This window comes from Chryseobacterium sp. Y16C (genome assembly GCF_022488405.1).
Lineage (GTDB): Bacteria > Bacteroidota > Bacteroidia > Flavobacteriales > Weeksellaceae > Chryseobacterium > Chryseobacterium geocarposphaerae.
In genome coordinates this window covers 3978249-4208934 of the sequence record NZ_CP092711.1, presented here as the reverse complement: position 1 = coordinate 4208934, position 230686 = coordinate 3978249, and the positions used below count along the sequence as shown (strand labels likewise).

Here is a 230686-nt window from a genome sequence, read left to right as displayed (position 1 = left end):
TTAAAATAAAAATTCTTGAAAAACAAAAACTTATTATTAATAAACTTTTTAAATTTCGCAACTATTAACAAACGACAATCAAATGTAGATTTTTCATCTGTTTTATTTTTGACTAATGATACTGTGAAGCTGTCTGTCTACTACATCAACAAACTAAAATGAATGGTGAAACTTTGATAAGATCTGCCATTTCATTTTTTTATCGATATTTTTATTCCAACTCATCTTTTTCTTCTAAAACTGCAAAACACAAAGTTCTGATTGGTATTAAAAGGTGTTCTGTGGTCTACGGTAAAGCATTCTATTTTATTGAAATGTTCCTTAAAGCGACTTTCCAATGAACTTTCAGAATACTGTTTGATTTCAATACCACTACATTTTATCGGACCTTGTTCTGAAAAGCTCCCGATTACCAAAATTCCTGTTGGTTTAATGTTCTGTTTAACCGTATCGATGTAGCTTTCAATTTCATTATCCTCTGTCAAAAAATGAAAAGCAGCCCTGTCGTGCCAAAAATCATATTGTTCTGTGGGTTTAAATGTACTGGCATCTTCAACTATCCATTTTACACGGTTTGACTTTTCGCCAAGTCGTTGCTTAGCTTTACTAAGTGCTGTCTCTGATATGTCTAAAACTGTAATGTCCTGATAACCCAAGTCAAGCAAGTGATCAACAAAAAAACTATCTCCTCCGCCAATATCAATTATTTTGGCCGTTTTTGATACATTGAATTCTTTAATAAATGCTAATGACGTTTCGGGTGTAGGCTGATACCAGCTTACTTCTTCCAAAGCTTTGGTATTGTATATTTTTTCCCAATGATTTTTTCTATCAGATAATGACATATCTCTTTAATTTTTTGTACTATTCAAATTTAACTCATTTTTTTTTTACTATCTCTCACGTTTAACCACAAACTTACCTTTACCAATAGTATCAAGACGGGAACTTCTACCAACGGTCCAATAACTCCCACAAATGCTTGTGGGGAATAGATACCGAAAATAGATATTGCTACTGCTATAGCCAATTCAAAATTGTTTCCTGTGGCTGTAAATGCGATGGATGCGTTTTTGTCGTAAGGAATTTTTAAGGCTTTATTGATAAAGAAACTAACGAAGAACATTAGTATAAAATAGATAATTAGTGGTATGGCTACTTTTATTACATCCATTGGTAACTCTAATATTTTATCGCCTTTCAAGCTGAACATTAATACTATGGTAAACAGTAAAGCATATAATGTAATGGGCGATATTTTGGGTACAAATTCCCTGTTATACCATTCTATCCCTTTTGATTTTACCAATGCATAACGGCTTATAAAACCCGCTAAGAATGGAATGCCTAAATATATCAATACGCTTATTGTAACATCTTTCATTGATACACTTACATTGAAATTTGCCAATCCTAATTTACTCGGTAACACATTAATAAATAACCAAACTAAGAAGCTATAAGAAAGCATCTGGAAGATACTATTTAATGCCACTAACATAGCTGTATATTCTCTGTTTGCTTTAGCTAAATCACTCCATACGATTACCATTGCGATACATCTTGCCAAACCTATCAGTATCAAGCCTGTCATATAATCGGGTTCATTTCGTAGAAACAAAACGGCTAATCCGAACATCAGCAAAGTACCGATAATCCAATTCAGAAACAACGATATGCCGATTACTTTTTTATCCTTAAATGCTTGGGGCAATAATGAGTAATCTACTTTTGCCAATGGTGGGTACATCATCAGTATCAGACCTATTGCCAAAGGAATGTTTGTGGTGCCGGCTGAAAGAGCATCCGTAATTTTTGAAATACCCGGAAAGAAATGTCCCAATCCTATACCAACTGCCATTGCAAGGAATATCCATAAGGTAAGGTAACGGTCAAGAAATTTTAGTTTTGGTTGCATAGCGTTGCTAATTTGTAAGTTCTTTATATTGGTTTGCTGTCAATAAGTTTTCTAATTCTGTAAGGTCTTTGATTTCAATTTTTATCAACCAACCATCTTTATATGGGTTGTCATTGATAAGTGTAGGTGCTTTCAATAGTAGGTCGATTGTTTCAATGATTTTACCCGATACGGGCATAAATAAATCCCTGACCGTTTTAACCGCTTCAACAGAGCCGAATACTTCATCCTGCTGAAAATTATATCCAACATTCGGTAAGTCTGCATTTACAATTTCGCCCAATTCACTTTGTGCAAATTCTGTGATGCCTATTGTACCAATATTCTCTTGTACTTTAATTCAAGTATGTTCTTTTGAATACTTTATATCGTTTGGAAGTTCCTTTTTATCATTTTTAGGATTAATAACCTCTTCTTAAATTTTCTGCGTATTCGTTTGGTAGTGGGCTTTCTTCAACTGCTTTTGCTGATTTTTCAATATCATAATCAAAGCGTATAAATTCTACACTGATACTATCTTTATCTAGTACTGAACTATCTTCATTGATTGTAAGCATCACGTAGCCACCTCTTACATCATTATCTTTAGGTTTACCTACCGAACCAATATTGATGGCGTGTCTGAAATGATTTTTTCCGTCAATACCAGAATTTAAAATACGGTGGTATGGCTTGTGTGTATGCCCGAAACACAAAATGTCCGCGTCCGCCTGTTCCATAATTCTGAGCATACTTTTTTCTTCTCTATCCTCAAATAAATATTCATTTATTTTTCTTGGACTTCCGTGTACTAATAATAAATTGAGCTTATCTTCATTCAATTGAAATTCTACTTTGATATGTGCAGGAAGTGTACGCAAATAGGCTCTTTCTTCATCTTTCATAATAGAGTTGGTAAATGAAATAGAGATTTTCCCATTATCTTTTTCCCCGTCTGTTTTGTACGCACATCCACAATCGTTGCTCATACGCCCGATGCCAAAATCATAATTTCCTGCAATGGTTGGTATTTTCCTTTTACGGATTTCGTTTACAACTTCATTTGCCCAAATATTATAACCTACCAAATCGCCTAAGCAATAAATACTGTCGGGGTTTCTTTTTTCTACATCTTCAAAGAATGCTTCTAAGGCAGGTAGATTGGCGTGAATGTCGCTGAATAATGCAATTTTCATTTTTATTGATTTTTATGTTTTGAATTTTGTTTTACTTATTAAGATATTAACAACAACCACCTCCTGGCGTACAAGCGTTTGAATTGTTTACAGATAATTCAGTCAAATTTTTCTTTTGTTTCTCTGAAGGAATGCCACAAGCATCCTGAGCCAAACACGCAGTCGTTTTATTTTTTAGTACAAATGTTTTCCCGTTAAACTCCAAATCGTACTTGCCAATTGTTCCGCTTTGATATTCTACTTCTATCTCAGCATCTTCCATTCCCAATTTTTCTTCAGATAACTTGATGATGTTTAATAGTTTGGTCGGCTTTAATCTATGCTCGTAATCATCTGCATTCCATAATTGAAAGTTGACCACTTTTTCATTTCTGATTGTTCCACCACAATCGATGAAATTCTTTGTAATTACACCCACTTCTGTAACGTGAAAGTGTTCTGGTACAAATATTCCGTTCTCTAATTGAAATTCAACATTATCTAATGTTGGTAAGATTTCTTTGATGTCTGATAGTTTCATAAATCTTCTATTTTATTATGATATTTTTCTATACTTTGGAATTCTATTTTTGATATACAAATTTAATCGATACATAATATTGCAATATAACGATATTAAGGAATGTAAAAAAATGCCTTTAACAGCATTGATTTACTTTTACTTCCTGTTCAAAGAATTGATTGAAATACTCTTGTATCTCTTTCCATTTCTTTTCTTCTATACAATAACAAACTGATTTTCCATCTATTGTACCCTGTATAATACCCATATATTTCAACTCTTTTAAATGCTGCGAGATTGTCGCTTGCGCCAAACCTAATTTATCCACCAAATCATTGCAAATGCAGGATTTTTGATTGATAATATATTGAAGTATAGCTACCCTTGCAGGATGTCCAAAAACTTTAAACAAAGAAGCTAATTTATTTTGTTCATCTGAAAACATATCTGATTTTGTAAGCCCCATACTTAATTATTTAATATCGCAATATTACGATATTAAATTTGAAATACAAAAAGATTTAATAGCTTTTTACAAATTATATTTAAAAAAGGTATCAGGATATAACTTCTATTTTTTATAAAATTATATTTTGAACTTGTTACCATCTTTGAGACAAAATCATACACATTATTAATAATTTTCTAAAATTTTTTCTTTACAACTTTTAAAGACAATCTTCTCGCATAAATCCAGTGATAAATGAATGTGAAGCTCTCATTCCTTTTGTTTCTAATTATTAGACACTAAGAAGGATGCTATATCTCTCACAACTTTACTTATAAATACAGGATATCTCTGGAAAAAAATGTTTTTCTTTCTGATCATTAAGCTGGATTTCTTTTTCAATAAAAAATACTCCGCTAACCTCACACAACTCCCTACAGGAAAAATATTAGGATGTTTTTTGCTAAATTCAAATCTTACGATCTCTCTTGGAAATCGAAAGATATATAAATAAAAAATATATGAAGATTATTAACAAAAGATGACTAGCAGCTTTTTTAGGATGTCGAACTTAAGTTTTGTCTTCTTCAAGACATTTTTGAAATCTTAACAGACAAATTTCAATATCTTTTTAAAAAAACTGTATCATTACTTTACAAGGCATATCAACTTCGAATATAGATCCTCTATACAACTATCTTTGTCTGATAATTTAATTATCTCAGAAATCTTTTTACATTCTTTTGTCAAGATATTTTTGTTTAAGTAACATCATGTCCTCACTAACTTTGCTATCTAATATCTTCGCATAATGCTGCGTAGTTTTAATACTTTTATGACCTAGCATTTTACTTACACTTTCAATAGAGACCCCGTTAGATAAAGTAACGGTTGTTGCAAAAGTGTGGCGTGCAATATGGTAAGTTAATTCCTTATTGATACCACACAGATCTGCAATTTCTTTCAAATAGGCATTCATCTTTTGATTACTAAGAATAGGCAGAAGTTTTCCACTATTAAGGCAAGCCGGATGATTTTTGTATTTTTTAATAATTTTCTCTGTTTGAGAAAGTATGGGAATATTAGAAGTAGTTTTAGTTTTCTGACGTTTGGTATAAATCCATTGAGAGCCATCAAGACCTAAATTGATATTTTGATATGTTAGTTTTTGGGTATCAATGTACGCCAGTCCGGTGAAACAGCTGAACAGAAAAATATCTCTAACCAAAGACAATCTCTCATTTGTAAAATCTTTGGTAAAAAGCACTTCAATTTCCTGTTCATTAAGAAACATTCTCGTCACTTCATTAAACTTAGAATGATAGTTCATAAAAGGGTCTCGCTCTATCCATCCATTCGCAAGACAAATACGAACAATCTTACCAAAATTCTTAATATACTTAACAGCAGAATTATTGTTGCAGGATCTCTCGGTTCTTAAAAAAAATTCAAAATCATTTAGAAAAGCATAATCAATCTTTTTAATTTCAATGTCGGTAATACTATATTTCCATTTCAAGAAATCTTTTGTATGTTTGAGACATGTTTTATAACGTGTCAATGTTCCTTGTGCAAATTCTTTTTCAATCAGTTTCTCCATTCGATCATTATGATCCTGAAAAATAGGAATGAGCATTCTGGTCAATTTACCTTTACCAACTAACTTATTTTTAAGAGTCTCACAAGTTACTGTTTCCTTATCTCTGATTAATTCGTGATAGGCATCATAAACTTTCTGCTCAAAAGTTTTCAAATAAAAATTAAGTGATCTAAATTCTTCAGAAGAGCCACTAACCTTCTGCATTGCAGAATTCCATTTTGAAGCCTTTACTGTACGTTTTGTGCTTATCTCGGATATCTTGCCATCAATTGTAATTCGTAAGTAAATAGGAGACTCTCCTAAAGAATTGATTTTAGCTTTTTTTACATAGAAAAGTAAATTGAATGTCTTGTTCATTTCGTAAAGGGTTTGAGATTTAAAATTAATCTTAGCAAAAACTTATCACAAGATATTCAGTTCCTGAACTAGCTACTGAACAGGGTTTGTTGAATTTTCAGTGACCTTTTTAAACCTATTTTAACAGGTCACTGAATAGGTCACTTTCAAATTGTGCTTTTTTAACTTTCTTTGAATAGACATAAAACGAAAAAAGCTTTAAAACATATGTTTTAAAGCTTTTTGCACTACTTTGATATTGTAGTTGCGATCCGGACGGGACTCGAACCCGCGACCTCCGCCGTGACAGGGCGGCATTCTAACCAGCTGAACTACCGGATCATTTTTCCTAAAGAACTTCGTTTCTTTTTTGTGATTGCAAAACTACAACTTTTTTCCTTACCAGCAAATTATTTTTAAAAAAAAGCCTCCCAAAAATGGAAGGCATTCATTATCAAACTTATTTTTTTACAAGTGTGCGCTTAATTTTTCAGCGATCACCTCTTTTGGTGCTACCCCAACCAATTTATCTACCACTTCACCGTTTTTGAAAATTAAAACAGTTGGGATATTTCTGATACCATATTGCATAGAAATTTCCTGGTTGTTGTCTACATCTACTTTTCCTACGATTGCTTTTCCATCAAAGTCAGTTGCTACTTCTTCAATGATTGGTCCCAATGTTCTGCACGGTCCGCACCATACAGCCCAAAAGTCTACTAATACCGGTTTGTCTGATTTCAAAACCGTTTCCTGAAATGAGCTATCTGTAATTTCTAAAGCCATTTTTGTTTCTTTTATTTTAATTAATATTATTTTTTCTTTTTCCGTTTAAATTGGATATTCAAAATTACGCTTTTTGAGCAATAGACCTATCTATGCTCAACATTTGTATTTTCTATAACGAAATCTTTAGAGATTTCTTTCAAAGCTGTTACCAGAGCGTCAATATCTTCTTTAGTGGTTAAATGGCTGAAAGAGATACGAAGCGGTGTGCAATGATCCATTTCGTCTTCTGATAATACCATCATCATTACCATTGAAGGTTTTGATGCTCCTGATGAACACGCACTTCCCTGAGAAATAGCAATTCCTTTCATATCCAGCTGAAGCCCAATTAAAGGGTTTTTATAAGGCAATAATGCACTTAAAACTGTATAAAGACTGTTTTCCTTCTCTGCACTTCTCCCGTTGAATTTAATCCCTGGAATTTCCGCTGTAAGTCTTTCTTCTGCATAGCTCTTTATTTCCTGCATATGGTTGGTATACGCTTCCATATTGTTTAAAGAAAGCTCTAAGGCTTTTCCTAAGCCAACGATTCCCGCAACATTTTCAGTTCCGGCTCTCAAACTTCTTTCCTGAGGCCCTCCTGTAATAATTCCTTTTAAACCACTTGATTTTCTGATAAAAGCAAAACCTACTCCTTTCGGACCATGGAATTTATGAGCACTACAAGATGCAAAATCAACCTGAATATCAGAGAAATCCAAATTCATATGAGCCATCGTCTGTACCGTATCTGAATGGAAAAGAGCGCTGTGAGCTTTACACAATTCTGCTACTTTTTTTATATCCAGTATGTTTCCGATCTCATTATTGGCATGCATTAAGGTAACCAATGTTTTTTTATCTGAAGCTTTTAAAAGCTCTTCCAATTTAGTAAGATCAATATCTCCTTTTTCGTTCGGACGGATATAGTTTACCTCCACCCCTTTTCTATTCTTCATATCCAGAACACTTTCAGACACACATTTGTGTTCCAACGGTGAACTGATGATTCTTTCTACTCCAAGATGCTCAACACTTGATTTAATAATCATGTTGTTAGATTCTGTTCCGCAAGAAGTAAAAATAATTTCAGCGGGAGTCACATGAAGATAATCAGCAACCTGCCTTCTTACATTTTCGATAAGAATTTTTGCTTCCTGTCCAAAACTGTGCGTAGAGGAAGGGTTTCCAAAATTCATTTTCATGGTAGCTACCATAGCATCGATCACTTCTTCAGAAAGAGGCGTAGTTGCAGCGTTATCAAGATATATTTTGTTCATTTCTATTTTGAAGATTTTATTTCTATAGCATTAAATTGATAATTGGAAGGCACTGTAAAAATCACGTAAGGATTAGAGATGACCTGTATTTCCATTCCTCCATGTTCTACATAAGGAACTTCTATATGTAAAACATTTTCTTTTACTGAGATCTTTTTAATTTCAGTAATTCTGTGATCTCCTGATCTGAACGTTCCCAGGTTATACAAAACCACCTTCTTATCTTTTGGAAACTTCGGAGCCTGCTCAGCAGATTCACTGCCATCGCCTATCACAACAACGGAATTTCCTTTAAGAGCCTTCTGAAATTCCTGTTCATTTTTAATGATGCTAAATTCTACTTTTCCTGTTCCACCTTGAGATTCGGAAGCTAGAATTTGAGGTTGTGTCTGCATGTCTGTAGTATTTTGGGAAGGTGTACTGGTACAGCCAATCACGATAGCCCAACATAGGATAAGCAGCTTTTTCATTTTTACACTTTTATGTGCCAAAATTAGTGAAAAAATTGGTAATGTCCTTCATTTGCCCATTTTAGCATCGGCTTATCGCCTGAGGTGTCACCAAAGGCTATTATTTTATCGTATTTTTTATGGTCGATTTCTTCTTTTATTCTTTCAAGCTTCTCTTGACCATTGCAATTTTTGCCAATAAAATTTCCAGTAAAAATTCCATTTTTAAACTCTGCACGGGTAGAAATCAGCTGCATTTGGAATGCATCGGCAAAAGGTTTTGCCCAAATATCCAATGAAGCTGTAACCAATAAACTTTGTGTATTATTTCTATCGATATTATTAATAAAATCCAAAGCATTTTCTCTTACAATTTTAGGGTAATGATGTTCAAAGAACTGCTTGGATTTTTTTTCAATTTTTTCCTGAGATTGCCCCTTTAAAATTGAGCCTATAAAACTTTTCTTCACCTTTTCAGTTTGGACAAGCCTTAGTTTTAACAGAATAAAAAGTGGCACATGTTTTAAAAATTGCATGTGGTATTTGGCAGGATTGTAAAACTTAAGATACATAAACATGGTATCTTTATAAGTAAGTGTTCCGTCAAAGTCAAAACAATACAATTTTTTCATATTCAGCTACAGCTTTAATTTTTTAAATATAAATTCAGGAATATTTCTAATGATCATCATAATAACGCCCCAAACCGGCAAAACGTATGCAATATTTTTTTGTTTTTTGAATGCTTTATAAATGCAGTCAGCTGCTTGTTTAGGACTAGCTGTCAATTTCGGGTTCAAAGGCAATCCTTCTGTCATCTTAGTGGCCATAAAACCTGGTTTTATTGTAATGACATGCACCCTCTTATCAAAAAGATAATTTCTCAAACCACTCAGATAAGCTGTAAATGCCGCTTTTGCACTTCCATAAATAAAATTACTCTGTCTTCCCCGGTCTCCTGCGACGGAAGAAAGTCCTATGATTGTTCCGGATCGTCTGTTTTCAAATTTGTGAGCAAAATAATTAATCACTGGAATCAACTTTGAATAGTTAATCTCTATAATTCTTTGTGTATTTTTATTGTCATACAACCCTTCTTCTGTTCCTTCGCCCAAGTATCCTATGGCACAAAATAATAAAGTTGAATTGATATTTTCAAATACATTATAATCGATTTCTTTCGTCAGATCTAATTCGATGATTTCAGACTGCTGTAGAAATTTCACATCAATATGTCTGGCAAATCGTTCCGTTGTCTCTTTATTTGAGGTGAAAAGATAAACTTTTTCAAATTTTTCACCCTCCTGCAATGCTTTTTCTACAAATGCCTGTGCAACTTCAGAAGTAGATCCTAATATTATCATTATTTATTTTAATTCTATTTAACGCAAAGTTCGCAATATTCTATTATTATATTTTTAATAAGTAGCGCAAAGACGTTTCACTCATCAAAGAATCTTATAACCCGTTTACAATTCTTCTTACTCCGTTTTTAAAAAGTGGTAAATTAAAATTAAGCAACATCCCTAGTTTATAATTTCCTAATCTTAAATAATTAAGTAATTGAGCTTCAAAAAACAAACTTTCTTTTTCGGTTGAAGCTTTTAATTCTACTATTACTTTTCCCTCAACTAGTAAATCTACTCGAAAAGCATCATTAACAAACAAGTTTTCATATTGTATTGGCAAACTTTTCTGTCTTTCAAAGTTTAATCCTGTGTTTTTAAGTTCATAAGCCAAACATTCTTCATATACTCTTTCATAAAGTCCAGTTCCTAGTTTTCTATGAATCTTCAAACCCGCTTCAAAAATAATTTTAGAAATTTCGTTTTCTGTCATTTTATGTTTTTTCTTTGATGAGTGAAACGTCTTAGCGAAACAGAAATATTTCTTTATTAATAAAACCTTTGCATTCCTTGCGTTTAACCATTAACAATTCTCTTATGCTGCAAAGACACAAATTTTGAATTCTGAATATTTCTGAGATAATTGGTCAGAGATGATTTGCTCATACTGTCTTTAGTAAGATAAATTCTGCCACCAAATTCCTGAACGATATCGTCCAGCTTTCCGATTAACATTTTAAGTTTTGAATTCACCCGGAAATCCAGTGCCAAAGTATAGCCTTCCATCGGAAAAGAGTTGTAAGCTTCCGGATTATTTTTCCCAAAAAGCTTCAAAACCGCCAGAAACGAACCGTTTCCACTTCTGGCAATGGTTTCAAGAATTTTTTTCATTCCTTCTTTTCCTTTTTCCTTAGGAATAACCATTTGATACTGAATGAATCCTGACTTACCGTAGATTTTATTCCAATCATTGACTACATCTAACGGATAAAAAAATGTTTCATAATCAACAATGTTTTTAACTTCTTTTTTTGTCTGTTTTTTAAAGTATAACAGATTAAAAATCTTAACCGTAAATTTATTTAGAACAAAACCGGGAAAATAAAAAGGAACAGTAGGTTCAAACTTTTTCTTTAACCGTAAAGGTTTTTCTTTTAAGTTTTGCGGAAGCTCATGCGGAAAAGCATGTTCACCTCGCATTAAAATGCTTTTTCCGATATTTTTCCCTGTCTGCAGACAGTCAATCCAGGCTACATTGTAAGTCCAGTTTTCACTTTCTTCAAATAATCTGAAGATCTCATCCAGATTGTCTGCTTTAATACTTTCCTGGCGGATATAAGCAGATTCTATATTTTTAAGTTTAAATTTAGCTGAAAGAATAATTCCTGTAAGTCCCATTCCTCCAATGGTTGCCCAAAATTTTTCTGAGTTTTCTTCTCTGGAACAGGTAATGATCTCCCCATTTTCAATCATTAATTTAAACTCTGTCACATATTCCGAAAAGCAACCTTCTGCATGATGATTCTTTCCATGAACATCGGATGCGATTGCTCCACCAACAGAAACGAATTTGGTTCCGGGAGTTACATATAAAAAATATCCCTGTGGAACTGAAATTTCCAATACTTCTGAAAGTAAAACTCCTGATTCGCATTCGATAATTCCATTCAGACGGTCAAAACTGATGAATTTATTTAATTTTTTTGTTGAAAAAATACTTTCTCCCAGTGATGCATCTCCATAGCATCTCCCGTTTCCTCTTGCTATTACTTCATTATGAGTCACGATAAAATCTTTGATTTTATCAAAACTATCGTCCGATTTCATCTCTTTTTCCACTACCGGAAAGTTTCCCCAGTTTGTAACCTTTTGTACGAAATTCGGCTTCATTTTTTAAAGTAAATTAGAATTAAAAATGCAGCAACCCACAATATTAAAGTTACCTGTATATATCTGTCTCTGTAAACAATTTTTGTAGGCGATTCTGTTCTGTTGTATACTAAAGTCTGCTGTAAATACCTTAGAAAAGCAAATACCACAAATATAACGGTATAAAACACTCCGGAATGCAATTTCATCTGAATCTGAGGCGATAATGTAAACATAAGATAGCATACAATAGCCAAAGCAATAGAAATGGATAATGCAATATCTGCAAACTGCACATTATACCCGTCCAAAGCTCTCCTCGTTTTTCCGGAAACCTGAGCATTGATAAGCTCTCCTCTTCGTTTCCCGATTGCCAATACCAAAGCCAATACAAAAGTCAATAAAATGGCCCATTGTGAAATCTCTATTCCCGTAATATATCCTCCTGCTAAAACCCTTAATACAAAACCAATAGCAATGATAAAAATATCTACAATGGGAACATGTTTCAGCTTAAGGGTATATGCCAAATTCATTGCAAGATAAGCCAGGATGATCAAGGCAAACTTCCATAGGATCTGATTAAAATACATTTGTGCAACAAATACCAGTAAAATATCTGTAATAAATATACCTACCAAAATTCCCAGTGCTTTACCCTTGGAAATTGCACCGCTTGCTAATGGACGTCTTCTTTTTTCCGGGTGTTTTTTATCGGCTTCAATATCATTATAATCGTTTAAAATATACACCGAACTGGCTGCCAAGGAGAAAATGATAAATGCAAAAATACTTTTAGTAAGTAAATCCAGATTCTGGATATTACCCGAAAAGAAAAGGGGAACAAATACAAACAGGTTTTTCACCCACTGCTCTACTCTAAGTAGCTTTAAATATTTCTTCATTTATGCTGTTTCAGTTACAAAAATAAAAATTTTAGAATTGATTGGTATAAAAATACAAAAAAACCGCTGAAGCGGTTTCTTTGTTACAACATTTATGTTTTAATTTTAAACTACTGCCCTTGTTGAGCGTCGTTGATCATTTTCTCATTTGCAGTAATTGCAAATTCCACTCTACGGTTTTTAGCTCTACCCTCTTCGGTATCGTTAGATGCAACCGGCATACTTTCACCTTCGCCTAAGGCAAATAGTCTGCTGGAAGCGATGCCTTTACTAGATAAATATGCTTTTACAGCATTAGCTCTTCTTTCAGAAAGTCTCATATTATAGTCATCAGCACCTTTACTGTCTGTATGACCATAGATATTAATATTGGTATCAGGATTGTTGATCAATACCTGAGCAAGTTTATCCAAATTAGTAATGGATGCCGGTTTTAGGTTAGAAGAATCAAAATCAAAGTTTACAATACTTTCGTTCAATGTAATTTTGATACCATCTCCTACTCTTTCTACTTCAGCTCCAGGTAAAGTTTCTTTAATTTCTCTGGCCTGCTTGTCCATTTTACTACCGATTACATTACCGGCAACACCACCAATCACACCTCCTAAAACAGCTCCTAATGCCGCGTTTTTACCTTTTCCGACATTATTTCCTAAAATACCTCCAATAATTGCTCCGGATGCAGCCCCTACTGCAGTACCTCTTTGCTGGTGATTAGAATTTTGTACAGCCTCACAGCTTGTTAGTAACAAAGCTGATGATAAAAAAAGAGCTCCGATATATGTTTTTGTAAATTTCATTTTTTTAATATTTAAGTTAAATTATTTCATTCCTGTTCTCTGGAAGTTGTACACAACCTTTACGTTTTCTCCGTCAAAAGGAATGTTTTGCTCTAGTGAGAATTGGTCTGTAGCCTGGTTAATCAATGTTAAAGTATATCCTGCTGTATTTTGCTTTGCTTTTGTTCCCTCAGCTATTTTCTTAAACTCAAAAGTGTTGCCGTTTTTTACATCAATCTTAATAGGCTGCGTAATTGCCGGGCAAGATCCACCACCATTTAAAGTATAAGCACCTGTCCAATTGTTTGGAATTAATCTCCAATGGCTTCCTACGAAGCATTGTGCGTCGGCTCCTTCATCAAAAGGTTTAATCTTGAACTGTTTATCATAATCGATGCTTACGATTTGCCAGTCACCTTTCATTTTAAGGAACTCTGATCTTTGGTTTTGTGATGTTTTTGCGTTGTTAACTGAGGAACAAGACACTGCAAAAAGTGATGTTCCCAACATCCCTGCAAGTAGTAACTTTTTCATTTTGTTGTTTATTATTTTGTTATAATAAAGTTACAAAAAACCGTGCCAAAATAACAAATAAAAACAAAAAAAGTCCGAAAATTTCGGACTTTATATCTATATACTGTTAAAAGCGAAGATAAGCTATTTTTTAACGGTCTTTTTTACAGATTTCGTAGCCTTTTTCACATCACCAGATTTACCGTTGTAAAAATGAGTATAAGCATATTCTGCCGCTTTTTTCACATCAATAACACCGCCTGCCTGAGAAAAATCTGCAAACCCTTCTGTTGTGTTAGGATTACTGGATTTAACTAGAGATTCAATAATCTGAGCCGGAGTAAGAGTTGGCATATATGCCAGTAAAACAGCTGCTGCACCTGCTACAACAGGAGAAGCCATTGAAGTTCCCTGTAAGTATTTGTACTCGTTGTGAGGTACTGTAGAATAAATCTCGTCACCCGGGGCAAAAACATTTACCATTTTTTTGTTGTAGTTAGAGAAACCAGCTCTTAAAGCATCATTCTTATTGGTACTTGCTCCTACTACAATTACATTATTTACAAACGGTTTTTCATCTGTAACATTTTTAAAATTGGTAGGATATGCTAGATGTTCAGCAACGTCTTCATTTTCGTTACCTGCAGCTTTTACTAAAAGCACTCCTTTATCCTGAGCATATTTAAAAGCATCCCAAACTACAGTTTTACCCGGAGAAACCGGTTTACCAAAACTCATATTTAAAACTTTAGCTCCGTTATCAACCGCATATCTGATAGCATTTGCCACATCTTTATCTCTTTCATCCCCGTTCGGAACTGTTCTTACCGACATAATTTTTGCTACTTTAGAAGCTACCCCGTACTGGATTTCCTTTCCTTGTGGAAGTCCTGCAATAATACCTGCAACGTGAGTTCCGTGCATTGCATCCGGACCTTCATAATGATTATTTCCGTAGTTTTTCTCAGAATAATCATCATAATTGTCTCCTACTATTTCTTTTCTGGGATCGTAAGATAGATCGTATTGTTTTGCCTGAGGACCAAAATAATCAAGAGCTTCTTTCATCTGATCTTTCATTATTTTCTCAAATTCAGCTGGAGTTTTTCCTTGGAATTCAGGACTTGCAGCTACCTGCTTCAATACCTGAAGAATCATAGCCTCTTTCTGATCAGTTGTTTTAATGGCGGCAACATTTTCCGGAGTAACGTTTTTCCCTCCCAACAATTTTACCATTGAAGGAATGGCTTCGTTAATCATTGTATACGTCTGGTAACCTTGCTTTGCTTCAAGACTTTTTTTAGAGAAAAGATCTTTAGCCTTCATATACATTTCAAAATCTTCAGGCATTTTAGCTTGATTCGCTTTGTTTTTTGCAGAATCATCACCTTCAAAGATTGGCTTGTATTTCGCAACCACTCTCGTCACTTCCATATTGTCGATATCAATATCGCCGTTTTTCCCACCAATAAAGTTCCATCCGTGAACATCATCAATATATCCGTTTCCGTCATCATCTTTTCCGTTATTTGGAACTTCATTCGGGTTAGACCAGATGTTTTTTACCAACCCCGGATGGTCCACCTGTACTCCACTGTCTAAAACCCCTACAACAACTGTTTTAGGTTTTAATCCTTTAGATTCTAAATATTTGTAAGCATTCTCTGTGTTTACTCCATATACTTTGGCAGAAGAAAAATCTTTATGATACCAAGTCATTAAATCTTTATCTTCTTTTGGATCAACATTACCTTTAGCCTCCTGAGCGTAAGTAAAACTAAAACCTGCTAAAAAAACAGCAGCTAATAATATCTTTTTCATTTTAGTATGATTGTTTAATATTTCTTATATAAGTCAAAGATTCAGGTCCTTTGTTACAAATAAGGTCTAAAATTGACAAATCCTGTATAAAACCCAGTTTATCCGAAAACGTCTGATAATATTCATCCATTTCAAATGCTGAAGGTTGTTTTGCTGAAAATTTTTCTCTTAAATTGATCTCTTCAGGATTTTTGATATACTCTGTATTCAAAGAATATGCCTTTTCTGTTTTTAGGATCTGTTGTACAATCTCCAAAGCTTTTAAATTAAAGTCTAAAAGGTTCTTTTCTTTCAGATCAAATATTTTCTTTAGCTTATCTTCATAAAATTCGAAATAAGGAGAACTCTGATAAGCTGTTTTAATAGATTTCCAATGAAGGGCTCTCCAATCTTCCCTGTAAGAGATTTCAATATCTTTCAATTCCCTCTTTCCGTTATGATTGATCGGGATAATTAAAGACAATTTTCCGTTTGCCCCGAAAATATTCGCTCTGTTTCTATAGGTCTGCTTGGGAAAATTCTCAAACTGTTCAAATACGATTTCATTTTCAGGATTTAAAAATACTGAGAACCAGGAAATAGGTGGTAAATAAAATACCGGTAATAATACATTCGTCATATTCATAATGCAAAAATGGAGTATTTTTTCAAATACTCCATTTTTTTCTGTTTTATTTCGTTATAAATTTTCTTCTTTTTTATCCTTTCTGAATAGTTTTACAAAGTATTCCCAACCGAAGAACAGGATAAGAATCATTGCTGCAATCCACCAATATGAAGTTTTATTGGCCTCTCCCGTGTTGGTTGCTTTGAACATTCTGTCCCAACGGATTTTTTTAGGAGCCTGATACGTTGAACTTGCATCAGAAAAGACTCCCTGAACACTCATCCATGTAAACATTGGTTTTCCTACAATATTTTCTTCAGGAACGAAACCAAAGAATCTGGCATCTAATGAAGCATCCCTGTTGTCTCCGATCATCATATAATAATCCTGTTTGATGGTATATGAAGTTGCAGGTTGACCGTTGATGAAAATCTGATTATCTCTTTCTACTAAGCTATTGTGTTCATATTCAGAAATAATCCATCTGTATGTTGGAAGTGTTTCTTTATTAATTGCCACTACATCTCCTTTTTTAGGAATTTTTAAAGGACCGTACCAATCCTGATTCCAAGGTTTATTGATCGGGAAGATGGATTGAGTGGTATCAATACTTTTAGTATAAGCAGATCTGTCCGCATTTAATTTATATGAAACCGTAGCAGAATCTTTAGGGAAAATACTTTCCTCCATACTTACCACATTTGGTAAAGTTTTTATTTCCGCAGCCGTCTTATCTGTTAATCCCTGAAATGCATATATAAATCCTTTTTCAGTCTGTATTTCTCTTACCGGTAAAAATCCGTAAGTATTATATAAAGAAGGAATATCTAATTGAGATCCTGCATTTACAGTGTAAGCATGCTGAACTTCCTGATCTCCTAAAACCGTTTCAGGTTTTCCGTTTACAAAAAGTCTACCTCCTCTCATTTCAAAAGTATCTCCGGCAACAGCTACACATCTTTTTACATAAGGATCTTTTCTATCAATTGCCGTGTGTACAGAATCCTGAGGATAGTTGAATACTACCACATCATTTCTCTGAGGTTTATTAAATTGTAAAATTCTCTCATAAGGAAGCTTTACTGCATCCACATAAGATTTTGGGTCATCTTTAGGATTTCCTTTTTCTCCGGTGTCCATAATGGTTCCCTGTAAGAAAGGAATCGCAACCGGACGCATCGGAAGCCTGTATCCATAGCTCCATTTGTTTACGAAAAGGAAGTCACCTACTAAAAGTGTTCTTTCCATAGATCCTGTAGGAATTCCGAATGGCTGGGTAACAAAAACATGGATAATAGTAGCAAAAACTACCGCAAAAGTAATAGACCCTACAAAAGTGTCTTTTTTCTTTGTGCTTTTTTCTTCGTCTGTTAAGAATAGGTCATTTGTACTTTCATCTTCTACTTCCGCATCTTTAGAATAGTTGACACTTGCCATATAAATGAACGGAAGAATAACGGTAAGAAGCTGATGCTGGAAAAGGGTTTTTCCAAATTTCTTCATTAAATAAATGTGAAAAACAGACATCATAATAGGCCCTACAATGGGCAAATAGGATAAAACCGCCCACCATTTCGGATGTTTTGTTTCTTTTAAAATAATGAAATAATTATAGAAAGGGATAAAAGCAAATAGCGGACTATATCCCATTTTCTTAAACAGTTTCCATGTGGAAATCCCCATCAATACAGATAAGATGAGAACATAAACTGTGTACGTTAAAAAGTAATTCATAAAATTCTTGTGCCTAATCTATAATATAAGTAATCTGTAATGAGCAACGGGTTATTTTATCATTGATCATGTACTACTAATTAGTTTACAATGTAAGGATTTTGTTACAAAATTAAAGACCTAAAACGTCTTTCATTTCAAAATTTCCTTTTTTATCTTTAATCCATTCCGCAGCGACTACAGCTCCCAATGCAAAACCATTTCTGTTGAAAGCAGTATGCTTGATCTCAATTTCATCCACTTCGCTTCTGTAAAAAACGCTGTGAGTTCCGGGAACCTCATCTTCACGAATGGCAAAAATACCTAACTGATTATCCTTCGTTTCATCCAATTTCCAGGCATCAAACTTTTTATTGTGTTTGAAAATACCTTCAGCAATCGAAATTGCAGTTCCGCTTGGTGCATCTTTTTTATGAATATGATGAATCTCTTCCAACTGGCAAGAATACTCATCTACATTCTTCATCAAATCAGCCAACTTTTCGTTTAAAGCAAAAAATAAATTTACTCCCAAACTGAAATTGGAACCGTATAAAAATGCGGTATTATTTTCAAGAGAGATTTTTTCGATTTCAGATCTTTTTTCCAGCCATCCTGTTGTACCGCAGATTACCGGAATGTTATTTTCAAGGCATGCTTTTACATTTTCAAAAGCCACTTCGGGAAGTGAAAATTCAATAACAACATCGGGATGATTAAGATTTTCAGCAGTTGGAGTTTCTTTTAGGCGGGCAACAACTTCATGACCTCTTTTCTGAGCAATTTCATCGATGATTTTACCCATTTTACCATATCCAACTAATGCTATTCTCATATGCTTTTATTATTTTAATTATACAGAAATTAGAAATCATGTATAATGTATTAAAATCTATAACTTAAACTCAGCCCCGTTTTAGGAGGGGTAATTCCATATTGATCCTGAATGACTGCCGGTGCAAAAGACAGATCCGGATCGTGACGGCTTTCATAAAGGTGAGAGTCTACCACTGCATCAACAATATTCAGAATATAAATCAGTCCTGTAATGGCAATAGCGTAATCTCTTTGCCTTTTTGCCCTGTCCTGTGAATTTGCTAAAGCAGTTTTATCCAGGAAAGGCCTGTCCTCAAAAAATTCATTGGGTCTGCCATTTAATTTATCCAGATAATATTGTCGGTATCTTTTATACTGATTATCGTTCCAGATCGCGATTCCGACCCCGGTTCCTACAGCTCCCCATACAATAGGAATTTTCCAGTATTTTTTATTATAAAACTGGCCTAATCCGGGTAGGACAGCAGAATATAACCCCGCCCTGGTAGGATTTAACTTCATTGTTTTTCTGGTAGGTCCGTTTGCTTTCTCCAAATCTTCCACAATTTTGGATTCAGATTTAAGAGGTTTTTTAGGCTGTGCTACGGGTTTTTCTTCACTCACAACAGAATCCACCTTAATGGTATCATTAGGTATTACTTGTGAGTAAGCCACTGCAAACAGACACAGAAAAAATGTGAAAAATATTTTCTTCATTTATTTTATATGGGATAAAATATATTCCAGTTCGTCTTCATTTTTGAAATCCAGAACCAGCTTACCTTTTTTACCATTTCCGGAGGTCTTAATCTCCACTTTTACATCTAATATATCAGATATTGTTTTTTGAACTCTTTTATAGTTATTAGAAAGTTCTGCTTTTGCTTTTTTGGCAGCAGGTGATTTCGGATTTTTCAGCGCTGTAGCCGCCTGTTCAGCCTGACGAACGTTCAACTTTTCTTTGATAATTAAATCAAATAAGATCTGCTGATGTTCTTCACTTTCCAAACTGATAATAGCCCTACCGTGTCCAGCTGAAATCTCTCCGCTTCTGATTGCGTTCTGAATATCCGGACTTAATCTTAACAATCTTATTGAGTTAGTAATGGTACTTCTGTCTTTTCCCACTCTTTGGCTAAGATTTTCCTGCGTTAAACCAATTTCTTCTAAAAGCCTGTGATAAGTAAGCGCAATTTCAATGGCGTCCAGATCTTCTCTCTGAATATTTTCAACAAGAGCCATTTCCAGAAGCTCCTGATCATTCACCAGACGAATATAGGCAGGAATACTGGTAAGACCGGCAATTTTACTTGCTCTGAAACGTCTTTCCCCTGAGATAATTTCGAATCTTTCTCCGTCTTTTCTTAAAGTAACAGGCTGAATAACCCCTAAATTTTTAATAGACTGAGCAAGTTCATTTAAGGCTTTTTCATCAAAATAAGTTCTTGGCTGGGTCGGGTTCGGATAAATATCTTCTAGGGATACTTCTACAATATTCCCCACAAATTTATCTGCTCCCGCATCGGTAGCAGAATTAATTGTCGCTTTGGATTCAGCACTCAAAATAGCACCTAAACCACGTCCCATCGCTCTTTTTTTATCCTTCATATTTGCTTTTAGCTTTTTGGCTATTTGCTTTTAATTCTTTACTAATTTTTCGTTCTTCAGTAAAACTTCTTCCGCCAGCTGAATGTACTGAACCGCTCCTTTACTTTCTGCATCATAGTTCAAGATACTCTCGCCAAAACTCGGAGCTTCACTCAATCTTACGTTTCTGCTGATAATGGTTTCAAATACCATTTCAGGGAAGTGAGAGTTTACTTCTTCCACCACCTGGTTAGACAGTCTCAATCTGCTGTCGTACATCGTTAAAAGAAGTCCTTCGATATCTAAATCTTTATTATGGATTTTCTGAACATTTTTAATGGTGTTCAATAATTTCCCCAACCCTTCCAATGCAAAGTACTCACACTGAATCGGAATAATTACAGAATCCGCTGCTGTAAGCGCATTCACGGTGATAAGACCTAAACTCGGAGCGCAATCGATAATGATATAATCGTAGTCATTTCTAACGCTTTCTAATGCTTTTTTCAGCATATATTCACGGTTGTCTTTGTCTACCAGCTCAATTTCAGCTGCTACCAGGTCGATATGAGAGGGTACAATATCAAGATTCGGAGTTGCCGTCTGCTTGATACAGCTTCTTGTATCCACACTATGCTCCAATAAGTTGTAAGTAGAATACTGAACATCATCAACCCCCAATCCTGAGGTAGCATTCGCCTGAGGATCAGCGTCAATAATTAATATTTTCTTTTCCAATACCCCTAATGCTGCTGCTAAATTCACTGCGGTTGTAGTCTTTCCAACACCTCCTTTTTGATTAGCGATACCTATGATTTTTGCCATTCTTAGAACTTTAAGATTCAAAAATACACTTTTTTCTTTGCTCTAGGCGAGTCACAAAATCAAAAATAGAGTTAAAATATTGTTAATAAGACTTTTAGCAATAAAAAAAATTATCCACAAAAAAAATTCTTTGTGGATAAGTGTTATGATTTGTTTTCAGTTGATTAATTATCAAACTTCATGGATATCGGAAATCTAAAATAGCTTCTTACAAATTCTCCTTGTTTATTTTTTGCTGGCGTCCATTTGCCTTTAATATATTTTATTGTTCTTATTGCCTCATTGTTAAAATCAGTATCTGAACCATTAGCTTTAATTCCTGAGATCGTACCATCTTTTTCTACAATAAATGTGATTGTTGTTCTCATGACATCATCAGAAGCAAATCCAGAACCATCAAAATTACTCATTACTTTATTTCTAAATGCATCAACGCCTCCTACAAAACTAGCTTCTTGAGCTAAATCTTTAGAATCTACAATTTTATTTGGATCTTCCTTAGGCTCAACTTTCGGAACAACATGTTCTTTAGAAGTACCATTGACATTTGTCGGAGGTGCAATTGGTATATACGTTGGCGTTGTAATTTCTTTTCCTTCTGATGTTTGGGTACTTGCCACTGCATTCAAATTATCTTTCGGACTATCTTTTTTCTCATTAGTTACTATTGCTTTAGGCTCTGGTACAGTCTTATCAATTGTTTTTACTTTTTCAGGAGCTACTTGCGGCTTTACCTGAACAGGCGGATCTTTTTCTGGGGTTTCAACTATTTTAATAATTCTTGGATCATTATAACCATGATCCTGTATAACAACATCTGATTTAAATGCATTAATCACAAATGGCGTAATAGAAACAGCCGCTAATAAACTCACACCTACAAAAAGTGCTTTTGTTAATATTCTGTCTGATTCATTTCTTAAAACATAGGCGCCGTACTCCTTATTACGGTGCTCAAATAAAACTTCATTAAAACGAAATTCTTGATTTTGGTGTAGGTGTTTCATCACTAAAAATTTAAACTGTTAAAAAAATAAATTATCAGTTTTCCAAATACTGACAATTAAACACCAAACGTCTATCAAAATATTTGCCAAAAATTTATCAATATTTTACAAAAACAAAACAAACGATAAAATATTTAAAATTTAACTATATCATAAATATATTCAGCAGTTCATATAAAAACAAAAAATCCCGCTTAAAGCGGGACTTCAAAATATCTGAAATTATTTTAGAATAATTCTTTTCTGATAATGTTCTGGCTTCTTTCAGGACCAACAGAAACTAGATAAACGTTGATTCCTAAATACTTCTCAATAAACTCGATGTATTCCTGAGCCGTTTGTGGAAGTTCGTCGTAGCTTCTTGCTTTTGTGATGTCTTCTTTCCAACCTGGAAGATCTTGGTAGATTGGCTCGTAGTTGTACAATTTCTCTGTTGAAGAAGTGAAATAATCGATGATTTTTCCGTCTTCAGTTCTATAATGCGTAACTACTTTCAGGTTTTCAATTCCTGTAAGAACGTCTAATTTTGTAATGACTAAATTATTGATCCCATTGATCATACAAGCGTGCTTCAAAGAAACAAGGTCCAACCAACCTGTTCTTCTTGGTCTACCTGTAGTCGCTCCGAATTCGCCACCGATTTGCCTGATGCTTTCTCCTAATTCGTTGTCTAATTCTGATGGGAAAGGTCCGTTTCCAACTCTTGTGCAGTATGCTTTTGCAACACCGATCAGGTTTTGAAGTGACGTTGGCGGAACTCCCGCTCCTGAACAAACCCCTCCTGTAGATGGAGAAGATGAAGTAACATATGGATACGTTCCGAAGTCGATATCAAGCATCAAAGCCTGCGCTCCTTCGAATAAAACGTTTTTACCATCTCTGATGGCTTCATTTAATTCCAGCTCCGTATCAACGATTCTGTCCTGAAGCTGTCTTCCGATTTCTAAATATTCGTTGTAAATTTCTTCAACGTCTAATGTCGGTTTTCCGTAGTATTTTTCAAAAAGAGAATTCTTAATTTTTAAGTTTTTCTCGATTTTGTCTCTTAAAATTTCAGGATTCAGAAGGTCGATCATTCTGATGCCTACTCTTGCAATTTTATCTTCATAGCAAGGTCCGATCCCTTTTTTCGTCGTTCCGATCTGCGTTCCTCCGTGCTCTTCTTCACGGTAAGTATCCAAAAGAATGTGGTAAGGCATGATGACATGCGCTCTTCTGCTGATGAAAATGTGGTCAGTCTTTAAGCCTTTGCTCTCGATCTGATTCACCTCCTTAATGAAAGATTTAGGATTTACCACTACTCCGTTGGCAATGATACACTTCCCTTTGCACTGAAGAACTCCCGATGGAAGAAGGTGCAAAACGAATTTCTCTTCACCTACATAAACCGTGTGACCAGCGTTGTCCCCACCTTGGAAACGTACAACGTAATCCGATTTTGCCGATAAAACATCCGTGATTTTTCCTTTACCTTCATCTCCATACTGAAGACCTACAACTACGTAAGTTGACATATTTTACTTTTATTTTAGATTCATGCAAAATTACTTTTAAAAAATTGGGTGGGCAAATTTGTAGTGGATTTTATTTTTGAGTGGATGAAAATCATGGGGTTGGAAAATATTTAATTATGTTTTTAAAAGTTTATTATGTAGTTTTAGCTAATTAAAAACTTAAAAACTATGTCAACAGAAAATTATTTAACTCAAGAACAGATTCAAGAAGGAATGAAAAAAGGTTTGGAAAAATATGAAAACCTTAATTTTTTAGCAAAATTTGGAATGTTTATGGGGGTTATTCAAATTTTGGAATTTGGTCTAAAAAAGCTTCTTCAAGAAAAATTCGATTACGATTTAGATGAAATGGAAAAATGGACTTTGGGAAAAACAATAAAAGAACTTAAAGAAAAAGGATTACGTTCTGATTTCATAATTCTTCTCGAAAATATTGTGGAGCATAGAAATTACATCGCACATGAAATGCTTTCAAATATGGCTTTAATGAATAGCATTGTTCAAGATTTAAATCCATATCCTAAAGATGAAAGAAGACTTGATAAAGCAATTCTTGAATTAGAAAATATTATATTTTTATTTGATTGGACTAATAGTAATAATGGATGGGATTAAAAATTTCAACCGCATAACCTTTTAAACAATCTTTACAAAAATTACATCAAATAAAATGCAAGAAAACTCAAAAGATGAATATCTAAAAATAGCAAAAGAATACGTACTAAATAATGCTGGAGATCATGTTGAAGTTAGTTATACAGAAGATTATGATGATATCTTCGTTTTTGGTTACCAAGCAAAAGATAAAAAGGTTAGACTTGTAGGTCAAGGTCCAATACTTCTTGTAAAAAAAGATGGAAGAATATTTGAATACGGAAGTGGCACAGGCGAAGAAGAAGCTCTTGTTAAAGTAATCAATAAACTAAATAAGGAAAGGTTAATTAGAATTTTCCACAAAAATTATAATATTCAAAACAATAATTATGATTTAATAATAAATGATATATACAAAGATGAATATTTTGACTATGAAGAACTTGATGAATTAATTACTGTTTTATTAAGAAACAAAATCTATTATCTTAAATGTAACGAAAACAATGAAGTGAAACGTCATTATTACAATGAAGAAAAACTTAAAGAAATTTTGCAACAAACACCTGCGAATTTAGGTCACAATTTTGATGAGTATTTAGAAGATGTTCTTATTGATCTCATTAATACTAATATTTATTTCAGATGGACACTTTCAGAGATTAAATAATAATCATTCCGCAGAAACCTTTCAACGACTTAGATTCCTGCGGAATGACAAACAGTATTAATATTTTATTATTCTTATTTCAACAAAACCTCACTCACAACCCCAATCTCCTCCAAAAACACACCATCATGCGAAATCACCACTAAAGTTCCCTGATAACCCTTAATAGAATTCGTCAGAATTTCCACATTTTGAAGATCTAAATTATTCGTCGGTTCATCGAGAATAATCATATCAGGCGCTTTATTGCTGATGGAAAGTCCGCACAGAAGAAGTCGCAGCCGTTCTCCGCCACTTAGAACATCACATTTTTTGTCCCAGGTTTCCTTTCCGAATAAAAATCTTGACAATAAGGTTTTCACTTCAGATTCCTGCAACGCATTATCGTTGAACTGTTGGGCAAAATCATAAACCGTTGTCTGTTTATCAATCAAAGAATACTCCTGATCAATATAAATCGTCTGAAAATCCGATCTCGAAATCGTTCCGACAGAAGGCTGCAAATCTCCTAATAAAAGCTTGATCAAAGTAGTTTTTCCTGAACCGTTAGAGCCTTTGATCGAAATTCTGTCCCCGCTTCGGATTTCAAGATTGAGATTTTCTTTCCAAAGATTTTCTTCATTATATTTAAAATTAATTTCCTCTGCCGAAATCAAAATTTTCCCCGAATGCAGATTCGAATCATTAAAATTCACTTTCATCTGATCCGCATTTCTCACCGACGAACGCAAATCCCGCAAATCCCCGGAAATATCATTGATTTTCTCGGCATGAACAGACTTCAATTTCGAAGAATTTTTCTCGGCATTATTCCGTAACGTATTCATCATAATTCTCGCCACACCCGATTTTTCTTGTTTTCCTTTCCCGCGTGCGTCAAGCTTTTGCTTTCGTTCCAGTGTTTCGCGCTCCTTTTCTTTTGCCTTTTTCAGCGCGCGTTCTTTGGAATGAATATCATTTTGCAGCGCTTCATTTTCAATTTCTTTTTGTTCGCCATAAAGATCATAATTTCCGCCATACGTTGAAATCCCTTGGTTGCTTAATTCGAAAATCGTATCAACCAAATTCAGTAAAGCACGGTCATGACTGACAATCACAACGGTTGAATTCGTTTTTTCAATAAAATCATACAGCAGATTTCGTCCTTCCAAGTCGAGATGATTCGTCGGTTCGTCCAGTAAAATAATTTCAGGCTGATTAATTTGAATTCCGGCAAGGAAAACCTTCGTTTTTTGTCCGCCACTCAGGCTTTCCAATTTTTGATTTAAATCTAAATTTTCGAGTTTCCAATGTTGTAAAGCTTGCTGACAACGTTCTTCGATGTCCCAGTCGTCATTTAGTGTCTCAAAATAAATTTCATCCATTTCCCCACTCGTAATTTTTTGGAGAGCTTCTAGTTTTTCATTGATTTTCAAACATTCGGCAACCGTCAAATCATTGAAATTCCCGAACATCTGCGGAACATAGAACAAATCACCTTGGATATTGATGTCGCCTTCCAAAGGTTCAATTTCTTTCGCCATGATTTTCAGCAAGGTAGATTTCCCCATGCCGTTGCTTCCGACCAAAGCCGATTTTGAATGTGATGGTATCGTTAAATTGATAGAATTAAATAGCAGATTCCCCGCAGGAAACCCAAAGGATATATGGTGTAAAAAAAACATAATTTCTTTCTGTAATTAAAGTTAAAACTGCAATAACTTCGGTCGTTATTGTCTATAAAATCTGAAAGAAATTGTATCCTACATCCTGATATTTTGGGTTTTGTGAATGGCAAAGATAGTAATTTTTAAATATTTCAAAACATCAAAACATTCATAAAATTTCCAGCCCATTCTCTAATCTCATTTATTTTTTAAGAAGCTTTTCCCGCTTTCCACTATATCTTTTGCTTCGCAAAAGGATGTCGTTGCAATCGGGGCTAGGATATTTGTCATTCAGTAGGAATCTCAACCTAGTGTTAGAAATATGGAAAAATTGGGACTTAGATTCCTACGGAATGACAAACAAATGGAAGACTGTAATGTGAAAACATTGAAAATAAACCACCCCGTCAAAAATTTCAAAGAAATTTTCGCCACCCCTCCAAAGGAGGGGAATTTTTGTCCTAAGTAAGTCATTGATAACAAGTAACAAAGTCATCTTATAAAATAATTTTAAGTCTTATTTTAAAATAGATTCTTCACTCCACTACGTTTTGTTCTGAATGACAAAAACGCAAAATTTAAAAACTCATTAACACAAAAAACTCTAAAACCCTCAAACACAATCCTTCTCAAAGTCATAAAAAACTTTCGTTAAAAATCCTTAACTTTGCAGCCTACTAAAAATTTTTATGGAGAGTATTAAAGTTCACGACAAAACTTTCGTTCCTTATTTGGAGGACGCCGAAATTCAGGAGATTGTAAAAGCTACGGCTTTAAAAATTCATGAAGATTATAAGGATGAAGTTCCTGTTTTCATTGGGGTTTTGAACGGAGTCATTATGTTCTTTTCAGACCTTTTGAAGCACTATCCGGGAGAATGTGAGATTGCTTTCATCCAGATGAGTTCTTACGTAGGAACAGAATCTACAGGAATTGTTTACCAGAAAATGGAACTAACAAAGGACGTAAAGGACCGTCACATCATCTTAGTAGAAGATATCGTGGATACCGGAAATACGGTTGAAAGTCTTTTCAAATATTTTAATGAAACGCAACGTCCGAAATCTGTAAAAATTGCTTCATTCCTATTGAAACCCGAAGTGTATAAAAAAGATTTCAAGCTGGATTATATCGGAAAGGAAATTCCAAACAAATTTGTTTTAGGCTACGGATTGGATTACGATGAATTAGGAAGAAATTTACCGAATCTGTACCAATTAGAAGACGGACAAATCAACCATTAAAACGCTGTTGGCTATTAGCTGATAGCTTTTAGCTTAAAAAGTAAAATAAAGAAATAAATTTAATAATAACTTAAAAACGCTAAAGGCTAAAAAGCATATCAGCTAAAGGTAAAAAGCCAAAAGCCAGTTGCTAATTGCCAGAAGCAAAACAACATTATGATAAACATTGTTCTGTTCGGTCCTCCAGGAAGTGGAAAAGGAACTCAAGCACAAAACTTAATCGAGAAATTCAATTTGAAGCAAATCTCAACAGGTGATCTTTTCAGATTCAACATGAAAAATGATACGGAGCTTGGGAAACTGGCAAAGTCTTATATCGATAAAGGAGAATTGGTTCCGGATCAGGTAACAACAGATATGCTGATTGACGAGATCAGAAAACCTACCGATGCAGCAGGATTTATTTTCGACGGATATCCAAGAACGGCTGTTCAGACAGAAGCTTTGGAAAAAATCGTAAAAGAGGAATTAAATGATGAGATCGACATCTGTCTTTCTTTGGTAGTGGAAGATTCAATTTTGGTTGAAAGACTATTGAAAAGAGGAGAAATCAGCGGAAGATCTGATGACAGCAATGTTGATATCATCAAAAACAGAATAAAAGAATACTACGCAAAAACAGCAGAAGTAGCCGAGTTGTACAAGCAACAGGGCAAATATGTAGAGATCAACGGTGTTGGCGACATCAACGAAATCTCTGAAAAACTTTTTGCTGAAGTAGAAAAAGTAAAATAATCGAGATTCGGGGACGGGATTCGAGTTTTTCCTTATCCCGTAACTCGCAACTCGCAACAAATAATATATGTCTAATTTTGTAGATTACGTAAAGATTCATTGTAAAAGCGGTCACGGAGGTGCAGGTTCTGCGCATCTTCGCCGTGAAAAGTATATTCCTAAAGGTGGTCCTGATGGTGGAGACGGAGGCCGAGGCGGTCACGTTATTATGAAAGGAAATGCTAATGAATGGACTTTACTTCCCCTTCGTTATACCCGTCACGTAAAAGCGGAACGTGGTGAAAACGGAGGTAAAAACCAGTTAACAGGAGCTTACGGAGCGGATGTTTATATTGAAGTTCCTATCGGGACTATCGCTAAAAATGAAGATGGAGAAATCATTGGCGAAATTTTAGAGGATGGACAGGAAATCATCCTGATGGAAGGTGGAATGGGAGGTAAAGGAAACGAGCATTTCAAATCTTCTACCAATCAGACTCCAAGATTTGCTCAGCCTGGAATGGACGGGCAGGAAGGCTACGTAATTTTCGAGCTTAAGATTTTAGCGGATGTAGGTCTTGTTGGCTTTCCAAATGCCGGAAAATCTACGCTTTTATCGGCTGTTTCTGCTGCAAAACCTAAAATTGCAGATTATGCCTTCACTACTTTAACTCCCAATTTAGGAATTGTGGATTACAGAAATTATAAATCTTTTGTAATGGCCGATATTCCTGGAATTATTGAAGGAGCTGCAGAAGGTAAAGGTTTAGGACATAGATTCTTAAGACATATTGAAAGAAATTCGATTTTATTATTTTTAATTCCGGCAGATTCTGAAGATCACTTCCAGGAGTTTAAGATTCTGGAAAATGAATTAAAGGAATACAATCCTGAATTATTAGATAAAGATTTCATCATCTCTATTTCAAAGTCCGATCTTTTGGATGATGAGCTGAAAAAAGAAATCGCTGCCGAATTCCCTGAAAACAAACAACCGTTGTTTTTCTCTGGAGTTACAGGTGAAGGTCTTGTAGAATTAAAAGATGCGATCTGGAAACAATTACATGGATAAAATAACTATCTATTAAAAATATTATAAAGTACACTTTCGTGTACTTTTTTATTATAAAAGAAATTAAAACCATCAAATTAAAACTATGAAAAAGAATTTAGCAATTGCTCTGCTATTGTCAGTTTCAGCATTTATGAATGCACAAAACAGTCAGGAAAACACAAACACAAATTCAAAACCTGTTTCAGATTCAAAAATAAGCTTTGGAGTAAAAGGAGGATATTCTTTATCATCGATGAAATTTTTCGATGATCCATTAGATTCAAAATCATATTTCTATGCAGGAGTGGTTGCTGAACAACCGATAACTTCTAAATTTAGTGTGCAGGCAGAAGCGCTTTACACACAGATTGGAGGAAAGCAGCATTTCCCGATTATAGATTTTACAGGCTCCGGAATTGTAGAGAAAGGAAGTATAGAGTTTGACTATCAGCTTACTCAAATTCAGATTCCTGTTTCTGCTAAGTATTACTTTATTCCAAATTTATCAGCTTCTGTTGGAATGAACTTTGGCATCAATGTGTCTGAAAAAGTAAAGACTGATCAGGTCGTAAACGGATCAACCTCCCACGATTATGAAAATGTGAAAACATTGAATTTGTTTCCGTTTTTAGGTGCTGAATATAAGATTACAGAAAATATATTTGTGGATGCACGATATAATTTCAATTTCATTCAGGTCAATAATGGTGACTTCACTACTAAGATCGGATTTTTACAAGCCGGTGTCGGATACAGATTTAAATAAATGTTTAAAAAATAAAAGGAGAAACACGATGTTTCTCCTTTTTTGTAGAAAGCTTTACATATTACTTCACTTAATGATTTATTATAACAAAATAAATGTAGACAATTGCCTTTTGGAACAATTCTTGAAAGAACTCAGCAAAATTTAAACTATGAAATATCTATTCGGCTTATTAATGGCAATATTTTTATTCTCTTGCTCTACTCAAAAGAGCCCTTCAAAATATTCAACTATAGAATATGAAGCAGGAGCTTGTTTTGGATCCTGCCCTATTTTTAAAATCACAATTAATCCGGACAGAAGTGCCGTTCTGGAAGCAGAGCATTTTAATTTTTCCAAAGAATTTTCAAAAGCGGAATTTTCAAAACCAAGGGAAGGAACTTTCAAAGGAACCATTAAAGAAGAGGATTATAATAAACTTCTGGCTTTATTGGACGGTCTTGATATAAAAAAACTAAATGATAAGTACGGGGAAAGAAACATTACGGATCTTCCGACTTCTTATTTAAGAATCAATTTTACAGATAATACTTCAAAAACAGTAGAAGATTACGGTAAAAAAGGAACTGAAAAACTGGCTGAAGTTTACAGGTTTTTTGAGGATCTGAGGACTAATCAGCAGTGGACAAAAGTGAAATAATGATCTTAAAAATATTTAAGCTACCTTTGCAAAACATAATTCCTTCATTTTGAAGGAATTTTTATTTAATTAAAAAACAATTCATTTGAATTTTACAGACTTAAATTTAATAGATCCTATTGCAAAAGCAATTCAGGAACAAGGATATACCAACCCTACTCCTATTCAGGAAAGATCGATTCCGGAAATTGTAAAAGGGAGGGATTTTCTAGGATGTGCACAAACGGGAACAGGAAAAACCGCTGCATTTGCCATTCCTATTCTTCAGAATCTTTCTAAAAATCCTAAGAAAGGAAATCATATTAAAGCATTAATATTAACCCCTACGAGAGAATTAGCGATTCAGATAGAGGAAAATATCAAAGCTTATGGAAAGTACTTACCTTTGAAACATCTTGTTATTTTTGGAGGGGTAAAACAGGGAAATCAGGAAGCCGCCTTAAGAAAAGGCGTAGATATCCTGGTGGCAACCCCAGGAAGATTATTAGACTTTATTGCTCAAGGGATTATCAGCTTGAAAAACCTTGAAATTTTTGTATTGGATGAAGCTGACAGAATGTTAGATATGGGATTTGTACATGATGTAAAAAGAATCATCAAACTTCTTCCTCAAAAAAGACAGACTTTATTTTTCTCTGCAACTATGCCTGCTGAAATTCAGAAATTGGCAGATTCCATTTTGAACAATCCCGTAAAAGTGGAAGTTACCCCCGTTTCATCGACGGCAGAAACGATCAAACAATCCGTATATTTTGTTGAAAGAGAAGATAAATTAAATCTTTTGACCCATATTTTAAAGAACGATATTTCCGATTCCGTATTGGTTTTTGCCAGAACCAAACACGGAGCCGATAAAATTGCAAGGAAACTCCAAAAGGATAATATCACGACAGAAGCCATTCACGGAAATAAATCCCAAAATGCCCGTCAGAATGCTTTAAACAATTTCAAATCAGGGAAAACAAGAGTATTGGTTGCCACCGATATTGCTGCGAGAGGAATTGATATTGATGAACTGAAATATGTAGTAAACTTCGAACTTTCCGACGTTTCCGAAACCTATGTCCACAGAATCGGAAGAACAGGAAGAGCGGGTGCAGAAGGTACTTCTATTTCATTTGTAGACGGCCTGGATTTATTAAATCTGAGGAACACCGAAAAATTGATTGGAATGAAAATACCAATCGTAAAGGATCATCCGTTCCACACAGATAATCTTGTTGCCCAGAAAAGGGATTCAAATAATAAGCCTGTTCCGGCAGGTGCAGAGAAGCCTAAATCACAGAGTTCTGGTTCCGGCTCTCCTTCAAGAAAAAAACCAAAAAATCAGGCTTCACCGGCAGCTTCGTTAGGATTTAAGAAACCTAAGAATAAGAATTTTACCAGAAAGAAATAAAAAAATAAAGCCTTCAAAATTGGAAGGCTTTTATTTTTTTAAATATGAACGAACATTTTCTTCGCGTTCTCTGTCGTAATTCTGTCAATCTCAGAAAAATCTACCTTATAAATATCAACCAATTTTCCCGCTACCAGATCGAGATATGAACTTTCATTTCTTTTCCCCCGGTACGGCACCGGTGCTAAATATGGCGAATCAGTTTCCAGAACAATTTTGTCCAACGGAATTTCGTTTAAAAACTGATCAATTTTACCATTTTTAAATGTTACTACCCCACCGATTCCTAAAATAAAGTTCAGGTCAATTGCATGCTTCGCCTGTTCTAAATTCCCCGAAAAGCAATGGAAAATTCCTCTTAACTTCGGGTGTTTTTTTCTTTCCAACACTTCAAAAGTTTCATTAAAACTTTCTCTGGTATGAATTACGATAGGCAGATCTTTTTCAATGGCCCAATCGATTTGCTGTTCAAAAGCTTTCACCTGAATATCCAAAGTAGTTTTATCCCAGTACAGATCAATCCCGATTTCTCCGATTGCCGGAAAAGTTCTCTGATCCAGGTAATTTTTTACAATTTCCAGTTCTTTTTCCCAAGATTCCGGTTTTACATAGCAAGGATGTAATCCCATCATTGAAAAAATCCGGTTCGGATATTCTGTTTCCAGCTGAAGCATTTTTTCATGAGATTCTGAATCGATTGCAGGAAGATAAAATTCTGTAACTCCTTTTTCTATTGCTCTCTGAATGGCTTCCTTTCTGTCTTCATCAAATTCTTCAGCGTATAAATGGGTATGTGTATCAATCATTGTCTTTAAAATTTTAATAGATCTTCATAAGGGTTTTCCAGTCCTAACAATATTCCGAAAGCCGGTTCCGTTTTGATTCCCTTTTTCTTTAATTCTATTATTTTTTGTTTAAAATCTTTTCCTTTTTTCTCTAATATTTTGTATTCGGCAATCATATGACGATAAGCGTTTTGCTCAATGACAGGTTTGTTTTGCCCGAAAATTTCAACAGGAAATTCTTCCAATTCAAAATTACAAACTAAAAATTCTTCATTATCGGTATCCGATTTTTTAATCTTTATATCAAATTTTCCAAATGTCTGAATTAAAAATTTCTCAAATTCAGCACTATCCTTGACCTCACAAATAATATCCAAATCGCTTCCTTCAATATCAATTTCAATAGGAATAGTTCCTGCTAAAAGTGGTGAATAATTACTTAGCTTTTCGAATATTTTATGCTTTACAAGAACTTCATAAGCTCTTTTCTGCCTCTCATTTCCCTCTTTTAAATAATTGACGGTTGTAAAATCAATCATTAGAAAAAATTGGATGTTTTACTTTTTGCCTCTGAATTTCAATCCTTTGATTCAGTTTTTCTTTGAACTCCATATATTTTGGATCTTTTTCATCATCCGTTTTGTGTTCCAAGGCTTTCATGATTTTAAAATTCTCTTTAATAAAATCTTTTGTGTTCTCAGAAAAATAAGCGCCTCCAAATTTTTCAAAAATATAATTGATGGCCTGGTTATTCGGATGAATCATATCTTCCTTATAAAAACGGTAGTCACGGAGATCATCCATCATAATTTCGTAAATGGGAAGATAATGACAGTTTTCAAATTGGGAAATAACCTCGTGAACAGCTGTAATTAGTTTTGATTTACTTAATTGATTTTCAATCATTCCGTCTTTTGTATGACGAACCGGAGAAACTGTAAATAAAATCTGGACATCCTCTTTACAGATATCTTTCAAATTCAAAATGGTATCATAGATAGAATCCGTAAGTTCCTGATGGGTCAATAATCTTTTTTCAAAGAATTTTTGAGGAATTTTATGACAATTGGCTACCAGTTTTCGCTTCGGAATAAATTCATAGATAAATGAAGTTCCGTACGTAATAATAATCCAGTTGGAGTTTTGAAGAAAAGAATTTCCTTCTTCAATTTTCCTATTAATTTTATCCAGCGTCTGATGAATATATCTTGTATCAAAACTTGTATGATGATCCAGAGAAATAAATTCGTCATTAAAGGTAATTAATTCCTCTTCTTCATAAAATCCTGCATCATGCAGCCTTTTGACAGCATTATGAATTGAAAAGGGATTAAAAATAGTGCCGAAAGGGTTATTAATGGTCTGAAGCTGCCCTTTCTGAAGTAAGTCTGACATTTCGGAAGCAAAACACGAACCTATTGAAAATATTTTATCTTCAACCTCAATCTTCTTCCCCGATTCTTTAATGTCAACTTCTGTTCTGAATTTCATTAAATTAATTTGAAAATTTGAAAACGTGTCAATTTGACTAATTATCAAATTATGATTCTCTCCTCAATAAATAGTTAGCAAGTTCTGCAAACGGTTTTTTCTTTTCCTCCGGAATATCGATCTTCTGAAGATAGCTTTGCCCGATTTCGTTGTGTTTTTCAATCAGACGCAATGCTTTCTCGTCTACTTTTGTTCTTCTGAAAATCTTTTCTACTCCGTATACTTTATCGATATTTTCTGTCTTTTTAGAGTACCAGTAATCCAGTTCTTTTCTTTCTTCTTCCGTTGCATGTTCTCTCGCCATCAAATAAAGAACGGTCTTTTTGTTTTCGTAAATATCTCCGGCATGTTTTTTACCAAACTGCGCCTGGTCTCCGAAAACATCCAAATAATCATCCATAATCTGAAATGCGATTCCGATATGCTTGCCGAAATTGAAAATGGCTTTGGCATCTTTAAAATTAGCTTTTGCAATCAATGCTCCGATTTCGAATGAGGAAGCACTTAAAACTCCCGTTTTGTAAGTAATCATTCTGATATAATCATCAAAAGTCACATCTTCCTGTGTTTCAAAATTGATGTCATATTGCTGACCTTCACACAATAGCAAACCGGTATGGGTGAAAATTCTGACACACGCTTTGAAAATTTCAGGTTCAAGATCTTCAAAAAACTTATACGCCTTCAACATCAAACCGTCTCCTGAAAGAATTCCCGTGTTGATACCGTGTAAAGTATGAATCGTAGGTTTATTCCTTCTTAAAGGAGCTTCATCCATAATATCATCATGGATTAGGGTAAAATTATGGAAGAACTCAATAGCCAAAGCAGGCTTTATGGCTTCTTTCAAATCACCTCCAAATAAATCACATGCCATTAAAACCATAATCGGACGAAGACGCTTCCCACCATGTGAAATGATGTAGTTCATCGGATCATATAGTTCTGCAGGCTTATCTTTGAAAGTATACTTTTGAATAGCATCAGCAACAATCTGTTGGTATCGGTCTAAAAATTCCATAAGTTTTTAATAGTTTAAACAAAAATACGATTTTTCAGAGCTTTATAAAACAAAAAATATCATCATACCGATGAAATATTTTATTTTAATTTCTTAATAATTAATTCACAAATTACTTATTTACCGAAACCTTATTAATGTATATAAATATTTGAGAAAACCATTAATAAAAGGACTTAACTGGCTCCTTTAAAAACAAAAAACTTCGCCCGAATGGGCAAAGTTAATTATAGTATAAATTTTAAATCTTAAGATAAGAATGTTACCAAAAGGTAAGTGATACCTGCAACAATTGCAGAAATCGGAATGGTTAAAACCCAAGCCCAAAGTAAACTTACGGTAATTCCCCATCTTACGGCAGAAATTCTTTTTGTTAATCCAACCCCGATGATCGAACCTGTGATCGTGTGTGTTGTAGAAACAGGAATACCGAAATGGTCTGTAATAAATAAGGTAATTGCACCTGCAGTTTCAGCACTTACCCCTTCCAGTGAAGTTACTTTTGTAATTTTCGTACCCATGGTTTTGATAATCTTCCAGCCACCGCTCATTGTTCCTAAACCAATCGCAAGGAATGATACTAGAGGAACCCAAAGGTAGTGCTCTGCGAAATAATCGAAACGCCCTGTTGCGGGAATATTCAAATATACAGGATCTTTAAGCATTTCAACATGATAATAGATTAAAGCTGCACCAATAATACCCATTACTTTCTGAGCATCATTTAATCCGTGTCCCAAGCTGAATAAAGCTGAAGATCCCAACTGTAATCTTTTGAAAGATTTATCTGCTTTGTGTGGGTTTGATCTTTTATAAAGGTGAACGATAATTAACGTAATAATAATCGAAATCACCATACCTATGATCGGAGCCATGAAAATGAACAGGAAAATAGGGATTACTTTATCAAATTTAACTACACTCTGATGAGTAACCTGATTAAAGGCTTCTTTAATCGTTCCCCAGAATCCTAAATCAGGCTGCGCCGCAGCAACAGAGTGATAATCCATCATGAAAGCATGCATTAAAGCCGCTCCAAGGAAACCACCGATTAAGGTATGAGAGGAAGATGAAGGAATACCAAACCACCATGTCAAAAGATTCCAGGCAATTGCCGCAACAAGACCTGAAAAGATAACTTCAAGAGTGATAAAATTTTCGTTAACCGTTTTGGCAATTGTATTACCAATTTTAAATTCTCCAATGATATAAGCAGCAATAAAGAAAGCTGCAAAATTCCAAAGCGCTGCCCAAAGTACAGCCTGGAAGGGAGTTAAAACTTTTGTAGAAACAATAGTCGCAATTGAATTGGCTGCATCGTGAAAACCATTGATGTAATCAAATATTAAAGCCAAAGCAATAATAACTATAAGTAAAATCGGAAATTCCATTGTTTAATTATAATTATTAATTAAGCGTATTTAATCATGATGTTCTCAATCGTGTTGGCAACATCTTCTGCTTTGTCAGTTACTACTTCAAGATAATTAAGTACAGATGAAACTTTGATAATATTGATGGCATCATTTGTTTCGAACAATTCTACCATAGAATTGGACAACAAATCGTCTGCAATGTTTTCAATAGAATTTACTTTGATACAAGCTTCTTTTACCTGCTCCATGTTTTTGAAACCTTTAAGGTTTTTCATTGCATTCTGAATTTCAAGACATGCTTTGTGGATCAGTAAAGAAAAATCTGAATACGCCTTCATTTCCGGCGACTTGTAAAGGAAAATATATTTTGTAGAAGCGTAGATATAATCTGCGATATCGTCTAATCCTGTTGCTAATGTATGGATGTCTTCTCTGTCGAATGGAGTAATGAAGTTTTTTCCTAATTCTACGAAGATTTCGTGAGTAAGCTCATCATTTTTGTGTTCATAATCGCTCATCTTTTTCAACATAGAATCGTCGTTAAGATCGAAGTCTTTGATTCCGTGGTTGAATTCCTCAGACATTGCTACAAGGTTTTCTGTTACTTTTTCGAAAAGCACAAAGAAGATTTTATCTTTTGGTTGAAAAGCGTGGAAAATATTACCAATTCCCATTTTTAAGTTTTTATAATTCGTGTGCAAATTTCTTAAAAAACCGCCTTACCTGAAAGAGTACAACATTAAGTTTTGTTAACATTGAATTAACATATGATTATCATATAAAAAAGCCGGCTTTACAGCCGGCTTTTCATTATTTCTAAGCGTTTAGTTTGCTACTTCAGCTCTCATTTCTTTTCCTTTGAACTTCATAGAACCAATATTACTTAAAACATTGTCCTTATATGATTTTTCAACCTCAAAGAAGGAGAATTTTTCTAAAATTTCAATATCACCAATCTCCGCTCTTTTCTTAGTTTTTCCATTAGATGTCGCTTTGTTGATAATATCCAGAACATCTAATTTTTTAAGCTGGTCTTTTTTCCCCAGATTAAAGAAGAATCTTACCATATTTTCGTTTCTTCTTCTTGGTTTTCCGCCACGATCTCTGTCTCCTCTCTCACGATCTCTGCCTCTGTCTCTGTCGCGGTCTCTTCTGTCCCTTCTGGATCCTCCGTCATCATCTCTGCTGCTTAATTTTTGTTCAACAAGATCATGTCTGTCTTTATAATAAGCTGCAAGATCTTTCAGCTGGAACTGAAGCAGTTTATGAACCAATTCTTCTTTTGAGAACGCTGATAAATCAGGAATTAAAGAATCATCAAATTCAAAGAAATCTTCATGCACTTCGAAAAGACTTTCGAAAACACCACCAACCTGAGCTTTTATAATATCATCACCTGTAGGAATTTTCCCTTCTGTGATTTCAATTTTTGTTGCTGATTTGATCTGCTTTAATTTTCTGCTTTCTTCAGGCTTAATTAATGCCATAGAAACCCCGTCTTTTCCTGCTCTACCTGTTCTACCACTTCTGTGAACAAATACTTCCGGATCATCCGGTAAAGAATAATGAATAACGTGCGTTAAAGAATTCACATCCAACCCTCTTGCTGCAACGTCGGTTGCCACCAAAATATCGATGTTCTTCAATCTGAATTTCTTCATTACCGTATCTCTCTGCGCCTGAGAAAGATCACCATGAAGTGCATCTGCTGCATATCCGTTCTGCATCAGGAAATCGGCAACTTCCTGAGTTTCCATTCTTGTTCTGCAGAAAATAATTGAGTACTGATTCGGATTTGAATCGATCAATCTTTTCAATGCTTCTTTTTTCTGACGGTAACCAGCCACATAATATTCATGCTTGATGTTCTTCTTAACTTCGTTAATTGAACCAACAGAAATTCTGTGAGGTTTTGTCAGATAATTTTTAGAAATCCTCTCTACTTCTTTGTTCATCGTAGCCGAGAACAAGAAAGTCTGTTTTGTTTCAGGAGTTTCGCTTAAAATGGTTTCCAATTCGTCTTTGAAACCCATTGAAAGCATTTCATCAGCTTCGTCTAAAACCAGCCAATGAATCGCAGAAAAATCTAATGCTTTTCTGTTAATTAAGTCGATCACTCTTCCCGGAGTTCCTACAATAATTTGTGGTTTATCCTTCAAAGATCTGATCTGCTCCATAATACTACTTCCCCCATACACTGCAGTTGTTTTTACATTCTGCATGTATTTAGAATAGTTCTTAATGTCTTTAGCAATCTGAAGACATAATTCTCGTGTCGGACAAAGCACCAATAATTGGATTTTGCGACTCGTATCGTCAATCATATCCAAAATCGGAAGCGAAAATGCTGCTGTTTTGCCTGTCCCCGTCTGCGCAAGTGCGATCAAGTCGCGAATATCTGAAAGAATAAAAGGGATAGTCTGTTTTTGGATTTCTGTCGGGCTTTCATAACCCAGTTCGCCAATTGCCTTAAGAATATCAGGACTTAAATTGGTCTCCGTAAATAAATTCATTAAATATTTTAAAATTTTTGCAAAGATACAATTATTATTTGGATTATATTTTATACTATATTACGGAATTGATAATTTTATTTTTCAAAACCCTAAACATTTTGAATTTTATACAGAAAAAGCACAAAATAATTATTTTAAATTTATCAATACGCCAACACAATTTCAATCATCATCTTATAATTAAAGGCTTAATAAATTATCAATTAACCAAATATTTAAAATTTTGGCAACAATTTATATTTCATTATTTTTGAATAAAATAAAAAGATATGCCTTCTGTAATTTCCCCAAAAACGTTAGATTTTCTGAAAAAGCTGGAACAAAATAATAACCGCGAATGGTTTACAGAAAATAAAAATCTTTACACAGAGTCCCAGCAAAACGTCATTGCGTTTTTGGAAGACCTACTTAAGGAAATGTCTGAATTTGATGAAGAATTAGCTAAAATTGATGCTAAAAAATCTTTATTCAGAATTTACCGTGACACCCGGTTCTCTAAAGACAAAATTCCTTACAAGACCAACTTCGGTGCCTCTTTGGGAATGGGAAAAGGAAGCCAGAAAGGAGGATATTATCTTCATCTTGAACCCGGAAAATCTTTTATTGCCGGAGGAATTTATATGCCGGAACCTGCTGTTTTAAAAGAACTTCGAAAAGAGATTTCACTATATGGAAATGAGTTTCTTACCATTCTGAACAATAAAGAATTTAAAAAGCATTTCCCTGAAATGGATCAGGACGACAAACTCAAAAAAATTCCGCAAGGTTTTGAAAAAGAAGATCCGATGGCTGAATTTTTAAAGCTAAAAAATTTCATCGTAGTATATTATCTGAAAGATGAAGAAATACTGAATAAGGATGCGGCAAAAAATCTTACAAAAATTTTCAGGCTAATGAAACCTTTAAACGATTTCCTGAATGCTCCTTTTTTATAAAATTGCGCAGAACACAAAAGTCAAATTAACCCCTGATAATCAATTCAATACATTTTGCTATTTTTAACAGGAATTTAACATTTTTGTGTATCTTTGCATCCCGTCTAAATCTACACTAATGTCTTTATATCAAAGGATTGCAGAAAATCTTCAATATATCAGTCCGAGTTTTTACAAAAGAAGATACTTTAAAAGCTTATACAAGCTTACCAAAGAAAACTTTTCTACACGCAATGTAGAGCCTGAACTGGTTTGGATTAAAGAATATCTTCAGGACCATTCTGTGATTTTTGATATCGGAGCTAATGTAGGAACTTTTTTGTACCACCTGGAAGATAAACTTAAGCCTCAGAACATTTACGGTTTTGAGCCCAATAAAAAGCTTAATAGCAGATTAAAAAGATTATTTCCGTTGATGCACATTCATTCTGTGGCACTTTCTGACGAAAATACAACGGCTGAATTTAAAGTTCCTATCATCAACGGTAAAATGATTGCTTCTCGTGGAACGCTGAACACTTCGTATAAAGAAAAAGGTGAAGAAAAAAGCTACACCGAAAAAGTAGAAGTCATCAAGCTGGATGACTGGGCAAAAAAAGAGGCTATCACCAAGCTGGACTTTATCAAAATAGATGTTGAGGGCAATGAAATGAAAACCCTGAACGGAGCCAAGAGAACGATAGAGAAATTTAAGCCAACTTTAATGGTAGAAATGGAGCAAAGACATCACAACACTCCTATCTGGAATGAAATTGCTGAAGTAGCTTCATGGGGATTTGATGTAAAATACCTGAACAGAAAAAACTTTAAGCTGGAAAAACTGACTGAGGAAGTTTTGCTGAAAAACAGTGCCAACGAAAAAAATAAGACCGAATACATCAATAACATTATTTTCACCCCTAAAATCCAATAAGAAACCTATGAGTTTAGTAGCAAGACAGGGCTTCAAATATTCCATTATTGGGTATATTGGTTTTTTACTGGGGACGGTTTCTGCACTCTTTATTTTTCCAAATGATTTTGAATTTTACGGAAAACTCCGCTACAGCATGCAGACTGCAGAAATGCTAGTACCTTTTGTTGTTTTCGGAATTTCTTATGCGAATGTAAAATTTTTTCATTCTTTGCAAAAAGACGGAAAAACCCAAAATATGCTTTCCCTATCATTGGTGAGCATTCTTATTAATTTCCTCATCTTTTCTATTATATTTTTCGCGCTTCCCTATTTTTATCCAAAATTTCTGCATTCGGAGGCCTGGAAAATCAAAGAAATTATCTTACCCTTAATTTTAGTCTTGTCGCTTTGTGCGATTTTCAATAAATATATCTCCAACTTTAAACGAATTGTAGTTTCCAATATTTTTGACAATCTTTTTCCTAAGATTGCCAATCTGGGAGCTTTTTGTCTTTTCTTTTATTTTTCTTTTTCCCAGAATATTGCGTTGGCATTTTTCTTCGGGATCTTCGCACTGATGCTTTTCGGATATATTTATTATACCAATAAACTTCAGAGGATCAATTTTGATCTCAGCACCGATTATTTCAAAAAAGACGGTTTCTGGAAAGAATTTCTGAACTACAGTTTCTTTGGATTTTTAGGAACTTTCGGAAACTATCTTGCCATCAATAGCTTTATGATCGGTGAGTTTATGGGAATGGAAGAAAACGGAATTTATTCCGTTCTGTATGCTTTAATTTCCCTGATCTCGATTCCGCAGCTTGGATTATTCAATATTTCAGCACCTATTATCAGTCAGCATCTTGCGGATGGTGATATGGAAGGACTCGACAGATTCCACAAAAAAACTTCTCTTACGCTATATTTTTTAGGAGCAGTCTTGTTTTCATGCATTATGGTAGGTTTTCCATATCTCACTCAGTTTATGCCTAAAAACGGGGTCATGCTAAGACTATATGAGCCGGTGATCTGGATCTGGGGTTCTGCTGTTTTAATCGATCTGGCAACAGGATTCAACGGGAATATCATTTCCTTATCAAAATATTACCGTTTCAATATTTTAGTGATGCTTCTATTGGCGGGGTTAACGATTGGTCTTAATTTCTATTTCATCAAAAACACAGACCTGAAACTTGTCGGAATTGCTTTATCTACCGCGATTTCCTTAACAACATATAATGTGGTAAAAATTATTTTCAATTATGTAGTCTTCAAAGTATCTCCGTTAACAATAGAAATGATCTTTGTTTCCATCATCTGTACTTTAGCTATTACGGTGGCAATTGTTTTACCAAATTTCAGTAACAATTTCATCAATCTGATCTACAAACCTGCCGTAGTTTTGATATTGATTTTTATCGGAAATTATTTCACAAAAGTTTTCCCGATCGAGGATTATCTGAATAAAAACTTTATCAAAAGTATTTTTAAGTTTAAATAGAAATTAAACCCGTTAGAGTATTTTCTAGATTTTCCTGAACAGATTTCCTGTTATATTTTTTCTGAAAGTCATACGATATGTTTTTAAGCGCTTTAAACTGTCCAATAACATTTTCCTCTTCAGGAATAATAAAATCTGTTTTTGAAGGATAATTACGCGGAAAAACAGCCCATTTTCCAAACTTAATGGCATCGCCAAGATTTCCTGTCATTTTGGTTGTTCCGTAGATTTCTTTCTGGCTGAAAAATTCTGTTTCCTGCTGGATCGGGCACCATAAAACATCAGCTTTTTGCATCCATTTTTCAAAATCTTCTGAAGAAAGCCGTTCCGGAAAATACTGAATAGTAATAAATTCAAGAGATCGCTCTAAATCTGTAATTTCTTTTAGTTCCGATCCTTTTGCTTTTCCCAAAAAGACAAATTCAATTAGTTTATCTTTAACCTTACCTTCTTTAAAACCTTTCTCTATTTGTTTTATTTTAGCGAAAATTCTTTTATAATCCCTTCTTTTTTGGGAAACACCTCCAGGGATAACGATTACTAATTTTGGATCTGATGGTTTTTCAAAATCTTTTGTATAGAAAAGTGGTAAGAATTTATATTTTTCAGAACGAAGCGCCTCATCCAGCACCAATAATGTTTTTGCCTTTCTATACGCTGCAGAAACACTGAATAGCCCTTCTTTCCACCATAATTTCAATCTATAAACAAGATCTTTTTTAAAAATATTTTTGAACAGACTGAATTTTGAAAGACTGGTAAAATTGATATTATGGACAATAAAAGCGGTGTTGTATTTCTGAGCAATTGTTTGAAAAGTGTTGAAATACCGATGAACAGTTCCAACAATAATCAGGTCATATTTTTTAGCTTTCAGTTGTTCAGCAATCATCGAACTGTCTGAAAGAAAAACGTTTTCCTCACCTGTCTGAATTTGTTTTTTTATTTTTTCAGAAAAATAATAATCTACCGCAAAGTTTTCAGAATCCTGCATCAGCTCCAGAAAATTCTGTGCAATTTCAGCATGAGTATCAATTTCTATGTAGGCGATCTTTTTCAAATTTTCAACCATTTCTTTTTTAAGGCATTCCAACGCTGATCATTAATCACTTTTTGTTCGTCTTTTGAAATTTTAAGTTCTAATCGCTGAGAACGGCAGCTTTCATAAGCTTTAACAATTTGTATGAAGAATGATACGGATTTATTTTTCATTGCCTCTTTTGATGAGGCAACATACGCCAGAAACCTGTTCAATCCTAAGAAATAAAAGTATCTTCCGTAATAATCTGCCGGTTTTATGGTGTAATCACTTCCTTTTACTTTTAATAATTTCACCTGTAGCTCCGGCAAAACCACTTCTTTCCAGCCTAAATTTTCGAGCAAAATAGCATCAATATTATCCCATCCCAGCGTTTCTCTTATTCCTCCCATCGCGTCAAAGCATTCTTTTCTGTAGGCTTTCATTGGTCCGCGAACATGGTTTTTATTGGAATTGCCTTCATATACCCATTCTCCGTTTTTCTCTACATACAGCAATCCTCCCACCAAACCGTATTTCGGGTCATTCTGAAAGGCTTCGTTTATAATTTGAAGATAGTTTTCAGGAATAATAATATCTGCATCAAATTTACAGATCACCTCAAATTCTTCAGGGTTTTGAGTATTTAACCCATTTTTAAAAGCTGCAACCACTTTTGAACCGGGTTGATGAGCAGATTTCTGAAGATTAATGGTTTCGAAACGTGAGTCTGTATCCGTAAAGCGCTTGATTACTTCAGGCGTCGTATCTGTAGAGCCATCGTTAACGATCACTACTTTAAAATCTTTAAAACTCTGCTGCTGTAAAGATTCCAAGGTAAATGACAAATGCGCTTCTTCGTTATGCGCAGGAATGATGATTAAAAATTTCAAAAGATATTTTTATAAATGATGGATGATAAGTGATAAATGATATAAGCTTGTATCGACTACCATTTATCACTCATCAATTATATTACTTGTTGTGGGGTTTCAGCATATTTTTCGGATCAAGGATTTCATCCAGTTTTTCTTGGGAAAGCAAACCTTTTTCCAATACTAAATTATATACGCTTTTCCCTGTTTCCAATGCTTCTTTGGCAATCTGGGTAGATTGTTTGTATCCGATATAAGGATTTAGTGCTGTTACAATACCAATACTGTGTTTTACCATATTTAAACAAACTTCCTTATTCGCCGTGATCCCTGTAATACATTTTTCACGAAGGGTATCTAATGCGTTACTCAGGAAGTGAATATTTTCCATGATTGCATGGGAAAGTACCGGTTCCATTACATTCAACTGTAATTGTCCGGCTTCGGCTGCAAAAGTCACGGTAAGATCATTTCCAAAAACTTTAAAACAAACCTGGTTTACCACTTCAGGAATTACAGGGTTAACTTTTCCTGGCATGATGGATGATCCCGGCTGCATTGGCGGCAGGTTGATTTCGGAAAGTCCTGCTCTTGGTCCTGAAGACAGCAGTCTTAAATCATTACAGATTTTTGATAATTTCACTGCAAGACGCTTCATTGCAGATGAATAAATTACATAAGATCCTGTATCCGGCGTTGCTTCAACCAAGTCGGGTGCAGAAACGATAGGAAAGCCTGTAATCTCAGCCAGATTTTTAGCGCAAAGCGCCGCATACCCTAAAGGAGCATTAATTCCTGTTCCGATAGCCGTTGCTCCCATATTTACTTCAACAAAAAGGTTCGCATTGTTATTCAGCTTGGAAATATCTTCTTCCAAAGTAGCTGCAAAGGCTTCAAATTCTTGTCCAAGCGTCATCGGAACCGCATCCTGAAGCTGAGTACGCCCCATTTTGATTACGTCCTGGAATTCTTTTCCCTTCTCACGGAAAGCATCCACAATTTTGATAAGTTTCCCTACCAAGGTATCGTTCATCTGTAACAGTCCCATTTTGATTGCCGTAGGATAGGCATCGTTGGTAGACTGCGAAAGGTTGATATGGTCGTTCGGAGAACAAAATTCATACTCTCCTTTGTTTTTTCCAAGCTTTTCCAATACCCTGTTCGCAATCACTTCATTCGCATTCATATTGATTGAAGTTCCTGCTCCTCCCTGAATCATATCTACCGGAAACTGCTCGTGCAGTTCTCCGTTAATCAGTTCATCACAGGTTTCAGCAATTTTGAAATATAGATTTTCATCAAGAAGCCCTAATTCATAATTGGTTTTGGCAGCCGCTTTTTTTACAAAAGCAAGCCCTTTTATAAATTCCGGGTATGAAGACAGGAGCTGCCCGGAAATCTTAAAGTTGTCTATTGCTCTCTGGGTTTGTACACCATAGTAAGCGTTTACAGGCACATTTAATTCACCTAAAAGATCGCTTTCCTTTCTGTAATTTTCCATTAAAATAGTATTTAAAAACCTAATGTATTGATTCAAAAAAAATGCATCATCAAGATGCACTTCAAAATTACTTATTTTATCGGATATTTTTGATTTAATGCCTGTAAAATTGCCCATGTTTCGGCATCCATGATCCCGTCATATTTCTCAGGTCTGAAATGATACTGGAAAGCTTCAATTGTTTTTTTGGTACTATCATCCCAGGCTCCGGTAAGTTCAAGTCCATAACCAAATTTCTGCAAGGCAGTCTGAATCATAAAAATAAAAGCAGGCTCGCTATATCTTGTTGTAAAATCTGTCTGGGCCTGGGTAAGGAAAGTCTGTTTAGCCGCTTCATCATACCACATCCCGATCTGGTATTCATCATATAATTTTTTCCAAGGGAAAAGCGGCCCCGGATCTTGTTTTCTGGTGGCTGCAATATCAGAATGCGCCAATACATTGGTAGCAGGAATCTGATATCTTGTAATAATATCTTTAGCCAATGCGGCTACCTTTTTTATCTGGTCATCACTGAAAGCTGCAAACACTCTGGTCTTTGCAGAATCTGTTCTGAATCCTGCATTTACAATTTCTATGCCTATGGAAGTGTCATTCAAATTTTTGTCACTTCTCCAAGAGCTCACTCCTGCATGATAGGCACGTTTGTTCTCGTCTACCAGTTGGTAAATCTCATTGTCTCCTGTATTATTGACAAGATAATGTGCACTTACTTCCTGCTGTGTAAGAACAGTAATCGACTTATCATCCGGTAATGCAGTATAGTGAAGAATCAAATAGCGTTGTCTGAAATTCTGTCCTAATGCAGGAAAATATGTTTTTACCACTTTATATCCGGCAGGTTTTGCCGATACAATTGAGCCATAGCTTATCGTATTGTTATTTTTAGTGGCATCTGCAATATTGGTCGTGAAAAAATCGACTCCTCCTTCATGGGTAATCTGAGGTTTTGGCTTCTCATTAGGGATCTTTGCTACCGGAGTTTTTGGCTGTACTACCTGCTTATTGGTACGCGAAGCATTTTGTTTCATATTTTTCTGTGAAGTACATGAAAAAACAAAAAAACTTAAGCCGATGATATATAATGTTTTACGCATTTGTTTGCTTTTTTAATCGTTTATTAGCGTAAAAATACACAAATTTTTCTTGAAAAATATTTGGTAAATAAAGAAATCTATTCTATATTTGCACTCGCAATAACAGAACAACGATCATCAAAAAATAAGATAAACAGGAGGGTTGCCGGAGTGGTTAACGGAGCAGTTTGCTAAACTGTCGACGCGAAAGTGTCGCAAGGGTTCGAATCCCTTACCCTCCGCTTTTCTATATATCTTTCGGGGCGTAGCGTAGTCCGGTCATCGCGCCTGGTTTGGGACCAGGAGGTCGCAGGTTCGAATCCTGCCGCCCCGACAGTTTTCATAATTTTTTCAAAATTATAATGGGTGCGTAGCTCAGCTGGATAGAGCATCTGCCTTCTAAGCAGACGGTCAAAGGTTCGAATCCTTTCGCGCTCACTTAAAGAGACAACTATCAAATAGTTGCCTCTTTTTTTATACCCATAAAAATCTATAATCCAAACTTTTACAATTGGGATATTTAGAGTTCGATTTTTAAAGCTGGAATTCCTCTATTACTTATTTGAAATTATCTAGAAGAACCTCAATATATTTCCTATAGGACTTTTCGCAAATTCGAAATCTCCTTAGGGTCATCGTGTCTTTTTTTCTATTTTTTTGTCAGTTAGTTTATAATTACCTGTTACGTCATCTTTTATTACAGAGTACCCATCATTAAGTTCTAGTACCCAACCCTCTCCGCTTATAATCTTATTCTCGGTTTTCAAGGGATTGGTGATAAAAATGCGGTCCCATTTAGGGCTCATTAATGCTCCATTCTTTACGGTAAGTATTCCCCATTTATCAGTGACTCTAATATTTGGATAGACTGTTCCCTTGTCTTCAATAGGTATAATATTTCTTGGATCAAATGATACATTCATTTTCTCAAATACGAGTTCAAAATGCGGTTGCGTAATAAATTTACTTTTATATTCCGCAATCATTTTTTGTGTTTCTTTTTCTCTTGCTTCTTCTTCCGAAATAATTGCTTTTCCGTTGTATTGATTTAAAAGTAAGGCAGTTGTTTTCCTTAAATCATTGGATATTGTTATATCAAATGCTTTTATGAAATAGTCCGTCAGATTTGTCTTGATTGTTATTTCTCTGTTCCACCCTTTTTTTGTATTATCAAGTAAGTAACCGTAGATAGGAATTGTTTGATAAGCAAATGACCGGACAAATGTAGGATTGCTTAGAAAAGAGTTTATGTTTTTAATAAAATGTTCGGATAATTGCATTCTATCTCTTCCGCTAATTATTGAACCTGTATATTCAGCAATTCCTTCATTTAACTCCAATAAATTTTCAGTAATGTCTGCTCCGGAATAAAGTAAATATCTGTATTTTCTAAAAGTTAAGGCATTGGTAAGATGCGTTTTTCGTTCAGTTTTATTATGTGTTTGTAAAGCCTTCTTTAACGCTTCAAGTTCCAAACGTAAATAAATTCTACCATTCTTTTGATTAAGATGATTGTTTTCAACGTTGAATAGTTGAAACCCTAACAAAGGTTGGCTTACATGAAACAATTCGTGGGCAAGCAAATTTATTCTGTCCTGTTTATTGACTGGCAATGGAAGCGTAATCATAGCCCAATGTCTGCCATCCCAATTGACAGCTGTATTTGCAATATTAATTTCGGCAGGTAAAATTCCGGAATAAATATTGCCGTTTTGCTTGAGAACACCTGTGCTGCCGGAAAAGTTTGCAACTATTTGCCTCGTATCAGGATTGACAAATAATACCGGTCCATATAAATCTTTTCCCCATAGTTGTTTATGTTTGTCTGCCGCAATTTTTATTTCATTGAAATTAGCTGAAATACTGTCATTAAAACTTGAGATTTCCTGTCCAAAGGATAGTTGAATGAATATTAAAAACAGTATCGTAAGGTAATTTTTTTTAATCATATGGCCACTCTTAAAAATTATAAATACCATTTTTGAGATTAGTGAAAATGGCAGTTGGAAATTGATATTCTAACTAATAAAGGATCAATAAATTATAGCATCGAGTCATATATAAATCGTAACTTATTTTTAATGTAATATTTTATCGACCATATCATTGATTGCTTTTTCAACGGCTTTTGGATTATCCTGGTTGATATAGTGACCACTATTGGGAACCATGATTTGTTTGCTGTCCGTTGAAAGAAGCAAAAAATCTTTTTGCATTTTATTCCACGCATTGATCATTTCAAGTTTTAATTCTTTATCTTTAATAGAAGAATCATAACGCTTTGGATCTGAGGCGGTCAGTATTAAAAGAGGTATAGTACCGAAAGACTTTATTTTTGCTGCTTCTTTTTTGATAGAGCTCATGTGATCCTGTTCTTCCAACACCACATCTGCACTTTTGTAAAGCAAAGCGGGCATAATGGAATTTTGATATTCATATTGCTTTTCATCGGGAAACATACCTTTGAACATTAATCTTGCCAACCCAAAAGTATTTGCAAATTTTAGAAAACCACCTGGCAACCCCTGATTGACCATTTTGAACAGTTCTGGTGACAGATATTTTTTATCATCAGGACATTGACTATCCACAAATATTACGCCCGCAACATCTTGAGAATATTGATTGACGAAAAATCGGACAAGTGTACCTCCAAATGAATGTCCAACCAGAATATAAGGCTTAGGTACGTAAGATTTTTCGAGCAGAAGATGCAGTTCTTCAGCCATCTTTTCACCTGATTTTGGATTCTGGCCACGTTCGCTCCATAATATTCCTGACCTGTCATATGAAAAACTTGTATAGGAAGCCGGTAACTGTTGTTGAATATGGTACCATTGCAGATGTCCGGCAGGATCGAATGCCGTTTCAAAAACAACAGTCGGTCCTCCACTTCCTTTTTTGTAATAATGCAGCCGATGATTGTCAACTTCTGCAAAACTGCCGTCTGGCGTTATTTTTTCAGCATCATTTCGGGATATTCTTTCAAAGATAAATCCTGTAATAAGTAACAATATAATTAATGCAACTAAGCCTAATCCTATCCGTTTAATCCATTTGAAAAAAGTCTTCATAAATATTTTTTTTATAACGTGTATTTGGTATTGATTCTCTGACAAAGTCGAATTTTCCATTCTCCATAATATAGAGAAAGTTTTTCAATATTTTCTAGCGTCTATTTGATTGCTGGCAATGTCAGCAAGTTATAAAAAACTATCAAACTATTGCAAAGGTATAACATTATATACGTTTTTATTCCTCAATATCTCAAGATGGATTACCATAAATTACTGGACTACAGATACTATTTAGTTCTATTCCTTCCTGAAACTTTAAAATTACTTACCAGTATTCCTGAGTCATTAGCATATCGCCACGGTGCCGTTATATAAAAGTTTTTAGCCACTGTAGGGCTGAAGAGAACTTCATCAGCTAGCTTTACATCATCGAGATATACTGCCATCCGTTTCCCGTTAACCGACAGGACGATATGCAGCGGACGATTGATCCATGGTTCAAGATCAAAGGTCGTATTTACAAGTTTTTCCGGATTACTGCTGCCTATATTTACCTGATTCGTATCGTAGTAGTGCAGTTGCACATAAGTCCCGATATTGCTAGCATAATGGAGGACACTGTTATCGCTGGCAAAACCAAACGACAATGGCGCAATATCTTTCGCCTGTTCTGCTTTTGCGATAATGTCAAAAGATAAGGTAAACCGGCGGGGATAATTGAGCGGATTCGAAAATTTGTAAATCTCCTTATCCCCTAAATCCAGCCATTTCCCTTTCTGACCTGCTACCGTTCTAACAGTAGCCGCACCATTGGTTTTGAAGTTCGTAGCAATGGTACCTGGCTGAAATGCCGAAAAATCTTCTGCGAATATCAGCGAATCACCAGACACTACAGTGCTAGTGCGGTTCCCTGATTTATCTGCGGATTTCTCTTCTTCTGAAGTGGTATTTTTGTCAATTTTTTTGTCTTTTGTTATTGTGGTTTTGTCTTTTGCTTTTTGAAATATATCACTGACTTGGGCATATACCGCAATTCCTGAGAGCAATAGTACAAGGAACAGTAGTCCGGTGATTTTTTTATCTGTTATCATGATAAGATATTTTTGTAAACTAATGAAGGTTAACTCTAACGATTTCGCCGTCTTCCTTTACCTCTACAAATGCTTCTATCCTGTCCTCGTGGTCAACAGAATAGCTCTTTTGTTGATAGTAGTCTGTCTGTCCGCCGTAGTTGTTGTACCCGGTTCCGGTATATTCATTATATGTCCCATTGTGCGTATAGCCGAGAAAACCTTGCAGAAAATATTTGCCCGGCTTCATGTCAGGAAACGTAAATTCTCCGTCGCTATTGGTAATTGCTTCAAGCCTGTATCTGTAGGCACTTTTGGAGAGATAGACATAACGTCTTTTTCTGAGGCTTTCTTTTTCCTTTCTCAAAGCATACCAAGACTCCAGATATGGTGTTACCGGCAACAAGGTAACCTTTATCTGGTTGGCATATATACGTTGCCCCACTTTGAGTCCCCATTTGCTCTTCGCTTTTGTAAAAGCTATTCCTTTGATAGTAGCCGTACCCTTGGCAAGTTGCAGTTTCGCCTGTAATGAATCAAAAGGTACCTGCGGATAAAGTGCATCAATCTTATTCTTTTTCTCCGTCTCTTTATATTGAGCCGAAACGACAGCTGTTGATGGTAAGGCATAGAAAATTGCAACAATATATTTTTTTAACTTCATGATATTATTTATGGTTTAATGACTGTATGATAAGGAAGATTGAAAGTTCTCCCGACTTTAATGATTACCTATCCCCGTCATGTTCCTGGCGGCTCCGGAAAAGAAGGGCTAATTTTCAGATTTCGGAAATAGCCCTCAGTACCAACATCGACAAATAAGCCGACGGCACCCATTGCATCCGGGCCTTGTTTAAGGTCATTTATGATAAGGGAAGGGTATTTGTTCTTATTTAAAAATAGTTTTGCCTGGCTGTCTTTGACTTCAATTTTTATGGTGATCCATTCATTCAAACCCATATCGGCATACGACTCATATTTTTCTGGATGCTCTTTTCTTAGACGTTCATATTTAAAATTTGGGTAAGAAAAGTATTGAATCGAGTGATTGCGTCTCACCTGGTCTTCGGCTCTGCCATTCGTTGGACGTATATATATGGATTCAAATTTCGAATTCATGTCATCGATTCTGAATGCCAATCCAATAAACCCACGGTCGGTTGGAGCAGCCGTAGGGAGCAGCCGGCTTAGAACTTCTACCTCGATACTCCCATTTTTAAAGTTTGTGTTCTTTATCTTAACAAATGTAGGTTCGTCCGCTTCTTTCACCGAACTGTCTTTTACGACCCTGACAACTTTTTCACCTTCCAGGTTGACAATTTGCATATAAACTTTATTAGGTAAAAGATTGCTCTCGTCTAAAATTACTTTTTGGCCGTATGCACTTTCTGAGATTAACAGAAAAAGAAATAAGGTTGTTATTAATCTTTTCATACTTCTTACTATAAAGAGTTTATGACTATTATGATTACAACTTACTTTTTAAAAAGTCCGGCATTTAGATTCGAACCCAGTGAACCTTCCGCCAATTGCAGATAATTGCGTTTACTCTGATCTTTTTCAATGATCACGGTTCCGGTGGTCTGTACGTTTTTCATTTCCAGAAAATCTGTAGAAGTAGCATTACTGTCACTCAACGGCCCGCTTCCGTATCCTGCCAGTTTATTATAATTCACAAAAATACAGTCAGAAGCCTTATACCGGCGTGTGCTTCCTTTTTCCCTGATCCATACTGTGCTGGTGTTGGCGATAATGTTATGATGAAAATCGAAATCATCGCCGTTGGTACCTTGGGTAGTCCAGACCCCGCAGAAATAGCCACCATAGACTAAGGAATGTTGCATGGCACTGCGACTGCCGGCCTTCCCTTCATTTTTCCAGAAGACAACAGGTATTTTACAGTTGAAGAAAACACAATGGTCAATAACCAAACCATAGCCATTGGCGATCACTCCTACATGTAATGGCAGTACATCTGCATTCCCGGCGAACAGACATTGTGTTACAAGCAGATCGTCTAGTTTTTTTCCGTCCCGCCAGATGGGGTATGAACGGCGCAAATTATTGGCATCGAGATACGTATAATCTGGGCTGCCTGTAAACCGAAGACCCGCAATGGTAACGTGGCTTACCTCGGGTTGAATACCTTTCGCTTCTTCTCCCCCCACACCGGGTTCAGTAGGTACAATGGTCATAACGACCGGCATTTTTTTGGGTGTCCAGTCTGCATCATCAGGCATCACTTCAGCACGGATGGTTAGACGGTTGGTAAAAGTATATTTATCATTGGTAAACAGTACCGTTTTGGTGATCAGATGCACACCTTCTGCAAGGATGATTGTTGTTTCTCCCTGGTCTTTATTTAGATTAATGCGTCTTGCGGCTTCTGAAAGGGATCTTAAAGGCTGTGTCTTTGCCCCTGAATTCATGTCATTGCCGGATATGGGATTAACATATAATTGTTCTGCCTTTATGTAAAACAGGCTCATTATAAAGAATAGAAGACTGAATGTTACCGATTTTATCATTTTCCTTTTTTTGGTAAAATTAGGAAGATTGATATGTTGCAAAATGGTCATTTTGTCTTCAGAATTGTCAATTTATATATTCTTTCGGTATTGTTGGGGCGTGGTACGGGTAAATTTTTTGAAAAAACGGTTAAAGTTGGAAGGGTCCGAAAACCCGAAGTCGTAGCAGATCTCTTTTGCAGATTTATTCTGATGCAACTCTTTTTTTATTTCTGAAATAAGTTTGTGATGAATCATTTGCTGTGCTGTTAATCCGCTGAACTGCCTGCAGACTTTATTAAGAAATCCGGGACTTACATTAAGCATTTTAGTATAGCTTTCAACGGTTTGATTTTCTAGAAATTTCTTTTCCAGCAAAGAGCGGAATCTGTAGAAATCTGCATGGATATAAGTGTCCCTCTGAACGTTATAGATCCCTGCATAATAGCGGTTGAGAACGATAAGCAACTGATAAAGTACAGACCTGATCAAATGATTGCTGTCATTCTGAATTTGTCCGAACTCCCGTTCTATTTCCTGTAAAAGCTCCAGGCATTTCCCGAATGATCTTTTATCGATCTTTATGTCAGTGGAATGAGAATACTGATGAAAGTATTGAAACCGGTACAGAAACAGCTCATCTGAAAAGAAGAGGTGAAGAAAATCTTTTTCAAAGAACAATGTATAGCCTCTTATCTTTTCTTTGATTTCCCAGCGGCGAACCTGCCCGGGGCTGATAAAAATGATGGTTCCGGGACTTATAGACATTACCTTGCCGTCCAGTGAAAATGTTCCCGATCCCTCTTCAATGAAAACAATTTCGTAAAAACTGACTTGATGTAAGGTCCGGTCCAGTACATAATTTTTCAATGTTTCAATACGTCCAAGATCCAACAATAATTCTGTCCCATATTTATAGGGCATAAAATGATATGTTTTAATTGGAGAAGCTTTTACCATCTTTGAAAATTTTTACAATAGAAGGCTCGTTGTTATACAAACTTTTGTTTCGTTCTTCAAAGATAAATAGATTTTAGCTTCAATATACGCTGTTGTTCTTTCTGGTTTAATATTTATTTCTTCAACTAAAAATTTAAAAAAGGTAATAATATACTTATAAAAACAGCTTCAGGAAAATTTAGATTAAAATCAATTTTTAATTAAAAAGATTGTCCAATAGCTTTATAAAAATGATAATACAATATTATTTAAAATTATTTCACATTTTATTTTCATAATTCAAAAAAACATTCTATATTTGCACCCACAAAAAACAAGGTAATTCTTGTTAAAGATGACCTCAATCGGGGCGTAGCGTAGTCCGGTCATCGCGCCTGGTTTGGGACCAGGAGGTCGCAGGTTCGAATCCTGCCGCCCCGACAATCAAAATATTTTAGGGTGCGTAGCTCAGCTGGATAGAGCATCTGCCTTCTAAGCAGACGGTCAAAGGTTCGAATCCTTTCGCGCTCACTTAAAGAGACAACTATTAAATAGTTGTCTCTTTTTTATACTCATAAAATGCTTAAAAATATAGAAATAAAAAGTATCTATAATGGTTTAAACGCAATTGCATCAACTTCTATGAGCATTCCGTCCAAAGCGAGTCTTGGAACCGGTATTAAAGTACTCGCAGGAAATTTATTATTCTTCCATACCTTCCGCATTTCTTCACTCCATATATTAAGTTTCTCTTGATCATGATCAACAATCAGTATTGTAATTTTAAGTACATCTTCATGAGTTAAATCTGACGCTTTAAGAGCAGTATTAAGGTTTTGTAAAGCAGCTTTAACCTGCGTCCTGAAATCTTTGGAAAGCCTATGCTCTAAACCTTCCCCTCCACTTTGTCCTGAAATAAATACATAATTTCCGTTACCTGAAGTCGTTGTAAAATGTGAAAAAGCAAATGGTTTGGGATCAAAAAGCCCTTTAGGATTCCCATAGTGGACGTTTGATCTATCTTTTGATTTATGGGCTGGCTTATTTTCATTTTTAAAACAACCTGTAAGCAATAAAATGAAGAGTAGAGAGATCAGAAAATATTTTTTCTTACCTGTAAAGTATTTAAAACCAATCATGGCTTGTAAAGAATTGATGAAGTTGGAATATTTGATTAACAGCAGCTTTCGACCAATAGGAAGCATCGTGGCCACCGGGACGCTCTTCATAAATATGAGGAATATTCAATGAGATTAATTGCTCATGAAATTTTCTGTTTTGGGCAATCAAGATATCGTCAGTCCCACAACCGATCAGGATTTTTTGCCGAGTGTCCTTAAGTTTATTTATCTGTGAAATAGCCGTGTATGTAGTCCATTTTTCAGGATTTTCACCTAGTAATTTGGGGACACCATATTCTTTTCCAAAAGGAACAAAATCTATGACCCCACACAAGCTCGCGATAGCACTAAAGGTATCTTGGTGCCTTGAGCCAATATACAGCGCACCATGCCCACCCATACTCCAGCCCATTAAAGCTGTTTTAGACTGGTCAGACGTGTATTTTTTTTGAATATAATTGGTCAATTCTTTGGCAATAAAAGTCTCGTACTTTAAACGGGGGCTGTCTATATACCAACTGTCATAATTTCCGTCGGGTAACACAAATATCATCCGCATTTCTTCACTGAGCGCTGATAAAGAAGGAATATCTCGTGTTAAAGTTCTTTTAGGATAGCCACTGTAGCCATGCAGTATATAAACTGTTGGCAGTTTCTCATCTCCACTGTTTGACGGATGTACTACAAGTGTTTTAATTTCCTTGTTCATAGATGTACTGTAAATATTCAATGAGTCGACTTTTTGAGAAAACATTTTGCTTCCCATACACATAACGACTAAGGCAAATAATGATTTTATCATTGTAATTGATTTTTGTAGTAGCAAAATTAGATGCCTAAATTCTCAAAATACTTTACATATGTTGAGGGATAAGAAATTTTTCCTTTATCTTTATGAAATGACAGCATTTTGGGAATTTATAGATCATTATTCCTCAATCTCTGAAGAGTCAAAAAACGCATGGTCTGGTTTATTGAAAACATCTGAGATTATAAAAGGGAATAATTTCTTAGATCAGGGGGCAATACCTAAAGATATTGCTTTTATCAGTAGTGGGCTGCTTTCCTACTATTACCTTAATGAAAAAGGGGAGAAAATAATTAAACGATTTTTTAAGGAAAATTCACTGGTAGCATCTACAAGTGCATTATTAAAACAGGAGCCAGGATTTTTTGCCATTGAGGCTTTAGAAGATACGAAACTGATCAGTTACTCTTTCAAAGATTTCAGAAACTTAGCAAGGAAATATAATGATATCGCCAATTTCTACATCAGCTATCTGGAACGCCATTGGGTTATAGAAAAAGAATTTGCAGAAATCACTCTTAAATCGGCTACGGCTAAAGAAAGATATTTAAGGTTTGAGAATGATTATCCAGAGTTGATCTCTCGTTTAAAACTTCATCAGATAGCCTCTTATCTTGCAATTACTCCCACTCAGCTTAGCAGAATCAGAGCCGAACTTTAAATGTTTTCAACATGGTTGGAAATTGTCCGTTTTTACAGATATTTACTAATAAAGCACCATTCCCAAACCCAATTCCTTTCCTTGAAAAACAATCCCGTGAATGGCAAAAAATTTCCTTATCTAAAATGTAATTCATTTCTTATTTCAGGCTATACCTAAAACAATTTATTCCTGATTTAAAGTTTACTGTTTTCCTTCGCAATTTGCTTATCCCCCCATTGCCTCAAATGGTCAATGAAAGGAATTAATTCTTTCCCGGTTTCGGTCAGAGAATATTCCACTTTCGGGGGAACCTCATGATAAACCTTTCGGTTAACCAATCCGTCATCTTCCAATTCACGCAACGTCTGGGTGAGCATCTTGGGCGTAATATCGTACAGCGTTTTTCGCAGTTCACCATAACGTAAAATCGTATTCACATGAAGATACCACAAAATCCGTCCTTTGTATTTTCCACCAATTCGTCTGAAGGCATAATCCACAGCGCAGGAAGGTTCATCATTTAAATATTTTTTCATTTTTTAACATTTTATAATGGTTTGATAATCAACAATAGTATCCTTTTAGTTCGTAGAATACAAAAAAGTGCATACTTGTCACAAATATACTATTAAATTACTTTCGTTTGGTAATTTTAAATATCATAGAAAATGAAAGCAGTTATTTTAAAAGAGGCAGGAAGTGTGGGAAACCTTCAATTTGCAGAAGTGGAAAAGCCAGCCTTACAAAACGATGAAGTGTTGGTAAAAGTAGCGTCTGTCAGCATCAATCCTGTAGATGTTAAAGCGAGGGCTTATGACGGCGTTTTAGGTTGGATATTTGGAGAGGAACGACCTGTAATTCTGGGTTGGGATATTTCTGGAGAAGTCGTGGAAACAGGTAATGGTGTGACCGACTTTAAGATTGGGGTTCAAGTATTCGGAATGGTCAATTTTTTCGGAAACGGAAAAGCCTATGCAGAATATGTTGCTTCACCGTCAAAACATTTGGCTTTGAAACCCAAAAACACAACATATCAACAGGCAGCAGCTTCTGCAATGGCAGCTTCTACCGCCTACCAGGCTTTGGTGGATGTTGCCAAAATTAAAAAAGGAGACAAAGTATTGATTCACGGGGCTTCCGGAGGTGTCGGACACTTTGCGGTGCAGATCGCCAAGCATTTCGGAGCTTACGTCATCGGTACATCTTCTGCCAAAAACAGAGATTTTGTTTTATCGTTGGGAGCGGACCAGCACGTTGATTATATAACAGAAAATTTTGCCGAAAAAGTACAGGACGCCGATATTGTTTTAGACACCATTCAGGGAGAGACATTGCTTCATTCTGTTGATGCAGTCCGACCGGGTGGAATTATTGTAACACTTCCCACTCCTGAAATTTCCCAGGAAGTTAAAGAAAAAGCCGACATGAAACAGGTAAACATTGCGTTTATGATGGTGGCTTCCAAAAAAGAAACCATTACAGCCGTTGCCCAGCTATTGGAACAAGAAGCTTTAAAACCACATATTCACAAAACCTTTCCATTTGAAGAAATTGCAAAAGCACATTTAGAGGTGGAAACCAATCGGGTTGTAGGCAAAGTTGTTATAAATATTTAAATACTACAAAGCAAATTATTAGAAAGCAAAAAGAAGATGTTTTTAGGCATCTTCTTTTAAACCATAATACGGCATCTTTTTAACTATACTTAGCCACAAATTGCTCGAATTTACGATTTGTATTCCGCAAGACCGGTCCATGACCGAAACAGATAACAGAAGGATTCAATTGTGCCAACTTTTGGAGTGATTTGATGTTACACTGCTGATCCGAGGTGAACATATTTGGCGGAAGCCGCAGACCGGTCACTGTCGTAAGCAGATTCATATTTACCGCGGCATCCCCGATGATCAGTACGCCATCCTGCTCACGAAATAAAGAAATATGACCTGCCGAATGTCCGGGAGTCTCTATTACCCGGAAGTTTCCGATTTTATCGTTTTCAACAATTATCCGGTCGACTTTATGTCCCTGACCAGCCCAATACTTTTGCTGAAGCCTGGCTACCCAATGTTGTGGAGTCGGGTAATCGTTGGTCACCATACCTGTTTCAGTTCTAAAAACTTCGTTGGGATGACAGAGTAAGGGAATTGAAAGCTCAGCGCATATCTGATCGCTACAGCCTTGATGATCTGCATGAGCATGTGTCAACACATGTTGATAAACGGAAATTTCATGTAACGCTTTTTTTATTGTGGTATATGAACTGCGTATTCCGGAATCTACCAATACACCTTCGATAATATAACAATTGATACTGTTTCGTGGCATCAGGGGAATCTGGAACACTTCGGGAGCAATTTGACGTAACATATTTTTTTGTGCAAATCTACTTCGGTGATCCGGATCAAATAAGGACATTTGTCCTATAATACATTAGGTCTATGTATTTGTCCTTTCGCCCTTGTCAATGATCGCTGCGTGATACCAAGGTATGATGCCAGATCCTGAGTTGCGACCCGTTGAACGAGCATGGGTTCATTAGAGAGTACATGACGGTATTTATCCACAGCGGATTTATTATTGTAATTAAGCAGATAACGCTCCTTTTGGCTATACTCCTGCTCTATTACGGATTTTATCACTCCATTCCATGCAGTAACCTGACCAAGCAGATATTGATAGTCCATGTAGCTTATTGCATAGATTACACTATCTTCTATAGTCCTGATACTCCTCCTCGATTTTTCTTGCGACACAAATTCCTGAAATGAGGTGACAAATTCATTTTCAAACTTGAAGCAGGTTATATTTTCCTCTCCTTCTTTGTCGACAGCATATGCTTTTACAGCCCCACTGGTAATAAATCCAACATGACGACATATTTCACCTTCACGAATAAAAAGATCGCCCTTTTTTAAGCAGATCGGTTTGAAAAACTGTGCAGAGAAGTTGATTTCCCCAGATGATAATTCTCCTGTTGAAGATAGATAATTTTTAAATACATCGGTCATTTCACAATCTTTTCACTCTTTTATTTTCTTTTCATCGTCTGTGGATTAAAAAATCCAGTGTCCAAATTTAACAATTATTATACATTCAATATTTCAATAACCATAATATCTGATTCATTCCACTTAAGAATATTAAAATTCCGCAAATTAGTCCCGGCACGAAATTTAATAGACTCAATCCAGTCCTTAATTACAATTAAACCACTATCTTTGTATCCATGTTAAAATGGTTTTCCATAGTATGTTCAATGATATATGTAATTGCAACCACCAATGTAACGGAAGTGTTGAAAGTACCTGTGTTTATAGAGCATCTTATGGATTATCACGGAAGTTTTTCAGAGTTTTTTGTGGAACATTACGATAACCATAAGCCCGATTCAGATTGGGATACAGACCAGAAGCTACCGTTTTTCAATCCTCCGATTGTGTTGATGGTTTATGCAAAACTTCCAGAAACTACTTTTCACATCGAAAAAATAAAAGAGATTATCACCTCTCAAAAACCAACTGTTTATCAGGAAAAAGACTTTTCCAGCAGTTATCTTTCCCATATTTTCCAGCCGCCGCGATTTTGTTAATTGATTTTTAATTTAATATCAATGCTTTAGGTTTTTATCTGAAGCAGTCGATTCTATTTAGTTCAATTAATACATTTTTCATGTTAAATAAAATCATTGAGTTTTCTGTAAAGAATAAACTCATTATTGCGCTGTTTACCATTGCGCTTATCCTTTTTGGAATTTATGAAACGACCAAACTTCCCATTGATGCACAACCCGATATTACGAGTAACCAGGTTCAGGTTATTACCGTTGCACCATCTTACGGAGCAGCAGATATCGAACGACTGGTAACCTTCCCGATAGAGCAGGCAACCAGCAACATTAGCGGAATTACAGAACTCCGAAGCTTTTCACGTTTCGGGCTATCTTTAGTAACCGTTGTTTTTGATGACAAAACAGATGTATACTGGGCTCGTCAACAAGTCCAGGAACGTTTGCAGCTGGTTCAGGAAAATATTCCTGCAGGGATTGGAAAACCAGAATTAGGGCCTATCTCATCGGGATTGGGAGAGATTTTTCAGTATGTAGTCAGGGCTAAAAAAGGCTACGAAAACGTTTATGACGAAACCGAACTCCGGACTATTCAGGATTGGATAATTCGTCGGCAATTATTGGGAACGAAAGGTGTTGCGGATGTCAGCAGTTTCGGAGGTAAATTAAAGCAGTACGAAATTGCTATCAACCCTAATCAGCTTCAGGCTTTTGATATTACCATCAACGATGTTTTTGATGCATTGGAAAAGAACAATCAAAACACAGGAGGAGCTTATATCGAAAAGAAAGAGACTGTCCTTTTCATCCGCAGTGAAGGCCTTTTAGGGAGCATTGAAGACATCGGTAATATTCAGGTCTTTGAGACAAAAGAAGGGATTCCGGTTCATATTAAAGATGTTTCGAAGGTGAACATTGGTTTTGCAACACGATATGGTGCTATGACTTATAATGATGAGGGAGAAGTATCTGGAGCGATTGTTTTGATGTTAAAAGGAGAAAATGCCAATGAAGTAATCGGAAATATTAAACAAAAACTAGACAAGATTCAGGAATCTTTACCGGAGGGCGTTGTCATTGAGCCATTTTTAGACAGGGCGAAAATGGTAAACAACACCATCAATACCGTAAAAACCAATTTAATGGAAGGTGCTTTAATTGTCGTTTTCATTCTGGTTTTATTTCTAGGAAATTTCAGAGCAGGATTATTAGTAGCTTCCGTAATTCCTTTGGCAATGCTTTTTGCCATTATTATGATGAATATTTTCGGAGTTGGAGGAAATTTAATGAGTCTTGGCGCTCTGGATTTCGGGTTGATTGTTGATGGTGCCGTGATTATTGTGGAAGCTGTTCTGCATCAGTTAGCCCACAAAAAACATTTCGGAAAAGACAATATGCTTTCAAAAGCTGAAATGGATGCTCAGGTTTCCAGTTCGGCAACAAAAATGGTCAACAGTGCTGTTTTCGGACAGATTATTATCTTAATTGTTTACTTACCGATTTTTACGCTTCAAGGGATTGAAGGAAAAATGTTCAAGCCGATGGCACAAACCGTAGCTTTTGCCTTAATTGGTGCATTTTTACTGTCATTGACTTATATTCCAATGATGAGTTCACTGGTATTAAATCGAAAGAAAAAAACGAAAGACAATATTTCTGATAAAGTGATGTCGAAAGTAGAAAGTGGTCATCAGAAATTATTGATTAAAGCTTTAAAATTCAGAAAAACAATCATTGCAACGGTTCTTGTTTTGTTTGCGGGAGCGGTTTTCGTGCTTTCAAAAATGGGCGGCGAATTTATTCCGTCTTTGGAAGAAGGCGATTTTGCGGTAGAAATGAGAATTCTTCAGGGAAGCAATATCGAAGAGACCAAAAAAGTAACCACACAAGCTGCTAAGATTTTACTAAAACAGTTTCCTGAAGTTCAGAAAGTCGTAATGAAAATCGGAAGCGGAGAAATCCCGACGGACCCAATGCCAATGGACGGAGGTGATATGATTGTCGTTTTGAAACCTAAGAAAGAATGGACTTCCGCACATTCATTTCCTGAGCTTTCAGACAAAATGAATGAAGCTTTACAGGTGATTCCCGGACTTACCGCAAGTTTTCAGTTTCCGGTTCAGATGCGTTTCAATGAGTTGATGACGGGAGCAAAACAGGATGTAGTCTGTAAGATTTATGGTGAAGATTTAGACAGCCTTGCAGCTTATGCAAAGAAATTAGGTGGAATTATTTCAACCGTCAATGGCACCCAGGATTTATATCTGGAGCCTGTTGTAGGTGCTCCGCAAGTTGTGATTGATTATAACCGGGCCGAACTTTCGCGTTACAATATTTCCGTGGCGGAAATTAACAGAGTCATCAATATGGCTTTTGCAGGACAGACTGCGGGTACTTTGTATGAAGGCGAAAGAAAATTCGATGTGGTGGTAAGAATGGATAATGAACATAAAAAAGACATTTCAAGCATTCAAAATTTGTTGGTTCCGACCCCGAATGGTGAACAGATTCCTTTGTATCAATTGGCAAAAGTGGAACTAAAAAATAGCCCAAATCAGATTCAGAGAGAAAACACAAAACGTAGAATTGTTGTAGGGTTCAATGTTAGAGGAAGAGATGTTCAGAGTATTGTGGAAGAACTTCAGCAGAAGGTTGATAAAGATTTGAAATTATCTTCTGGATACACCATTTCTTACGGCGGCGCTTTTGAAAATTTAAATGAAGCGAAAGCCAGATTAGGAATTGCCGTTCCGATTTCTTTAGTGATGATTTTCTTATTGCTTTTCTTCGCTTTCGGTTCGGTAAAACATAGTTTGCTGATTTATACCGCAATTCCTTTGTCAGCAATTGGTGGAATTTACTTTTTAGAATTGAGAGGAATGCCTTTTAGCATCAGTGCAGGAGTTGGATTTATCGCCCTTTTCGGAGTCGCTGTGTTGAATGGAATTGTTTTAATCTCAGAATTCAACCGACTGAAAAAAGATGGGGTTAAAAACCTGAGCCGGATTGTTTTAATGGGAACGAGAATCCGTCTTCGTCCGGTTCTGATGACCGCTTTTGTGGCGTCATTAGGATTTTTACCAATGGCAATCAGTAATGGAGCCGGTGCGGAAGTTCAACGACCGTTAGCAACAGTAGTTATCGGAGGATTGATGCTTGCAACGCTTTTAACTTTATTCGTTTTGCCAATTCTTTATGTCTTATTTGAACGAATCAGCAAAAAGAAAAAATTTCAGGCTCATCCATAAATCAATTTTAACTTAATCAAAATGAAATTTTCAAACTATCATAAAAAGCTTGCTGTATTCTTATTTCTGATGTCTTTTGGAATAATGAAATCGCAGGAAAATATTACTTACGAACAGGCTCTGGAAAAAGCTTTTCAACAAAACGGAGCTTTAAAAAATTCAAGATTAATTTCTGAATATCAGGAAAAATTAAAATCGAGCTATCTCGATATTCCGCAAACGGAAGTCAGTGCGCAAATCGGACAGATAAACGATGTGGAAACAGACAATTCGTTCTCCATTTCCCAACGTTTTAGTTTTCCGACTGTTTATACCAAAAGAAAGCAAATGCTAGATGCAGAATGGAATGCAAGCGTTATCAATCAAAACCTAACGAAAGCTCAACTGACAAAAGAGGTTTCCGATGTTTTCTACCGAATTCTTACGCTTCAGGAAAAGAAAAAAGTGATTGAATATATCAGTCAGCTTTACAACAACTTCGCTGATAAAGCAAGCCTGAGACTAAAAAAAGGAGAAGCCAATATTATGGAAGAATCTACCGCTGAAATTCAACGGGAACAGGCAAGAACACAATTGAACATGCTTGAAAACGATCTCAATATAGCCAAACTTAAGCTTCAACTATTGCTTCAGTCTGAGAAACAATATCAGCCGGTTTCTGATCAACCCATTATAAATGTTAATCTTCAGGTTTCAGAAGAAATAGTTAAGCAACATCCTGAATTGCAGTATTTAAATCAGCAAATTAAAGTCAATGAAGCCGAAGCTCAGCTTGAAAGATCTAAACTGTTGCCTGAATTATTAGTTGGATACACAAATCAAAGTATGAAAAATCTGAATAACAATCGTTTTAATGCAGTTCAGGTCGGTGTAGGAATTCCTTTGTTTACGAAAGGGCAACGAGCACTGGCTAAAGCAATAAAAGCCAAAGTGGCAATTTCAGAAAATCAATATCAATTAAAAGAAATTGAGCTGAAAAACAGATTCGGACAACAGGTAACTCATTATACCAATCAACTGAAAATCGTTGAAAATTACGAACAAAAGCAGCTTCCTAAGTCTGAAACAATCTTAAAAACCGCTCAAAAACAAATGGAAGTCGGTGAGATCGACTATCTGGACTGGGTTATTCTGACGAATCAGGCTGTAAAAACCAAGGTTGATTATATCGATAACCTTGAAAGACTCAATCAAATTGGCGCAGAACTTAATTTCTTACTATCAAAATAACAGCGAAATGTATCTTAAAAATATAGCAATTTTCAGTTTAAGTATAATAATCCTGACCTTATCTTCCTGTTCAGGGAAAAAAGAGGAAGAAAAAACGGTGTACGAAAACACAAAATTCAAAGAGAAGGATCAAAATACGGTTCAACTGTCAGATCAGCAAATAAAATCGGTTGGCTTAACAACAACAATAATCCAGGAAAAAACCATGCAAAAACTCGTTCGTCTGAACGGGAAAGTGGAAATTGCGCCGTCTCATATCAGTTCGGTTTCCAGCATTATGGGTGGTCATATCAAATCGATTAATGTAATTAACGGAAGTCATTTCAATAAAGGGCAGGTTTTGGCTGTAGTTGAAGACCAGCAGTTTATTCAGCTACAACAGGATTATCTGGTGACAAAAGCACAACTGGAATCGGCAAGACTGAATTTTAACCGTCAAAAAGATCTGAATACGAGCAAAGCAAGCAGCGATAAAACCCTGCAAACCGCTCAGGCAGATTATTCCACCCTGAATGCGACGTTGAAAGGGCTGGAAGAAAAGTTGAGAATGATTGGAATCAATGCCAAAGGTTTAAATTCATCCAATATCAGAAGCAGGATTAACATTTATGCCCCTTTCAGTGGTTTTGTAAGCAAAATTTTAGTGAATAACGGGCAATATATTAATCCTTCGGATACTTTGTTTGAGCTCATCAATCCTTCCGGTTTACTGCTTGAATTAAAAGTTTTTGAAAATGATGTGAATGATGTAAAAATCGGACAGGAGATCTTAGTGTACAACAATCAAAACCCAGATAAAAAATCGTCGGCAAAAACTATAAGCATTGTACCGAGTATTGAAAACGGCGGTTCGTCGATGGCTGTTGCGAAGCTTTCAAGTCCGAATCCTGAGTTTATCAAAGGAATGTACATTAATGCGGAAGTTACCGTGAACAGTCGCTTTACAATTGGCCTTCCGAATGAATCAGTTGTTTCTTTTGAAAATAAAAATTATGTTTTTGAAGATTTGGGAAATAAAAAATACAAGATGATTCCCGTGAATACCGGAATTACAGATGATCACTTCACAGAAATTTTAAAAGCAGATCATTTAAAGGATAAAAAAATTGTACGGAAAGGGGCATACAGCCTTCTTATGCTGCTGAAAAATAAGGCGGAATAAATGAAAAACACCTGTTATATAGCAGGTGTTTTTTCATTTTTGTTTTCTATTTATAAGAATTTCCGTCCCAAAGATAAGTCTTTGAAGCTCTTTTCTTCTTTTCACGATCTCTGTCATCTTTTTCCATTTCTTCCATTTTAAAAATAAAGGCATTCGGAATTCCGCCTTTATCATTCGGGAAAACAAATTCTTCACTGTGATAATATATATCGGCATCTCCAACATTCATAAGTTGAGGAAGAACAATCAGCTTTTTATCTTTAAACAAAACATATTGGTCATAACTCGGAATTCCGCACGCTTCACCAGAAACAGTTGCTTTTAATGTCAGTTCCACGTTTTGCAATTTATGATTACTTTCAATAGTGAATGTTCCAAAGCTTAGGCTTTCACCTGAACCCGTATCGAAAGAAACCTCATCAATCAAAGCATTTCCTTCCAACACTTTTATGGCTGCAATATTTTGCTGGATCGTTATTTCGGGAAACTGTTTGTCTTTTTTATTGACTGTCTTCGTTAAGCCAAAAAGAAAATCATAGCCGTTTTTATTCCTGTAGCCTACACAAAGATTCCCACCCCAAACATAGCCTTCTGAGGTTTCATCTCCTTTTTGATAAGAAATTTTATACCAATTGGCTCTTCTTTCTCCCAATTTCAGAATGGTTTCTTCTTTTTTAAGAATTACAACCTGCTGATTCGTCTGCAAAGAATCCAGAATCTGAGCATTTACATTTGGAGACTGCCGGATTCTCGTCCAATCCGTGAATATTTTCTGTGTTTTATTTTCTTCAAAATGGAAAACTCCGTTGGCATATTCGTAATCTTCTTCCTGTGCGGAAAAAATCTGAATAATGAATAAAAATAAAACAGTGAATAAGGTTTTCATATTAATACTGGTGTGATTATTTTTCAAGCAACAAACTTACCCATTCTTCACGCTGAAGCTGTTTTTTAAGTTCTAAGCCGTTGTCTTTACAAACTTCCAGAATATCATCTACATCAAAGAAACATAATCCGGAAAGTAATAGTTTTCCTCCCTCGTTCAATACAGAAACATAGGTCGGAATGTCCGAAATAAGGATATTTCTATTGATGTTCGCCAGAATAATATCGTAGTTTTCTTTGCCTAAATTTTCAGCAGTTCCTAATTCGATATCCAGCTCTACATTATTTCTTACAGCATTTTCTTTTGAGTTTTCTACAGACCATTCGTCGATATCAATCGCTTTTGTCTCTCCCGCTCCTATTTGTTTTGCATAAATTGCCAATACAGAGGTTCCGCACCCCATATCCAATACTTTTTTACCATTGAAATCGATATCCATCATTTGCTGGATCATCAAATGGGTCGTAGGATGATGCCCCGTTCCGAAAGACATTTTGGGCTGGATAATAATTTCATGCATTCCGGGAACAGATTCGTGGAATTCTGCTCTGATCAGTACTTTATCATCGATATTGATGGGTTCGAAGTTCTTTTCCCATTCCTCATTCCAGTTGATATTAGGCATTTCCAGAAAAGTGTATTCTATCTTTACTTCTTCATTCTGAAAAAGGGGAAGCGCCTTCAAATCTTCTTCATTGAATAAGTCTTTCTGAATATATCCTAAAATCCCTTCCAGCTCTTCTGTGAAACTGTCGAAACCTATCTCGATCAGTTCTGCCATTAATATTTCGTTCCATGGCTGAAGCGGAGAGATTTTAAAATCGAATTCTAAATAATTTTGCATGTGAATAATTTGCTGCAAAAATACTAATGTTATTATTGTTAAAAAAATGATGAAGTAAATTTAGCTGAAATCAGGGATTTTACGTTTTGAATGAATGTACCCGAATTCTAAGCTTTGGCTAAAGCCATATAGAACCCATGAAAACAGAAAGCGGGCTAAAGCCCGCTCCTATTGATTTTTTAAAGGATAAAGGAAAAATTTTTTGCTGCCAATTTTAAACCTTACACCCTGAACTTTGAACTTTAAATTTTATGGATTGGTAGAGAAAATAGAACCATTTGCTATTAATGCTCTTCTGTTCATTTTCAGAATATCTCTTACCCATTCTGCGAAATCTTCAGGCTGAAGCACTTTATCAGGATTTCCATCTGTAAGACCTCCCTGGATAGACATATCAGAAGCAATTGTACTTGGTGTAAGGGTAATCACACGGATATTTTGCTTTCTCCATTCTGCCATCATCGATTGTGATAATGAAACCACCGCTGCTTTTGAAGCTGCATAAGCTGACATATTTGGGCCGCCCTTTAAACCTGCTGTAGATGCTACGTTAACGATATCTCCTTCTCCTTTTGCTTTCAGGAACGGATGAACTGCTTTTGCAGCATAATATACTCCGAAAAGATTGGTTTTAATTACCTGCTCCCAGGTTTCAGAAGGCATTTCTTCTATAGAACCGAAATCTCCGATTCCTGCGTTATTAATCAAAATATCTACTCCACCCAATTGTTCTGCCAAAGATTCGATTCCTGATTTCACTTCAGCTTCGTTATCGACTGAAAAAACGGCATAAGCTGCATTTACCCCGATATTTTTAATTTCTTCTACTGTACTTTTAAGGTTTTCTTCATTTCTTCCTGTAATTCCTACATTCACTCCTTCATTGGCCAATGCTAGTGCTACCGCTTTTCCTAATCCTCTTCCTCCACCTGTAATGATGGCATTTTTACCGCTTATATTCATATTAAATAGTATTTTATTCGTGTAAGCAAATTTACGAAAGATGATCTGGATAATGTTGATGAAACCTAAATTTTATAGGAAATGAGATGCTTCGACAAGCTCAGCATGACATTCTGGTATAACTTTGTAATTAAAAGCAAAACCGGCCCTAAAAAGGACCGGCTTCATTTGAAAGTATAGTAAAAATTGAAAAACTAAGGAATAAGAATTGAGTTTTGAACCTCAAATTCCTGTGATGTTGAGAACTGATTTCCATACATGTCCGTCGCTCTTACCTCAACCTTATGTTTTCCTAAAGAAAGCTTTTTAGAGAAATCTCCTGTCCAGATGTGTTTTGAGATTTCCGGATTTGAAGGTCTTCTTCCCGGGAAAATATTCTGTGTAGTATCCCATTTGAACACCGACATTACAAAATTCGGATCTAAGGTTTCATCATAATCCATCAATTCCCACTTTTCATCGTCAATCCTGTATTCCACTTTATCTTTTTTGCTTCCCATGAAGAAATTAGCCAAGATTTTCGCAGAAGTTTTTGACGGGTAAGGAATCACTTTCGGAACGTATAGATTAATCTGATAATCTTCCGGCTTCCCGGCTGTTTTGTATTTAACTTTATATTGATTGTCATTGAAACTGATAAAAGAATATCCTTTTGCCGTACCATCTCTCATAGTTGAGGTTGGTAATCCCAAGTCATCTGAAGTTCCTGACCACCAATCTCCACAAGTTGTTCCTACGTTGTATTCATGAAGGTCTTTTGAACCGTTCCACCCTGCTGATTTTCCGTAAAAAAGCTGCTGCTGAATGTGCGTATGTGCTGACAAAATCAATGCATTTTGGAAAGGCGTCAAGTAATCAAATAATTTCTGACGGTCTGAGTTTCTGAAATTATCTTCGTTTTTATGCTCTAATGGAATATGAAAAGAAACCACAATCAGTTTGTTTTTATCTACCAACTTCAAATCGTTTTCAACAAATTTCAACTGGTCTTCACGGAATCCTCCCCAATATCCTTTTCCGTCTCTAGGATCCGGATATAAAATATCATCTAAAACAATGAAGTGAACATTTCCGTAATTGAATGAATAATTTGCAGGTCCGAAATTTAATTCAAAGGTTTCGTCAGAAAGCCTGTCTTCTTTTGCTTCATAATTCATATCGTGGTTTCCCATCACATTATACCAAGGCAACCCGATTTCTTTCATTACATCTGCATAAGGCTTTTGTAGGCTTAGATTATCTCCCACCAAATCTCCTAAACTGATTCCCAATACTGCATTTTTCTTGGTAGTTTTTACTTCATTTACAATGGCTCTCTTAAAATAGTCCAACTGCTTTTCGGTATAAGGCTGTGGATCTCCGAAAACCAGAATATCAAAATTTCTGCTTTCATTCTGCTTGTTTAAAGCAAAATTAATTTCTTTCGGAAGTTCTCCTGTAGGCGCAGAGCCTTTGTACTTAAAATCTGTGGGAGAACCTTTCGGTTTGTACTGATAGTAATATTGAGGCAAATTATTTTCATTTACGGGTGTCATATACCCGGAAGGTTTAATCACGAAAATCGTTTGCCCATCCTGAATTGGTAAGCTGTATCTTCCGTTTTTATCGGTTAAAACAACCTGTTCTCCATTGGAAACCGCAACATTTTCTATTCCTTTTTCTTTGTTTTCTTTCTTCTGATTCTTGTTACTGTCTTCATATACATAGCCTGAAACAGAAACTTGTGAAAGTGCCATTGCTGAAATTAACAGGCAAGGCATTATAAGTTTTATGTTCATTTTTATTCTTCTTGAAAGTTTATTGATTCCACCAGTTAACTACATTAATATTGTCCCCACCAATGGACTGAACTGCTGCTTGATAATTTTCGGTGTTTAATACCTTTGTCAACGGTGGATATAAAAGTCTCTGTGGCATTTTACCATCATTAAGCAATCCTCCGTTATTAGGCATTACCGGATAACCTGTTCTTCTTTGCTCGAACCATTGTTGTCCATCCACGAAGAAAAGAGCAAGATACTTCTGAATCATAATTCTTTCTAAAGTATTGTTGTATGTAACATTGGCTCCTGTCAAATATCCTGCAGGCATGGTAAGTCCCCATTGTTCGATAGCAGACTGAACTCCTTTTTCGTAATAAGCTTGTGCGTTTCCTGAGATAATTCCTTTAAAAGCTAATTCTGCAAGGATAAATTGCAATTCAGAATAATGCATAACAAAAATATTAAAAGGGGCAATTGCCAAGTTTGTAGCACTCACGTTAGATGGTTGGTAGCTGAAAGTAGTTCCTGCTGCATATCCTACAGGTGCTCCTTTATACCCTAAACTTGTGTTAGTTGCAAGATCTTTCGCTGTAGAAAAAAATCTAGCTAATCTTGGGTCAGTAGCTGAGTTGTTCTTAAGGGTATTTATAAGAAATTCTCCGGCAGCACGTCCTGTAGTAAAATCCTGATATCTCGCAATAGGAGCACTCAGAGGTTCAATTCCTGTAATACCAAGCATTGCGCTATCTGAATTTGCAGTAAAGATGGGATATGTCGTAGGGTTGTTTACAATTTCATTTATTCTCTGATATACATTAATCTCTCCATTTTTTTTCAAGATCCTTGTCAAAAGTCTTAAAGAAAGTGAGTTACAGAATTTTTTCCATTTTAGAATTCCGTTTACATCGTTATTGGCATTGTAAAACAAATCGGTATCCGTAAGCGGTGTAGTGGTTACAAAAAGTGAATTTGCTGTTTTTAAATCATCAAGAAGTTTTATGTAAATATCTTTTTGTTTATCAAATTTTGGCTGGCTGATTCCTTCCGCAAGCTGCGATGCTTCAGAAAAAGGAATATCTCCGAAAGTATCGGTAAGATTGGCATACAACCAGGCATTCATTACCATGGCAATTGCCTGATAGTTTTTGTTGTTTTGTGCTTTAGCAAGATTGTAGATATCTTTTACCTGTTTCAGCCATTTGTAAGAATTATTCCAATAGCCCGTTCCTGTAGATTCACTGATATAATAGCGGCTTACGTTGGTTACCGATTCATTCGGAAAATCAATAGCTTCCTGCATGATATCGAAAGTAAAATCATTCGCCCTCATATATCCTGCTGAAGCCATATTATACTGCACCGGGGCAAGCAGACTTCCTGCAGTAGGATTATATAACTTACTGGTATCTGTATTTATTTCTTCAAAGTTCCTATCGCAGGAAACCAGTGTACAGGCTACTGCAAAAAGACCAAAAATTTTAATTATTATATTTTTCATTATGTTGATTTTATAGTTGTTATGACTTGGCTTTTAAAATTTAACATTAAGCTGAATTCCTACCGTTCTTGCTGTTGGTAATTGCCCAACTTCTGCACCTGGAGTGATAGAGCCATTGTTTAAAGTGGCAGCTTCAGGATCGAAAAGCGGGAATTTTGTCCACATCCAAAGGTTTCTACCGAAAACAGAAAGGCTTAAATCTGTCATTTTTAACGATTTTACTAAATCTTTAGGGAAATAATAAGTGATATTAGCTTCTCTTAGTTTAACGAAAGAGGTATCGAACGAGTTAGTCTCAATATTGGCTCTTCTGTAATAATCTGCATAATAACTGGTAAGAAGTACTTCTTTTGTATTCGGAGAAAAGCTTCCGTTCGCATTCTGTACCACACCTTGTCCCACAATCATTCCATTAGGATTGTCTCTTCCCATCAAAGTATTGGTAAGCTTACCCTGCTCAGACATTTTGTGATGTGATTGTGAGTACGCTCTACCACCGTACTGCCCATCAATAGAGAAACTCACGGCAAAGTTCTTATATCTGAAAGTGTTTTGTAAACCAATTCTCCATTTAGCATAGGCATTTCCTACATATTCTATTTCTGTAGACTTTGCAGTAAGACCATCTGCTCCGTAAATTACCTGTCCATCGGGAGATCTTTGTAATTTATATCCATACATATCTCCTAAAGAACCTCCTACAACAGCATTGTAAAATAAAACTCCTCCGACACTTGACATAGTATAAGGCTGTCCCTGAAATTCAGCAGGAAGTGAAAGTATTTTATTTCTGTTTAAAGACCAGTTTGCAGAAACATTCCAAGAGAAATCTTTAGATTTTACCGGTGTAGCAGTAAGCATCATTTCAACACCTCGGTTTCTTACTTCCCCAGCGTTGATCATTCTCTGAGTATAGCCACTTTCTGCAAGCGTTTGTACGGGGATAATCTGATTTTTGGTATTATTTTGATAAACGGTTACAATATAATTTAAACGGTTATTAAAGAATCCAAAATCCATCCCCGCTTCAATATTGGTATTCATTTCCGGTTTCAGATTGGCATTCAGCAAAACATTGTTGGTTTCTGCCCCACCTGTAAAGCCACTAGAATTGAAGTACTGATAAAGTTTGTAAGGTTCCGTATCATTCCCTACCTGAGACCAGGAGCCTCTTAATTTCCAATAGTTAAATGATTTCGATTTTAATTTCAATGCATCGGAAAGAATTAATGAAGTAGCTACAGATGGATAAAAATAAGACCTGTTTTCTTTTGGCAAAGCACTACTCCAGTCATTTCTTGCCGTCACATCTACAAACCAGATATTATTATAGTTTAAGTTAACCAACCCGTAAATACTGTTCATTTCTTTATCTCCTGGGATTGGAAATAGGGATTGTAAAGAAACAGCATTCGTAAGTTCATATAAACCTGCTACTCTAAGACCGGTTGCTTTATAATCGTTTTGAACGTATTCGTTGTATCTTATATTTCCTCCGGCAGAAATATTATAGTTTAATTTGCCAAATTTATTCTTGTAAGTAAGTAATAAGTCTGTATTGTACTCAGAGTTTTTGATATATTGTTCTCTGTAATATCCTTGAGCATAGTTTGCAGAATTCCAAGGTCTTTTGGTTGTTCTTTTTTCATTGGTTACTTCTAATCCGGAACGAAGCATTATATCAAATTGTTTCGTTAAGCTATAAGTCGCAGTGATATTGCTATTGATAAATTTTTTATCTAAACCATTCAGCATTTCATAAGCAATAAGATAAGGGTTATCAATAAAAGAACTGAAAGGGTGAATCTGTGCAATCTGATACTGACCTTGCTTCCAAACAGGTTTATACCAAGCCAAATCTACATTCGGATTCTGAAAAATCATGAAATACGAAATCGACTGGTTATTATATCCCGTTGCCGGAAGATTGTCACTTTTTGTACTATTGAAAGCGAACTTTCCAACCACTTTAAGCTTTGAGTTCAGCTGATGGTCTAAAGACAATGCATAATTGAAACGGTCAAATCCCGTATTAGGCATCATCCATTCATTTTTTTGATAGGTTAAAGAGGTCCTGAAAGCAGTATTTTGGTTGGATGCTTCTACTCCTAATGTATTAGAATACGTACTACCCGTCTGCCAAAAATCTTTCACATTATTGTCATAAGATCTCCAAAGCTGTCTTGATTTGCTTTGTCCTTCTATGGTAGGGTCATATTGAAAATAATACTGTCCGTTAAATTTAGGTCCGAAAGCACTGCTCGTTCCTCCTGTACTTACTCCGTCAGCTGAAGCACCGTAAGAATAATAAAATTGTCCTGCAGAATTTTTTGCCAAAGTTCCCTGCCCGTATTCATGCTGATAATCCGGCCATTTTAGAACAGAATCAAAGCTGGATGAAGAATTAAATGTTACATTTACTTTTCCATTCTTATTTTTCCCTGATTTTGTTGTAATCATAATGGCACCACCTGCTCCTCTGGAACCATATAAAGCCGCCGCAGAAGCTCCTTGCAATACCGTTACTGACTCAATATCATCCGGGTTGATGCTGTTAAAATTGTTTCCGAAGTCTACCGGGACATCACCTCCTGATCCGGCTGCATACGCATCACTACCATTACTTGTGCTGGTTCCCCCTAAAGGCACTCCATCTACTACGATAAGCGCGCCATTTTGATCCAGATTCATGGAAATTGCACCTCTTAATGTAATTTTTGAAGTACCCAACGGACCCGATCCCGCTGTCTGAATTTTCAAACCGGCCACTTTACCTTCTAAAGCTTGTGCCCAGTTATTATTCTGAGTTTTGGTAAATTCTTCTCCCTCTACTTTTGTAGCAACATATCCCAAAGACTTATCATGTCTTTTAATCCCTAATGCTGTTACAACTACCTCATCAATGCTTTTAATAGTATCTTTTTTAGCTTTTTGCTGAGCCGCCAGATTGACACTGACTAATCCTAACAGTGACAAAACCAGTAATTTTTGAGTCTCTTTACGCATATCCTTTTTGTTTGCGCAAAATTAAACCGACCTCCCCGTAAGGGTTTTAACACTGTTTTAACATTTATTAAAGAATCATTAAACCAAATATTAATTTATTTTTAACAAAAAACATCAAAACACTGGGTATCATTCACTTAAGACAATTAAGTATTTTTAATATCAAATCTGTACTGTATTTGCCTAACTTTATTGTCTTTTCCTGATAAAATAAATTTTTCCTTCGTACAAGCAACTCCATTTATCATCAAAAAAGCCTGTCTCCAAAGAAACAGGCTATACAACAGATTATCTGATACAGTTATTATTTTCCCTTCAGCTGATCGGGAATATTGGTTGTAATGAAACCAATACCTTGTTTTTTCAGCTCATCATATACAGTAACATCATTCACCGTCCAGGCATTGGTAATCAGCCCTAATGATTTTGCTTCGGCAATCCATGCAGGATTTTTTTGGAATACGCTGTAATGATAGTCTATTCCATCCAATCCCTCACTCTTAATCTGTTCAGGAGATAATTCTCCTCTCAGATACTGAACTTTAAATGTAGGTTCAAGCCTTTTAATTTCTTTACAAATGTTTAAACTGAAAGAAATAAATTCGCTTTGAGATTCAAGCTTCATCTCTTTAATCATCTTGATTGTTTTTGCCGTCAGTTCATCTTCTTTTTCCTTGGTTTTATCCGGCTTTATTTCTACGATTAATTTTAATGATTTGTCTTTCTTCCCTTGTTTTAAATAGTCTTTTAAGGTTGGAAATTTCTCTCCGTTCGACAATTTCAATGCTTCCAGTTCTTTAAAATCGGTTTCCGAAATCTCCATTTTTCCGTGGTGCTCGTCATGATTAACCACCAAGACTCCGTCTTTCGTCATTCTTACATCAAACTCAGATCCATATATTTTCAGGTTCTGGGCATTTTCCAATGATTTTAATGAATTTTCGGTAGTGGGTGGCTGTGTCTGCCAATACCCTCTGTGTGCAATAATCTGGGTTTGTGCCTTCATTACAACTGTGCTTAAAACTGCTAACCCTAAGATAATTTTTTTCATAATATAATTTGATAGTTTATATAAAAAGCTTCGAACTTTTAGATAAAAGTAGTATTTAATTGTTAAAACGAATACTTTGCTCCCACCTGAATCTGATAAGGGTTTCCTGATAACGGAGCCAATCCGTTTGTATTTCTTACGTATTCAAACTGCTGAGTTGTGGTATTGAATTTTGTAGCTCTGTACAAAGCCATATTGGTATATGATTTGTTAACTCCCCACTCTTTATTAAGAAGATTTGCAACGTTAAAAATATCAACTGAGAGTTCAAATGCCCCAATTTTTTCAAATTTGATTTTCTTCACCACTCTTACGTCCCAAACTCCATAAAACCCGTTCTTACCTCCGTTTCTTTCAGCAATTTTATTATTGTAATCCGTAATATAATTTTTCAATGCTTTTCCTACTTCAGGATCATTAAGCAATGACTCCGTTAAGTTTGGAAAAATATAAGCCAGGTCGTTAGAATCTACAAAATCTCCATTAATATTCCCTCCCGCAGTTAAAGAAAAACGGGTTCCTCCGATTCCTGAATATCTGATTCCTAAGGTAAATCCTGCAATAGTTGGCGAGTTTCCGTAAATAACTACTTTATTTCTGAATTGGTTATCCGAATAGGTCATTCTCAAATCTCTTGGATCACTCTGAACCGGAGTCGATAAAGTGGCAGAGTTCGCAACATTTCCGTTATAGGATGTGTTATCTTTAATATCAGACCATGTATAACTTGCTGTAATTTCCCCGTCTTTCCAATAACGGTAACTTGTATCTACTACAAATGAGAACTGATTTACTTTTCCATCACTTACCAATTCCAGAACCCTGCCGAAATTATTATTAATTCTTCCTTCTTTCCAGTTAAGAGTTACTGTATTGTTTGAATTGTTGGTAATCGCGTATACAGGAACATAAACTCCTCTTCCGTCTTCATTAGCCAACGTAATAAAAGGAGTTGTTTTCATATTACGATCATAATAGAAATAGTTATTTCTTCCCAATGCCATATAGCCCGCAACTCCCGCTCTGAATCTTTCATTAAAGAAATGCGTATAAGAGAAATTAGCTTTGTAAATAATCGGAATTTTAGCATCTTTTCCTGTATAATTAATTGTTGGAAGCTGATATTGAGCCAAGCTAGGAACAGTACTATAATCATTTCTATATTCTATAAAATTCGGAGTAAGCCCAATTTGAGAAGGGTTTACATCCAAGGTTGCCAAATGTTTCCCGTCAAACACCAAATTATTAATAATCATGTAATTATTAATATCAGATGAGAAAATTCCAGCTCCGAATTTCACATAGTCTTTATTTGCTTCATTAATATTCCAATCAAACTGGAATCTTGGCTGGATGACAAAAGATTTAATTTTATTATCCGTTCTGATTCCCATTTCATCATACAGTTTTTGATTGAATTCAGCTTTAGGATAGCCTCCGTAATCCAATCTCAAACCTCCCATAAAGTCTAAACCTGTTGCAATTTTAGTCTGAAACTGTCCATACACCCCAATATTCCAGATGCTTGACTTTACTGAAGGATCTTCCATTAAAGGGACTTCTCTGTAATATCTGTTGGAGATCATGTTATTAAATGCATTAATTCCCTGATAATAAAATTTCCCGTTCACTTCACTTCCATACACAGATCTTGCTTTTGTATACATTAAATCGGCTCCGAATGTATATTTTACTTTATCCGTATTGTAATATAAATTGTCTACCAGCTGGAATACATTATTTCTAAAACTCTCCTGCCCGAATCGGTGGCCACCAATCTGAATACTCGTGGTTTTCGTACTATTATCATAAATTTTTGAGGCTACACCTTCCACTATAGCTCTGGGAACCGGATGACCTAACTCATCATTCTGATAACTATCCTGGAAAGTATATAAATACTGGGCCTTCAATTCATTTGTTAAGTTAGATTTTAAATTTGATCTTAATGTTAGTAATAAACTGTTATCTAAGTTTTTGTCATTCCCATAAGACTCAAAGAAATTGATCGCCGTATTGTCAACCAGTCCATTTTTATTCAGATCATACGTAAAGTTGTTTCTCAATGTCAGTAGGTGTTTATCATTGATTTGCCAATCCAAACGTAAAAATCCTGCATCCGAGTTACGTACTTTATCAAAAGTTCCGAACTGCGGTGTATTTCCAACGCCATATTTTGCTCTGGCAATATCCAGAAACTGATTAAGGGTTTGGTTGGTAATATTGAATCTCGCTTCATCTTCATTTGATTTAATATCAGCAATAATCAACGGCCTCGAATCCAGCTGATGATCCCATGCTGCGAAAAAATGCAATTTGTTTTTAATGATTGGACCGCCCAATGAGAAACCGAACTGGGACGTTGAGAAATCATTGTTTCTTTTATTTCCTCGAATATCATACGGACTGGAAAGCCAGTTGGTTCTCAAATATTCCCAGGCACTTCCAGAAAATTTGTTGGTACCCGATTTTGTAACGGCACTTACTGTTCCACCACCGCTTCTTCCCAATGTTACATCATATTGATTGGTGGTAATTTTAAATTCACGCACTGCTTCAATTGAAATAGAGAATGGAGCACCACTTCGGCTGGTTGTAGCTCCCGCAGAAGTAGGATTTTTCGCCGTCATTCCATCAATGGTAAAATTGGTGGAAGAACCTAATTGCCCCGAAAGATTCCCTCCTTTCCCGCTTAAAGGTGACAAATCGGTAAGACTTGCAAAATTTCTTCCGTTCACCGGTAAGATACCAATATTCTTAGCAGTAATTGCAGTTGCGGCACCAAGATTTCCGATCTTATTCTTAAGATTCCCGGCAACAACCACTTCTTCGATTGTTTTTTCACTGGCCAAATCCATATTTACCGTCACCTGATCTCCAAAATTTACCGTATACCCTTCTTTTTTCTCATCATTTACAATCACCGTATAAGGTCCACCTAGAGGAATTTCTTTGAAAATATACTCCCCCTTTGAGTTGGTTTCAGTTTCGGTTTTAAAACCTGTAGATTCATTAATAATCGTCACTTTCACTTTCTCCTGAGCCGTTTTTCCAACGCCGGTTACCTTTCCTACAATCGACGCCTGTGTGGTTTGCGCATACGCCAGCGTTCCGAAACTCAAGAACAATAAACCCAATACAATCTTTACTTTTCTCATTTTGTCAAATTAGCTGTGCAAAGGTATATCGACCTCCACCCCTAGCTGTTTAAGAGAATTTTAACATTTTTTCAATTAAATGATAACATTGTGTTAAACCATTGTAAACAGGCATTCTATCAGCTATTTAATCAGCAGGTTAGGCTATATTAATGGATTTTAATTTTCTCAGAATATTTAATTCACCTATTTTTTAAATGCAATTACTTTAATTACTTTTGCTTAAAAAGATAGAAACCCAATGTCCGAAAACATTCAACAAAAAATAGAGGAACTTCGTAAAGAGCTTCATCAGCATAATGAAAATTATTATCTTCTTGATACTCCGACAATTTCAGATTTTGATTTTGATATGCTGTTGGAAGAACTTCGTGATCTGGAAGCAAAATACCCTGAGTTCTACGATGAAAACTCTCCAACAGTACGTATTGGTGGTGGAATTACCAAAGTTTTCCCAACAGTTCAGCATAAATTCAGAATGTATTCTCTGGACAATTCTTATGATTTTAACGATCTTGAAGACTGGGAAAAAAGAATTATCAAAACCATTGATGAACCTGTAGAGTTTGTTGCTGAGCTTAAATATGACGGGGCCTCCATTTCTATTTTGTATGAAAACGGAAAATTAGCTCAGGCTGTTACTCGTGGAGACGGTTTTCAGGGCGACGAAATTACGGCAAACGTCCGAACCATTTCGGATATTCCATTGAAATTAAAGGGTGATTTTCCTGAACATTTCTTTATGCGTGGTGAAATTTACCTGACGAGAAAAAACTTCGATAAAATCAATAAATTACGTGAGGAAGAAGGCCTTGATCCTTTCATGAATCCAAGAAATACAGCCAGTGGAAGTTTAAAAATGCAGGACAGTGGTGAAGTGAGGAAACGCGGACTTTCCTCAGTTTTATATCAATTTATTTCCGAAGATATTCCAGCAGAATCACATTGGGAATTGCTTGAAAAGGCAAAATCCTGGGGATTCAAAACTTCTCAACAGGCAAAACTGTGCACGACTTTAGATGAGGTGAAAGAATTCATTAATTTCTGGGATCTTGAAAGACATAATTTACCTTTCGAAATTGACGGTATTGTTTTAAAAGTCAATTCTTTAAAACAACAGAGACAACTTGGGTATACGGCTAAGTCTCCGCGTTGGGCAATGGCTTATAAATTTAAGGCTGAAAAAGTGGAAACCGAATTACAAAGCGTTTCTTATCAGGTGGGAAGAACGGGAGCCATCACTCCGGTTGCCAATCTGAAACCTGTTTTACTGGCCGGAACCATTGTAAAAAGAGCTTCCCTACATAATGAAGATATTATCAAGAAATTAGATCTGCATGAGCATGATTTTGTGTATGTAGAAAAAGGAGGTGAAATCATTCCAAAAATTGTTGGAGTCAATACCGAGAAAAGAACTGATGAAAGCAAAGAGATCGAATACATCAAAGACTGCCCAGAATGTGGAACAGAATTAGTAAAAATTGAAGACCAGGCGATTCATTTCTGTCCGAATGAGCTTCATTGTCCGCCACAGGTTGTAGGAAGAATGATTCATTATGTTTCAAGAAAAGCCTTAAATATTGAGAATTTGGGAAGCGAAACCATCGAGCAGCTTTACAGAGAAAAATTGATTGAAAACCCTGCAGACTTTTATACTTTAACCAAAGAACAGCTTCTTCCACTTGAAAGAATGGCGGAAAAATCTGCACAGAACATCATTTCAGGAATCGAAAAATCAAAAGAAATTCCTTTTGAAAAGGTATTGTATGGAATTGGAATAAAACATGTTGGTGAAACGGTCGCTAAAAAACTGGTTAAGAACTTCCCAACTATTGAAGAATTGAAGAATGCTACCGTTGAAGAGCTTTGTCAAGTGGAAGACATCGGGACAAAAATCGCAGTGAGTATTGTAGACTTCTTTGCCAATTCTGAGAATATTTTAATAATCGAAAGACTAAAATCCTATGGAGTTCAGCTAGAAAAAGGAGAAAGTACCAATGAAGTTTTATCCAATGCTTTAGAAGGAAAAACCTTCCTTTTTACCGGAAAACTCTCTTTATTCACCAGAGAATCAGCAGAAGAAATGGTGGAAAAACACGGCGGAAAAAACATTTCTGCTGTGTCTAAAAACCTTAATTATCTCGTAGTAGGCGAAAAAGCTGGAAGCAAATTGAAAAAAGCCCAGGATATCGGAACCATTGAAATCCTAGATGAACAGCAGTTTTTGGATCTGATTAATTCATAATCGCTTTACATTTTAAATCGTTTTTATAACAATTTAAAATACCGTTTTTAAATGTAACAAAATTAATTACATTTAATTATCTTTGTTTTAAATAAATATTTTAAAAATGAGAAAAACTATTGCAATTTTTATTTTACTCGTATTTTCTCTCTTTTCAATGGGATTGAATGCACAAAGTAAAAAAGTATCACAATCTGATCTGGACCACAACAAAAAACTGGTAATAGATTTTTATCAGAAGATCTTTGGAGATCACGATTTTACGAATATTGACCATTATCTTCTGCCGACTTATATTCAACATAATCCTAATGTTGCTGATGGTTCAGCAGCATTTGAAAAAGCGGTAAAGGGCTGGTTGCAAAACAAACCAAAAACGAAAATTGATGTTCAGCACATTGCTGCAGAAGACGATTTAGTTTTCATCCATATCAAGAATGTTTTACCAGATGGAAAACTACAATCTGTAATTGACATTTTTAGAATTGAGAACAAAAAAATTGCTGAACATTGGGATGTTCACGAAATTGTTCCTGAAAAATCAGCCAATGCACATCCGATGTTTTAAGATACACTCCATAAATCATACTCTTTTATCAAAGATTTTATCGTAATTTTAATCAAAGAAGTTTAAAATCTAAAAAATGGAATTTTTAAAAGACCATTATGTTATTCAGAATGAGTTGTTATTGATTTTCATATCCGTTGTGTTAGGAATTCTGATTGGGACGGAACGTGAATACAGAAACAAATCTGCGGGATTACGTACTTTCATTTTGGTATGTTTTGGTTCCTGTCTTTTTACGATTCTTTCCATTAAAATTGGAGTTCAGAATCCGGATCGATTAGCCGCTAATATCATAACAGGAATCGGTTTTTTAGGAGCAGGAGTCATTTTTAAAGGAGATAATAAAATTGAGGGTATCACTACCGCAACAACAATCTGGGCAACCGCTTCTATTGGTATGGCGGTAGGTTCAGGATATGTTTATCTTTCTCTATTAGGAACTGTTTTGGTGTTATTGATTTTAAGCTCTCTTACTTATTTCGAAAAATTTATTGACAGACAGCACAAAATAAGGGAATATAAAATTGCAGTGACCAATGCTAATGAAATTGCTCATTGTGAAGAGCTTTTCAAAAAGCACAGCTTAAAATTTACACTGTCAAAGCAGCAATACACACAAGGAAATCTTGCCTCCAACTGGATCCTTACAGGAAAAGACATTAATCATGAAGCCTTGATGAAAGATCTCAGAGAAGATGAAACCATTATTGCCTATCAATTTTAAGTAAAAAAATAAGACTGCCTCAAAAGCGGTCTTTTTCTTTTAGTAAAAAATTAATTTTATGTATTTTTAGGCAAAATTTTTTGTAATGATAAAACGTAATATTCTCATTGCTTCGGCATTCTTAAGCTTTTCTTTAGGAATTGCCCAGCAATACGGCGGAATGTGGATCCCGACAGAGCTTAATGAAAAGGAAATGAAAGACTTGGGAATGAAAATTTCTGCTAAAGATATATTCAATGTTCAAAAACCAAGCATTAAAGATGCTGTAGTACAGTTTAACGGAGGCTGTACTGCCGAAATTATTTCTCCAAAAGGATTACTACTTACCAATCACCACTGCGGATACGGACAGATACAGGCTCATTCTACGGTTGAAAACGACCTTCTATCCAATGGCTTCTGGGCTAAAAATCCGGAAGGTGAACTTCCTAATCCAGGTGTTACGGTAGATTTTATTGTAGATATTAAAGAAGTTACTCAACAAATCCTTGAAGGCACAGACAAACTTACAGAACCTGAGCTTTCAAAAAAAATTGCCAATAATATTGAAGTTTATAAAAACTCTCAAAAAATAGAATCTTACCAGTCTATTTCTGTAAAATCAATGTATTACGGAAATAAGTACTATGCTTATACTATCGAAACTTATAAAGACATCAGATTGGTAGGAGCACCACCACAAAGTATCGGAAAATTTGGAAGCGATACCGATAACTGGGTTTGGCCAAGACATACGGGAGATTTCTCGATGTTCCGAATTTATGCAGGGAAAGACAATAAACCCGCAGAATATTCAAAAGATAACATTCCTTACGTTCCGAAGCACTATCTTCCGGTTTCTATTAAAGATAAAAATGAAAATGATTTCACTTTCGTATTCGGATTCCCGGGAAGAACAACGGAATACTTACCGGCTATTGCTGTTGAAAAAATCATGAAGGAAATTGATCCGGCAAAAATTGCCGTGAGAGATGTTGCATTAAAAACGTTAGATGAAAAAATGCGTACGGATGATGCCACACGTATAAAATATGCGTCAAAATATGCTTCTGTAGCCAATTACTGGAAAAAATGGATCGGTGAGGTTGAAGGATTAAAGAAATCTAATGCTGTAGAGAAAAAAGTAATGTATGAAGGTTCTTTGGTTTCAAAAAATCACGAGATCAAATCTACATTAGACCAGCTTAATAAATTGTACAACGATCAGGCTCCTTATGCTCTGAACAACGCTTATTATACGGAGGTTATAAGAAATGCTGAAACATTGATGCTGGCTAGTCTTTACTACAACTACGTGACTTCAGTAGAAGCTGGAAGAATGGATGAAAAGGCAACAACCACCTTCAAAAATAAATTAACTTCATTTTATAAGGATTACAGTGCCGAGTTAGATGCAAAGGTTACGGCAAAACTGTTAGCATTGTATACTAATAAAACGGCTCCGCAATTCTTACCCGCAGGATTTGATAAATATAAAAATGAAGCTCAGAATATTCAGAGCATTGAAGAAGCATCTAAAAACTCTGTCATTACAGGAAGAACTGATGTAAACGGAGCTTCTACCTCTAAAGATATTGAAAAAGCATTTTCTAATCAGGATAAGCTGATCAAAACACTGAAAAAAGATCCTATCTATCAGATTTATGTTACTTTAAGGGAAACATATGTGAAAACAGCTGATCCTCAGTTTACTTCTTTGCAGGCTAAAATTGATGAGCTGCAGAAAACATTCATGGCTCAGCAAATGGAAACCGATAAAGACAGAAAATTCTTCCCGGATGCCAATTCCACTCTACGTGTTACGTATGGAAAAGTAAAAGGATCCAGCCCGAGAGATGCGGTTTCCTATAATTACCAGACGCATTTGGCAGGGGTAATGGAAAAATATGTTCCGGGAGATTATGAATTCGATGTTCCTAAGAAGCTGATCGATCTTTACAATAAAAAAGACTTCGGAATTTATAAAGATAAAACAGGTGATGTTCCGGTAGGATTTACGGCAACCAACCACACAACGGGAGGAAACTCTGGAAGTCCTGCTCTGGATGCCAACGGAAACCTGGTTGGACTGAATTTCGACAGACAGTGGGAAGGAACAATGAGTGACATCAATTACGACCCTCGCTTTAGCCGAAACATTATGGTGGATACAAAATACATTCTTTTCATCATCGATAAATATGCCGATTCAAAATGGCTGATCGATGAAATGAAAGTTGTAAAGTAAAATAACAATCCTGGATTTTTCCAGGATTTATTTTTTTATTATGGCCAATTAGTAATTATGGACTTTTGATTGATAAACTTTAGTCTTATAAAACTCTTCATCATGTGAAAAATTAATATATTTGAGCTATTCTTTATCAATATATGAATATAAAAAGCAATTGAAGTTAATGTTGGATTTCTCATTTTACTCTGCAGAAACTTTTCTACAAGAAAAGATTTTATACCCAAGTCAGAACACAAAATATGAAGAAACAACTCTTCAAAGAAATTAAATAATCTATCTAAGTTTGCCACTTATTTTTAGTATCAAACAACTTTTATCCTATGAAAAAACTTTTATGTATCGTATTTCTGAAATTTCTTATAAGTTTTACTTTAGCTCAGAATAAAATCAATCTCAATCAGGGAACAATTTTACCAAAAAAATACAATCAGACAGTTCCTTATGAAAAGATAAAGGGAAAACTAATGGTAAAAGTTCAGATTAATAATAAGAATTACAATTTTCTTTTCGACACAGGAGCTCCTTTTGCTATTTCTCAAAAGCTTTTTAAAGAATTAAATTTAAAAACCGTAGGCGATGTGGATTTACATGACTCTTCCGGAAAGGCTGAAAAAATGATTATCACAAGTCTTCCTGATTTGCAATTGGGAGAAATACATTTTAAAGATAGTCAGGGAATTGTTTTTCAGGAAGCAACAACCGAAATATTAACCTGTTTTGGTATTGACGGAATCATCGGAAGTAATATGCTGCGTAACTCTGTGGTACAGTTTGACGACAGAAACAATCAGATTATCATTACAGATAATGTTGATAATTTATCCCTAAAAACTGAAGTTTATCAAAAGCTTGATTTATCTGCGAGCCAGAGCAATCCTTTTATTAATGTGATTCTCAAAAAAGGAAAAAATGATGCTGCAGATAAAATACTTTTTGATTCCGGTGCAGAAAGCTTTTATGAAATGTCTTTGGATGCTTACAAATTTTTAAAAGAAAAGACCGATGTCATTACAACCGTTGCGGAAAGTAAAGGAACATATTCATGGGGATTTCATGGGATGAGTGATTTACAGTTCCAGCATATTTTAGAAACTCCTGAATTTATTCTCAATAATGAAAAGTTTGAAAATGTACGGATTACCACTACAGAAAGTCAAGAATCCCGAATGGGGTCTAAAAGCTTTCAGTTCGGTAAGTTTACGTTAGATTACCGTAAAAAAAGATTTTATTTCGAGCCTTATGAGAACATTGATAAAACAAAAGTTTCTGAAAAGACATGGGGAATTTCTCCTACTATAAAAAACAAAAAATTTGTAGTAGGAATTATCTGGGATAAGAGCCTGGAAAAAGAAATAAATCTTGGAGACGAAATTCTTCAGTTTGGAAGCGTGGACTTTGAAAAGAAAGATTTTTGTGAGCTGATAAAAGCTGAAACCGATTTTCAGGAAAAAGAACTTACTGTCGTTTTAAAAGATATAAAAACCGGAAAAATTAAATCCGTTACAATAAAAAAAATATAAAGAGACAAATCCCTTCTTTCAATATAAAAAATCTGCTGAAAATTTCAGCAGATTTTTATTTTTTAATGTCCAAAAATATCTTTCAGACTCACTTCTTTGAATGTCCCCATCTTATTTACCGCTTCCCTATTCAGATTTTCTTTTTTCCCGATAATGGCAGTATTGAAATGAATTGGTTTTATTGAGGTCTGATAAAATTCTTTCAGATCACTAAATTTAAGGTTTTCAATCTGCTGATAAATATCTTTTCTGAAATCGTAATCAATTCCCAGCTTTTTCAGTCGCAAAGTATTAAAGAAAATATTGGTTCTTGTAATTCTTGTGGAAGCAATCTGTTTCAACGCTGCATTTCGGGCATTTTCAAACTGACTGGGAACTTCAGGAAGCTCACTCATCAGCTCCGTCATGGTATCTACTGCAATCTGTAATTTATCCGGCTGCGTTCCAATATATGTTGTGATATAATCGGGGTGATTCAATTCTGAATTAGGAGCATAAGAAACATAGGCAGAATATGCAAGGCTCTTACTCTCTCGTATTTCCTGAAAAACGATGGATGATAATCCCCTTCCGAAATATTCATTAAAAACATTGATTTTCCCAAAGTTATTAATATTTACAGGATTTCCTCGTCCCACTTTGCTCATCTCCATTTGCACCATGTCATAGTTGATGAAATAGACATTCCCGCTTGTTTCCGGTTCCGGATATAGTTTCGGCTCCGAAACCTGAAGAGTTGCATTCTCTATATACTTTCCGATATAACCCGTGAAACTTTCAAAATTTTTACCATAAAAAAATATCTGATAAGGAAATTTGAACAGCTTTTTAAGCCTGTCGGTAAACACTTCAACATCAGCATTTTTAAGCTCTTCCTCCGAGATAATATCGGTAAATCGGGAGGATGCTCCCAGTTTTGTATAATTTGTTAAGGCCGTCATAATTCGGCTTTTATCTTTTTTCACTGCCGCTCTGTTCTCTAAAACAGTTTCTACGAATTGTTCGTAAATTTCCCGATCAGGCTTTACCTTATACATCCAATGCTGAAGAAGCTCTATTCCTTTTTCAATATTTTCTTCCAGTCCGCTTAAAGAGATTAAAAGCTGATCATTGGTGGTTTTAAAATCATTGGAAACCCCGATTTTAAAAAATTCTTTTTTAAGATCTTCCGGCGAAAACTGATCAGTCCCCAAATATTGAAGAATCTGGGTAGAAACTCCCAAATCGCGGTCATGATCGCTTCCAAAAGGAAAAATAAAATGAACCTGGGCAATATCATTATACTTATTTTTAACGAAGCTCAGTTTTTTATCTTTAATTACATCTGTTTTAATTTCTTTCTGATAATCAATAAATTCAGGCTGGATATCTCCTGTTTTTTCTTCCAGAATCTGCTGTAAAAATTCAGACTGATTTTCACGGTTGATTTTTACTGGGGTTATTCCCGGGTTTTCAACTCTGATCAGCCTGTCATTAGTTCCTTTTTCTTTATAAACAATTACATAATTTTCCCTGAAGAACTCATTGGAGAAGGTTACTACATCTTCTTTCGTAAATTGAGCATATTCATCCATTTCATTCAGCTCCTGTTCCCAGGTCCTTCCTTTAATGTAGGTATCATAAAGATTGGTTGCCAGTCCGTCTGCAGTTTCCAGGGTTTTCATTCTCTGCAGCTTAAAATCGTTGATAATGGCAGGAAGCATCCAATCCGGGAAATCTCCGTTTTTCAATAATTCTATCTGTTCTAAAACCAACTCTTTAGCTTCATCCAAAGTCTGGGTTTCCTTAGGAACGGCAACGATTGAAAAATATCCGTATTCCTTTAATCCTACAGAAAAAGCCTGTCCCCAAAGTAGTTTTTGAGTCTGATTAATATTTAAATCCAGTAATCCTGCTTCTCCTCTATTGCTCAGAATATTGGCTACAATATCTGCCAACATCGCTTCTCTGGTTCCGTAGCTTTCCGTTCTCCAGGCTAACTGTACTCTGGGTGTAGTCGGACTTTTCACAGTTCTTCTTACAATTTCTGTAATCGGTTTTTCAATAATCGGAGTTTTTTTCGGAAGCTCTCTGTAAGGAATTGCCCCAAAATACTGATCCACAAGCTGAATAGTTTTCTCAAAATCTAAATCTCCGACTAAAACCACCGCATAATTATTAGGCACATAATATTCATCAAAATATTTGTGAATCGCCTTCATTGAAGGATTTTTCAAATGTTCCGGCTTTCCTAATGTTGTCTGCTGTCCGTTCGGATGGGTTGGAAAAAGAGCATCCATAAGCTCATAATTCACCAATCTTGAGTCATTATCCTGTGCACGGTTGAATTCTTCATAAACAGATTCCAGCTCAGTATGAAAAAGCCTTAAAACTATTTCTGAAAACCGTTCTTTTTCAACTTTAAGCCATTTTTCAAGCTCATTATTCGGAATATTGTTTTTGTACACCGTTTCATCAAACCATGTATGTGCATTCGTTCCTGTTGCTCCCAATGAAGAGATTGCCTTATCATATTCATTGGCAATCGCATACTGACTGGCTTCCTGGGAAATTTCGTCTATTTTTTTATAGATCTCTTTCTTTTTTTCAGGGTTAGATTCAGCTTTATGCTGCTCATACAAATCTGATATCTGATCTAATAATTTACTTTCCTTTTCCCAGTTCTGAGTCCCGATTTTCGAAGTTCCTTTAAACATCATATGTTCAAGGTAATGTGCCAATCCCGTATTATCAGAAGGATCATTATTACTTCCCGTTCTCACCGGAATATAAGTCTGAATTCTTGGGGCATCAAAATTCTGGGCTAAGAATACCTTTAAACCATTTTTTAAAGTATAAATTCTTACCTTATTTTCATCATTGGAAATTGTGATATATTCGTAATTGTTGAAGTCTGTATGAATGGTTTCTCTGTATCTTCTGTCGGTCATAAATAAGCTAATTTTCATTCTTAAAAAGAAGAATGTTTACAAATGTAAGGAATCAAAAAAGAACCTCTGAAAAATTACTGAATATTACATCTATTGTTGTGATTGTGAAATGTTAAAATTTTATTTGGTATTCTCCATCGCTTACATAAATGTTTTAAATTTGAACAAGTCACCCTATTAAATATTAAGATTAAATATGAGTAATATTCCTAAAATAAAGAAAGTTTATCAAGATCAAAACTCCGAAGCATGGAACAAGCTATGTGATTATATTGATATTGTAGAAAAGGAAGGAATAGAAGAATTTGAACCAAGAAAATCATTAGGAAATGAGTTATTTTCTAAAATTCAAACCTTACCAAAATCAATTTCGAAACTTAAAAACGTTAAAGCACTTGATTTATATGGAAGTAATCTCACACAAATTCCCCCTGAAATTGGAGAGATGGAATCACTGAGGACATTCACTCCATATACTTCGTATCAACTTCATTGGTATCCATACGAAATTATTAATTGTAAAGCAATAAATGATAGTACAGTGAGCACAAGAGCACTTTACGGAAATTATAAAACCAAATTAAAATTCCCAGACCTGACTTTAGAAGCTGTAAAATATTTTGACACAGATATTGTCAAATGCAGCATCTGTAAAAAGGAAATGAATTATTCAGAAACCGATCAATATTGGATTTCTTTGGTTATTGCAACAGATTTACTTCCCCTATTGGTTAATACCTGTTCTGAAGTTTGTAAAGGCAAGATTATAACTTCTCATCCTCACTATTCTCATCTCCAGCATCCACCTCATAAAGGAGGAAATAACAGTACTGTTTCATCAATCTTCAAATTTTAAAATGCTAAAGAAACTTAGAACGTATAATCCATAAAAATGTCAGCAACATTCTTCCCCACACCACAGGATTTCCGAAACTGGCTGGAAAAAAATCATCAAAACGAAAAGGAGCTTCTCGTCGGGTTCTACAAGGTCGCAACAAAAAAACCTTCCATGACCTGGTCCGAATCTGTAGATCAGGCATTATGCTTTGGATGGATTGACGGTGTGAGAAAATCCATTGATGAGGAAAGCTACAGCATCCGTTTCACGCCCCGAAAACCTACAAGCATTTGGAGTGCTATCAATATTAAAAAAATTGAAGACCTTACAAAAGCCGGATTAATGACTCCGCAAGGGTTGAAAGCTTTTGAATTGCGAAAACCCGAAAGATCCGCCATTTATTCTCACGAAAAAGAATTGGCAAGTCTCTACCCCGACTATGAAAAACAATTTAAAGCCAATAAAAAGGCATGGGAATTTTTCAATAATCAAGCACCGTCATATCAAAAAGTGATGTTGCATTGGATTACGAGTGCTAAACAGGAGAAAACAAGGTTATCGAGATTGGAGAAGGCGATCAGGGAAAGTGAATTGGGAAAAAGAGTTTTATTATGAATCGTATTTTAATAATTTTCATCCTATCATTTCTTACATCTTGTACAAAACAAGAAAATATTTCTTTTCATCAGCTGGAAGTTGGAAAAGTAAAGTTTGAATATCCTTCTGATTGGAAACTGACAAAAATGAAGGGGATTGATTCTTACATTTCTTATCTTTCAAAAGATGAGGATACTATTTTCATGGAGTATGGAATGTATAACCCCCAATTATATAAAGAGCCACTACGAAATAATCGTTTTAAGCAAATGACAGTCGACGGAATCGAAACTGTTTTTGAAACTTCCTCAAGCAACTATGGTGGGTTTGCTTCAATTTATATTCCCAAAATAGATTCAACCGATGGATTTTATATGGTCAATAAAAATGGAAATATTGAAGAGGTTTTAAATATTTATAAAACAATCAAATTAAAACATTCCCAGCGAAAATCACCATTAAAAATTAATATACAAAAGTTTTCCAACACAAAATCTCCACCTGGAATTGTTTTGTATGAAAATAACTGCTTAAGCTGTCATTCTGAATTTCGATATGAAATAGGTCCTTCACTAGATCCAAAATTCATTCAATCCAAAGGAAAATTTTGGCTCAAAAATTATCTTTACTCGAAGAAAAAAACTTTAGAATATAATATTGAATGTTCTCAAATCCAAAAAAAAGATTCTGCAATCGCAAATGAATTGCTTACATATTTATTTCAACCCCTTTAAATGATCAAATTCTTAAATGAGCACAAAGATTACTTTGCTTACCATATTTATTATTATACCTTTGTTTTTAAAGTAAAGTTTACATAGATGAATACAGAAGTACTAGATTTTTGGGTAGGAAATTTCAATAGCGAGGACGATTTTTACAATTTCGTTGAAGAGGATGAAAACTTTTATCTGGAAGAGGATTCTGATGACATTTTCGTTTCAAAGTTTGCAGAATCCCAAAACACCATCTGGTTTGATCAGGATTTAATAGAATACGGTTTCGATGATTCTAATATGGGGCTTTTTGAAAAATTTGCAGACTTCTCTTTTGCAGAAGAATGGCTTCCAATATTGGTTCAAAAAATCAATGAAATGAATCTTAAGTTTGACATCAATGCTTTAGTCTTTGTAAGCCAGGGACAAATTCCTAAGCCAACATCCATAGAAAACGATTATTTTTCTTTGACCTATCTTGGCGGAATAGAATTCGAGTATTAATCACAGCACCAAAATAGCATATATGAAAAAAACGTTAGCAGTATTTCTTTTACTGCTCTTTACCACTGTATTTTCTCAAACTAAAAGATTTATTTATGAATTGGGAATAGTTCTCGATGGTAAGGAGAAAAAAATGAATATGGTTCTAGACATTGATAAGGATTTTGTAAAATTCTACGATTACAGATTTCTTGAAATGGATTCTATCAGTAAGAAAACCGGACAAACCTGGCAAGCCAATACATTGAGCGATCAGTTAATTCTCCGAAAAGCCAATTCATTCGATAACCAGTCTTTCCATGACAATATGTACGATTATTTTGTCATCAATTCTACCGATAAAATAACCTGGAAAATCGGTACTGAAACAAAAAAAACGGATCAATACACTCTGCAGAAAGCGACAACAGATTTTGGAGGAAGAGAATGGACGGCATGGTTTTCCACAGAAATTCCTTTTCAGGAAGGACCTTATAAGTTTAAAGGATTACCCGGACTTATCTTTGAGCTTTCGGATGGAAATAATGATTTTAGGTATAAACTTATAAAAAACATCAATATTCCGGAAACGTATTCTACGCTTGACTTCCTAGAAACTCATTATGGCAATAAGCCTATTCCAGTAAGCCTTAAACAATACCATAAGGTAAAACTTGACTATTACGCTGATCCTGTAAAAGAAATGAGTAACAGCTTAAAAAGTGGCGGAACTGTCATTATTTCAGGAGAAAAGATAACGACTCAAGATCAGCTTGATCAAAAAAAGAAACATCTTCAAAATATGATCAGGCAATATTATAATCCTATAGAAAAAGATAAGGCAATTCCTTATCCTACGACATAGTATTGATATTGATTAACCCTTTCCAATAAAAAATCCCTGAATGAATAATTTCAGGGATTTTTATATGTTTTTAAAATAAATTAATGCGCTTCCAGCCAGTTATTCCCTACTCCAATTTCCACCAATAAAGGAACCTGTGTTTCTATGGCACTTTCCATTTCCATTTTAATGATATTGGTAGCGACTTCAATTTCTTCAATTGGCGCTTCAAATACCAATTCGTCATGCACTTGAAGCAACATCTTGGTCTGTAGTTTTTCTTTTTCCAGCTCTTTCTGAATTTTGATCATCGCCATTTTCACCACATCTGCTGCACTTCCCTGAACCGGAGCATTCACAGCATTTCTTTCCGCATGACCACGAACAACAAAATTATTGGAATTAATATCCTTTAAATGGCGCTTTCTTCCTAAAATAGTCTCTACATAGCCTCTTTCCCTGGCTTTGCTTACCTGTTCAGCCATATATTGTTTCAGCTTCGGATAGGTCTCGAAATAAGCTTCGATCATCTGTTTGGCTTCCGTTCTGGATAAGCCGGTCTGTTCAGCCAGTGCAAAAGCACCCTGCCCGTAAATGATTCCAAAGTTTACTGTTTTTGCCTGGCTTCTCTGCGTCTTTGAAACTTCTTCCAACGGAATTTTAAATAATTTTGCCGCTGTAGAAGCGTGAATATCTTCACCATTCTGAAACGCTTTGATCATATTATCTTCTCCTGAAATTTCCGCAATCAAACGTAATTCAATCTGTGAATAATCGGCAGAAATAATCTTTTTCCCTTCACCTGAAACAAAGGCTCCACGAATTTGCTGTCCTCTTAATGTCCGGATCGGAATGTTCTGCAAATTCGGATTTACACTCGCCAAACGACCTGTTGCCGCTGTAGTCTGTGAAAAATTAGTATGAACGCGGTTATCCGTTTTTTCAATCTGTGACGGCAATGCATCCACATAAGTCGATTTTAATTTCTGATACGTTCTGTACTCCAGAATATGCTTGATAATTTCATGTTTCGAAGCCAGTTTCTGAAGAACATCCTCCGACGTTGCATACTGACCTGTTTTTGTTTTTTTGGCTTTCGGATCAAGCTGCATTTTCTCAAATAAAATGTCTCCCAGCTGTCTCGGTGAATTCATATTAAATTCTTCTCCGGAAAGTTCAAATATTTTTGATTCCAATTGTTTTAAATCATTCTCCAAATCAATACTTTCCTGAGCCAGCCATTTTTCATCCAGAGAGATCCCCGCCAGTTCCATTTTTGCCAACACTTCCATGAGCGGCATTTCTATACTGAAGAATAAATCTTCTAGATTTTCTTTTTTTAATTGAGGCGCAAACAATTCGTACAGTTGGAAAGTTATATCTGCATCTTCCGCTGCGTAATCGGTCTGAGTTCTTAAATCTGCATCTCTGAAATTACCCTGATTCTTCCCTTTTTTACCAATAATGGTTTCTATGGAAACCGGTTTATAATTCAGATATACTTCCGAAAGATAATCCATCCCGTGTCTTCCGTCCGGGTTTAAAAGATAATGGGCAATCATGGTATCGAACATTGCTCCTTTTACGGTAATATTGTACTGTTTAAGGATTTTATAATCGAATTTTAAATTGTGGGCTACTTTTAACAAATCTTCTTTTTCGAAGAAAGGCCTGAAAATTTCCAACGTCTGTAAAACTTCTCCCTGATCTTCCGACAAAGGGATGTAATATGCCAACCCTTTTTTATAGGAGAAGCTCATTCCCACCAATTCAGCTTCCAATTCATTTAAAGATGTAGTTTCGGTATCAAAACATACCACTTGCTGTTTTAATAAATTATCAACTAAAATCTTTTGCGCTTTGGGATTATCCACAAACTGATAAAGATGATCATTTTGCTCAATCGTTGATTTTGTGGAAGTCGCCTGTTCCAATTCTTCATACGTGGCAAATAAGTCTAACTGCCCTACTGCCTGTGCTACTTTTTGTTGCGGAGTAGTTTCCGTTACCGTTACTTCAACCTCAGCAACAACAGTCGTTGTAACCGTTGCAGGAGCAAAAGCACGGTAAAGGTTTTCGTATAGTCTCCTGAATTCTATTTCGTCGAAAACTTCTTTTACTTTTTCAAAATCAGGAGTTTCAAGATCATACTGTTCCTGATGAAACTCGATAGGGGCATCACAAATAATGGTTGCCAATTTTTTTGATAAAATTCCGCGTTCTGCTGATGCTTCTACTTTTTCTTTTAGTTTTCCTTTTAATTGGTCTGTATTGGCCAACAGATTTTCAATGCTTCCGAATTCTTTCAGGAATTTCATGGCCGTTTTTTCACCAACCCCTTCCAGCCCCGGAATATTATCTACGGCATCTCCCATCATGGCCAGGAAATCAATCACCTGCTTCGGGTCTTCGATTTCATATTTTGCCTTGACTTCTTCTACGCCTAAGATTTCAATATCTCCTCCTTTTAAGCCCGGCTTATAAATTTTAATTTTATCGGTAACCAATTGTGCAAAATCTTTATCCGGGGTCACCATAAAAGTGGTATATCCTTCTTTTTCCGCTTTGCAGGCAATGGTCCCGATAACATCATCTGCTTCGTATCCTTCCACTCCCAGAATAGGAATGTGCATAGCTTCCAAAATTTTATGGATATAAGGAACGGCAATCTTAATAGCTTCAGGAGTTTCACTTCGGTTGGCTTTATATTCAGAAAAATCGTCTGTTCTCACACTTGCCTGCCCCACATCAAAAACCACTGCCAAGTGAGTCGGTTTCTCTCTTCGAATAAGCTCTATCAAGGAGTTTGTAAAACCAAAAATGGCAGAAGTATCCAGCCCTTTGCTTGTAAGTCTCGGATTTCTGATCAATGCATAATATCCTCTAAAAATCATTGCATAAGCATCGATGAGAAATAACCTTTTATCCTGAGTTGCGTCCATATTTTCCATAAAGAACAAAGATAAGAAAAAAGTGTTTTTGCTTTACGTCCTCACAATAAAAGAACCCTAATTTAACAACTAAAAAAGACCTCAAAAGAAGTCTTTTTAATTTTTTAGGCAGAGCTTTGAAGTTAACAGAGGATCTTTTTATTTGGTATTTTTCTGTAGCTGTCATAAAAGTGTAAGTAGTATAACTATAGTTTTGCCTTGTATCCATTTAAGAGTTCAAATACACTTCATATTCTTTAGTATTATTAGTAGTAATTTCTGTGCGCCGCTTTTGCAATACAGAATTATGAGTAACGAACTTCAAATTTTAAATTATTAAAAGAATTGATCATAATTTGAATACAACGCTTATTAACTTCCCAGTAATTATTCTGTAAATTAGGTTTTGGCCCAATACTTTCAAAATAATACCATCCTTTCGAAGTTTTTATAACAGCGATAGTTACATTTGCATGAAAGCTTTCTATATCGGAATCTAAAGTTCCGGCAATATTATATAATGTATTGATATAAGGATTTTGAATATCTTTTATTTCTACAATTTCTACAGGTGTAAGTAAAAGCTTCAAATCATCAATAATTTTAAAGCGATCTAATTGAGTATTAATTAGAGTTTCTGCATTTTCAAATTCATCTGTTTTATAGAAAAAACAATTGATAACTCCTTTGTTTTTCCCATCAATAGTATGTTCAAAAACATAATTTGAAAAAGAGTTATCTGTATTTGTGTTATACTTCGCCTCCCAGGAGTGGGGTACAAAAAATTTTATAGGTTCAACAAATTCATCCATAAATGGCGTTAATAATTCTGCCATTTGCCAGTCTGATTTATGTATCAGATCCCAATTTGTTACAATCTGAAACATAGTAAGACTTAAAGCCTCGTAACTATCCTCTTCACAAGTAGCTTTAATACAAAAATAGTTTGCACCACCTTTTCTATTATTGTAATCTTTTAAAACAGTATATCTTGAAATTATATTAGTTCCTGCCACATTTTTTTTACAAAGAACATCAATATAATTTCCTGTACTTTTTCCTTTAATAATCCTTTCTGCAATAATTTCTTCTCCCATTATGGCAAGTTTCTTTTTTAGCCAGTCAGAAGCATTCATTTCATAGTTATCATGCTCATAAGCCACCTGAACTTCAAGATATGGGCTATTATCCTCTCTTACATATTGTCCTATATTTATTAAAGAAAGCTCACTAATGTTAATAGGTTCAAGTTTGTTAGGTTTTACATTTTGAGGTAATATTACCCAATAATGAAGATTTTCTTCACCTGTTGTATAGAGGCATCTCCAAAAGTTTTTCTGAAGATATTCTTTAGTATAAGTTTGCTCTACAGGAAAACTATAATCTTTATTTCCTTTGGTTATTTCATTCTTCATCATATATCAGATAAGGTTAATGTTAATACTGTTGCTAAAGCTAAAATACCAAAAAAAACAAAAATAAATATATTAATAATTGGAGAGAGCCTGATAAGTAAAACATAAGGGTTTTCATTCTGCATCCCAGTTTTCATGGCTTTCGAAATGATTCTGTCAAAAAAATAAGAAATTCCGAAAGAAGTCCATAAATATCCAAAAATAATAATCATTGGGAGTTGTATTTTTATGAGCAAAGCGTAATCTTTCCATATAAATACAGAAGATACAGCCAATATTGAAAGTATAAAAAAAATAATGGCAACGATTAATTTCAATTTCATTTAAAATATTATTTATATGAGCCTATCCAAATTCCATAATAAGGAAGGCACTGACCTAAAGTGAAAAAAATAATTTTTATTGCTATCAATATTTTGGACTTGTTTTCAATAACAGCTTTTATTGGGTTACGTCCTATATTAGCCTGATTATTTGTTTGATGGAACCCAATAAGAAAATTAATTAAGCTTTCAACAAATAAAAGAATAAACAGATTTAAAAAAAACAAGCATAAAAATGATAAAAATAAAGCTTTAAGAACTTTATCAATAACATTATAATCAATTGTAACAATCTTTGACACTCCAAAAACAATGGCCGGACTAATAATAAATAATAAAATAGTCAATATTATTCCTGCTCCATAAAAGATTATTAATCGCTTCTTTTCAATCATTGCTGAAGCTTTAAACATTAAAAAGAATGATAATACAATAAAAAAAATCAAAAATATTATTTTCATAATTAACCAATATATACTGTGGGACAACCTGTTAATATAGTACCTTCCACGACAGGTGGAAAGAAATAATCCTTAATAGCATTATAAGCATTTACAAATGGTTTTGCGCTTAAAGTTACTTCAAGATCAGCCTTGATACCAATAAGCGCAGCTATTTTACCTCCAACATTTGCACTTATTTCATAATCATCGGTATCAAGATAAAAACCCGCCTTTCCCCCTAGAGCTCCAGAACCACCCATAAGTCCAACTTTTACTTTTGATTTCGCGATTCCAAAAAAATCTGACTGTCCTTCGTAATCGGCTTTTGCAGCACCTAAGTCTCCTGATAATTCACCTTGAAAACCGTATCTGTTATCTGATCCTCCCGTTAAAACTTTTGCTTCAGCCTTTCCTTCAATATATGCTATATCTCCCTTTACTTCATGTTTTTGATAATAAATACCTTCTTTACCAAGGTGGCCTTCAGCATTTCCGGACATCATAGAAGCCTTACCTTCTCCTTCAGCGCCATACATTCCATTACTGCCATAAATCCCTCCTTTTAGTTCACCTTTATATTTGGAAAACCCTGCACTTCCGCCTACTCCACCTTTTCCTTTACCTAGCGGCTCATAATCTCCCTTTACACTCATTTCGAATACAGTAGCTCCTAATGTACCATAATCATAAGTTCCATCTTTAGTTTTATCTTCTCTATTAGCATAAACTTCAAAAGCTTTTATAGACAGATTATCTTCAAGTTTATTATCTATAGTTCCATCACTGTTAAGTTTATCATTAGGGATAATACTCCAAAAATGGTTATCCGCAGGGGCTCCTACAGGTCCAGCGGGAGGAGGTTGTGGTGGCGTACCACAACTCGTCTTATCGCCCATTCTTGCAGCCGGTATTCCATTGATAAATACCGAAGTGGATCCTTCTATAATACTTGAAACACCGTGAGAAGGACAAGTAACCGGGTCTCCTTTTCTTGCAGCAGGTTTTCCTCCGATTAATACGTTAAAACTTCCAGCCGTTATTGGTCCGGTATGAGCAGCCTGATCCACAAGTGCCCGAGCAGCCATTTTCCCCATGTCTAACTATTTATTTTGGTTACAGCCGCTTTCAATTCTGCAACAAAGCTACCTAATAGCTGTAAAGTCATTCCGGTAACTTTTGTGAGCATACCACCTCCTATTTCTGCATTATTGGATGCTTTAAATGTTGAATCTTTAGAGCTTATATCAAAAGTATCAGTACTTTCCATCTTAACATTTTTCCCATTCAAAGTTATGGTGCCATCAGCCGACATTTTCAAAATGCTTTTCCCTATTGTAATTGTTAAGCTGTTTTTCCCGTCTAAAGTAATATTTCCAGCACTATCCATCTCTAATAAACATTGTGCTGGAGAATCTTTTTTAGCACCTACATTTATTGTACTTTTACTTCCTGCATTTACTGTATGACTGGTGTTTGCATTGGTGACCGCATTTCCAGCCCCATCAAATTTCATATTTACTCCCCCTTGATCTGTAAGATATACAGAACCAGTTCCATCATTGAGTTCCAATTTATTTCCACTACGGGTACTAAAGCTTTTAATATTATTTCCGATGCCTCCTCCCGCACCTACACGACCATGAAACATTCCTCCCATCACAAATGGGCGATCGGGATGCTGATGAACAAAGTTCACAATAACCTGATCTCCTACTTCGGGAACAGACATAAACCCGCGGTTTTTATTTACTTTATCGCTGCTTCCTGCATCAGGAGACATCACACGTATAAACTCGGTGGTATCCGATCCTCTCTGCCAGTCAAACTGCACTTTTACTCTTCCTTGGCTTAACGGATCTGTATTGGAAATCACTTTTGCAAACTGTGGTTCTGCTTTAGGAAACTCAAATTCAGGACGCGGAATAAATCCTGTATCTGCAGCAATAGCTTCGAAATGTCCGTCATAATAACCTCTTGCATCCACTTCATGAATAACATTTGTAATCATCAGTTTGGTAAAGTATGAGGTATCATTGGTATCTGTTTTACGCATCTCAATATCTGCAATACATCCCGGATATAGAAACGGAACAGTCGTAGTTCCCATCGTAACAAAAACTTCTGATGCCTTGCTTCCTGCTGTTCCTCTCTGTGATGCATCAATATCCATAAAAGATACGGCTTTGATGGGAGCCACTCTTAATGAAGGTGTCTGAAAAGTTTTTTCAGAGATTTCATAAGCACGTTTTGCAATGTCAGAAGTATGCTGAATAGTAGACTTTCCGGTGGTAAGCTTTTCGTTCTTGCTGCTGTTATATCCATAAAAAGTAGGATTAACATGCTGTGCTTTCATTTTAATTTTAACGTCATTTACACTGCTTCCGTAAGTAAGTTTCACAGGTTTTTCCTGAGGAGGAAGCTTTCCGAAATGTAGTACTTCTCCATCATAAAAGAACTGTTCTCCATACGCTTCAGCTATTCTCGCTAAATAATTATAATGTGTCTCTTCATATTGAGAGCTGTAGGGAACATTTCCATATTTGGAATCTACCCTGTAATCATATTTATTTTGTCCGAGACCTTCTTTGATAACCTGATCGGCAATACTGTTGAGACTTACTTCCTGAGCACCACCAAAACTTTGAATATTCGGGGCTACATCTAAAAGAATGGTAGGACTATACCCCGTAAGAACAATATCTCCAAGGCTTCCTCTCTCCTGACTGAATCCTACTTCGGTAATAACTCCGACAAAGGTGCGCTCAGGGCCTTCTATGACATCTTTATATTTGAAAACAACCGTAATTCTTTTGCCCAAAAAATTTTGAGTTTCCTCCAGATTATGGTTCTCTGCGCTTCCTAAGGTATCGTAAGATAAGGTAAGCGAAAACTCATGGTGCTTAACTGCGCTTTGAGTTAATTTAAAATGCTTGAAATGCTGTATCTCCTTTCCTTCTATCACAATATCAAGTTTCACTACACGGTTAATCCCTAAGATCTCGCTTGTCGGAATAGCGGCTGCATTGTGGATTTTAGAAGTAGGTTGTTGAGCCCAAACCTTTTGATCATTCATCGACGAAAAACCTGGATTAGAGGCCTGATTCATTATAGTTTTGGCACTCATTTTCGAATCAATTTTTTCCACTACATTGTCTTTGGCTTTCTGTAAATTCTTTTCAGCTCCATCCAAAAATTTCTCCTGCTTTACAACATTATGTTGTGCTTTAGCTGTTTTACTATCTTGAAACATAATACTTTGTGTTTTATTTGATTATTTTTTGAATTCTATTCCTATCTGATTTTCCAAAGCACATATCACAAATAGCAATGAATTGGATCGTTAAAAGATGATAAATATTTTTTGCAATCTGAAACATCTTTATAGCATGAAAACAGAATAATCTGCGGGTTGGCAGACTATCCTGTTTCAGTTTAATTTTTTTAAGTGAATTAGTTGATTTTTAGCTTGATGGCCAAAGTCCTTCATAAGCAGAATTACCATAGTTGATCTTCTCTGCACTTACTACGAAACTGATGTACATAGAATTTTCATCTACGGCGTCAAAATCTACTTCGTGCTGAATCACATATCCGTTTTCCCAGTTCAAAGTAATCAGTGTTCCTTCTTCATGAGATTTGTTGAATGTAATTTCTCCGCTTGTAGGCTTATATTTTCCGTTCAGTAAGCTTTCAAGAATATCAGATTTTTCTGTTGCTTCTACTGTAAGTTTAATAATTGCGTTAGAAGGATCTGAAGCTACTCTTCCCGATACATCTGTTGATCTGGATACACTGTAGTTCAGCTTTAATAATTTTTGACCTTCTCCTCCATTGAATTTTAGAATTCCTCTTGAATTTAGTGCCATGTTCTGTAAATTTTAATCGTTAATATTTCGTGATTTGGTGATTTTGATATCTCAAAGATAGAACCATAATCGTCAATAAAAAAATTACAAAAGGGCTTTTTTAAATTTTGTAGTAATTCTACGATTTGATGTCGTAGTTTTACTACATGGTTTTTTCAAGAGAATGCAATACAGTTTAAAACACTGATTAACAGATTAAATCAATCCTATTTAACCTCTTTTAATGATCTGGATAATATTTTGTTTTTCCGCAAAAGGAAGTCGGGCATCAGATCCATAGGAAGATACAAGGTACTTTCTCCTTTGTTTTGAAGTTCATCTACAATTCCGGGATTCCATGCAAGAATTTTATTGATATCTATTTTAAGTTCGTCTGCAATGATATTCAGATTAAATCCGGCATTAATTTCGGTTTCGGATAAAGATCCGATATTTTTTCCACTTCCTCCATTTACAAAGAAAACTGTGTTGAGACGCGCATTGTTATAATCCGTCAATACACTTTGCAGCTCATCGGTAGCATAGCAAGCATTCAAATATTTGTTAACATGATTGATGGTCTCGTTAGGAAGAAACTTATAAAAAACATGATATTGGTTAGATCCTGCCGCAGACATCGCTTTTGCAATATTTCCTTCTCCACAATTATAGGCTGCGACTACCGTTACCCAATTGTTATACTTCTTATAAAGTTTTGACAAGGAAATTACAGCCGTTTTCGTACTCTTATAGATATCATTCCGGTTTTGTTCAGAAAGCCCGTATTGATTGGCATGCGCCGTCATAAATTGCCAGACTCCGACGGCTCCGGCTCCGGAAGCGATGTTTCTGTTAAAATGCGATTCTATTAGCGCAAGATTCCTCAAATGCTTTGGTAGTCCTTTCTGTGCCAGAGAGTTTTCTATAAAATCAACAATTTCTTTATTGGCATTAATAATATTTTTGTATCTCTTCACACTATTTTCCGAGGTATCTGAAGCAGAAAGGAACTGTCCGTTCACAACGCAGACAGATCCGAAAAGCAGTAAACCCGCAAAAATATTTTTGAAATTCATTTTCATTGCTAACAAATTAACCTTAAAACCTGAAATACTATTCCAGGGTATTATTCCACCTTCCAGTTCAGTTTTTCCTCTTCCTTATTCCAGTCGACATGAATCGTCTGCCCGGTTTTTACTTCTTCCCTCACGATCATCTTGGAAATCGGTCTTGCCAGCTGAGACCTGATCACTCCTGAGATCTGTCTTGCTCCATATTTACTGCTGAATCCTCCTAAAGCCAGATTTTTAACGGCTTCATCAGAAATTTTCAATGTCATTCCCAATCTAGTTAATGAAGCATGCAGTGATTTTAACTGAATTCTAAAGATTCTCTCGGCAATAGATTCTGTAATCGGTGCGAAAGGAATAATTTCGGTAATTCTTGCCAAAAACTCAGGTCTGAAGCGTCCCGAATTAGACATAATCTGCATTAATGAATTGGATTCCGGTATTTTACCTTCTTCAAATTGTTTCACAATTTCCTCGCTTCCGATATTGGAAGTAAATAAAATTAAAGCATTGCTGAAATCTCCTTCTTTACCAAGCTTATCATGCACTTTCCCTTCGTCCATGATTTGTAAGAATACGTCAAAAACAGAATGATGCGCTTTTTCTATTTCATCAAACAAAACTACCGTATAAGGCTGCTGCCTGATCTTATTCACCAGCATCCCTCCTTCTTCATACCCAACGTATCCCGGAGGCGCACCGTATAAAAGAGCTGCGGAATGTTCTTCTTTAAATTCGGACATATCGAAACGAACCATCGCTTTTTCATCATTGAAAAGCAGCTCTGCCATAGATTTTGCCAACTCTGTTTTTCCTGTTCCGGTAGGACCTAAAAGGAAGAATGAACCAATTGGTTGTCCCGGTTTGTTTAGTCCGCTCCGGTTTTCAACAATGGCATCTGAAAGAATTTTTAAAGCATGATCCTGTCCTACAACGCGATTCATCAAAAGAGATTCCATGTTTAAGAGTTTCTCTTTTTCCTGGGCCTGAATTTTTCCAATCGGAATACTAGTCTTAGCCGCCATTACTGCTGCCAATTCCAGACGGTCTACTTTTTCTCTTTTTACGGATGCGTGCTGTAAAAGTTCGGTATAAGTATTTTCAATGATCTTTTGGATTTGCTCAACAGGCATCGAATTGTCAATTTGAGGCTGCTCACTTAAAGATCCCCAAAGAATCGGACTGATTTTATCCCTTAATAAATTATAGGTCCAGATCAATTCATCTGCTTTATCTTTTTCATCAAAAAATTCTTCTTGCAGAATTTCATCGTATCTTACTTTCCAGCTTTCCAGCTCTTTTTCTGAAAGTTCGTCAAGCATTTTGATGGCTGCCATGGTTCTGTCCAGCAAATCAATTGCCGCATCCGGTAATTTTTTCCCTTTTGCATATCTTTTTGCCAAACGAACACATTCCGGAAGTGCGTTTTTTTCAACCTCAATTCCGTGGTGTTTTTTATAACCATCCAACAAAACGTCAATCATTTTAACGCATGTCTTTTCATCAGGCTCGTTGACGGTCAGCACTTCAAAACGGCGGTTGAAAGCCTGTTCCGGTTCGATAATTTTTCTGTATTCTTCCTGAGTTGTGGCTCCGATTACGGTAATTTCACCTCTTGCCAATTCCGGTTTCAGCAGATTCGCAACGTTTCCGATGCTTCCTTTCGGGTCCAAAAGGGTATGAATCTCATCAATAAAAAGAATGGCTTTTTCAATTTTTTTACATTCATTGATTACTTTTTTCAGACGGTCTTCAATCTCTCCTTTATAAGATGTTCCGGCTAATAATGCTCCGGTATCCAGTTCCAAAAGGGTTCCGTTTTTCAGCATATCAGGAACATTTCCTTTGGTAATTTCGATGGCAAAACCTTCTACTAAAGCCGTTTTTCCAACTCCCGGCTCCCCGATAATAATTACGTTCGGCTTACTTCTCCTGCAAAGAATCTCAACCAGCATCCTGAGCTCTTTATCTCTTCCGATAATGTTTTCCAGTTCACCTTTTCTCGCCTGAGCTGTTCTGTCTACACAATAGCTCTTAATAGACGGAAAAGAATTATCCGAATACTCTGATCCGTTTGAGAAAATAGAGGAAAAATTTCCATTTTCCGAACTTTCATAGGGGGTATCTTTTCTGTATAAATTGAAAATTTCGTGTTCTCTTAAAGGTAAAGATTTAAGTTGCTGTAAAGTAAATGCAACCTGTGGTTTTACGATAGCTGTGAGAATACAGATTGGGGTAATTTCGTCTAATCCTAATTTTAAACGGATATCATCGGCTTCTTCAACGATATTGTCCACCGATTCGTCTTCACCAACCTCATCAGGAAGGTGTGTGGTTTTAGGATAATCTTCAATTCTTACATCGGCCCACTCGTAGAAATATCCCGGATCTTTATCTATACTTTTCAAAAATTCATTAAGCCCGATATCTTTATGCATTAACGCCTGCAAAATATGAGGCGCTCCATAAGTTCCGTTATAATTTTCTCTCGCTATAGACTGTGCAATATGAAACAATTGTTTTACTGTTTCATTGGTTACTAGTACTCCCATTGATGTTCTTTTCTATATTAATAATTTGTGTTAGTGATTGGTTGGTGTTGTGAAGCAAAATTAAACAAGTTTATTTATACAATAAATTTATTCTGCTATTTATTTTAATTTTCAATTGTATTTTGACTATTTATAAGAGTCTTTGAACTTCAATACACTTTTATAAACACGCAGGCTGTCCGCTTTAAAAGGTGTATTATTAAGCAACAACTCAAAACTATTGTTATCCGGTGCTATTTTAAATTCTAATTGTTGCTGGACTCCAGTTTTTTTAAATACTTCATTAGCTGTTTCCCAATTAAAGAAAGCGCGTCCTTCAAAAGCTTCTCCTTTCCCCGTTTCCCAATAAAAATCAATTTCTTTTGGAACGGAACGTTCCGTAGCAGCCGGATTCTCTACCCAGGGACGAAGCATTGTTTCTCTTTCTCCATTATAATAATCCGTATCTATTCTGAACAGTTTAAATCCTTTATTGGCAGAAGTTACCTTTGGAGACCAGTTGTAACGAACTCTGTATTGCTTCCATTTTTCCGAAGATTCATTAGGAAGATAGTATTCTTTGGCTAACTCTTCAAAAAGCTCAGGATCAACGTGATATATCCTTTGGTATTTTTCTTTGTATTTTTTTATGTCTGCTTCGTTGGTGATACGCTCTGCCTGATATTCTCCCAGCTCTATTTGTGTTGGTCCGTAACCAAACCACACAACCACCATTCCTTTGGGTGCAAAACCGAAAATCAGGTCAGAAAACCTTTTATAAGCTATTTGATACTCATTATATTTTTGGTGAAAATCCGGTTCATCTCTACGGTTGATGAATTGCTTCATAGGAACTGAAGATTTAGACTCATCTATGGCATACGCTCTTTGAACCCAATCTTCTACTTTCTCTTTGGGAAAACTGGCCTTTAAATGATAAAATGCATTTTCTGAGTCTGCATAATAAATAATATCTGCTCCAATAGGTGTTCCTCCTTGATCGGTAAAACCTTTTCCTGACATCCCCCAACTTCCTGAAGAGCCTCCGTAAGGTAAATGCGCAGATATACCTTCAAGCGTAATTATAGAATCTTCAACAGGTGTAATTAAATGCTTATTATCAGAATGGGACAACTGTACATTATAAGAAGGGATTATCTTTTCTTTTTTCATATCCTGGCAATTAATCAGTTGAAATACACTCAACAAAAAAATGAAAATTTTATGTTTATCCATCTAAAATTGTTCTTTTACGTTCTGAAACTTTTTTCACCCCTGAAATTCTTGGTCCCATTCCGAAGGTATCCAAATTAGCAGACCAATGCAAATATTTATTTCGTATTGTTTTCAAATCGGTTTCGTTAACATTAAAATTCATATAGTTATAATTTTCCGATTTGTTTATATATTCTGAAGCTGAAATATTTACCCCTTCATTTGATTTTTTCACATATTCATTGCGTAAGTCATTACAGGCTTTAATATAGTTAAACAATTGTGAAGAAATAGCAAGTATATTGTTATCCGTAATATTATTTTTTTTTTCTTTTATTGCTAAATATTTTACATCAAACTGTTTAGAATACTCAAACATATAACTCAACGGGATTTTATCATAATGATTAGATAAGCTTCTTGTTCCCCACAATTCGTATTTGTAAGTAACATCATATCTACCCGGTTTAACTATTTTTTTGATTTTAATTTCATCCGGATAAAACCATCCTTCATCAATCAAAATAGTTCTGTACTTTTCACAATTTTCAACGGAATCGTGCTGTTCATAAATCAGTACATTTTCTTCTTCCCCATTCACATATCCTCCTCCGATATCCGAGTGGACTCCCGGTAAGGTAATTTGTAATCCCTTAATTCCTGAATCATTGATATTAGTAAGGCTGAAGTTTTCCCGAAATTCATTATCAGAGGCAATCTGGAAAATAAAAGTTCCGTGCTGTACCGCATTTAATCCCAATTGAACGGAATCATTCGGTACAAACCAATTTCCCCTGTGGTTAGCTCCATAAGAAGCTACAGTATCATACAACCCGACAAAATTAAACTGAATCTGATTTACTGATAATCCATATTTTAAAATACAGGCGCCAAAATACCCGTACTTTAGAAGATGAGAATCTGCTTTATCCTTCTCTATAATAAATCTTTGCTCTATATTTTGCTCTTTTTCAAGTTCTGATAATTCAAAAAAATCAGGTGGAAAAACATTTAAACCTCCTCCCAACATTTTTGTTGTATGAGGAGAATTTGTTGCTACATGCACAAAATGGCGCGCTGCTGCAGCTCCCCTGCTGAATCCATATACATTTACCCTAAGAATATTAATCGGTGTGGTTTTAAATTTATTTTTTAAAGCTTCAGCTCCTTTGATGCATCCTTTCGTAACTTTTGCTTTAATTCCTCTTTCATCGATTCCCATTCCTGCCCCTCTGATAGGGAGCCCCAATGTATCATTGTCAGACTTTCCGTCAACAGTTCCAATACCTTCTATATACCACGCTACCTGATTTTCTGCATCAGGATCTATTGCATCGTAACCACGAGCTACATTCGAATAGTCGTTCGCGTAACTTCCGGATTTCTTTTTACCTGACAATCCGGCTTCCGTATTGGTTTTATTATTGAGGGTACCATCAAAAAATAAGTTTAAGCTGACATCAATCGTATTGACGGGCTTATCATTGGGATGGATTTTTTGCGCTTCATTATAGCTTACTCCCGTGTCATTCCCTTTTTGTTGAACAGATATGGCACTATTGTGCACAATACCTTCTTTGGCAAAGGTTTTATAATCTCCTCCCGTTTGAGTAATGACTTTTCCTTCTACAAAATACTCGATGCTCATGATCAGTGATTTTTAGATTTCTCGCCACTATTGTTCTGAACTTCTTTTTCAGCATGATGCTCTACCTTTCCCTGGCTGCTTACCTCTACTCCTTTAAGGCTGGTTAATTTATGTTCTTTTTCACCATAAACTTCCATATCGCCTTTTACGTAATGGCTCATTTTTCCTACAACGTTAGTCATGAAATCTGCACCTGTGGTCACATATTTCATGGAGCCAACACTTTCAGTATGATTGGCCATAATGGTGTCCGATTTATTCATTCCAACACTGGTAGTCATATTTTCGCCAACATTGATATTCATATTCCTACAGTTCAATGTCATAGTTTCCGGGGCAGTAATGGTTATATTGCTTCCGGTAGTATCCAGATGAATTTCGTTCCCCGACTTGTCTGTAATGATAATGCTTTCGTCTTCCGTGAATATCACTTTATGACCGCTTCTCGTCTGAATCGATTTTACCCTATTGTCAGCTCCTCCTCCAAGACCAACCTGACCATGAAACATTCCTCCCATGACGAAGGGTCTGTCAGGATGATTGTGCACAAAATTGACCATCACCTGATCTCCAACTTCGGGAATTGCCACGTATCCTCGGTTTTGAGTAATGCGATCGGTTCCTCCTGCATCCGGGCTCATCATTCTGATAAAATGGGTAGTATCATTGGTTTGCCAGTCGAATCTTACCTGAACCCTTCCCTGTCCTTCCGGATCTGCATTTGAAATGACTGTTGCCGTTTGAGGTTCTGCTTTAGGAACCATAAACTCAGGCTTTGGTAAAAAGCCCGTATCTGAAGCAATTCCCACAAAACTTCCTGTATAACGACCAATTGTATCAATTTCATGAACTGTTTCGGTAATCATTATTTTGGTAAAGTAAGCTGTTTCATTAGTATCAGGCTTTCTCATTTGAATATCTACAATACATCCCGGATGAAGAAAAGGAACGGTAGTGGAACCTGACAAAGAAAATACATTAACAGCCTCGCTCCCCGAAGTACTTCTCTGGGAATGTTCCACATCAAGATGAGTAGATGCTTTAATAGGAGCTATCTGTAGCGCAGGAGTTTTGTAAATTGCATCATTATGTCCATATGCTATTTTTGCAAGATCACTGGTATGGGTTATTGGGGTAGTTCCTGAAGTAAGCTTTTCGTGACGGCTACTGTTATACCCATAGAATTCAGGTTTGATATGAACTGCCTTTAGTTCTACTTTAATATGATCCGCATTACTTCCGTACAGCAATTTTATCGGCTTATTTTGTGGAGGAAGCTTCCCGAAATGAAGAACTTCCCCGTCATAAAAGAATTGTTCACCATATGCTTCTGCCATTCTCGCCAGATAATTGTAATGCGTTTCATTATATTGGCTGCTGTAGACAATCTGTGAATAGTCATTGGTGTCAATTCTTACGTCGAACCTGTTTTTATCAAGGCCTTGTTTGATCACATTATCTGCAATGATTCCCATATTGACAGGCTGATTTCCTCCAAAACTCTGAATATGAGGAGCGCCATCTAGTAAAATAGTCGGGCTATGTCCTGTTAAAACAATATTTCCCAAGCTCATCTTTTCCTGACTGAAACCTACCCCTGTAATAACTCCTACAAAGGTTCTTTCAGGGCTATTTTCGATATCTTTATATGAAATAACAGCTGTAAGACGCTTTCCTAAAAGCTTGTTGGCATCTTCCAAAGCATGAGATTGACGGTTGCCAAAAGTATCGTGAGCTAATGTAAGAGCAAACTCATGATGACGAACTGCACTTTGAGTTAGCTTAAAATATTTATAGTATTTAATGACCTGACCTTCGATAACCAAAGATAATTTCACCAGACGGTTGATTCCCGAATGATGATTACCCGATACTCCATCCGCATTTTGAGTAGGACGGAAATACGCTTCTTGCGTATTTTCAGATGTAGTTGACATAATTTTGTGATTGTGGTAAGTTAAAGATAAAAAAAATATCCAAACTAAGGTTTCCATTAAAGCATTTTATCATATTAAAAAGCTTTAATAAAGATGGGTTCAGGCAAAAAAGACCGTCTTTATACGGACAGTCTTTACTTTGTGAATGCTGGTTCTATATGCTTAAGCTGATGGCCAAAGCCCTTCATAAGCAGAATTACCATAGTTGATCTTCTCTGCACTTACTACGAAACTGATGTACATAGAATTTTCATCTACCGCATCGAAATCTACTTCGTGCTGAATTACGTATCCGTTTTCCCAGTTCAAAGTAATTAATGTTCCTTCTTCGTGAGATTTGTTGAACGTAATTTCTCCGGTTGTAGGTTTGTATTTTCCGTTCAGTAAGCTTTCAAGAATATCAGATTTTTCTGTTGCTTCTACTGTAAGCTTAATAATTGCGTTAGAAGGGTCTGAAGCTACTCTTCCCGATACGTCTGTTGATCTGGATACGCTGTAGTTCAGCTTTAATAATTTTTGTCCTTCTCCTCCGTTGAATTTTAAAATTCCTCTTGAATTTAGTGCCATGATAATAAATTTTAATCGTTAATAATATTTTGTAACTCTGTGATTGTAAAACAAATATAAAACGGCATTTTTGATCTTAAAAATATTTATCTTCTTTTTTCATTTTTTGTAGTAATTCTACTATTTTGTGTCGTATTTCTACGACAAGTGTTTGTATCCAGATAAGTTAGACGTAAAAAAAGACTGCTCGATGGCAGTCTTTTTTCTATTTTATTTTTTAATGTTTAGTGTACTCAGGTGCTTCTACCGGAAGCATGGTTGGCATAAAGTATTCATTAAGCCAGTAGAAGGTCTGTCCGTTCTGCTGAATTTTCACTGCCGGATTATTTCTGTAAGTCAGCATTCTTTCAGCTAAATCTTTATAATATTTAAAATAAGTTCTTACTGATTCATTGACGATAATTTTGGATTTTTTCCAAGCTTTCAGTTTGTATTTGGACATTATTTCTTCTTCGGAATTATCAAAGCCCGTACTTACTCCTACTGCATAGGACATTGGTTTTTCATATAAATCTGATTTATCCAGAAACTTAATGGTAGGATTATATTTTTTCAACAGCCTGATATATTCATTGATCGCTTTTGACTGGTTAAAATCTGTTCTTTCAGCATTTGTCTTCTGATAAACCTCTGTGTAGAAAGCCTTTAAATTATCATATTCTGCTTCAGAAATCAAAATTCCTTTCTCCATTCCTTGTTTATAGTCTTTTAAATCTGAAGGAATATATCCTTTAACCAAAAACGGGTTTCCATAGTTCACCAATTGCGCTGCAATACCTGCAGAAACAGGATTCGTTAATCCCGGATACAAATATTTGTATTTCGCATCTACATCTGTTCTTCCGGCTCCTACGGATGAATGGAAGTGATCATTAAGTGATTTATCTATAGTTTCATTATCTAAAGTCACCTGAGCAATCAAACTATCCACTGCTTTTTTTAAGTAACCGGGAGTTGCAATATCCCCTTTTTTAGGAAAAATAACAAATCCTTGAGACATACTCTGCTTTGGATAATCCAGTGAAAAGAAACCTGTTTCACTTTCCACCAGGCTAAAATTATTCTTAGTCAGTACATCACTTTGGTTAATAATGTTTTGCTTCTTAAGTTCTGCTATGTTTTTAGCCGTATTGGTTACCACATTTTCAGACATTAACACAAAATCGTTGTAAGTATCTGATGATCTTGCGCTGGTCTGGAACATGATTAATCTAGCCTGCGCCTGGGTAATAGAATTAATTACCCCATACATATTCCCTCCCTGATTGGATGAGGTTCCGATTGTAATAATAATATTGGTTTCATCGGGACGGTCTGCAAGAAGACGACCTGCCGCCATAAGCCCCTCATTTACCGGCTGGTAACTGCTGGTGCTCGGGCAGTTCATTTCATTGCTTTTCTGATCAATAAACGAAGTTATCTTGCTATAATCGCTGCTCAGGCTTGAGGCTGCAACATTATCTCCACAGGTATTGTTTTTATACAAAACAGCACCATACTTCACAGAATTAAAATAAGAAGGTTTTTCAAATCTAAGCTGTAAATCTTGCAGTAAAGATTTTACAATCGGAGCATAAGGAGCATTGGAAGCACTTATATCCAGCGCAAAAACAATATTTATTCTTTTATTTCTTTCAGTAATTTCTCTATATCGGTCAAAAATTATACGCTCTCCCAATACATTGAAAACGTAGTTCTTACTGTAATCTAAAATATTAGTGAAATATTTTGTTTTGGAATCCGGAGTCGGAGCAGTATCTAAAGCCAGATTAACAGGGAAAATATTTTCCAGCGGAGTTCTTTTGTTTACATCCGTAAGCAAAATCGCCGTTCTGTTCTCTACATTGGATCCTCCGGGAGATCCTTCGTGAATCCCCAAAGTTGTTTCTGTAATTCCTGTAGGGTTTTTCATTTTAAGGGCCGATCTCTCGCCCCAAGCTGAAATCACATTAGAGCTTACCCATCCGTACAATCCTTGGTTTATACTATCTATGTCGATAGAAGGCTTCTTTCCTACTAAAAATCTTTTATTATTTTCTGCCTGCTTGTAAACATACACCATTTGCCCGTTTGGAATTTTCACATTCGCCTGCTCAATCAAACTAGGTGAGTTGAAAACCATAATGGAATCATTTTTATAGTACCTTTCAGCACTTCTTATCACATCACTGTTGCTCGGCACAACGGCAACTCTCACAGGATAGCCTGTTTTTTCGCTTTTTAACGAGTTGCTCCATAATAGCAATTCAGATTCCGGGATCCAGCCATAGGTTTTGATGGATTTTGATGAAACTTTTTTCATTAAGGCATCCGGAACATATTCCGCCACCTTTACCATTCCGTCTCTATGCTTTAAGACCATAAGCGGCTCCAGAAACTTCACTTCTTTGTATGATTTTTCATCACTTTTGTCCAGATATGCCGTATTTCTTGACCTGTCGGAAATCACAATCCACGGAACCGATTTTTTGGAAAACCCGTTAATCACAGGAGAGTTATCTATCTGACCGTAAAGCTCAGGTTCCGGTGTTTTTTTTGAAGGTAATTTTACCTGACAACTTGTAAGCAATACTGAAATACCTATATAATATGCTGCTAGAGGAAATTTATTTTTCATCCTAATTTTCTTTTATGATTGGTGTTGTGTTGTTCTTAGAAATGAACGATTATTTATTTACTTTGGGTAATATCAACTTTGGTTACACAAGATTGGGTATCATCAAAGTTCACTTTTACAGTCTGTATTACATTATTTTTATCAAACTGAAGACCTGCACAGTACATATAAAAATTATTCACCTTGCTGTCATTCACTTTCACTACTGTGTTTTCGTTGTTACAAAGATATTTTCTTAATAAATAATTGTAATGTGTATTAAAACTGTTTCCGTTGGCTATCTGCTGCAGATGATACTTAAAGTCATTATCCATTTTGGAATACATATCTTCAACCGTTACATCCTCCTGTAAAGCATCATAACCTGGAAGAATTTTGATGTGATGCAAAATCGGTTCTATATTTTCATCTGTAAATAAGGTAACGACATAATCTCCGGGTTTTTTATAAGAATAGGTAGCAAATTTTTCTTTTGAATCGATGTTTCCTGTTTCCCCGAATTTCCATGTAAATTGCTTCGCATCAGAAATCGCACGGAACTGAACATTTTCAAATACCATTGCCTGTGACTGAGCATCAATCGTTGTACGGATCTTTGCAGTGTCTTTGGGTTTGGCAACTTCTCTCGAGCGTACCATCACCGGAAATGACTTCGAATATTTGTTATCTATAATTAAGGTTACCTGGTAATATCCCGGTTTGTTATAAAAGTGAATGCCACTATTTTTGTCAGAAGTAGCTCCATCTCCGAAACTCCATCTTTTGGTCTTTGCAAACTGAGTTTTATCTTCAAATAGAAGGGTATCTCCTACCATTAATGTTGACGGATATACTAATCCTACTATATCATCATTTGAATGTATCACTTTTTTCTGCAGCCATAGAGCAACCAAAGCAGCTATAAGCAAGGTCGCAATAACCCCAATGATAATATTCTTCTTGTTCTTTTCAAAGTAGTTCATATTTAATATTGTGTTGTGTTTTTGATTTTGTATTTGTGTGGTGTGAGTGTATATAGTGAAACTTACTGAGTTCTCGCTTTGAGCTCATTGTTACGCTGAAAGAGCTGGTTTTTCTTCTCTCTAAACCCGATAGAGCAGTCTTCAAACTGCTTTTTGAACTTCTCGGTATCTTCTGTTACCGTAGCAATTGTTTTTTTATCATCAAAATACATTTTATAAAAAAGCGCGATTTGAGGATATGCATCTTTTCTGATATCTAACACCGGAGTTTCACCAGCATTATAATAATTGACCAAATCATTAATTCCATAAGTAATTTTAGTCTCTACAAAAGCTTCGGGCATTTCACTCGTCAAATGCTTGATCTGGTTATAGGTACTGTCCATTATTTTGAAACTATATTTCTGTTTCTGATCAAATTTTGCTTTTTCGTCTAGCTTCTGAATAGAAATAACATCCTCATCCGAAAAAGGAGATTGAAAATCTTTTAGAAAAAGAATTCCTAAAAATATAAGAGCCACCAAAAGCATCAGTATAAGATAAAAGAACTGATACTGCTTTTCTGTTTTGGATAATGAAATGTGTCCTTGCATATCTTTTTATTTTATCTTCGTCTTCTACTTCCCGTAAACTTTCTTGTAGGGTCTATTCTTAGTTTGTCATTCGCAATATCCACTTTGCCCATACATTCTTCGATATCTCTTCTTGCCATTTCCTTTTCATGTTCCACTTCTATTATTCGGGTTTTCAGATCAATCATACTTCCAATTTGATTAATGAGAATAGCATAATGCTTAAAATTCTGCGCACTGTCTTTCCCCATTACCTCTCTGGCAAGTTGTATGTTGCTTAAAATATTATTCCTTAGAAAAATGTCATTATCTACCTTATTGGCATCCAATTGCTCCATTTTCTGATAGATATCATCCATGTGATTTTTTAGAACATCACTTCTTTCCAGCAATTCCTGATAAGAGGCAACTTCTCTGTTGATACCCTCCCGTTGCTGATCGTAGCTTTTAAAAAAGAAAAAGACAGACATAAAAGATACGCCTGACAAGACCAGAAAAGATAGAACAAATTTCCAAATGCCTATCCTGACGTCTGATTGATTTAATTTTTTCTCCCTGTTCGAAGACATATTTTGTGATTTGTTTGGACGGTGAAATTATTAAAAAAAATAAAAATACACAAAAATTATTCTCAGAATCACTAATTAGAGAATATTAATTTTCTGTTTCGTTGGAATTTCATAAATTAGACCTCTTAAATTTTAAATATCAACACCAAATCGATATTGAAATATTAAAATGAACCAAATCTTAAATAAAAGAGTTCGCTTTTCAATAGCAGACAGTGATTTTTATTTTAAAAAAATAATGATCAAGACGCTTTTGGAAACGCCTTTCAACATGCTTATCAATGACTGTAACAATGGTCATGAGCTTATCAACAGAACGTATAGGCGGCAGGAAGACGTTTTCATCATAGAGCTGTTCATGCCCGTACTCAGCGGAATTGAAGCCATAAAATTTATCCGGAGAACCAATAATGAAACTCCTATCATTACGTATTCCGGGACGTATCAGGAAGACATTGCTGAAATCCTCTCCAAGATTCCTAATATATATTACTGCCAGAAAAACAGCAACATCATCAAAAATATCGTGAAAGGAAAAATTGCCGATAATAATTTTGATTATGATTCGTATTATCAGGAATGGCAAAAGCAGCCTCTTTTGGTGCAGGAATATATGAACCGACAAAAGAAAAGCCAGGAAGAGCTTTCTCCTACGGAAATTCAGCTTATGAAGTTCTGCTATGAAGGATTCAGTAATAAGGAAATTGGCGAAAAGCTCAATCTCAGCACAAGAACAATTGATACCTATATAAACCGTTTAACGGAAAAACTGGGACTAAAAACAAAGCTTCATCTGATAAGATTTTGTGTAGAAAACGGGTACTACAATTCCAGTACATAAGGATATCTTAATATATTAGTAACATAAAATAAACATACCCGCTTAATCAATTATCTAAAAATATTTTACCACTAATTTGCTAGTATTCAATTTTTTTAACTAAATTTGCACACCTAAAATTTAAAATTTAAAAAGGAAATGACAAAGGCAGAATTGGTAAACACCATCTCAAATAAATTGGGAACAGAAAAGAATGAAACACAGAAAGTTGTAGAAGCTTTTATGCAGGAGATTAGAACTTCTATGTACAATGGGGATAATGTTTATCTAAGAGGTTTTGGTTCTTTCATTATTAAAACAAGAGCTGCTAAAACGGGTAGAAACATTTCTAAAAATACTGCAATTGAAATCCCGGCTCATAACATTCCTGCTTTCAAACCTTCAAAATCTTTTGTTGAGAAAGTAAAAACCAAAGTTGCAGTAAAATAAAATTTAACGGAATATTAACTAGTTACTAAAAAATTAAAATTATGCCAAGCGGAAAGAAAAGAAAAAGACACAAGGTTGCAACTCACAAAAGAAAGAAAAGAAGAAGAGCAAACAGACATAAGAAAAAATAATCTCTTTTTCTTGAGATTCACAATATACATAATATAGTTGGTGTTTTTAATTTTTTAATATTCACCGACTATATTTTGTTTTGAACCCTATAGGATTTCTAAGGATTTTATCTCTGTTTTTATTTATTTTTTAAAATAGAATTTAATATTGACAACTAATTCATATATTTAAAATATTATTTTATTTAATCACAAAAACATACATCCTTAGTATATCTTAACAATTTTATCTTAACAAAATGAAGAAAGAACTAATAGTTTCGCATGAAGATGATCTTACAAAGATTGCACTGCTGGAAGACGGAAGACTATGTGAACTTCATGAGCAAGAGGACAAAAGTGATTTTATAGTTGGAGATTTATTTATAGGAAAAGTAAAAAAGTTGGCTCCTAATCTTAATGCAGCATTCGTAAACATCGGATACGAAAAAGATGCTTTTCTGCATTATCAGGATTTAGGCCCACAATACCTTACCTACAGAAAGTTTTTAAGAGACAGTATTTCTAAAAAACAAAATTCTTCAAGCTTAAAAAATTTCGACATACAACCCGAAATTGACAAAAACGGAACAGTAGACAAAGTAATCGCCAAAGATGATGTTGTTCTGCTTCAGATTACCAAAGAACCAATCTCTACAAAAGGGCCCAGAATTTCTACTCAGATTTCCTTGACAGGGCGTTTTTTGGTTCTCATTCCTTTCGATAATAAAGTTTCGATTTCCAAAAAAGTAAAAAGCTCTGAGGAAAAAGAAAGATTAAGAACCCTTATCGAAAGTATAAAGCCCGAAGGTTTCGGTGTCATCATAAGAACCGTAGCCGAGGGAAAAAAAGTAGCAGACCTGCACAACGATATGAATCAGCTGATTCAGAAATGGGAAAGCACTTTTAAAAATATTCAAAAAAATAAAGTTCCGTCAAGAGTTTTAAGCGAAGATGATAAAGCTTCAGCGATATTAAGAGACAATTTTAATCAGGATTTTGTAAGCATCATTTGTGATGACGAGCAAATGGTAAGCGAAATGAAGAATTACCTTGAGGTAATCGCTCCGGAAAGAAAAAACATTGTCCAGTTTTACGATTCTCACATTCCTCTTCTCGAATATTACAATGTTGAAAAACAACTGAAACAAAGTTTCGGAAAACATGTTAATATTCCAAGTTCTAAAGGAGCTTACCTCGTTATAGAACATACCGAAGCATTGCACGTAGTCGATGTAAACTCAGGAAATAATATTACAACAGGAGCCGCTGTGAATAAAGAACATGCCCTGAATGTAAACAAAATGGCAGCCACAGAAATTGCAAGACAGCTTCGTCTACGCGATATGGGTGGAATTATCGTGATCGATTTCATCGACATGACAAATCCTGAGCACAGAAAAGATCTGTACGAACATCTTAAGGAAGAAATGAAACGTGACAAAGCCCGTCACAAAATTCTTCCACCAAGTAAATTCGGTCTGATACAAATTACCCGACAGAGAAACCGTCCGGAAAAACAAATCGAAACCAAAGAAGAAAACCCTAACAAAGATGGAGAAATCATCGCTCCGATTGTTATTGTAGAAAGAATGGGTGAAGCTCTGAAATCCATTATGCAAAAGGAAAAAGGAAAGATTTTCCTTCACGTACATCCTTTTGTGGAAGCCTATCTTACGAAAGGCATTATGAGCATTCAGATGAAATGGTTTTTAAAATATAAAAAGAAAGTAACCATCATCCCAAGAGATTCTTTTAAATATTTAGAATACAGAATTTACAATTCGAAAAAAGAAGAATTGATCGGATATTCTAATTAATACAAAATTCAAAACCTCTAGTTTTTCTGGAGGTTTTTTTATTAAAATAATTCAACATAAAAACGATTTTAATACATTTACTATTCAATAAAAAACTAATATGAAAAATAGCTTTTTAATAGTATTATTAATGATCTCTCCGATCATTTTTGGACAGAAAAAAAATCTCAACAAAGATTTAATTCTATTTGAAAAAGCACTCGCTCTTCAAGAATTATTGACTGATCATTCATTTTTATCTGAAATTAATCAGGATACAGTCAATATAAGTACTGAAGATAAAATAAGAAGAGAATATGCTAAGGAGCTAAAGGAAAACATATTGAATAAAGTTATAGATAATTACAACGAGTTAATTCAACAGTTTCCGAAATCAAATCTAGTATTCAGATCTTTGAATAACAAAGGTATTGCGGAATTGGAAAGCGGATACCAAAATAAAGCAAAAGAAACATTTCTAAAAATAGTAAAGAGTAATGCAAATGATAAAGAAAAAGGAGGGCCTGGTTTTGGAATTATGGGTGAACCTTATGCAAATTACAAAAACAGAGCTTTAAAAAGCCTCGCTAAAATTGAGATAGGAAACAAAAATTATTCTGAAGCCTTACAATATCTTGAAGAAACAAAAAAATTTCCCTATCAACATTTCTGTGGAAATGAATTTGCTGAAGATAAAATTTATATAGCTGAATTATATGCTCAATGTTATTTAGGCCTTAACCAAACTGAAAAAGCATTTGACGTGCTACTTCCCAATATCTTTGAAAATGGATTAGCTAACAATTCAGAAATTGTAAACCTTACTTACAGTACACTTTCAAAAACTTATTCTAAAATAGATTTAAAAAATCAGTTGGAAGAATCATTCAAAAATCTAATGATAAAAAAAGAAAAAAGGAACAAATATGAATATATGAGTTACAATATCAATTTTCTTAATAGAACTATAGAACTCCCAAATTGGCAGTTAGAAGAAGCTACAACTGATCAGGAAATAAAAAATTCTACTCTGCAAATACTTAAAAATTCAAAATTTTACGCTCTTTTATCAAAATAATATGAAACACCATCACTACAAAACCACCATCGAATGGACAGGAAATAAAGGTTCCGGAACCAGTAATTATCGTGATTATGAAAGGAGTCATACCATTTCTGTAGAAAACAAACCGGTAATTGAAGGTTCTTCCGATCCTGCATTTCGTGGTGACAAGACAAAATACAATCCGGAAGAAATGCTGTTATCCTCCTTATCTTCATGTCATATGCTTTGGTATCTTCATTTCTGTTCCGAAGCAGGTATTATCGTAACAGGTTATATTGATAGTGCCATCGGAACTATGGAAGAAACGGCAAACGGAAGCGGTCACTTTACGGAAGCTATCCTGAACCCCGTCGTTACCATCACCGATGAAAAACAAATAAAAAAAGCAGAGGAACTTCATGAAAAAGCAAACCAGTTCTGTTTTATAGCCAATTCAGTAAATTTCCCTGTAAAACATATTCCAAAAGTTTTAATTAAGAAGTAAAAGTATCCATATATGATACGAATAGTTGTAGGTTAATTAATGTTAAGCCTCTTCTTTTCTTCAAGATATATTCCTAAATTTGAGGTATGAGTTTTGGAAAAGATTTATTACGAAAAATAAAAAGTGTAACCTTACCGGGAGAAAATGCTCACGGCGTATTTTCTCCGCCTTACCGCCCTGTTTTCAGTTATGAAGAAGTTTTAACCAAAAACCCTAAGTTTGCTGCAGTTAATATTGTTTTATATTTAAAAAATAATGAATGGTATTTTCCGCTTATTCAAAGGACAATTAATGAGCATGACAGGCATAGCGGGCAGATTTCTTTGCCCGGAGGAAAACGTGAAGAGATGGACCGTGATTTTTCTGAAACTGCGGTAAGAGAAACCTCAGAAGAGATAGGCATTGAAAAAAATTATGTGAGAATCATCAGAGAAATGTCTCCTATTTATATTCCGCCAAGTAATTTTTATGTGTATCCCTATATTTCATATACCAAAAAAAATCCGGATTTCATCTTGCAACAGACTGAAGCGGTAGAAGTTATAGAATTCCCTATTGTTTCTTTTTTGAACCTTCCGGATCAGCCGGAAATTATGGCTTTACCCAGCGCAGGAGGACATGAGGTTCCTGTTATTAATTTCAACGGATATATCATCTGGGGCGCTACAGCGATGATCTTAAGTGAATTCAGCCAGTTGCTGAAAAAAATGTAACTTTGCAAAACCGTGTTTAATTGAGAGATGGCGAAGAAAAACATTTTCACCGATGCATTCGGTACACCTTATTTTTTAAAAAGATTGATTATTTTTATTCTGGGATTCGTTTCCTATAGAAGATTCAATGGCTTTAACAAATTAAAAATAACTGGTACTGAACACCTTGTGGATCTTCCTGATTCAAATGTTTTGTTTGTATCCAATCATCAAACCTATTTTGCTGATGTAGCGGCAATGTATCACGCTTTCTGTGCCGTAAATAACGGATATTTAAATACTATTAAAAATCCTATTTATCTGCTTAATCCCAAAATTGACTTTTATTACGTAGCTGCTGAAGAAACCATGAATAAAGGAATTCTTCCCAAGATCTTTAAAATTGCCGGCGCGGTGACGGTAAAAAGAACCTGGAGAGCAGAAGGTAAGGACGTAAACAGAATGGTTGACATGAGTGAAATTGATAATATCATGAAAGCTCTTGACAACGGATGGGTAGCAACTTTTCCTCAGGGAACAACTTCTGCATTTGCACAGGGAAGAAAAGGTACTGCTAAACTGATAAAAAATCAGCGCCCGATTGTAATACCTATTAAAATTAACGGATTCAGACGTGCTTTTGATAAAAAAGGACTGAGAGTAAAAGTAACGGGTGTAAAACCAACCATGGAATTTAAGGCTCCTCTGGACATAGACTATGATAAGGAAAATGCACAGGAGATTTTAGTAAAAATCATGACCGCTATTGAGCAGACAGAAGATTTCAATGTGTTGCACACTTATGATCAGGAGCTTAAAGCAAAAAAACTGGAACAAAAGAATTCTACTAATTAAAACAAGTTAATATGACTAGAATAATAGCCATCATATTTGCCATGATAATTATGGTTTCCTGTAACAGTCAGAAAGTATATTCAGACTTTGATATCAGTTATTCAAAAAGCGGAGGATATGCTCCCGTTTATGAAAATCTGCTGATTAAAGGAAATAATGCACATTATTCATTTGAAGGCGAAGGCAAAAAATACAATCAGAATTTCACGCTTGCTGACGAAGATTTAAAAAAGCTGGACAATATCCTTTCTCAAAATAATTTCAGAAGAATACAGGAAGATCATAAAAAAATTTATGATGGTATAGCAACTTCCATCAACATAAAGAAAGGACCTAATGAAGGAAGCAAAACAGATGCTAGTTCTATTATGCCCAATTTCAAGACCAACTGGACAAATATCACAGCCGCTTTTCAGGAGATCATTAACAACAATGTAAAAAAACAGTAAATACAATTGAAAACCCACTTCATAGCAATTGGAGGAAGCGCGATGCACAATCTTGCCATTGCATTAAAAGATAAAGGATATCAGGTAACAGGTTCGGATGATGCTATTTTTGAGCCTTCCAAATCAAGATTGGAGAAAAAAGGAATCTTACCCGCTGAAATGGGTTGGTTTCCCGAAAAGATCACTTCCGATATTGATGCTGTAATTCTCGGAATGCATGCGCACCAGGATAATCCTGAACTGGCAAAAGCAAAAGAACTGGGCTTAAAAATTTATTCATATCCTGAATTTCTTTACGAGCAGTCAAAAGATAAAACGAGAGTCGTTATTGCAGGTTCGCATGGGAAAACAACCATTACTTCCATGATTCTTCATGTTTTAAACTTTCATCAGAAAGAGGTGGATTTCATGGTAGGAGCCCAGCTGGAAGGTTTCGATTGTATGGTAAAACTAACTCAGGATAACGATTTCATGGTATTGGAAGGTGATGAATATCTTTCCTCTCCTATCGATCTTCGTTCGAAATTCCTGCTTTATCAGCCAAACATCGCTTTAATGAGCGGAATTGCATGGGATCACATTAATGTATTCAAAACGTTTGATGATTATATAAAGCAGTTCAGAAAATTCGTGGCAAGCATTACGCCAGGAGGGATTTTAGTGTATAATGAAGAAGATCCTGAAGTGGTAAAAGTAGTGGAAAATGCTGAAAATTATTTCAGAAAAATCCCTTACAAGACTCCGGAATACGAGATTAACAACGGGAAAGTTTATCTGAAAACTGAAATGGGAGATGTTCCTCTTTCTGTTTTCGGAGCGCATAATTTACTGAACCTTGAAGGAGCAAGACATATCTGCCAGACTTTAGGGATTATGGATGAAGATTTTTACGAAGCGATTATGAGCTTTAAAGGAGCTTCAAAACGTCTGGAGAAGGTAGAAAGAGAAGATAAAGGAACGCTTTATAAAGATTTTGCCCATGCTCCAAGTAAAGTAAAAGCCGCTGTAAAAGCTTTCTGCGAACAATTTAAAAATGAGAAAAAATATGGTTTCCTTGAGCTTCATACCTACTCAAGTCTGAATCCTTTATTTTTAGAGCAATATGATCACGCGATGGATGGTTTGGATATTGCGGTCGTTTTCTATTCCGAAGACGCTTTGAAGATCAAAAGAATGGAACCTATTTCTCCTGAGTTAATTAAAGAAAAATTCAAAAACGAAAATCTGAAAGTTTTCACCAACGCTGAAGAACTTCACGCTTATTGGGAAACACTCGACAAAACTCAGGGCGTTTACCTGATGATGAGCTCGGGTAACTTCGGAGGACTCGATTTAACGAAATAAAAAAAAATCCTTTCATTGTTTGATGAAAGGATTTTTTTATTTAAATATCCGCTACAGCATTCAGCATTTTCTTTTCCCAGGCAGGATCTTTCGGATCAAAGAACAGTCTTTTTCCGGTATCTAAAGAACGGACTATATTCATTTCATCTTCCGTCAGTTCAAAATCAAAAACATTGAAATTTTCCTCAATTCTTGAAGGCGTTACAGATTTTGGAATTACGCAGAAGCCTTCCTGCAGATGCCATCTCAAAATCACCTGCGCCACTGTTTTACCATATTTTTCAGCAATAACTTTCAGCTCTGAATTATCCAATAGTCCAGCATTTCCATTTCCAAGCGGGCTCCAAGGCTGTGTAACAATATTATTTTCTCTGTCGTACACCTGAAGTTCTTTTTGCTGGAAAAGAGGATGTAGCTCAATCTGGTTAATTACGGGAAGAACCGTAGAATTGGCTTTTAATTCCTCCATTTTTTCAACAGGAAAATTACAAACTCCGATCGCTTTTATTTTCCCTTCATGATACAGCTCTTCCATTGCTTTCCAGGCTCCGGTAAAATCTCCATACGGCCAGTGAATAAGATAGAGATCCAAATACTCTAGCTGTAATCTGTCTAAAGTTCTCTGAAAAGCGCCTTTCGCCTTATCATAAGCGATATCCTGAACCCAAAGTTTTGAGGTTATAAAAAGTTCCTCTCTGTTTATTCCGCTGTTTTTAATCGCATTTCCAACTGCTGTTTCATTCAGATAAATAGAAGCGGTATCAATCATTCTGTATCCCACTTCAATAGCCTTGATCACAGCATTTTCACATTCTTTCAAATCTTCCATCTGCCAAACTCCAAAGCCTAAAGCCGGAATATCTACTCCATTATTTAATGCAATTACAGGTTGTCCTGTATATATTTTTTGTGCCATAATTTTTGGTTTATTTTTTCAATTAGAGTTAAACAAATTTGCGACAAAAATTCAAAACTTCCACCTACCAATTTTACTTTAATACTACTTACTGCGTTAAAATAAATTTTAAACAGCAACAGCTTCATCCTTACTCATCATTTTTCTGAATAAGCCTTTAATATGATCAATTTCATCCTGATAATTGGTTTTCTTTCTGCATCCGAAGTACAGCGTATTTTCCAGTTTTTTTTCACCTTCCCAAATTAGTTTTATCTCCTCGTTCTCAATTTCATTTTTACATAAAAAATTAGGGACAACAGCTAATCCTGTCCCGCCTTTCAAACACCGAATGATGGAGTTTAAATTCGGAACAATATAATTGGGACGGAAATTCGGTTTGTGTCCAAAATTCAGGATCCAGAACTGGAAAAGATGTTCCATATCTCCGGTGGTTCCATACCATTTTTCCTGTTTCAGCCATTCTTCAATGTGTTCCGGACCTTTGGTTCTCACTACTTCATTGAAATTTTCCGTATCTATATTTTTTCCGCCTACCAAAATAATTTGTTCAGAAGAGAATGCTTCATGCACAATATTAGGAGAAGTTCCTCTTTTAGGAGTTATAATTAAATCCAAAATCCCTTTATCCAATTGCTCCAGCATTTCAGGATATTCACCAAAACTGATGATTAAATTAAAAGGCAGTGTAGAAACATATTGCTCCAAAGTTGTCTGAAACGTCTCAAAACACATTCCTACACTTATCGTTGGCGTATGTTTCTCAGTAGATTTCTGGAAGTTCTTTTCAACATCTTCCAGTTTTGTTAAAGGCTCAGAGATCGCATTGAATAAAACCTTTCCTCTCTCCGTAGGAATCATTTTCCTTCCGGTTCTGTCAAATAGTTTATATCCCACATAAGATTCCAGAGAGCTTAAATGTAAACTTACACCCGGTTGCGAAATAAACAGGGAATCTGCAGCTCCCGTCAAAGTTCCGGTTTTATAAATCGCTTTAAAAGTTCGGTACCATTCTAAATTAACCATGACTTTATATATTAATATTCTGATACAAAACTACGAAATAATCAGATTAATAATATTTAATTCGATTGAACGTATCAATTATACATCTCTTTAGACAGAAATTATTAAACGATAATTAATTAAATCAAACTATCATTTTTATAATACTTAACTATAATTCATATTATTTTTATTATACAATAGTCCATCCTAACTTTGCATCATAAAATTTAAACAATCATAAAACAATGAAAAAAGTATTAATCATCAACGGTGGACAAAACTTCGGACATTCCGGAGGAAAATATAATCAGACAATCGCAGAAAATACATTGGAGGTTCTGAAAAACTTTGGAAATGTAGAAGTAAAAATCACGAACGTGAGTGAGGGTTACGATAAAAATGAAGAGGTAGAAAAATTTGTTTGGGCGGATTACATTATTTACCATACTCCAATCTGGTGGTTTCAGTTACCTAACGGTTTGAAAAAATATATTGATGAAGTCTTCACAGCAGGTCATGCTAAAGGAATTTATATGAGTGACGGAAGAACGGCCGATAACCCGAAAATCAACTACGGAACAGGCGGAATGCTGAAAGGAAGAAAATATATGCTGACAACAAGCTGGAATGCTCCTGAAACAGCATTCACACTGCCCGGAGAATTCTTTAACGAGACAAGTGTGGATAATGGACCATTATTTGGATTCCACAGAATGAACGCTTTTGTTTCATTGGAAAAAATGGAGAGTTTTCACTTTCATGATGTAGAAAAGAATGCAAACATCGAACGTGATATGAAACTGTACAGAGAACATCTTGAAAATGTTTTTCAAAAAGAGCTGAAAACCCAGTTGGCATAATCTGATGAAAAGGATATTAATTACAGGAATTACCGGATATATCGGTGGAACTGTAGCTAAAAAATTACTGGATAAAAACTATCAGGTAATTGGGTTGATCCGCAACAACACTCACACTAAAGAGCTGGAAGCAGCCGGGATTGAAACGATTGTAGGAAATATTCATGATGAAAGCATTCTTCGAAATGCTATTTCCAAAGCGGATGCTATTATTCATAATGCCGATTCTGCAGATGATGCTTATGTTGCCGACAGTATTGTAAATGCTCTTGAAGGAAGTGGAAAAACATTTATCTTTACTTCAGGATCGGCTGTTTTCGGAGGAAAGGAAAATGGAGAAAAGAACGATTTTGTATTTACTGAAGACATTCCTTTACAGCCAAGACTGGAAATGGCTTCCAGAGTACTGATCAATCAACATATTCTTCAGGCTGCCAAAAAGAATATAAGAAGCATCGTTATTGTTCCTACCATGGTATACGGAGAAGGTTTAGGGATAAAAAAAGACAGCATACAGCTTCCTGCTTTGATTAATTTTTCTAAAGAAAAAGGATTTGGAGTTTATTTTGGAAAAGGAGAAAATATTTGGTCAAACATTCATATTGAAGATCTTGCCGATTTGTATGTACTTGCACTGGAAAAAGCAAAAGCAGGATCACTATATTATGCTGAAAATGGTTCCTCAACGATAAAAAACTTAGCCGAAAAAATAAGTGAGCATTATAAGCTTCAGGCTGCAGAATCAGTAACCGTTCAGGAAGCAGTTAATACATTTGGTCCTGCAGGTGGCTATTTCGGATTTGCATCCAACAGCTTATGCAATGCCGATAAAGCGAGAACGGAACTGAATTGGAAACCACAACATCATTCAATTGAAAACTTTATTTAAATATGAAAATCTATCTTACAGCAATTATTAAAGCAAAAGAAGAATATAGAGAAGAAGTTTTGGAAGTTCTTCAAAATATGGTAAAAAAAACCGTGAAAGAAGAAGCTAACGAGCTTTATACACTTCATCAGGGAATTGAAGATAAAAATCACTTTATTTTCTACGAGATCTGGAAAAATAAAGAAGGTTTAGCACAGCACAATCAACAACCTTATATTCAAGCTTTCGGAGCTTTGATTGATGAAAAACTGCAGGAAAAACCACAGATTTATTTAACCGAAATTATTTAATCATTAAAGATAAATGTAAACCATTAAGGAAATTTAGGCATTAAGATTCGTTAAATAAAAACTGTAGATTTTAATATCTATTTTTTAAGCAGAACTAAATCTTAGTACTCTACTTAAAAGAAACTAATGGTTAAATTTAAGAGATCAAATCAGCATTTATGAAAAAATTAGCATTACTTATCCTTTCTATTTTTATGATAGGATTCATTCAGGCACAAACCAAAAAATCTAAAAATATGAAAAAGAAAATTTTATTTGTCGTTACCAGTCATGACAAAAAAGGCGATACAGGCCAGGAAACAGGATACTATCTTGGTGAGGTTTCTCATCCTTGGGAAGTTCTTCACAAAGCAGGATACGAAATCGATTTTGTAAGCCCCAAAGGCGGAACTCCTCCTGTTGACGGATTTGATCTGAAAGATCCCGTAAACAAAGAATTCTGGGAAAATAAAGAATATAAAAATAAAATCGATCATTCTTTACAGCCTTCTCAGGTAAATCCGAATGACTACTCTACCATCTTTTATGCAGGAGGACATGGTGCGATGTGGGATTTTGCAGACAACACGGAACTTGCTGCCATTGCCTCAAAAATTTATGAAAACGGAGGAATTGTAGCCGGAGTTTGTCATGGGCCTGCCGGTTTGGTCAATATCAAACTGAATAACGGCAAATATTTAGTGGATGGTAAAAAAATCAATGCTTTTACTAATGAAGAAGAGTCTGAAGTAAAATTAACCAATGTTGTTCCTTTCCTTTTAGAAGATAAATTAAAAGAAAGAGGGGCAAAATTTGAAAAATCTGGTCTTTGGCAGAATCATGTTGTGACTGATCAACGAGTAATTACAGGACAGAATCCTCAGTCTGCAAAAAGTGTTGGCGAAGAAATTTTAAAAGAATTAAAAAAATAATCATTAAAGTTTTTAACTAAATCGCCTGATTTTTAGTCATCATCTGTCGTTTTGAACGGAGCAAAGCGAAGTGAAGAATCTATAATAAACAGTCTAGATTATTCCTTCGTCAGAATGACAGAAAATATCTTTCAAGCATTTAAAATTAAAAACCATTATAATACAATTAAGAAAAGAAATGGAATATAGAAAACTAGGAAACACTGATCTGGAACTTTCAGTGATTACTCACGGAGCGTTTGCTATCGGTGGAAATATGTGGGGAGGAAATGAGAAACAAGATTCTATAGATTCAATCCACGCTTCATTGGATCACGGAGTCACTTCAATTGATACCGCACCTTTTTACGGTTTCGGATTAAGTGAAGAAATGATCAGAGAAGCAATCAAAGGAAAAGACCGTTCGAAAATTCAGTTATTGACAAAATTCGGATTGGTTTGGGATGGAAGCAACAACGGAAAAGGAGAGTTTTTCTTCGATGCGGAAGAAGACGGTAAAAAAATTCCTGTATATAAATTCGCTTCTAAAGAAAATATCATCAAAGAAGTTGAAGAAAGCTTAAAAAGACTGGGAACCGACTATATCGATCTTTTACAGTTACACTGGCCGGATTCTACCACACCAATCAGCGAAACGATGGAAGCCTTAGAAATACTGATTCAGCAAGGAAAGATCAGAACTGCAGGAGTAAGCAATTATTCTGTTGACCAGATGGAAGAGGCTAATAAAACGTTGAAATTAGCCAGCAATCAGGTTTCTTACAGTATGCTGAATCGTACTATTGAAAACGATCTGGTTCCGTATTCTTTGGAAAACAATTCAGGAATTATTGTATACAGCCCGATGGAAAGAGGCCTTTTAACAGGAAAATATTTCAAAGAAAACCAACTGAAAGAAAACGACCACAGAAACGGATATTTCTCTCAATTTGATTTACAAAAAGTGAAAAGTTTCTTAGACAAAATCGAACCGATTGCCCAGGAAAAAGGAGCTACCCTTTCTCAGTTGGTTTTGAGATGGACAGCTTTACAACCTTCAATCACCGTGGTTTTAGCAGGAGCAAGAAATGCTCAGCAAGCCATTGAAAATGCAAAGACAATGTCTTTTGATTTATCTCGGGAAGAATTGAATTTTATAAATAATGCTTTAAAAGAAATTTAATTACAATAAAAAACGCTTCTCAAAATTGAGGAGCGTTTTTTGTAAATAACTTAATTTTAAACAATTGATTCTATTTTGCAATCGGCATATGTGTACTTATTGCAATTCTGTTCCATGAATTAATCGTGATAATTGCCATAATGATTTGTGCGATCTGATTTTCATCAAAAAGCTGCTTTGCTTTATAATACGTTTCCTCTGTCAATCCTTTTTGGCTGATCAATGTAATTTCTTCGGTCATTGCCAAAAGCACCTGCTCTTCTTCTGTATACAATTCTAATGCTTCTCTCCATGCATTTAAAAGATAAATTCTCTGAGGCGTTTCCCCATATTTTATGGCATCTTTTGTATGCATATCCAGACAAAAAGCACATCCGTTGATTTGTGAAGCTCTGATTTTAATTAATTCTTTTTGAATGTGGTTTAATGAAATAGTCTGAAGATATCCTTCCAATCCCATCATTGCTTTGTAAGCGGCAGCATCTACGGTTGCCATATTAATTCTTGCACTCATAATGATTTATATTTGTTTGTTAAATTGTCTATTGTAAATGAATATCTCTCCTGAACTGCTAATAAAAATGAGGCCGCACTTCCTATCCAGACCGAGTAATCCAAAGGCGCTTTTACACCTAAAGCGATGGTCATGGAGATAGCAAAAATCAGTAACAGAAAACCTGCTCCATACGCTGCTAATTTTGTTTTAAATCCAAGAACCAGCAGTAACGGAAAAAGAATTTCTAAAAAGGTTGCAGCATAGGCAGAAACAGTTCCTAAACTTGTGGGAAGAAAATAGGTAAGCTGTTGGGTGTACTTTTCAAAGTTTTCCCAGTTTCCCCAGGAAGAGTTTTTACCCCAAAAACCTAACCTGTCAGCTACAGCAGAAAGCATCGTTACTGCTATGGCTACTCTTAAGAATAACTGTGGAAATTGAATCTCTCTTTTGCCTGTCATTATAATTGTTTTTACGAACAGGACAAAGTTGCGACTTCTGAATGATAAAAATCTTAAACTGGTTTAAGAACGTAATTTTGCTCTGATTTCACTTAAATATTCCGGAGTAAAACCTAAAAATGAAGCTATCAAATACTGAGGAATTCTTTGAATAAACCATGGATATTGCGTACTGAAGTGTACATACAATTCTTCCCGGGTCATTTCATATAAATAACGGATCCGTCTTTCCGAAGATGCATAAGCCCGCTGATAAACCATTCTGAAATACCTTTCCATGATGGGATGTTTTTTCAGTAATGCTTCCTGATTCTGAAGATCAATCATTAAAATTGTAGAGCGTTCTACCGCCTGAATACAAAAATCCGACTTCATCTGTCGTTCATAGGCAAAAGTATCGGTAATCCACCAGTTTTCAATCGCAAATTCAGTCGTCTGCTCTATTCCTTTTTCATTGACGAAAAATTTTCGGAGACAGCCTTTAACCACAAAGTACATCGACTTGCAAACTTCCCCACTCAACATCAGATCATGCTTTTTCTTCACTTCCAGCTCCTGAAAGAATGAAAGAACCGAAGTAAATTCTTCATCACTCATGGTAATGAATTTATCTAAATGTTGTTTAAAAGTCTCCATTATTCAAATTGTATGACCAAACTTAACTTTATTTTTTTAGTTTTACAATGACAAAACAGTAAATCATGGAAATCGTAGCCAAAATTCTAATTGCAGTAGTAGCCATTGAGCATCTTTACATTCTATGGATGGAAATGTTTGCATGGGAAACCAAAGGAAAAGAAGTCTTTAAAAAAGCTTTACCTGCCGAAATGTTTAAACCCACAAAAGGTTTAGCGGCTAACCAAGGTCTGTATAATGGCTTTTTAGCAGCGGGACTGATCTGGTCTTTTTTCATTGATGATCCTAAATGGCAAACCAATATTGCTTTATTTTTCTTAGGATGCGTTGCCGTAGCCGGAATTTACGGTGCTGTTTCTGCTACAAAGAAGATCTTTTTTGTTCAGGCGTTACCAGCGATTTTGGCGATTGTAGCAGTTTTACTAAAATAGTTAGCTACATTATGAAAACCCGTCTTCTAACTATTCTAATTGTACTAATTTCAAATTTCTCTTTTACCCAAACAAAGGAGGAAATAATAGCAAGAATAATAAAAGTTAATTCTTTAGATGGTTGGGATGGAATATTAAATCCTGATTTAGATAAAAATGGTTTAAGTGACAATAACAATTATTATAATTTCGAAAAATTAAAGAAAATAGTTTCTACCGATGAACTTTTAGACTTAACCAAACACAAAAATCAAGTTCTAAGATTATATGCTATCAATGAATTGATTAGTGAAAACAATAAGTATATTAACATTCAAAAAGAAATTTTAGATGCCATCGCTAATAAGAAAATAGTTCAAACACATTCAGGTTGTATAGTAGATAAAGAGTTAACATATTCTATCATTTATCACAAATATTGGAATCTTGTAAGAGCAAGAGCCTCTGAGAATCCAAATGAATCCGATAAAGAAGAAACTGAATTGATTGGACGTAAAACCTTAAATGAGGACAACCTTTTAAGAAACATCAATTCAGAAATTTTAAAATTAGATGAAGATCTATTTTGGCTTATTTATGATCGGGCATTTGAAATAGAAAAGTATGATGAAACTTTGAAAAAAAATATCATTCATCTTCTTTTTAAATATAATAACAGCTACGCATTCAAATATTTAAAAAAAAATTATCCTGATGACTTTAATAATATCTATACAGAATATTTTACTAAACATTTCTCCAAAGCTGAATTCGATAAGGTAAACGAGACTTTTTACCTTTTTGATTTGGCACAATATGCATTTGAAAATAATAATGATGATATGAAAACAAGAATATTGCAAAAATTAAGAACAACTAAAGGCTGGGAAAAAGAGCTTAGCGGAACTTTTGAGCATCAAATTTTCAATAAATATCATATTAAACTATAAAAAGCTCATAGCACAATTAAAATTTTAAAACTTTCTCAAGTTTGAGTTTCATTTCTTCCGGTTTAAACTTCCCTTCATGATATTCAATCAAATTCCGATCTTTATCTAATATAATCCACAATGGATACACAGGTTGGTTTTTATTTTTTGACAACGCTAAAGCCAATTCATGAATTCCAGAATTTCCATTCGGTAAATAGCTAAATTCTTTTCCTTGGAAATTGATCTTTTCCTTCATTTTTTCCGGATCAAAACTGATCAGGTAAAAATTTTCATTGATCAACTTAACTAAATCTTTATTTTTATTCAATTGAAAAGATTCTATTTTACAAACCGAACACCAACTTGTGTACATATGGATAATAACCGGTTTTGGCTTTTCCTTTTGCAGAATTTCCAAATCCGAAAAAGTACCTGTCTTCATCTGCGAAAGATAAAAACAGGGCACTAACATTAAAAATAAAAATATTGCTGAAAGTCTCATTTCAAAGTATATTTTATCCCCAAGAATCCTCTTATCTTCTGCATCGGCGCGTAACCGTAAGTCGTATCAAACGTATAATGATAAGGATTACTGATTGGGTCATCCACATTTTTATCAAACGGGTCAAACGGTCGCATCAAAGGATCTTTCGGTGTAAAATTGAATAGGTTTTTGATCCCGCAATACACCTCAAATCCAGATTTGAAACTTTTCGAAACCTGAATATTCGCCAGAGAATAAAACGAGGAATATTCAGCTCGGTAATCATTCGGTAAAACTGGCAGTCGCATCGGTCCGTAGAACTGCCCTGTAAAATCTACGGTTAAATTATTTCTGAATTTGTAACTTAAATTATAGGTACCACTCCATTTTGGGGCATGAAGTTGTTGTGATTTTTCATTTTCGCCATCAAATTTCTGATAAACATCCAGGTATGTCACTCCTAAATTGATACTCAATGGAAAACTAAAGTTATAATCTACATTCAGAGAAGCTCCTCTGGAAACTCCATAACCGTGAAGATTATCGTAAATGATTTTCTCAGGATCGGTATCAAAATCACCAACAATCTTATTACTGAAATAGGTATAAAAAGCCGAAGCATCCAGATTGATCAACTTGTCTCCGACAGGAATTTTCCAGACATAATTTAAATTTCCGTTGATTGATCTTTCAGGTTTTAAATCTGATTTAATCACCACTTCACGCGAACCAGTCAATGCTGCATGATCTTCTGTAAACAAATTTACCACACGGAAACCCGTTCCAAAGTTGAACCTCAATGTATGGTAAGGATTGGGAGAAAACTTCCATGCAAAACGGGGTGAATGGACAGCATGATGGATTTTATCATAATCAAATCTATATCCTAATAATAAGGTATTCTTCTCATTAATTTCCAACTGATCCTGAATAAAAGCTCCAAAAATTGGTGATTTCATCGGCTCGTTTGTCAAGCCATCTGACGAAAGTGTTCCCGGAGTGTTGTCATCATAGTAGGTTTTCTTGAAAGTTGTGCCTACAATCAAATCGTGTTTTCCCAATTTTTTATCCCAATAGGTTTGAGCAAAAGCTACTTTCTGTGTTGCTACAAAAGGATTATTTCCATAAAAAGAATTCTGATCATGAAAATTGTAGGAAAACTGGGTAATAATATTTTCCTTCAAAGGCCATTGATAAACCCCAAAAGCTTCTACTCTATTCGTATAAATACTTTCTCCGTAGACCTCATCACTTCCACGATACGATTTATTCCACTGCATTTCTCCGCCAAAACGGTCTTCATATAAATATCTTAATGCAAAACTTGCCAGTCGGTTTTCTTTTCGTTGAAAATTCCATTTATTAAAGATTGAAATTCTGTTCTGTAATGCTGCATCTGTGAAATTATCTTTATTGGAATCAAATCTTTTTTCGTAATTGAAATAATTTAAACTTAATAAGGAAGCAACATTTTTTCCCAAACTAAATTTCGTGGAGAGATCAAGGTTATTTTCACTCCAGGTTGTTGTCATTAGATCAACACTGAATTTCGGAGCGGTCAAAGCATTTTTAGTAATGATATTAATAACTCCTCCCATCGCTTCAGAACCATAAATGGATGAAGCCGGACCTTTTACGACTTCAATTCTATCGACAAGACTATTGGGAATGCCACTCAGTCCGTAAACGGTTGAAAGCGAACTTACAATCGGCATTCCGTCGATCAAAATCATCGTATAAGGACCTTCCAATCCGTTGATGTGAATATCTCCCGTATTACAAACTGAACAATTCAACTGAGGTTTTACTCCATTGACCATAGAAATGGCTTCAAAAATACTTGGTGTAGGGTTTTTCTGGAAAAATTTCTGCGAATAGATTTCTACAGCAACCGGACTTTTAGATTTACTGATCGGTTTTATTGTTCCGGTGATTACCACATCATCGATATCTTTAGTCTTGATTTTTCGATCTGAAATTTTAACTGAATCTGCTTTTCCTGATAGCTTTACATTCAAACTGTCAGCTTCTTGTGAAAAACAATAGCCTGAAAAAAAGAGGACAGAAAATAATATTTGCTTCATGAAATTGAAATTGTTAGACAAAACTAACAATTATTTTTCAATCACAAAACTCTCTTCAAAAAATAATATTAAATTGAATTCATGAAAAAGTATTAAATTTGAGAGTCAACATATAAAAGTAAAATGAGATATCATCAGTCGGGAAATATCCCACAAAAAAGGCATACGATTTTCAAATCTCCTGAAGATAAATTTTACTATGAACAGCTTTTCGGAACAGAGGGTTTTCATGGAATTTCTTCACTATTGTACCACATTCACCGTCCGACTCAGATCAAATCGATTGGCGAACCGAAAGATGTAGCACCGAAAATCGCAGTTGAGAAAAACGTAACTCCAAGAATGTTTAAGGGAATGAATGTAACTCCCGAAGATGATTTTATGGACAGCCGCAAGTTTTTGATGGTAAACAATGACCTTAAAATGGGATTGTCGAAGCCAAGAAAATCGATGGATTATTTCTACAAAAACGCTGAATGTGACGAGCTTTTATACGCTCACAGCGGAAGCGGAATTTTAAAGACTTTTGTTGGAAACCTTGAGTTTTCCGTTGGTGATTACTTAATCATTCCAAGAGGAACGATTTATCAGGTTGAATTACATTCTGATGATACTGTCTTCTTTGTAGTAGAAAGTCACTCACCAATTTACACTCCGAAGAGATACAGGAACGAGTTTGGTCAATTATTGGAACATTCTCCGTTCTGCGAAAGAGATATTATTACGCCTACTTTTGTTGAGCCTAAAGACGAAAAAGGGGAATTTTTGATTAAGGTAAAAAAGGAAAATCAAATCACAGATTTTATCTACGCAACGCATCCGTTTGATGTGGTAGGCTGGGACGGATATTTTTATCCTTATAAATTTAATATTAAAAACTTTGAACCGATCACAGGAAGAATTCATCAACCACCACCGGTTCACCAGACGTTTGAAGCACACAATTTCGTGGTTTGTTCGTTCTGTGCAAGAATGTATGACTACCATCCTCAGGCAATTCCGGCACCTTACAATCATTCCAACATTGATTCTGATGAGGTTTTATTCTATACAGAAGGTGATTTCATGAGCCGTAATCATATTGATTTAATGGACTTTACGCTTCACCCCGGAGGAATCGTTCACGGACCTCACCCCGGCGCAATGGAAAGAAGTATCGGTAAAAAATTCACGGAAGAATACGCGGTAATGGTAGATCCTTTCCGTCCTTTAAAACTTACGGAAGAAGCTTTGAAAGTGGAAGATCCAACTTATAAAACTTCCTGGCTGGAGGAATAAAAAATTTTCTTTTTAAAATTTATAAAAAGAATTATGAAATAAATATAAAAGATGCCTTAAACAAATGTTTAAAGCATCTTTTTTTGTAAATTTGTGAGATTAGGATTAACATTTTTATCATCCTTTATTTTATACTACAACATGGAATAAATGGGTGGATAAAATCAAATAAAGAGTAAATGTTAGAAAGAATCAGACTAGAAAGTCTACACAAGAAAGTAACCACAGTAGAAAATGCCGTCAATATCATTAAAGACGGCATGGTAGTAGGATCCAGCGGTTTTACAAAAGCCGGAGACAGTAAAGCCATTTTAGCCGCACTGGCGGAAAAAGGAAAAACTGAAGATCTGAAAATCACCTTAATGACCGGCGCTTCTTTAGGCCACGGAACAGACGGAAAGCTTGCAGAAGCCAATGTCCTAAAAAAAAGGATGCCGTTTCAGGTTGATCCTATTCTCAGAAACAAAATCAACAAAGGTGAAATTCTTTTCATCGATCAGCATTTAAGTGAGAGTGCGGAACTTCTTCATACCAAAAACTTACAAAATATTGATGTTGCTGTAATTGAAGCTGCCTATATTGAAAGAGATGGGAGCATCGTTCCGACAACCTCCGTAGGAAATTCGGTAACTTTCGCCGCTTTAGCAAAAAAAGTAATCATAGAAATCAACACGGAAGTTCCTGAGGAAGTATACGGAATCCACGACATTTATCAGGCAGAAGATTATCCATATAGAAATGTAATTCCTATTGTTGCGCCTTGGAATAAAATCGGGAGAAAAAGCATTCCGGTAGATCCTGAAAAAATTGAAGCGATTGTTTTTACCAATCTTAAAGACAGTCCTGCCGATATTGCTGAACCGGATGCAAAAACAACGGCCATAGCAAAACATATCATTGAGTTCTTTGAAAATGAAGTACGTTTAGGAAGACTTACAGACAGGCTTCTCCCGCTTCAGGCAGGAATCGGTAAAGTAGCGAACGCCGTTCTTACCGGATTTAAAGACAGTAACTTCTATGATCTGACTATGTTCTCAGAAGTCTTACAAGACAGTACTTTTGATCTGATTGATGCAGGAAAACTAAGCTTTGCTTCGGCATCTTCTGTAACGGTTTCTAAAGACTGCTACGACCGAGTGTTTGGAAATCTTAGCAAATACAGAGAAAAATTTGTTTTAAGACCTCAAAATATTTCCAATACTCCAGGATTGATCAGAAGGCTGGGAGTAATTGCAATTAATACAGCTATAGAATTTGATATTTACGGAAACGTAAACTCCACGCATATCGGAGGGACAAAAATCATGAATGGAATCGGCGGTTCAGGAGATTTTGCAAGAAATGCCTATTTAAGTATTTTCGTCACTCAGGCAGCCTCTAAAGAAAATAAGATTTCTCACGTCCTTCCAATGGTTTCTCATACCGATCACACAGAACATGATGTTGATATCCTGGTGACAGATGTCGGTTTAGCAGATTTAAGAGGGCTTGCTCCGAGAGAAAGAGCTCAGAAAATCATTGATAATTGTGTTCATCCGGATTATAAAGAAGAGTTGCAGTCTTATTTTGACCGTGCCTGTGAAAGAGGAGGACACACTCCTCATCTTCTGGAAGAATCTTTCAGCTGGCATTTAAGATTCTCACAAACCGGAAGCATGAAGAAAGAAATTGCTCAGGAAGTTTTAAATTAATCAGTTTAAAATATCGTATAAAAGACTAAGTGTATTACACTTAGTCTTTTTGTTTATAAGTCTTATTAATTTTATTACTCATGATAAAAGTTGTGTGATCAGTCTGTAAAATTTAAACCCAATTAAAATAAGATGAATTATCTTTGAAAAAAGCGTATTTTTTAATTCAGAATAAATTAACCGACACATCATCATCAAATATTACTATTATGTACAACTATATAAGTGCGGAAGAAGCTGTATACACCGTAAAAAGCGGGAACAGGGTATTTTTTCACGGAAGCGCATGTACTCCCAATCATTTAATTGATGAACTGGCGAGACAATCTCATCGTCTTTCTAATGTAGAAATGGTTTCCATTACCCAGCAGGGAAATGTGGAAATCGCCAAACCAGAGTACAAAGACAGTTTTTTCGTCAATTCCCTTTTTGTTTCAACTCCGGTACGAGATGCAGTAAATTCAGACCGGGGAGATTTTGTACCTGTCTTTTTAAGTGAGATCCCCATTCTATTCAGGAAAAATATTTTGCCGCTTGATGTAGCTTTAATCACAGTTTCTCCACCAGACAAACATGGCTTCTGTACTTTAGGAACATCTGTTGATATTGCAAGAGCAGCAGTAGACACCGCAAAAACAATTGTAGCAGTCGTCAATCCGCTGATGCCTAGAACCCACGGAGACGGAATGATCCATGTAAGCAGAATTCATAAACTGGTTTGGCATGAAGAAGAGCTTCCGACAGTAGATTATGGTTCAAAAGTGGGTCCTGAAGAAATGGAAGTTGGGAAAAATGTAGCTGAACTGATTGAAGACAGATCTACCCTGCAAATGGGAATAGGGACCATTCCTGATGCAGTTTTAAAGTGCCTGGGAAATCATAAAGACCTAGGAATTCATACAGAAATGCTGAGTGATGGCGTCATTGATCTGATTCAAAATGATGTTATCAACAATAAATACAAAGGTTACAACGACAATAAAACAATTACCAGTTTCTGTTTCGGAACAAGAAAATTATACGATTATGTAGATGACAATACAGTTTTCTCATTTGATGATGTAAGTACGGTGAATTTTCCGATTAATATCATGAGAAACAAAAAAATGGTGGCTATCAATTCTGCCATTGAAATAGATCTTACAGGCCAGGTTTGTGCAGATTCTATCGGAACTATGCAGTACAGCGGAATCGGCGGACAAATGGATTTTATGAGAGGGGCTGCATTGAGTGAAGATGGAAAACCTATTATTGCCATCACTTCAAGAACTAAAAAAGGAATTTCCAGGATTGTTCCTTACCTGAAACAGGGAGCGGGAGTCGTCACAACAAGAGGCCATATTCATTATGTGGTTACGGAATACGGAACCGCTTACTTATATGGTAAAAATTTACGCCAAAGAGCTCAGGAACTGATCAGCATTGCACATCCTGATGATCGGGAAATGCTGGAAAGAGCGGCTTTCGAAAGATTTAAACATTAAATTTATCTCTAAATAATCTTGTACAAGGGTGCATTTTGCATTTTAAACAACTTCTGAATATTTTATTAAAACTTTAACTAACGGTTGTTTGCTTCGGTTTTAAATATTTCAGGGAAATTCGTAATTTGCACGCTATAAAATAAAAGTAAAAATAGAAAATATGTCAACACTTACATTTGCCGAAAAAATTGCTCAAGCAGAGAATTTTTTACCGATCAATGGTACAGATTACATTGAGTTTTATGTAGGAAATGCTAAACAGGCTGCTCATTATTACAAAACCGCTTTTGGTTTCCAGTCTGTAGCATATGCTGGTCCTGAAACAGGAGTAAGAGATCGTGCTTCTTATGTTCTGCAACAGGGCAAAATCAGATTGGTTCTTACTACAGGATTAAAATCAGATTCTCCGATCAACGAACACGTAAAAAAACATGGAGATGGAGTAAAGATTTTGGCACTTTGGGTAGATGACGCTTATAAAGCATTTGAAGAAACTACTAAAAGAGGCGGAAAGCCTTATATGGAGCCTGTAACTCTGACAGACGAAAACGGTGAAGTAAGAATGTCCGGGATCTATACTTACGGAGAAACCGTTCATATGTTTGTTGAAAGAAAAAATTATACAGGTCCTTTCATGCCTGGATATGAAAAGTGGGAAAGTGATTACAATCCTGAAGATGCCGGATTATTGTATGTAGACCACTGCGTAGGAAACGTAGACTGGGACAGAATGCTTCCAACAGTAGAATGGTATGAAAAAGTAATGGGATTTGTAAACATCCTTTCTTTTGACGACAAACAAATCAACACAGAATATTCTGCTTTGATGTCTAAAGTAATGTCAAACGGAAACGGATATGCAAAATTCCCTATCAACGAGCCAGCAGAAGGTAAAAAGAAATCTCAGGTAGAAGAATATCTTGATTTCTACGAAGGTGAAGGAGTACAACACATTGCAGTGGCTACAAAAGATATTATCCACACTGTAACTGAATTGAAAAAACGTGGTGTAGAATTCCTTTCTGCTCCGCCTGAAGCTTATTACGATATGGTTCCTGAAAGAGTGGGTCACATTGATGAAGACCTTAAAAAACTTCAGGAATTAGGGATCCTTATTGATCATGATGAAGAAGGATATTTATTACAAATCTTTACTAAGCCTGTAGAAGACCGTCCTACCCTGTTCTTTGAAATCATTGAAAGACATGGAGCTCAAAGTTTCGGTGCCGGTAACTTTAAAGCTTTATTTGAAGCTTTGGAGAGAGAGCAGGAAAGAAGAGGAAATCTTTAATTTTAAATACAATAATAAGTTTTGTCAGGATTCTATCTTGGCAAAACTTTTTTATAAAACACCTTATATGAAAAAAATTCTCATCGGTATTTCATTACTATCAACATTGGTATGTGCAAAAGCACAATATGGAACCATCAACGAAATTCTTACACAGCTTGAAGAAAGAAAAGGTATTAATCAGCATTTAGGAGATGTAAGTATTGACAATAAAAAATTCGTCTTCATTAAAGACGCAGAAGATCACACAGAAAGAGATTTTATAGTGATTAAAGGAAACAAGGTTACCTATGTAGAAGTCTTCGATGATAAAGCAACGGGAGAAAGCAATTCAAATGTTTTTTCCGGGGATATTGTAAGAAGCAAAAAAAACATCATTTCCCTACGTGCCGATATGCTGGAAAACCAGAAAGTTCCGATACCGGTTACGAAAACCTTATTATTAACAAAGCAAAAAGATATTCTGTACCTTATTGATGTGAATACCAAAGACCGATGGATCGATGAAGAATCTTATTCAAAAAAATAACAACCCGGAATTTGAGGAACTTTATTCTTAAATTCTTATTTAATCCTAAAACTTATGAAATCATTTGTAGAATATTCGTCAAATTCAGACTTCTCTATACATAATATTCCTTTTGGTGTAGCCGTATTCAATAAAGAATATATCGGCTGCTGTACAAGAATCGGTGATCAGGTTATTGATCTTGCCACATTATATGATCTTGGCTATTTCGAAGAAATAGAAGGACTTGATGATAATGTTTTTGAAGCGTATACACTTAATGAATTTATTGAGCTTGGAAAACCAATTACCAATGCTGTTCGTTTAAAAATTCAGGAATTATTACTGGAAGGCTCCACATTATCAAAAGACGAAAAAACAATCGAAGATGCATTCTATGATTTGGATCAGGTAAAAATGATGATGCCGGTTCACATTCCGAACTATACCGACTTTTATAGCAGCATAGAGCACGCAACCAACGTTGGGAAAATGTTCAGAGATCCTGCCAATGCTTTACTACCCAACTGGAAACATCTTCCTGTAGGATACCACGGTAGAGCTTCTTCTATTGTGGTTTCCGGAACAGAAATCAATCGTCCGAAAGGTCAGATGAAACCAGCAGATGTAGAAAAACCAATTTTTGGACCTTGTAAACAATTAGATTTCGAATTGGAAATGGCATTCATCATCAACAAAAATACTGAGATGGGCGAAAGCATTTCTACACAACAGGCTGAAGATGCCATCTTCGGAATGGTGGTTTTCAATGACTGGTCTGCAAGAGATATCCAATCTTGGGAATATGTTCCGTTAGGTCCGTTTTTAGCTAAAAATTTCGGTTCATCAATTTCTCCTTGGGTAGTTACTCTTGAAGCTTTGGAGCCATTCAGAACAGCTTCTCCTGTTCAGGATCCTGAAGTGTTGGATTATCTGAAATTCGAAGGAGATAAAAATTACGACATCAATCTTGAAGTCTATATTCAGCCTGAAAATGGTGACCAAAATCTGATCTGCGAAAGCAACTACAAACATATGTACTGGAATATGACTCAGCAATTGGCTCATCACACCGTAAACGGCTGTAATGTAGAAGTTGGTGATCTATACGCAAGCGGAACTATCTCAGGAAGCGATCCGAAATCTTTCGGTTCTATGCTTGAACTAACCTGGAGAGGACAAAATCCAATCCAATTAAGCAACGGACAGGAAAGAAAATTCATCGACGATAATGATACGGTAACGATGAAAGCTTGGGCTGAAAAAGATGGGGTAAGAGTTGGTTTCGGTGAAGTGAGCGGTAAAATTATTCCAGCAGTTTAATTATAATTTTAAATAAATAATTGAGATGCTTCGACAGGCTCAGCATGACATTTCTAATACTAACTGATAAACACAATGTTTTTAGCAGTCTATTTATAGCGATGTCATGCTAAGGAACCGAAGCATCTTTTTTTTACGATACATTTGAACACTTAATTTAATGAAGTGTTAGAACAAGATATGAAAACAGTAATTCCATCTGAAATAACTCCAGTACAGCTACAAACCGTAATGCAGACTGCCGTTTCACCACGACCAATTGCATTAGCTTCTACGGTTGATAAAAATGGCGACATCAATTTGTCACCGTTCAGCTTTTTCAATATGTTCAGTACGGTTCCTCCGATCCTGATTTTTTCACCTTCGAGAAGAGTCCGTGATAATACGACAAAACATACTCTGGAAAATGTTTTGGAAGTTCCCGAAGTTGTCATCGGAACAGTAAACTTTCCGATTGTTCAACAAATATCTTTGGCTTCCACAGAATATGGTGACGGTGTAAATGAATTCATCAAGTCCGGGTTAACCATGAAGGACGCGGATTTAGTAAAGCCTAAATTAATTGAGGAATGCCCTGTAAACTTTGAGTGTAAGGTTTTAGAAGTAAAATCCTTGGGAGATCAGGGAGGTGCAGGAAATCTGGTCATTTGCGAAGTTCAGAAAATCCACATCCGGAAAGAATATCTGAATGAGGAAGGAAATCTTGATCAGAAAAAACTGGATATGGTTGCCCGTTTGGGCGGAAACTGGTATTCCAGAAACAACGACAACAATCTTTTTGAAGTTCCAAAACCGCTGGTAACCAAAGGAATTGGCTTCGATCTTCTTCCCAATGAAATAAAACTGAGTAAAGTTTTCACCGGAAACGATTTAGGAATGTTAGCCAACGTTGAGGTTTTACCTACAGGAGATTACCACTCCGACGAAAAAATTCATCAGGATGCTCAGAAATTTTTGCTTGAAAACAACATTGAAGAAGCCTGGAAGATTTTAATTAAATAAATTAAACATTAACCTTAGAATCATTCAATGGATAAAACAAAAAGGAGTGAATATTTTCACTCCTTTCTTCTTAAATTACAAATTTATTCTTAATAAATTCAACAGACTTTTCGACTACCTTATTTAAGTCTTTTGGCAGGTCATTCTCTTCCCAGGGTTCTTTTGCGCCAAAGGTATGATTGGCACCTTCAATTAAAAACAATTCAGAATTTGGATTTAGAATATGCAGGTGTTCCGCACTTTTCACATTCACACTTTCATCATTTGTTCCGTGAATGATTAACATATGCGCTTTGGCCATTTCAGTTGCTCTTTCTACATCAAAACGTATTTCGTCCTTCTTAAAATCTTCGTAAAACTGGTAATAATGAGGCATTTCCTGCTTCGTTCTTCCGTTTAGCACATAGAAAACCCCGGCTTCTTCCCATTTTTTAAATGCATCATTTTTAGGAAAGCGATCCAATGTATCTACACTGGCAAATGTTATTAATCCATTGATTCTTTCATCCTCAAAAGTTTTGATAATGGAAATTCCTCCTCCCCTGCTATGTCCCATCAGAATCAATTTTTGATCATTCACCTTTTCATGTTGAATAAAATGATCTATTACTACTCCCAAATCCGAAAGTTCTTTAGAATAATTGTTATTTCCGAATGCTTCCAGATCACCAAAATTGTGAGGATCCTCTACCGTGGTTCCGTTGTGGGAAAAATTAAATTTAACAAAGAAAAATCCGGCTTCTGCAAATTTTTCCGCCATTATATTCCAGGCTCCCCAGTCTTTATAACCCTTGTAACCATGAACGAAAATAACTAACGGTAGCTTTTCATTTGTTTCGGGATAATAAGCATCTGCGAGAAAATCTCTGGTTTCAGGATTTGAAAGGATAATATTGTGTTCGTTTGTGATTTGCATAGTTTATTTTTGTTTACATTTTGTTCACTCCGATGAAAGAAGGTTTATTAACCTTATAGATATAGATTCTTCACTACGCTTCCGCTTCATTCAGAATGACAGACTGATTTTATAATTAGTTTATTTTAAATTAAATTACTAAATAATCCCCACATGCAGACAAACCCTGACAAAATAGTGCATTGTTTATTTTTAACAAATAACTGTGGAGATTGTTGACTAATCCAACTTACATTACATTTAAAGTCTGGTAAAAAACACCAAGAAAGTATACCACATTTTTAGCATTTTACTTTTACCATAGTTAGCAGATGTTTTTATCTGTAATTTATTTTGTGATTTAATTCAATGGGATTATTTTCTTGTAAAATATTATTTTGCATTTCTTTATTTTTTATAGAAATATCCACTGTATTGCCTTTTGGGTCGGTAAATGTAGCAGTTTTCCAACCTTTTGAATTTATATCAAATGGATCATTATAATATGATTTTGCAAGCGATTCATATTTTTTCCAATCAATTTTCACCGTTTTTGTGCGTGCGTCAAATAGATTCCCACCTTTTTTGACTTCTATCAAATTAAATGAATATTCATTGTTTGAATCTTGAATAGAAACAATCAACCCAGGTAAACCATTGAAAATATATGGACCATCTCCAAAAGGTAATTCTGTAGTAAACCAGGCAACCCAGTTTCTGCCTCCATAATTTGTTTCTGCTTTTTGAGATTTATATTTTCCAATTATTTTTTGTTCGGAAGTTATTTTCCAATTTAATATTTCATCAATTGGGAGGAGATAATCTGTTTTCAAATAAGTTATTACTTTTTCAATTCTTTTTTGAGCAAGATTCTTTTTGACATAGAATTTGTTTTCAACGCCCATATTATACCTTCCGTTTCCATTATTCAACTTTATTGAATCGTTTTTTTTGTCCAGTGAATCTCTAAAAATTGAAATATTATTTTTTAAATCCAAAATCATTTTCTCGGAATAAACGTCATCTGCTTTTTCTGAATTCAGTTTGTATTTTGCTTCGTAAATAAAACTAAATTTTTGTGAGAAGCAAAAGGTGGAAATTCCAAGAAAAAATATTATAAATTTCATTTGTGCGAGGTTTGTTTAAAATTTCTGATAACGGAAAAAGTATTGGTGAAGTACGGACTAAATGGCACTGAAAGCTCTATTTAAACTGAATAGTGCAAATACCTTTTCTTGCGCTAAATTACTATTTTTATAAAATAAACAGTACTTGCGGGTAAATTTTTCAAAACAAAGCATTTTCCATAGTCTCAAATTGTGAGCAATAATGGCGCTCTAATATATTATTCTCATTAGTCAACCTGATATTAATTTATCTATTATTAAATTAAACCTTATTTTTGCTGCATGTTGGATTTAAGAACAGTAACGGTAATGCGATATATTCTGCCGCTTCGGGAGGGAGGTTCTCTTCCTGCGCTTGCAGAAGCTGATGATGATTTTAAATATGTGTTAAAATTCCGTGGTGCAGGTCATGGAGTTAAAATGCTGATTTCAGAATTATTGGGCGGAAAAATTACTGAAGTATTAGGATTAAAAATTCCTGAACTCGTATTGGTGAATCTCGATGTAGATTTTGGAAGAACTGAAGCTGATGAAGAAATTCAGGATCTGCTGAAATTTTCAGAAGGATTAAACTTAGGGTTACATTATCTTTCAGGCTCTATTGCCTACGATCCCAGTGTGAAAGTTGATCCTCTTCTGGCATCAAAAATCGTTTGGCTGGATGCCTTTATCACCAATATTGACCGTACTTTTAAGAATACCAATCTCCTGATGTGGCATAAAGAATTATGGGTGATCGACAATGGGGCTTCTTTCTATTTTCATCATTCGTGGCAGAATTTTGATACAGCTGCAAAAACTCCATTCAAATATGTGAAAGATCATGTTTTGCTTCCACAGGCCACACAGCTTGATGAAGCAGATAAACTCGCAAAAGAAGTCTTGACTGAGACTGTTTTCAGAGAAATTGTAAACTTAATTCCTGAAGACTGGTTACACTGGAACGACGCCGATGAAAGCCCAGAGGAAATTCGTGAAATCTATTTCAACTTCCTGAAAACACGATTAGAAAATTCTGAAATTTTTTTAAACGAAGCCAAAAATGCAAGAGGATAAAATATACGAATACGCAGTCATACGTCTGGTTCCTAAGGTTGAAAGAGAAGAGTTTTTCAATATAGGTTTGGTGATGTTTTCTAAAAAAGAAAAATTCATTAGGGTTGAGTTTTATTTATGTCCCGATAAATTCAGACTTATGCACAGCAAGCTGGATTATGAGGATATCATTCAAAATCTTGAAAGTTTTCAGAAAATTGCGAATGGAGATAAAGACGGCGGACCTATTGCCCAGCTTGAAATTCCTGAGCGTTTCAGATGGTTGACGGCGGTAAGAAGTTCCGTAGTACAGACCTCCAGACCTCATCCGGGAAAATCTAAAGACCTGGAAAAGACTTTTGGTAAACTTTTTGAGGAGTTAGTAAAATAACCACTTCAAAAAATATTTTATGAACTTATTCAATCACAATATAATGTACAGGTTTTCTTTAAACCTGTTTTTTATTTTATGCTTAAGCCTCTTCAATCTGAGTTATTCTCAGGCTCCAATCGAAATACAAGCTCCGAAAAGCATTATTCTTCCCGAAAAAACTGCTCTTTTAGAGGATATTTCTTATAAAAATGATGCTTCGGGAAATCCTATCAAATTAGACATTTACGAACCTAAAAAGCCAACATCGGGAAAACTTCCGGTAGTGATCTACGTTCACGGCGGAGCCTGGGCAAAAGGTGATAAAGCAGTAAGAGCCGACAGCTATATTGAAAGCTTTATTTTAAAACTGGTTGAAAAAAATTATGCCGTTATTAGCATTGATTATACTTTGGTAAGTGACACGGTACATTTTCCGTTGCCGGTTCAGGATACAAAAGATGCGGTGAGATGGGTTAGGAAAAATGCTGAAAAATATAATTTTGATCCGAATCATATTGGCTATTTCGGAACGTCTTCAGGCGCTCATTTATCGATGCTTTCAGCGTATACCAACGATAACGAATATGTTGGAAGTCCAGAACTTTCATCTTATTCCGGAAAAGTAAATTATGTAGTAAGTAATTTCGGGCCTACCGATTTAAACAAGCTTTTACATACGAGATTAGGTAAAATTCCGGTGGCTATTGTGGGATTATTTTTTAAACCGATTGTGGAAATCAGGCAAAAATTAGTCTTCGGAATTTCAGGATATGATATTAAAACCGAAAAAAGAAAAGCTATAGACTATCTGGAAACTGCTTCTCCCATCAATGATGTTGAAAATGGTGTTCCGACTTTTATTCTTCATGGAAATAGAGACAAAGTTGCTCCTATTAATCATTCCAAAAGGTTGGTCAGAAAGCTTAAAAAACAAAATATCGAAACCAAACTGATCGTTGTAAAAGATGGCGCTCACGGTTTTGGAACAACCGATACAACATATATGAATCAACTGAATGATGAAATGGTGAATTTTATTGAATCTCATAAAAAATAATTGGGCAGTAATTTTATCAAAAAACAGAATCTTCTAAAAGAAAATACTGAATATTCCGTTTAATTCTTAAATTTGGCTAATGCAAAAGAATCTTTACCTTATCATCATATTATTGTGTCTTGTGAGTTGCTATACTTATCAGGTTAAGAAACCAGCTGCAACAACTGACAATAAACAGGACGCTAAAAATAGTGCAACACTTGCTAATACGAATCCTTCGCAAACAAAAAGCACAGCACCTCAGAATCCACAACCTACACCCGTTCCTATTAATATTCAGGAGAAACTTGCCCCTAATAAAAATGTTAAAATTGAAGTTGACGGCAAAAGCTATAAAGTAATCGTTGACCGATGGGAACGCGACAGTCTGGTTGCACACCCGGTTCATAGTCCTAAAAATGTTCTAAAATTCCATAAGAACCAAATTAATGCTGAGAGAATTGCTGAAAAACGATTTTCACAACCCATCGCTGATATTCTGACCGTAGTTGCTTATGCAAGTATTGGTGTCGGAATTTACCTTTTGGTGAAGTAATCTTTGAAATTTACCTCATACCTGTTAAACTTTGAGTCGCTAAATTAATTATAGTTTTATTCTAAAATGTTTAACTAATTTAAATTTTATTGATCTAAAAATAGAATTTAAACTAATTTCACATGAAAATAAAGAGATTATTTTCTACTTCTATTGTATGCTTTGTACTCATAATATGCAGTTCCTTTGCGAAATTTACAGAGCATAAAATGTCTAAACCAATACCGGCAAGAAAAGAAGCCATGTACTTTCCTCCTTTTAATAGTGATACATGGGAAACAAAATCTATTGCGAGTTTAGGGTGGCATCAGGATAAAGTTCAGGATTTGCTGGATTATTTGCAGACTAAAAACTCCAGAAGTTTTATGATTCTTCAGAACGGAAGAATTGTAATGGAAAATTATTTTGGAGGTCATACTTCCAGAATGCCTTGGTATTGGGCAAGTGCAGGAAAAACACTTACCTCAACCGTTACCGGAATTGCCGAACAGGAAGGCTTTTTAAATATCAATAATAAAGTTTCAGCGTATATCGGAACAGGGTGGACAAGCGAGCCTTTAGCAAAAGAAAATCTTATTACCTGTAAAAATCTGTTAACAATGACTTCCGGTTTAGATGACAGCATGGGAAATGATGTATCTTCGGCTCATCTTCAATACAAAGCCGATGCAGGTACGAGATGGGCGTATCATAACGTCTATGTAAAGCTTCAGGATGTAGTCGCTGCTGCTACCGGACAAAGCTGGTCAAACTATTTCAATACAAAACTTCGGGATAAAATCGGAATGACCGGAGCCTGGATTCAGAGTGGTAATAACAGTGTATATTGGAGCAATACCAGAAGTATGGCCCGCTTTGGATTAATGGCTCTCAATAAAGGAAACTGGAATGGAACACAGATCATTAATACCCAATATTTTCAGAATGCTACCACCACTTCTCAAAATCTCAATCTTTCCTACGGATATTTGTGGTGGCTCAACGGAAAAGCAAGCTATCACCTTCCACAGACGCAATTTCAATTTAATGGAAAGCTCATTCCAAGCGCACCGGATGATCTGTTTTGTGCTTTAGGAAAGAATGACCAGAAAATCTATGTTGTTCCCAGTAAGAAGCTGGTTATTATAAGAATGGGTAAATCAGCAGATAATATGAATTTTGCCCGCTCGAATTTTGATGAGGTTTTATGGCAAAAAATAAACGCTGTCATTAATTAATCGGCTCCGGGTACAGCTGGCTTTCCCAAAACTGAAGATCTCTTTCTGCCAAATTGGAATTAAAAAAAATCTTATTTACTTCCTCCACTATTCCTGCCACAGCATTAGGATCAGCAGTTCTGATTCTGGTCTCATGGTTGTCTTTTATTCCTTTTGCCGTAAAGTTCAAAGAGCCCATATAGGCGATTTCGTCATCAATCACATAAATCTTACTGTGGATAAAGGTTTTATTGAAAGAGTTTCCATTATTGGGAGAAATAAAAACTTTAAACGGAAATAGCTGTTTATAAGTATAATGGTAAATCCGCTTGTTTTTAATTTGTCTTACCACAAAATCCCTGACAAAAAATAACAAACAACAAGAATAAAGCCATAGGCAAACTTCCATTCTTTTAAAAAGAAGATGAAAGGAACTAAAAGCACAATCAAACCTATTATTATAAAAAGTAATATTCCCGATAAGCTGATCAAACTGTCTCTGGACTGTTTTGCTTTTTCATCAGTATGTCTTTTCTGAACAATCAATTTATTAATATTCTTATCATAGCCATAAAAGTCTTCTATCTCATCACTGGTAATAAGGCTGATCTTAATTCCTTCGTTATGCAGAAAAATCAGTTCCTTAATCAATGAAGGAGAAAGATAAGGAGATACTATTTTGATATTTCTTTTGGCATTTCTGATGTCCTGAAGAAGCTTTGCACCGGCACTTTTTCCAATATAAATATCGCAAATGGCATTATTATAAAACATAGATGAAATAATTTATTGGCTCAATAATTAAATAAAAAACTTTGTAAGTCATCTTACAAAGTTTTTTATGGGTAAATATTTTTTAATGAAGATTACTCAAACTCTTTTTTCAATTCATCAGCTATAAAAGTTTTAAGCTCTTCCCCATGAATATTAATTGCGATAACCTTTCCGGATTTATCCAGCACCAGATTATAAGGTAATTCTTCAATCCCGTATGTTTTGGCAACCGGACTTTTCCAAAACTGAAGATCACTTATTTGTGTCCAGTTTATTCTTTCCCTTTCAATCATCTTCTTCCAGTTATCTCTAGATTTATCTAAGGAAACCCCCACTATTTCAAAGCGTCCTTCTTTTACAGCTTTTTCATTTTCAATATAAATTTCCTTTAAAAAAGGCTGTTCTTCAACACATGGAGCACACCATGTTGCCCAAAAATCGAGTAAAACCACCTTCCCTTTCAGTGAACTCAGCTTAAAATCAGTGTCCTGAAAAGTTTTCAGATGAATCTCAGGAGCAGTATCATTTAACTTCAATGAATTTTGTGCGCCAATGAATCCGAAACAGAAGAATAGAATGCCTGATAAAAGTAATTTTTTCAATATATTAATCGTTGGTTGGATAATCATGATCGATCCAGTTGGTTTTTACATTTTTAGGAATATCAAGAATCTTTACATTTTTAAAACCCATTTCTACCAATGCATTGAACGCCGGACGAATATTCGGACATCGGTCGTAAGGACAGCATCCGCAATAGACAATGATTTCTTTATTTTTATCTAATTTTCTCACATAATCCTTCAGTTTCTCAAGATTTTGAGGATCATTGGCCATTCCCATATCCACAGAACCTTTTACTACAGCAGAAGGACCAACAGAGAAAATCAGGATATTTTGGGTTTGCTTTTTTACAATTTTAGCCGCTAAAATATCGGGAGCTACCACCTGAGCTTCCGTCCATGGAACCGGCTGAGTCTGTGCTTTTAGAAAACTGCCAAAACACATTATCATAGTAAATAAAAACATTATTCTTTTCATAAGATTTCTTGAGATTTGTTATTATATTTTGGTAAGCTTCGCATATTTCAGGATCAGATTTTTCTCTCCTTCATGCATGAAAACCACTTTTGCTTTAATATTTTGAGGATCTGTTCCATCTAAGAAGGTCACTTCTCCGATTCCAAATCGGTCGTGTCTTACTTTATCCCCTACTTCAATATCCTGAGAAGAAGCTCCGCTTGGGTTGATAATCTTCGCCGTACTTACCGGTTTAAGCTTCCTTGGCTCTGCGATTGGTTTTGAATTTTCACTTTTAGCAATGGTTTTCTTCTCCACTTTCTTAAAGCTTCTCATTTCAGAAGGATGCTCATCGAATATATTAGATTTCACTCCTGAATTATTAATGAAACGCTTCTCAATCATCGGATTCAGGAATTCAAGGTATTGATCATCAATTTCACTCAAAAACCTTGACGGCTCTGCATCAGTAATTTTTCCCCATTGGAAACGGGAAACGGCATAGGAGAAATAAGCCTGTTTTTCAGCTCTTGTTAAAGCCACATAAAACAATCGTCGCTCTTCTTCCAGATCTTCTCTTGTAGCAGAACTCATGAAGCTCGGAAAAAGATTTTCTTCCAGTCCCACCAAATGAACCACCGGAAACTCAAGACCTTTGGAAAGGTGAATCGTCATCAGTGAAACCATATCATCCACATTTTCTTTATCCTGAGTATCTGCAGAAAGGGCAATATTCTCTAAGAAGTTCGGTAAACTAGGATCCCCGTCTTCCAGCTGCATTTGTTCTTCAATAAACCCCTGCATGGAGTTCATCAATTCCTGAACGTTTTCTACCCTGGATATTCCTTCCGGAGTCTGGTCATCTTTTAAAAATTTAATCAGACCGCTTCGTTTTGCCACCTCCATCGCAACATTATATGCAGTTTCTGTTTTAAGCAATACTTGGAATGCTTTAATCATTGACCAGAAATCATTCAGTTTATTCAGAACACCGTTGTTAAATCCTAAATGCGGTGCATAGATCGGAAGATTATCCAATACTTTTGAAACCGGAACATTTTGAGAGTCGGCAAAAACAATTAGTTTATTCTGAGTCGTTTCACCAATTCCTCTTGCAGGATAATTGATGATTCTCATCAACGCCTCCGAGTCATTTTCATTCACCAAAAGTCGCAGATAGCCGATGAGATCTTTTACCTCTTTTCGCTGATAGAAAGACAATCCTCCGTATACTTTGTACGGAATATTTTTACGTCTCAAAGCGTCTTCAAAAGCACGCGTCTGAGAATTGGTACGGTATAAAATGGCGAAATCACTGTATTTCCTTTGCTCCCGGTTTCTGGTTTCCCAGATATTTCCTGCCACAAAATTGGCTTCATCCGCATCGGACAGAGAACGGTAGATCTTTATTTTTTCACCTTCTTCATTTTCACTGAAAACATTTTTCTTGAACTGCTGAAGGTTTTTTGCAATCACAACATTGGCTGCGTTTACAATATTCTGTGTTGAACGGTAATTTTGTTCCAACGAAACCGTTACCGCATCAGGATAATCTTTTTTAAAGTTTAAGATATTCTGAATATTTGCCCCACGGAAAGAATAAATTGACTGAGCATCATCTCCTACTACACAAATATTTTCAAATTTAGAAGCTAATGCTTTTACAATTAAATACTGAGAATGGTTGGTATCCTGGTACTCATCTACCAAAATATATCTGAATCTGTCCTGATATTTTGCTAAAACTTCAGGAAAACGGGTTAATAATTCATTGGTTTTTAACAACAAATCGTCAAAATCCATCGATCCGTTTTTGAAGCATTGTTCTACATATTTCTGGTAAATCTGCCCTATGAATTTCATATTTGCTTTTTCATCAGCTTCCATCAATTCCGGATTGGCATAATAAGCTTTTACCGTGATCAGATTATTTTTATAGGTAGAAATTCTTGCCTGAACTTTTTTAGGTTTATACAAATCAGCATCGATATTCATGTCTTTCAATACCTTTTTAATCACATTCAGGGCATCCTGCTGATCATAAATGGTAAAGTTGGAAGGATATCCCAGATAATGTGCCTCACTTCTCAGAATTCTTGCAAAAACCGAGTGAAAGGTTCCCATCCAAAGACTTTTTGCATTGCTCTGTCCTACCACTTTGGCAATACGCTCCTTCATTTCTTTTGCCGCCTTATTAGTAAAGGTCAGAGATAAAATATTAAAAGGATCTACTCCATTGGTGATCAAATGAGCAATACGCATGGTAAGTACACGCGTTTTTCCGGAACCCGCTCCTGCAAGCACCATCAGTGGTCCTTGTAACGTGGTAACGGCCTCAAATTGTGATTCATTCAGTCCTTTCAAATAATCCTCCATGCTGCAAAAATTTTTGGGAACACAAAATTAGTGTATTCTATGGAGAATTCAAATTTTGGTTTTAGATGTTAGAACTCAGCACTGTAATTTTCATCATAGTAGGTTAAATATTCTTTCTGTAAAATTTATTTTAACTTTTTGTAACAATTAAAGTAAATTTGGCACTAATTGACAAAACAATTTCTATTTATGAAAAAGCGACTTCTTTCTGTTGCTGCAGCGGCTTTCTTTGGAATGGCTTTGAACGCACAACAAATTAAATTTGAAGAATATGACTTACCAAACGGTCTTCACGTAATTTTACACCAGGATAATTCCGCACCGGTTGTTACAACTGGAGTAATGTACCATGTAGGTGCAAAAGATGAGGTAAAAGGAAGAACTGGTTTTGCTCACTTCTTCGAGCATCTTTTATTTGAAGGAACCCCAAACATCAAAAGAGGTGAATGGTTTAAGATTGTTTCTTCAAACGGAGGGCAAAACAACGCTAACACGACCAACGACAGAACTTACTACTATGAAACTTTCCCATCAAACAACGAACAATTGGGTCTTTGGATGGAAGCTGAGAGAATGCGCCACGCTGTAATCAATCAGGTTGGAGTAGATACTCAGAGAGAAGTTGTAAAAGAAGAAAAAAGATTGAGAATGGATAACCAGCCTTATGGTAATCTTTTCACAACCATTCAGAAAAACTTATTTACCAATCACCCGTACAACTGGCCAACAATCGGTTCTATGGAAGATCTGAACTCTGCGAAATTAGAAGAATTCCAAGCATTCTATAAAAAATATTACGTTCCGAATAATGCAACTTTGGTTGTAGCAGGTGATATCAAACCTGAACAGACTAAAAAGTGGATTGAAACTTACTACGGAAGCATTCCAAAAGGAACGGTTTATCCAAAAGATTTCCCGAAAGATGCTCCTATCACCCAGGAAAAAGAAGTTACAGCAACTGACCCGAACATTCAGCTTCCTGCTTATATTTTCGCATACAGAACTCCTGCTAATAAAGAAAAGGATGCTTACGTTTTAGATATGCTTTCCTCTTATTTAAGTAATGGTAAATCTTCTGTTCTATACAAAAAATTAGTTGACCAGGACAAAAAAGCACTTCAGGTAGCAGCTTTTAACCAGGGTCTTGAAGATTACAGTATCTTCGCTTTCTTCGCAATCCCAATGGGACAGACGACAAAACAGGCTTTACAGGCTGATATTGATGCTGAAATCAAAAAGTTACAGACTACTTTGATCTCTGAAGATGATTATCAGAAGCTACAAAACCAATACGAAAACCAGTTTGTAAATGCTAACTCAAGTATTCAGGGAATTGCTGCTTCATTGGCTACCAACCACGTATTGATGGGTGATACGAATTTGATCAACAAAGAAATCGACATTTACAGAGGTATCACAAGACAGGATCTTCAGAATGCGGCTAAAAAGTATCTTAATTCTAACCAAAGAATCATCATTAATTACGTACCTGAAAAAAAGTAATCATTTCAACTTCTCAGGTTAAAAGATGATTATTAAAAATTAAATTTTTACAAATGAAAAAGCAATTAACATATATAGCTGTAGCGTTTTTATTCGCAGGAACTGTTTCAGCGCAAAAAATAGATCTTAATGCAATGCCAAAGCCAGGACCAACTCCTGCAATCAACATTGCTAAGCCAAAAACTTTTCAATTAAAGAATGGCCTTACGGTAATGGTTGTGGAAAACAACAAACTACCTAGAGTAAGTGCAAGTCTTACAATGGACAGACCTCCATACAATGAAGGTGCTGTAACAGGGGTAAGCGAAATCATGGCAGAGCAGTTCGAAAACGGAACTACAAACATGAGCAAAGATGAATTCAACAAAAAAGTGGATTATCTTGGTGCTAATCTTAACTTCAACTCAGGAGGTGCTTCTATGAACTCACTTTCTAAATATTTCCCTCAGGTTTTAGGATTGATGGCTGATGCAATTATTAATCCTAAATTTTCTGCTGATGAAATTCAGAACTCTAAAGAAAGAGCCATCGAAGGATTAAAGTCTGACGAAAAAAATGCTTCTTCTATCGCTGGAAGAGTTTCCAATGCTTTAATGTATGGTAAAAACACTTCAAGAGGTGAATTTGAAACGGTTGAGTCTATCAACAAAATTCAGTTAGCTGATGTACAAAACATTTATAAAAAATATTACGCTCCGGACAATGCTTATTTAGTAATCGTTGGAGATGTAAAATTTGATCAGGTGAAACCATTGGTTGAAAAAGCTTTCAACAACTGGAAAAAAGCAAACACACCAATCACTCCTCTGGAGCCGGCTGAAAATGTTGCTAAAACTGAAATCAATATCGTTGACGTTCCTTCTGCTGTACAGTCAGTTGTTTCTTTGAACAACCTTAATACATTAAAAATGAAGGATGCCAACTATTTCCCGGCAACCATAGCAAACTACATCCTTGGTGGTGGTGGTGAAGCCAGACTTTTCATGAACCTTCGTGAGAAAAACGGATTTACGTATGGGGCTTATTCAAGCATGGTAGCAAGCAAATATTCTCCACAGTTTTCTGCAAGTGCGAGTGTAAGAAATGAGGTTACAGATAAAGCGGTTAAAGAATTCATGAACGAGCTTAACGCAATCTCTAGTGTAAAGCCCGAAGAACTTGAAAACGCTAAAGCTAAATTGAAAGGTTCTTTCATTATGTCTTTGGAGCAGCCTGCAACTATTGCAAGATTTGCTTTAAATCAAAAAGTTCAGGACCTTCCTGCTGATTTCTATACCAACTACTTAAAATCTATCGATAAAGTAACTGCTGCAGATGTTACCAATGCTGTAAAAGCTACGATTTTACCAAACCAAAGCAGAATTTTCATCGCGGGTAAAGCATCTGATATCTCTGAAGGATTGGAAAAATTAGGTTACCCTGTAAAATACTATGATAAGGATGCCAATCCTGTTGCAAAGCCAACTGTACAAAAGGTTGATGCTAATGTAACAGTAGCCTCTGTTGTTGATAAGTATATTGCTGCTATTGGAGGAAAAGCTAATTTAGCAAAAATCACTTCATACACTACGAATGCAACTATGTCTATGCAGGGACAGAATCTTGACTTCAAAATTGTTAAAGCTCAAGGCGGAAAAGAATTGCAAACCATCTCTATGGGAGCAATGACTGTTCAAAAACAAGTTTTTGATGGTAAAACAGGATATTCTGAACAAGGGGGACAAAAGGTTCCAATGAGCAAAGAAGAAATTGCGGAAAACCTTAAAAACACTGAACTTTTCGAAGAATTAGGTTTTGCTAAATCTGCAGATTACAAATTAGCAGGAATTGAAAAAATCAACGGAGAAGATTCTTACGCGATTAAGTCAGGTGATAAAACTTATTATTACAGTGTAAAAACAGGTCTTAAAACAGGAGAAACTGAAACGGTAAAAGCACAGGGACAAACCATGACAATTCCTACCACTTTTGCTGATTACAAAGATGTATCTGGTGTGAAGATGCCTTATACCATTACGGTTAATCAAATGGGTATGGATATGGTTCTGAAAGTAAAATCATACGAAGTAAACCAGGCTAAAGATTCTGATTTTAAATAAAGACAGATCAATTTACTATAAAAAACAGCAACAAATGTTGCTGTTTTTATTTTTACTTCTATCTTATTTTGCTATTCAGTAAAAAAAGATTAAATTTGTCCACTCAAAAAGATATCAGAATTAATGGATACTATATTTACACTATTAATGGTTCTTATTATGATTGCTAGTATTTTACTGACAATCGTTGTTATGGCTCAAAATCCTAAAGGAGGAGGTCTTTCCAGTACATTTGGAGGTGCATCTTCTGCTCAATTCGGGGTGCAAAGAACCAACGATTTTATGGAAAAAGCAACCTGGACACTAGGAGCAACAATTATTGTTCTTATCCTGATCAGTGTTGTAATTACGGGGAAACCTTCTCAAGCTGCTCCGGCTACACAGCAACCAGTGAAGAAAGAAGCTCCTGCACAATCTGCTCCGGCTTCTCAATCTACAACTCCGGTAGCTCCAACTAAATAAAAGATTTCATCTTTATATAATAAAAGCAACTCTTTTCAGAGTTGCTTTTTTAATTATTATTTTTTACAAAAGAATTCCAATATTCATTTTGATCTTTAACAAACAGACATTCTATAAAAGAATCAAGAGACATCATATATAATACTTCATCTTCAATTTTCTCAAATTCTGAATTAAAAAAATCCCGATCTAATTTTATATGAGCGCGATCAATAATAAAAATATTGTTGGGATTATAGAAAGGATAATTTTTAATATCAGAATTGGTTGTTATCAATTTTCTTCCTGATGCCAATACTTCAAAAGTTCTTATTGTTAAGCCATCCTGAAAAGGCTTATTAATATCAAGTACTGATTTTGCCTGCCTATAATAATCAATAATTTCGTGATGGCTTAGTTGAGTAAAACTTAGTTTTTTATTGTCAAATTGTTTTAGTTCCTTATCTACAATTCTTCTTAATCTAAATGCAATTTTACCCATCGCATAGTAATAAAAAAAGCATTTCAATTTTAATTTTTCGGCTATAGATCTTACCTTTTCACCTACAATATATCTGTCTGTATGTGCACTTCCAATAAATACAATATCATAATTAAAATCAGAAATATCGGATACCAAACGTTGATATTCATTAAGGTAAAACAATGGTCTGAAACTCAATCCATATCTTAAGGCATCATTTCTCTCAAAAGTAAATTTCTTGTCAAAATATTTGAGGTTGGAAATAAGAACCGGATATTCTTTTAGAGGATCAAAATTATAATAGATCATTTCTATTTCAGGATTCAGCAACCTTACTTTTTCAAGAAAATAAGCGGGAACAGCCTCCCCTTTAATTAATAGAAAATAATCATATTTTTTATTTTGAATTTCGTCAATAATACATTGATAATACCTGTTAATAATCGATTGATAAATTTTTTTGTTGAAACGGATTATTCCTTTTGCAAAATTGGAATTAGACGGCCTTTCATCATAAAAATCAACTTCAGCGCCCAGCTCTGAGAGCCTTTGAGTAATCGCTTTTTCATATTGAAAGAAACGAACAGCTAAAAAAAGGATTTTTTTTCCTTTGATATCTTTCATTTTAAAAAACCTTTAGTCTTCATTTCCTCAATAGATTCTTTAAATCTTATATCCTGAATATCCTGTTGCAATACCCAATCTGTAAACTTTAATAATCCTTCTTTAAAAGTTATTGCAGGTTGAAAACCTAACTTTGATTTTATTTTACTAATATCTGCAAAGTTGTGTCTTATGTCTCCCAATCGAAATTGTCCTGAAATATTGACTTCAACATCTTTATCATATAGTTTTATCAATTGTTCTGCAACTTCATATATTGTAGTCTGAACTCCTGTTCCTACATTAAAGATTTCACCATTCGCTTTTTCATTTTCGATAGATTTTACTACTGCATCAACCGCATCATCTATATAAATGAAATCTCTAGATTCTTTTCCATCTTCAAATATGTCAATTGATTTCCCATTTAGAATTTGTGATGAAAAAATTGACAGAATACCTGTGTAAGGATTCAATAATGATTGCCCCTTACCATACACATTCTGAAATCTAAGTGAAACTGCTGGAATTCCAAGAGCACCACAAACCGTCATAATCATTTGTTCTTGGTTCTGCTTTGTGATTCCATAAATTGATATGGGATGAATTCTTGAATCTTCGTGTGTAGGAACCGCTTGCAACACTTCGCCGTCAGAATATCTTATTTCAAAATCTCCATTTTCCATATTCTTTACATCTCTGGAATCTGGATAAATATCTCCCAATACTGAATGATAATACTTCCCTTCGCCATAAATTGCTCTTGAGGAGGCTATTACAACTTTCTTGATTGTGTGCTCTTCATTAACTAGAACATCAAGCATTTTTGATGTTCCAAGAATATTAACTTCAGTATATCTTTCTATTTGATACATAGACTGCCCGGTTCCTGTTTCTGAAGCTAAGTGAACAATTATATCTTGATTTTTAATTGCTCGTTGCCAATCTTCCTTATTTGTAATATCCCCTTTTATGAAAATAGCCTCATCTACAATATTATTATATAAAAGAGAAGTTCTTTCTGGATATTGACCGTGAATTTGATGAGACAGGTTATCTAAAACTGTAACTTCATATCCTTTTTGTTTCAATTCCAAAGAAAGCTTACTTCCTATAAATCCTGCCCCACCTGTTATTAGTACTTTCATTATTAGTTTTTTACATTCAGATTATAGTAAAATTGCCTGCATAACAAAAATAGATATTTAGCCTTATAAAAAAACCTCAACAATATATATTGTATAGAATTAATATTTTTCAGCAAATACATTTCCTTAAGATTTTTTATAAACCCTTTTTCCATTGCTGAAAGATTGGAAGAAAGTCCTGAAACACCGAATGTTCTTTTTCCTCCTCCTACAAAAACCAAACTTTCATTCAATATATACATCTTATTCTTTAATGAAGTTCTCATCCAGTAATTGACATCTTCCGCATGCCTCTGATTATCATCAAAAAAACCTGTATTTTCAAGAACTTTTCTCTTAAACATGACTGTGGGAGCCAAGATTTCATTCCTCAATAATAGTTTCCTGAATGTGATCTCCGCAAGATTATTTTTTCCTATGCTGTACGGATATAAAATTTCCTTATCATTTCCCTTTGTTGCAAGAAAATCAATACTCAAGCTTGTATTTTTAAAGTAAGCAATTTGTTTTTCTGTTTTTTCGGGCCTCCACTCATCATCTGCATCCAATAAAGCTATATATTCTCCTTTCGCTATTTTCAAGCCAGAATTTCTGGCGCTAGAAACTCCTTTATTTACCTGATTCAGTAATTGAAAGTTCATTTCAGGATTTTGCTCTATATATTCTTCTACCAGGCTTTGGCTGCTATCGGTAGAACCATCATTAATAACAATGATTTCAAACTCTTTTATACCTAATGTCTGTGCTTTAACTGAATTTAAAGCACTTATTATCGTATTTTCAGAATTATATATGGGAATAATTACCGAAACCATTATAAAAACTTTTACATAAAATATTAAACGTTTCCATCATTATATGGCAATCGGTTCATAATAGATCTTCCTAAAGAAATTTCATCAGCATATTCCAGTTCATCGCCTACAGAAATACCTCTTGCAATACTCGAAAAATTCACTTTAAAATTTTTGAATTTCTTATAGATATAATAAGCGGTGGTATCACCTTCCATAGTAGCGCTTAAGGCAAAAATAAGTTCTTTTACACTTCCTTCATTCAGTTTTCTTTCAATACTCGGAATATTCAACTGATGGGGTCCTACTCCTTCCATCGGTGATATTTTCCCTCCCAGAATAAGATATTTTCCTGTGTATTTTCCCGTATTCTCAATGGCTATAACATCCCGGACATCTTCAACAATGCAGATTGTCTCATCATTACGTTTATCATTACTGCATATCTCACAGATTTCAAAATCAGAAAAATTGTGACAGTCTTTGCAATATTTTATTTCATTGACGAGATTAATCAGAGAATTACCCAAACTCGTTGCTCTGGAAGCCGGTTGTTTCAATAAGTGAAGGGCCAATCTCAAAGCCGTTTTTCTCCCTATTCCGGGTAACCCGGAGATCTCATCTACTGCCTTTGCTAAAACTTTACTAGGATAATCCATAACTACAAAAATAAAATAAAAAGCCGAGTTTTATCCCTTATGAAGCTTAAAAATCGGTTTCATTTATTATAAAAATTTTATCTTTGCCCCGAAATATGAAAAAAATACACTAAATGGTACTTAACAATCTAAATTATCCATTAGATTTTAAATTTAAAATCACAACTTTAGCCAGCGACTTCAACATTACAGACAAAAACGGAAATTATGTAGCTTATGTCCGTCAGAAAATGTTCAAGCTAAAAGAAGATGTTATTGTTTTTAATGATGAAAGCAAATCAAAGGAACTTTTCAGAATCAAGGCTAATCAATGGATAGACTTTAATGCATCTTACTCTTTAAATGATTTAATCGAGAATAAGAACTTCGGGAGACTGGCAAGAAAAGGAATGCGCTCTCTTTGGAAAGCAAGCTATGATATTTTGGATGCTCATGATCAGCCGAAATTTAAAATTCAGGAAGACAGTGCCTGGGTGAGATTCTGGGATAGTTTTGTAGGAGAAATCCCTATCATAGGAATGTTTACCGGATATTTTCTGAATCCTTCTTACACAGTAACGGGAGTAGATGGAAAAGCTTACTTCAAGTTAAAAAAAATGCCTTCTTTCTTTGGAAGAAGATTCCAGCTTGACAGACTTATTGACATTGATGACGAGGAAGAAAGCTTAGTTATTCTTTCCCTACTCATGATGGTTCTGTTAGAAAGAGCCAGAGGATAATCAAAATATACAATTCACATGAAATATTTTATCATTTTCTTTTCAGCATTCTTATTAGTCGGATGTAAAAAAGATAAAGAAGCTGTTTCTTCCCAACCATCGCAAGATTCTTTAACCATCGTTCAGGATTCTGCTCAGAGTAAAACCTCTTCAGAAACAATTTCTGTAGAAGCATTTCCTTTTCCCACTGAGATTAAGGAATGTTCATGCTATTTTGCAAAGAACAAAGCAGATTTCGAAAACGAAAAATACATCTATGCAGATGATGCCGGAAAAACGGCTTATATGAAACTTGACGGCAAAAGACTGGCTATGAATCTTATTTCTTCCAGCGATATGGAAGCAGATGAAGAACTTAGCAAAGAAATAGAAAGTGGAGACTATAAAATATCTGTAAAAGGTAAAAAAATAAAGAACGAAGAAGCTTTATTATTTCAGGGAACACTGACCATCGAAAAACCAGATGGTACAACAGTTACAATGCCTATTTACGGTGAATGTGGATGTTAAAATCACTTCCGAAAAAATACAAAAGAATGCTTCTGATTTACCGGAAGCATTTTTTATTTCGTAAATTTGAGAAAAATAAATTTCATGGAATTATCTAATATAGAACCGCAGATAATCTGGAAAAACTTCTCCAAATTAAATGCTGTTCCAAGACCTTCAAAAAAAGAGGAAAAAGTAATCGCTTTCATCAAAGAATTTGGTGAAAATCTAGGACTAGAAACTACTGTAGATGAAGTAGGAAACGTAATTATTAAAAAACCTGCCACTTCAGGGATGGAAAACCGTAAATCTGTTGTTTTACAGTCACATTTAGATATGGTTTGCCAGAAGAACAGTGATGTTAACTTCGATTTTGAGACTGAAGGGATTAAAATGGAGATTGACGGTGATTGGGTAAAGGCAAAAGGAACAACTTTAGGAGCAGATAACGGATTGGGAGTTGCTACTATTATGTCGATTCTGGAAAGTTCAGACATTCCTCATCCAGATTTGGAAGCTCTTTTCACTATCGATGAAGAAACCGGAATGACGGGTGCTTTAGGTTTAAAACCTGGTCAATTAACCGGGCAAATCTTATTGAATCTTGACACTGAAGAAGATGATGAAATTGATATCGGCTGTGCAGGAGGAATTGATGTGACAATCACCCAAAACTACGAAACAGAAGCTGCCAACGGTCAAATAGTAAGACTTGAAGTAAAAGGATTACAAGGAGGTCATTCAGGAATGGATATTCACAAAGGTTTTGGAAACGCCAATATTATCTTAGGAAGACTTTTTTACAAAGGCTTAGAAAAAGAAAACATCCAATTAATTTCTATTGATGGAGGCGGATTGAGAAATGCAATTCCTAGAGAAGCTGTAGCCATTGTTTCTGTAAGAAATGCTCAGGAATTCATTTTGGAAGTTACAGATCTTAAAAAAGAGATTTTAGACGAATTTGCGACTATAGAAGTCGGAATTCAAATTAATATTGAAAATACCACATCTTCTGAAAAAGCACTTTCCGAAGCAGATTCAAAGAAAATTATCCTGGCATTAAAATCTCTGCACAACGGGGTTTACAGAATGAGCCCTGATGTAAAAGATTTGGTAGAATCTTCGAACAATGTGGCAAGAGTAGAATTAAAAGGCGGAGCTTTAAGAATTTTAAATCTTTCCCGTTCTTCTGTAGAATCTTCTAAATATTCCGTAGCTGAGCAATTAAAATCAGTAGCAGAATTAGCAGGAATGAATGTAGAATTCAGTGGTTCTTATCCTGGATGGAAACCAAAACCAGGTTCTGAAATCGTTCGGCTGATGGAAAAAATATATGTTGAAAAATTCAGTGAAAAACCACATGTTGTAGCTTGTCACGCTGGTTTGGAATGTGGAATTATCGGAGCTAACTATCCGGAAATGGAAATGGTAAGTTTCGGACCAACGATCCGAGGAGCACACTCTCCGGATGAAAGAGCGAATATTCCTTCTGCCCAGAAATTCTGGGCATTTACAAAAGATATTTTAGCGAATATTCCTTTAAAATAAGATTTAAAAATTATAACATTGAATATCCAAAATCATCCAATTTTGGATATTTTTATTTGGAAAATTCACGCCTTTTAACATATATCATGAAAAAATTGATTCCGTTTTTACTATTAGTATCCTCTTCTTTATTTTCTCAAGGTAATGATAATTTATGTGATTATATATCAAATCAATTAAAAGAGAAGCCTCTGGAGTGTATAGATAAGTCTAAACTAAAAACTACCGAAGAAATATATCAATTTTTCAAATGGTCTGCATTTAAACAAGACTATCTTATAAGAGTTGAAAAAAAGGAAATATAAAAAACTTAGTTGTAAAAAAGATTAATAAAAGTAGTTATAATCAAAATACCGGAGAATATATACCTTCCAGATTCGAAATCTTAAAAAAAAGAAAAATTACAAATGTCGAATTTGACAAATTTATGACCTTATTGGAAAAACATAATTTTTGGCAAAAAGACAATTATCATGTTGAATCGATCTGTACCGATGGTGGTGGTATTTTAGTATTTGCTCTTAAAAAAGATCATTTTTTAACAATGAGTAATGGCAACTGCTCTCCATCCAATGAATATCTATATTACATCTATCAGCAAATATCTGATATATTTAAATTATAAAAAATTCATGAAGTTCCAACCGTTGAAAAATGGATTTCAAAGATGAAGTTTAATATATTTGTATCAGTAATTTTTTCACACACAAAAGAAATATAAAAATGAAAACTATTTTTCTTACTGCAGGACTATTTTTAAGTCAAATAATTTCTGCACAGTATAATTATCTTGTAACCCCCGAAAAAGCAGTTGTAGATGATTATTTTGGCACTAAAATAACCGATAATTACAGATGGCTGGAAGATCTTAAAAACCCTGAAGTAGAAAAGTGGTTTAAATCCCAGTCAGATTTTAGTCATAGTCTTATTAATAAAATTCCTCATCGTGAAGACCTGTATAAACGTATGAAGGAAGTACAGGAAATGAACGGTGATTCTTTCGATGCGATATTTCAAAGGCAAAACACCTATTTCTATACAAAAACCAAGAAAAACGAAAATCTTTCCAAGCTATATTCAAGAGATCTTTCTTCCGGAAAAGAAACATTGATTTTCGATCCTGAAACCCTTGGAAAAGATACCCAGATTACCAATTTCGCAGTTGATTCTAAAGCAAAAAAAATTGCTATTTTATTTTCAAAATCTGGTGGTGAAATTTGTCATTTGAGAATTTTAGACCCTACGACTCACCAACTGTTAAAGGATGAAATTGGGCCTATCTGGAGTGAATTTGGTTTTGAATTCACGCAGGATGATAAGGGAATACTTTACACCAAAATGAGTACTTCCGATCCCAACAGCAATATGCTTTTAAAAGATATGAAAGCCATGCTTCACATCATCGGGACAGATACAAAAACGGACAAAATATTAGCTTCAAGAGAAGAATATCCGGAGCTGAATGCCTTGACTGAACAATTCACAAGTGTTTATTTCACTGATGACTATAAATATATTGTTCTGAGGTTAAGCTCTGTAAAATCAGAAAGTCCGATTTTTGTTGCCCCCTATTCAGAATTAAAAAATAAAAAGGTAAAATGGCGACAGATCGTAAAACCTTCGGATGATATTACGGATGTATTTATTTCCGGAGACAAGCTTTTCCTGCTTACTCATAAGGATACTCCGAATTACAAAATCACCCTTACCAACCTTTCAAAACCTGATTTTAAGAATGCTAAAGTCGTTGTTCCTGAGAGCAAAGATAAAGTAATTATCAGTATCCATAATTCTAAAAATTACCTTTACTATTCTTTAGGAGATGGTATCGTGAGAGACAAATATCAGGTAAATATCAATACATTGGAAGGAAAAAAAGTTGATTTTCCAACCGGAGTCAACAGCTCATTATCCCTTAACCAAAGAGAAAATGATAATATCTATTGTAATAATGTGAACTGGCTGACTCCATTAACCACTTATGAATACAATCCGGAAAAAGGGGATGTCATAAAAAGCAAATACCTTAATTCCGAAACAAATTATCCTGATTACAATGCACTTTACACGGTAAAAGAAGTTGAAGTGAAAAGCCATGACGGTGTAATGGTTCCCCTTTCTATCATTTATCCTAAAAACATGAAAATGGATGGTAATAACCCGGCTTATATTACAGGATACGGAGGTTATGGTTTTTCTTATGAACCCCGCTTTTCAGCCAGGCTTTCTGTATTATTGGAACAGGGCGTTATCCTTGCCGTTGCTCACGTAAGAGGAGGTGGAGAAAAAGGTGAAAAATGGCATCAGGCGGGAATGAAAGCAACAAAACCCAATACCTGGAAAGATTTCATTGCTTGTTCAGAATATCTGGTGAATCAAAAATACACTTCTCCTTCAAAATTAATCGGAAACGGAGTAAGCGCAGGCGGAATTCTTATCGGAAGAGCGATTACGGAAAGACCGGACCTTTATGCTGTAGCTATCCCAGAAGTTGGGTTAACCAATGCTTTAAGAACAGAAATAACAGCGAACGGACCTAACCAAATCCCTGAAATCGGAACATTAAAAAATGAAGAAGATACAAAGCATCTGATTGAAATGGACGCACAAAGCAAAGTAAAAAAAGGAGTAAAATATCCCGCTGTAATTATACGCGTCGGAATGAATGATTCCAGAGTTGCTCCTTGGATGCCTGGTAAATTTGCTGCGGCTCTACAAAACAGTTCTGCTTCCGGTAAACCTGTATTATTGTATGCAAATTATGATAACGGCCATTTCACCAGTGATTATGATGTGATCTTTAAAGAATATGCAGATATTTTTGCCTTTGCATTATGGCAGGTTGGACATCCTAATTTTCAGCCTTCGAAGAATTAAGAATCAATAAAAACCTTCCTGATAGCTTAGGAAGGTTTTTATTTCATTAATTAAGCTTAAAAATAAAAAAATTCGAGTGGGAAATCAAAAAATTGAATTAAAAGAAATTCATAAGGAAAATTGGAAATATATTTTATTTGAATCTATTGACAGAGAGCTTTATATTGAAATTCCATATTCACCTATCAGCTTTTTTCAAGCATCAATGCTTATAAAATTAACCAATGAAGAAGTGAGACAGCATTTTGAAGACAACACTTTTCTTATTAAACTTTCGGAAGAGATATCATATCATTTTAATCGCTATATGAGCCGATCTTTAAATTATTGTGATTTAAATTGCTATATACAAAAAACTCCTAAAGAAAATCTTCAGGAGTTTTTTGTATCATTTAAAATTAATTTTCTAAGGATAAGGAGCAATTTCCACTTCCAGCCCTTCCATTTCAGAAACGATATGCAATTGGCAACCTAATCTGCTGTTGTCTTTTACATGGAACGCTTCTGCTAACATTGCATCTTCTTCTGCTTCCATCTCATTTAGGCCTGGATCATTGATCACGTAAACCTGACAAGAAGCGCACATTGCCATCCCTCCACAAACTCCGATCGTTCCTTCTTCTGCCAATTCATAAGAACGGATAATTTCCATTAAATTCATGGACATATCCGTAGGCGCTACAACATCGTGAGTTACACCTTCTCTGTCGGTGATTTTTATATTAATATCTGACATAATTTTGCAAAATTAGTCAATTTTTTTCACAACTGCCTTCTCAGCTTCTTTTCTACTTCCGTCGAAACCGTCTACTCCACTCACTGTCGTATATTTCAATACGAATTTTTTACCCGGATTTAGTCTGTTATAAACACTTTGACACATCAAAGTTGCTTCATGGAAACCGCAAAGAATCAACTTTAGCTTTCCAGGATAGGTATTAATATCACCGATTGCGTAGATCCCATCGATGTTCGTTTGATAATCTAAAGCATTATTTACAACAATAGCATTTTTCTCGATATTCAATCCCCAGTTTCCAATTTCGCCTAATTTTGGAGTTAAACCGAATAACGGGATAAAGTAATCTGTTTCAATATCATAAGGATCCTGACCGTCTACAGCAACCGTAATGGCTTCAACTTTTCCATCTCCTTTGATCGCTGTAACTTCAGCCGGAGTGATCAGTTTAATTTTTCCCTGATTTTTTAAATCCTGAACTTTTTCTACAGAATCCAAAGCTCCACGGAACTCATTTCTTCTGTGTATCAATGTTACTTCACTCGCAACATTAGATAAGAAAATACTCCAGTCAAGTGCAGAATCTCCTCCACCAGCAATGACTACTTTTTTATCTCTGAAATGTTCAGGTTCTTTTACAAAATACTCAAGACCTTTTTCTTCGTAATCAGCCACATTTTCAATCGTTGGTTTTCTAGGCTCAAAAGTTCCTAAACCTCCCGCAATAGCAATAGCTTTAGCTCTGTGAACAGTTCCTTTGTTGGTAACCACCTCAAACCACTCATCATCTACTTTAGTATAAGAAACTGCTGTTTCCCCTAATGTAAAGCCTGGCTGAAACTGCTTAATCTGCTCCATCAGATTATCTACTAATTCTCCTGCGTTTACAGAAGGATATCCCGGAATATCGAAAATAGGTTTTTTAGGATAAAGCTCTGCCAATTGTCCTCCTGGTTGAGGAAGTGCATCAATGATGTGACACTTCATTTTTAATAATCCTGCTTCAAATACAGCAAAAAGCCCCGTTGGTCCTGCTCCTATGATCAATATATCGGTAGTTATCATAATTATAAGATAATTTAATTATACTTGTAGCTGCAAATTTACTAATTTTAATGCGAAGCATATTTAATTCATTCTAAATAAAAAACTGAGATTTGTCAAATACAAAGAAAAAAAGACTAAAAATTTGGCAACCTTTTTGTAAATGTCTAACCATGAAGAAAATTTTAAACCTTATTGCAGTATGTATATTCTGTCTGAGTTTTGCTCAGATAGACAATATTGCAAACGGTGAATCCATCACACTTAGAATACATTACGGGTTTCTGAATGCAGGAAATGCAACTCTTACTACTCAAAAAGTAAACTATAAAGGAGCCCCTCATTTGTATGTAAAAGGCACAGGACAAACAACCGGAGCTGTAAGAGCTTTCTTCAAAGTAGATGATTTATACGAAAGTTATATCAATATCAACACGGGATTGCCCAGCTTTTATGTAAGAAATGTAAAAGAAGGAAGCTATCGCCAGCATTTTGAAACCACTTTCAATCATGATAATAATACTTTAATCTTAACAGATAAAAAAACGCCCGCAAACGGTTCTAAAGTCCTAAAATCAGTAAAAGGAGTTCAGGATATGCTTTCCTGTTTTTATTATTTAAGAAGTAAAACTCCTGCCGAGCTAAAAACAGGCACCATCATCAATATGAACGTATGGATTGATGATGAAATGTTTCCTTTCCAGCTGAAAGTAGTTGGTACGGAAAATTTAAAGACAAAATTCGGAACCATTAATTGTTTGAAAATCATCCCGTCCGTAAAAAGTGGTAGAGTTTTTAAAGAGAAAGAAGGTGTTACAATGTGGGTCTCTAATGATTACAACCATATTCCAATGTTGCTGAAAGCTGAATTGGCTGTAGGTTCTTTAAAGGCAAGTCTCGATGATTTTAAAAATGTAAAATACCCTTTAAAGTTCGCAAAATAACATCATGAATTTTGATATAAACGGTTTCGGCTGCCCTTTGGGCAGCCGAAACCGTTTCCAAGCCTCATTAATGATCGAATAAAGTGGAAGCTTTTCATTATTTCTGATTACGAATGTAATACATTTTAAACATCGGTTGTCATGAGTATATAAGCCTAAGAACATCATGAAAACCAAATTGCTTTTCACCTTATTATTATTTTCCTGCTTCATGTATTCGCAGAAAAAGGAAGACGACCATATTGTAAGAAAAAAAATACTCATTACAAAAACCTCATCTTCACCAAAAATTGATGGAATTTTGGATGATGCAGTATGGCAGAATGCTCCCATTGCAACCAATTTCATCGAGAGAAATCCTAATAACGGAAAACCACAGGCTGATTCCATAAAAACAGAAGTCAGAATTTTATATGATGATACCGGTATTTATTTCGGAGCACAAATGTATGATCCCACTCCCAATAAAATTGCTAAAGAACTGACGGAAAGAGACGGAATCAACAACGATGATTTTTTTGGTGTGGCACTTAACGGATATAATGACAAACAGCAGAGCTTAGAATTTGTAGTTACTGCAGCAGGCGTTCAGTTTGATGCCAAACTCACCACAGACGGTGAAGATGACACCTGGAATTCCATTTGGTATAGCGGTGCAAAAATCAATGAAAAAGGCTGGGCTGTAGAAATGAAGATTCCGTATTCAGAACTCAGATTTCCTAAAAGCAATGTTCAGGAATGGGGAATGAATATATTCAGAAGAATACAGAGAATTAAAGCATCTTATGACTGGAATTTCGTAGACAATGCCAAAAACTCTTATACTCTTTTTGATGGCGTTTTACAGGGAATTGAAAACATCAATCCTCCTACCCGATTGTCTTTCACTCCTTACTTTTCCACCTATGTCAATAGTTTTGACGGTAAAACCACATCAAGCTTTAACGGTGGAATGGATGTAAAATACGGAATCAATGATGCTTTTACTTTCGATATGACCCTGATTCCCGATTTCGGACAGGCCAACTTTGATAATTCCATTTTAAATCTAACCCCTTTCGAACAGCAGTTTTCCGAGCAGAGAACTTTCTTTACGGAAGGAACAGAATTATTCAGCAAAGGAGGAATGTTTTATTCGAGAAGAGTTGGAGGAGAACCGTCACGTTATCCCATAACCAGTGACAATGAAGAAGTCACGGAATATCCTGCAAAAGTAAAATTATTTAATGCTTTCAAAATTTCGGGAAGAACGAAAAAAGGACTGGGAATCGGCTTTTTCAATGGAGTCACTCAGAAAATGGAAGCTTCTATTTTTAATCATGAAACCGGAGAAACAAGAAAAGAAGTGGTAGAACCATGGACGAATTATAATGTATTGGTTTTTGACCAAAGGTTTAACGGAAATTCTTCCGTATCATTAATTAATACAAATGTTACGAGAGACGGAAATTTCAGGGATGCGAATGCAACAGGACTTCTCTGGGATCTCAACAATAAGAAGAATACGTATAAAACTTTCGGAAGCCTTAAAGGAAGCTGGGTAATGGATGAAGGAACAAAATTCGGAACAAAAGCAGAAATCGGACTGGAAAAAATTGCAGGAAAGCACCGTTTCAGCCTTAATGGCAATTTAACGACAAAAGATTGGGACATCAATGATGTTGGATTTTCAACAAAAACCAATTTCGCCAATTATAATGCCTGGTATGGTTACAGAATTCTACAGCCTACCAAAACCTTCAATAATATTTATTTAAATTTTAACCTGAATTATTATCATAGATTAGAACCTTTTATCTTCCAGAATTTTATTTTCAATCATAATAATAGCTTTACGGACAAGAACTTTAGAAATTTCGGTGGCGGAATTGAATTTACACCTTTCGGTCAGAATGATATTTACGAACCCCGTACTTTTGGTAGACATCTTAAAGTTCCCGGATATTTTGATTCCTGGGTTTGGTTTGAAAGTGACAGCCGAAAAAAACTGCAGTATAATTTCACGATAGATTATTACGCGTTTGACGAAAAGGGAAGAAATCAGGTATTTACCAACTTCGGACTTCGTTACCGATTTTCTGATAGATTCAATGTAAACTGGAGTTTTAATCCTAGTTTCAGTAATAATGAAACCGGCTTTGCTGGGAAAAATGACACCGATATTTTCATCGGAAGAAGACAAAGAAACACCTACGAAAATGCATTGACTTCTAAATATACTTTTAATGAAAAAACAGCGCTTACTTTAACATTCAGACATTATTTTTCTGATGTTACCTACAAACAGTTTTATACTTTAAATCAGGATGGAAGTTTGGCCGAAACCGATCTTTTCAATAGAAATTTAAACGGAACTTATAACGCCTGGAACGTCGACCTAAGATTTTCATGGTGGTTTGCTCCGGGAAGTCAGCTGACATTACTCTATAGAAATGCCACTTCAAATTATCTTGAAACGTCAAGATTGAATATGACAAAAAATTATGACGTGCTTTTCAGTGAGCCAACTGTAAATAACTTTTCATTAAAGCTTACCTACTTTTTAGATTATAATCGCGTGAAAAGCTGGTCGAAGAGAAAGAATATAAAAAGCTAATAACCGAAGTAATTTTTTATGATATAGTTTTTAATTACGTTTTGTTTCTTAGGTCAGTAATTAAAAACAAAGCCTCCGAAAATTTCGGAGGCTCATTTTTTTTCTTCATTTGTGTATTCGATCTTGATTTTTTCTCATCATTTGTGTTTATAGAATCAAAAACAATATCAAATACATTCTTACAATATAATTTTCTTTCTTTATGTTGATACAAAGATAACAACAGTAAAAAAGAAAAACCTCACAAACAATGTAGATATATTTCGTATGGCTCGTAGATATTTATCTACAAAACTATTACTGATTGTTTTTTATCAGTTCTATAAGCTCCACCAGATTTTCAATTTCAAGTTTATCAAATATCCTTTTCTTAACCGTACTTACCGTATTTTGCTTAACGTCCAGTTTCCCTGCTATTTCCAGATTTCCCAAGCCTTCAGCATACATTTCGGCAATCTGCAGCTCTCTTTCTGTTAAAGCCGACAAAGGGTTGATCAGCTGAGGATTTTTTATTGAACTCTTTAATAATGCCTGAGTAAGCGGAGAAATATATTCTCCAAAGTCAAGCATTTTCCGGATGGCCTGTTCTATTTCTTCTTCCTCATTCATTTTACTTAGAAAACCATCTGCTCCCGCATTTAAATATCTAAGCGAATAGGTACTTTCATCAATCCCTGTAAAAATCAGGATCTTCATTTCCGGTCTTATTTTTTTGAGTTCTCCCAAAACCGAAAGACTATTGCCATCGGGAAAATGAGCATCAATGATAGCAATATCTATGGGATTCATTTTAACAGATTCCAAGAGTTGTTGCAGATTGGATGCCTGAAAAATTTCATGCTCCAGTTCAAAATCTTCCAACAAAAAAATAATACCCTGCCTTATCAGACTGTGATCGTCTGCCAATAGAAAACGGGTGGTTGTAATATCTGGTGAATTCATGCAGTAAGATTTAGATTAACTGTAAAAACAACTGTTGTGCCTTTCCCCAGTTCGCTGGATACTGATATGTTTCCGTTGTACAATTCAACAATTTCTTTACACAAACTCAATCCAAGACCTGCACCCAAATTTTCAACATCTTCGGATAAAACTCCCTGATAATAAGGTTCAAAAATTTTCTCTATGTCAGAAGGGGAAATTCCACTTCCGGAATCTTTTATTGCAGCAGTTAAAGAAACTATATTTTTATTGATTGGTTGTTCTACCCCTACTGTAACTTTAATCTCTCCATTCTCCGTAAATTTATTCGCATTCCCCAGAATATTCATAAAAACCTGATTGATCTTTCGGTGATCAGAAAAAACAACAAGATCCGGATTGATATTCTCTTCAATAATTAATTTATTATTTCTCGTTTCGATATAAGGTTCAATGGCATTTAAAATGGATGTGATTTCGTTTTTAAGATTAAAAACTACCGGATTCAGCTTACTTTCCACCGCCTGATTTTTAGTATATTCTAAAATCTGGTTAGCCTGAATAAGCAATGCATTGTTGGTGAAACTTATAGATTTAAGGTATTCCTTTATGTTCTTATCATCCGTTCTCTTATTAATTCTGTTAATAAAAAGGTCGATTATTTTTAATGGGGATCGCAGCTCATGGCTCAGCATTCCTAAAATTCTGTTTTTAAAATTCAGGTTTTCCTTTATCTGTTGATTAGCTTCATTCAGTTTCCGTTCATAAATAAATGCGATTCTTGTCAACAACATTATTAAAATTGAAACAATAAACATCAGAATCATCGCCCCGAATATCAGATATTTTCTAACCTGATTATTTTTTGAATTCTGTTTTTCATATTCCTTTTCAAGACTCGATTTAGATTCTTTAATAGCAGATTCATAAATATTCATCAAGCCATTGCTATATACCAAAAGGTTGCTGAACATTGTATAAATTTTATCCCTATCAGTCTTCCTGTTAGTAACATTCACCTGAATTTTCTTCACTTCTCTGGAATAATGATTGTTTACTACATTCATGATACTGTCAAAATCCGATTTCATTAATGAAGAAACTGGAACCTTTCTTTGCTTCAGGGTAACCACAGTACTGTCTTTACGAACCGTTTCCTTGCCGGATATCGCATCTCCCAACCTTCCAAACAATCCTTTCTTTTTTACAGTGTCGGTATATGTTTTGGTTTCTAAATCAAACTTATCAAAATGATATTCCGGCGTATACTTCTGTATTTTAAATGAATTATTATTCGGTTTAAGATTAGATTCTGTAGAAAATTGATATGTGGAATCAATCATCTCTTTTAATTTTTTGATCTGTAATGAATCTTTTTTCTGTAATGCTAACGTATTTTTTAACTTTACATACTTATTTTCATAATAGCCAATGCTATCCAGATTTTTCCCCAGCTTACTTAATGATGTAAGGTAAGAATTTAAAAAAGTACTGTCATTACTCGTTACATATTTTTGAAGATAATCCTGCGCATTCAGAAGTTCTTTTCTGGAATTATCCGTTAATCCTTCTAATACCCGAACATCCTTTAACTGGTTTTCAATAAAAGCCAGATTTTTCTTATGAATAAACTCATTATAAAAATATCCTGCTATCAGGAGCTGTATCAACAAAATACATATAATAAGCGCATAATGAATTGTTTTCCTTGACTTAACGTTTAACGATTCTACAAGCATTTTTTCCCACTGTTTTTTTGTAAAAATAAAATTAATAAAAAATCCTGTAAATTAAATTTTTACAGGATTTGATTTATTTAAGTTTAATTTTTTTATAATGTTTTAAACTGCTCCAAAGTTCTGATATCATTCTCAAAGAACATTCTGATGTCGCTCATTTGGTAAAGAAGCATTACAATTCTTTCAATACCCATTCCGAAAGCATACCCTGAATATTTATCGGCATCAATGTTTACGTTTTTCAAAACGGCAGGGTCTACCATTCCGCAACCCATAATTTCCAGCCAGCCTGTTCCTTTGGTAATTCTGTAATCCGTTTCCGAATTCAGTCCCCAATACACATCAATTTCAGCACTTGGTTCTGTAAAAGGGAAATAAGATGGTCTCAGTCTGATCTTAGATTTGCCGAAAAGTTCGGTTGTAAAGAACTGAATGGTTTGTTTTAAATCTGCAAAACTTACATTCTCATCAATATACAACCCTTCGATCTGATGGAAAATACAGTGTGAACGAGAAGATACCGCTTCATTACGAAATACTCTTCCAGGAGATAAAATCCTGATTGGTGGCTGATTTTCTTCCATGTAACGGATCTGTACCGAAGAAGTATGCGTTCTTAATAAAATATCCGGATTCTGTTCGATGAAGAAAGTGTCCTGCATATCTCTTGCCGGATGATATTCCGGAAGGTTTAGCGCCGTAAAGTTATGCCAGTCATCTTCAATTTCCGGTCCGTCTGCCACAGCAAAACCGATAGATTTAAAGATTTCAATAATTCTGTTTTTCACCAAATTGATCGGATGTCTCGAACCCAGATCCAATGGGAAAGAAGGTCTTGTTAAATCTTCTTTCTCAACAATAATAGAGGATGCTGAAGCATTTTTTAAATCCTCCAACTTTACATTCACAGCCTGTTTTAAAGTATTGATCTTCTGTCCGAATTCTTTTTTCTGATCGTTCGGAACTTCTTTGAATTTTTCAAAAAAATCGTTCAGAATTCCTTTTTTACCGTTAAACTTGATTCGGAAGTTTTCAATTTCTTCTTTTGATGTGGTACTGAAGCTGTTTACTTCAACTAGTAATTCTTCTATCTTTTCTATCATTGTTTTACCCTTTCAAAATGTTTTGCAAAAATACGATTTTTCAACGGAATAATTTTCCTTAAACTGTTAAAAAAAATCTGCCTCTTTTCGGAGGCAGACTATAATCTTAATTTCTCTTAAATAAAAAAATTATTTTTTTTCTAAAGCTTTTACATTAATCTGTAGTGTTACCTCATCTTTAATTACCCCGTTTTCAGCAGGTGCCTGAAATTTTATTCCAAATTCTTCCCGCTGTATATCCTTAGGTTCGGTTGCTATACTCACTATTCCGTCTTTTACGGATACGTTCGCTTTAAAAGCAATAGGTTTGGTAATTCCTTTAATGGTTAAGTTACCATCCAAAAGCGTATTATAATCCCCTTCTGCTAAAGGAGTAATCTTTGTGATTTCATAAGAAGCGGTAGGGAATTTTTCAACTTCAAAAAAATCGCCGCTTTTAAGATGACCATTCAGCTTATCCAGTTGATCGGCATCATCTTTTAAATCAACAGATGTTAAGGAACTCATATCTGCTACAAATTTCCCACTTTCAAGCTTTTCATCTTTTATCGTAACATCTCCGCTTTCAAATTTTATCGTTCCGAAATGGCTTGTATTTTCAGATTTTAAAATTTTATATCCTTTCCATTCTACTCTACTGTTCAGGGTATCCAGAATAAACTGATGACCATCTTTTGTGGTAGTAATTTCATTGCTTTCACTTGTCAATGGTTTTTCTTTGTTACAGGATACAGTAACAGCGGTGATCAAAAAGGTGGGAATTGCCAATAAAAACAGCTTTTTCTTCATTTTCATAAATTTTCTTTACTACAGCTAATATAATAAAAAATCTTTGTTCCCTAAAACGTATCATTTCATTACATTTGTAGTATGATGCTATTAGAAATAAACAATTTATACTTCTCCCATACAAAAGAAAAGCCTCTGTTCCAGAACCTTAATCTGAGATTTGAAGCCGGCAGAATAATTGCTCTGGCCGGGGAAAGCGGATGCGGAAAATCAACATTGTTAAGTTTGATGTATGGTCTTTTGGATTGGGAAAGCGGAGAGATTATTTTTGATGGCAAAAAACTATTTGGCCCTAAAGGAAACCTGGTTCCCGGAGAAGCTGATATGAAATTTGTTGCTCAGAACTTCGACCTGATGCCTTACGCGACCGTTGCCGAGAATGTAGGAAAATTTATTTCCAATATTAATCTAGCACAAAAGAAAGAAACGGTTGCAGAACTTCTCGAAGTAGTCGGACTTTCTGAATACGCCGATGTTTTACCCAAATACTTAAGTGGAGGACAGCAGCAAAGAGTTGCCATCGCAAGAGCGCTTTCTGTTTTACCAAAATTATTGATCTTAGATGAACCTTTCAGCAATCTGGATTTCCCCAGAAAGATTGAGCTTCGTGAAAAGCTATTTTCTTATGTGAAACAGAATAATATTTCTTTAATTATTTCTACGCATGAACTTCAGGATATTATTCCCTGGCTGGATCAGATTATTGTGCTTCAAAACGGACGGTTGATCCAAAATGATAGCCCTGAAGAAACTTTTAGAAGTCCTTACAACGCCTATGTTGCCAAACTTTTTGGGGAAGTGAATATATTTAATGAAAAAGAAATTTCCGATTTCAGTCTAAAAAAATTCTCTTATTATCCGAAAGAAATCAGTATTTCCGAAAATGGTATTGAGGCAGAAGTTTTAGAAAGCAGATTTGCCGGAAATTACTATTGGAATAAAGTAAAAGCGTGGAATAAAGAAATCATTTTATATACAGATGAAAAGCTGAACACTTCTGTCAACATTTCATTTATTTAAACATTGCAACCCTCACATTTCCTTCTACTTATACTGTTAAAATTTTAATAAAAAAACTACAAATATAAGAATCGGATGTAAACTTTTCTTACATTTGTAGTTCCACAGCATAAGGAAATTTTTGGTTAATTCTCTTTCTGCCCTAAAGACAAAATTAGCAATCCTGCAATGAGTCTTTGAAAGATTACACTGTCCAATTCTTTCCTTTTTTTTATGCTTTCTTCACAAATTCTGATTTCAAAGCCATAGCTCCGAAGCCATCAATTTTACAGTCAATATTATGATCGCTGTCTGGTCTTAGACGGATGTTTTTCACTTTAGTTCCTGCTTTTACCGGTTTCGGTGCTCCTTTTACCGGAAGATCTTTCATTACGATCACGGAATCTCCGTTTTGCAGTTCATTACCATTAATATCCAAAATTTTATCATCATTTCCGGCTTCTGCAGGATCCCATTCGTGGAAACACTGGCTGCAAACCATCAAACCATCCTGCTCATAGGTAAATTCTGAGCTGCATTTCGGACAAAGTACAGTATCACTCATATTTTTAATTTTTTGCAAAGGTAGGATTTTAAAACGAGTTGTGAGTTTCGCGATACGAGTTTAAACACTGTTCTTAATGAGAATCCCGAAACCAAAAACACAAAACCCGTATCTCAACTTAAATTCGTATTTTTGCAGATTCAAAATAGCAGAACCCAATTTTATGGAACTTATTCACAGAAACTTAGCAATCGGAATTCACGATGCTTTACAGGAAACATTTTTCGAGAAAAATAAATATGCCGATAAAGTAATCGAAAGGCTTTTAAAAGCCAACAAAAAATGGGGCAGCCAGGACAGAGCCGTTGTTTCTGAAATTTTCTATAATATCATCCGTTGGAAAAAACGTCTGGAATACTATATGGGTGAAGGGGTAAAGCCCAATAACATCTACAAGCTTATCATCGCTTATCTTCTTTGGAGCAAAACCAATTATAAAAAGTTTGAAGAATTCGACGGGATCAAAATTGCTGATATTCTAACTAAGCTTAAAAAGAACACTGTTCCTACAAAAGCAATAGAGTACTCCATTCCGGATTGGTTGGCTGAAACCTTAGAAAAAGAATTAGGCTCAAGATGGGAAAAAGAAATGCTTGCCTTAAATGAGCAGGCTCCGACTGTATTAAGAGCCAACACTTTAAGAACCACCACAAAAGAGCTTATTTCGGATCTTTCCGATGAAAATATCGTTTCCTATCCTATCAAAAATTATCCTGATGCTGTTCAGCTTGAAGAGAAAAAGAACGTTTTTCTTACTACAGCTTTCAAAGAAGGATTATTTGAAGTTCAGGATGCTTCTTCGCAAAAGATCGGGTATTTCCTTGATGTAAAAGAAGGACAAAGAGTTGTGGATGCATGCGCAGGTGCTGGTGGAAAAACCCTTCATTTAGCTGCATTAATGCAGAATAAAGGACAGATCATTGCTTTGGATATCTTCGACTGGAAACTAGCAGAATTGAAACGCCGTGCAAAAAGAGCCGGGGCTCACAACATTGAAACGCGTTTGATTTCTGACAATAAAGTGATCAAAAGACTTCATGAAAAAGCAGACAGATTGCTAATTGACGCTCCATGTTCAGGACTTGGCGTTTTAAAAAGAAATCCGGACAGCAAATGGAAAATTGACCAGGCTTTTATTGACAGAATTAAAATTGAGCAGCAGCAAATTCTTCAGGATTATTCTAAAATGCTAAAAAAAGGAGGAAAGATGGTGTATGCAACCTGTTCTATCCTACCTTCTGAAAACAACTTACAGGTTGACGAATTCATTAAAAATAATCCGAATTTTAAGATGATCAAAGATGAAAAAGTAATGCCAAGTGAAGGTTACGATGGGTTCTATATGGCTTTGATCGAAAGAGTTTCTTAAAATAAACGAAATACAATATATAAACTACTCTATTTTTTAGAGTAGTTTTTTTTGTTAATACGTAACATATCTAAATTTTTTATACTAATTAGGTTATAAGTATAAAATTCACAAAGAATAATCTTCATATCAATTAAAAATTATCTTTGTGAAAAATCCTGTTTTTAATTATGTATCGAAGAATTTTATTAAGTTTTTTCACCTTTTTATGTTGCCTTACTTTAGCGCAGACTTATGAAGTACAGTATATGAGTTCCTACAACGGAAAGACATTAACTGATCAGTCTCCGACATTGGTTTGGGCCAACGAAAAGGAAAATTTCATTTTAAATAATAAAATCCGTGAACAAAAAGCTGATTATCCATTTGAGCTTACTAAAATTGAAAAACCTTCAAATACAATTGTTTCTTATGCTTTTTTAAAACCTAATGAAACGATTTCAGCCTCCGATACAGAATCTGTAGGAAAACAAACCTTTGAATTCACCAATGAAACAAAGAAAATTTTAGGTTATACCTGTAAAAAAGCAGTTACTAAAATCAATTCAAATACCATTGAAGTCTGGTATACCAATGAATTAAAAATCCAGGGTGGACCTTCCACAATAGGACAAAATCTGGGATTTGTTTTAGAAATTGAAAGAAATAAAAACTCTTTGATCACAGCAAATTCCATTAAAAAAGTAAAGAAAACTGATATTAACAATATTATTAAAAGTTCTATTACTTCCACAGATCAGTTAGGATATAAAGACCTTCTCTGGAAAAGCAGATTTACAACATTGAAGGTTTTTGATAATGAGACCATCAATTTTTCTGATGCTTCAAAATCTGACGAAAGCATAAAACGATTTGCCAACGGAACCATTATTCTTAAAAAGATCAAGTTCCCAAAAATTACTGAAGGTGAAAATATTTTCGTTGAATTAAAACAACAATCAAACGGCGATGCCTACGACAGAACGGGAACTGTATTTTTTATACCTCAGGATAAATCTCAATCTTTCTTTGACGGATTAGAGAAAGGAGCAAAAACACTTCCTGTTTATGATAACGGCAATGGGAAACAATATTTCGGAGTCGTCGCTACTGAAAATTATAATCCCGCAGTTGAAATGATGAGATTTTTTACCGCTTTCGGAATCAACAAATTCAATCATATTCAGTTAAAAGATAAAAACTGGCAGACTATCAGTCCTTATCGCCAGGATATTACAGATCTGAAACCTTCTTTATCGGAAAAAGAGTTGTGGATCGGTACATTTATTGGAAATTATGACAAAGGAGGTCACAAAGTGAGTCTGGAAATCACCATTCACAAAAGCGATCAGACGGTTTATAAAAACAATACGGTGATTCCTTTGTTTAATACTTTGAATATTATGGAAATGGCAGGACAGGATTATTCTACCATGTTTAATCAGGATAAAGGGCTATTTGTAGAATTTACTTTGAAAAAAGATTTGAAAAATGCGCAGTTGAGATATATTACAACGGGACATGGCGGTTGGGAAAACGGTGACGAATTTGTCCCTAAGACTAACTCCATTTTCCTTGACGGTAAAATGACCTATTTTTTTATACCGTGGAGATCAGATTGTGGCTCTTACCGACTCTACAATCCTGCATCAGGAAATTTTGCAGACGGGCTTTCTTCTTCAGATTTAAGCAGAGCAAACTGGTGTCCGGGAACGGTTACCAATCCCAACTTTATTCCGCTTGGAGATTTAAAAGCCGGAAAACATACCATTCAGGTAAAAATTCCACAGGGCCCCACAGAAGGAACAAGTTTCAGCTCATGGAATGTTTCAGGAGTTTTGTTAGGGAATGAATAAAAAAAACCTTCTTGCAGGAGTCCCTGCAAGAAGGTAAAAACACAAATGATGAAAAAAAATTATTTCGAAGAACAAATAAACAACAAAAAAATATTAAATTAATTATCATAGATTAATTTTTTTTTAGTTTTTATTTCGTAAATATTAACAGCTTTCAATTAAAATTTTTCTTTAAAATAAAACAAAATTTTATTTATATAGTAAATTTTAAATTTTTTAATTTAAAATTGAATAAAAAATAAATCAATTAAACTTTTTTATTTGTTATTTTTAAACAACCCATTTACATTTGTCACATATAAAAAAAATAAAAAATGTGTGGAATTGTATGCTTGTTTGATGCTAAACAAAAAACCGAAATTTTAAGGCCTCAGGTTCTGGAAATGTCTAAAAAAATCCGCCACAGAGGTCCTGACTGGAGCGGTGTATTTCAAAATGATAAAATAATTTTCTCTCACGAAAGATTAGCGATTGTAGATCCTACTTCCGGGAAACAGCCATTATTTACTAAAGACGGAAAAGTTGTTTTAGCAGTAAACGGAGAAATTTATAATCATCAGGAGTTGAAAAAAGAATTTCCTGATTATGAATTTCAAACCCAGTCAGACTGCGAGGTTATACTGGCTCTTTATAGAAAATACGGGAAGGATTTTCTTGAAAAACTCAACGGGATTTTTGCTTTCTCTTTATACGATATCGAAAACGACATTTATCTTATTGCCAGAGATCATATGGGAATCTGTCCGTTGTATCACGGTTGGGATAAAAACGGAAATTATTATGCGGCTTCAGAATTAAAAGCCCTGGAAGGAGTTTGTAAAACCATCGAAACTTTCCTTCCCGGACATTTTGTGTACAGCAAAGATGGAAGTGACCTTCAGCAATGGTACCAAAGAGATTGGGAAAGCTTTGATTCTGTAAAAGACAACGAAACTGATATTGCAACATTAAGAAAAGGGCTTGAAGATGCGGTCCACAGACAACTGATGAGTGATGTTCCATACGGAGTTTTACTTTCCGGCGGATTAGATTCTTCTGTAATTTCTGCGATTACCGCAAAATTTGCAAGACAAAGAATTGAAAGTGGAGATACGCAGGAAGCTTGGTATCCCAGATTACACAGTTTTGCAGTAGGATTAGTAGGATCTCCGGATCTTGCAGCCGCAAAAAAAGCAGCTGAATATATTGGTTCTGTTCATCACGAGGTAAACTTTACCATTCAGGAGGGTTTGGATGCTGTTCGCGATGTAATTTATCACCTGGAAACTTATGATGTTACCACGATAAGAGCATCAACTCCTATGTATCTTCTGGCGAGGGTTATTAAATCCATGGGAATCAAAATGGTTCTTTCAGGAGAAGGCTCTGATGAGTTATTTGGCGGATATTTATATTTTCATAAGGCTCCGAATGCAAAAGAATTCCACGATGAAACAGTAAGAAAATTGGGAAAACTTCACCTTTATGACTGCTTAAGAGCCAACAAAGCTTTAATGAGCTGGGGAATTGAGGGTCGTGTTCCTTTTCTGGATAAAGAGTTTATGGATATTGCCATGACTATCAACCCTAAAGATAAGATGATTGATACTGCCGAAGGCAAAATTGAAAAATGGGTTCTAAGAAAGGCTTTTGAAGACATTCTTCCTGAATCGATTGTATGGAGACAAAAAGAACAGTTTTCTGACGGAGTAGGCTATTCCTGGATCGACACTTTAAAAGCAGTCGCTGAAAAAGAAGTTTCTGACGAAATGATGATCAATGCAAAATTCAGATTTCCTTTAAACACCCCTCAAAATAAAGAGGAGTACCGTTACAGAACGATTTTCGAAGAACATTTTCCGAGCGAAACAGCTGCGGCAACAGTACCTTCTGTTCCTTCTGTGGCTTGCTCCACTCCCATCGCATTGGAATGGGATGAAGCTTTCAAGAAAATGAACGACCCAAGCGGAAGAGCCGTAAAAGTACATGAAACATCTTATGACAACTGATGATGAGTTATAAGTTATTAAGTATGAGTTAAATTAACCTAATTTTTGACTTATCAATTTCAGCTTTAGCATAAAAATTTATCAATCCTGTAGCAATACAGGATTTTCTTTTGAATTTACGTTAATAATATTGTCAGATTTTAACCGTTAATCAAAAATAATATCTAATAAATAATTATATTTGGAAATCGAAAAATTCAATTATAAGAAAATGAAAAGAAACATTACTATCTTTTTTGCTTTATTATCCATGAGTTTTGCTTTTGGACAAGGTAAATTTGCCAAATATTTAAACTCAAAGAAACTTGCATTAGCGTACAAAACCGTAAAGGATAATGAAAAAGATGATTATTATCAACAATATTACTGGTTGGCAAAAGCTGAACAACTTAAAACATATCCACACCTTAAAGATGTAAAACCTGTAGTTTTATATGAATTTGTGAAAAAAGTAAATCCTCAAAACCCGACTAAGAAACTGGATGCAAGAGGAAAGGAATTGAGAGCTACTGCAGAATTATCTCTTAATCAATACTTCAAGAACAAAAATGTTGAGAACAACTCTGTATTGATGTACAATCTTGAAACTTATGTAGATCCTTCTCAAGGTGAATACTTTACAAAAGTTGACCCTGAAAAAATCAAGGAACTAGTGCCGAAAGAGCTATTTGCTTTTAACTCATTAAACAAAAAAACAAAAGAGGAAAAAACATACTACCTTTGGATCGATAAGAAAAAAGATGATTTCAATATTGTAGATATCATTCCTGATGAAAAAGAAGATAAAGCATTCTATACAAGACTAAGACAATATCTTCCAAATTATAAGTTTTCCAAATATGTTCCATCTGTAAAAAAAGGAACAAAAACGGATAAAACAGATGCGGATTATTATTACATCATGCCATTTGAGCAAAACACAGATAATATAGAGTACAAAACAAAAGATTTCAAAACTTTCATATTAAGCCAGTACAGAAAAGCGGGTGATGAATGGAAGGGAGTAGAAAAACCTAGAAAATAAATTAAAAAGTCTTGTGAAATTTCACAAGACTTTTTAATTTTATATAGATTTCTTTATCTAAGTAACTGATCATATCCCCTACCGTATTTTATCAGTATAGTAGATTTTCGCTGTACAAATAGCGGAAACCCACAATTAAAGGGAAATCTAAATCTTAAAAAATGTCAGACGTAATTTCACAGCCCAATTCAATTAAAAAAATTCTACCGTTGATTCTTGCTACCGCAATTTTCATGCAGATGCTTGACTCAACCATTTTAAATACATCTTTGCCCTCCATTGCCAAAGACCTTCAGGAATCTCCGCTCAATATGCAGAATGCCATCATCAGTTATGTTTTAACACTGGCTGTTTTTATGCCTGCAAGCGGGTTTTTGGCAGACAGATTCGGAACAAAAAAAGTTTTTATTTTTTCATTAGTCCTTTTCAGCTTAGGTTCGTTATTTTGTGCTTTGTCGCAAAACCTCACCCACCTTGTTATTTCAAGGGTGATTCAGGGAGTCGGAGGAAGCCTTATGACTCCCGTTGGAAAATTAGCTTTAATTAAAACTTTCGATAAAAACGAATTATTAAAAGCGATGAACTTCGCTATTATTCCGGCACTTATCGGACCGGTTTTAGGACCTTTGGTTGGCGGATACATGGTAGATTACCTTTCATGGCACTGGATTTTTTTAATCAATATTCCTATCGGAGTTCTGGGAATCGTTTTAGGACTTAAATTCATGCCTAATTATACTTCCAAAGATGTAGATTTTGATTTAAAAGGGTTTTTAATTTTTGCTGCGGCCTCTCTGCTGCTTTCCATTTCTCTGGAGCTTTTTGGTGATATGCAAAACACGACGCCCGTTTTAGTTATTTTTATTCTAGGCTTTCTGTTCATGTATTATTATTACAGACATGCAAAAAGAGACGACAGTCCTATTTTTCCGCTGAATTTATTCCAGGTGAGAACTTTCCGTGTAGGAATTATTGGAAATCTGGCGACAAGATTAGGAATCAGCTCAGTTCCTCTACTATTGCCGTTAATGATACAGATCGCCTACAAGCAGTCGGCAGTAACTTCCGGATGGATCATTGCACCGATGGCTATCACTGCCATATTCGGAAAATCTTACGTTATTAAAATTTTAGATAAATTCGGCTACAGACAAACCTTAATGACAAATACTTTTATCATCGGAACATTAATCTGCCTACTTGCCATTCCAGATATTAATACTTCCTTATATTGGTTTATTCCGATCATTTCTGTGTTAGGATTTTTCAATTCTATTCAGTTCACTTCCATGAATACCATTTCCATTGCCGACCTGAGAAATTTCCAGACCAGCAGCGGAAACTCATTATTATCTGTTAATCAACAGCTAGCCATCGGCTTTGGAATCGCTTTCGGATTAATTGTTCTGAAAATATTCGAAAATACGGACCTTATTAAAGGAGAAATCCACAATGCCTTTCGGTATACTTTTCTTACCGTGGGAATACTTACCATTATTTCAGGGTTTATTTTCCGGAGACTTCACATTTCAGATGGAAAAAACATGAAATCCAAAGAGGATTAACGCCTTACTACACTACTTACCACAGATCAATGCATCTGATTCTTAACTATTCTACCTTTGTTATATAAATTACAATAATATGGCAACTAAAAAAGTAGAAATGGTAGTAGCTCCAAAACCAGCTCATTTTGTGGGTGACGGTTTTAGAGTTCATAATTTCATTCCCGGAGTAAGCGGAATGGATATGAAAAGAATGGATCCTTTCATTATGCTTGATTATAATTCAAAATTTCATTTCAACGGAACTGAAACTCCAAGAGGTGTAGGAGTACATCCACACAGAGGTTTTGAAACCGTAACTATAGCTTACCAAGGGAAAGTACAACACCACGACAGTGCTGGTGGTGGCGGAATTATCGGCAAAGGAGATGTACAATGGATGACCGCAGCAAAAGGTGTTCTCCATAAAGAATATCATGAAACGGAATGGGCAAAAGAAGGCGGAATTTTCCAAATGGTTCAGCTTTGGGTAAACCTTCCATCAAAAGATAAAATGAGCAATCCGAAATATCAGTCCATTAAAAACTCAGAGATGAAAAAAGTAGATCTTGGTGAAAATGGATTTGTAGAAATTATTGCCGGAACTTATCAAGATCAGCAAGGTCCTGCAACAACTTTCAGCCCGGTACACATGATGAATGCCAAGCTGAAAAAAGGAGGGAAAGCAGCATTTGATTTCCCTGCAAACTTTAATACGGCCGCTTTGGTCATTGAAGGAAGCATTCTTGTAAATGGTGAAGAAAAAGTTAAAACAGATCATTTGACTTTATTTAAAAACGAAGGCGAAAGTTTTACCATTGAAGCAACCGAAGATGCTGTAGTTTTAATCATAAGCGGACAGCCGCTGAATGAGCCTATTTATCCTCACGGTCCTTTTGTAATGAATTCCAGAGAGGAGATCATCCAGGCTTTTGAAGATTATAACTTAGGAAAATTCGGTTATCTGGCTGACTAATAAGAATTAAACAAAACTTAAAATCGGTTTATCGCTTTTTTTCTTAACTTTATATGATAGCATTATAAGAATATGGTCATTCTGAAAAAAGTAAAATCCGTTCTTTATATTAAATGTTTATTTCAACCATTAAGAAGTATTAAGGTATTAAGTTAATTAAGAAAAAATCAAAGATTTTTTATGAGCAAAATACTGTAGTGAAAAGCTTGCCTTACTATTCTAAAAATCTTAAAACCTCTTAATGGTTCTAATTCATAAAAATAAAATTTTATCTAGCTAGGAAATTAAGGTTGAAATTAAATTCATTAAAGATCAGCTTCCAACCGGATGCCAGAATAACAAAAAGCTTCAAGGCATCATAAACATTAGAAAAATCACTACATTCGTTTAAACAAAATAATAAAATTCATTACGCATCATGTCAAACATAGGACTTATCATTGAGGAAAAATCAGCAGATATAGGAAATTTTTTAGTCGGAAGACTTTTGCCTTTCCGTGAGAAAAGAGCAGTCGGACCTTTCGTTTTTATCGATCATATGGGGCCTTCGGAATTGAAAGATTATCAGAATCTTGATGTTCCTCCGCATCCTCATATCGGCTTATCCACATTAACTTACCTTCTTGAAGGATCTATTTTTCACAGGGACAGTATCGGAAGTGCTTTAGAAATAAAACCGGGAGCCGTAAACTGGATGACTGCCGGAAAAGGGGTTGTCCATTCGGAAAGAACTCCTGAATATTTAAGACATTCCGATAAAAAACTTCACGGTTTCCAGATCTGGGTAGGACTACCAAAACATCTGGAACAGTCTGAGCCTACTTTTCATCATATTGAAGCTGATGAAATCCCGGTTTGGGAAGAAGACGGAATTCAGTATAAATTGATTGCAGGTGAAGCATTCGGAAGAAAATCCCCGGTTCCGGTTCACAGCAAGTTGTTTTTTATTGAAATTAAAACAAAAGATGCAAAAAAAATCAGCATCGGAAAAGATCTTTACGGAGAAGCAGCAATGTATGTTTTAGACGGAACTGTAACTACGGATGGAAATTCTTACGGTTCAAAGCAATTAATGATTGCTAAAGACACCAAACTGTGTGAATTCGAGATGAGCGAAAACGGAACTGTTTATCTTTTCGGAGGAGAACCTTTTGAAGAAGAACGTTTCATATTCTGGAATTTTGTAAATTCAGACAAGGAGGTCATAGACGAAGCAAAAGTAAACTGGCACGATCAAAACCACCAAGCTTTCCCTTTAGTTCCCGGAGATGAAGAAGAATATGTACCGCTTCCGAAAGCCATTTTAAATAGAAAGCCGTAATCCTGTACTTCATGAAGATGAAAAAAATATTATTACTGCTCCTATTGGCATTGTCCTATTTAAATAACGCCCAAACTGTTTCAGAGCCTAAAAACAACCCCGCAGAATGGTCGAAACCCTACGAGCCTTTCAGGATTGCAGGAAATTTATATTATGTAGGAACTTATGATTTAGCATCTTATCTCATCGTTACAGATAAAGGAAATATCCTCATCAATACCGGTCTTGCAGGTTCACTTCCAATCATAAAAGATAATATCAAACATCTTGGCTTTCGTTATAAAGACATCAAAATTCTGACATTAACACAGGCTCATTTTGATCATATGGGAGCAATGGCGGAAATAAAAAAAGAAACAGGTGCAAAACTTTACGTAGACTCTAAAGATGCAGAAGAGCTGAAAAGCGGCGGGAAATCAGACTATGAATTAGGGAAATATGGAGTAACTTTCAAACCCGTACAACCAGATTTTCTTTTAAAAAATAATGATAAAATAAAGCTTGGAAATACAACGCTGAACTTACTTCATCATCCCGGACACACTAAAGGTTCCTGCAGCTTTTTATTTGAAACAAAAGATAAAGGGGAAACCTATAAAGTTTTAATTGCAAATTTACCTTCAATAATTATTGACAGAAAGTTTTCCGATGTAAAGGATTATCAACATATTCAAAAAGATTATGCAGAAACATTTCAGGCAATGAAGAATATTGATTTTAACTTATGGGTTGCTTCTCACGCAAGCCAGTTTGACCTTCATCAGAAAAGAAAAACAGGAGACCCGTATAATCCGAAATTATTTATGGATAAGGAAAACTACTTTAAAAGATTAAAAGATCTGGAAAATGATTATTTGGAAAAAGTAAAAGAAGATTCGGTAAACAAACAATAAAGAAACACGAGTAATGAAAATATTAGCATTTGCAGGAAGTACATCTTCCACTTCTATCAACAGAGAGCTGGTAAAATTTGTTCTCAAAGATTTTCAGAATGAAGAAATTAATTTGATTGACCTTAATGATTTCGACATGCCTGTTTTTTCTGTAGATCGTGAAAAGAAAGGCTTTCCAGATGAAGCACACCATTTTTTAAAAGTAATTGAAGACTGTGATGTAATTATCTGCTCATTGGCGGAACACAACCGGTCTTACAGTGCTGCTTTTAAAAATGTTTTCGACTGGGCATCAAGAATCAATGTAAAAGTTTTTCAGAATAAACCAATGTTTCTAATGTCGACTTCTCCGGGTGGTTATGGTGGCGGAAATGTAATGAACACAGCCAAAACATTCTTCCCTCAATTTGGAGCTGATATTAAAGAGACATTTTCTCTTCCGAAGTTCTATGAAAATTTTGATCTGGAGAGCGGAGTGATCAATCCTGAAATGTTGAAAGATTTGAAAACTAAAATTGAAAGCTTTAAAAATCAAATCGGGAACTCATGACCAAAGGAAGACTGGAAGCGTTTAGTGATGGTGTTTTAGCTATTATTATCACGATCATGGTTCTTGAACTGAAAGTGCCTGAAGGAAACAGCTGGAGCGATCTTAAACCTCTTATGCCTAAATTTCTAGCATATATTTTCAGCTTTATTTATGTGGGAATCTATTGGAACAATCATCATCATTTGTTTCAAACGGTAAAGAAAGTCAATGGAAATGTCCTTTGGGCTAATCTCCATCTTCTGTTCTGGCTTTCTTTAATGCCTATTGCCACAGAATGGATCGGAGAAACAGGTTTTGCAGAAAATCCGGTGGCTACCTATGGTATTACACTGGTTATGTGTGCAGTTGCTTATACGATTCTGGAAAATACAATCATCAAGTCTGATGGAGAAGAATCTAAGCTGAAGGAGGCTATTTCTTCCAAGTTTAAAGAATATGCTTCCATCGTTTTGTATGCTCTTGGAATCGTCACTTCATTTTTTTATCCTTATATTGCAATAGGGTTTTATTATCTTACGGCTTTGATGTGGCTGATTCCTGATAAAAGAATTGAAAAATCATTAAACAAAGACTAATATGGATAAGCACGAATATATTAATGGTGACCTTACTGTTATTTGGCAACCCCAGAAATGCATTCACTCCGCAGTGTGTGTGAAAATGTTACCCAAAGTTTACAATCCAAAGGAAAGACCTTGGATAAAAGCAGAAAATGCAACAGTTCAGGAGCTCAAAAATCAAATTGACCATTGTCCTTCCGGAGCATTAAGTTATCAAATCAATACAGAAAAATAATGGCAGTCACCGTAAAAGCAAGTTTAGGAAAAGAAAAATATTATACAGAAGTTGTCGCTGGTGAAAATACTTTAATTACCGATGAACCTGTAGATAAAGGCGGACAAAATAAAGGCTTCAACCCATTCGAAATACTGGCAACTTCTTTAGCGAGCTGTACAGCAGCTACTTTGAGAATGTATATCGAAAGAAAAGAATGGAATGTGGAAAAAGTAAATGTTGAGGTAGAGCTGGAAAATTTTCCTTTAACCAAAAGAGCGGTTTTCAAAAGAGATATTACTTTTGAAGGAACAGATCTTGATGAGGAACAATTAAAAAGACTTCGTACTATTGCGGATGCCTGTCCCGTTCATAAAATCTTAACAAACGAAATAGAAATACTAACCAAAATCTCTTAATATGATTGAAGTAAAGCAAAACAACGACGAAAAACACGGAAATTTTGAAGCATTCATAGACGGGAACCATGCAGGACTGATGACCTACACCTGGGCCGGAGAAGAAAGATTTATTATAGACCACACAGAAGTAGAAGAAGCTTACAACGGAAAAGGCGTTGGGAAGGAAATGCTTCTGGCAGCAGTGGATTTTGCTAGAAAAAACGGGAAAACAATTATTCCGCTTTGTCCTTTTGCAAAAGCTACTTTCCAGAAACACGAGGAGCTTCAGGATGTTTTAGTAAATCAGACTCAGGCTCAGTAATTTTTTAATTCCTTTTTAAATGGTGAAGATGCTTCGACTTCGCTCAGCATGACAACTCTAATACTATGAGCTTTTTTAGCGAGTGATTGGTAGCTCTGTCATGCTGAGCGAAGTCGAAGCATCTCAAATAAACAAGTTCAACAAAAAAACATAAACCTTTCAGATTATAATCTGAAAGGTTTTTTCTTTTTCAACAGAACAGAAAAAAACTATATTTGCTGAAATTAAACTTTAGCAATATATGTCTCCAATTATATTATTATCCATCATTATCGTCTATTTCGCATTGCTGCTTTGGGTAGCTTACCGCACCGGGAAAGGAAGTGATAATGACAGTTTCTTCATCGGAAACCGTAAAAGTAATTGGATGCTTGTTGCCTTCGGGATGATCGGAACTTCACTTTCGGGCGTGACTTTTGTAAGTGTTCCGGGAGCTGTCGGAAATGATAAGTTTGCTTATTTACAGATTACTTTAGGATATTTGATTGGCTATATTGTAATTGCCTACGTTCTTCTTCCTTTATATTATCGTTTAAAACTAACATCAATTTACGGGTACCTTCAACAGAGGATGGGACAGCTTTCCTACAAATCGGGAGCATGGATTTTCATTGTTTCCAGGTTAGTTGGAGCAACTGCAAGATTATATCTGGTTGTGAACATTCTACAGGTTTCGATCCTCGACAGTTTAGGCGTTCCATTTATCGTAACCACACTGATTATTTTAGCAATGATTATCCTTTACACGTATGAAGGAGGTGTAAAAACTATCGTTTGGACAGATACTTTGCAGACTTCCTGTATGTTGTTAGGGTTAATCATCTGTACGATTTACATGTTGAATCATTTAGGATTAAATGTTGGGGAGAGTTTTGCAGCCATGAATGAAAAAGGGTATACAAAAATTTTTGATTTTGACCCCAACCAGAAAAGCTTTTTTATTAAACAGATTTTAGCAGGAGCTTTCATTACGATTACCATGACGGGAATCGACCAGGAAATGATGCAGAAAAGCTTATCTGTAACAAGGTTAAAAGATTCTCAGAAAAACATGGTAACGCTTGGGTTTATTTTGCTAGGCGTAATTTCCCTTTTCCTTTATATGGGGGGACTTTTACATCTTTACGGGGCACAGGAAAACGTAGCGAGTGCAGGAGACCAGTTATTCCCTGATATTGCATTGAATCATATGCCTCCGTTTATCTCCATTATATTTATTATTGCTTTAATTTCAGCATTATTTCCGAGTGCGGACGGTGCCATGACCGCTCTTACCTCTTCTTTATGCATTGATGTTTTCGGAATGAAAGAAAAGAAAGACTGGGATGACAAAAAGAAAGAAAAGTTCAGAAAAAATGTTCACTTATTGGTCGCTTTGTCATTCCTCATCATGGTTATCATTTTTAAAGTAATTAATGATAATTCAATGATCGGGCTTATTCTAAAACTAGCCGGCTTTACTTACGGACCGCTTTTAGGATTGTTCGCTTTTGGTATTTTCACCAAATATAAAGTGAAAGATCAGTTAGTGCCTTTCATCTGTATTGCTGCTCCTGTGATTTCTTTCTTTATCGATAAATATCAGGAAACATTGTTCGGTGAATTTAAGATTGGTTTAGAGCTGCTAATTATTAACGGGCTTCTTACTTTCCTGGGATTATGGCTTATTAGAAAAAAATAATTTTAATTTTTGTAAAAATACGCTTATCAACGGGCATAAAGCTATAACAATAAAAAATATTTAATATTCTAAAACTCTGGGATTTAATCTCAGAGTTTTTGCATTTCCGTAACCCAGCAAAAAATTGTAAATTCGCGTGCAAATAAATCTTATATAATGAGTAAAAGTATCGAAGAGTTAAAATCTCTTACTACACAAATCAGAAGAGACATTTTAAGAATGGTTCACGCTGTAAATTCTGGTCACCCAGGTGGAAGTTTAGGTTGTACTGAATACTTCACAGCCCTTTACGGAAAGGTAATGAACTATAATCTTCCTTTCACGATGGAAGGTAAAAATGAAGATCATTTCTATCTTTCAAACGGACACATTTCTCCGGTATTCTATTCTACATTGGCCAGATTCAACTTTTTTCCTGTTGAGGAGCTAAGTACTTTCAGAAAATTAGATTCTAGATTGCAAGGTCACCCTACGACTCATGAAGGTCTTCCTGGGATAAGAATCGCCTCAGGTTCCTTAGGACAAGGTCTTTCTGTAGCTCTTGGTGCGGCTCAAGGTAAAAAATTAGACGGAGACAACTCTTTGGTTTACTCTCTACACGGAGATGGTGAATTGCAGGAAGGTCAGATTTGGGAGGCATTGATGTATGCTGCAGCCAAAAAAGTCGACAATATTATTTCTACAATTGATTATAACGGACAGCAGATTGACGGAAGCACAGAAAATGTACTTTCTTTAGGAGATCTTCATGCCAAATTAGAAGCTTTCGGATGGATTGTTCTGGAAGAGAAAAATGGTAACGATCTTGAAGCTGTAATTGCTATTCTTGAAAAAGCAAAAACAGAGACTGGAAAAGGAAAACCTGTAGCCATCATTCTTCATACAGAAATGGGAGCTGGAGTAGATTTCATGATGGGAACTCATGCTTGGCACGGAAAAGCTCCAAATGATGAGCAATTGGATACTGCTTTCAAGCAATTATATTTAGAAGCTCCTGCTGATTATTAATTATAGATGATAAATCATTAACGATAAATGATGATTACCAATCTTTAAACTATCATTAATCACCTATCATTTATCAATTATTAAAAATTTAAGTAAAATGAAATTTACATATACAGAAAAAAAAGATACGCGTTCAGGATTCGGAGCCGGATTAGCTGAACTTGCAGATAAAAACCCTAATGTTGTAGCACTTTGTGCAGACCTTATCGGATCTTTGAAAATGGAGAAATTCATTGAGAAAGCTCCTGAAAGATTTTATCAGACAGGTATTGCTGAAGCCAATATGATGGGTCTTGCTGCAGGTCTTAGTATTACAGGAAAAATTCCTTTTACAGGAACTTTTGCGAACTTTTCTACTTCAAGAGTTTACGATCAGATTCGTCAGTCTATCGCTTATTCCGGAAAAAATGTTAAAATCTGTGCTTCCCACGCGGGTCTTACGTTAGGAGAAGACGGTGCTACTCACCAGGTTTTGGAAGACATCGGAATGATGAAAATGCTTCCAGGTATGACTGTAATCAACCCTTGTGACTACAACCAGACCAAAGCTGCAACGTTGGCTATTGCTGATTTTGAAGGTCCTGTTTACCTTAGATTCGGAAGACCGGTAGTTCCTGTTTTCATTCCGGAAGATATGCCTTTCGAAATCGGAAAAGGAATTCTTTTACAGGAAGGAACTGATGTAACCATCGTTGCAACAGGCCACTTGGTTTGGGAATCTTTGGTTGCTGCTGATGAGCTTGAAAAAGAAGGAATTTCTTGTGAGGTGATCAACATCCATACAATCAAGCCTCTTGATGAAGAAATTATCTTAAAATCAGTTGAAAAAACAGGTAAAATCGTGACGGCTGAAGAACACAACTACCTAGGTGGTTTAGGAGAATCTATTGCGGGAATGTTAGCCAGAAAAAGACCGACAAGACAGGAATTTGTTGCAGTAAACGATACTTTCGGAGAATCTGCTACCCCTGCTGAATTGATGAAGAAATATAAAATCGACTCCACTGCGGTGAAAGAAGCCGTGAAGAGAATTTTAGACAAATAATTTCTTTTAAAATATATTTGAAAAGCATCCATTTTTGGATGCTTTTTTTATTATTTAAACTTTCTAGCCTCTTCTTTTATCGCCAAATCATTAATGCTTGCATACCTTTTTGCCATTAAACCATTTTCATCAAACTCCCAGTTTTCGTTGCCGTAAGCTCGAAACCAATTTCCTTCTTTAGTTTGATATTCGTATTCGAAACGGACCGCAATACGGTTTTCGGTATGTGCCCAATATTCTTTTTTAAGTTTATAATTCAGTTCTCTTTCCCATTTACCACTGAGAAATTTTACGATTTCTTCTCTGCCGTTAACGAACTGATCTCTGTTTCTCCATTCGCTATCGATGGTATATGCTTTGGAAACTCTTTCAGGATCCTGACTGTTCCAGGCATCTTCTGCCAATTGGATTTTTTCAAGAGCCGTTTCTAAGGTGAACGGCGGAAGTGGATGTTTCTGTTCCATAATAAGTTAAATTAATTGGGTGATTATTTTTTTTGATGTTTCTATTAATTCATTCGATCTGAAAAGCTGACTTTCAATAATGCTGCTTTCAAATAATAAATAAATATGATCCGCAAGGTCTTTATTCTCAATTAATTTTGAGAAATAATTTCTTACATCTTTTTTATGATTTTGAATAACATTTAAGATTTTTACATTATCAGAAGAAATTTCAGAAAGAATATTCAGAAAGCTGCATCCTCGGAAGTTTTCTTTTTGATTCATGTAAATTAAAAAATCGAAAGAAGACATCAGTTTCGATTTTGCCTCTTTTTCTTTCGATACAAAACTGTTAAGCTCATTAAACCAGTATTCATGTCTCACATTAAGAAACTCGACACAAAGGTCTTCTTTGGACTTAAAATACTGATAAAAACTTGCCTTCGCTACATTCGCTTCTGCCACAATCTGATTGATTCCGGTAGAGTTGTAACCTTGTCTGGCAAACAGTTCAAAAGTCGTAGCGATGATTCTTTCTTTGGGTGATGACATGTTGTATTTTTTTAACAAGTCAAAGTTAGATTAAAATTTTTAAAACAGACAGACTTTTCTGTCTATAATTATTATAGCGAAATATCAATAATTCATTCATAAACAAGTTTTGGCTAAAGCCAATTTGAACGGGCTAAATTGAAAAAGCGGGCTAAAGCCCACTCCTCTTGATATTCTAATATTGTATCGTTATATTTTAATATTTCAATCTTCGAATTTTTAATTCCCAATTTCAATCAAAGACTATTTAAAAAACTTCCATTTCGGAATAATCGCCAACATCCCAAAACCTGTAAAAAGGAAAAGATTAGTTACATCTGTATAAAGAAAAGTGGACAGATAATAATTGTGCATAAAGAAGTGTAAAACCAGCAGCGTAGGAAATGCAAAAATGCCTATTTTTCTATAGAAAAACATTAAAACAAGACTTATTGCCATCAATACATCAATTGTAAAAATAGCATACGAATACCAAGCCGGAATATTCAATGTTTCATGTTGAAGGTATTCATCAAGATCAATCCCAAAACCCATTATTGTAAACAACATCAAGGCGGCAAAAGCCAGAATAAATCCCCATCCTTTCTTCGGATCTTCGTCAAAATAGCTGTATTCTTCCATAAGTACAAAAATAAAGAACTTATGAGAGATTTCATAAGTTCTTTTATATAATTCGTTTAAAATTTGATTAAATCGAGATTGCGTTGATCAATCTGTTTTTATCGCTTAAGAATTCCTCCATAGAAATCATACTTTCAGTTCTCATTACATCCTGAATATCATCTATTTGATAAATGATTCTTTTCGCATCATCCGTATTCTTAGCTCTTACTTTACAGAAAATATTATATTTCCCTGAAATAACACTAGCTTCAATTACGTTAGGAATTGTTGACAATTCTTTCAGAACTTCCTGAGTTCTGTTAGATTTTGTTAGTAAAATCCCGATGAAAGCCGTGAAATGATAGTCTAGCTTTCCGTAATCGATGTTAAGAGATGATCCCAAAATAATACCCGCATCTTCCATTTTTTTCACTCTTACGTGAATTGTTCCAGCAGAAACATCCATCTGTTTTGCAATTTCCGTAAAAGGCATTCTTGTATTTTCTACTAAGAAATCAAGAATTTTCTTGTCTATTTCGTCCAGTTGATAGTTCATATTAGTCTGATTATATTTTCTTTAAAAAACAAATATATTTTTTGCAAATTTAGAAAAAATAATTTAGTAAAAAAAATTATCACAAATATTAACAATAATTAACACGGATGATAAAAATCATTAAAATATTCTAATTATTTACCCTCTGATTTTATAGAATCTGTTTTTATTTCACTTTCAACTTCCTTCTGTTTTTTGTTCTTTTTCTTTTTAAATAAAGAATTAAAACTTTTACTCCAAACGACCCCTACTCCATATGACTGGTTTGCTGAACCATTGGCGTTAAGTCCGGTTCCCATCCCTATAGTATATGGTTTTGAATATCCTCTCAATATTAACGTACCGTCATTTTTCTTAGAAATATCATATTCTATAGAACCTTCTCCTGATAAGAAATTGTTGGTATCGGTATTTTCCGTCTTAGAAAGAGGTATTCCAAGACCTGTCTTTATGTTCACTCTCGGCGAAACTTCAAAGCTTACACCAGCATTGGCTCTGTCCCCCGTATTGGAGTTCTGATCCCCTTTTACATAGTTCAAGTCAATCTGGAATTCATTACTCACTGTATTTAATGCAGAACCCAATTGTTTTAAGATCATATTGTACCCGGAGCTTTCAGCAACTCCCGCAAAGTCGACCCCTACTCCTCCCGTAGTCATGTTAAAGCTATTCAGCAAGAGAACGGACCCAAACTGCAATACTTTTTCACCATCCTGGCTCAATTTGCTGTTTAAAGCTTCTTTTACCTGGCTGGAAACATCTAATGCTGTCAATCCAAGCTCAACATCAGGATTGGTCAATGTTTCGGTAATCTTAGCCTGAAGAAGAATCTTAATCGGTTGAAGACCACTCATACTGAGGTATTCCCCGGTATTCGAAACCATTCTCATATAGTTGGCCGTAATATCCAAAGTAGGCTTCATGGCATCTCCATCCCAACGTATGCTGCTTCCTTTTTCGATCTGGAATGTTTTATTAAGAATCGCCTTAGAAATAAAAGTTCCATTGTCTACCATATAAGCTCCGTTCATAGAAATATTCCCCTGTCTGCTCATCTGGAATTTCAGATTATTCGCAGTTCCTTTTACTGAAATATTTCCGACATCATCTCCCACCAATACGTTTACCGTAGTACCTTTATCGATATCCAAGCTTAAGTCGATATTCATATTGGGTCCGGATTTCTTTTTTTCTTCCAGTACAATTTCCCCTACCTTATTTTCCTTTAAAAATCTCAGCATCTTAAATTCTTCAACATTACTGGTAGAAGCCGAATTAAAGGTAAATGTACTTCCGTTTAATGCTTTAAACGGAGTTCTAGGGCTGGTTTCTATGTCCAATGCCGAAACAGGTCCTGAAATTGTAGCTTCCCCTTGTCCGTACACCCTACCCCAAAACAGATCGTTGTCTTTTTGAGTTGAATTTAAAACCAAAAGATTATTAGCATTAAAGAAGAGAGCAACCTGCATTGAAGATAAAGTTTCAAAACGGATATATCCGGAAACTGTTCCCTGAGAGCTTGTTCTTCCGTCATGAACTTCAATATTATTAAGAATAGCCAACCCCTTGGATAAAGGAATCACCGTATCATCAAAAGAATAATCAACACCGGTAAACAAGAGCTTCAAACCAAAACCTTTTAATGCAATATCTCCACTATAATCCAAATCGCTCAGCTTCCCACTGATCTTAAGATCTCCCGTTGCTTTTCCCCGCATATTCCCAAAGATAGATTGTACAAACTGCTGTGTAAAGGCCAGATCAAAATCTCTCATTTCAGCTGTAAGATCAATAACAGGAGACGAGGTATTGTTATTTACCGTTCCGGTAACATGTAGATTATTATTTCCGAGCACCCCTGCAGAAGCCACTTTTATATCGACATCATAAACGTTCAGAGAAAAACTGTTGGTGGCAGATATCGTAATGTCTCCCATATCATTTCCATTCATAATGATGTCATCTATCGTCATATCTACAAGCGGCTGCAACGTATTCTTATCCATTCGGATCTTAACACTACCATTAGCCAACCCCTTTATTCCCATAGGGTTTCCTCCGGACTGCATATCTAAAAGCTTCTCTATAGAAAAGTCTTTTACTTCCGCATCGACATAAAAATCTTTCGCCGATTTAAACGTGGATTCATTAATTTGCAGTGAACTGTTATCCGAATAAATTCTCAGATTCCTGATTTCAAAATCTGCTGTTTTTTTCCTGTATGTAATGGTATGATCCAGATTCGGATCTGTATCTATTCTCCAAACTACGTCATTAAATGCAATTTCAGTAGGTTCAAATCTGAATACAAAATCTCCGGCAGCATTCGTAGACTGGTTGAAGTTGATGGCATAACTTTTCAGTTTATTTTCTACATCATCTTCCGGACTTCCATGTCTGAAATTGGTGGAAATTCTGAGCAGGGTGTTGTTTTCATTCTTACCGGTTAAGGTAATATCCCGGAGTATATTTTTATTGTATTCTATCTTATTTATTTTGGCATACAGCTGCTGATCAAGATTGGCTGTATTGATCCTCACCATGATACTATCCACCATGGCACTATCTTTCTTAATACTACCTCTGTCATTAATTTTGTAAGAAGGGTTGGATGCAGCCAGAGCTTTATCTGCTTCTGTTATTTCCTCTACCTTTGTCATTACATATTTAAGAGATGCGGCATCAAGATTTAAGATTAAATTATTGGAATTTCCATCATACTCTCCTTCCACTTTAGCCCCTTGTGGTAATTTCAGATCAGGCATAAAATAGCTTACCAAACCTTGCTCCACATCAAAATTCATGGCAAAATTCTGGCCTCTGTATAGTTTTCTCGGCGGTGGACCAACTAAGATTTTACCCAATCCGTTTTCAACCATTCCTGCAAGATCCGCCAGGTTATATTTTCCGGAAATCTTACCATTCACAGCTCCCGGAGCATTCACATCAATAACTCTTCCTCCATTTTCTAAAAATGTTTTCAGCTTTGCATTAGGAATTTTATATCGTTGATCAGCCGTTGCAAAATCGATATTATTGGCTTCTACATCAAGGTTTAAATCATTGATGGTAGACATTGCCATTTTTCCAGTAACCTGCCCACTCACGATCTGTTTACCGGGTTTATCCGTGAAATAATTCATGTTCAAATAACTCACATTGGCATCTACATTGGCGAAAATTCTTGAAGTACTGAAATCTATTAAGCCTTTTACCGTTGCTTTAGCCTGTTCGTCATTAACTGTAATTAAACCATTATACTTTTTATGATCCAGCAAACCATCCAGGTACAGATTATTGATTTCTTTATTCATAATCTCAACACTGGAAATCTGAGATTTTGTACTCAGTCTCATCGTATTGACATCAAAACTTTGTCCGTTGAGATTAAATTTACCCGATATTAATCCTACAGATTTGTTTTTGGTAATCACAGAAGTATTTAAATCTTTTATCTCTGCATATCCCACATATTTTGGCAGAGATGTGCTAAAATCCGTCAATGAAAAGTTTGAGATTTTTGCCTGCCCTATTCCGGTCATCAAATTCCCTGAAGATACATAAACCTGTTGAGGAGTTACTTTTGCTGTACCGTTATATTTCAGCCTTCCAAAATCGTCTGCAAAATTTTTCATTTTTTTGGAAATGAAAGAAGGCATCATTTTTTTCAGCTCTATATAGGTAAAATCAGTAGAAAGATCATTCGTTTCAATTAAGAAATTTCCTTTCAGCAGATGATGCGCTTTGAGTTTTTTGGTAGCAATATTCACCTGAGGATTTCTGATCAGAAAGTTCTTTAATGTAAACTCATTTAAAGGTCCTTCCATATCTCCGGAAAGATTAAATGGAATAAAGTTATCCCAATTCGTTACAAAATAACTGATATCATAACCGTTAAGCTGACTTCCCTGATTGATATTCATCTCCCATTTTACCTTGTTGGTAAAATCAGCCCACGAACCTTTATGAAGATTAAACTTAATGTTCCCCTGCAATAAAGAATGATCTGTATTCAGGGTTAAATCTTTCAGCAGCAGAAAATCTTCTGTCATAGAAAATTCCGTAGAAAAAGTTTCTACAAAATGAGATTTGCCCCATCTTTTGGTAGTAAATGTAAAATTATTGATCTGAGCAGCAATATTGGCACCATTTACTCTTACTTTGGGAGCTCTCAGGTTAACATGAGTTGCAGTAAGCCATTTCCCGGCTTCACCTGGTGAATTTTGATTGATAATAGAAACTTTTGAATCTAAAATTTCCAGTCGGGAATTAAGCTGAAAAGGAGGTTTATTAGGATCTCTTTTTTTTCCACTATCAAATAATTTGGTAAACCGTATAAAATTTGAAATACTGTCTCCTTTGTAAGTAATTACTTTTACATCAGCATTTTTAAGAATAAGCCCATTAAAACTTAAAGAATTGTGCTTCCCGATATTGGTTGCTAAAGAAAACCAGTCCGAATTGGCAATGAATTCTTTGGCTTTTATAAATTCTAATCCTTTATAATCTTTTATTTTTAAACCTTTAATGGTAACATCCCCGAAAAAGTCGACCTCAACGCTTTCTGTAGACATATCGGCTTTAAAATCCCTGTTTACAATCTGTAGAGCCTGATCTGCAGCCCATCTTTTCGTTACGGGAAGATTAATGGCCACAAAAGCCAGAACGACGATCCCAAGAACAAACCAAAATAAGATAAGCAAAAGTCTGGCCCACCAAGAATAGCTTACTACATCTTTTGCAGCCTGCTTTCCGATTTCCTGAGCGGCATCTATAGGGTGTTTTATAGCGTCTGAGGCAAATTCAGAAGCTTCCTTTACGGTCTCCTGAACATTTTCCACAGTTTTTTGTACCTGATTACCTAAGTTTTCAGCTACTGATTTTTTGTTCTCATTGTCGTTATTATTCTCTAACTTTGCCATTATTATGAGCGACTCTATAATTTTAGGTATCGAATCGTCTTGTGACGATACTTCAGCAGCTATTATCAAAGGAAATGCTATTCTTTCTAATATTGCCGCCAATCAGGCAATTCATAAAGAATATGGTGGTGTGGTTCCTGAACTGGCTTCAAGAGCACACCAGCAAAACATCATTCCTGTTGTTGAAAAATCCTTACTCAAAGCAAATATACAACAAAATGCAATCTCTGCCATAGGCTTTACACGTGGTCCCGGACTTTTGGGTTCTCTTCTTGTAGGTACATCTTTTGCTAAATCATTAGCCATGAGTTTAGATGTTCCTTTAATAGAGGTAAACCACCTCCAGGCGCACATTTTAGCACATTTCATTGAGGATGCAAATCCTATGCCGCCCAAATTTCCGTTTCTGTGTCTTACCGTAAGCGGAGGCCACACGATGATTGTTTTGGTGAAGGATTATTTTGACATGGAGATAATCGGAAAAACAATTGACGATGCTGCCGGAGAAGCTTTTGATAAAATTGGAAAAATATTTGACCTGGATTATCCTGCAGGTCCTATCATCGACAGATTAGCCAAAGAAGGAAATCCGGATGCTTTCCAATTCAATAAACCAAAGTTGGAAAATTACGATTACTCTTTTAGTGGAATTAAAACTTCTGTACTCTACTTCATTCAAAAAGAAGTAAAAAAAGACCCTGATTTTATTAAAAATAATATCAATGATCTTTGTGCTTCCGTTCAGAAATCCATTATTGAAATTTTGATGAACAAGCTGGAAAAAGCAGCAAAAGATTTAAATATAAAAGAAGTGGCCATTGCAGGCGGAGTCTCAGCCAATTCAGCTTTAAGAAAAGTGATGCAGGACAATCATGAAAAACTGGGCTGGAATATTTATATCCCTAAATTTGAATACACAACCGATAATGCAGCAATGATTGCGATGGTTGCCCAACTGAAATTTGAGAGAGGGGAATTTACGGATTTAAGAACTACGGCTACGGCGAAATACGATTTGTAATGAAGATATTATTAGAAGAGAAAGTACTGGGGAAGCATTCTAAAAAGAACTCAAAATATTATTGGATTTTAGAAACTGTTACAGGAAAAAACAAAGCAACAGAATTTACAATCGACTATTTTCCAGCAAGTTCCGAAACAGGATATATTCAAAATATAAAGGAAGAGGTTTTAGAAAAAATAAATTCAGAGAATGTTTTCAGCTTTGCTTACGAACCTAAAGAAGGAGATTATTTATCCATCAAAAATAATTTAAGAAAAAACGAGTATCTTAATATGATTTTCCTGAATAATACTTGGGTTGAAGAAATTTACATGTGTTCTTACAGAAACTGTGAGGAGGATATTTATACTACCATAAAAACAGGAGTTGCATTTTTAAGCGAAAATGAGATCTTTTTTTAAAAAATAATACCCTTTTCTATGAAACTTTTTTTTGGAGAAATTAATAACGAAATTGTAACCATCAATGATGAAGAACAACAGCATATTGTAAAAGTTCTTCGTATGAAAAACGGTGAGGAAATTCATGTAACGGACGGAAACGGAAATCTCGCCTCTGGAAAACTGGTTATTGAAGGAAAAAAAGCAAACATTGAGGTTTCAGAAATAAAAAGAGACTTTCCTGATTTCAGCCCCAAACTTCATATTGCGATTGCTCCGACAAAAAACATTGACCGTATTGAGTTTTTTGTAGAAAAAGCTGTAGAAATGGGAATTTCAGAAATCACCTTTCTTCAGACAGAAAAGACTGAACGTAAAAACATCAATATCGACAAGCTCAAAAAGCAGGCTATTGCCGCATCCAAACAAAGTTTAAGATTTCATTTCCCTGTTATTAACGATTTAATTAAAATTCAGGATTTTTTGAGAAAGATTAATTCGGAAAGTACGTTTGTGGCTCATTGTCATGAAAATCTGGAGAGAATCCAGCTTAAAGAGATTCCTAATTTAGAAAATATAACCTTTCTCATTGGTCCGGAAGGTGATTTCTCAGAAAAAGAGATTTCCTTTTTAGCAGAAAATAAGATCAAAGCTGTTTCACTAGGAAATCAAAGGTTGAGAACAGAAACAGCAGGAATTTTTGTAGCTGCATGGAATTACAATAAGATGATTTAATTGATTAATCCAATCTGAATGGAAGTAATAAAACTGAACTTTGCATTCGCTAAAAATTAACATTGTTTTCTTTCAAATATTTTTCAAAAATCTGATCACCACTTCTCATTGAATTGACTGCCCATCGAATTTTCATTCTCAGAAGTTTTTCTTCGTTAAGCTTATAATCAATACCTGACCTCATCAGTTTTTGTTTTAATTCATACAAACAGATCGAAGCTGCCACGGAAACGTTAAAACTTCTTGTAAAACCATACATAGGAATCGCTAAGGTCTCATCTGCAAAGTCTAAAATCTCCTGCGAAACACCTTCCATTTCGGTTCCAAAAACCAAGGCAATAGGTTGGGTAATTTCATATTCCGGCAAAAATTTAGCATTATTCTCCAACGATACTGCAACCATTTTATAGCCTCTGTCTTTGATCTTCTGGAAAGACTCCATATTTCGGGGAAGTTTTTCTACTTCAACCCAGGTATCCGCTCCTTTGGTCACTCTTAGATTGGGCTCAAAATTGTGTTCTTCCTGCAATGCCACCACTTTATGAAAAGCACATGCTTCCGTAGATCTGACAATTGCCGCCGCATTTCTAAACTGATACACATCTTCTAAGACCGGTAGTACAAAATCTGAACTTTCAGGAGCAAAATGTTCAATTTTTCTTAATCTTTCTTCCGTTAAAAACTGTTTGAGGTAATCGTATGTTTTTACTAAATCTTCCATTCATTTTCAAATCTTTGCAAATTAACGTAATTTTGAGGAATGAACCCGACAAAGGTCTAAATTCTTAATAAAAGTTACATGAAACGAAAAGTCCTGCTGATATATACCGGTGGAACCATTGGTATGGAAAAAGACTATGAAACAGGAAGTCTCCGCGCTTTCGACTTCGGAAATATTTTTGAAAAAATGCCGGAAATGAAGCTGATGGAATGTGAGGTTTCTCTTCACCCTTTTGCTGAGCCCCTGGATTCATCTGATATGGGACCCAAGGAATGGAGAATGATCGCTAATTACATCCATGAAAATTATCATAACTATGACGGATTTCTGGTTCTTCACGGAACCGACACGATGTCTTACACCGCTTCAGCATTAAGTTTCATGCTAAAAGGATTGCGAAAACCAGTGATTTTCACAGGCTCACAACTTCCTATCGGCGATTTGAGAACGGATGCAAAAGAAAATCTCCTGACAAGCTTATATTATGCAAGTTTGTATGAAAATAATGAAGCCGTCATTCAGGAAGTTGCTATCTATTTTGAATATAAATTATTAAGAGGAAACAGAACTTTGAAATATTCAGCAGAATTTTTTGATGCGTATGCAAGTCCTAACTATCCTATTCTGGGACAATCCGGAGTACATCTGAATATCATTAAAGACAATCTTTACCGTTGCGATCCAGACATAGAGTTTCATGTGGATGAACATATTTCTGAAGATATTCTTTTTTGGAGAATTTTTCCGGGAATGCATTTAAATCATTTTAAGGAAATTCCCAAAATGAAAGTCCTGATTTTACAGGTATTTGGATCCGGAACTATTTTCAGCAATGAAAAAACCCAGGAAACTCTGCAGGAAATAAGAAATAAAGGAACTGAAATTGTAGTGGTAAGCCAGTGTATTTCCGGAGGTATTTCGTTCGGAAAGTATGAAAACAGCAATGTTTTTTCAAGAATTGGAGCCATCAGCGGAAAAGATATGACGGCAGAATGCGCCATTACCAAAGCAATGCATCTCATTGACAATCCTGCATACAAGGGAAGCTTTGCTGAAAACTTCACAAAAAGCCTTTGTGGAGAAATTTCTGACTAATCTTTTATTAAAATTTGCAGATTCAATAAAATACTCTATTTTTGCAGTCTCGAATAAAGAAAGGTGTCCGAGTGGTTGAAGGAGCTACCCTGGAAAGGTAGTATACGGGTAACTGTATCGAGGGTTCGAATCCCTTCCTTTCTGCAAAAGCCGAAGGCTAACCGCTTTCAGAATGGTCAAAAAAGCAAAACCTGTATTCATGATGATTACAGGTTTTTTTATTTATGTCTTTGTCGATTTTCAAAACACTCAATAACGGATTTTTGAAAAAGCCACTCACTTTAATTAAGTTCAACATAAGATTCTTTGGCTACCTGCCATCTTTCTGATGAGTATTCCCAAATCAATGTAAAGAATTTAGGAGCCGAATTCCCATTTAATTCCAGATCACGGGTCATCACAACCATTCCCATATTTCCTTCACAAACAGCGTAATGAAACTCTGCTTTGGTAGAAAACGGTGTAGCTTTGGCATCGTTGTTTCCTTTAACAAAACTAACAAGCTGTTCTTTGTTCATAGTATCCACTGTGCCATCTTTACTGACTTTGACAATGAGTAAATTATCCGAATAAATTTGCTGCACGTATGGTACATTAAAATGCGTTGCTTCATAAATAAGTTGCTTCGTTAGTTCAATTAATTTTTTACTATCCATCTTTAAAATTTTAGAAAATGATTTAAACAGCCTCGATGGCTATTATTATACAAAGATGGATATAGTGCTTTTTTAAAAACTTAAACTGGTTTAAGTTTTTATGGTTTTTTTATTTTCAATTTTGCCTTGTTAACAATTATAAACAAAATCAGAATGAAAATTGTAATCATTGGAGGTACCGGACTTATAGGAAGCCAGGTAGCAAACATCCTGAAAAAGGATCATGAAGTAATCGTTGCATCACCTAATACAGGAGTAAACACTATTACCGGCGAGGGTCTTGAGGAAGCTCTTAAAAATGCTAATATTGTTATTGATGTTTCCAACTCACCATCATTTGATGATGAGCCGGTAATGAATTTTTTCAAAACTTCAAACCAAAATTTACTTCCGGCAGAAAAAAGCGCAGGAATACAACATCACATTGCCCTGTCAGTTGTTGGAACAGATAAATTACAGGAAAGCGGATATTTTCGCGCCAAGCAGGTTCAAGAGAATTTAATTAAAGAATCAGGAGTACCTTTTACTATTGTACATGCTACTCAATTTTTTGAATTTGCCGGTGGTATTGTAGCTACAAGCACATCGGAAGGAAAAGTAAAACTTTCGAATGCATATATCCAACCTATAGCAAGTGCCGAAGTAGCCGCATTTGTTGCTCAAATAGCAACTGAAAAACCAGCTAATAAAATTCTTGAAATAGGCGGACCGGAACGGTTTCAATTAGATGAGTGGATAAAACAATATATTCTATCAACTCAAAAATCTTTGGAAGTCGAAACAGATGTTAATGCTCCCTATTCAGGTGCAATATTGGAAAAGACAACACTTACCCCTGAGAATCCGGTGTACTTGGGAACTACCGAATATTTAGCCTGGATTTCCAAACCTGAAAATCAACGATGATATTGATGAATATCTGTTGTTCCGACCTAAATAAAGTCTAACAATTAAAATCACAGGTATGTTAAAAGCCTACGATTTAATGAATCAATAGTAATACTGATGTATATAGGTAAATCATACAATATCTTTGAGTTTCTGACATGGACAAAAGCAAAAATTTACACCCTGCTCTTTTTAGGTTTTATTCCAGTATGCCTTTATCACATTTTTGGAGTAAAATGGGTTGCAATTCCATGGTCGGTCATTGCAATGTTGGGAACTGCTACTGCGTTTATATTAGCCTTCAAAAATAACCTAAGTTATAACCGGTCTCTAGAAGCACAGGAGGTCTGGACCACTATTTTATCAAATAGCCGTTCCTGGGGGTTGGTAAGCCAAGATTATATAGAGAATAATGAAGCCTCAAAGACTCTTATTTATAACCATTTAGCTTGGATTACTGCATTGCGCTATAGTATGAGAACATACCAAAGCTGGGAAACAACAAATAAAAAACATAACATAAATTATCGTAAACACTTTAAAATTCCTGAACAGCAAACAACCCTTGAAGAAGAGCTGGCTGAATATGTGAAACCTGAAGTGCTTGAGAATATTCTTAAGGCCAGAAATATTGCAACCTACATTATGAGCCTGCAAAGTAAAACCCTGAAGTCTCTTTATGAAAAACAGGAAATCACAGTAGCACATTTTATTGATATGGAAAAATCAATTAAAGAGTTTTACAATCTACAAGGAAAAAGTGAACATATTAAACATTCACCGTTTCCACGACAGTATAATATTATTAATAATCTTCTGATACAATCATTTTCATTTTTATTGCCATATGGGTTGCTGGCAGATTTTAATAAACTCAATGATAGTGTTGACGGATTTATGAAAGGAAATATGATCTGGCTCATCATTCCTTTCAGCTGTCTGATTTCCTGGCTATATGCTTCTATAGCGCAAGTAGGTGAAAATACCGAAAATCCATTTGAGGGAGGCGCCAATGATGTTCCAATATCTCAAATTAGTTTTCAGGTGGAAGCTGAATTGAGGGAAATACTGGGCGAAGCGAGTATAAAAGACCTGAGTATACACCAAAATAACATCATTTTATAAAATTGATAACAATGTCAAAAAGTATATTAAACAGTTCCATAGGCAGGAAAATAATAATGGCATTAAGCGGCTTATTTTTGATAAGTTTTCTGATTGTACACGCCTCGGTAAATGCACTGATTTTCTTTAATGATAAAGGCAAGATATTCACTATTGGGGCACATTTTATGGCTACAAATCCTATCATCCGAACTATTGAAGTTGTTCTGATTGTCGGCTTTATCATTCATATCGTTCAAGGGCTTACTCTTTGGAGAAAAAACAGAAAGGCCCGGTCGGTTCAATATTTTTATAAAGATAACACACCCCGTGTTACATGGTATAGCAAAAGCATGACTCTACTTGGTACTTTGATCTTACTTTTCCTAATTATTCATACACAAAATTTTTGGATTCCTAATCGGATTCATCAGTTTCAATATGATGAAGAGCTTCCCCTATATAAAATGATTATTGAAAAATTTCAAAGCCCAGTTGAGGTCATAATTTATTTGATAGGCTGCTTTTCCCTTGCGTGGCATTTGCTACACGGATTTCAAAGTGCATTCCGTTCCATAGGGATTACTCATGAAAAATATACTTCTTTGATTCTTAAATTTTCATATGGATTTGCGGTTATAATTCCTTCAATCCTGGCAATAATGCCCGTTTCTATTTATTTTGGATGGATAAAATAGGTACATGAAAAATGAAGCAAAAAACAGCAAATCCCTTTTGCAAAAAAATCCTGATCAATGATCAGGATTCTTCGTTTGAAAAATTTCAAACTACAATTTAGTTATTAGTTATATGAATGTTTAGGTTTAAAATTAATTACAGATGGTTAAGAACTGATCCTTCATCTGTACTTTAAATTTGGCTTCGGATTTTAATTTTGAGTACATCATAAGCTCAAAGGCCTGAACTTCCTTTAATTTTTGGTCTATAAATTCTGCAATCTGAACTACCGAAAAAATAAAGTCCCTATATGCTGCAATATCAACGGTTTTCCCAAAAACAGGAAGATAAGCTTTAAGAAAAGGAATGGTAGACTGATGCTGATTATAGTTTACACACAATCCGGCCCCATCTCTGAAAGTAATGACTTCTTTGTCATTTATAAAATCAAACACACTGTTAGTATCCTTGATATTCTTTTTAGTAATGTGTTTGTTTATTTTATCTAAAATATGCTGTGCATATTCCATCATGGTTATGGTTTTCCATTCAAAAAGGTGATTCATTCCTTTTGAAATGTGTTTGTTATTTTGATCACAATTGGTACAAAATGAAATTCCTATTTTCTCATAATACGGAAAGAAACAGTCTTTGATCTGAATAGACGCATCTGCCTGAAGTTTGTCTTTAGCAAAATTGTAGTATACATAAGGGCTGTACAAATTTACCAACTGATTCAAATAATCAACTTCAGAGGTGTTACGGTATTCTTCAAACCATTTTTCCAGATTGTTATAATATTGAGCTTCAAATTCTTTATAGGTAAGATAAAACGGCAGTTCCATAGCTTTGTAATTTTGATACTACAAAACTATTCTGCTAATGCGACAAAACTTGACGTATTAAAATAAACCCTAAAAAAATTTAAAATTTTTATTTATCGTAGTTCTTCATAATGAATTCAAAGTAGTGAATCATCCTAAGATAGTTCTCAATACTTATATATTCATTGGTACTGTGAATACTTTGCTGTTCAAAACCATTAATCTTAATTGGCATAAACCGGTAAATATGGTCGCTAACAATCTGATATTTGTATGCATCTGTACCTCCTACTGTAAGGTAAGGAGTCACTACAGCCTCAGGATAAATTTGTTTCACACCCCCCTGAATCATTTTATAAGCCCGGGTATTTGTTGATGAAACTGCTGAGGCTTCACGGGTATTGTCTATTTCTTCCACTTCCACATCAAAACCTTCGGTAGCTTTGGCAATATGCTGCTTAACATCTTTAACGGTATTTCCGGGAAGCAATCTAAAATTAACCACAAATTCCACTTCAGGAGAAAGAACATTTGTTCCGTCACTTCCCTTCATCATCGTAAGTGCTGTAGTCGTTCTTACCAAAGCATTTGTCGTGTTATTTTTTGTAAGCTGTGAGAGTAATACAGGTTTCAGCAGCCATGTGTTTGCAATGGCCATTCTGTTGACAAATGGCATTCCACCTCCTACATTATTAAAAAACTCCTGCATTGAAGGGGTAATCATAGGCTTCATCTGATTTTTTTCAAGCCGCTGCATAATGATCGCAGCTTTACCAATTGCACTTTCTGTTGGCGGCATAGAAGAATGTCCCCCCAATCCCTTTACTTTTATTTTGGCTGAAAGAAATCCTTTTTCCGCGCACCCTACAACAGCAACATCATTGTTAATTCCTGCGACATTTCCTTTTTCTAAAATGAGACCTCCTTCATCATAAACGGCATCAAATTTTAAACCCAGCTTCTTAAAGTGCGCGGCAATCTGAGTGGCTCCCTTTTTCCCTCCAACTTCTTCATCAAAGCCAAAAGCCAGATAAATATCCCTTTCAGGTATTATTTTATTTTCAATGATATTATTTGCAGATTCCATTAAAGAGAAAAGCATCCCTTTCATATCCAGAGTTCCCCTTCCATAAATTTTACCATTGGCGATTGCTCCTGAAAACGGGCCATACTCCCAATCTTTTGCCACTTTTGATACACGTGGTGCAGGTTTATCATTAAGTTGACTGACATTTTCATTCTTATTGACCACATCCGCATCACCCGGAGGAACAACATCAATATGGGATAAAAATAATATCGGAGCCAAAGAACTATTTTTTCCTTTTATTTTAAATATCAGTGCATACGTATTAATTTCATAGTTTTCGGTATTTTGATACACCAAAGGATAAGATTCATTTAAGTAGCTCTTAAATTTTTCAAACGGAGCGTAATCAAAATCACCTAATTCCCCTGTAGAAACTGTAGGTATTCGTATTCCTCCCGACAGATGCTGAACTGCAATATCATTACGTACAGGATTCCAGGCTTTTTCAACAGAAGCTTCATTTTTTTTAAATGGATAAGTGAGGGTTCTTATTATTAGGAAAATAACTAAGATTACAAGTACGGCTAAGAGAAGTAATAGTATTTTTTTCATGATAATCGGTTTGGTAGATAAATATACAAAACCCTTTTCATAATTCATCTATAGAGAAGTTAATATTAATTATCAGCAACTTACACTGATTTTCAAATTACATCCTCATTTTCTTCAATACAACAAAAGAGACCGCCAAATATGACGGTCTCCAAAAATAAAACATTAAGGATTTACAAATCACTTCCAGCCTCCGCCTAAGCTCTTGTAAATATCTACAACTGTACTCAGCTGTTTCTGTTTTGCTTCCACCAGCTCCATTTTTGCATCCAAGGCATCTCTCTGGTTCAGAAGAACTTCCAGATAATCCGCTCTTGAATTTCTAAATAACTGATTAGCAATATCTATTGATTTCTCCAAAGCCTGTGTTTCTTCAGACTTCAGTTTATAATACTGATCAATATTTTTCACTTTCGACATCAAATTAGCCACATCCAAATAAGCGTTCAGAATCGTCTTATCATATTCGTACAAAGCCTGAATCTGTTTAGCATCCGCAGTCTGAAAATTAGCTTTAATTGCACTTTTATTAATAAGTGGTCCGGCTAACTCACCTGCTAAATTATAAGCAATTGATTCCGGCATTTTCACCAGATAAGAGGGTTTAAATGCTTCTAAACCTAATGTTGCCGATATTTCCAACGAAGGATAAAACTCTTTTCTTGCTGCTTCTACATCCAATTTTGATGATTTCAATTCCAATTCTGCTTGTTTGATATCAGGGCGGTTGGCCAATAACTGTGACGGAATTCCCGTATACACCGTTTGCGGAATCGTAGTCATAAAATCTTCCTTCGTTCTTACAATCGGTTGTGGAAAACGACCGCAAAGCGCATTGATCTCATTCTCTTTTTCCGTAATTTGCTGACGGATCGTATATTCTGTCGCTTTGGATTTTGCCAGTTCTGCTTCGAATTTTTTTACCGCCAATTCAGTTGCGGCTGCAGCTTCTTTCTGAATTTTTGAAATTTCCAAAGCTTTTTGCTGAAGCTTGATATATTGCTGAATAATATCCAGCTGATTATCCAAAGCAAGCAATTCATAATAATTATCAGCAACTTCTTCGATCAGGTTGGAAAGGACAAAATTCTTTCCTTCCACCGTCGAAAGATAATGTGCCACGGCAGACTCTTTTTCTGTTCTTAATTTTTTCCAGATATCAATTTCCCAGTTGGCCGTCAAACCGCCTTCAAAATTTCCAAGCGGATCCGGCATTTCTTTTCCTGGCTCGATTTCCGTAGTTGCGTCACCGGCTCCTTCACTTGTATAGCGTCCAGATTTTTTTAGTCCTGCCCCCACTCCGGCGGTTACAGTTGGCGTTAATCTTCCTTTTTTAGCTAAAACACCACTTTTTGCGATCTCAATTTCCTGCAAAGTGATCATCAGCTCCTGATTATTCTTTAGTGCAGTTTCTATTAAAGTAACTAAATTCGGATCAGTAAAAAATTGTCTCCAAGGTGTTGTTCCGCTATTATTGTTCGCGTCACCCTGATCTTCCTGATTAAAGCTCTGAGGTACATTTTCCTTTACCTCGTCTTTTATCACGGTCGCCATTGGCGCCTTACAACTTGCTAAAACAAGTGATAAGGCGATGGCTGCTATATATTTATTATAAATCTTCATGTTTGTCATCGTGTTGGTACGGTTCTGTTTGTTCTGTTAAAGGATTTTCTTCTTCATATCTGGCCAATCTGGATTTCTCAGCGATCGTTCCGAAGATGTAGTACAATCCAGGAATGATCATTAATCCGAAAATAGTTCCGATCAACATCCCTCCTGCTGCTGCTGTACCGATCGTTCGGTTACCAATCGCACCCGGTCCGGTAGCCATTACCAGTGGAATCAAACCAGCGATGAACGCAAATGATGTCATCAAGATCGGACGGAAACGGATTGCCGCTCCTTCAATGGCAGCCTGTGCTACAGGAATTCCTTCTTCCGCTTTTTTCTGAACGGCAAATTCCACGATCAATACGGCATTTTTACCTAATAGACCAATCAACATCACCATTGCTACCTGAGCATAAATATTGTTTTCTAATCCTAATAATTTCAAACATAGGAAAGCCCCGAAAATACCCGTCGGCAACGATAAAATTACCGGCAACGGAAGAATGAAACTTTCATACTGTGCAGATAGAATTAAATAAACGAATCCTAAACACACTAAGAAAATGAATACCGCTTCATTTCCACGACTTACCTCATCCTTGGAAATACCTGCCCAGTCTATCCCAAAACCTCTCGGAAGCGTTTTATCCGCAACTTCTTTGATTGCTGCAATCGCCTGTCCGGAACTGTACCCCGGAGCCGGAGTTCCACTTACCTCTGAAGAGTTATACATATTATGTCTCGTGATCTCCGATAAACCATACACTTTTTCCAAATGCATGAAATCTGAATACGGAACCATCTGGTCTTTATCGTTTTTCACATACAACTTCAATAAATCCGTCGGTAAGGCACGATATTGAGGTCCTGCCTGAACAATTACCTTATAGGGTCTGTCGAAACGGATGAAACTCGTCTCATAGTTGGAACCAATTAAAGTTGATAAATTGTCCATCGCATTTTCGATCGTTACTCCTTTTTGCTCGGCAAGGTCGTTATCTACTCTCAACATATACTGAGGGAAACTCGCAGAATAGAATGTAAATGCAGATCCCAGTTCAGGACGTTTTTTCAGTTCCTTTACAAAATCGTTACTTACCTGCTCCATTTTGTGATAATCTCCACTTCCCGCTTTATCCAAAAGACGAAGCTCAAAACCACCTGCAGCACCATAACCCGGAATTGACGGCGGCTGGAAGAATTCTATATTTGCACCCGGAATATTTTTAGCTTTTTCTTCAAGTTTTTCAATGATTTCCGCGGCGGATTCTTTACGGTCTTCCCAGCTTTTAAGGTTAATCAAACAAGTACCGGAGTTGGAACCTGTACCTTCTGTAAGAATCTCATAACCAGCCAATGAAGAAACAGACTGTACTCCGTCAATATCTTCAGATTCTCTTAATAATTCCTTTGCAATCTGGTTGGTTCTCTCTAATGTTGAGCCCGGCGGCGTCTGGATAATCGCATAAATCATCCCCTGATCTTCCGCAGGAATAAACCCTGATGGAAGTGAATTGCTCAGGAAGAATGTAGCAGCACAGAAAGCTAATAATAAAGGCAAAGTGATTGTTTTTTTCTTTACCGTTTTATTCAGCATTCCTTCATATTTATTGGCTCCTTTTGTAAATAATCCGTTGAATTTATCAAGGAAAATAGTGATTGGAGTTCTTCTTTTTGCTTTTCCGTGGTTATTTTTTAGAATTAAAGCACATAAAGCCGGAGTCAGTGTCAAAGCTACAACCCCTGAAAGGATAATCGCAGAAGCCATTGTAATGGAGAACTGACGATAGAAAACCCCAACCGGACCGGACATAAATGCAATCGGAATAAATACGGATGCCATTACCAAGGTGATTGCAATAATCGCCCCGCTGATTTCATGCATTGCTTCTTCTGTTGCCTTTAATGGAGACAAATGTTTCTCTTCCATCTTGGCGTGAACGGCTTCAATAACAACAATCGCGTCATCGACCACAACCCCGATTGCCATTACGAGGGCAAATAGCGAGATCATGTTTAATGTAATTCCGAAGGCGGACATTACAGCGAAAGTTCCCACCAACGACACCGGAACCGCTAAAGCCGGAATTAATGTTGAACGCCAGTCTCCCAAGAACAAGAATACCACGATTGCTACCAAAACGAAGGCTTCAAATAGTGTGTGAACTACCTTTTCGATGGATGCATCTAGGAATCTTGATACATCATAACTGATATCGTAGTGCATTCCTTTCGGGAAAGTTGTTTTCTGCAATTCTGCCATCAAAGATTTTACGTTTTTGATAACGTCACTTGCGTTGGAACCATACGATTGTTTTACCGTGATCGCAGCAGAAGGTTTACCATTCAATGTAGAATAAATATCATACATTGAAGAACCGAATTCGATATCGGCAACATCTTTCAGTCGGATAAATTCTCCGTCTGGTTTTGCTTTAAGGATAATATTTCCGTAATCCTTTTCATTATTGAAACGACCCGGATATTTTAAAATATATTCAAATGACTGCGAACGCTTTCCGGAACTTTCCCCTGTTTTTCCGGGAGATGCTTCCAAACTCTGTTGATTCAACGCTTCCATTACTTCGTCTGCCGAAATGCTGTAAGCCGTTAATCTGTCCGGTTTAAGCCAGATACGCATTGCATATTCTCTTGTTCCTAGGATATCCGCGAAACCAACTCCGCTTACCCTTCTCAATTCGGACATCACGTTGATATCGGCATAGTTGAAAAGGAATTTCTGGTCAGCTTTAGGATCATCACTATACAAGTTAATATACATCAACATGTTAGGTTCTTCACGGGTAATTTTCACCCCTTCACGAACTACCAAAGGCGGCAATTTATTAACCACCGAAGATACACGGTTTTGCACGTTTACGGCTGCTACGTTCGGGTCTGTTCCCAAGTCGAAAACTACCTGAATAGAAGCTTCCCCGTCGTTTCCTGCGTCGGAAGTCATATATTTCATTCCCGGCACCCCATTTAAACCTCTTTCCAATGGAATAACCACGGATTTAATCAACAATTCGTTGTTGGCTCCCGGATATTCTGCGGTGATGTTTACTTTTGGCGGTGAAATGGACGGAAACTGTGTCACTGGAAGTTTTACCAAAGACAAGACTCCCATAAATACGATAATCAAAGAGATTACGATAGACAGAACAGGTCTGCGAATGAATTTCTTAAACATAAAAATAATATCAATTATTAATGATGAATGATAAATGATGAATTTGAACAGTTTTGATGATCAATGATCACTTATCAGTTATCGTATTCTACTCTGCTTTTAATTTCAATGATTGAAGAACTTTTTTCGGATCCTGAGCTTTAACCTGAACTTTCTGATCGTCTTTCACTTTCTGAACTCCCTCCAACAAGATTCTGTCTCCTGTGGACAATCCTGAACCCACAACATAAACATCCGGAAGCTCATAAGCCACCTTAATATTTCTGGATTTTGCCACTCCGTTTTTATCCACTACAAAAACATACTTCTGATCCTGAATTTCGTAGGTTGCTTTTTGAGGAATAATTAAAGCGTTTTTCAATGGCAAAGTCATTCTTACCTTTCCTGTTTCTCCGTTTCTCAATAATTTTGCCGGGTTTGGGAACTTAGCTCTGAACGCAATATTTCCTGTTTCGCTATCAAATTCACCTTCAATGGTCTGAACTTCTCCTTTTTGTGGAAAAATATCTCCGTTTGCCATCACCAAAGAAACCTGATTGCTTCCTCTTGATGCTGCATTGGTCTGATAAGAAAGGTATTCCGGTTCTGAAACGTTGAAATACGTATAAACATCGTTGTTATCAGAAAGAGAGGTCAATAAGTCCCCTTCATCCACCAAACTTCCCAGTTTCAAAGGAATTCTGTCGATAATCCCTGAAAAAGGAGCTTTAATATCTGTAAATGACAAGTGTATCTGTGCCAATTTAGCTTCTGCATTTGCCGCATCCAATTTAGCTTTTGCCATTGCTCTTTCGTTTTTGGAAACGATGTTGTTACTGGCTAATGTACTCGCATTTTTTAGTTCAATCGTAGCCTGGGCAACTTCTGCCTGGGCCTTCAGCAACTCTGCCTGATATAATTTCGGCATAATTCTGAACAATGTCTGACCCTGATGAACAAACTGACCCTCGTCTACGAAAATCTTCTCCAGGAAGCCTTTCTCCTGTGCACGAACTTCGATGTTCTTTACAGATCTGATCTGAGCCACATATTCTTTGTCAATCACCGTATCCATTACTACCGGACTGGTTACAGGATAAACTGCAGCTTCTTCTTTTTCTTCTTTTTTCTTGTTACAACCTGTGAACAATAAAAGACTGCTTAGCGCAATGCTTGCGACAACTCTTTTAATCATAATTTCTAGAGTTTATGTAAATCGTTAATGTTTTAAATATGAAAATGGTAATAAGAGAATTTGCGGTGTGATGATTACCAACAAAGCACAACGCATGACATTCCTGCTGAAAAACCAGCAGCAACTAAAATTCGAAAAATGCAGTTTAAATTCTGATAGAACGTATCAGAATGAATCTTTTCACTGAGGAAAAGTCTGATAAAAAGCCATGAATAGAAGGCTTAAGTTTTTTGAAACTTTTTAACCCAAAAATATATACCAATGTGAAAACACTGGCAAAAACAACCATTGCCTCAAACGTATCAGACAGCTGGAAATCATCTTCAGCAAGTTCTAATGAATAAGCATTGCTTATATCATCTGGGGTCTGCTGTATCGAAAGTTTTTCGTAGGTCTGATTGAGTCGGTTTGCTCTTTTAGGTAAATTATGAGAGGAATGAGTATAGTCATTTCTTAAAGTTTTGACATTGATCTTGCTTTCCACTACGAATAGCAGAAAAAGACTGGTCAAAAAATATACTATATAATTCCTCATAATTTGAAGGCACAAATGTAAGTCTTAGTTTGTATACATTTTGAAACAATTTCATGACAAATGACATATATTAACAATATTTAACTTTCCTTTAAATATGCTGAATAAAACCAACTGAATTACGAAGGACAAAATCCCAATAAAGAGAATTATTATTTTAAATTTGATTTTCAGTATTTTATATTTTAAATCTTATAAAAACGCTTTAAAAACAGAAGAATTTATAAAAAAAACAGAGAATCATAAGATATTTAAAAATTAAAAAAATCGATTATTTTAAAAACAACCATATAATTTATAATAAATTAACAGATTTTATCTAGAAAAGTAATAACTTTGCCAAACAAATCACACCAATGAAACACACAAAAACAAATTATTATGAAAAAAAAGGTTCTATTTTCAATATTCTTCATTCTTGCACTTACCGCCATCTCATGTAAGCATTCTACAAAAGAAAATGAAATCGTAGCTACAAAACCTTCTGTGGAAATAGCTAAAGACAGTATTACCAGAGCTACTTTTGTAGATGATTTTGGAGATCAGATGGAGGTGATGATCAATCATACTCAAAGCACAGCCAAAGTATTTCTTAATGGGAAAACGTATGAGATAAAAAAAGTTGATGAGCTTCCGGAATATACAGCAGCCAATGAAGAATACCAATATTCTGATATTCACGGAAATATAACATTTCTAAAAAAGGACGCGGATATGGTTTTGTTTCATTACAAAAAGAATAAGGAAAACGGCCAGACAAAAATGGCTTCTTACTAACAATGACCATTTCAATTTAAAATATATAATATGAAAAATCTACACAACTACATTATTATTTTCATCTTATCAATATTTCTTTTTTCTTGTAATACTGCAAAGCAGTCATCTAAAAATGATATTACAGGAAAAACATGGAAACTTACCGAACTCAATGGAAGGCCTATTCAGCTTAAAAATCCTAAAAACAATCCTTATTTCAAACTTAACACGAGCGATATGAGGTATGAAGGGCATGCCGGATGTAATGGTATCGGAGGAACCTTTGAAATAAAGCCGGACATTATGCGTATAAAATTCAACCAGGGAATGTCTACAATGATGGCTTGTGAAGATTTGGAAACTGAACAATTATTTTCAAAAGCTCTGTTAGCTGCAGATAATTATTCTGTAAACGGTAATATCCTTACTCTTAACAAGGCAAGAATGGCTCCTTTGGCGAAGTTTGTTCTCAGCAATTAACACAAAATTCATATATAGTAAAATATCGAGACATTACTGCCTCGATATTTTTTATTTTAATCTGTGAATCTTTCCCGACTCACTTCAGTTGGCAATGGGGAATTGTTTTCCATAAAATCATATAATACTTTGGAAAAATAGCATCCATTTAATATTCCTCTTGCTCCCAATCCGTTAAACACAAACATATTTGGGTGCTCAGTATGTACTCCTATAATAGGCCTTCTATCTTTTACGGTAGGCCGGAATCCGAAATTAACTTTTTTTATTTCAAAATCATAAGGATAAAATTCAGCTAAACCATTCGTTAATTGTTGTATGGCAGAATCATCTATATGGCTATGAAGTTGTTCCCGATCATAAGTCCCTCCATAAAAATACAAATCATTTTCTAATGGAAATAAAAAGTGTTTCTTTTTAATCGTAATATTCTGGGCTAAAGCTTTGGATAATTTAACTTTGATATGATGTCCTTTATTCGCATTCACAGGAATATCTGAAAAAAAAGGATTTTCCTTCACTCCCATCCCTTCACAAAAAATAATTTTTTTGAAATTAAGCTCTTTGTAAACAGATTTTTCGGTATTCACTTGGGAATAATCGAATTTTTCTTTGATCAGTTGTGATCTTTTTTCAAGAAAATCAAATATACCCATGAAAAATCCATTAACATTAAGTCGGGCAGATTGGTTTACCTTTCCTGTATTAAAATCGTTTTTTACACCCTCTATGTGATCAAAATTTTTATCTAAAAAATTAATCAGGTCTAAATTTTCAGATTTCTTTAACCAAAGCTTCTGTTCATTTTCGTCATGAAAAATCCTGTGGATAGGAGCTTCTATTAAATAATTTTTTCCCGTATAAGTTTCAATCTCCTTTAATGAATCTTTTAAAAAATCTATTTGTTCCTGAGCTTTCCAAAAAGTAGTAAATTTCTTTAAAACCACCGGATTAATAATGCCAGCAGAAATCTGCGACGCACTTTTTTTCCCTTCAGAGAACATCACAAAAGATTTATTGTTTTTAATCAATTGATGCGCTAAAAAAACACCTGCATATCCGTCACCAACAATTATATAGTCTACATTTTTCATATTAAAATCTTCTTAAAAGGCTTCAACTTCTACGTACTTGCTTCATCATTTCCATTTATAACAAAGGGTACAATTTCAGAATAAAAAAACCTGAGTAAAAATACTCAGGTTTTTTATATGAATCAAATGAAATATTAATAATTCCACAATTCGTTTTCCATTTCAAGAATCTGTCCTTTGATTCTATCACTTTCTTCAATTTGTTCTTCAGCATTTCTAGGGACATAATCCTTAATGCTTCCGTCTCCTAAGCCGCTTGATGACTTATAGATTACAGAAGAGAATCTTCTTGCGTTAATGATATCATCGAAAGACAAATCAGCTGCTGAATTCTTTCTGTTGAAAACATAATTATTTGCTAAAATATCTCTTGCTTTTGGATAGTATACCCAGAATAGATCAATCAATTCATCTTTACCAGCAATTGCTTTTCCTTCAGCATCATAAACTCCTTGAACAGCAGGATCTGGTCCCATCGCAGCAATACCAAGAGGTCTGTACTTCATTTGACCATCTCTCTTGTCAATGAACCACATACCCATAATTTTCAACACTTTAACTTTATCAGTTGTTGTTTGAAAATAATCAGTGTACTCCTTTTTTTCCTGCTCAGTTAATTGTCTTCCAGACTGTAAAATATCAATTGCAGCATCGTTTAGAACTACTTTTTCAAGTCTTTTCTTGATTCCTTCAGGAGAAAGTTTTGTAGTGAAGTCCTCATCATCATATACTTCCTCTATTTGACCGCTCAATGCAGCATCTAATAATATTTGATATAGAGATCTTGTATTTTTTGACAAAAGACCGTTAGGATTATCATAGTAGAATGGCTGATTGATTTTATCATTCAAATCTATAATTTCCCATACAAACATACTTTTTAATACGTCTTTATCATCTACAAAACCGTACTCTAGTGGCTTTACTTTATTACTAATAACAGTATCTCCCACTTTTCTCATATTTTCAGCTCTCATCTGTCTGAATTCTTCCGGAGAAGAAGCATTTAGAATAGTCTGAGATAATGCAAACCCAGAAACTAGAACTAAAAGACTGCTAATATATTTTTTCATAATAATTGCTATTTAAACTTATGGAACATGTATAATAATTGGAGTGATTCTCTTAATAGGTCCTTCCAATCCTTGAGCTGTCGCCTTTATTTCAATAATTGATACATCATCACCCGGTCTAACATTTTTCAACAATCCTGCAGCGTCTTGTAACGAATTTCCTTTTACAAGCATTGCTGCTCTACCTGGAATTCTTACCATAAACTCAGTTACTGTAAATGATACAGGGAAATCAAAGTCAGGAATTGCTGCTTGAACAGTCTGATTTTGAATAGACGTAGCCGGCATCGTCAATACATTTTGGCCTCTCATTTGTCCTTGAGGTGGCGGTACATTTTTAATTCTGTATTCAAATACTTGAGATACAACTTTACCGCTAGGTTCTTTACCTGATAAGGTCAATTTAACAACATTTCCAGCCTGTGGTTTTACAATCCATTTACCAGGACCAGTACTTCTTACTAAAGCACCAGGAGCAGATAAGCTAAGTTTAGAGTTATCAGCACCTAAGATAGATCCAGATACCGGGTTTTCCAAACCTCTATACATTACATTCATCTTATCAGCAGAAAGTAATAATCCTTTTTCAAGTTTTACTTCTTGCGGACCTGCGATTACATTATAAGTATGAGTCCAAGTGAAAGGTTGTGCTTTTCCGCTAGCATCAGTTAATGTAATTACACCACCAATTTTGTGTTCTCCTAATCCTCCAGTATTTAAAGGAAGGAATCCTTTACCATTCTCCTGTCTGCTAACACCACTGATGTTAATCTTATTACTATTAGAATAGTTACCTAACATTACAACAGCTTCAGCTTTATTACCTGCAACGATATCCGTTGGGGCAGAAACAATAGCTTCATAACTAGTAAATTTGATACTCGCATCTACTTTCTCCTGAAGCATTAACGCCAATGCATCAGACTGTACGTTTCTTGCATCATTCTGAATAATTCCTAAGTTAGAAATCGCTGCAATAAGCGGTTGGTGATAGAATTTATTCTGAAACCAAGTCTTCCCGTTCGGAGATTTTCCTTGAGGATATTCTGCAATTAAAGAAGCGTTTGCTCTTTCAACCAATTTTGCCAACTGTGGACTTCCTCCAAATGTAGCGTTGATATAATTTCTTACATCATCAATTTTAGCTTTTAATGCCAAAGCTTTTTTTGACGGACTGTTTTCGTCTCCTCCGTTGAAGAAGTATTCTGTAGTCGCTTCATTATTATTCAATGCAGAGAAGTTCTCACTTACATCCATGTCTTTCCCGCTCTCATCTTTATCGTGGAATTCTGAATGTTTTTTAAGTGTAGTTTTTACTTCTTCTGCTTCTTTTACCAAACCATCAATTTTATCTCTCAATATTTGATATTGTGCCCAAGGTTCTGCATAAGTATCAGGAACCTGCTGAGCTTTAGCCTCAAGTGTCTTTTCGAAGATATCCTTGTTCTTTTGTTCCGTTAAATTACGGGTTTGGTTAAGAGATATTGTAGAGTCATAAAACGACCTGATAATTTCAACATCAATGTTTAGGGCCATCATCGCGATGAACACCAAATACATTAGGTTGATCATCTTCTGACGTGGAGTCTGTTTTCCTTTTGCCATTCTCTTTTCTTTTGTTTGATTAAATAATTAAAATTTAGAAATGGTTAAGAAATTAAGACTTCATCGCAGTTAACATACCGCCATAAACTCTATTCAAATTATTTAAATTAGACGTTAAGCCTTGTAACTCTTGGTTGAATTTTTCAGATTGTTCAGCAGATTTTTGCATATCTTCAACATATTTGTTTGCAAATTCTGATTGTCTCTTTCCGCTTTCCAACTGCATTGCGTAAAGAGCATTCATACTTTCCATATGTTGAGCAGCTTTATTCAACTGTTCATTATATTTATGAGTAGAAGCAGATACGTCTACTGTTTGGTTGATCTGATCTACAGAGTTTGAAAATTTATCGATTCCTGCTCTTAATCTATCAAATAGTTGAACATCAAGTTTAGCATCCTGTAACATTTTGTCAAGTTTACCAGAAAGCGAGTTTTCAAGTTCTGCTATATGATTATTATTTCTGGTAGAAACATTAGAATGTAACGGGTTAGGATTTGCATGCTTATCTAATAATTCAGGATAAACATTCTCCCAAGCATAAGACTCTTCATTTTTCGGTGGGTCGAAGGCAAAAATGATGAAGATGATAGCTTCAGTAATAAGTCCTACTGTAAGAGCAATATTACCATTGATAGGTCCCAGTGTAATGTGAGTAATTTTAAGCCAAGCTCCAAGAATTACAATTGCAGCACCGAATGAATAGAAGAAATTCATCCAAGCATCTTTAGTCTTAAACATATAAGTTAGTTTTTTTTAATGTTAGTGTAAATTAGTTTTATTGGTTTTTATCTGTTTATCTTTCTTGGCTTTACTGCAGCTTCAGGGATATCCTGTACTGTTCTAAATCCAATATAACTTCTTGCAGAATCTTTTCTTTCCCAATCTCTCATACCTGTCATCAACATATACCCTACATCTTTCCAAGAACCTCCTCTTACAGATTTTCTAGTATCTGATTTATCTTTAGTAGATGGGTTAAGCGTAGATGTAAACACTGCAGATGAATTATTGTATCCTGATTCTGTCCATTCAGCTACGTTTCCAGCCATATCATATAACCCGAATCCGTTCTTTTTGAATTTCTTTACAGGAGCAGTGTATGTATAAGTACCTTTTTTCTCATCCTCCATGTAATTACCTCTTTTTGGCTTGAAGTTTGCAAGATAACAACCTCTGTCATCCATTAAATAAGGCCCTCCCCAAGGATAAGCTGCATTTTCTTTTCCTCCTTTTGCAGCATATTCCCATTCAACTTCTGTAGGAAGTCTGAAAATCAAAGGTCTTTGCTTTCTTCTTTTTAAGCTTTCGTTGTAATCAGATTTTAATTTAGTTCTGAAGTTACAATAAGCTCTTGCCTGATCCCAAGTTACTCCAACTACAGGATAGTCTTTATATGCCTTATGCCAGAAGTATTGTTCAAATAATGGCTCGTTATAAGTAAAGTGAAAATCTTTTACCCAAACTGTTGTATCAGGATAAATTGCAATACTTTCTCTTTTTAAATAATTTGCTCCTCTCTCATTATCCGCAATCGCTGCATCTGTATCTCCCCACTGATAAGTATACTTTAATTTACTTACATCCAGGATTCTTTCGTTTCCAACTCTAGAAGAAGCTGGCAAATACATCGATTCTAAAACCTCTGCATATTCTACATCCGGATACTTTGAGGTATTCCAGTGCAATGGAATTTTCCAGTCTAATTTCTTACTTGCATCGTAAGTGTCGTCATTTCCGCCACCCTGGCCTTCTAAATATTCTTGATATGGTGTTAAGTTGTCTTCTTTTTTAGCTAAATAAGCATAGTCTCCGATACTAGCTCCTTTACCTTTTCCATCACCTCCTTCACCAGCTGCTTCAGCAAGTAATGTTCTAGCGATAGAGTCTCTTACATAATTAATGAACAGTCTGTATTCTGCATTAGTAGTTTCAGCTTCATCCATGAAGAACGAAGAAACTGTTGTGGTTTTCAATGGTGCTTTCTCAGCAGAATTTGTTGGATCCTGATCTGCCATACCCGCAATAAACGAGCCTGCAGGAATCGCAACCATACCATACGGTCTTTCCGCAACAAATGATTTTGCTTTTTCTCTTGGTATCAATTCTCCTTTCGTTCCTGGTTTCCCTACAGAAGAAGTACCACCACCTGAACAAGATACCGACGCTACTGACGCAGACAATAATAAAAGAAATATCCTTTTCATGTTAATTTTTATAATTAAGCCGTAAATATATAATTTTTTTAAGAAACTTTTAAGATTTTTTTTGAAATAACGGAAGAAATCTAAATTTATTTTATTTACACCAAATTTTTATTCCACAGTTACAGATTTTGCAAGGTTTCTTGGCTGGTCTACATTTGCTCCTCTATACACTGCAATATAATATGCTAATAACTGTAAAGGTACTGATGCAACGATGGGTGAAAAGCATTCTGAGGTTTCAGGGATTTCAATAACATAATCTGCCATTTCACTTACTTGAGTATCTCCTTTATTCACAACAGCAATAATTTTTCCTTTTCTTGCTTTAATTTCCTGAACATTGCTTACAATCTTATCATAATGTCCCTTCTTAGGAGCAATAATAACGATTGGCATATTTTCATCAATTAAGGCAATCGGACCATGTTTCATCTCTGCAGCAGGATATCCTTCTGCATGAATATAAGAGATTTCTTTTAACTTCAATGCCCCTTCTAATGCTGCAGGATAGTTATATCCTCTTCCTAAATACAGGAAGTTGGTAGCATTTACAAAGTCTTTTGCAATATTTTGAACTAGCTCATGTGTTGAGCTTAAAACATCTTCAATTCTTTTAGGAATAGCCTCTAACTCGGCAATTAAGCTCATGAAATCTGCGTTTCCTAAGTTTCCGTTATGTTTACCTAACTTAAATGCTATTAAAGTAAGAATGGTTAACTGCGCAGTAAAAGCTTTTGTAGAAGCAACTCCGATTTCAGGACCTGCATGGGTATATGAACCTGCATCAGTAATTCTTGCAATAGAAGAATCAACAACATTACAAATACCATATATAAATGCTCCTTTTTCTTTAGCTAATTTTAAAGCGGCCATAGTGTCCGCAGTTTCCCCTGACTGAGAAATTGCAATTACAACGTCTTTATCGGTAATGATTGGGTTTCTATATCTGAATTCCGAAGCATATTCTACTTCAACCGGGATTCTCGCATATTCTTCAATTAAATATTCACCGATAAGACCAGCATGCCAAGATGTACCGCAAGCAATAATGATGATTCTGTTTGCGTTTTTAAACCTTTCAATATGATCCCAGATTCCTGCCATTTTGATAACGCCTTCATCTACAAGAAGTCTCCCTCTCATTGTATCATGGACAGATTTTGGCTGTTCGAAAATTTCTTTCAACATGAAATGTTCATACCCTCCTTTTTCTATCTGCTCTAAACTTAATTTAAGCTCCTGAATTTCAGGCTCAATTTTAGAATTATCATTGATAGTTCTTATGTCTACTCCATTTTCCAACGAAATGGTAGCCATGTGCCCTTCTTCCAGATAAATTGCTTCTTTTGTAAATTCTACAAAAGGTGAGGCGTCAGAAGCAATAAAATATTCGTTTTCACCAATACCGATTGCTAAGGGAGACCCTAATCTTCCAACTACTAATATCCCTGGAAAATCCTCATGCATTACTGTAATAGCATATGCACCATATACTTCATTAAGTGCATACCTTACTGCAGTAGGAAAATCCATTTCTGAATTTAAATCCATAAAATACTGGATAAGATTTACTAAAACTTCTGTATCGGTCTCCGATTTGAAGTTGAAACCTTTTTCAGTAAGCATTGTTTTAATAGTATCATAGTTTTCAATAATACCATTATGGACAAGTGCAATCTTATTATTATTTGAAAGGTGAGGGTGGGAATTTCTATCACTAGGAACACCATGTGTAGCCCAACGAGTATGCCCCATACCTATTTTAGCGGTACCTTTCAATGCCTCAGAAATCTTTACTAAATCATCTACTTTCCCTTTAGTTTTCTCAACTTCAAATTTATTGTTACCATCTTCTAAGACAATTCCAGCACTGTCATATCCTCTATATTCTAATCTTCTAAGACCGTTGATAACAATATCATACGCATCCTGAAACCCTGTATATCCTACTATTCCGCACATATTTTTCTCGTGTTTTTATATGTATTTTATTTTTTACTGTGAACAACTAAAAGTTGTATCTTTTTATCACTAAATGATGGATCATTTCCAATCAAGACAACTCTTTCTGGTGAAAAAGTTCTTTGTGTATACTTCGGACCAGCTAAAACTGCTGAAGATGTAGGGGTGAAATTCCCTAAATCGATTTTAAAATATTTATCTGCGTAGCCTTCTCCAGTTTCAACAATATCTTTCAAAGATTTTGTAATTGTAAAATCATAATGTGTAGGATTTTTATCTAAATCGTATACTTTATATACCGCAAAATTTAGAGAACCGCTTAAATTTAGCATATCTGTTGTAAATGCAGTTGTTTCTTTACCATTAGCATCTTTGTCTTTTTGTATTATGGTAAAAGAATCGGCCCCTGGTCTTTCGTACTGACTCGCTAAATTAGAGTATCCGTTATTCCAACTTGGATCAGAATAAATTCTGATTCTAGCTCCAATAATTGCCGCTTTATTGTCCTGATACAATTTCTTCAAATCCTTAATAGTATTTTCCGGAATTCTTATCCCAATTGAAGGGCCTCCCATTCCTTGAACATATAATTTAGCATCTCCTTTTTCTTTATCTCCAATAACAAAATTCTTAAATTCTGTATCCGTTCTATCATATTCATAATGGCCAATATGAGTATTAGCCGCCCCCATCGTAAATTTATACGTAGATTGAGGTCTTGTAGTTGTACCATTTTCTGTTTTGTCATTCTTATAGTACATGATCAACTCTATATCATCAGGATTAAATTGAAATAAATATCCATCGCTCTCTGCAACAGAAATCTTTAATCCTCTAAAATATCTGATAAAATTAGAAACATCCTTAAGATCAGAAGAACTTGCATGGTCTATAATTTTAGTTTGAAAGAAAGTTGCTTTCAAAGGTATTCTTAGTCCAACAGCTGAAGATGTATATATTGAGGTTCCATCAGAATCTTTAGTAATAGTAACCGAATTCACATTACCATTAAATACTTTGCTTCCAAGTTCTTCCGAAAAAGATGCAAAATTTTGATTTGAGTATGCTATATCATTTTGCCCGTTAAGAAAATCCTGAACTTCATTTACTTTAATTGTAAATTGAGGAGTAGCTCCATTTATTTCAGTTTTCCCATATTTATAAACAGGATAAGTATTCACAACTTTTTTAGCTTCAATATCACCAAATTTATATCCATTATCTTCTTCGGTAGTTGTAAGTAATGATGTATCATAAATCGGTTTTACAACTAACACTACAGAATCAACCGTTGCATTTGTTCCAAAATCCGGACTATAGCTTGGTAGACGTAACTGTGTTAAATAAGATGCCCTTTGCATTCCAAACTGACCTTCTTTAAAAGCTCCTAATACGGCTTTTCTCGTAGAACCAATAATCGTATACATTGTAGATGCATCACTGCGAATACTGTCGTTGTTATCAATATTATAAGCAATAACATCATAAGGTGTTTCATTCCCCTGGGCTGCATCATTTAAAAATAATTGTTCTCCCAAAGCATCTGTTTCAGGTTCACAATTGTATAATAATACACTTCCAAAAATCGCCATAAATAAAATGGCGAAAGTTCTTTTAATAGTATAAGTCATTAAAATGTGTTTTTTAATAAAGTTGATTGATAGAATCTACATCAAGATACTCAGATTTTGATGTACCAGTTTCATTGAAAGCCTTATCTAATTCATCGTTTAAGAATTCATCTCC

General features: G+C 35.3%; 211 protein-coding genes, 7 tRNA genes and 1 pseudogene (1 of these 219 running past the window's edge). 96 read left to right on the top strand and 123 right to left on the bottom strand.

All coding sequences use genetic code 11. From position 1 onward, the window contains the following. Positions 1-221: 221 nt before the first annotated feature. The 27 genes from MKS83_RS19120 to MKS83_RS18990 all read right to left on the bottom strand — a co-directional run bounded on the left by MKS83_RS19120 (position 222) and on the right by MKS83_RS18990 (position 23778). On the bottom strand, positions 222-845 hold the full coding sequence (locus MKS83_RS19120; RefSeq protein WP_002981225.1) for a class I SAM-dependent methyltransferase: 624 nt from the start codon (positions 843-845) through the stop codon (positions 222-224). A gap of 29 nt (positions 846-874) precedes the next feature. After that, positions 875-1918 carry an ACR3 family arsenite efflux transporter gene (arsB, locus tag MKS83_RS19115; protein WP_002981227.1) on the bottom strand — a complete coding sequence of 348 codons (1044 nt, stop codon included), beginning with the start codon at positions 1916-1918 and terminating at the stop codon, positions 875-877. A gap of 7 nt (positions 1919-1925) precedes the next feature. Continuing rightward, positions 1926-2258, bottom strand: a complete 333-nt coding sequence (locus MKS83_RS19110) for a glycine cleavage system protein H (RefSeq protein ID WP_081457775.1) — start codon at positions 2256-2258, stop codon at positions 1926-1928. Between the two features lie 61 nt (positions 2259-2319). Continuing rightward, the gene (locus MKS83_RS19105; protein ID WP_002981231.1) at positions 2320-3093 is read right to left on the bottom strand and encodes a metallophosphoesterase family protein; all 774 of its coding nucleotides are present in this window, start codon (positions 3091-3093) and stop codon (positions 2320-2322) included. A gap of 46 nt (positions 3094-3139) precedes the next feature. Continuing rightward, complete coding sequence (locus tag MKS83_RS19100; protein WP_002981233.1) at positions 3140-3613, bottom strand: DUF6428 family protein; 474 nt, start codon at positions 3611-3613, stop codon at positions 3140-3142. 118 nt (positions 3614-3731) lie between these two features. After that, on the bottom strand, positions 3732-4061 hold the full coding sequence (locus MKS83_RS19095) for an ArsR/SmtB family transcription factor (protein ID WP_002981234.1): 330 nt from the start codon (positions 4059-4061) through the stop codon (positions 3732-3734). 715 nt (positions 4062-4776) lie between these two features. Next, positions 4777-6000, bottom strand: a complete 1224-nt coding sequence (locus MKS83_RS19090) for a site-specific integrase (RefSeq protein WP_002981237.1) — start codon at positions 5998-6000, stop codon at positions 4777-4779. 247 nt (positions 6001-6247) lie between these two features. Beyond that, positions 6248-6321 (bottom strand) — tRNA-Asp (locus MKS83_RS19085). A 126-nt stretch (positions 6322-6447) separates the two neighbouring features. Further along, a complete protein-coding gene (gene trxA / locus MKS83_RS19080; RefSeq protein WP_100378006.1) occupies positions 6448-6765 on the bottom strand; it encodes a thioredoxin in 318 nt (105 codons plus the stop codon). A gap of 86 nt (positions 6766-6851) precedes the next feature. Then, positions 6852-8027, bottom strand: a complete 1176-nt coding sequence (locus MKS83_RS19075; protein ID WP_240580927.1) for a cysteine desulfurase family protein — start codon at positions 8025-8027, stop codon at positions 6852-6854. A gap of 2 nt (positions 8028-8029) precedes the next feature. Next, complete coding sequence (locus MKS83_RS19070) at positions 8030-8497, bottom strand: hypothetical protein (protein WP_240580926.1); 468 nt, start codon at positions 8495-8497, stop codon at positions 8030-8032. A gap of 23 nt (positions 8498-8520) precedes the next feature. After that, positions 8521-9108: an HAD family hydrolase gene (locus MKS83_RS19065; RefSeq protein ID WP_240580925.1), complete on the bottom strand. Its 588-nt coding sequence runs from the start codon at positions 9106-9108 to the stop codon at positions 8521-8523. Between the two features lie 6 nt (positions 9109-9114). After that, positions 9115-9840, bottom strand: a complete 726-nt coding sequence (locus MKS83_RS19060; protein ID WP_240580924.1) for an SDR family NAD(P)-dependent oxidoreductase — start codon at positions 9838-9840, stop codon at positions 9115-9117. A 94-nt stretch (positions 9841-9934) separates the two neighbouring features. Continuing rightward, positions 9935-10315: a GxxExxY protein gene (locus MKS83_RS19055; protein WP_240580923.1), complete on the bottom strand. Its 381-nt coding sequence runs from the start codon at positions 10313-10315 to the stop codon at positions 9935-9937. 83 nt (positions 10316-10398) lie between these two features. After that, the gene (locus tag MKS83_RS19050) at positions 10399-11712 is read right to left on the bottom strand and encodes an FAD-binding oxidoreductase (protein WP_240580922.1); all 1314 of its coding nucleotides are present in this window, start codon (positions 11710-11712) and stop codon (positions 10399-10401) included. After that, positions 11709-12596, bottom strand: a complete 888-nt coding sequence (locus MKS83_RS19045; RefSeq protein WP_100378012.1) for a decaprenyl-phosphate phosphoribosyltransferase — start codon at positions 12594-12596, stop codon at positions 11709-11711. The genes MKS83_RS19050 and MKS83_RS19045 overlap by 4 nt, the downstream gene beginning before the upstream one ends. Positions 12597-12706: 110 nt before the next feature. Continuing rightward, positions 12707-13396, bottom strand: a complete 690-nt coding sequence (locus MKS83_RS19040) for an OmpA family protein (RefSeq protein ID WP_100378013.1) — start codon at positions 13394-13396, stop codon at positions 12707-12709. Between the two features lie 21 nt (positions 13397-13417). Further along, entirely contained in the window at positions 13418-13909 is a 492-nt protein-coding gene (locus MKS83_RS19035) for a hypothetical protein (RefSeq protein WP_240580921.1), read from the bottom strand. 123 nt (positions 13910-14032) lie between these two features. Beyond that, positions 14033-15709 carry a S8 family serine peptidase gene (locus tag MKS83_RS19030; protein WP_240580920.1) on the bottom strand — a complete coding sequence of 559 codons (1677 nt, stop codon included), beginning with the start codon at positions 15707-15709 and terminating at the stop codon, positions 14033-14035. Position 15710: 1 nt separating this feature from the next. Next, the gene (locus tag MKS83_RS19025; protein WP_240580919.1) at positions 15711-16334 is read right to left on the bottom strand and encodes a WbqC family protein; all 624 of its coding nucleotides are present in this window, start codon (positions 16332-16334) and stop codon (positions 15711-15713) included. Positions 16335-16388: 54 nt separating this feature from the next. After that, the gene (gene lepB, locus MKS83_RS19020) at positions 16389-18050 is read right to left on the bottom strand and encodes a signal peptidase I (protein WP_240580918.1); all 1662 of its coding nucleotides are present in this window, start codon (positions 18048-18050) and stop codon (positions 16389-16391) included. 112 nt (positions 18051-18162) lie between these two features. Beyond that, entirely contained in the window at positions 18163-18864 is a 702-nt protein-coding gene (dapB, locus tag MKS83_RS19015; protein ID WP_240580917.1) for a 4-hydroxy-tetrahydrodipicolinate reductase, read from the bottom strand. A gap of 50 nt (positions 18865-18914) precedes the next feature. Beyond that, positions 18915-19562 carry a DUF5683 domain-containing protein gene (locus tag MKS83_RS19010; protein ID WP_240580916.1) on the bottom strand — a complete coding sequence of 216 codons (648 nt, stop codon included), beginning with the start codon at positions 19560-19562 and terminating at the stop codon, positions 18915-18917. Next, complete coding sequence (locus MKS83_RS19005; RefSeq protein WP_240580915.1) at positions 19563-20453, bottom strand: ParB/RepB/Spo0J family partition protein; 891 nt, start codon at positions 20451-20453, stop codon at positions 19563-19565. Positions 20454-20483: 30 nt separating this feature from the next. After that, positions 20484-21257 (bottom strand): ParA family protein, encoded by a 774-nt coding sequence (locus MKS83_RS19000; protein ID WP_100378020.1) that lies wholly within the window; start codon positions 21255-21257, stop codon positions 20484-20486. Positions 21258-21421: 164 nt separating this feature from the next. Then, complete coding sequence (locus MKS83_RS18995; protein WP_240580914.1) at positions 21422-22264, bottom strand: energy transducer TonB; 843 nt, start codon at positions 22262-22264, stop codon at positions 21422-21424. 227 nt (positions 22265-22491) lie between these two features. After that, positions 22492-23778, bottom strand: coding sequence for an adenylosuccinate synthase (locus tag MKS83_RS18990; protein ID WP_240580913.1), 1287 nt, complete (start codon positions 23776-23778; stop codon positions 22492-22494). Positions 23779-23946: 168 nt separating this feature from the next. Here MKS83_RS18990 and MKS83_RS18985 point away from each other — a divergent pair, with 168 nt between their 5' ends. Beyond that, complete coding sequence (locus tag MKS83_RS18985) at positions 23947-24393, top strand: hypothetical protein (protein ID WP_240580912.1); 447 nt, start codon at positions 23947-23949, stop codon at positions 24391-24393. A gap of 55 nt (positions 24394-24448) precedes the next feature. Then, positions 24449-25042: a hypothetical protein gene (locus tag MKS83_RS18980; protein ID WP_240580911.1), complete on the top strand. Its 594-nt coding sequence runs from the start codon at positions 24449-24451 to the stop codon at positions 25040-25042. A 74-nt stretch (positions 25043-25116) separates the two neighbouring features. On the opposite strand, the gene MKS83_RS18975 is transcribed toward MKS83_RS18980, so the two are convergent. Then, a complete protein-coding gene (locus MKS83_RS18975; protein WP_240580910.1) occupies positions 25117-26706 on the bottom strand; it encodes an ABC-F family ATP-binding cassette domain-containing protein in 1590 nt (529 codons plus the stop codon). Positions 26707-27377: 671 nt separating this feature from the next. Between MKS83_RS18975 and hpt the strand changes: the two genes are divergently transcribed. The 6 genes from hpt (at position 27378) to MKS83_RS18945 (ending at position 32502) form a co-directional block, all read left to right on the top strand. Next, positions 27378-27932, top strand: a complete 555-nt coding sequence (gene hpt / locus MKS83_RS18970) for a hypoxanthine phosphoribosyltransferase (RefSeq protein WP_240580909.1) — start codon at positions 27378-27380, stop codon at positions 27930-27932. Between the two features lie 156 nt (positions 27933-28088). Next, positions 28089-28667 carry an adenylate kinase gene (locus MKS83_RS18965; RefSeq protein WP_240580908.1) on the top strand — a complete coding sequence of 193 codons (579 nt, stop codon included), beginning with the start codon at positions 28089-28091 and terminating at the stop codon, positions 28665-28667. 67 nt (positions 28668-28734) lie between these two features. After that, the gene (gene obgE / locus MKS83_RS18960) at positions 28735-29718 is read left to right on the top strand and encodes a GTPase ObgE (protein WP_240580907.1); all 984 of its coding nucleotides are present in this window, start codon (positions 28735-28737) and stop codon (positions 29716-29718) included. An 85-nt stretch (positions 29719-29803) separates the two neighbouring features. Further along, a complete protein-coding gene (locus MKS83_RS18955) occupies positions 29804-30466 on the top strand; it encodes a porin family protein (protein WP_240580906.1) in 663 nt (220 codons plus the stop codon). 151 nt (positions 30467-30617) lie between these two features. Next, complete coding sequence (locus MKS83_RS18950; protein WP_100378030.1) at positions 30618-31106, top strand: DUF6438 domain-containing protein; 489 nt, start codon at positions 30618-30620, stop codon at positions 31104-31106. Between the two features lie 85 nt (positions 31107-31191). Continuing rightward, positions 31192-32502 carry a DEAD/DEAH box helicase gene (locus MKS83_RS18945; RefSeq protein ID WP_240580905.1) on the top strand — a complete coding sequence of 437 codons (1311 nt, stop codon included), beginning with the start codon at positions 31192-31194 and terminating at the stop codon, positions 32500-32502. A gap of 38 nt (positions 32503-32540) precedes the next feature. Here MKS83_RS18945 and MKS83_RS18940 read toward each other — a convergent pair whose 3' ends face one another. From MKS83_RS18940 to MKS83_RS18910, 7 genes are all read right to left on the bottom strand, one after another. Next, on the bottom strand, positions 32541-33308 hold the full coding sequence (locus MKS83_RS18940; protein WP_240580904.1) for a TatD family hydrolase: 768 nt from the start codon (positions 33306-33308) through the stop codon (positions 32541-32543). Positions 33309-33313: 5 nt separating this feature from the next. Then, positions 33314-33826 carry a DUF4269 domain-containing protein gene (locus tag MKS83_RS18935; RefSeq protein ID WP_240580903.1) on the bottom strand — a complete coding sequence of 171 codons (513 nt, stop codon included), beginning with the start codon at positions 33824-33826 and terminating at the stop codon, positions 33314-33316. Then, the gene (locus MKS83_RS18930) at positions 33819-34778 is read right to left on the bottom strand and encodes a GSCFA domain-containing protein (RefSeq protein WP_240580902.1); all 960 of its coding nucleotides are present in this window, start codon (positions 34776-34778) and stop codon (positions 33819-33821) included. Before MKS83_RS18930 ends, MKS83_RS18935 begins: the two co-directional genes overlap by 8 nt. 49 nt (positions 34779-34827) lie before the next feature. Beyond that, positions 34828-35799, bottom strand: coding sequence for a polyprenyl synthetase family protein (locus MKS83_RS18925; protein WP_240580901.1), 972 nt, complete (start codon positions 35797-35799; stop codon positions 34828-34830). A gap of 248 nt (positions 35800-36047) precedes the next feature. Continuing rightward, on the bottom strand, positions 36048-37190 hold the full coding sequence (locus MKS83_RS18920; protein ID WP_240580900.1) for an inorganic phosphate transporter: 1143 nt from the start codon (positions 37188-37190) through the stop codon (positions 36048-36050). A 20-nt stretch (positions 37191-37210) separates the two neighbouring features. Then, positions 37211-37849: a DUF47 domain-containing protein gene (locus MKS83_RS18915; protein WP_076392175.1), complete on the bottom strand. Its 639-nt coding sequence runs from the start codon at positions 37847-37849 to the stop codon at positions 37211-37213. A 150-nt stretch (positions 37850-37999) separates the two neighbouring features. Beyond that, entirely contained in the window at positions 38000-39688 is a 1689-nt protein-coding gene (locus tag MKS83_RS18910) for a DEAD/DEAH box helicase (RefSeq protein ID WP_240580899.1), read from the bottom strand. A 272-nt stretch (positions 39689-39960) separates the two neighbouring features. Here MKS83_RS18910 and MKS83_RS18905 point away from each other — a divergent pair, with 272 nt between their 5' ends. The 3 genes from MKS83_RS18905 (at position 39961) to MKS83_RS18895 (ending at position 43025) form a co-directional block, all read left to right on the top strand. Beyond that, on the top strand, positions 39961-40626 hold the full coding sequence (locus tag MKS83_RS18905) for a DUF2461 domain-containing protein (RefSeq protein WP_240580898.1): 666 nt from the start codon (positions 39961-39963) through the stop codon (positions 40624-40626). 118 nt (positions 40627-40744) lie between these two features. After that, on the top strand, positions 40745-41539 hold the full coding sequence (locus MKS83_RS18900; RefSeq protein WP_240580897.1) for an FkbM family methyltransferase: 795 nt from the start codon (positions 40745-40747) through the stop codon (positions 41537-41539). Positions 41540-41546: 7 nt separating this feature from the next. Beyond that, positions 41547-43025: a lipopolysaccharide biosynthesis protein gene (locus tag MKS83_RS18895; protein WP_240580896.1), complete on the top strand. Its 1479-nt coding sequence runs from the start codon at positions 41547-41549 to the stop codon at positions 43023-43025. Here the strand turns inward: MKS83_RS18895 and MKS83_RS18890 are convergent. From MKS83_RS18890 to MKS83_RS18875, 4 genes are all read right to left on the bottom strand, one after another. Further along, on the bottom strand, positions 43018-44097 hold the full coding sequence (locus MKS83_RS18890) for a hypothetical protein (RefSeq protein ID WP_240580895.1): 1080 nt from the start codon (positions 44095-44097) through the stop codon (positions 43018-43020). The two genes, MKS83_RS18895 and MKS83_RS18890, sit on opposite strands and share 8 nt — an antisense overlap. Continuing rightward, complete coding sequence (locus tag MKS83_RS18885; protein WP_240580894.1) at positions 44082-44936, bottom strand: glycosyltransferase; 855 nt, start codon at positions 44934-44936, stop codon at positions 44082-44084. Before MKS83_RS18885 ends, MKS83_RS18890 begins: the two co-directional genes overlap by 16 nt. A gap of 82 nt (positions 44937-45018) precedes the next feature. Next, positions 45019-46419 carry an aspartate ammonia-lyase gene (gene aspA, locus MKS83_RS18880; RefSeq protein ID WP_240580893.1) on the bottom strand — a complete coding sequence of 467 codons (1401 nt, stop codon included), beginning with the start codon at positions 46417-46419 and terminating at the stop codon, positions 45019-45021. 71 nt (positions 46420-46490) lie between these two features. Further along, on the bottom strand, positions 46491-47516 hold the full coding sequence (locus MKS83_RS18875) for an N-acetylmuramoyl-L-alanine amidase (protein ID WP_240580892.1): 1026 nt from the start codon (positions 47514-47516) through the stop codon (positions 46491-46493). Positions 47517-47652: 136 nt separating this feature from the next. On the opposite strand from MKS83_RS18875, the gene MKS83_RS18870 reads away from it, so the two are divergent. The 3 genes from MKS83_RS18870 (at position 47653) to MKS83_RS18860 (ending at position 47933) form a co-directional block, all read left to right on the top strand. After that, positions 47653-47737 (top strand) — tRNA-Ser (locus MKS83_RS18870). Between the two features lie 17 nt (positions 47738-47754). Next, a tRNA-Pro gene (locus MKS83_RS18865) sits at positions 47755-47829 on the top strand. 30 nt (positions 47830-47859) lie between these two features. Further along, positions 47860-47933, top strand: a tRNA-Arg gene (locus tag MKS83_RS18860). A 194-nt stretch (positions 47934-48127) separates the two neighbouring features. Here the strand turns inward: MKS83_RS18860 and MKS83_RS18855 are convergent. The 7 genes from MKS83_RS18855 to MKS83_RS18825 form a co-directional block, all read right to left on the bottom strand. Next, positions 48128-49444, bottom strand: a complete 1317-nt coding sequence (locus MKS83_RS18855) for a hypothetical protein (RefSeq protein ID WP_240580891.1) — start codon at positions 49442-49444, stop codon at positions 48128-48130. A gap of 129 nt (positions 49445-49573) precedes the next feature. Further along, positions 49574-50569, bottom strand: coding sequence for an alpha/beta fold hydrolase (locus tag MKS83_RS18850; protein WP_240580890.1), 996 nt, complete (start codon positions 50567-50569; stop codon positions 49574-49576). Positions 50570-50799: 230 nt separating this feature from the next. Then, positions 50800-51603, bottom strand: a complete 804-nt coding sequence (locus MKS83_RS18845; protein WP_240580889.1) for a hypothetical protein — start codon at positions 51601-51603, stop codon at positions 50800-50802. Positions 51604-51622: 19 nt separating this feature from the next. Then, entirely contained in the window at positions 51623-52246 is a 624-nt protein-coding gene (locus MKS83_RS18840) for a carboxypeptidase-like regulatory domain-containing protein (protein ID WP_240580888.1), read from the bottom strand. Between the two features lie 77 nt (positions 52247-52323). After that, positions 52324-53016, bottom strand: a complete 693-nt coding sequence (locus tag MKS83_RS18835) for a hypothetical protein (RefSeq protein WP_240580887.1) — start codon at positions 53014-53016, stop codon at positions 52324-52326. A gap of 41 nt (positions 53017-53057) precedes the next feature. Further along, positions 53058-54110, bottom strand: a complete 1053-nt coding sequence (locus MKS83_RS18830) for a hypothetical protein (RefSeq protein WP_240580886.1) — start codon at positions 54108-54110, stop codon at positions 53058-53060. A gap of 72 nt (positions 54111-54182) precedes the next feature. Beyond that, positions 54183-55049 (bottom strand): helix-turn-helix domain-containing protein, encoded by an 867-nt coding sequence (locus MKS83_RS18825; protein WP_240580885.1) that lies wholly within the window; start codon positions 55047-55049, stop codon positions 54183-54185. Positions 55050-55394: 345 nt separating this feature from the next. Here MKS83_RS18825 and MKS83_RS18820 point away from each other — a divergent pair. Together MKS83_RS18820 and MKS83_RS18815 are read left to right on the top strand one after the other, a co-directional pair. Next, positions 55395-55469 (top strand) — tRNA-Pro (locus MKS83_RS18820). 16 nt (positions 55470-55485) lie between these two features. Then, positions 55486-55559, top strand: a tRNA-Arg gene (locus MKS83_RS18815). A 77-nt stretch (positions 55560-55636) separates the two neighbouring features. Here the strand turns inward: MKS83_RS18815 and MKS83_RS18810 are convergent. Together MKS83_RS18810 and MKS83_RS18805 are read right to left on the bottom strand one after the other, a co-directional pair. Beyond that, positions 55637-56167 carry a RidA family protein gene (locus MKS83_RS18810; RefSeq protein ID WP_240580884.1) on the bottom strand — a complete coding sequence of 177 codons (531 nt, stop codon included), beginning with the start codon at positions 56165-56167 and terminating at the stop codon, positions 55637-55639. Continuing rightward, positions 56154-56951, bottom strand: a complete 798-nt coding sequence (locus tag MKS83_RS18805) for an alpha/beta hydrolase (RefSeq protein WP_240580883.1) — start codon at positions 56949-56951, stop codon at positions 56154-56156. Before MKS83_RS18805 ends, MKS83_RS18810 begins: the two co-directional genes overlap by 14 nt. A gap of 58 nt (positions 56952-57009) precedes the next feature. Between MKS83_RS18805 and MKS83_RS18800 the strand changes: the two genes are divergently transcribed. Further along, a complete protein-coding gene (locus tag MKS83_RS18800; protein ID WP_240580882.1) occupies positions 57010-57618 on the top strand; it encodes a Crp/Fnr family transcriptional regulator in 609 nt (202 codons plus the stop codon). A 176-nt stretch (positions 57619-57794) separates the two neighbouring features. On the opposite strand, the gene MKS83_RS18795 is transcribed toward MKS83_RS18800, so the two are convergent. Continuing rightward, a complete protein-coding gene (locus tag MKS83_RS18795; RefSeq protein WP_240580881.1) occupies positions 57795-58136 on the bottom strand; it encodes a winged helix-turn-helix transcriptional regulator in 342 nt (113 codons plus the stop codon). A 132-nt stretch (positions 58137-58268) separates the two neighbouring features. On the opposite strand from MKS83_RS18795, the gene MKS83_RS18790 reads away from it, so the two are divergent. Then, positions 58269-59216, top strand: a complete 948-nt coding sequence (locus MKS83_RS18790) for an NADP-dependent oxidoreductase (protein WP_240580880.1) — start codon at positions 58269-58271, stop codon at positions 59214-59216. Between the two features lie 79 nt (positions 59217-59295). Here the strand turns inward: MKS83_RS18790 and MKS83_RS18785 are convergent, their stop codons facing one another. Together MKS83_RS18785 and MKS83_RS18780 are read right to left on the bottom strand one after the other, a co-directional pair. Then, positions 59296-59970 (bottom strand): MBL fold metallo-hydrolase, encoded by a 675-nt coding sequence (locus tag MKS83_RS18785; RefSeq protein WP_240580879.1) that lies wholly within the window; start codon positions 59968-59970, stop codon positions 59296-59298. Positions 59971-60023: 53 nt separating this feature from the next. Beyond that, positions 60024-60611: a Crp/Fnr family transcriptional regulator gene (locus MKS83_RS18780; RefSeq protein WP_240580878.1), complete on the bottom strand. Its 588-nt coding sequence runs from the start codon at positions 60609-60611 to the stop codon at positions 60024-60026. A 248-nt stretch (positions 60612-60859) separates the two neighbouring features. Between MKS83_RS18780 and MKS83_RS18775 the strand changes: the two genes are divergently transcribed. The 3 genes and pseudogenes from MKS83_RS18775 (at position 60860) to MKS83_RS18765 (ending at position 66808) form a co-directional block, all read left to right on the top strand. Then, on the top strand, positions 60860-61192 hold the full coding sequence (locus MKS83_RS18775) for a hypothetical protein (RefSeq protein WP_240580877.1): 333 nt from the start codon (positions 60860-60862) through the stop codon (positions 61190-61192). 80 nt (positions 61193-61272) lie between these two features. Next, a pseudogene (locus MKS83_RS18770) lies at positions 61273-65646 on the top strand (CusA/CzcA family heavy metal efflux RND transporter). A gap of 7 nt (positions 65647-65653) precedes the next feature. Further along, the gene (locus tag MKS83_RS18765; RefSeq protein WP_240580876.1) at positions 65654-66808 is read left to right on the top strand and encodes an efflux RND transporter periplasmic adaptor subunit; all 1155 of its coding nucleotides are present in this window, start codon (positions 65654-65656) and stop codon (positions 66806-66808) included. 46 nt (positions 66809-66854) lie between these two features. On the opposite strand, the gene MKS83_RS18760 is transcribed toward MKS83_RS18765, so the two are convergent. From MKS83_RS18760 to MKS83_RS18725, 8 genes are all read right to left on the bottom strand, one after another. Next, positions 66855-67694: an SH3 domain-containing protein gene (locus tag MKS83_RS18760; RefSeq protein ID WP_240580875.1), complete on the bottom strand. Its 840-nt coding sequence runs from the start codon at positions 67692-67694 to the stop codon at positions 66855-66857. Positions 67695-67710: 16 nt separating this feature from the next. Beyond that, positions 67711-68538, bottom strand: coding sequence for a 50S ribosomal protein L11 methyltransferase (gene prmA / locus MKS83_RS18755; RefSeq protein WP_240580874.1), 828 nt, complete (start codon positions 68536-68538; stop codon positions 67711-67713). A gap of 249 nt (positions 68539-68787) precedes the next feature. After that, positions 68788-69501: a 3-ketoacyl-ACP reductase gene (locus tag MKS83_RS18750; RefSeq protein WP_240580873.1), complete on the bottom strand. Its 714-nt coding sequence runs from the start codon at positions 69499-69501 to the stop codon at positions 68788-68790. Positions 69502-69695: 194 nt separating this feature from the next. Continuing rightward, a complete protein-coding gene (locus tag MKS83_RS18745) occupies positions 69696-71279 on the bottom strand; it encodes a calcineurin-like phosphoesterase C-terminal domain-containing protein (RefSeq protein WP_240580872.1) in 1584 nt (527 codons plus the stop codon). 19 nt (positions 71280-71298) lie between these two features. Further along, positions 71299-72762, bottom strand: a complete 1464-nt coding sequence (locus MKS83_RS18740) for a SusD/RagB family nutrient-binding outer membrane lipoprotein (protein WP_240580871.1) — start codon at positions 72760-72762, stop codon at positions 71299-71301. Between the two features lie 33 nt (positions 72763-72795). Continuing rightward, entirely contained in the window at positions 72796-75768 is a 2973-nt protein-coding gene (locus MKS83_RS18735; RefSeq protein WP_240580870.1) for a SusC/RagA family TonB-linked outer membrane protein, read from the bottom strand. Between the two features lie 304 nt (positions 75769-76072). Continuing rightward, positions 76073-76819 carry a glycerophosphodiester phosphodiesterase family protein gene (locus MKS83_RS18730; protein WP_240580869.1) on the bottom strand — a complete coding sequence of 249 codons (747 nt, stop codon included), beginning with the start codon at positions 76817-76819 and terminating at the stop codon, positions 76073-76075. A gap of 62 nt (positions 76820-76881) precedes the next feature. Beyond that, complete coding sequence (locus tag MKS83_RS18725) at positions 76882-79977, bottom strand: TonB-dependent receptor (protein WP_240580868.1); 3096 nt, start codon at positions 79975-79977, stop codon at positions 76882-76884. A 241-nt stretch (positions 79978-80218) separates the two neighbouring features. Here MKS83_RS18725 and ligA point away from each other — a divergent pair, with 241 nt between their 5' ends. The 5 genes from ligA (at position 80219) to MKS83_RS18700 (ending at position 87267) form a co-directional block, all read left to right on the top strand. Beyond that, positions 80219-82222: an NAD-dependent DNA ligase LigA gene (gene ligA, locus MKS83_RS18720; protein WP_240580867.1), complete on the top strand. Its 2004-nt coding sequence runs from the start codon at positions 80219-80221 to the stop codon at positions 82220-82222. A 106-nt stretch (positions 82223-82328) separates the two neighbouring features. Continuing rightward, positions 82329-82790, top strand: a complete 462-nt coding sequence (locus MKS83_RS18715; protein WP_240580866.1) for an ester cyclase — start codon at positions 82329-82331, stop codon at positions 82788-82790. Between the two features lie 76 nt (positions 82791-82866). After that, entirely contained in the window at positions 82867-83514 is a 648-nt protein-coding gene (locus MKS83_RS18710) for an MgtC/SapB family protein (protein WP_240580865.1), read from the top strand. Positions 83515-83599: 85 nt separating this feature from the next. Continuing rightward, entirely contained in the window at positions 83600-85741 is a 2142-nt protein-coding gene (locus MKS83_RS18705; protein ID WP_240580864.1) for a S46 family peptidase, read from the top strand. Positions 85742-86067: 326 nt separating this feature from the next. Further along, positions 86068-87267 carry a retropepsin-like aspartic protease gene (locus MKS83_RS18700; RefSeq protein WP_240580863.1) on the top strand — a complete coding sequence of 400 codons (1200 nt, stop codon included), beginning with the start codon at positions 86068-86070 and terminating at the stop codon, positions 87265-87267. A 62-nt stretch (positions 87268-87329) separates the two neighbouring features. On the opposite strand, the gene MKS83_RS18695 is transcribed toward MKS83_RS18700, so the two are convergent. After that, the gene (locus MKS83_RS18695) at positions 87330-90197 is read right to left on the bottom strand and encodes a M16 family metallopeptidase (RefSeq protein ID WP_240580862.1); all 2868 of its coding nucleotides are present in this window, start codon (positions 90195-90197) and stop codon (positions 87330-87332) included. A gap of 196 nt (positions 90198-90393) precedes the next feature. On the opposite strand from MKS83_RS18695, the gene MKS83_RS18690 reads away from it, so the two are divergent. The 5 genes from MKS83_RS18690 (at position 90394) to MKS83_RS18670 (ending at position 93696) form a co-directional block, all read left to right on the top strand. Beyond that, entirely contained in the window at positions 90394-91053 is a 660-nt protein-coding gene (locus MKS83_RS18690) for a hypothetical protein (RefSeq protein ID WP_240580861.1), read from the top strand. A 36-nt stretch (positions 91054-91089) separates the two neighbouring features. Further along, complete coding sequence (locus MKS83_RS18685; RefSeq protein WP_240580860.1) at positions 91090-91650, top strand: YdeI/OmpD-associated family protein; 561 nt, start codon at positions 91090-91092, stop codon at positions 91648-91650. Then, on the top strand, positions 91647-92366 hold the full coding sequence (locus MKS83_RS18680) for a hypothetical protein (RefSeq protein WP_240580859.1): 720 nt from the start codon (positions 91647-91649) through the stop codon (positions 92364-92366). Before MKS83_RS18685 ends, MKS83_RS18680 begins: the two co-directional genes overlap by 4 nt. 87 nt (positions 92367-92453) lie before the next feature. Continuing rightward, entirely contained in the window at positions 92454-92852 is a 399-nt protein-coding gene (locus MKS83_RS18675) for an immunity 22 family protein (protein WP_240580858.1), read from the top strand. A gap of 22 nt (positions 92853-92874) precedes the next feature. Next, complete coding sequence (locus MKS83_RS18670) at positions 92875-93696, top strand: GLPGLI family protein (RefSeq protein WP_240580857.1); 822 nt, start codon at positions 92875-92877, stop codon at positions 93694-93696. Positions 93697-93776: 80 nt separating this feature from the next. Here MKS83_RS18670 and polA read toward each other — a convergent pair whose 3' ends face one another. From polA to tssO (MKS83_RS18585), 17 genes are all read right to left on the bottom strand, one after another. Continuing rightward, complete coding sequence (gene polA / locus MKS83_RS18665; protein ID WP_240583206.1) at positions 93777-96617, bottom strand: DNA polymerase I; 2841 nt, start codon at positions 96615-96617, stop codon at positions 93777-93779. A gap of 293 nt (positions 96618-96910) precedes the next feature. After that, positions 96911-98023, bottom strand: a complete 1113-nt coding sequence (locus MKS83_RS18660; protein ID WP_240580856.1) for a hypothetical protein — start codon at positions 98021-98023, stop codon at positions 96911-96913. Continuing rightward, a complete protein-coding gene (locus MKS83_RS18655) occupies positions 98020-98343 on the bottom strand; it encodes a hypothetical protein (RefSeq protein ID WP_240580855.1) in 324 nt (107 codons plus the stop codon). Before MKS83_RS18655 ends, MKS83_RS18660 begins: the two co-directional genes overlap by 4 nt. An 8-nt stretch (positions 98344-98351) precedes the next feature. Further along, positions 98352-98804, bottom strand: a complete 453-nt coding sequence (locus tag MKS83_RS18650; protein WP_240580854.1) for a hypothetical protein — start codon at positions 98802-98804, stop codon at positions 98352-98354. A gap of 2 nt (positions 98805-98806) precedes the next feature. Continuing rightward, on the bottom strand, positions 98807-99880 hold the full coding sequence (locus tag MKS83_RS18645) for a PAAR domain-containing protein (protein WP_240580853.1): 1074 nt from the start codon (positions 99878-99880) through the stop codon (positions 98807-98809). Positions 99881-99882: 2 nt separating this feature from the next. Next, entirely contained in the window at positions 99883-102036 is a 2154-nt protein-coding gene (locus MKS83_RS18640) for a type VI secretion system Vgr family protein (protein WP_410678913.1), read from the bottom strand. Between the two features lie 211 nt (positions 102037-102247). Continuing rightward, entirely contained in the window at positions 102248-102652 is a 405-nt protein-coding gene (tssD, locus tag MKS83_RS18635) for a type VI secretion system tube protein TssD (protein WP_100378080.1), read from the bottom strand. Positions 102653-102858: 206 nt separating this feature from the next. Further along, a complete protein-coding gene (locus MKS83_RS18630; RefSeq protein ID WP_240580852.1) occupies positions 102859-103713 on the bottom strand; it encodes a lytic transglycosylase domain-containing protein in 855 nt (284 codons plus the stop codon). 44 nt (positions 103714-103757) lie between these two features. Continuing rightward, entirely contained in the window at positions 103758-106253 is a 2496-nt protein-coding gene (locus MKS83_RS18625; protein ID WP_240580851.1) for an ATP-dependent Clp protease ATP-binding subunit, read from the bottom strand. Between the two features lie 126 nt (positions 106254-106379). Beyond that, entirely contained in the window at positions 106380-107468 is a 1089-nt protein-coding gene (locus tag MKS83_RS18620) for a DUF2931 family protein (protein WP_410678908.1), read from the bottom strand. Beyond that, the gene (locus MKS83_RS18615; protein ID WP_240580849.1) at positions 107461-109095 is read right to left on the bottom strand and encodes a T6SS phospholipase effector Tle1-like catalytic domain-containing protein; all 1635 of its coding nucleotides are present in this window, start codon (positions 109093-109095) and stop codon (positions 107461-107463) included. The genes MKS83_RS18620 and MKS83_RS18615 overlap by 8 nt, the downstream gene beginning before the upstream one ends. A gap of 2 nt (positions 109096-109097) precedes the next feature. Continuing rightward, positions 109098-111032, bottom strand: a complete 1935-nt coding sequence (locus MKS83_RS18610) for a type VI secretion system Vgr family protein (protein ID WP_240580848.1) — start codon at positions 111030-111032, stop codon at positions 109098-109100. 162 nt (positions 111033-111194) lie between these two features. Then, complete coding sequence (gene tssD, locus MKS83_RS18605) at positions 111195-111599, bottom strand: type VI secretion system tube protein TssD (protein WP_185116788.1); 405 nt, start codon at positions 111597-111599, stop codon at positions 111195-111197. 217 nt (positions 111600-111816) lie between these two features. Continuing rightward, a complete protein-coding gene (tssR, locus tag MKS83_RS18600; RefSeq protein WP_240580847.1) occupies positions 111817-114216 on the bottom strand; it encodes a type VI secretion system protein TssR domain-containing protein in 2400 nt (799 codons plus the stop codon). Positions 114217-114269: 53 nt separating this feature from the next. Then, the gene (locus MKS83_RS18595) at positions 114270-115178 is read right to left on the bottom strand and encodes a PKD domain-containing protein (RefSeq protein ID WP_100378087.1); all 909 of its coding nucleotides are present in this window, start codon (positions 115176-115178) and stop codon (positions 114270-114272) included. 62 nt (positions 115179-115240) lie between these two features. Next, positions 115241-115771, bottom strand: coding sequence for a type VI secretion system TssO (tssO, locus tag MKS83_RS18590; RefSeq protein WP_100378088.1), 531 nt, complete (start codon positions 115769-115771; stop codon positions 115241-115243). Between the two features lie 11 nt (positions 115772-115782). Continuing rightward, positions 115783-116319 carry a type VI secretion system TssO gene (gene tssO, locus MKS83_RS18585; protein ID WP_100378089.1) on the bottom strand — a complete coding sequence of 179 codons (537 nt, stop codon included), beginning with the start codon at positions 116317-116319 and terminating at the stop codon, positions 115783-115785. 238 nt (positions 116320-116557) lie between these two features. Between tssO (MKS83_RS18585) and MKS83_RS18580 the strand changes: the two genes are divergently transcribed. The 9 genes from MKS83_RS18580 (at position 116558) to MKS83_RS18540 (ending at position 124388) form a co-directional block, all read left to right on the top strand. Continuing rightward, positions 116558-117160 carry a response regulator transcription factor gene (locus MKS83_RS18580; RefSeq protein WP_240580846.1) on the top strand — a complete coding sequence of 201 codons (603 nt, stop codon included), beginning with the start codon at positions 116558-116560 and terminating at the stop codon, positions 117158-117160. Positions 117161-117298: 138 nt separating this feature from the next. After that, complete coding sequence (locus MKS83_RS18575) at positions 117299-117589, top strand: HU family DNA-binding protein (RefSeq protein WP_002984212.1); 291 nt, start codon at positions 117299-117301, stop codon at positions 117587-117589. Between the two features lie 370 nt (positions 117590-117959). Beyond that, a complete protein-coding gene (locus MKS83_RS18570) occupies positions 117960-119519 on the top strand; it encodes a ribonuclease E/G (RefSeq protein ID WP_240580845.1) in 1560 nt (519 codons plus the stop codon). Positions 119520-119619: 100 nt separating this feature from the next. After that, on the top strand, positions 119620-120576 hold the full coding sequence (locus MKS83_RS18565; protein ID WP_240580844.1) for a tetratricopeptide repeat protein: 957 nt from the start codon (positions 119620-119622) through the stop codon (positions 120574-120576). Between the two features lies 1 nt (position 120577). Further along, the gene (locus MKS83_RS18560; protein WP_240580843.1) at positions 120578-121048 is read left to right on the top strand and encodes an OsmC family protein; all 471 of its coding nucleotides are present in this window, start codon (positions 120578-120580) and stop codon (positions 121046-121048) included. An 86-nt stretch (positions 121049-121134) separates the two neighbouring features. Then, the gene (locus MKS83_RS18555; protein WP_100378094.1) at positions 121135-121761 is read left to right on the top strand and encodes an NUDIX hydrolase; all 627 of its coding nucleotides are present in this window, start codon (positions 121135-121137) and stop codon (positions 121759-121761) included. Between the two features lie 27 nt (positions 121762-121788). Further along, on the top strand, positions 121789-122595 hold the full coding sequence (locus MKS83_RS18550) for a lysophospholipid acyltransferase family protein (protein ID WP_100378095.1): 807 nt from the start codon (positions 121789-121791) through the stop codon (positions 122593-122595). Between the two features lie 11 nt (positions 122596-122606). Then, positions 122607-123044, top strand: a complete 438-nt coding sequence (locus MKS83_RS18545; protein WP_100378096.1) for a hypothetical protein — start codon at positions 122607-122609, stop codon at positions 123042-123044. Between the two features lie 6 nt (positions 123045-123050). Next, positions 123051-124388, top strand: coding sequence for a UDP-N-acetylmuramate--L-alanine ligase (locus tag MKS83_RS18540; RefSeq protein ID WP_240580842.1), 1338 nt, complete (start codon positions 123051-123053; stop codon positions 124386-124388). A gap of 40 nt (positions 124389-124428) precedes the next feature. On the opposite strand, the gene MKS83_RS18535 is transcribed toward MKS83_RS18540, so the two are convergent. Both MKS83_RS18535 and MKS83_RS18530 read right to left on the bottom strand, forming a co-directional pair. Further along, entirely contained in the window at positions 124429-125304 is an 876-nt protein-coding gene (locus tag MKS83_RS18535) for an aldo/keto reductase (protein ID WP_240580841.1), read from the bottom strand. 108 nt (positions 125305-125412) lie between these two features. Next, positions 125413-126330 carry a LysR family transcriptional regulator gene (locus MKS83_RS18530; RefSeq protein WP_240580840.1) on the bottom strand — a complete coding sequence of 306 codons (918 nt, stop codon included), beginning with the start codon at positions 126328-126330 and terminating at the stop codon, positions 125413-125415. A gap of 227 nt (positions 126331-126557) precedes the next feature. Here MKS83_RS18530 and MKS83_RS18525 point away from each other — a divergent pair, with 227 nt between their 5' ends. The 5 genes from MKS83_RS18525 (at position 126558) to MKS83_RS18505 (ending at position 130424) form a co-directional block, all read left to right on the top strand. Then, positions 126558-127172, top strand: a complete 615-nt coding sequence (locus MKS83_RS18525; RefSeq protein ID WP_240580839.1) for an NAD(P)H-dependent oxidoreductase — start codon at positions 126558-126560, stop codon at positions 127170-127172. Between the two features lie 4 nt (positions 127173-127176). Then, positions 127177-128061 carry an NAD-dependent epimerase/dehydratase family protein gene (locus MKS83_RS18520; protein ID WP_240580838.1) on the top strand — a complete coding sequence of 295 codons (885 nt, stop codon included), beginning with the start codon at positions 127177-127179 and terminating at the stop codon, positions 128059-128061. 2 nt (positions 128062-128063) lie between these two features. Further along, entirely contained in the window at positions 128064-128351 is a 288-nt protein-coding gene (locus MKS83_RS18515) for a putative quinol monooxygenase (RefSeq protein WP_240580837.1), read from the top strand. 158 nt (positions 128352-128509) lie between these two features. After that, positions 128510-129262 (top strand): type 1 glutamine amidotransferase domain-containing protein, encoded by a 753-nt coding sequence (locus tag MKS83_RS18510; protein WP_240580836.1) that lies wholly within the window; start codon positions 128510-128512, stop codon positions 129260-129262. A gap of 178 nt (positions 129263-129440) precedes the next feature. Further along, on the top strand, positions 129441-130424 hold the full coding sequence (locus tag MKS83_RS18505; RefSeq protein ID WP_240580835.1) for an aldo/keto reductase: 984 nt from the start codon (positions 129441-129443) through the stop codon (positions 130422-130424). A 70-nt stretch (positions 130425-130494) separates the two neighbouring features. On the opposite strand, the gene MKS83_RS18500 is transcribed toward MKS83_RS18505, so the two are convergent. From MKS83_RS18500 to MKS83_RS18490, 3 genes are all read right to left on the bottom strand, one after another. Next, positions 130495-130938 (bottom strand): carboxymuconolactone decarboxylase family protein, encoded by a 444-nt coding sequence (locus tag MKS83_RS18500; protein ID WP_100378104.1) that lies wholly within the window; start codon positions 130936-130938, stop codon positions 130495-130497. After that, the gene (locus MKS83_RS18495) at positions 130935-131378 is read right to left on the bottom strand and encodes a DoxX family protein (protein ID WP_240580834.1); all 444 of its coding nucleotides are present in this window, start codon (positions 131376-131378) and stop codon (positions 130935-130937) included. Before MKS83_RS18495 ends, MKS83_RS18500 begins: the two co-directional genes overlap by 4 nt. Before the next feature lie 63 nt (positions 131379-131441). After that, the gene (locus tag MKS83_RS18490) at positions 131442-132014 is read right to left on the bottom strand and encodes a Crp/Fnr family transcriptional regulator (RefSeq protein WP_240580833.1); all 573 of its coding nucleotides are present in this window, start codon (positions 132012-132014) and stop codon (positions 131442-131444) included. Positions 132015-132079: 65 nt separating this feature from the next. Between MKS83_RS18490 and MKS83_RS18485 the strand changes: the two genes are divergently transcribed. Together MKS83_RS18485 and MKS83_RS18480 are read left to right on the top strand one after the other, a co-directional pair. Next, positions 132080-132445 carry a DUF1304 domain-containing protein gene (locus MKS83_RS18485; protein WP_100378107.1) on the top strand — a complete coding sequence of 122 codons (366 nt, stop codon included), beginning with the start codon at positions 132080-132082 and terminating at the stop codon, positions 132443-132445. 11 nt (positions 132446-132456) lie between these two features. Beyond that, complete coding sequence (locus MKS83_RS18480; protein WP_240580832.1) at positions 132457-133374, top strand: hypothetical protein; 918 nt, start codon at positions 132457-132459, stop codon at positions 133372-133374. 16 nt (positions 133375-133390) lie between these two features. On the opposite strand, the gene MKS83_RS18475 is transcribed toward MKS83_RS18480, so the two are convergent. Further along, the gene (locus MKS83_RS18475) at positions 133391-133684 is read right to left on the bottom strand and encodes a hypothetical protein (RefSeq protein WP_317224472.1); all 294 of its coding nucleotides are present in this window, start codon (positions 133682-133684) and stop codon (positions 133391-133393) included. A 170-nt stretch (positions 133685-133854) separates the two neighbouring features. Next, complete coding sequence (locus tag MKS83_RS18470) at positions 133855-135924, bottom strand: TonB-dependent receptor plug domain-containing protein (RefSeq protein WP_240580831.1); 2070 nt, start codon at positions 135922-135924, stop codon at positions 133855-133857. Between the two features lie 123 nt (positions 135925-136047). Between MKS83_RS18470 and MKS83_RS18465 the strand changes: the two genes are divergently transcribed. The 7 genes from MKS83_RS18465 (at position 136048) to MKS83_RS18435 (ending at position 144501) form a co-directional block, all read left to right on the top strand. Beyond that, positions 136048-137202, top strand: a complete 1155-nt coding sequence (locus MKS83_RS18465) for a homogentisate 1,2-dioxygenase (protein ID WP_100378111.1) — start codon at positions 136048-136050, stop codon at positions 137200-137202. Between the two features lie 179 nt (positions 137203-137381). Continuing rightward, complete coding sequence (locus MKS83_RS18460; protein ID WP_240580830.1) at positions 137382-138893, top strand: succinate CoA transferase; 1512 nt, start codon at positions 137382-137384, stop codon at positions 138891-138893. A 209-nt stretch (positions 138894-139102) separates the two neighbouring features. Further along, entirely contained in the window at positions 139103-140377 is a 1275-nt protein-coding gene (locus MKS83_RS18455) for an acetyl-CoA hydrolase/transferase family protein (RefSeq protein WP_240580829.1), read from the top strand. Between the two features lie 160 nt (positions 140378-140537). Next, the gene (hppD, locus tag MKS83_RS18450; RefSeq protein ID WP_240580828.1) at positions 140538-141668 is read left to right on the top strand and encodes a 4-hydroxyphenylpyruvate dioxygenase; all 1131 of its coding nucleotides are present in this window, start codon (positions 140538-140540) and stop codon (positions 141666-141668) included. A 67-nt stretch (positions 141669-141735) separates the two neighbouring features. Continuing rightward, a complete protein-coding gene (locus tag MKS83_RS18445; protein ID WP_100378244.1) occupies positions 141736-142197 on the top strand; it encodes a hypothetical protein in 462 nt (153 codons plus the stop codon). 54 nt (positions 142198-142251) lie between these two features. Continuing rightward, positions 142252-143499 carry a fumarylacetoacetase gene (fahA, locus tag MKS83_RS18440; RefSeq protein WP_240580827.1) on the top strand — a complete coding sequence of 416 codons (1248 nt, stop codon included), beginning with the start codon at positions 142252-142254 and terminating at the stop codon, positions 143497-143499. Positions 143500-143679: 180 nt separating this feature from the next. Then, positions 143680-144501, top strand: a complete 822-nt coding sequence (locus MKS83_RS18435) for a flavin reductase family protein (protein WP_240580826.1) — start codon at positions 143680-143682, stop codon at positions 144499-144501. Between the two features lie 70 nt (positions 144502-144571). Here the strand turns inward: MKS83_RS18435 and MKS83_RS18430 are convergent, their stop codons facing one another. Both MKS83_RS18430 and MKS83_RS18425 read right to left on the bottom strand, forming a co-directional pair. Beyond that, positions 144572-145417 carry an alpha/beta hydrolase family protein gene (locus MKS83_RS18430; protein ID WP_240580825.1) on the bottom strand — a complete coding sequence of 282 codons (846 nt, stop codon included), beginning with the start codon at positions 145415-145417 and terminating at the stop codon, positions 144572-144574. Positions 145418-145734: 317 nt separating this feature from the next. Next, positions 145735-146523 carry a GLPGLI family protein gene (locus MKS83_RS18425; protein WP_240580824.1) on the bottom strand — a complete coding sequence of 263 codons (789 nt, stop codon included), beginning with the start codon at positions 146521-146523 and terminating at the stop codon, positions 145735-145737. A gap of 282 nt (positions 146524-146805) precedes the next feature. Here MKS83_RS18425 and MKS83_RS18420 point away from each other — a divergent pair, with 282 nt between their 5' ends. The 5 genes from MKS83_RS18420 (at position 146806) to MKS83_RS18400 (ending at position 150740) form a co-directional block, all read left to right on the top strand. Further along, positions 146806-147579 carry a HipA family kinase gene (locus MKS83_RS18420; protein ID WP_240580823.1) on the top strand — a complete coding sequence of 258 codons (774 nt, stop codon included), beginning with the start codon at positions 146806-146808 and terminating at the stop codon, positions 147577-147579. After that, entirely contained in the window at positions 147566-147949 is a 384-nt protein-coding gene (locus tag MKS83_RS18415; RefSeq protein WP_100378118.1) for a DUF3037 domain-containing protein, read from the top strand. Before MKS83_RS18420 ends, MKS83_RS18415 begins: the two co-directional genes overlap by 14 nt. 19 nt (positions 147950-147968) lie before the next feature. Further along, the gene (locus MKS83_RS18410; RefSeq protein ID WP_240580822.1) at positions 147969-148988 is read left to right on the top strand and encodes an alpha/beta hydrolase; all 1020 of its coding nucleotides are present in this window, start codon (positions 147969-147971) and stop codon (positions 148986-148988) included. Between the two features lie 79 nt (positions 148989-149067). Next, a complete protein-coding gene (locus tag MKS83_RS18405) occupies positions 149068-149523 on the top strand; it encodes a hypothetical protein (RefSeq protein ID WP_240580821.1) in 456 nt (151 codons plus the stop codon). Positions 149524-149732: 209 nt separating this feature from the next. Beyond that, positions 149733-150740, top strand: a complete 1008-nt coding sequence (locus MKS83_RS18400) for a serine hydrolase domain-containing protein (RefSeq protein WP_240580820.1) — start codon at positions 149733-149735, stop codon at positions 150738-150740. Here MKS83_RS18400 and MKS83_RS18395 read toward each other — a convergent pair. The 5 genes from MKS83_RS18395 to MKS83_RS18375 all read right to left on the bottom strand — a co-directional run bounded on the left by MKS83_RS18395 (position 150733) and on the right by MKS83_RS18375 (position 154889). After that, positions 150733-151071 (bottom strand): phospholipase D-like domain-containing protein, encoded by a 339-nt coding sequence (locus tag MKS83_RS18395; protein WP_240580819.1) that lies wholly within the window; start codon positions 151069-151071, stop codon positions 150733-150735. The two genes, MKS83_RS18400 and MKS83_RS18395, sit on opposite strands and share 8 nt — an antisense overlap. Then, a complete protein-coding gene (locus MKS83_RS18390) occupies positions 151065-151493 on the bottom strand; it encodes a phospholipase D-like domain-containing protein (protein ID WP_240580818.1) in 429 nt (142 codons plus the stop codon). The genes MKS83_RS18395 and MKS83_RS18390 overlap by 7 nt, the downstream gene beginning before the upstream one ends. A gap of 92 nt (positions 151494-151585) precedes the next feature. Further along, positions 151586-152122 (bottom strand): TlpA family protein disulfide reductase, encoded by a 537-nt coding sequence (locus MKS83_RS18385; RefSeq protein ID WP_240580817.1) that lies wholly within the window; start codon positions 152120-152122, stop codon positions 151586-151588. Beyond that, the gene (locus MKS83_RS18380; protein WP_240580816.1) at positions 152100-152507 is read right to left on the bottom strand and encodes a rhodanese-like domain-containing protein; all 408 of its coding nucleotides are present in this window, start codon (positions 152505-152507) and stop codon (positions 152100-152102) included. Before MKS83_RS18380 ends, MKS83_RS18385 begins: the two co-directional genes overlap by 23 nt. Positions 152508-152555: 48 nt before the next feature. Then, positions 152556-154889 (bottom strand): ATP-dependent helicase, encoded by a 2334-nt coding sequence (locus MKS83_RS18375; RefSeq protein WP_240580815.1) that lies wholly within the window; start codon positions 154887-154889, stop codon positions 152556-152558. A 189-nt stretch (positions 154890-155078) separates the two neighbouring features. On the opposite strand from MKS83_RS18375, the gene MKS83_RS18370 reads away from it, so the two are divergent. From MKS83_RS18370 to secG, 3 genes are all read left to right on the top strand, one after another. Continuing rightward, entirely contained in the window at positions 155079-156392 is a 1314-nt protein-coding gene (locus tag MKS83_RS18370) for a M16 family metallopeptidase (RefSeq protein ID WP_240580814.1), read from the top strand. A gap of 53 nt (positions 156393-156445) precedes the next feature. Continuing rightward, a complete protein-coding gene (locus tag MKS83_RS18365; RefSeq protein WP_240580813.1) occupies positions 156446-158491 on the top strand; it encodes a M16 family metallopeptidase in 2046 nt (681 codons plus the stop codon). Between the two features lie 123 nt (positions 158492-158614). After that, positions 158615-158953 (top strand): preprotein translocase subunit SecG, encoded by a 339-nt coding sequence (secG, locus tag MKS83_RS18360; RefSeq protein WP_240580812.1) that lies wholly within the window; start codon positions 158615-158617, stop codon positions 158951-158953. 49 nt (positions 158954-159002) lie between these two features. On the opposite strand, the gene MKS83_RS18355 is transcribed toward secG, so the two are convergent. Genes MKS83_RS18355 through recR form a run of 4 tightly spaced genes read right to left on the bottom strand, consistent with a single transcriptional unit; the run spans position 159003 to position 162620 of the window. Next, on the bottom strand, positions 159003-160040 hold the full coding sequence (locus MKS83_RS18355) for a hypothetical protein (protein WP_240580811.1): 1038 nt from the start codon (positions 160038-160040) through the stop codon (positions 159003-159005). Continuing rightward, positions 160037-161167 carry an NAD-dependent epimerase/dehydratase family protein gene (locus MKS83_RS18350; protein WP_240580810.1) on the bottom strand — a complete coding sequence of 377 codons (1131 nt, stop codon included), beginning with the start codon at positions 161165-161167 and terminating at the stop codon, positions 160037-160039. The genes MKS83_RS18355 and MKS83_RS18350 overlap by 4 nt, the downstream gene beginning before the upstream one ends. Before the next feature lie 2 nt (positions 161168-161169). Beyond that, entirely contained in the window at positions 161170-161982 is an 813-nt protein-coding gene (locus MKS83_RS18345; protein WP_240580809.1) for a glycosyltransferase family 2 protein, read from the bottom strand. 23 nt (positions 161983-162005) lie between these two features. After that, positions 162006-162620 (bottom strand): recombination mediator RecR, encoded by a 615-nt coding sequence (gene recR / locus MKS83_RS18340; protein ID WP_240580808.1) that lies wholly within the window; start codon positions 162618-162620, stop codon positions 162006-162008. 113 nt (positions 162621-162733) lie between these two features. Between recR and MKS83_RS18335 the strand changes: the two genes are divergently transcribed. The 5 genes from MKS83_RS18335 (at position 162734) to MKS83_RS18315 (ending at position 168253) form a co-directional block, all read left to right on the top strand. Then, positions 162734-163339 (top strand): hypothetical protein, encoded by a 606-nt coding sequence (locus tag MKS83_RS18335; RefSeq protein WP_240580807.1) that lies wholly within the window; start codon positions 162734-162736, stop codon positions 163337-163339. Between the two features lie 18 nt (positions 163340-163357). Then, on the top strand, positions 163358-163849 hold the full coding sequence (locus MKS83_RS18330; protein ID WP_240580806.1) for a hypothetical protein: 492 nt from the start codon (positions 163358-163360) through the stop codon (positions 163847-163849). 84 nt (positions 163850-163933) lie between these two features. Further along, positions 163934-165376: an aminoacyl-histidine dipeptidase gene (locus MKS83_RS18325; protein ID WP_240580805.1), complete on the top strand. Its 1443-nt coding sequence runs from the start codon at positions 163934-163936 to the stop codon at positions 165374-165376. Positions 165377-165462: 86 nt separating this feature from the next. Continuing rightward, entirely contained in the window at positions 165463-165681 is a 219-nt protein-coding gene (locus MKS83_RS18320) for a hypothetical protein (protein WP_240580804.1), read from the top strand. 418 nt (positions 165682-166099) lie between these two features. Beyond that, the gene (locus tag MKS83_RS18315; RefSeq protein ID WP_240580803.1) at positions 166100-168253 is read left to right on the top strand and encodes a prolyl oligopeptidase family serine peptidase; all 2154 of its coding nucleotides are present in this window, start codon (positions 166100-166102) and stop codon (positions 168251-168253) included. Positions 168254-168659: 406 nt separating this feature from the next. Here the strand turns inward: MKS83_RS18315 and MKS83_RS18310 are convergent, their stop codons facing one another. Beyond that, positions 168660-168989: a 2Fe-2S iron-sulfur cluster-binding protein gene (locus MKS83_RS18310; RefSeq protein WP_240580802.1), complete on the bottom strand. Its 330-nt coding sequence runs from the start codon at positions 168987-168989 to the stop codon at positions 168660-168662. 12 nt (positions 168990-169001) lie between these two features. Beyond that, on the bottom strand, positions 169002-170057 hold the full coding sequence (locus tag MKS83_RS18305; protein WP_240580801.1) for an NAD(P)/FAD-dependent oxidoreductase: 1056 nt from the start codon (positions 170055-170057) through the stop codon (positions 169002-169004). A gap of 152 nt (positions 170058-170209) precedes the next feature. Here MKS83_RS18305 and MKS83_RS18300 point away from each other — a divergent pair, with 152 nt between their 5' ends. Both MKS83_RS18300 and MKS83_RS18295 read left to right on the top strand, forming a co-directional pair. Continuing rightward, the gene (locus tag MKS83_RS18300; protein WP_100378140.1) at positions 170210-170980 is read left to right on the top strand and encodes a DUF3108 domain-containing protein; all 771 of its coding nucleotides are present in this window, start codon (positions 170210-170212) and stop codon (positions 170978-170980) included. Between the two features lie 166 nt (positions 170981-171146). Then, complete coding sequence (locus MKS83_RS18295; protein WP_240580800.1) at positions 171147-173576, top strand: DUF5916 domain-containing protein; 2430 nt, start codon at positions 171147-171149, stop codon at positions 173574-173576. Positions 173577-173873: 297 nt separating this feature from the next. On the opposite strand, the gene MKS83_RS18290 is transcribed toward MKS83_RS18295, so the two are convergent. From MKS83_RS18290 to MKS83_RS18275, 4 genes are all read right to left on the bottom strand, one after another. After that, positions 173874-174518: a response regulator transcription factor gene (locus MKS83_RS18290; RefSeq protein WP_240580799.1), complete on the bottom strand. Its 645-nt coding sequence runs from the start codon at positions 174516-174518 to the stop codon at positions 173874-173876. After that, positions 174515-176236 (bottom strand): sensor histidine kinase, encoded by a 1722-nt coding sequence (locus MKS83_RS18285; protein WP_240580798.1) that lies wholly within the window; start codon positions 176234-176236, stop codon positions 174515-174517. Before MKS83_RS18285 ends, MKS83_RS18290 begins: the two co-directional genes overlap by 4 nt. Positions 176237-176328: 92 nt before the next feature. Next, a complete protein-coding gene (gene pheS, locus MKS83_RS18280) occupies positions 176329-177339 on the bottom strand; it encodes a phenylalanine--tRNA ligase subunit alpha (protein ID WP_240580797.1) in 1011 nt (336 codons plus the stop codon). Between the two features lie 129 nt (positions 177340-177468). Next, positions 177469-178128: a YceI family protein gene (locus tag MKS83_RS18275; protein ID WP_240580796.1), complete on the bottom strand. Its 660-nt coding sequence runs from the start codon at positions 178126-178128 to the stop codon at positions 177469-177471. Positions 178129-178212: 84 nt separating this feature from the next. On the opposite strand from MKS83_RS18275, the gene MKS83_RS18270 reads away from it, so the two are divergent. After that, the gene (locus tag MKS83_RS18270; protein ID WP_240583203.1) at positions 178213-179148 is read left to right on the top strand and encodes a sulfate/molybdate ABC transporter ATP-binding protein; all 936 of its coding nucleotides are present in this window, start codon (positions 178213-178215) and stop codon (positions 179146-179148) included. Positions 179149-179359: 211 nt separating this feature from the next. On the opposite strand, the gene MKS83_RS18265 is transcribed toward MKS83_RS18270, so the two are convergent. Then, on the bottom strand, positions 179360-179692 hold the full coding sequence (locus MKS83_RS18265; protein ID WP_039364616.1) for a zinc ribbon domain-containing protein YjdM: 333 nt from the start codon (positions 179690-179692) through the stop codon (positions 179360-179362). Between the two features lie 163 nt (positions 179693-179855). On the opposite strand from MKS83_RS18265, the gene MKS83_RS18260 reads away from it, so the two are divergent. The 16 genes from MKS83_RS18260 to MKS83_RS18185 all read left to right on the top strand — a co-directional run bounded on the left by MKS83_RS18260 (position 179856) and on the right by MKS83_RS18185 (position 196423). Then, positions 179856-181061 carry an RsmB/NOP family class I SAM-dependent RNA methyltransferase gene (locus tag MKS83_RS18260; protein WP_240580795.1) on the top strand — a complete coding sequence of 402 codons (1206 nt, stop codon included), beginning with the start codon at positions 179856-179858 and terminating at the stop codon, positions 181059-181061. Between the two features lie 170 nt (positions 181062-181231). Then, complete coding sequence (locus tag MKS83_RS18255) at positions 181232-182896, top strand: GLPGLI family protein (protein ID WP_240580794.1); 1665 nt, start codon at positions 181232-181234, stop codon at positions 182894-182896. 314 nt (positions 182897-183210) lie between these two features. Next, on the top strand, positions 183211-184884 hold the full coding sequence (asnB, locus tag MKS83_RS18250; RefSeq protein WP_240580793.1) for an asparagine synthase B: 1674 nt from the start codon (positions 183211-183213) through the stop codon (positions 184882-184884). 211 nt (positions 184885-185095) lie between these two features. Beyond that, positions 185096-185908 carry a hypothetical protein gene (locus tag MKS83_RS18245; protein WP_100378150.1) on the top strand — a complete coding sequence of 271 codons (813 nt, stop codon included), beginning with the start codon at positions 185096-185098 and terminating at the stop codon, positions 185906-185908. A gap of 161 nt (positions 185909-186069) precedes the next feature. Next, entirely contained in the window at positions 186070-187473 is a 1404-nt protein-coding gene (locus MKS83_RS18240) for an MFS transporter (protein WP_240580792.1), read from the top strand. Between the two features lie 79 nt (positions 187474-187552). Next, the gene (locus tag MKS83_RS18235) at positions 187553-188428 is read left to right on the top strand and encodes a pirin family protein (RefSeq protein WP_240580791.1); all 876 of its coding nucleotides are present in this window, start codon (positions 187553-187555) and stop codon (positions 188426-188428) included. Positions 188429-188846: 418 nt separating this feature from the next. Next, entirely contained in the window at positions 188847-189749 is a 903-nt protein-coding gene (locus tag MKS83_RS18230; RefSeq protein ID WP_240580790.1) for a pirin family protein, read from the top strand. Between the two features lie 17 nt (positions 189750-189766). Next, positions 189767-190642 carry a subclass B3 metallo-beta-lactamase gene (gene bla / locus MKS83_RS18225; RefSeq protein WP_240580789.1) on the top strand — a complete coding sequence of 292 codons (876 nt, stop codon included), beginning with the start codon at positions 189767-189769 and terminating at the stop codon, positions 190640-190642. Between the two features lie 13 nt (positions 190643-190655). Beyond that, complete coding sequence (locus MKS83_RS18220; protein WP_240580788.1) at positions 190656-191192, top strand: NADPH-dependent FMN reductase; 537 nt, start codon at positions 190656-190658, stop codon at positions 191190-191192. Next, the gene (locus MKS83_RS18215; RefSeq protein WP_100378155.1) at positions 191189-191767 is read left to right on the top strand and encodes a TMEM175 family protein; all 579 of its coding nucleotides are present in this window, start codon (positions 191189-191191) and stop codon (positions 191765-191767) included. The genes MKS83_RS18220 and MKS83_RS18215 overlap by 4 nt, the downstream gene beginning before the upstream one ends. Position 191768: 1 nt before the next feature. Beyond that, on the top strand, positions 191769-191987 hold the full coding sequence (locus tag MKS83_RS18210; protein WP_240580787.1) for a (4Fe-4S)-binding protein: 219 nt from the start codon (positions 191769-191771) through the stop codon (positions 191985-191987). Then, the gene (locus MKS83_RS18205; RefSeq protein WP_240580786.1) at positions 191987-192385 is read left to right on the top strand and encodes an OsmC family protein; all 399 of its coding nucleotides are present in this window, start codon (positions 191987-191989) and stop codon (positions 192383-192385) included. Before MKS83_RS18210 ends, MKS83_RS18205 begins: the two co-directional genes overlap by 1 nt. A gap of 1 nt (position 192386) precedes the next feature. Beyond that, the gene (locus MKS83_RS18200; protein WP_225689766.1) at positions 192387-192689 is read left to right on the top strand and encodes a GNAT family N-acetyltransferase; all 303 of its coding nucleotides are present in this window, start codon (positions 192387-192389) and stop codon (positions 192687-192689) included. Between the two features lie 241 nt (positions 192690-192930). Further along, a complete protein-coding gene (locus MKS83_RS18195) occupies positions 192931-194370 on the top strand; it encodes a sodium:solute symporter (protein ID WP_240580785.1) in 1440 nt (479 codons plus the stop codon). 156 nt (positions 194371-194526) lie between these two features. After that, positions 194527-195378, top strand: coding sequence for a transketolase (locus tag MKS83_RS18190; protein ID WP_100378159.1), 852 nt, complete (start codon positions 194527-194529; stop codon positions 195376-195378). Positions 195379-195475: 97 nt separating this feature from the next. Beyond that, complete coding sequence (locus MKS83_RS18185; RefSeq protein WP_100378160.1) at positions 195476-196423, top strand: transketolase family protein; 948 nt, start codon at positions 195476-195478, stop codon at positions 196421-196423. A gap of 50 nt (positions 196424-196473) precedes the next feature. Here MKS83_RS18185 and MKS83_RS18180 read toward each other — a convergent pair whose 3' ends face one another. The 5 genes from MKS83_RS18180 to MKS83_RS18160 all read right to left on the bottom strand — a co-directional run bounded on the left by MKS83_RS18180 (position 196474) and on the right by MKS83_RS18160 (position 203499). Continuing rightward, a complete protein-coding gene (locus tag MKS83_RS18180) occupies positions 196474-196887 on the bottom strand; it encodes a nuclear transport factor 2 family protein (protein WP_240580784.1) in 414 nt (137 codons plus the stop codon). Between the two features lie 6 nt (positions 196888-196893). Continuing rightward, a complete protein-coding gene (locus tag MKS83_RS18175) occupies positions 196894-197418 on the bottom strand; it encodes a TetR/AcrR family transcriptional regulator (RefSeq protein WP_240580783.1) in 525 nt (174 codons plus the stop codon). 243 nt (positions 197419-197661) lie between these two features. Next, complete coding sequence (locus MKS83_RS18170) at positions 197662-198039, bottom strand: hypothetical protein (RefSeq protein ID WP_240580782.1); 378 nt, start codon at positions 198037-198039, stop codon at positions 197662-197664. Between the two features lie 67 nt (positions 198040-198106). Continuing rightward, complete coding sequence (locus tag MKS83_RS18165) at positions 198107-198577, bottom strand: Lrp/AsnC family transcriptional regulator (protein ID WP_065400659.1); 471 nt, start codon at positions 198575-198577, stop codon at positions 198107-198109. Positions 198578-198711: 134 nt separating this feature from the next. After that, a complete protein-coding gene (locus MKS83_RS18160; protein WP_240580781.1) occupies positions 198712-203499 on the bottom strand; it encodes a translocation/assembly module TamB in 4788 nt (1595 codons plus the stop codon). A 4-nt stretch (positions 203500-203503) separates the two neighbouring features. On the opposite strand from MKS83_RS18160, the gene tsaD reads away from it, so the two are divergent. Genes tsaD through MKS83_RS18145 form a run of 3 tightly spaced genes read left to right on the top strand, consistent with a single transcriptional unit; the run spans position 203504 to position 205638 of the window. Then, on the top strand, positions 203504-204520 hold the full coding sequence (gene tsaD, locus MKS83_RS18155) for a tRNA (adenosine(37)-N6)-threonylcarbamoyltransferase complex transferase subunit TsaD (RefSeq protein WP_240580780.1): 1017 nt from the start codon (positions 203504-203506) through the stop codon (positions 204518-204520). Next, positions 204520-204924 (top strand): hypothetical protein, encoded by a 405-nt coding sequence (locus MKS83_RS18150; RefSeq protein ID WP_240580779.1) that lies wholly within the window; start codon positions 204520-204522, stop codon positions 204922-204924. The genes tsaD and MKS83_RS18150 overlap by 1 nt, the downstream gene beginning before the upstream one ends. Positions 204925-204942: 18 nt before the next feature. Further along, positions 204943-205638, top strand: coding sequence for an RsmE family RNA methyltransferase (locus tag MKS83_RS18145; RefSeq protein WP_240580778.1), 696 nt, complete (start codon positions 204943-204945; stop codon positions 205636-205638). Positions 205639-205687: 49 nt separating this feature from the next. Here the strand turns inward: MKS83_RS18145 and MKS83_RS18140 are convergent, their stop codons facing one another. Then, on the bottom strand, positions 205688-206359 hold the full coding sequence (locus tag MKS83_RS18140) for a TrmH family RNA methyltransferase (protein WP_240580777.1): 672 nt from the start codon (positions 206357-206359) through the stop codon (positions 205688-205690). Positions 206360-206437: 78 nt separating this feature from the next. Here MKS83_RS18140 and MKS83_RS18135 point away from each other — a divergent pair, with 78 nt between their 5' ends. Both MKS83_RS18135 and MKS83_RS18130 read left to right on the top strand, forming a co-directional pair. Further along, positions 206438-207454, top strand: a complete 1017-nt coding sequence (locus MKS83_RS18135; RefSeq protein WP_240580776.1) for an asparaginase — start codon at positions 206438-206440, stop codon at positions 207452-207454. A 57-nt stretch (positions 207455-207511) separates the two neighbouring features. Next, positions 207512-207598, top strand: a tRNA-Ser gene (locus MKS83_RS18130). Between the two features lie 137 nt (positions 207599-207735). Here the strand turns inward: MKS83_RS18130 and MKS83_RS18125 are convergent. Then, positions 207736-208110: a hypothetical protein gene (locus MKS83_RS18125; protein ID WP_240580775.1), complete on the bottom strand. Its 375-nt coding sequence runs from the start codon at positions 208108-208110 to the stop codon at positions 207736-207738. 153 nt (positions 208111-208263) lie between these two features. Here MKS83_RS18125 and MKS83_RS18120 point away from each other — a divergent pair, with 153 nt between their 5' ends. The 3 genes from MKS83_RS18120 to MKS83_RS18110 all read left to right on the top strand — a co-directional run bounded on the left by MKS83_RS18120 (position 208264) and on the right by MKS83_RS18110 (position 210800). Further along, positions 208264-209016, top strand: a complete 753-nt coding sequence (locus MKS83_RS18120) for an SDR family oxidoreductase (RefSeq protein WP_240580774.1) — start codon at positions 208264-208266, stop codon at positions 209014-209016. Between the two features lie 99 nt (positions 209017-209115). Next, positions 209116-210123, top strand: a complete 1008-nt coding sequence (locus MKS83_RS18115) for a bestrophin family protein (protein ID WP_240580773.1) — start codon at positions 209116-209118, stop codon at positions 210121-210123. 11 nt (positions 210124-210134) lie between these two features. Next, positions 210135-210800, top strand: a complete 666-nt coding sequence (locus MKS83_RS18110; RefSeq protein WP_240580772.1) for a succinate dehydrogenase cytochrome b subunit — start codon at positions 210135-210137, stop codon at positions 210798-210800. A gap of 132 nt (positions 210801-210932) precedes the next feature. Here the strand turns inward: MKS83_RS18110 and MKS83_RS18105 are convergent, their stop codons facing one another. The 6 genes from MKS83_RS18105 to MKS83_RS18080 all read right to left on the bottom strand — a co-directional run bounded on the left by MKS83_RS18105 (position 210933) and on the right by MKS83_RS18080 (position 219759). Continuing rightward, on the bottom strand, positions 210933-211625 hold the full coding sequence (locus MKS83_RS18105; RefSeq protein WP_240580771.1) for a hypothetical protein: 693 nt from the start codon (positions 211623-211625) through the stop codon (positions 210933-210935). Positions 211626-211713: 88 nt separating this feature from the next. Then, entirely contained in the window at positions 211714-213246 is a 1533-nt protein-coding gene (locus tag MKS83_RS18100) for a M20/M25/M40 family metallo-hydrolase (RefSeq protein ID WP_240580770.1), read from the bottom strand. A gap of 180 nt (positions 213247-213426) precedes the next feature. Beyond that, the gene (locus MKS83_RS18095; protein ID WP_240580769.1) at positions 213427-214869 is read right to left on the bottom strand and encodes a TolC family protein; all 1443 of its coding nucleotides are present in this window, start codon (positions 214867-214869) and stop codon (positions 213427-213429) included. Beyond that, positions 214856-218050 carry an efflux RND transporter permease subunit gene (locus MKS83_RS18090; RefSeq protein WP_240580768.1) on the bottom strand — a complete coding sequence of 1065 codons (3195 nt, stop codon included), beginning with the start codon at positions 218048-218050 and terminating at the stop codon, positions 214856-214858. The genes MKS83_RS18095 and MKS83_RS18090 overlap by 14 nt, the downstream gene beginning before the upstream one ends. Before the next feature lie 88 nt (positions 218051-218138). Further along, positions 218139-219221: an efflux RND transporter periplasmic adaptor subunit gene (locus tag MKS83_RS18085; RefSeq protein WP_410679619.1), complete on the bottom strand. Its 1083-nt coding sequence runs from the start codon at positions 219219-219221 to the stop codon at positions 218139-218141. A 148-nt stretch (positions 219222-219369) separates the two neighbouring features. Beyond that, on the bottom strand, positions 219370-219759 hold the full coding sequence (locus MKS83_RS18080; RefSeq protein WP_240580766.1) for a hypothetical protein: 390 nt from the start codon (positions 219757-219759) through the stop codon (positions 219370-219372). A gap of 381 nt (positions 219760-220140) precedes the next feature. Here MKS83_RS18080 and MKS83_RS18075 point away from each other — a divergent pair, with 381 nt between their 5' ends. Both MKS83_RS18075 and MKS83_RS18070 read left to right on the top strand, forming a co-directional pair. Continuing rightward, a complete protein-coding gene (locus MKS83_RS18075; protein WP_240580765.1) occupies positions 220141-220536 on the top strand; it encodes a hypothetical protein in 396 nt (131 codons plus the stop codon). Positions 220537-220566: 30 nt separating this feature from the next. Continuing rightward, positions 220567-220998 carry an META domain-containing protein gene (locus tag MKS83_RS18070; protein WP_240580764.1) on the top strand — a complete coding sequence of 144 codons (432 nt, stop codon included), beginning with the start codon at positions 220567-220569 and terminating at the stop codon, positions 220996-220998. 56 nt (positions 220999-221054) lie between these two features. Here MKS83_RS18070 and MKS83_RS18065 read toward each other — a convergent pair whose 3' ends face one another. The 8 genes from MKS83_RS18065 to MKS83_RS18030 form a co-directional block, all read right to left on the bottom strand. Beyond that, positions 221055-222092, bottom strand: coding sequence for an NAD(P)/FAD-dependent oxidoreductase (locus MKS83_RS18065; protein ID WP_240580763.1), 1038 nt, complete (start codon positions 222090-222092; stop codon positions 221055-221057). A 134-nt stretch (positions 222093-222226) separates the two neighbouring features. Next, entirely contained in the window at positions 222227-223165 is a 939-nt protein-coding gene (gene gldN, locus MKS83_RS18060) for a gliding motility protein GldN (protein WP_240580762.1), read from the bottom strand. Between the two features lie 18 nt (positions 223166-223183). Beyond that, on the bottom strand, positions 223184-224770 hold the full coding sequence (locus MKS83_RS18055) for a GldM family protein (protein ID WP_240580761.1): 1587 nt from the start codon (positions 224768-224770) through the stop codon (positions 223184-223186). 52 nt (positions 224771-224822) lie between these two features. After that, entirely contained in the window at positions 224823-225512 is a 690-nt protein-coding gene (gldL, locus tag MKS83_RS18050) for a gliding motility protein GldL (protein ID WP_240580760.1), read from the bottom strand. A gap of 47 nt (positions 225513-225559) precedes the next feature. Further along, the gene (gldK, locus tag MKS83_RS18045) at positions 225560-226978 is read right to left on the bottom strand and encodes a gliding motility lipoprotein GldK (RefSeq protein WP_240580759.1); all 1419 of its coding nucleotides are present in this window, start codon (positions 226976-226978) and stop codon (positions 225560-225562) included. Positions 226979-227086: 108 nt separating this feature from the next. Continuing rightward, positions 227087-228940, bottom strand: a complete 1854-nt coding sequence (glmS, locus tag MKS83_RS18040) for a glutamine--fructose-6-phosphate transaminase (isomerizing) (protein ID WP_240580758.1) — start codon at positions 228938-228940, stop codon at positions 227087-227089. A 26-nt stretch (positions 228941-228966) separates the two neighbouring features. After that, positions 228967-230571, bottom strand: coding sequence for a DUF4270 family protein (locus tag MKS83_RS18035; RefSeq protein WP_240580757.1), 1605 nt, complete (start codon positions 230569-230571; stop codon positions 228967-228969). 13 nt (positions 230572-230584) lie between these two features. Beyond that, positions 230585-230686, bottom strand: partial view of a glycogen/starch synthase gene (locus MKS83_RS18030; RefSeq protein WP_240580756.1) — the final stretch only. 669 nt of this gene lie beyond the right edge of the window; the window shows 102 of its 771 coding nt (coding positions 670-771); its start codon lies beyond the right edge, outside the window — the gene reads right to left on this strand; the stop codon is at positions 230585-230587.

Bases quoted from the DNA above. Each gene is read 5' to 3' on its own strand.
- MKS83_RS18185 (WP_100378160.1), top strand. From the start codon at position 195,476: ATGAAATTTACATATACAGAAAAAAAAGATACGCGTTCAGGATTCGGA.
- MKS83_RS18900 (WP_240580897.1), top strand. From the start codon at position 40,745: ATGTCTTTATATCAAAGGATTGCAGAAAATCTTCAATATATCAGTCCG.
- MKS83_RS18375 (WP_240580815.1), bottom strand. From the start codon at position 154,889: ATGGAGGATTATTTGAAAGGACTGAATGAATCACAATTTGAGGCCGTT.
- MKS83_RS18740 (WP_240580871.1), bottom strand. From the start codon at position 72,762: ATGAAAAATATAATAATTAAAATTTTTGGTCTTTTTGCAGTAGCCTGT.
- MKS83_RS18620 (WP_410678908.1), bottom strand. From the start codon at position 107,468: ATGGATAAACATAAAATTTTCATTTTTTTGTTGAGTGTATTTCAACTG.
- MKS83_RS18315 (WP_240580803.1), top strand. From the start codon at position 166,100: ATGAAAACTATTTTTCTTACTGCAGGACTATTTTTAAGTCAAATAATT.
- MKS83_RS18420 (WP_240580823.1), top strand. From the start codon at position 146,806: ATGTTGGATTTAAGAACAGTAACGGTAATGCGATATATTCTGCCGCTT.
- MKS83_RS18195 (WP_240580785.1), top strand. From the start codon at position 192,931: ATGTCTCCAATTATATTATTATCCATCATTATCGTCTATTTCGCATTG.
- MKS83_RS18175 (WP_240580783.1), bottom strand. From the start codon at position 197,418: ATGTCATCACCCAAAGAAAGAATCATCGCTACGACTTTTGAACTGTTT.
- MKS83_RS18980 (WP_240580911.1), top strand. From the start codon at position 24,449: ATGCAAGAAAACTCAAAAGATGAATATCTAAAAATAGCAAAAGAATAC.
- MKS83_RS18660 (WP_240580856.1), bottom strand. From the start codon at position 98,023: ATGATGAAGAATGAAATAACCAAAGGAAATAAAGATTATAGTTTTCCT.
- MKS83_RS18515 (WP_240580837.1), top strand. From the start codon at position 128,064: ATGAAAATCTATCTTACAGCAATTATTAAAGCAAAAGAAGAATATAGA.
- MKS83_RS18965 (WP_240580908.1), top strand. From the start codon at position 28,089: ATGATAAACATTGTTCTGTTCGGTCCTCCAGGAAGTGGAAAAGGAACT.
- polA (WP_240583206.1), bottom strand. From the start codon at position 96,617: ATGGACGCAACTCAGGATAAAAGGTTATTTCTCATCGATGCTTATGCA.
- MKS83_RS18055 (WP_240580761.1), bottom strand. From the start codon at position 224,770: ATGGCAAAAGGAAAACAGACTCCACGTCAGAAGATGATCAACCTAATG.
- MKS83_RS18535 (WP_240580841.1), bottom strand. From the start codon at position 125,304: ATGGCACAAAAAATATATACAGGACAACCTGTAATTGCATTAAATAAT.
- MKS83_RS19070 (WP_240580926.1), bottom strand. From the start codon at position 8,497: ATGAAAAAGCTGCTTATCCTATGTTGGGCTATCGTGATTGGCTGTACC.
- MKS83_RS18905 (WP_240580898.1), top strand. From the start codon at position 39,961: ATGCCTTCTGTAATTTCCCCAAAAACGTTAGATTTTCTGAAAAAGCTG.
- MKS83_RS18170 (WP_240580782.1), bottom strand. From the start codon at position 198,039: ATGGAAGAATACAGCTATTTTGACGAAGATCCGAAGAAAGGATGGGGA.
- MKS83_RS19075 (WP_240580927.1), bottom strand. From the start codon at position 8,027: ATGAACAAAATATATCTTGATAACGCTGCAACTACGCCTCTTTCTGAA.
- MKS83_RS18400 (WP_240580820.1), top strand. From the start codon at position 149,733: ATGTCTAAACCAATACCGGCAAGAAAAGAAGCCATGTACTTTCCTCCT.
- MKS83_RS18365 (WP_240580813.1), top strand. From the start codon at position 156,446: ATGAAAAAGCAATTAACATATATAGCTGTAGCGTTTTTATTCGCAGGA.
- aspA (WP_240580893.1), bottom strand. From the start codon at position 46,419: ATGGAAAATTACAGAAAGGAAAGCGATCTTTTAGGTGAATTAAATGTG.
- secG (WP_240580812.1), top strand. From the start codon at position 158,615: ATGGATACTATATTTACACTATTAATGGTTCTTATTATGATTGCTAGT.
- MKS83_RS18705 (WP_240580864.1), top strand. From the start codon at position 83,600: ATGATAAAACGTAATATTCTCATTGCTTCGGCATTCTTAAGCTTTTCT.
- fahA (WP_240580827.1), top strand. From the start codon at position 142,252: ATGAAATCATTTGTAGAATATTCGTCAAATTCAGACTTCTCTATACAT.
- MKS83_RS18750 (WP_240580873.1), bottom strand. From the start codon at position 69,501: ATGAATATAAGCGGTAAAAATGCCATCATTACAGGTGGAGGAAGAGGA.
- MKS83_RS18350 (WP_240580810.1), bottom strand. From the start codon at position 161,167: ATGAAAGTACTAATAACAGGTGGGGCAGGATTTATAGGAAGTAAGCTT.
- MKS83_RS18230 (WP_240580790.1), top strand. From the start codon at position 188,847: ATGTCAAACATAGGACTTATCATTGAGGAAAAATCAGCAGATATAGGA.
- MKS83_RS18840 (WP_240580888.1), bottom strand. From the start codon at position 52,246: ATGAAGTTAAAAAAATATATTGTTGCAATTTTCTATGCCTTACCATCA.
- MKS83_RS18105 (WP_240580771.1), bottom strand. From the start codon at position 211,625: ATGGAACTGCCGTTTTATCTTACCTATAAAGAATTTGAAGCTCAATAT.
- MKS83_RS18320 (WP_240580804.1), top strand. From the start codon at position 165,463: ATGAAAAAATTGATTCCGTTTTTACTATTAGTATCCTCTTCTTTATTT.
- hpt (WP_240580909.1), top strand. From the start codon at position 27,378: ATGGAGAGTATTAAAGTTCACGACAAAACTTTCGTTCCTTATTTGGAG.
- MKS83_RS18160 (WP_240580781.1), bottom strand. From the start codon at position 203,499: ATGGCAAAGTTAGAGAATAATAACGACAATGAGAACAAAAAATCAGTA.
- MKS83_RS18830 (WP_240580886.1), bottom strand. From the start codon at position 54,110: ATGATAAAATCGGTAACATTCAGTCTTCTATTCTTTATAATGAGCCTG.
- MKS83_RS18215 (WP_100378155.1), top strand. From the start codon at position 191,189: ATGACCAAAGGAAGACTGGAAGCGTTTAGTGATGGTGTTTTAGCTATT.
- MKS83_RS18700 (WP_240580863.1), top strand. From the start codon at position 86,068: ATGAAAAAACTTTTATGTATCGTATTTCTGAAATTTCTTATAAGTTTT.
- MKS83_RS18690 (WP_240580861.1), top strand. From the start codon at position 90,394: ATGAGTAATATTCCTAAAATAAAGAAAGTTTATCAAGATCAAAACTCC.
- MKS83_RS19045 (WP_100378012.1), bottom strand. From the start codon at position 12,596: ATGAAGAAATATTTAAAGCTACTTAGAGTAGAGCAGTGGGTGAAAAAC.
- MKS83_RS18255 (WP_240580794.1), top strand. From the start codon at position 181,232: ATGTATCGAAGAATTTTATTAAGTTTTTTCACCTTTTTATGTTGCCTT.
- MKS83_RS18735 (WP_240580870.1), bottom strand. From the start codon at position 75,768: ATGCGTAAAGAGACTCAAAAATTACTGGTTTTGTCACTGTTAGGATTA.
- MKS83_RS18370 (WP_240580814.1), top strand. From the start codon at position 155,079: ATGAAAAAGCGACTTCTTTCTGTTGCTGCAGCGGCTTTCTTTGGAATG.
- MKS83_RS18675 (WP_240580858.1), top strand. From the start codon at position 92,454: ATGAATACAGAAGTACTAGATTTTTGGGTAGGAAATTTCAATAGCGAG.
- MKS83_RS18290 (WP_240580799.1), bottom strand. From the start codon at position 174,518: ATGAATTCACCAGATATTACAACCACCCGTTTTCTATTGGCAGACGAT.
- MKS83_RS18715 (WP_240580866.1), top strand. From the start codon at position 82,329: ATGAGAAAAACTATTGCAATTTTTATTTTACTCGTATTTTCTCTCTTT.
- MKS83_RS18625 (WP_240580851.1), bottom strand. From the start codon at position 106,253: ATGGGAGTACTAGTAACCAATGAAACAGTAAAACAATTGTTTCATATT.
- MKS83_RS19055 (WP_240580923.1), bottom strand. From the start codon at position 10,315: ATGACAGAAAACGAAATTTCTAAAATTATTTTTGAAGCGGGTTTGAAG.
- MKS83_RS18495 (WP_240580834.1), bottom strand. From the start codon at position 131,378: ATGACAGGCAAAAGAGAGATTCAATTTCCACAGTTATTCTTAAGAGTA.
- MKS83_RS18655 (WP_240580855.1), bottom strand. From the start codon at position 98,343: ATGAAATTGAAATTAATCGTTGCCATTATTTTTTTTATACTTTCAATA.
- MKS83_RS18285 (WP_240580798.1), bottom strand. From the start codon at position 176,236: ATGCTTGTAGAATCGTTAAACGTTAAGTCAAGGAAAACAATTCATTAT.
- MKS83_RS18310 (WP_240580802.1), bottom strand. From the start codon at position 168,989: ATGTCAGATATTAATATAAAAATCACCGACAGAGAAGGTGTAACTCAC.
- MKS83_RS18890 (WP_240580895.1), bottom strand. From the start codon at position 44,097: ATGGTTGAAAATTTGAAAAAGATCGCCTACATAGAAATTGATACTCAT.
- MKS83_RS18150 (WP_240580779.1), top strand. From the start codon at position 204,520: ATGAAGATATTATTAGAAGAGAAAGTACTGGGGAAGCATTCTAAAAAG.
- MKS83_RS18200 (WP_225689766.1), top strand. From the start codon at position 192,387: ATGATTGAAGTAAAGCAAAACAACGACGAAAAACACGGAAATTTTGAA.
- MKS83_RS18525 (WP_240580839.1), top strand. From the start codon at position 126,558: ATGAAAAAAGTATTAATCATCAACGGTGGACAAAACTTCGGACATTCC.
- MKS83_RS18955 (WP_240580906.1), top strand. From the start codon at position 29,804: ATGAAAAAGAATTTAGCAATTGCTCTGCTATTGTCAGTTTCAGCATTT.
- hppD (WP_240580828.1), top strand. From the start codon at position 140,538: ATGTCAACACTTACATTTGCCGAAAAAATTGCTCAAGCAGAGAATTTT.
- arsB (WP_002981227.1), bottom strand. From the start codon at position 1,918: ATGCAACCAAAACTAAAATTTCTTGACCGTTACCTTACCTTATGGATA.
- MKS83_RS18490 (WP_240580833.1), bottom strand. From the start codon at position 132,014: ATGGAGACTTTTAAACAACATTTAGATAAATTCATTACCATGAGTGAT.
- MKS83_RS18785 (WP_240580879.1), bottom strand. From the start codon at position 59,970: ATGTTACGTCAAATTGCTCCCGAAGTGTTCCAGATTCCCCTGATGCCA.
- dapB (WP_240580917.1), bottom strand. From the start codon at position 18,864: ATGAGAATAGCATTAGTTGGATATGGTAAAATGGGTAAAATCATCGAT.
- MKS83_RS18460 (WP_240580830.1), top strand. From the start codon at position 137,382: ATGTTAGAAAGAATCAGACTAGAAAGTCTACACAAGAAAGTAACCACA.
- MKS83_RS18470 (WP_240580831.1), bottom strand. From the start codon at position 135,924: ATGAAGCAAATATTATTTTCTGTCCTCTTTTTTTCAGGCTATTGTTTT.
- MKS83_RS18920 (WP_240580900.1), bottom strand. From the start codon at position 37,190: ATGGAATTTCCGATTTTACTTATAGTTATTATTGCTTTGGCTTTAATA.
- MKS83_RS18780 (WP_240580878.1), bottom strand. From the start codon at position 60,611: ATGACCGATGTATTTAAAAATTATCTATCTTCAACAGGAGAATTATCA.
- MKS83_RS18485 (WP_100378107.1), top strand. From the start codon at position 132,080: ATGGAAATCGTAGCCAAAATTCTAATTGCAGTAGTAGCCATTGAGCAT.
- MKS83_RS18855 (WP_240580891.1), bottom strand. From the start codon at position 49,444: ATGATTAAAAAAAATTACCTTACGATACTGTTTTTAATATTCATTCAA.
- MKS83_RS18220 (WP_240580788.1), top strand. From the start codon at position 190,656: ATGAAAATATTAGCATTTGCAGGAAGTACATCTTCCACTTCTATCAAC.
- tssD (WP_100378080.1), bottom strand. From the start codon at position 102,652: ATGGCACTAAATTCAAGAGGAATTCTAAAATTCAATGGAGGAGAAGGT.
- MKS83_RS18640 (WP_410678913.1), bottom strand. From the start codon at position 102,036: ATGTTTCAAGATAGTAAAACAGCTAAAGCACAACATAATGTTGTAAAG.
- trxA (WP_100378006.1), bottom strand. From the start codon at position 6,765: ATGGCTTTAGAAATTACAGATAGCTCATTTCAGGAAACGGTTTTGAAA.
- MKS83_RS18035 (WP_240580757.1), bottom strand. From the start codon at position 230,571: ATGACTTATACTATTAAAAGAACTTTCGCCATTTTATTTATGGCGATT.
- MKS83_RS19025 (WP_240580919.1), bottom strand. From the start codon at position 16,334: ATGAATATGACGAATGTATTATTACCGGTATTTTATTTACCACCTATT.
- MKS83_RS18555 (WP_100378094.1), top strand. From the start codon at position 121,135: ATGAGTTTTGGAAAAGATTTATTACGAAAAATAAAAAGTGTAACCTTA.
- MKS83_RS18425 (WP_240580824.1), bottom strand. From the start codon at position 146,523: ATGAAATTTATAATATTTTTTCTTGGAATTTCCACCTTTTGCTTCTCA.
- gldN (WP_240580762.1), bottom strand. From the start codon at position 223,165: ATGAAAAAATATATTAGCAGTCTTTTAGTTCTAGTTTCTGGGTTTGCA.
- MKS83_RS18615 (WP_240580849.1), bottom strand. From the start codon at position 109,095: ATGAGCATCGAGTATTTTGTAGAAGGAAAAGTCATTACTCAAACGGGA.
- MKS83_RS19090 (WP_002981237.1), bottom strand. From the start codon at position 6,000: ATGAACAAGACATTCAATTTACTTTTCTATGTAAAAAAAGCTAAAATC.
- MKS83_RS18415 (WP_100378118.1), top strand. From the start codon at position 147,566: ATGCAAGAGGATAAAATATACGAATACGCAGTCATACGTCTGGTTCCT.
- MKS83_RS18245 (WP_100378150.1), top strand. From the start codon at position 185,096: ATGAAAAGAAACATTACTATCTTTTTTGCTTTATTATCCATGAGTTTT.
- MKS83_RS19010 (WP_240580916.1), bottom strand. From the start codon at position 19,562: ATGAAGAAAATATTTTTCACATTTTTTCTGTGTCTGTTTGCAGTGGCT.
- MKS83_RS19100 (WP_002981233.1), bottom strand. From the start codon at position 3,613: ATGAAACTATCAGACATCAAAGAAATCTTACCAACATTAGATAATGTT.
- MKS83_RS18710 (WP_240580865.1), top strand. From the start codon at position 82,867: ATGGAATTTTTAAAAGACCATTATGTTATTCAGAATGAGTTGTTATTG.
- MKS83_RS18260 (WP_240580795.1), top strand. From the start codon at position 179,856: ATGGAACTTATTCACAGAAACTTAGCAATCGGAATTCACGATGCTTTA.
- MKS83_RS18270 (WP_240583203.1), top strand. From the start codon at position 178,213: ATGCTATTAGAAATAAACAATTTATACTTCTCCCATACAAAAGAAAAG.
- MKS83_RS18210 (WP_240580787.1), top strand. From the start codon at position 191,769: ATGGATAAGCACGAATATATTAATGGTGACCTTACTGTTATTTGGCAA.
- MKS83_RS18760 (WP_240580875.1), bottom strand. From the start codon at position 67,694: ATGAAAACCTTATTCACTGTTTTATTTTTATTCATTATTCAGATTTTT.
- MKS83_RS18380 (WP_240580816.1), bottom strand. From the start codon at position 152,507: ATGATAATGTGTTTTGGCAGTTTTCTAAAAGCACAGACTCAGCCGGTT.
- MKS83_RS18825 (WP_240580885.1), bottom strand. From the start codon at position 55,049: ATGGTAAAAGCTTCTCCAATTAAAACATATCATTTTATGCCCTATAAA.
- MKS83_RS18305 (WP_240580801.1), bottom strand. From the start codon at position 170,057: ATGATAACTACCGATATATTGATCATAGGAGCAGGACCAACGGGGCTT.
- prmA (WP_240580874.1), bottom strand. From the start codon at position 68,538: ATGCAAAATTATTTAGAATTCGATTTTAAAATCTCTCCGCTTCAGCCA.
- MKS83_RS18435 (WP_240580826.1), top strand. From the start codon at position 143,680: ATGAAAACAGTAATTCCATCTGAAATAACTCCAGTACAGCTACAAACC.
- MKS83_RS18090 (WP_240580768.1), bottom strand. From the start codon at position 218,050: ATGTTTAAGAAATTCATTCGCAGACCTGTTCTGTCTATCGTAATCTCT.
- MKS83_RS18835 (WP_240580887.1), bottom strand. From the start codon at position 53,016: ATGAAAAGATTAATAACAACCTTATTTCTTTTTCTGTTAATCTCAGAA.
- MKS83_RS18805 (WP_240580883.1), bottom strand. From the start codon at position 56,951: ATGATAAAATCATTATTTGCCTTAGTCGTTATGTGTATGGGAAGCAAA.
- MKS83_RS19105 (WP_002981231.1), bottom strand. From the start codon at position 3,093: ATGAAAATTGCATTATTCAGCGACATTCACGCCAATCTACCTGCCTTA.
- MKS83_RS18940 (WP_240580904.1), bottom strand. From the start codon at position 33,308: ATGATTGATACACATACCCATTTATACGCTGAAGAATTTGATGAAGAC.
- glmS (WP_240580758.1), bottom strand. From the start codon at position 228,940: ATGTGCGGAATAGTAGGATATACAGGGTTTCAGGATGCGTATGATATT.
- MKS83_RS19060 (WP_240580924.1), bottom strand. From the start codon at position 9,840: ATGATAATATTAGGATCTACTTCTGAAGTTGCACAGGCATTTGTAGAA.
- MKS83_RS18190 (WP_100378159.1), top strand. From the start codon at position 194,527: ATGAGTAAAAGTATCGAAGAGTTAAAATCTCTTACTACACAAATCAGA.
- asnB (WP_240580793.1), top strand. From the start codon at position 183,211: ATGTGTGGAATTGTATGCTTGTTTGATGCTAAACAAAAAACCGAAATT.
- MKS83_RS18680 (WP_240580859.1), top strand. From the start codon at position 91,647: ATGAATCGTATTTTAATAATTTTCATCCTATCATTTCTTACATCTTGT.
- MKS83_RS18995 (WP_240580914.1), bottom strand. From the start codon at position 22,264: ATGAAACACCTACACCAAAATCAAGAATTTCGTTTTAATGAAGTTTTA.
- MKS83_RS18545 (WP_100378096.1), top strand. From the start codon at position 122,607: ATGACTAGAATAATAGCCATCATATTTGCCATGATAATTATGGTTTCC.
- MKS83_RS19095 (WP_002981234.1), bottom strand. From the start codon at position 4,061: ATGGGGCTTACAAAATCAGATATGTTTTCAGATGAACAAAATAAATTA.
- MKS83_RS18335 (WP_240580807.1), top strand. From the start codon at position 162,734: ATGGTACTTAACAATCTAAATTATCCATTAGATTTTAAATTTAAAATC.
- MKS83_RS18975 (WP_240580910.1), bottom strand. From the start codon at position 26,706: ATGTTTTTTTTACACCATATATCCTTTGGGTTTCCTGCGGGGAATCTG.
- MKS83_RS18080 (WP_240580766.1), bottom strand. From the start codon at position 219,759: ATGAGGAATTATATAGTATATTTTTTGACCAGTCTTTTTCTGCTATTC.
- MKS83_RS18405 (WP_240580821.1), top strand. From the start codon at position 149,068: ATGCAAAAGAATCTTTACCTTATCATCATATTATTGTGTCTTGTGAGT.
- MKS83_RS18985 (WP_240580912.1), top strand. From the start codon at position 23,947: ATGTCAACAGAAAATTATTTAACTCAAGAACAGATTCAAGAAGGAATG.
- MKS83_RS19040 (WP_100378013.1), bottom strand. From the start codon at position 13,396: ATGAAATTTACAAAAACATATATCGGAGCTCTTTTTTTATCATCAGCT.
- MKS83_RS18745 (WP_240580872.1), bottom strand. From the start codon at position 71,279: ATGAACATAAAACTTATAATGCCTTGCCTGTTAATTTCAGCAATGGCA.
- MKS83_RS18610 (WP_240580848.1), bottom strand. From the start codon at position 111,032: ATGTCAACTACATCTGAAAATACGCAAGAAGCGTATTTCCGTCCTACT.
- MKS83_RS18100 (WP_240580770.1), bottom strand. From the start codon at position 213,246: ATGAAAAAAATACTATTACTTCTCTTAGCCGTACTTGTAATCTTAGTT.
- MKS83_RS18810 (WP_240580884.1), bottom strand. From the start codon at position 56,167: ATGATTGGTTTTAAATACTTTACAGGTAAGAAAAAATATTTTCTGATC.
- MKS83_RS18140 (WP_240580777.1), bottom strand. From the start codon at position 206,359: ATGGAAGATTTAGTAAAAACATACGATTACCTCAAACAGTTTTTAACG.
- MKS83_RS18165 (WP_065400659.1), bottom strand. From the start codon at position 198,577: ATGAACTATCAACTGGACGAAATAGACAAGAAAATTCTTGATTTCTTA.
- recR (WP_240580808.1), bottom strand. From the start codon at position 162,620: ATGGATTATCCTAGTAAAGTTTTAGCAAAGGCAGTAGATGAGATCTCC.
- MKS83_RS18135 (WP_240580776.1), top strand. From the start codon at position 206,438: ATGAAACGAAAAGTCCTGCTGATATATACCGGTGGAACCATTGGTATG.
- bla (WP_240580789.1), top strand. From the start codon at position 189,767: ATGAAAAAAATATTATTACTGCTCCTATTGGCATTGTCCTATTTAAAT.
- MKS83_RS18095 (WP_240580769.1), bottom strand. From the start codon at position 214,869: ATGAAGATTTATAATAAATATATAGCAGCCATCGCCTTATCACTTGTT.
- MKS83_RS18180 (WP_240580784.1), bottom strand. From the start codon at position 196,887: ATGGAACAGAAACATCCACTTCCGCCGTTCACCTTAGAAACGGCTCTT.
- gldK (WP_240580759.1), bottom strand. From the start codon at position 226,978: ATGAAAAGGATATTTCTTTTATTATTGTCTGCGTCAGTAGCGTCGGTA.
- MKS83_RS18580 (WP_240580846.1), top strand. From the start codon at position 116,558: ATGATCAAGACGCTTTTGGAAACGCCTTTCAACATGCTTATCAATGAC.
- MKS83_RS18330 (WP_240580806.1), top strand. From the start codon at position 163,358: ATGAAATATTTTATCATTTTCTTTTCAGCATTCTTATTAGTCGGATGT.
- MKS83_RS18390 (WP_240580818.1), bottom strand. From the start codon at position 151,493: ATGTTTTATAATAATGCCATTTGCGATATTTATATTGGAAAAAGTGCC.
- MKS83_RS18910 (WP_240580899.1), bottom strand. From the start codon at position 39,688: ATGAATTTATTTACGGAGACCAATTTAAGTCCTGATATTCTTAAGGCA.
- MKS83_RS18565 (WP_240580844.1), top strand. From the start codon at position 119,620: ATGAAAAATAGCTTTTTAATAGTATTATTAATGATCTCTCCGATCATT.
- MKS83_RS18790 (WP_240580880.1), top strand. From the start codon at position 58,269: ATGAAAGCAGTTATTTTAAAAGAGGCAGGAAGTGTGGGAAACCTTCAA.
- MKS83_RS18325 (WP_240580805.1), top strand. From the start codon at position 163,934: ATGGAATTATCTAATATAGAACCGCAGATAATCTGGAAAAACTTCTCC.
- MKS83_RS18455 (WP_240580829.1), top strand. From the start codon at position 139,103: ATGTACAACTATATAAGTGCGGAAGAAGCTGTATACACCGTAAAAAGC.
- MKS83_RS18120 (WP_240580774.1), top strand. From the start codon at position 208,264: ATGAAAATTGTAATCATTGGAGGTACCGGACTTATAGGAAGCCAGGTA.
- MKS83_RS18505 (WP_240580835.1), top strand. From the start codon at position 129,441: ATGGAATATAGAAAACTAGGAAACACTGATCTGGAACTTTCAGTGATT.
- MKS83_RS18925 (WP_240580901.1), bottom strand. From the start codon at position 35,799: ATGGAATTTTTAGACCGATACCAACAGATTGTTGCTGATGCTATTCAA.
- MKS83_RS18950 (WP_100378030.1), top strand. From the start codon at position 30,618: ATGAAATATCTATTCGGCTTATTAATGGCAATATTTTTATTCTCTTGC.
- MKS83_RS18725 (WP_240580868.1), bottom strand. From the start codon at position 79,977: ATGAGAAAAGTAAAGATTGTATTGGGTTTATTGTTCTTGAGTTTCGGA.
- MKS83_RS19120 (WP_002981225.1), bottom strand. From the start codon at position 845: ATGTCATTATCTGATAGAAAAAATCATTGGGAAAAAATATACAATACC.
- MKS83_RS18930 (WP_240580902.1), bottom strand. From the start codon at position 34,778: ATGAAATTCAGAACAGAAGTTGACATTAAAGAATCGGGGAAGAAGATT.
- MKS83_RS18430 (WP_240580825.1), bottom strand. From the start codon at position 145,417: ATGCAAATCACAAACGAACACAATATTATCCTTTCAAATCCTGAAACC.
- MKS83_RS18650 (WP_240580854.1), bottom strand. From the start codon at position 98,804: ATGAAAATAATATTTTTGATTTTTTTTATTGTATTATCATTCTTTTTA.
- MKS83_RS18775 (WP_240580877.1), top strand. From the start codon at position 60,860: ATGATATATGTAATTGCAACCACCAATGTAACGGAAGTGTTGAAAGTA.
- MKS83_RS18465 (WP_100378111.1), top strand. From the start codon at position 136,048: ATGAGATATCATCAGTCGGGAAATATCCCACAAAAAAGGCATACGATT.
- MKS83_RS18630 (WP_240580852.1), bottom strand. From the start codon at position 103,713: ATGAAAATGAATTTCAAAAATATTTTTGCGGGTTTACTGCTTTTCGGA.
- MKS83_RS18915 (WP_076392175.1), bottom strand. From the start codon at position 37,849: ATGGGAATTGGTAATATTTTCCACGCTTTTCAACCAAAAGATAAAATC.
- MKS83_RS19065 (WP_240580925.1), bottom strand. From the start codon at position 9,108: ATGAAAAAATTGTATTGTTTTGACTTTGACGGAACACTTACTTATAAA.
- lepB (WP_240580918.1), bottom strand. From the start codon at position 18,050: ATGAATTACTTTTTAACGTACACAGTTTATGTTCTCATCTTATCTGTA.
- MKS83_RS19030 (WP_240580920.1), bottom strand. From the start codon at position 15,709: ATGAAAAAGATATTATTAGCTGCTGTTTTTTTAGCAGGTTTTAGTTTT.
- gldL (WP_240580760.1), bottom strand. From the start codon at position 225,512: ATGTTTAAGACTAAAGATGCTTGGATGAATTTCTTCTATTCATTCGGT.
- MKS83_RS18275 (WP_240580796.1), bottom strand. From the start codon at position 178,128: ATGAAGAAAAAGCTGTTTTTATTGGCAATTCCCACCTTTTTGATCACC.
- MKS83_RS19005 (WP_240580915.1), bottom strand. From the start codon at position 20,453: ATGAAGGATAAAAAAAGAGCGATGGGACGTGGTTTAGGTGCTATTTTG.
- tssD (WP_185116788.1), bottom strand. From the start codon at position 111,599: ATGGCACTAAATTCAAGAGGAATTTTAAAATTCAACGGAGGAGAAGGA.
- MKS83_RS18110 (WP_240580772.1), top strand. From the start codon at position 210,135: ATGTCAAAAAGTATATTAAACAGTTCCATAGGCAGGAAAATAATAATG.
- MKS83_RS18990 (WP_240580913.1), bottom strand. From the start codon at position 23,778: ATGTCAACTTACGTAGTTGTAGGTCTTCAGTATGGAGATGAAGGTAAA.
- MKS83_RS18480 (WP_240580832.1), top strand. From the start codon at position 132,457: ATGAAAACCCGTCTTCTAACTATTCTAATTGTACTAATTTCAAATTTC.
- MKS83_RS18685 (WP_240580860.1), top strand. From the start codon at position 91,090: ATGTCAGCAACATTCTTCCCCACACCACAGGATTTCCGAAACTGGCTG.
- MKS83_RS18570 (WP_240580845.1), top strand. From the start codon at position 117,960: ATGAAGAAAGAACTAATAGTTTCGCATGAAGATGATCTTACAAAGATT.
- MKS83_RS18300 (WP_100378140.1), top strand. From the start codon at position 170,210: ATGAAGAAAATTTTAAACCTTATTGCAGTATGTATATTCTGTCTGAGT.
- MKS83_RS18875 (WP_240580892.1), bottom strand. From the start codon at position 47,516: ATGCGTAAAACATTATATATCATCGGCTTAAGTTTTTTTGTTTTTTCA.
- MKS83_RS18345 (WP_240580809.1), bottom strand. From the start codon at position 161,982: ATGGTTTCGGTAATTATTCCCATATATAATTCTGAAAATACGATAATA.
- MKS83_RS18510 (WP_240580836.1), top strand. From the start codon at position 128,510: ATGAAAAAATTAGCATTACTTATCCTTTCTATTTTTATGATAGGATTC.
- MKS83_RS18575 (WP_002984212.1), top strand. From the start codon at position 117,299: ATGACAAAGGCAGAATTGGTAAACACCATCTCAAATAAATTGGGAACA.
- MKS83_RS18355 (WP_240580811.1), bottom strand. From the start codon at position 160,040: ATGAAAGATATCAAAGGAAAAAAAATCCTTTTTTTAGCTGTTCGTTTC.
- MKS83_RS18695 (WP_240580862.1), bottom strand. From the start codon at position 90,197: ATGACCGACAGAAGATACAGAGAAACCATTCATACAGACTTCAACAAT.
- MKS83_RS18500 (WP_100378104.1), bottom strand. From the start codon at position 130,938: ATGAGTGCAAGAATTAATATGGCAACCGTAGATGCTGCCGCTTACAAA.
- MKS83_RS18670 (WP_240580857.1), top strand. From the start codon at position 92,875: ATGAAAAAAACGTTAGCAGTATTTCTTTTACTGCTCTTTACCACTGTA.
- MKS83_RS18850 (WP_240580890.1), bottom strand. From the start codon at position 50,569: ATGAAGACTTTTTTCAAATGGATTAAACGGATAGGATTAGGCTTAGTT.
- MKS83_RS18795 (WP_240580881.1), bottom strand. From the start codon at position 58,136: ATGAAAAAATATTTAAATGATGAACCTTCCTGCGCTGTGGATTATGCC.
- MKS83_RS18070 (WP_240580764.1), top strand. From the start codon at position 220,567: ATGAAAAATCTACACAACTACATTATTATTTTCATCTTATCAATATTT.
- MKS83_RS18845 (WP_240580889.1), bottom strand. From the start codon at position 51,603: ATGATAACAGATAAAAAAATCACCGGACTACTGTTCCTTGTACTATTG.
- MKS83_RS19000 (WP_100378020.1), bottom strand. From the start codon at position 21,257: ATGGCAAAAATCATAGGTATCGCTAATCAAAAAGGAGGTGTTGGAAAG.
- tsaD (WP_240580780.1), top strand. From the start codon at position 203,504: ATGAGCGACTCTATAATTTTAGGTATCGAATCGTCTTGTGACGATACT.
- MKS83_RS18445 (WP_100378244.1), top strand. From the start codon at position 141,736: ATGAAAAAAATTCTCATCGGTATTTCATTACTATCAACATTGGTATGT.
- MKS83_RS18065 (WP_240580763.1), bottom strand. From the start codon at position 222,092: ATGAAAAATGTAGACTATATAATTGTTGGTGACGGATATGCAGGTGTT.
- MKS83_RS18265 (WP_039364616.1), bottom strand. From the start codon at position 179,692: ATGAGTGATACTGTACTTTGTCCGAAATGCAGCTCAGAATTTACCTAT.
- MKS83_RS18125 (WP_240580775.1), bottom strand. From the start codon at position 208,110: ATGGATAGTAAAAAATTAATTGAACTAACGAAGCAACTTATTTATGAA.
- MKS83_RS19035 (WP_240580921.1), bottom strand. From the start codon at position 13,909: ATGAAAAAGTTACTACTTGCAGGGATGTTGGGAACATCACTTTTTGCA.
- MKS83_RS18145 (WP_240580778.1), top strand. From the start codon at position 204,943: ATGAAACTTTTTTTTGGAGAAATTAATAACGAAATTGTAACCATCAAT.
- ligA (WP_240580867.1), top strand. From the start codon at position 80,219: ATGTCCGAAAACATTCAACAAAAAATAGAGGAACTTCGTAAAGAGCTT.
- MKS83_RS18935 (WP_240580903.1), bottom strand. From the start codon at position 33,826: ATGATTGATTTTACAACCGTCAATTATTTAAAAGAGGGAAATGAGAGG.
- tssO (WP_100378089.1), bottom strand. From the start codon at position 116,319: ATGTCTTCGAACAGGGAGAAAAAATTAAATCAATCAGACGTCAGGATA.
- MKS83_RS18385 (WP_240580817.1), bottom strand. From the start codon at position 152,122: ATGATTATCCAACCAACGATTAATATATTGAAAAAATTACTTTTATCA.
- MKS83_RS18520 (WP_240580838.1), top strand. From the start codon at position 127,177: ATGAAAAGGATATTAATTACAGGAATTACCGGATATATCGGTGGAACT.
- MKS83_RS19050 (WP_240580922.1), bottom strand. From the start codon at position 11,712: ATGAAGCCGAATTTCGTACAAAAGGTTACAAACTGGGGAAACTTTCCG.
- MKS83_RS18530 (WP_240580840.1), bottom strand. From the start codon at position 126,330: ATGGTTAATTTAGAATGGTACCGAACTTTTAAAGCGATTTATAAAACC.
- MKS83_RS18560 (WP_240580843.1), top strand. From the start codon at position 120,578: ATGAAACACCATCACTACAAAACCACCATCGAATGGACAGGAAATAAA.
- MKS83_RS18115 (WP_240580773.1), top strand. From the start codon at position 209,116: ATGTATATAGGTAAATCATACAATATCTTTGAGTTTCTGACATGGACA.
- MKS83_RS18730 (WP_240580869.1), bottom strand. From the start codon at position 76,819: ATGAAAAAAATTATCTTAGGGTTAGCAGTTTTAAGCACAGTTGTAATG.
- MKS83_RS18240 (WP_240580792.1), top strand. From the start codon at position 186,070: ATGTCAGACGTAATTTCACAGCCCAATTCAATTAAAAAAATTCTACCG.
- MKS83_RS18895 (WP_240580896.1), top strand. From the start codon at position 41,547: ATGAGTTTAGTAGCAAGACAGGGCTTCAAATATTCCATTATTGGGTAT.
- MKS83_RS18295 (WP_240580800.1), top strand. From the start codon at position 171,147: ATGAAAACCAAATTGCTTTTCACCTTATTATTATTTTCCTGCTTCATG.
- MKS83_RS18235 (WP_240580791.1), top strand. From the start codon at position 187,553: ATGGCAACTAAAAAAGTAGAAATGGTAGTAGCTCCAAAACCAGCTCAT.
- tssO (WP_100378088.1), bottom strand. From the start codon at position 115,771: ATGCAAGGACACATTTCATTATCCAAAACAGAAAAGCAGTATCAGTTC.
- pheS (WP_240580797.1), bottom strand. From the start codon at position 177,339: ATGATAGAAAAGATAGAAGAATTACTAGTTGAAGTAAACAGCTTCAGT.
- MKS83_RS18550 (WP_100378095.1), top strand. From the start codon at position 121,789: ATGGCGAAGAAAAACATTTTCACCGATGCATTCGGTACACCTTATTTT.
- MKS83_RS18075 (WP_240580765.1), top strand. From the start codon at position 220,141: ATGAAAAAAAAGGTTCTATTTTCAATATTCTTCATTCTTGCACTTACC.
- MKS83_RS18645 (WP_240580853.1), bottom strand. From the start codon at position 99,880: ATGGGGAAAATGGCTGCTCGGGCACTTGTGGATCAGGCTGCTCATACC.
- MKS83_RS18800 (WP_240580882.1), top strand. From the start codon at position 57,010: ATGTTGAGGGATAAGAAATTTTTCCTTTATCTTTATGAAATGACAGCA.
- obgE (WP_240580907.1), top strand. From the start codon at position 28,735: ATGTCTAATTTTGTAGATTACGTAAAGATTCATTGTAAAAGCGGTCAC.
- tssR (WP_240580847.1), bottom strand. From the start codon at position 114,216: ATGAAAAATAAATTTCCTCTAGCAGCATATTATATAGGTATTTCAGTA.
- MKS83_RS18765 (WP_240580876.1), top strand. From the start codon at position 65,654: ATGTATCTTAAAAATATAGCAATTTTCAGTTTAAGTATAATAATCCTG.
- MKS83_RS18595 (WP_100378087.1), bottom strand. From the start codon at position 115,178: ATGAACTACTTTGAAAAGAACAAGAAGAATATTATCATTGGGGTTATT.
- MKS83_RS18410 (WP_240580822.1), top strand. From the start codon at position 147,969: ATGAACTTATTCAATCACAATATAATGTACAGGTTTTCTTTAAACCTG.
- MKS83_RS18205 (WP_240580786.1), top strand. From the start codon at position 191,987: ATGGCAGTCACCGTAAAAGCAAGTTTAGGAAAAGAAAAATATTATACA.